This window comes from Streptomyces sp. NPDC047002, assembly GCF_040704505.1.
GTDB lineage: Bacteria > Actinomycetota > Actinomycetes > Streptomycetales > Streptomycetaceae > Streptomyces.
The window spans coordinates 1-230,686 of sequence record NZ_JBEYWC010000002.1; the positions used below are offsets into that span (position 1 = coordinate 1).

Here is a 230,686-nt window from a genome sequence, read left to right on the forward strand (position 1 = left end):
GGGTGCTCGTGCACTCGCCGCACGCCTTCGACGCCGCTACCTACGAGCTGTGGGTGCCCCTGCTGCGCGGCGCACGCGCGCCGGCCGGACCCTCCCGTATGTGCTCCCGCCGGTCAGCGGCACACCGTGCCCGCCTTCGGCACCGTACCGTCCAGCAGGTACGCGTTGACGGTGCGCTGCACGCAGGTGCTGCCGCTGTCGTAGGCGCCGTGGCCCTGCCCCTTGTACGTCAACTCGACGGCGACGCCCTTGCCGAGGGCCTTCTCCATCGCCTTGGCGCCCGCGTACGGGGTCGCAGGGTCGCCGGTGTTGCCGACGACGAGGATCGGGCCCGCGCCGGGCGCGCCGACGTCCGGGTGCGTCCAGCGTCCCGGCACCGGCCACTTGGCGCAGCTGAGCATGGACCAGCCGAGCAGGTCGCCGAAGGCGGGGGACGCCTTGCGGAACTCGGGCAGCCGCTCGCGGGTCTCGGCCACGCCGGGCCGCTCCTTGGAGTCAAGGCAGTTGACGGCCGCGTTGGCGGCCTGCGTATTGCTGTAGCGGCCGTGCTCGTCGCGGCCGTTGAGCGAGTCGGACAGGGCGAGGAGCAGGGCGCCGTTCCCGCCGTGCGCCTCGTCGAGGCCCTGTTCGAGCAGCGGCCAGAAGTCCTTGGAGTACAGCGCCTCCACCACGCCGTTGGTGCCCTCGGTCCGGGTGAGCCTGCGGCTGCCGATGCCCGCGATCGGGTGGGCGTCGAGGCCGCGCAGCAGCTTCACCACGAAGGACTCGACCTGTTGCGGGGTGGAGCCCGGCAGCCGGCAGGCGTCGCCGCGCGCCACGCAGTCCTTCGCGAAGTTGTCCAGCGCGAGCTGGAACCCCTTCGCCTGGCCGAGCGCGCCCTGCTCCGCGTTCTGCGTCGGGTCGACGACCCCGTCGAACACGGCGCGCCCGAGGCGGGTGGGGAAGAGGTGCGCGTAGACGCCGCCGAGCTCGGTGCCGTACGAGATGCCGAAGTAGTACAGCTTCTTGTCGCCGAGCACCTGGCGCATCAGGTCCATGTCGCGGGCGGTCTCCGTCGTGCCCACGTGCGGCAGTTGGCGCGGCGAGCGGCGTTCGCACGCGGCGGCGTACCGCGCGAGGCCCGCCGTGTACGCCTTCTGCTCGGCCGCCGTGTCGGGGGTGGCGTCCTGCGCGTAGAACGCGTCGAGCTGCCGGTCGTCCTCGCACTGCACCGGATCGCTGCCGCCGACGCCGCGCGGGTCGAAGCTGACCAGGTCGTAGCGCGCCCTGAGCTTCTCGTAGTCCTTCGCGAACGACGGCAGGCCCGTGACGCCCGAGCCGCCGGGGCCGCCGAAGTTGAAGACGAGGGAGCCGATGCGGTGCTTCTGGTCGGCGGCCTTCGCGCGGATGAGGGCGAGGCGCAGGGTGCCGGCCGAGGGGTGCGCGTAGTCGAGCGGCACGGCCATGGTGGCGCACTGCCAGCGGGTGCCGCCCGGCAGCGGCTTGGGGGCGGCGCCGCCGCCCTGCGCGACGCTCGGGGCGGTGCAGCCGCGCCAGTCGAGGTGCTGCGCGCCCAGGTCGCTCGGCGCGGGGGAGGCGCCCGCGTCGCGCGCCGAGGAGGCGACGGCGGGCGCCGCGGAGCGGCCTGCCGCTCCGCCTGAGCATCCGGCGAGGGCGGCGAGGGAGAGTACGGACACGGCGGCGACCAGGGATCTGCGCATGCTCCCATGCTCGGTCCGCGCCCCTGGCCCCGCCCGTGGCCGCGGTCCAAGCGGGTGGCGGGGCGGCCGGGCGAGCTAGAGCGAGCCTCTGCGCGTCAGCTGGTTGAAGCAGATCCAGCCGGGCAGCACCGGCAGCCACAGCGTCATCAGGCGGAACAGCAGGACCGCGGGCGCCGCGACCTCCTTCGGCAGGCCCACCGCGAGCAGGCCGAGCGTCAGGGCGCCGTCGATGGCGCCCACGCCGCCGGGCGTCGGGGCGGCCGAGCCGATCGCGTTGCCCGCGAGGAAGACCACCGCGATGCTCGCGTAGCTCAGCTGCTGGGCGCCGTCGTCGAACGCGCGGATCGACGCGTCGAGGCACATCACGAACATGCCCGTGAGCAGCAGCTGCCCGCCGATGCCCGTGGCCAGCTTCATCGGCTGCTGGAGCACGTCGAGCATGCGCGGCACGACCCCGGCGAACAGCGACCGCAGCCGCGTCACCACGAACTTCCGCAGGAACGGGATGGCCGTCACCACGAGCACCAGCACCGCGACCGTCAGCAGCCCGGCGATCACCGTCCTCGACGGCGTCAGCGACGTCGTCTTCTCCGTGCCCGTCAGATAGCCGAAGGCCGCGAGGAGCAGGATGTGCGCACCGAGCCCGAACAGCTGCGAAGCGCCGACGCTCGCCACCGCGAGCCCGGGGCGCACGCCGGAGCGCTGGAGGAAGCGCGTGTTCAGGGCCACCCCGCCGACCGCGGCGGGCGCGACGATCTTCACGAAGGACCCGGCGACCTGCGCCGACACCGTACGCAGGAACGCCACCCGCTCCGGTACGAAGCCGAGCAGGCTCATCGCGGCCGCCACGTACGACAGCGCGGAGAACGCCACCGCCGCCGCCACCCAGCCCCAGTGGGCCTGGCTGACGACCATGCCGAAGTCCAGCTGCGTGAGCTGCGACAGCAGGAAGTACGCGGCGATCGCGCCCGCGATGAAGCCGATCAGCGTGCGCGGCCTGATCCGCTCCAGGCGCACGGGCTCCACCGGCGCCTGCGGCCTGATCAGCAGGACCTGCTTGCGGATCTGCGAGAGCAGGTCCTCCTCGCGCGCCTCGTCGAGCGCGTCGTCTATGGCGCGCTTCTCCGCCTGCTTCTCCTGCCGCAGCGACTTGCGCACGGCCTTCCTGCCGCCGTCGGCGGCGGCTGCCGCCTCCGCGACGCGGGCCTTCTTGTTCGCGTCCGACGCCTCAAGCACCGCGTCGCGCTCCCGCTGCGCGCGCTCCCTGGCGAGCCTGCGCAGCGTCGCCCTGGTGGAGCGGCTCAGCGCGATCGGCTGGAGCAGCGGCAGGCAGTCGGCGACCGCGTCGGGCCCGAGCACCTCGACGGCGGCGGCCACGGAGCGCTCGGCGCCCACCCGCAGCCCGATCGTGGTGAGCAGCTGCGCGGTGTCCATGCGCAGCACCACGTCGCCCGCGGCGATCTCGCCGCCGCGCAGCTCGGTGAGGATGACCCCGCCCGCCCGGTCCACCAGCAGCGCGTCGCCGGTCAGGCCGCGGTGCGCGATGCGCCGCGACTGGAGGTGGCGCACCTGCTCCCAGGCGCCGCGCACCAGCTCGTCGGTGATCTCGGCGTCCGCCAGCGCGTCCAGGGTCCTGCCGCCGAGGTGCTCGTACACGAGCATGACGGCGTCGGGGCCCAGCTCGGAGGTGGCGATCAGCTTCGGGGCGCGGGCGCCCGCCGCGATCGCCGCGTACGCGAGCAGCGCCTCCTGCTCCAGGGCCTGGCGCAGCGAGGGGATGGAGCGGCGCGAGGTGATGGAGCGCAGCGTCAGCCTGCGCCACACGCGGTAGAAGAACCCCTGCGCCTGCTGTTCGCGGTCGACGACGGTGACGTCGAGCGGGGGGCCGTCCTCCAGGGAGACGAAGTACCGCCTGCCCCGGTCGCCCGCCTCGACCGGCTCGGTGCCGGGCTCCTCCGCGCGCATCGCGCTGACCGGCCGGAAGCCGACCCGGCGCAGGCCCGCCATCAGGGTCTGGCCCGTGGGCCGCACATTGGGCGAGCCGACCGCGTAGAGGGTGCCGTACGCGACGGTCCAGCCGATCATCACGGTCAGCACGATCGAGAACGGCGTGGTGTACCCGGCGACGAGCATGGCGAACGCGTCGAGCAGCAGCACCGCCCACAGCACCACGCGCCAGCGCGGTCTGCGGGCCATCCCGACCGCCGTCATGTACGCGATGACCGGCGCCAGGTAGCCGTGCACGGGGTCGGTGGCGCCGCTGCCCGCCTGCGGCAGCGTCAGCGCGTCCTGGAGGGCGTGCGGGGCGTCGCGCGCCACCCACAGGTCGGTGGCGAGGGTCACGCCGTGCGCGAGCACGGCGGCGAGCACCCCGTCCGCGATGCGCAGCCCGTCGCGTTTGATCAGCCGCTCGATCGCGAAGGCGACCGGCACGAGCAGCACCGCGATGCTGGAGAGCAGGCCCGCGAACTTCGCCAGCAGGTCGGGCGCCTGGCCCGTGCCCCTGCTGATGTCGTGTTCGAGGCCCGACGTGGTGCCGTGCGCGAAGGCGGCGAGCAGCAGGATCAGCGCGATCGCGAGCAGGCCGACGAGCAGCCGCAGCAGGTCGGAGGGGCGGTGCACGCGGGCGGCGAGCAGCGGCTCGTCGCCCGAGACGCGGTCGGTGTGCGGCACGCCGTCCTCGTCGCAGGCGGGCTCGGTCTCGGCGCGCACCACCTCGGGGTCGTCGGTGCCGGTGCCCGCGGTCGGCGTCCCGGCCGCGTCGCGCGAGGCGCCGCCGGTGCCGTCGCCCCGGTCGGCGCCGCCGTCCGTGCCGCCGGGCGTGCGGTCCGTCGCGCCGTCGGCGGCGGGCCTGGCCCGCTCCCCGGCCCCGCGGGTCGCCTCAGCGCCGGAGTGGCCCTCGGCCCCGGCAGACCTCCCGGCCTGCCCCTCCGTCGCTTCCGTCTCTTCTCGGTCTCGTATCACCAGTCACCGCCCGCACGATGGTGGCACGCGAGGCCCGCGTACGGGAGCAACACGGGGCGTTGCGCGGGCCCGGCCGCGCCCGGACGTTCCGGTTTGCACGGAAAGGAGGGGATTGGTCCGATGCGGGGCGGCTGTCGGTGGCGTGAGGCAGGATGGGACGGATGAGGCGCCAGGAGGAGCAGCGGGGCAGCGGGCCGGACGAGGGCGGGGCGGCGGGGCCGCAGGCCCCTGGCGAGCTGCCCCCGTACGCGGAGCGGGTGCTCGACGTGGCCGAGCTGGTGCCGCCTGGCCGCGTCATGACGTACGGCGACGTCGCCGAGTGGCTCGACGAGGGCGGCCCGCGGCAGGTCGGCCGGGTGATGGCGCTCTACGGGGCCGCCGTGCCCTGGTGGCGCGTGGTGCGCTCCGACGGCGTGCTGCTGCCGGGGCACGAGCTGCGCGCGCTTGACGCCTACCGCGCCGAGGGCACGCCCCTGCGTGAGGCCCCGCGCTCCGCCGAGGGCCACCTGCCGCGCCTCGACATGAGGCGCGCCCGGTGGGACGGCGGCGCGGGGGGCGGCGGCGGGCAGGCCGCGCGGGGCGCGGGCGATCGGTCTCACATATGACAGTTTCCGCCATCGTGGTGCGCGGTGGGGGCACCCGGGCCGCCTCGTCCGTTCCGTACGGCCGCCCGCGCCGCACCGGCCCGCGGGCGTAACGTCGCCCGCGGGCGTCCCGCGCCGCGGGGCGGCCGCCCGCCCGTGCGCCCCCGGTGGCCACCGCACCTGGCCGAGCACCTCCCGATGCACGCGCCTTCGCGCGTGCGTACCGTCGTCCCCTCCGCCCGCGGAGCGGGACCCTGCCCCTCGAACGTCGCAGCTTCCAGGACCGGCGAAATCCACGTGAGTCTCCCCACTGCCACCGGCCGTCCCCCGCACGCGGGGGCGCGGCAGCGCGGCACCGGCGCGTACCGGCTGGTGCGCGCGGCGCCCGCGGCGCCTGTCCCTCCCGTACTGGACGCGGACCAGCGCGCGGTGGTTGACCACGGCGCAGGACCGCTGCTGGTGCTCGCGGGCCCCGGCACGGGCAAGACCACGACGCTGGTCGAGTCGGTGGCCGAGCGGGTCGCCCGGGGCACGGACCCGGCGCGGATCCTGGTGCTCACCTTCAGCCGCAAGGCCGCCGTCCAGCTGCGCGACCGGATGGCGGGGCGGCTCGGCGGGGCGCGCGCGCCGCAGGCCACGACGTTCCACTCGTTCTGCTACGCGCTGGTCCGCGCCCACCAGGACGCCGACCTGTTCGCCGAGCCCCTGCGGCTGCTTACGGGGCCCGAGCAGGACGTCGCCGTGCGCGAGCTGCTCGCCGGCCAGATCGGCCTGGCGCGCGAGGGCCGCCCCCGCGCCGGCTGGCCCGGCGACCTGCGGGCCTGCCTGACCACCCGCGGCTTCGCCGACGAGGTGCGCGCCGTCCTCGCGCGCAGCAGGGAGCTGGGCCTCGGCCCCGACGAGCTCGCCGCGTTCGCCGCCCGCACCGGCCGCCCCGACTGGGGGGCCGCCGCCGCGTTCCTCGCCGAGTACCTGGACGTGCTCGACCTCCAGGGCGTCCTCGACTACGCGGAGCTCGTGCACCGCGCGGCGCTGCTCGCCCGGCGGCCGACCACCGGGGCCCGGCTCGCCGACGCGTACGACGCGGTCTTCGTTGACGAGTACCAGGACACCGACCCCGCCCAGGTCAGGCTGTTGCGGGCGCTCGCGGGCGGCGGCCGCACGCTGGTCGCGTTCGGCGACCCCGACCAGTCGATCTACGCGTTCCGCGGCGCCGACGTCAACGGCATCCTCGACTTCCCCGCCGCCTTCCCGCGCCGCGACGGCACCCCCGCGCCGGTCGCGGTGCTCACCCGCACGCGCCGCTCCGGCACCCGGCTGCTCGCGGCGACCCGCGAGATCGCCCGCAGGATGCCGCTGCCCCGCCTGCCCCAGCGCGCGGTGCGCGCCCACCGCGAGCCCGAGCCGGTGCGCGAGGGCGGCCGGGTCGAGGCGTACACCTTCCCCACGCCCTCCGCCGAGCTGGACACCGTCGCCGACATCCTGCGCAGGGCGCACCTGGAGGACGGGGTGCCCTGGGGCGAGATGGCGGTCCTGGTCCGCGCGGGCGGCCGCACGATCCCCTCGATGCGGCGTGCCCTGACCTCGGCGGGCGTCCCGCTCGACGTGGACGGCGCCGACGTGCCGCTGCGCCACGAGCCCGCGGTGGCGCCGCTGCTCGCCGCGCTGCGGGCCGCGGCGACGGGGGCGCTACGCACGGCGGAGGCGGCCTCCGCGGAGGAGGCCTCCATCGGGGAAGAGGCGGCCTCCGGGGAAGAGACCCCCTCCGCGGAAGGAGAGCCTCCCGCTGCGGCGGGAGCGGCGGAGACGGAGGGCGAGCCCGGCGCCCTCGCCACCGAGGCGGCGTGGGCTCTGCTCACCTCGCCGCTCGGCGGCATGGACGCCGCCGATCTGCGGCGCCTCGGCCGCGCCCTGCGCGACGACGAGCGCCTCGCGGGCGATCCGCTGCCCCCGCCCTCCGACACACTCGTCGCACGGGCCCTCGCCGAGCCAGAGCGGCTCGTCGTCCACGACACGTACGCGCGCGGCGCGCGGCGCCTCGGCCTGCTGCTCCGCAAGGCCCGCGAACTGCTCCAGGGCGGCGGCACGGCGGAGGAGGCCCTGTGGACCCTGTGGGACGGCACGCCCTGGCCGGCCAGGCTGGAGCGGACCGCGCTGCGCGGCGGTCCCGCGGGCCGAGGCGCGGACCGCGACCTGGACGCGGTGTGCGCGCTGTTCGAGGCGGCGGCGCGGGCCGAGGAGCGCACCGGCGGGCGCGGCGCCCTCAACTTCCTTGAGGAGCTCGACGCGCAGGACATCGCCGCCGACACCCTCGGCCGCAGGGCGGTGCGCCCCGACGCCGTACGCCTGATGACGGCACACCGCGCCAAGGGCCTGGAGTGGCGGCTCGTCGTCGTCGCCGGCGTCCAGGAGGGGCTCTGGCCCGACCTGCGGCGCCGCGGCTCGCTGCTCGAAGCCGACCGCATCGGCCGCGACGGCCTCGCCGAGCCGCTCACCCCGGGCGCGCTGCTCACCGAGGAGCGCAGGCTGTTCTACACCGCCGCCACGCGCGCCCGCGACCGGCTCGTCGTCACCGCGGTGAAGTCGGCGGCCGACGACGGCGACCAGCCGTCCAGGTTCCTCGCGGAGCTCGGCGTCGAGCCCCGCGACACGACCACGCGCCCGCGCCGCCCGCTCGCCGTCGCGCCGCTCGTCGCCGAGCTGCGGGCCACCACCGTCGACCCGGCGGCGAGCCCGGCGCTGCGGGACGCGGCGGCCCGCCGGCTCGCCCGCCTCGCCGCCCTCGCCGACGAGGAGGGCACCGCGCTGGTGCAGGCGGCGCACCCCGACAGCTGGTGGGGCCTCTACGAGCCGACGCACAGCGCCCTGCCGCTGCGCGACCGCGACCGGCCCGTCGCGCTCTCCGGGAGCGCGCTCGACCAGCTCGCCAACACCTGCGCGCTCCAGTGGTTCCTCGGCCGCGAGGTGAAGGCCGAGGCGCCGGCGACCGCGGCCCAGGGGTTCGGCAACGTGCTGCACGTACTCGCCGACGAGGTCGCCTCGGGCCGCACGCCCGCCGACCTCGCCGTCCTGATGGAGCGGCTCGACACCGTGTGGGACGGCCTCGCCTTCGACGCGCCGTGGAAGTCCCGGCAGGAGAAGGACCAGGCGCGCGCCGCCCTCGAACGCTTCCTGCGCTGGCACGCCACCGACCGCGGCGGGCGGCGCACCGTCGCCGCCGAGCACGCCTTCGACGTGAGCATCGCGGCGGGGGATTACGAGGTGCGGATCAGGGGCTCCATGGACCGCGTCGAGGCCGACGAAGGGGGCCGGGCGTACGTCGTCGACTTCAAGACGGGCAAGCAGGCCCCCACCAAGGACGAGGTCGCCCACCACGCGCAGCTCGCCGTCTACCAGCTCGCGGTCGGCGAGGGCGCGGTCGACGGCGCCTTCGACGGCCGCCGCCCCGAGCCGGGCGGCGCCGAGCTGGTGCAGCTGCGGCAGGGCGCCCCCGCGCGCGAGGGCGGCGGCGCCCTGCCGAAGGTCCAGGCGCAGGAGCCGCTGAGCGGCGACTGGGCGCCGCGGCTGCTCGCCGAGGCAGCGGGCCGCGTGCTCGACGAGCGCTTCACCCCCACCCCGGGCGGCCACTGCGCCCACTGCGCGTTCCGCGCCGCGTGCAGCGCCCAGCCGGAGGGGCGCCACGTGGTGGAGTGACACCGGGCGGTGCGACCGCGGGCGGTGGGGCGGTGCCGGCCGGGCCGCGGGCGGTGCGGCGGTGCCGGCCGGGCCGCGGGCGATGCGGCGGTGCCGGCCGGGCCCCGGGTCCTGGGGGCGGTGTCGGCGGCGCCGGTTAGCCTTCCCGGGTGGCCGAGCGCATCACGGAGCCCGCGCAGCTGAAGGAGCTGCTCGGCATCCCCTTCACCCCGGAGCAGCTGGCGTGCGCGACCGCGCCGCCCGCCCCGCAGGTGATCGTCGCGGGCGCGGGCTCGGGCAAGACGACCGTCATGGCCGCGCGGGTGGTGTGGCTCGTCGGCACCGGACAGGTCGCGCCCGAGCAGGTGCTCGGCCTCACCTTCACCAACAAGGCCGCGGGCGAGCTGGCCGAGCGGGTGCGGGCCGCGCTGGTGCGCGCGGGCGTGCTCGACCCCGACGTGATCGACCCGGAAGCGCCCGCGGGCGAGCCCCGCATCTCCACCTACCACGCCTTCGCGGGACAGCTCCTCGCCGACCACGGCCTGCGCATCGGGCTCGAACCCACCGCGCGGCTGCTCGCCGACGCCACCCGCTTCCAGCTCGCCGCGCGGGTCCTGCGCGAGGCGCCGGGCCCCTATCCGGCGCTCACCAAGACGCTGCCCGCCCTCGTCAGCGACCTGCTCGCGCTCGACGCCGAGCTGTCCGAGCACCTGGTGGCGCCCGCCGACCTCGCCGCGTACGACGCCCGGCTGCTCGCCCAGCTCGCCGGGGTCAGGCTCACCAACGCCGACCTGCGCAAGATCCCTGAGGCCGCCGCCGCGCGGCGCGAGCTGACCGACCTCGTCGGCCGCTACCGCGAGGCCAAGCGCGCCCGCGAACTCCTCGACTTCGGCGACCAGATCGCGCGCTCCGCCGAGCTCGCCCTCACCCGCCCCGAGGTCGGGCGGATGCTGCGCGAGGAGTTCAGGGTCATCCTGCTCGACGAGTACCAGGACACCTCGGTCGCCCAGCGCCGCCTGCTCGCGGGCCTCTTCGGCGGCGGCACCGGGCACGCGGTGACCGCGGTCGGCGACCCCTGCCAGGCCATCTACGGCTGGCGCGGCGCCTCCGTCGCCAACCTGGACGACTTCCCCGCGCACTTCCCGTACGCCGACGGGACGCCCGCAGCGCGCTTCTCCCTCAGCGAGAACCGCCGCAGCGGCGGCCGCCTCCTCGACCTCGCCAACCGGCTCGCCGCGCCGCTGCGCGCCCTGCACGAGGGCGTCGAGGCGCTGCGCCCCGCGCCGGGCGCCGAACGCGACGGCGGCGTGCGGTGCGCGCTGCTCGACACGCACGCCGACGAGCTGGCCTGGCTCGCCGACTCGGTCGCCCACCTGGTGCGCACCGGCAAGGCGCCCGGCGAGATCGCCGTGCTGTGCCGCACCGCGGGCGACTTCGCGGCGATCCAGGGCGCGCTGGTCGCGCGGGACGTGCCGGTCGAGGTCGTCGGCCTCTCCGGCCTCATCCACCTGCCGGAGATCGCCGACCTGATCGCCGTGTGCGAGGTGCTCCAGGACCCGGGCGCCAACGCCTCCCTCGTACGCCTCCTCACCGGCCCACGCTGGCGGATCGGGCCGCGGGACCTGGCGCTGCTCGGGCGGCGCGCGCGGCTCCTCGTCCGCACGGCGGGCCCCGGAGGCGCCGCGGGGGCGGACGCCGACACGCGGCTCGCCGCCGCCGTCGAGGGCACCGACCCCGCGGAGGTGATCTCGCTCGCCGACGCGCTCGACACCTTCGTCGACGGCGCGGGCGACGACGACGGCCTGCCGTTCTCGCCGGCCGCGCGGGTGCGCTTCGCGCGGCTCGCACGCGAGCTGCGCGACCTGCGCCGCTCGCTCACCGACCCGCTGATGGACGTCCTGCACCGGGTGCTCGCCGCCACGGGCCTCGAAGTCGAGCTCTCCGCCTCCCCGCAGGCCCTCGCGGCCCGCCGCCGCGAGACGCTCGGCAACTTCCTCGACCTCGCGGCGTCGTTCGCCGCGCTCGACGGCGAGGCCGGGCTGCTCGCCTTCCTCGGCTTCCTGCGCACGGCGGCGCAGTACGAGAAGGGCCTGGACAACGCGCTGCCCGGCGGCGAGAACACGGTCAAGGTGCTCACCGCGCACAAGGCGAAGGGCCTCGAATGGGACGTGGTCGCGGTCCCCGGCCTGGTGAAGGGCCAGTTCCCGAGCGCGAAGGCCCGCGAGGCGTGGACCTCCCAGGGCAAGGTCGTCCCCGGGCCCCTGCGCGGCGACGCGGCCACGCTCCCCGGCGTCGCCGAGTGGACGGCGCGCGGCATGAAGGCGTTCAAGGAGGAGCTGCGCGAGCACCAGGAGACGGAGGAGCTGCGCCTCGGCTATGTCACCTTCACCAGGCCACGCTCCCTCCTCCTCGGCTCGGGCCACTGGTGGGGCCCCGGCCAGAAGCGCCGCAGGGGCCCGTCCGCCTTCCTCACCGCGCTGTACGACCACTGCGCGGCCGGGCACGGCGAGATCGAGGCGTGGGCGGACGAGCCCCCTCAGGATGCGGAGAACCCGTCCCTCCGGGCGGACGCGGCGGCGCCCACCCCCTGGCCCCTCCCGCTCGACGAGGACTCCCTGCGCCGCCGCCGCGAGGCCGCGCACACGGTCCGCGCCCACCTCGACGCCCTGACCGCCGCACCCCCGCCCGCGCTGCCCGCCGCCGCTGACCCCGCCCCGCACGACCTCTGGCCGGCGGAACCACCGGACGACGAGGAGCCCCCCGACCCCGAGGAGCCCCCCGACCCGGTCGAGCCGCCCGGAGACCACCCGCCGGAGGCAGGACCCCCGCGCGACGCCGCCGACACGGCCTCCGGTACCGACGCGGACGCGCACCCGCCCGTGCCAGGCCCGCGCCACGCGGTCGGTCTCAGTCCTGAGGAGGTGCGGGTCCTCGCCTCGTGGGACCGGGACCTCGACGCGCTCGCCGGGGAGCTGACCCGGGCGCGCGCCGGGGTGCGCGAGGTGGCCGTGCCCGCCTCGCTCTCCGCGTCCGAGCTGCTGCGCCTCGCCGCAGACCCGGAGGCGTACGCGCGGGAGCTGGCGCGCCCGATGCCGCGCCCGCCGCGGCCCGCGGCCCGCAGGGGCACCCGCTTCCACGCCTGGGTCGAGTCGCGCTTCGGTGCGCTGCCGCTGCCCCTGCTCGGCCCCGACGAGCTGCCGGGCAGCGACGACGACGATCCCGGCATCGCCGACGAGCGCGACCTCGCCGACCTCAAGGAGGCGTTCGAGCGCTCCCCGTACGCCCGGCGCACGCCGTACCGCGTGGAGGCCCCCTTCCAGCTGACCCTCGCGGGCCGCCTGGTGCGCGGCCGGATCGACGCCGTGTACCGCGAGCCCGCGCCGGACGGCGCCCCCTTCCCCTACACGTACGAGATCGTCGACTGGAAGACCGGCAGGGACCGCGACGCCGCCGATCCGCTCCAGCTCGCCGTGTACCGGCTGGCCTGGGCCGAGGAGCACGGTCTTCCGCTCGACGCGGTCGGCGCCGCGTTCGTGCGGGTGCGCACGGGGGAGACCGTACGGCCGCGGGGGCTGCCGGACCGCGCCGCCATCGAACGCATCCTGACCGGCGAGGACGCCGGGCCGGGCGCCGATGGCGGCGGCCGGTACGTGCGGGGCGAACCGCCAGGGGGACACCGCGGCCGGGCCCGTTAGGCTCGACAGCATGAGCGAGAACCCGGACAGCGCCGTCCACCCCCGCCACGCGGCACCCCGCGCCGCGGCGCCGGGCCCGGAGCACGCCCGCTGACCTGGACCTCCGTATCCGCGCCGCCCGCCACGAACCAGAAGCCGCCCGCACCCCCAGGGGGAGTTGGAAGTACCCGTGCCCACCAGCAGCACCAGCGGTGACGACACCGCACACCGGCCCATCGGGCTCACCGCCGACAGCGGTATCGACCGCGCCGCGCACCACCGGCTCGACGAGGCGTGGCTCGCCGCCGCCTGGAGCCACCCCACCACCCGCGTCTTCGTCGTCTCCGGCGGGCAGGCGCTCGTCGACGACACCCCGGACGGCCGCACCGAGCTGGTGATGACCCCGACGTTCGAGGCGCCGCTCACCGAGACCCACCGCTACTTCCTCGGCACCGACCAGGACGGCGTGCGCTACTTCGCCCTCCAGAAGGACTCGCTGCCCGGCCGCCTCGACCAGCCCGCGCGCGCCGCCGGGCTGCGGGAGGCGGGCATGCTGCTCTCGCCGCGCGACGCGGGCCTGATGGTGCACGCCGTCGCCCTGGAGAACTGGCAGCGCCTGCACCGCTTCTGCTCGCGTTGCGGCGAGCGCACCATGATCGCGGCGGCCGGCCACATCCGCCGCTGCCCCGCCTGCGGCGCCGAGCACTACCCGCGCACCGACCCCGCCGTGATCATGCTGGTCACCGACGAGGAGGACCGTGCGCTGCTCGGCCGCCAGGTGCACTGGCCCAAGGGCCGCTTCTCCACCCTCGCGGGGTTCGTGGAGCCCGGTGAGTCCATCGAGAAGGCCGTGGCCCGGGAGGTGCGGGAGGAGGCGGGCATCACGGTCGGCGAGGTCGACTACGTGGCAAGCCAGCCGTGGCCCTTCCCCTCCAGCCTGATGCTCGGCTTCATGGCGCGCGCCACGGACTCCCGGATCACTGTGGACGGCGAGGAGATCGAGGAGGCCCGCTGGTTCTCCCGCGAGGACCTGCGCACGGCCATCGAGAGCGGGGAGATCCTGCCGCCCATGGGCATCTCCATCGCGGCCAGGCTGATCGAGCTCTGGTACGGCAAGCCGATGCCGAAGCCCCTCCCGCGCCCGGAGGGCTGAGCGCACGCCTGCACGGCGAGGCCCCCGGAACCCGCAAGGGGGTCCGGGGGGCCTTCGCGCGCGGGACGGACAGGTCAGGCGCCGAGCGCCTGCTTGACCTGGGCCAGGCTCGGGTTCGTCATGACGACCTCGGCTCCGCCGCCCGCGGGGACGATCTGCACGGTCGGCACCGTCTGGTTGCCCCCGTTGGCCTTCTCCACGAACGCGGCGGACGCCGGGTCCTGCTCGATGTTGATCTCGCTGTACGCGATGCCCTCGCGGTCCAGCTGGCTCTTGAGCCGACGGCAATAGCCGCACCACGTGGTGCTGTACATCGTCACACTGCCCGACATGTCCCTCGCGCTCCTTCGTGTCCTACCCGGCCGGCAGGGGCTCCGGCGCGGCGCATCGGGAGAACGTACGGCGGCCGTTCACCATTCCCGCACGCCTCCGCCGCCGCCCCGGCAGAACCGGCAGAACCGGTAGAACCGGTAGAACACGGCGGAACCCGGCGAACCCACAGGACCAGTAGGACCATCACACACCGCCTGTGGACAGCCGTGCGCTCACGCCCCGGGAGACCTGGCAGCATGGCGGGGTGACAGCAGCATCGCACTCCTCACCCCTCCCGCCGCCCGACGCGGACGCCGTGCTCGAAGGGCTCGACCCCGAGCAGCGCGCCGTCGCGACGGCGTTCCAGGGACCCGTGTGCGTGCTCGCCGGGGCCGGTACGGGCAAGACCCGCGCCCTCACCCACCGCATCGCCTACGGGGTGCGCGCCGGCATGCTCCAGCCCGCCGGCGTCCTCGCCGTCACGTTCACCAACCGCGCGGCGGGGGAGATGCGCGGCCGCCTGCGCCAGCTCGGCGCCGCGGGCGTGCAGGCGCGCACGTTCCACTCCGCGGCCCTGCGCCAGCTCCAGTTCTTCTGGCCCAAGGCGGTCGGCGGCGAGCTGCCCAGGCTCCTCGACCGCAAGGCGCAGCTGGTGGCCGAGGCCGCGGCGCGCTGCCGCGTCCGCCTCGACCGGGGCGAGCTGCGCGAGGTCACCGGCGAGATCGAGTGGGCCAAGGTCACCCAGACCGTGCCCGCCGACTACGCGGCCGTGATCGCCAAGTCCGCCCGCGAGACCGCACGCGACCCGGCGGAGACGGGCCAGGTCTACGCGATGTACGAGCAGCTCAAGCGCGACCGCTCGGTCATCGACTTCGAGGACGTGCTGCTGCTCACCGTCGCCATCCTCCAGGACCGGCACGACATCGCCGACCAGGTGCGCAGCCAGTACCAGCACTTCGTGGTCGACGAGTACCAGGACGTCAGCCCGCTCCAGCAGCGCCTGCTCGAACTGTGGGTTGGCGACCGCGACACACTCTGCGTGGTCGGCGACGCGAGCCAGACGATCTACTCCTTCACCGGCGCCACCCCCGACCACCTGATCAACTTCCGCGCCCGCCATCCGAACGCCACCGTCGTCAAGCTCGTCCGCGACTACCGTTCCACCCCCCAGGTCGTCCATCTCGCCAACGGCCTGCTCGCGCAGGCGCGCGGCCGGGCCGCCGAGCACCGGCTCGAACTGGTCTCGCAGCGGGAGAAGGGCCCCGAGCCCGCCTACGCCGAGTACGGGGACGAGCCGGCCGAGGCAGAGGGCACCGCCCGCCGCATCCGCGACCTGATCACCGCGGGCGTCCCCGCGGGCGAGATCGCCGTCCTCTTCCGCATCAACGCCCAGTCCGAGGTGTACGAGCAGGCGCTCGCCGACGCGGGCGTCCCCTATCAGCTGCGCGGCGCCGAGCGGTTCTTCGAGCGCCAGGAGGTGCGCGAGGCGGGCGCCGCGCTGCGCGGCGCGGCCCGCTTCGGGGGCAACGACGCGCTGCTCGACGGCATGGTCGACCTGCCCTCGCAGGTGCGGGCCGTGCTGTCCACGAAGGGCTGGACCGACCAGCCGCCGGCCGGCTCGGGGCCGGTGCGCGACCGCTGGGAGTCGCTGACCGCCCTGGTCAGGCTCGCCGAGGACTTCGCGGCCGCACGCGCGGACGCGACGCTCGCCGACCTCGTGGTCGAGCTTGACGAGCGGGCGGCGGCGCAGCACGCGCCGACCGTGCAGGGCGTCACCCTCGCGTCCCTGCACGCGGCCAAGGGCCTCGAATGGGACGCGGTCTTCCTCGTCGGCCTCGCCGAGGGCACCCTGCCCATCACCTACGCCAAGACGGAGGCGCAGATCGAGGAGGAGCGCCGCCTGCTGTACGTGGGGGTGACGCGCGCCCGGATCCACCTGTCGCTTTCCTGGGCGCTGTCCCGCGCGCCGGGCGGCCGCCCGTCCCGCAGGGCCACCCGCTTCCTGAGCGGCCTGCGCCCCGGCGGCGGCCGCGCCTCCTGGAGCGCGGGGGCAGGCGCGGGCTCCTCGGTCGAGTTCGGCGCCGCCACGGCCCGTCCCGCGGGCGAGGAGCGCGCGAGGCCCCGGCGCGACCGCAGGCCCGCGCGCTGCCGCGTCTGCGGCCGTACGCTCACCGAGGCGGGCGAGATGAAGCTGATGCGCTGCGAGGACTGCCCGTCCGACATGGACGAGGGCGTGTACGAGCGGCTCCACGCCTGGCGCGAGGCACAGGCGCGCGCGCTGGGCCAGCCCGCCTACTGCGTCTTCACCGACAAGACCCTCGTGGCCATCGCGGAGAACGTCCCGTCCGACGAGCGGGAGCTCGGGGCCATCGCCGGGGTCGTGCGCCGCAAGCTGACCCGCTTCGGCGCCGACGTCCTGGCCATCTGCGCAGGTGAGGACCGCTCCGGCGGGGAAGGAACCGGCTGAGTCAAACTCGTCGGGAAAATGGTTTGCGCCCGCCGGGCGAATCCCCATAGGTTCTTAACCACGGAAACGGCACTCTTCTCCGAGACCGTTTCCCGTGCTGTACTCGACATGCTCGGAACTGACCTTCCGGGCGCGTCCCAGCTCCACGACATTGTCCGCAGAGGTAGAGACCGGTTTCGCGGCCGGACTCCCCGAGACGCCGAGAGGAGGCGATTCCCGTGACCACAACGACCATCGGCTTCAGCATCACCGGCAAACTGGCCGGTCACGCCTTCGCCTGTGTTCCCTCGCTCGGCCTCTCGGCCTCGGTTCTCAACGGCTCCGGCACGCCCGGCGTCTTTGAGATGCGCCCTCTCTCCGGCCTGGACCTGTCCTCCCTGCCCGTCGTCGAGCGCGGCGGCAATGAGCGACCGACCAAGGCACCGGAAGCAGGAGTAGCGGCGCGGGCGACGGCCTACGCCGACGCGGCGGCCGGTGCCGGAGCCAAGAGTGAGCAGTACACGCACGACCACACGATGTGGGCCTTCCGTGGGCCACAACCCTGGAGTTATCCAGCCTGATCGGCAATCAGGCCGGCGCCTTCAGGGCCGCGGAACCCCACCCGGGATTCCGCGGCCCTTCTGTTTGTCCCGACCGGGACGGGCGGAGTGAAGGGGCCTCGGGCACGAAAACCCGGTACCAGACGCCGTCCGGCCCACCGGCCGGACCGAACAGACGAGGAAGACCGACCGTGCAACTCGAAGCGCACGCCCCGTCCGTACCGCCATCCGAAACGATCCCGCCGCCCGGTTCCACGGAGGACTCCGCCTTGACCCCGCCCACCCGGCTCACCGCACTCGACGAGGCGATCGAGAACCTCGCGTCGCCCGTCCCCTGCCGCGCCTACGACCCTGAGGTCTTCTTCGCCGAGTCCCCGGCCGACGTGGAGTACGCCAAGTCCCTCTGCCGGACCTGCCCGCTCGTCGAGGCCTGCCTCGCCGGTGCCAAGGAGCGCCGTGAGCCCTGGGGCGTCTGGGGCGGCGAGCTCTTCATCCAGGGGGTGGTCGTCCCCCGCAAGCGGCCGCGTGGCCGCCCGCGCAAGAACCCGGTCGCGGCATGAACATCCGCGGAACGATCGACCGTCCCCTCACGCACGATCCCAAGAAGCAGGCTCCGATGACCTCTTCCCCGAGCGAGCCCGAGGGCTCCGCCACCACTGTCTTCACCACGCAGGGCGCGCACGAGACGCGCCAGAACAGGACCCGCGAGATGCAACTCATCCCAGAAGCCCTGGCCCGCGCGCATATGGACGAACGCCTGCGCGAGGCCGCGATCAGCCGTCAGGCGGCGCACGTCCTGATGGCGCGGCGCATGCAGCGCCGCGCGGAGCGCGTGTCGCGCCGCGCCCGCCGCGCCCTCGCGATGGCGGTCATGCAGTGACCGCGCCCACCGCGCGCTAGCCCGGGCGGGCCGCCGTACACCGGCGGCCCCGCCCGTCCGCACCTCTGCCACCGACGGCGGGGGCGGGTCCCACCGACCCGCCCCCGCCGTCGCCGTCTCCGCGTATGTCCGTGCCCGGGCAGGGTCCGGCGTATCTCCGTGCCCGGGCAGGGCCCGACCAGGGGGGCGCCGTCAGGGGCTCGGCGTCGCCGTCTCCTCGGGCGCGGGGCCTGCGGCCCGGTCGGAGGCCGCGGGGCCCGGCACGGATGCCGCGGTCTCGGCGGCCGGGCCGGCCTCGGGGGCTTCCCCGGCCTCGGGGGCCTCGGCTTCGTCCTCGTACTCCCACTCGACGTAGAAGCCGGGCAGCCAGTCCTCCAGCTCCTCGCGCAGCCGCACCGTCGCGCCGAGCTGGCACAGCACACCGATCGTGGAGAGCGTGACGCGGTGGATGAGCAGATACGACGGCGGGAGGTTGAGCTGCCTGCCCAACTGGTGCGCGGGGGAGCGCGGATCGGCGATCCGGGCCGCCTGGTTGCGCATCCACGCCCGGGTGAAGGTGAACTCGTCCACCCCGGCCGGCTCGATGATCGGCAGCAGGTAGTCGAGCACCGCCTCGGGTTCGAGGTCGATGCTCTCCCGTACGAAGCCCTCGGCGCGGAGCATCTCGTACACGGCCTCGGACTCGCCGTCGATGGTCATCCGCAGGGCCTCGCCGATGATCTCGGGCAGCCCGCCGGGCAGCCGGTCGACCGTCCCGAAGTCCAGCACCCCGAGCCGCAGCTCGTCCCCGCCCTCGCGCGGCGGCAGCAGCCGGAAGTTGCCCGGGTGCGGGTCGGCGTGGAGCAGCCCCGTCCGCATCGGCCCGGAGAACAGGAAGCGCGCGAGGAGCTGCCCGGCGCGGTCCCGCTGCTCCTGGGTGCCCGACGCGATGACCTCGGCGAGCGGCGTCCCGTCGATCCACTCCGTCACCAGGACCCGGTCGGCCTGGTGCACCACGTCGGGCACGACGACGTCCGGGTCGTCGGAGAACTGGTGGGCGTGCTCGCGCTGCGCCTCCGCCTCCAGCGCGTAGTCCAGCTCCTCGGAGACCCGGTCCCGCATCTCCGCCACCAGCGGCTTCATGTCCATGCCCGGGATCAGCGGGCCGAGCAGCCGCACGAACCTGCTCAGCTGCGCCAGGTCGGACAGCAGCGCCTCGCCCGCCCCCGGGTACTGCACCTTGACCGCGACCTCGCGCCCGTCGCGCCAGACCGCCCGGTGCACCTGGCCGATCGAGGCGGCCGCCGCCGGCTTGTCCTCGAACTCGGCGAACAGGTCGCGCCAGTCCTCGCCCAACTGGTCCGCGAGGACCCCGTGCACCGTCTGCGTCGGCATCGGCGGCGCGGCGTCCTGGAGCTTCGTCAGCGCGGCCCGGTAGGGGCCTGCGACCTCCTCGGGCAGCGCGGACTCGAAGACGGACAGCAGCTGCCCGAACTTCATCGCACCGCCCTTGAGCTCACCGAGCACCTTGAACAGCTGGTCGGCCGTGCGCTGCTGGAGCTCCTTGGAGACGATGTCGGCGGACTTGCCGCCGATCCGCCTGCCCAGGCCCCAGGTCGCCCTGCCCGCGAACCCGATCGGCAGCGCGGCCAACTTGGCAGTGCGGGTGACCGCCTTCCGGGGAAGATCAGACATTACGCCCCTCCTGGTACCGGACAGCCGTGCCGTGGTGCGGCGGCTACCCCGCCATTGTGGCGCGCCCGGCCCCCGCTGTGGCCGCGCCCACCCCCTCTGTCCTTCCCGCGGCCCCGCAGCCGCAGCCCGGATGGGGCACGATCCGCTCAGCGCGCCAGTCGAGCAACGGCAGCGCCACCTCCCAGCGCGCGCCCGTACTCGTCGGCAGCTCCCCGTCGAGGAAGGACAGGGCGTGCGCCGCGGCCAGCCCCGCCACCACGGCGGCGAGCGGCCCGTCGCAGGCGGCCACCGGCCTGGCGCAGCGGCCCGAGCGCCACTGCGCGAGCATGGCGGGCGCGTCGGGATCGGCCTCCGCCTCGAAGCGCCGCGCGCAGCCCGCGCAGGCCGTGCCGCCGGGCAGCACCAGCGGCCCCACGAACCCGGTGGCCTCGATCACCCCGGCGAACAGGTGCGGAACGCCGGCCGCGAGCCACGGCCCGGTCTCGGCGGGCTCAGGGCGGTACGCGGCGAGGCCGTCCCGCGGCGCCACCACGGCCAGCGAGAGCGGCACGGCGTCCGCGCCCGGCGCTGCGCGCGGCGCCGGCAGCGGGGCCGCCTCCCTGACCAGCCGGGCCGCGGCGTCGGCCCTGCGCCGCGCGACCGCGGAGGCGGGCAGCCCGCCCGGCGCCACGTCCGTGCCCCGCACCGACCCGCCGTCGTGCACCTCGACCCGGCCGACGCCCGCCGCCGCGAGGGCCGCCGCCACCGCCGCGCCCACCCGGCCCGCGCCGAGCACCCGCACCCGCATGCCCCGGCGCGCGGCGAGCCTGGCGGCCCCGGCGCCCGGCGCAGCGTGCACCAGCGAGAGCGACGCCAGGTCGGGCCGCAGCCGCTCCAGCGCGCCCGGCGCCCCGCCGAGTCCGGCGAGCGCCGCGCCGTCCGCCGCGGGGTCGGCCACCACCCCCGCGGCCGCGAGCCGTCGCACCAGCTCGTCCGCCCGCTCCGCGGGCAGCCCCAGCGCGCGTGCCTCGGCCCGCAGCACCGGCAGGCTGCGCGAGCCGTCGAGCAGGTCGAGGAAGGCGGCCGCCACCCGGTCCACCGGGGCCAGCCGCAGGGCGTGCGTGCGCGCCACCCCGAACTGCACCGTCCGCCGCCCGCGCCAGGCCCGCCGCAGCGCGGGCTTCACCATCGGTCCCATCGTCTCGCCCCCGTGTCCCTGTAAGCCTGTGTCCCCGTGAGCCCGGCGTCCCGTAAGCCCGGCATCCAGGCATGCCGACGACACCCCGGCGCCCCGGTGCCCTGCCGGGCTCTCCGCCGGCCCGGGGACCAGAGTGCCCCGGGGCGGCGCAAGGGCGTCGGAAGTTATCCACAGGCGTGGGGAAAAGTCGTATCGATGACTCATCTCACCGGACGGTGTCCTGCCCTGCCGGAGACCCCAGCGGGTAACGTCGTGGCCGTGCCCGCCGCCCCACGCCCCGAACGAAGCCGCGCCCCGCGCCGCACCGCGGCGTCCGCGTCCGCCGCCCCCGCGCCCGCCCCGACCGACGCCGTCGAGGTGCGCAGGAGCACCCGGCGCAGGCGCACCGTGTCCGCGTACCGCGAGGGCGAGCGGACCGTCGTGCTCATCCCGGCCCGGATGACCAAGGCCGAGGAGCAGCGCTGGGTCACGGTGATGCTCGACAAGCTGGCCGCGCAGGAGAACAGGCGGCAGCTCGGCGACGAGGACCTGGCCACGCGCGCGGCGGAGCTGTCGGCGCGCTACTTCGGCGGCCGGGCCCGCCCCGCGTCCGTCCGCTGGGTCACCAACCAGAACACCCGCTGGGGCTCGTGCACCCCGGCCGACGGCAGCATCCGGCTCTCGCACCGGCTGCGCGGCATGCCCGAGTACGTCGTCGACTACGTGCTCCTGCACGAACTCGCGCACCTGCTGGTGCCCGGGCACGGGCCCCGGTTCTGGGAGCTGCTCGACGCCTACCCGCGCACCGAGCGGGCCCGCGGCTACCTCGAAGGCGTCGTGGCCGCGGGCAGGTTGCCCGGGCCGCCCGCCCACGACGCGGAGTGAGCGGGGAGTTCGCGCCGCCACGCCCGGTTTTGCCGATCCTGTACCGAACGCGTACCAGCCTGCCGCACCACGCGACCCAGCGGTTAGCCTGGCGCGACCACACATGCTGTCGGGATGGGGGACGGTCGTTACGCATGCCCAGGGAATTCCAGCGCGGCCACAAGGCCAAGGTCAGCGATCTCACGGCGGGCACGGACCTGTACGTCGGCGTGCAGATCGCGGGGCCCGGCCTCACCTTCGACATCAGCTGCTTCGGCCTCGACGCCGACGAGCGCCTCTCGGACGACCGCTACTTCGTCTTCTTCAACCAGCCCGCGTCGCCCGAGGAGTCGGTGCGGCTGCTCGGTGCCCAGGCGGGTGACACCGAGTCGTTCAGGGTGACGCTCGACCGGGTCCCCGAGGCCGTCCACCGGCTCTCCTTCACGGCGACCGTCGACGGCGCCGGCCAGATGTCGCAGATCGGACCCGGCTACATCCGGATCGTCGCGGGCGGCGACGAGGTCGTGCGGTACGCGTTCACCGGCGCCGAGTTCTCCACGGAACGCGCGGTCATGCTCGGCGACTTCTACCGCAAGGACGTCTGGCGCTTCGCGGCGGTCGGGCAGGGCTTCGACGGCGGCCTCGAAGCCCTGCTGAAGCACTTCGGCGGCGAGGTCGCCGAGGAGGCCCCCGAGGCGCCCGCGCCGGCCGCCGCGCCCGGCGCGGTCCCCGGCTTCGCGCCGCCGCCGGGCCCCGCCCCGTCGCAGAGCGCCCCGCAGGCGCCCGCGCCCGCACCGTCGTTCGGCGCGCCGCCCGGCGCACCCGCCCCGCAGGCACCGCCCGCGCCCGGCGCCCCGCAGGCCCCTGCGCCCTCGTTCGACGCGCCGCCGCCCGCCCCGCAGGCGCCCGCGCCGCCCGCCCCCGCGCCCTCGCTGCACGCCACCCCCACCGTCATCGCGCCCATGCCGGGCGCCACCCCGCCGCCGTACGGCCAGGTGCCGCCGCCCGCGCCGCCGCCCCCGGCGCCCGCGCCCGCCGGGTTCGGGCAGCCGCCCGCCCCCGGTCAGGCGCCGTTCGGCGCACCGCCGCAGCCGATGGGCAACCCGTTCGCCCAGCAGCCGCCCCAGGGCGGCGGGTTCGGCGGGCCGCCCGCCGGGATCCAGGGCTTCGTACCGCAGGGCGCGCCGCCCGGCGGTGCCGGGCTCGCCGCCGGGCTCAGCCTCTACAAGGAGACGCCGACCGGGCAGCGGTGGACCGCGCAGAACGGCCATCTGATGCGCGTCGACCTCACCCTCGGCGACGGCGCGCCCGTGCTCGCCCGGCAGGGCAGCATGGTCATGTACCAGGGCAAGGTCGACTTCGGCTACAAGGGCGCCGGCTTCGCAGGCCGCGTCATCGGCAACGCCACCGGCCAGGAGATGCAGCTGATGCGCTGCACCGGCCGCGGCCAGGTCTTCCTCGCAGAGGACAACGCGCACCTCCACCCGGTGGAGCTCCAGGGCGACGGCATCTGCGTCTCCGCCGAGAACGTCCTCGCCTTCGACGAGTCCCTCCAGTACGAGGTCCGCAGGATCGAGGGCCACGGCATCCCGGGCGGTGCGCTGTTCACCATGCTGTTCCAGGGCACGGGCACCGTCGTCGTCAAGACCCACGGCACCCCGGTGGTGCTGCCGGTCACGCCCACGACGTTCGCCGACTGCAACGCGGTCGTCGCCTGGTCGGCCGCCGCGCAGGTCATCCTCTCCAGCCAGGTCAGGCTGCGCCGCACCGCGTACCCCGGGCACAGCGGGGAGACCGTGAACCTCCAGTTCCGCGGCGCCCCGGGGAACTTCATCGTCGTCCAGCCGTACGAGGTCTGAGGGAGCCCGACATGACGGAACAGCAGCTCGCGGGCTTCGCGCCGGCTCCGATCGCGGCCCGCATGGAGAACCACGGCCACACCATGCTCAAGGTCGCCATGGCGAGCGGCCAGGACCTCTACGCGCGCACCGGCTCGATGGTCGCCTACGAGGGCTTCATCCAGTACGAGCCCAACCCGCCCTCCGTACGGCACATCGCCGAGCACTGGGTCACGGGCGAGGGCACCCCGATCATGAAGTGCAGCGGCGACGGCCTGCTCTACCTCGCCGACTACGGCGCCCATGTCGTCGTGATCAGCCTCAACGGCGACGCGATCTCGGTCAACGGCTCCAACGTCCTCGCCTTCGACGCCCACCTCCAGTGGGGCGTGGAGCGCGTCAAGGGCCTCGCGAAGTTCGCGGGACAGGGCCTGTGGAACGTGCAGATCTCCGGCACCGGCTGGGTCGCCCTGACCTCGCGCGGCACCCCGGTCGTCGTCGACTGCGGGCGCGGCGAGGACGAGACGTACGTCGATCCGGACGCGCTCGTCGCCTGGTCGCCGAATCTCAAGGTCAAGGGCAAGCGCAGCTTCAAGGCCGGTGCGCTGATCGGGCGCGGCAGCGGCGAGGCGTACCAGATGGCCTTCTCGGGCCAGGGGCTCGTCGTCGTACAGCCCAGCGAGGACAGCACCGACCGCCTGCGCATCCGCGGCTGAAGGGGGAGACACCATGCAGAGTCCGCTGTTCGCCTGTACGGAGGCGCAGACACAGGAGCGGTACGCGCTCCAGAACAGCCAGTTGCTGCGCGTCGCGCTCACCGGCCAGGACGACGTGCTCGCCCGCAAGGGCGCCATGGTCGCCTACCAGGGGCTGCTGGAGTTCGACGGCGAGTACCGGAGCACCGGCAGGCGCGTGGCGCGTGCGCGCACCGGCGAGGGCCTCGACCTGATGCGCGTCTCCGGGCAGGGCACGGTCTACCTGGCCAACCTCGCGCAGTACGTCCACGTCGTGGACGTCGACAGGGACGGCCTCACCGTCGACAGCGCCTATGTGCTGGCGCTCGACTCGACGCTGCACCACGAGGTGGTCGCGGTGGACAGCCAGTACGGCATCTCCGGCACCGGCAAGTACCAGCTGAACATCACCGGCACCGGCAAGGTCGCCCTCATGACCTCGGGGCAGCCGCTGATGCTCCAGGTCACACCGGAGAGATATGTCAGCGCCGACGCGGACGCGATCGTCGCGTGGTCGTCGTCGCTGCGGGTGCAGATGCAGGCCCAGACGTACGCGTCGCCGGTGCTGCGGCGGCGCGGCAGCACCGGCGAGGGCTGGGAGCTCAGCTTCCTCGGCCAGGGCTTCGCGCTGGTCCAGCCGAGCGAGCTGCTGCCGCCGCAGAACGCGGTGATCGGCTCCGGCATCGCCGCCCAGTTCGGCGCGGGCCGGCGCGGCGCGCACGGCCAGAACCCGGGCAGCGTCTGGAGCTGACCCCCGGCGTGCGCACGCGAGGCGGCGGGGGCGGACCGCAGGGCCCGCCCCCGCCGCGTGCGCTCAGCGGCTCCCCGCGTGCACGTTCCGCAGGCCGAGCGGCGCGGGCGGCGGCAGCGGAAGCGCCCCCTGCGCCCTGAAGGACTGGAGCAGGTATGCGGCGAGCCTGCGCGAAGCGGCCACCGCGACCTCCTGCGGCTCCGCCGCCACCCCCGCGTTGGCCAGCAGCACGAGGGTCAGGTCGGAGACCGCGAAGTCGGCCCGCAGCCGCCCATCGGCCTTCGCCCGCCGCACGAGCTCCACCAGGCCGTCCTCCGCACGCCCGCGCACCTGCTCGTACTCCGTGCCGCCGTCGGGGAACTGGGCGAGGAACGCGGCGGTGAACCCCCGGTCGACCGCCTGCATCACGCACACCTTCTCGACCACCGCGCAGAACCCCCGCCACGGATCGGGGTCCGCGAGCGCGTCGTCCAGCACGCCCGCGCAGACCGTGAGCTGCTCGGCGAACGCCTCGGCGACGAGGGCGGCGCGCGTCGGGAACCGGCGGTACAGGGTCGCGACCCCGACGCCCGCCCTGCGCGCGATCGCGGTGAGCGGCACGTCGATCCCCCGCGCCGCATACGCCTCGCGGGCGGCCGCGAGGATCCGCTCGCGGTTGTGCCGGGCGTCCGAGCGCAGCGCTCCCGCCCCCTTCTGATACGGCTGACCTGGCATGTCTCTCACTTCGGCGCGGACGGGCAAGGCGCGGCGCCGACGGCGTTAGCGTCGGCGGAAGGCAAGTGGAAGCCCCCCACCACTTATCCTGCCGCGCCGTTGCGCGGCGGGCGCGGCCGGGCGGGACGAGACGGTACGGAAACGGCAGGACCATGGACGACATGCGCGCGGCGCTCCACGACAGCTACGGCCCGCCCGAGGTGCTCTACGTGGGCGAGGTGCCCGTCCCCGAACCCGGCCCCGGCGAGGTGCTGGTACGGGTACGGGCAGCGGGCGTCAACGGCGGCGAGACCGCCGCGCGCGCCGGCCGGCTCAGGCTGCTGACCGGCCGCTCCTTCCCGCAGCGTGTGGGCATCGACTTCGTGGGAGAGGTCGCGGGGACCGGCCGCGAGGTGGCGGGGCTGCGGGAGGGCGACCCGGTGTGGGGGCTGCTGCCGCGCGGCCGGTTCGGCAGCGCGGCCGACTACGTCGTCGTACGCCCGCGGCGGCTGGCCCGCGCCCCCGAGGGCCTCACGGCCGTCGAGGCGGCGTCGCTGCTCGCGGGCGGCACCACAGGCCACACCGCCCTGGTCGCCAAGGCCGGGCTCAGGCCGGGGGAGCGGCTGCTCGTACGCGGCGGGGCCGGCGGTGTCGGCAGCGTCGCCGTACAGCTCGGGGCCGCGCTCGGCGCCCGGGTCACCGCACTCGCCGGCCCCGGGAACCTCGACTTCGTCCGGGGCCTCGGCGCCCACGAGGCGCTCGACTACACGACCACGGGGCCACGGTCGCTCGGCACGTTCGACGTCGTCCTCGACACCGTAGGGGCCGGCCAGGAGGCGTACCGGCGGCTGCTCGCGCCCGGCGGCCGGATGGTCGCCATCGCCTTCGACCTCGACCACATCGCGACCGGCCTCGCGCGGCTGGCGGGCTCCGCCGTGCACGGGCCGCGCAGGACGCGGTTCTTCAGCGGCAACCCGGACCACGACCTGCTGGCGCGGGTGGCGCGCTCCGCGCAGGACGGCACCCTGCGCCCCGTCGTCGACACCGCGCGCCCGCTCGCGGAGATCGCCGCCGCGCACCGGGCACTCGAAGCGGGCGGCGTGCGCGGCAAGCACGTCGTACGGATCGACTGAGCGGTCCAGGGACCCGTCAGCCGAGGCGCGCGCGGGCCGCGGCGAGCAGCCGTACGACCGAGGTGTCGGCGACGCCCGCCACCTCGTCGTAGCCGAACCACCGCAGATCGAGCGACTCCTCGCTGATCGCCGCGACGGATCCTGCGGGCGCGAGCGCGGCGTACTGCACGTCGAAGTGCCAGTGGCAGGGCGGCGGGATCGGGTGCCGGTCCAGGCGGACCGGGCCGCCGGGCAGCAGGGTCAGGCCGCCGATCCCCGACTCCTCGGTGGCCTCGCGCAGCGCGGCCGCCGCGAGCGAGCCGTCGCCCTGCTCGCAGTGGCCGCCCATCTGGAGCCACATCCCGAGCTTGCGGTGCAGGGTCAGCAGGACCCGCTCCCGCGCCGGGTCCACGACCAGCGCGCTCGCCGTCAGATGCCCGGCGCCGCACGCCTTCCACAGGCCGTCCGGGTGCGCGGCGAGGTGGTCGAGATACGCCTGCCGCAGCCCCTCCTGCTCGTCGGTGCCGGGGGAGTCCGGTGCGGGGGCCGGGAACTCCTTCAGCACCCGCACCGCGTCGTCGTAGAGGCTCACCGGCCGCGGTCGCCCTCGTCGCCCTTGCCCTCGCCGTCCGTGCCGTCGCCGCCCTCACGGCCCTCGTCCTCACCCTTGGCCTCGGGAGCCTCGGAGGAACCAGGAGCCTCGGAAGTCCCACGAGTCCCGGATGTCCCGGGGCCCGCCGCCTCGCCGAGCATCTTGTCCAGCTCGGAGAAGTCGATCTGCTCGCGGTGGACGAAACCGTCCGGGTCGTCCAGGTCGGACGCGGTCGGCAGCATGTCCGGGTGCTCCCAGAGCGCGTCGCGGCCGTCCACCCCGCGCGCGTCCGTCAGCGACGCCCACAGCCGGGACGCGTCCCGCAGCCTGCGCGGCCGCAGCTGGAGGCCGATCAGCGTGGCGAAGGTCTGCTCGGCGGGGCCGCCGGAGGCCCGCCGCCTGCGCAGGGTCTCGCGCAGCGCGTCCGCGCCGGTCAGCCTGGTCTTCGCGGCCTCGTGCACCACCGCGTCCACCCAGCCCTCGACCAGCGCGAGCGCCGTCTCCAGACGGGCCAGCGCGGCCTTCTGCTCCGGGGTGTCCTCCGGCTGGAACATGCCCTGCTGGAGCGCCTCCTGGATCTCCTCGGGGCGCGAAGGGTCGAACTGGCCGACCACGTCCTCCAGCTTCGACGTGTCGACCTTGATGCCCCGCGCGTAGCCCTCGACGGCACCGAAGATGTGCGACCGCAGCCACGGCACGTGCGTGAACAGCCGCTGGTGGGCGGCCTCGCGCAGCGCCAGATACAGCCGCACCTCGTCCTGCGGGACGCCCAGGTCCCTGCCGAACGCCTCCACGTTCAGCGGGAGCAGCGCCGCCTTGCCCGCGGGGCCGAGCGGCAGGCCGATGTCGGTGGAGCCGACGACCTCGCCGGCGAGCACGCCGACGGCCTGGCCCAGCTGCTGGCCGAACATGGCGCCGCCCATGGAGCGCATCACGCCGATGAGGGGGCCCGCCATGTCCTGCATCTCGGCGGGCAGCACGTCGCCCATCGCCGTGCCGACCCGCTCGGCCACCGGGTCGACCAGCTGCTGCCAGGCGGGGAGCGTCGCCTCGACCCACTCGGCGCGGCTCCACGCCACCGCCGTGTTCGCCCCCGAGGGCAGCGAGGTCGCGCCGTCGAGCCAGAGGTCGGCGAGGCGCACCGCCTCGCCGACGGCCGCCCGGTCGCCCGCGGTGACGCTGGCGTCCTTCGTGCCGTCCTGGGTGCCCTGCGCGACCGTCTGCCGGGCGATCTGCTTCGCCATGTCCCAGTTTACCGGGCCGCCCTCGAAGCTGAGCATCTGCCCGAGCTGCTGGAAGGCCTGCCCCAGGTCGCCCGGGTTCATGGAGCCGAACATCGCGGCGAACGGGTTGTCGCCCGCTCCGCCGCCACCGCCCGGCAGGCCGAAACCGAAGCCGAACGGGTTGCCGCCCGCACCGCCCTTGCCACCGGAACCCTGACCTCCGGCGGGATCGTTCTTCTTGCCGTCGCCGTCCTCCGGCTCCTCCGGCGGAAGGCCGAATCCGAATGGGCTGTCACTCACGGGTTTCCTCGGCTCGTTGGGCCGCCGGCTCCTGCCGGCGGCGGCTGCCCTGCACATCCAGCCTATGCTTCTCCGCGCTCCGGGGGCACGGCGTCGGCCGCGACCGCGGCCTGGCACGCGCGCCACGCCCCTGACGTCCGCAAACGACACACGGGCGGCTTCCGGGCCGAACGCACACCTCCTGGCGGTCTGCGGCAGGATGAACGCCACCTGGTACGTACGCGTCTTTCCCGTACGTACTGAAGACAACCGCTGGAGACGCCCGGTGAGTTCCCCAGAACCCCAGGTTCGCGCTACGCGAAACCCCGCATCCCCGAGCAGGTCCCGCGGCCCCGTCGTCGCCGTCACAGGCGCCGCGACCGGGGTCGGCGACCTGCTGACCCGCAGGCTCGCCGAGTCCGCCGAGATCCGCCGCGTCCTCGCGTTCGACGAGCGCAGGGGCGAGGTCGAGGACGCCGTCTGGCACGTGCTCGACATCCGCGACCCCGCCATCGCCGACCGGCTGCGCGGTGCCGACGTGGTGGTCCACCTCGCGCTCGACCTCGACCTCGGCAGCGACCCGGCCGCGCGGACCGCGTACAACGTGCGCGGCACGCAGACCGTGCTGACCGCGGCCGCGGCCGCCGGGGTGCACCGCGTCGTGCTGTGCACCTCGTCGATGGTCTACGGCGCGCTGCCGGACAACGACATCCCGCTCTCCGAGGACGCCGAGCTGCGCGCCACGGCAGAGGCCACCGGCGTGGGCGACCTGCTGGAGATCGAGCGGCTCGGCCGCCGCGCGCCGCGCGCGCACCCGGGCCTCAACGTCACCGTCGTGCGTCCCGCCCTGCTGGTCGGCGGCACCGACACCGCGCTGACCAGGTACTTCGAGTCGCCGCGCCTCCTCGTCGTCGCGGGGTCGCGGCCCACCTGGCAGTTCTGCCACGTCGAGGACCTGGTCAGCGCCCTGGAGTACGCGGCGCTCGGCAAGGTCGAGGGCGAGCTCGCGGTCGGCTGCGACGGGTGGCTCGAACAGGAGGAGGTGGAGCGGCTCAGCGGCATCCGCAGGATGGAGCTGCCGTCCGCCGTGGCCCTCGGCGCCGCGGCCAGGCTGCACCGCATCGGCCTCACGCCGTCCCCCGCGGGTGACCTCGCCTACACGATGTACCCGTGGGTGGTGAGCGTGACCGCGCTGCACGACGCGGGGTGGCGGCCGCACTGGACCAACGAGGAGGTGCTCGGCGCGCTCATCGAGGAGGTCGGCGGCCGGCACACCGTCGCGGGCCGCAGGCTCGGCCGCAAGGACGCCACGGCGGCGGGCGCGGCGGGCGCCACGGTCGCGCTGCTCGGCACGGCCGCGGTGGTCCGCAGGGTGCGCAAGGCACGCAGGAGGCTGTAGCGCGGCCGGTGACGCCGCTCAGCCCGGTGCGGCACGATGGAGACCATGGTGACCACACAGGACCGTATGGACCATCCGGGTGAGCGGCCGGGTGACGACCCGATACGGCTGCTCGCGATCCGCGAGACCCCGCTCAGCCTCGACGAGGTCTTCGCCGCGGTCGGCGACCGGTCGGCGGGCGGGACGGCCTTGTTCGTCGGCACGGTACGGGACCACGACGGCGGCGCGGGCGTCGAGGGCCTCGGCTACTCGTCCCACCCCACCGCCGAGGCGGAGCTGCGCCGCGTCGCGGAGAAGGTCGTCGCGGACTTCCCGGTGCGCGCGCTCGCCGCTGTCCACCGTGTGGGGGATCTGGCGGTCGGGGATCTCGCGGTCGTCGTCGCCGTGGCCTGCCCGCACCGCGCGGAGGCCTTCGCCGCCTGCCGCAGGCTCATCGACGACCTCAAGCACGACGTCCCCCTCTGGAAACACCAGACCTTCAGCGACGGCACAGAAGAGTGGGTTGGGGCGTAGCCCCTTCGTTGAGGGGTGGTGGTCGGGTGACGGGTGGGTGGGTTGGGGCGTAGCCCCTTCGTTGAGGGGTGGTGGTCGGGTGACGGGTGGGAGGGTTGGGGCGTAGCCCCCGTCGTCCGGAGCGGTCAGGGCCGGGGTCTAACCTCTCCCGGCCGGCCACCGCCCGATTTGCGTAACCCGCCCACCCCCAGCAGCGTTGGACGTACAGACGGTAAATCTGTAGATCCAATCTGCTGACTGGGACGGAGGATCGCGATGGGCGTGCTGACCTGGTTGCTGATTCCTGTCGTCGTCGCCCTCGGCGCGGCGATATGGGGGAGCTGGGTTTCCAAGAGCCGGATCGTGGGTGACATGGCCGAACTGCACGGCTACGCCCGCTTCCGCGACGCGATGGAGACGGAGCGCGACCGCGCCGAGTAGCCGCCGCCCGGAAGGCGTGCTCACAGGCGCCTCCCGTACTGTCGTTCCATGCCACGCCGTACGGTGACGATGCTCGCGTCCACTCTCGTCCTGATCGCACTCCTGTGCGTGGGCGTCCTCACGAAGGTTCCGTACGCGGAGATGAGCCCGGGGCCGACGACGAACACCCTGTCGAGCGTCGGCGGCAAGCCGGTGCTCCAGGTCTCGGGCCGCAAGACGTACCCGACCTCGGGCCACCTCAACATGGTCACCGTGCGCGTCACCAGCGCGGACACCCGTCTCAACATGGTGGAGGCGGTCTACGGCTGGCTCGCCCACGACCAGGTCGTCGTGCCGCACGACACGCTGTACCCGGACGGCCAGACCGAGCAGCAGTCGACGCAGGAGAACGCCGAGGAGTTCAGCGAGTCGCAGGAGAGCGCCAAGGTCTCCGCGCTCCGGCTGCTGCACATCCCCTTCGTCTCGCACGTCGACGTCGCGAGCGTGCTGAAGGGCAGCCCCGCGGAGGGCACGCTGCACGCGGGCGACCTGATCCTCGCCGTGGACGGCACGAAGGTCACCCGGCAGGAGCAGGTGGCGCAGCTGGTCACGAAGCACGAGCCGGGCCAGGACGTCACCTTCACCGTGGTCCCCGCCGAGCAGGCCGCCGAGGCGAAGAAGGCCGACAAGCAGCCCACGGGCGGCCGGGAGGTCGTCGTGAAGACCGCGACCTCGCACGACCAGGGCAAGAAGCGCGCCATCGTCGGCATCGCCGCGGGCACCGACCACACGTTCCCGTTCTCCATCGACATCAAGCTCGCGGACGTCGGCGGCCCGAGCGCGGGTCTGATGTTCTCCCTCGGCCTGGTCGACAAGCTCACGCCCGGCTCGCTGACGGGCGGCTCGTTCGTCGCCGGCACGGGCACGATCGACGACAGCGGGGCGGTCGGCCCGATCGGCGGCATCGCCATGAAGCTGGTCGGCGCGCGCGACGCGGGCGCGCGCTACTTCCTCACCCCGGCGGACAACTGCGCGGCCGCCGCCGCGGACACCCCGAGCGGCCTGACGCTCGTCAAGGTCAAGAACATCTCCGACGCGAAGGCCTCGCTCGACAAGATCCGCACCGGCGACACGGCCGGCCTGCCCCGCTGCTCGGCAGGCTGACCGCGCCCGGCGTCCTTGGCCCTACGCCTCGAAGGTGGCCGACAGCGCCTCGGCGAGGCCGGGCACGAGCCCGGACCCGGTCAGCACGTCCGACGCGCTGTCCTTCTCGCGCAGCCGCAGCGCCGACTCGCGGCTGCCGTCGCGCAGCACCGCCACCGTCATCCGCACCTCCTGCCGCTCCGGGTGGCGCGCCACCCAGTCGCCGAGCGCGGCCTCGTCGAGGCCCTCGGGCAACTGGGCCTCGGCGGACGGCGGGAGCATCAGACGCTCCACGGCGAGGGCGCAGCCCGCGACGGCGTCCGGCCAGGCGATGGTGGCGAGGAACTCGTCGAGCGCGGTGCCCACGGGGATCTCGTCCTGCTCGACGGGGGTGAGGGGGGCGACGTCGTCGCCGTGGTCAAGACCCAGCTGGGTCGCGAGTTCGGGTTCGTCCGCGCGCATGCGGTCGCTGTCCACGAGCGCGAACAGGCGGGCGGGCTGGTCCCAGCCGAGGCCCGCCGCGTACTCGTCGATTTCGAGCACGGCCCGCGTCAGCGGGTTCGCGGCCATCGGGGTCCCTGAAGGGGAAACGTTCGACATGGCCAATATCCTGCCTCCTTCACAGCCCCGGGCGGGAACTGAGTAAAGCCCCAGTAAGTTGCATGGTGGGGTCCTACGATCGCCTGGCCCGGCGGAGCGGGACCCGCCGGCCGCGTCCCCACCGGACCACCGGCAGCACGAACCTGACCCTTCCCCCGGTCCGACCGGGGGTTCCCGGATTTTTTCGAGGTGCGCACGTTGGCTTTCCAGATGCCGGACCGCGGCTCAGGCCCGAGGGGGCCACGGACGAGGGCGGGCCGCCCGTCGGGGCGCGTGCGCGTCCTGCTGCTGGTCCTGGGGGCGCTGGCCGTGCTCGCGATGGCGTTCGTGATGTTCGCGGGCTTCTGGACGGACTGGCTCTGGTACCGCTCGGTCGACTACGCGTCGGTGTTCACCACGACCCTGTGGACGAAGATCGGCCTGTTCGCCGTCTTCGGCGCGCTCATGGCACTCGCCGTGGGCTTCAACATCTGGCTCGCGCACCGGCTGCGGCCGCCGCTGAGCGCGATGTCGATGGAGCAGCAGAGCCTCGACCGGTACCGGATGAGCGTTGCGCCGTACAAGAAGTGGGTGCTCGCCGCGATCACCGCGCTGGTGGGCCTGATCGCGGGCGCCTCGGCGTCCGGCGAGTGGCGCACCTGGCTGATGTGGGTCAACGGGGTGCCGTTCGGCACCAAGGACCCGCAGTTCCACCTGGACGTGTCGTTCTACGCGTTCGACCTGCCCTGGTACCGCTTCCTGCTCGGCTTCGGCTTCGCGGCCGCCGTGCTCTCGGTGATCGCCGCCGCGCTCACGCACTACCTGTACGGCGGGCTCCGCGTGACGAGCCCCGGCGCGCGCGCCACCGCGGCGGCCACCGGACACCTCTCCGTGCTGATCGGCCTGTTCGTGTCGCTGAAGGCGGTGGCGTACTGGCTCGACCGGTACGGGCTCGCCGTCAAGTCCAGCGATCTGAGGGCGACCACGGGCAACTGGACGGGGCTGCGGTACGTCGACGCCGACGCGTACCTGCCGGCGAAGACGATCCTGTTCTGCATCGCGGTCATCTGCGCGGTGCTGTTCTTCGCCACGCTGTGGCGCCGTACCTGGCAGCTGCCGGTCATCGGGCTCGGCCTGATGGTGCTCTCCGCGATCCTGATCGGCGGCCTCTACCCGGCGATCGTGCAGAAGTTCACGGTCCAGCCGAACGAGCAGGCCAAGGAGGCGCCGTACATCAAGAAGAACATCGACGCCACGCGCGCCGCCTACGGCATCGACTCGGCGAAGGTGACGGACTACACGGGCACCGGCGGCGGCGCGGCCAAGGCCGACCAGCGCAAGGCCGCGGACGCGGCGGCGAGCTACCGGCTCATCGACCCGAACGTGGTCTCCCCGGCCTTCCAGCAGGTCCAGCAGCGCCGCAAGTACTACCAGTTCCCCGCGACGCTCAACGTCGACCGCTACAAGGACCCGTCGACGGGCAAGCTCCAGGACACCATCGTCGGCCTGCGCGAGCTGAACATCGCGGGCATCCCGCGGCACAACTGGATCAACGACCACTTCACGTACACCCACGGCTACGGGATGATCGCGGCCAAGGGCACGAGCCCGGTCACCGACCCCAAGCAGGGCACGCTCGGCTCGCCGGACTTCACCGAGTCGGGCCTGCCGACCACAGGGCAGCTCGGCGAGTACCAGCAGCAGATCTACTACGGCGAGAAGACCACGCAGTACTCGATCGTGGGCGGGCCGCAGAAGGAACTCGACTACGAGTCCAACGGCGAGAAGACCACGAGCTACCGGGGCAAGAGCGGGGTCTCGCTGTCCAACCCGCTCAACAGGGCCGCCTACGCGGTCTCGTTCAGCGAGCCGCAGATGCTCTACTCGGGCGCCATCGGCAAGGGCTCGCGGATCCTCTACAACCGGACCCCCAAGGACCGGGTCGAGGCGGTCGCGCCCTGGCTGACGCTCGACGGCGACGCCTACCCCGCGGTGGTCGACGGACGCATCCAGTGGATCGTGGACGCCTACACGACCACCGACAGCTATCCGTACTCCTCCCGCACCACGCTGGGGGACACCACGGCCGACTCGCTGACCAGCGACACCCGCGCGGTGGTCGCCCAGCAGAACCAGGTCAACTACATCCGCAACTCGGTGAAGGCCACGGTCGACGCGTACACCGGCAAGGTCACGCTCTACCAGTGGGACACCAAGGACCCCGTCCTGAAGACGTGGATGAAGGCGTTCCCCGGCACGGTCGAGCCGAAGAAGGACATCCCGGCCGACCTCGAGGCGCACATGCGCTACCCGCAGGACCTCTTCAAGGTGCAGCGCGAGCTGCTGACCCGCTACCACGTCACGGACGCCGCCCAGTTCTACAGCGGCAGCGACGCCTGGCAGGTCCCCGACGACCCGACGACCCGCGCGGGCAGCGCCGTCCCGCCGTACTACCTGAGCCTGACGATGCCGGGCCAGAAGCAGCAGACGTTCTCGCTGACGACGACGTTCACGCCCAGCGGCCGGCCCAACCTGGGCGCCTTCATGGCCGTCGACGCGGACGCGACGAGTCCGGACTACGGCACGATCAGAGTGCTCAGAGTCACCGGCAACAACGTGCAGGGCCCCCAGCAGGTGCAGAGCGAGCTCAACGGCGGCACCGACGTCGCCGCGTTCGTCCGCGACCTCAAGGGCACCGACTCCGACATCGAGTACGGCAACATGCTGACGGTGCCGCTCGACAACGGCTTCCTGTACGTGGAGCCCGTGTACACCCGCGGCGGCAGCCAGAACTACCCGCTGCTCAAGAAGGTCGCCGCGTCCTACGGCGGCGGCAAACCGGTCTTCGAGGACTCGCTGTCCGAGGCGCTCGACGCGGTGTTCGGCACCTCGGACACGGCGCGCCCGCCGACGTCGAGACCGCCGGGCGAGGACCAGACGAAGCCGCCGACGGGCGGCGACAAGGCGCTCCAACAGGCCGTCCAGGACGCCCAGAAGGCGTACGACGAGGGCCAGGCGGCGCTCAACAAGCCGAAGCCCGACTGGACCGCGTACGGCAAGGCGCAGCAGGAGCTCCAGGAGGCGCTCGCCCGGGTCGAGGAGGAGTCGCGCTCCAAGACCCCGGCGGGGGCCTCGGGGGGCGGCGGCTGACCTGCCCTCACCTCGCCGGACGGCGGGCACTCCGCGCCGTGGTACGGTTGATCACACAACGGCGCGGGGTGGAGCAGCTCGGTAGCTCGCTGGGCTCATAACCCAGAGGTCGCAGGTTCAAATCCTGTCCCCGCTACTGAAGTCCGAGGGCCCGGAAGATCCGAGAGGATCTTCCGGGCCCTCGGCACGTGTTTGTGCGAAGTGCGTAGCGGTCCGTGCGGAACGGCCTCCGCCGTGTTTGACTTATCTCTCTGTGGGCATGTCGACAAAACGCTGAAGTGACCTTGCCGGCCGCGATATACCGGGTGTTCGCGGGTAGCAGGTAATGCGACGATGAGTTTTATGGGGGATAGGACAACTCTGTTGGAGACAGGGCGGTTTGCGCAGAGGCGTACCGATGTCGGGTCAGGCGTCGGTACGCTCGGTCCGGCCGCCCCCGCAGAGTCGGCCGGATCCACCGAGTCCACGGAGATCATGGACCAGGCCGAGCAGTCCGAGGTTGAACGCGCCGAGGCGGAGGCCCGCCACCGCGCCGCGGCGGAAGCCGGCGACGCGGCGGCCGCCAGCGCCCTCGGCGCCGTGCTGCTGCGCCGCGGCGACCTCGACGGCGCGGAACCCCACCTGCGCTCGGCCACCGCGCAGGGCGACCGCGCGGCGGCCAACAACCTCGGTGTCCTGCTCCACCAGCGCGGCTACGGCGAGGAGGCGGCCGGCTGGTGGCGGGTGGCGGCCGTCGCGGGCTCCGCCGCCGCCGCGCACGCCCTCGGCAAGCACTTCCGCGAGCGCGGCGACGAGCCGGCGGCCGAGTACTGGCTGCGCCAGTCGGCGGAACAGGGCCACGCCTCGGGCGCTTACGCGCTCGCCGACCTGCTGGAGCACCGCAGCGACGTCGGCGCCGAGCGCTGGCTGCGCGCCGCGGCCGAACGTGGCCACCGCGAGGCCGCCTACCGCCTCGCGCTCGCGCTGGAGCGCCGCGCCCGCGAGCGCGCCCGCCCGGCGGGCGACACCGCGGGCCCCGCCCTGATCGAGGACGCCGTGCACTGGTGCCGCGAGGCCGCCGCCCGCGGCCACCGCCGCGCCGCGCTGCACCTCGGTGCGCTCCTTGAGCGCCGCGGCGAGCTCAAGGAGGCCGGGCGCTGGTACCTCAGCTCCGCCAAGGACGGCGAGCCGAAGGCCGCGAGCGCGCTCGGCTTCCTGCTGCGCGACGCGGGCGACGAGGAGTCGGCCGCCGTGTGGTGGCTGCGCGCTGCCCAGGACGGCGACGGCTCGGCGGCCAACGCGCTGGGCGCGCTGCACGCGGCGCGCGGCGAGCAGCAGACCGCGGAGCGCTGGTACCGCAGGGCGATGGACGCGGGCGACGTCAACGGCGCCTACAACCTCGCCCTGCTGTGCGCGGCGCAGGACCGGGACGCGCAGGCCGAGCAGTGGTACAGGCGCGCCGCCTACGCGGGCCACCGCGAGGCGGCCAACGCGCTCGCCGTGCTGCTCCTGCAGGCAGGCGACCCGATCGGCGCCGAGCCCTGGTTCTCCAAGGCGGCGGAGGCGGGCAGCGTCGACGCCGCGTTCAACCTCGGCATTCTCTACGCGAGCAGGGACGACGACGGCTCCGCCCTCAAGTGGTACGAGCGCGCGGCGGCCGCGGGCCACGCGGAGGCCGCGCTCCAGGTCGCCATCGCCTGCCTCAAGGACGGCGACGAGCGCACCGCCGAGCGGCACCTGCGGGTCTCGGCGGGCGGCGGCAGCGTCGAGGCGGCGTACCGCCTCGCCATGCTGCTCGACGCGCGCAGGCCGCCTGCCGCCCCGCCCGCGCTCGGCGAGGCGCAGCTGCGCACCGAGAAGACCGAGTGCGAGCTGTGGTACGAGCGCGCCGCGGAACAGGGTCACGTACGGGCGCAGGTGCGCGCGGGCATGCTGGCGGCGCGGCGCGGCGACACCGGGGCCGCGGCCCGCTGGTACCGCGAGGCCGCCCAGGCGGGCAGCCGCAGCGGCGCCTTCAACCTGGGGCTGCTGCTGGTGCGGGAGGGCAGCGAGACCGAGGCCGTGCAGTGGTGGACGCGGGCCGCCCAGGCCGGGCACGGCAGGGCGGCGCTGCGGCTCGGGCTGCTCGCGGCACGCGGCGGCGAGCTGTCCCAGGCGCAGCGGTGGTGCGCGAAGGCGGTCGAGCTCGGCCCTGCCGAGGTCGCGGAGCGCGCGGCGAAGCTGCTCGACGCCCTCCAGCAGGAGCTGACGGCCTGAACGGGGGCCGGGCGCGGGCCGCCCTGAAGGGATTTGCCCCCGCGGTGGCGGTGACGTAATGTTCAGTTCACCGTCGCGGGGTGGAGCAGCTCGGTAGCTCGCTGGGCTCATAACCCAGAGGTCGCAGGTTCAAATCCTGTCCCCGCTACTGACGTCAGAAGGCCCGGATCTCCTGGAGATCCGGGCCTTCTGCGGTGTCGCTGCGCCGGGTGGCTCAGGCGGCGGCCGCGCACCGTGGGCACAGGCCGCGGAAGGTGACCTCCACGTCCAGCACGGTGAAGCCGAAGCGCTCGCCCTCCGGCAGGGCGCCCAGCGGGTCGTGTCCCGTGTGCACGTCGCGGATGGTGCCGCAGCCCGCGCAGACCAGGTGGTGGTGGGGGTGGTGGGCGTTCGGGTCGTAGCGCTTGGCGCGGCGGTCGGTGCTCACTTCGAGCACCTCGCCGAGCTGCACCAGCTCGCCGAGCGTGTTGTAGACCGTCGCCCTGGAGATCTCCGGCAGCCGCTCGACGGCCCGCGCGTGCACCTCGTCGGCGGTGAGGTGGACATGCTCCCCGTCGAGGACCTCGGCGACCACCCGGCGCTGGGCCGTGATGCGCCACCCGCGGGTCCGGAGCCGTTCCAACAGGTCACTCATGGCATCAGGCTAACAGCGGAAGGCCACGGGGCCCAGGACGTGTACGGCTTTGGAAGACCCCTTGACTTGGACAAAGTCCATTGTAGGATCGGCCTCGGTGAGCGGCCGGAGGTCGCGGTCAAGGCCCTGCGCGGCCGGTTCCCCGCTCGCCGGACGCACAGGAGGCCGGGCCCCTCGGGGCCCGGCCTCCTTCCGTGTGCTGCGCGGCGCGGCTTCAGCCGCGGTCGCCGAGCCGGTCGAGCAGCGTGCCGTGCAGGATGCCGTTGGACGCGGCGGCGTTGCCGCTGTGCGGCCCGTCCTGGCCGTCGAGTCCGGTGAACCTGCCGCCCGCCTCCTGGACCACGATCGACGGCGCGGCCATGTCCCACAGCGAGAGCTCGGGCTCCGCGCACAGGTCGACCGAGCCCTCTGCGACCATCATGTACTGCCAGAAGTCGCCGTATCCGCGGGTGCGCCAGCACGACCGCGCCAGGCCGAGGAAGTCGTCGAGGCGACCGCGCTCCTCCCAGCCGCCCAGCGAGGAGTACGCGAACGACGCGTCGCCCAGGCTCGCCACGTCCGAGACGCGCAGCCGGGTCGCCGACGTCAGGCTGCGGCCCGTGTACGCGCCGCCGCCCTTCTCCGCCCACCAGCGGCGGCCGAGCGCGGGCGCGGAGACCACGCCGACGACCGGCTCGTAACCGCCCTCGCCCGCCGCCATCAGCGAGATCAGCGTGGCCCAGATCGGTACGCCCCGCACGTAGTTCTTCGTGCCGTCGATCGGGTCGACCACCCAGCGGCGCGGGCCCGTGCCCGCGACGCCGAACTCCTCGCCGAGGACCGCGTCGCGTGGGCGCGCCCGCTGGAGACTGCCCCTGATCAGCTCCTCTGCGGTCTTGTCCGCCTCGCTCACCGGCGTCATGTCCGGTTTCGTCTCGACCTTCAGGTCGAGGGCCTTGAACCGGTCCATCGTCGCGGCGTCGGCGGCGTCCGCGAGGACGTGGGCCAGCCGGAGGTCATCGTGGTAGTCGGACATGGCCGTCACAGTACCGGGGGTGTGGCGGCGTCCCGTGCCGCGCGGGAGCCGGGCGTGGTCAGTGCGCCGAGCCGGAGAGCTGGAGGCCGATGACGCCGAGGATCACCAGCGTGATCGAGACCAGTTTCAGCGTGGAGACCAGGTCGCCGAGGAAGACCATGCCGTAGATCGCGGTGCCTGCGGCGCCGATGCCCGTCCAGACCGCGTACGCGGGGCCCACGTCGAGCTTCTTGAGCGCCAGCGTCAGCAGGCCGAAGCTGCCCAGCGCGAAGCTGGCGAAGGCGATGGTCGGCCACAGCCGGGTGAACCCGTGCGAGAGCTTCAGGCAGACGGCGAAACCCGTCTCCAGCAGTCCGGCGACCACGACAAGCAGCCACGCCATCGTCGAGGGCCTCCCAGGTCAGTGACTGCTTCGTCGCGCTTGGTGCGATTATGCACTTACCAATGCGGGCGCGGGGCAAACTTTTCCGGCCCTGCCGCCTTCAGGCAGCCGCGGGAAGGCGGGGTGACGGCAGGTCAGTCGCCCTCGTGGCGCTCCCGCGCCGCCAGCAGCCTGCGCAGCGAGTACAGCCGCGCCGGGTCGGCGTGGCCCCCGGCCACCCAGTCGTCCAGCGCGCAGTCGGGCTCGTCGTGGCTGCACGCGCGCGGGCAGCCCTCCGTGCCCGGCACCAGGTCGGGGAAGGCGAGGATCACCCGCGACGGGTCGATGTGCGCGAGGCCGAACGACCGGATGCCGGGCGTGTCGATGACCCAGCCCTCCGCCTTCGCGAGCGGCAGCGCGAGCGCGGAGACCGTGGTGTGCCTGCCGCGGCCCGTGACGGCGTTGACCACGCCGGTCACCCGCTGCCTGTCGTCCGCCACCAGCGAGTTGACCAGCGTCGTCTTGCCCACACCCGAGTGGCCGACGAACGCCGTCGTACGGTCGCGCAGCAGCGCCCGCACCCGCTCGGCGCCGTCGCCCGCGGCGAGTTCGTCGTGGCGCGTCACCACGTACCGCACGCCCAGGGGCCGGTAGGTCTCCAGCAGCGGCTCGGCGGGCGCCAGGTCCGCCTTGGTCAGGACGAGGAGGGGTTCGAGCCCGCCGTCGTACGCGGCGACGAGCGCCCGGTCGATGAGCCGGGGGCGCGGCTCCGGGTCGGCGAGCGCGGTGACGATCGCCAGCTGGCCCGCGTTGGCGACGATCACCCGTTCGTAGGGGTCGTCGTCGTCCGCCGTGCGGCGCAGCACCGAGGTGCGCGGCTCGATCCGCACGATCCGCGCGAGGGTGTCCTTCGCGCCCGACAGGTCCCCGACGAGACCCACCCTGTCGCCCACGACCGCCGCCTTGCGGCCCAGCTCGCGCGCCTTCATCGCGACCACGATCCGCTCGTCGACCAGGCAGGTCAGGCGGCCCCTGTCCACGGTGAGGACCATGCCGGACGCGGCGTCCTCGTGCTTCGGCCTGATGTGGGTGCGCGGCCGGCTGCCCTTGCGGTTCGGGCGGGTGCGGATGTCGTCCTCGTCGGGGTTCTTGCCGTAGCGGCGCATCGCGTCAGACTCCCGCGCCCGCTCCGGCGCCCGCCAGCATGGCGGTCCACATCTGCGGGAAGTCGGGCAGCGTCTTGCCCGTCGTCTCCACGTTCTCGATCTCGACGCCGGGCACCGCGAGGCCGAGCACCGAGCCTGCCGTGGCCATCCGGTGGTCGTCGTACGTGTGGAAGACGCCGCCGTGCAGCGGGCGCGGCCGTACGACGAGGCCGTCCGCGGTCTCCGTGACGTCGCCGCCCAGCTCGTTGATCTCCTTGGTCAGCGCGGCGAGCCGGTCCGTCTCGTGCAGCCGCAGGTGGGCGACCCCGCGCAGCGTCGAGGGCGAGTCCGCGAGCGCGGCGACGGCGGCGATGCCGGGCGCCAGCTCGCCGACCTCGCCGAGGTCCGCGTCGATGCCGTGCACCCGGCCGGAGCCCGCGAAGGTCAGCGCCGTGCCCCCGGCCGTCGAGACGATGCCGCACGATCCGCCCATGCGGGTGAACAGCGAGCGCAGGGCGTCGCCGGGCTGCGTCGTGCGCGTCGGCCAGTCGGGGATGGTCACCCGGCCGCCCGTGACCAGCGCCGCCGCCAGGAACGGCTGCGCGTTCGACAGGTCGGGCTCGATCGTCAGGTCCCGGCCGAGCAGTGCGCCGGAGCGCACCCGCCACACGTCGGGCTCCCCGCCCGTCTCCGGCTCGTCGACCCGCGCGCCCACCGCACGCAGCATGTCCACCGTCATGCGGATGTGCGGCAGGGACGGCAGCGCGCCGCCGACGTGCCGCACTTCGACGCCCTGGTTGAAGCGGGGCGCGGAGAGCAGCAGCGCCGAGACGAACTGCGACGAGGCGGAGGCGTCGATCTCCACCCGGCCGCCTTCCAGCGCGCCGCAGCCGTGCACGGTCAGCGGCAGCGAGCCGCGGCCGTGGTCGTCGACGCGGGCACCGAGCGCGCGCAGCGCCTGGATGACGACGCCGAGCGGCCGCTCGTACGACCTCGGGTCGCCGTCGAAGGAGACCGGGCCGTCCGCGAGCGCGGCGACCGGCGGCAGGAACCGCATGACCGTGCCCGCGTTCCCGACCCGCACGTCGGCCGGGCCGTGCAGGCCCGCGGGGATGACCCGCCAGGCCTCGCCCGTGGCGGCGGCCTCGCCGGTGTCGCCCATGCCGCGCGAGGTCTGCGACGCCGACGAGACGGTCTCCTCGATGCCGACGCCCATGGCCCGCAGCGCGTCCGCCATCAGCAGCGTGTCCCGCGACCTGAGGGGGCGGCGCAGCCAGCCGGGCTCCGCGGCCAGCGCGGCGAGCACGAGCGCCCTGTTGGTGACCGACTTGGACCCTGGCACGGTGACCGTCGCTTCGACGGGCCCCGTGGCAAGGGGAGCGGGCCAGAGGGCGGGCTGCACGGAACTCTCGGTCATGGCCCTCACTTTAATGGCTGGACCCTTGGCGGGTTTCCTGTCAAAAACGACGAAACAGGGGCGTAATCCGGCCGTGGTAGCGCCGGGGCCCGCCACCCGCGCCGCACGCGCCCCGCGGGGCATGCGGCGTCACGCGCCTTCACGCGCCTTCACGCGCCTTCACAGCCCGAGCAGCCAGCGGCCGCCGCCGATCAGGCAGCACAGCGACACCACGTGGAAGAGGAAGAACCACAGGCCCGCGCCCACCCCGGTGAGCCGCGCCAGCTGGTCGGCGTCCGAGTCGCCCGCCCCGCCGCGCCGCCGCTTCGCCTGGAGTTCGAAGGCCGGGCGCACCCCGCCGAGCAGCAGGAACCACACCACCGTGTAGGTGAAGGCGGCCTGCACCTCGGGCCCGGTCAGCCACGACACCAGCACGAAGGCGGCACCCGCGACGAGTACGGTCAGCACGCCGTACGCGTTCCTGATCATCAGCAGCATCGCCACCAGCAGGACCGTCGCCGACCACAGCAGCAGCGTGGGGTGGTGCGCGGCGAGCAGCCAGGCGCCGCCGAGCCCGAGCAGCGGCGGCGCCGTGTACCCGGCGGCCGCCGTGAGGATCATGCCGAGGCCGGTCGGCCTGCCCCGGCTCACGGTCAGGCCCGAGGTGTCCGAGTGCAGCCTGATGCCGTCCAGCTTGCGGCCCATGACCAGCGCGACCAGGCCGTGGCCGCCCTCGTGCGCGATCGTCACCGCGTTGCGGGTGACCCGCCAGACCCGGTGCGGCAGCACGCACAGCAGCGCGAGCACCCCGGTCGCCGCCACCAGCCAGGCGTCGGGTCCCGGCTGGGTGCCGAATATCCGGTCCCACAGGTCCTGCATGGGTGCGCTCCTGTCCGGCGGGCGTGGGTGGGGCTGGCAGTGTCCCAGAGCCCGCTGAGAGCGCCCCCGCGGGGGTTTGGACCGGGACAGGCGCGATGACTAGGCTCGACGGTCCTGGCGGGGGCCGCGCGGCCCCGCGGGCCGGAGGGGTGGTGGAAGGGCATGTGCGGCAGGTACGCGGCGAGCAGGTCGCCCGAGGACCTGCGGAGCGCGTTCGGGATCGAGGCGTGGGAGCCGGCTGAGGAGCTCGCGGCCGACTGGAACGTCGCCCCGACCAAGGAGGTCCCCGCGGTGCTCGACCGGCCGCGCAAGGACGACCCGGACGCGGGCCCCGTGCGCCAGCTGCGCACCCTCACCTGGGGGCTCGTGCCCTCCTGGGCCAAGACGCCGGACGGCGGCGCCCGCATGATCAACGCGCGCGCCGAGACCGTCCACGAGAAGACCGCGTACCGCAGGCCCTTCAGCGCCCGCCGGTGCATCCTGCCGGCCGACGGCTACTACGAGTGGCTGACCGGCGCCGACGAGCGGCAGCTCGAAGAGAAGGGGAAGCGCAAGCGCCCGCGCAAGCAGCCCTACTTCGTCACCCCGGCCGACGGCTCCGTGATGGCGCTCGCCGGGCTCTACGAGTTCTGGCGCGACCCGTCCCTGCCGGGCGACCACCCCAGGGCCTGGCGGGTCACCTGCTCGGTGATCACCACCGAGGCCGAGACCGCCCCGCTCGCCTGCGCGCCCGCCGAGGGGCCGCGCTCGCTCGCCGACATCCACCCGCGGATGCCGCTCGTCCTCACCCCCGACCGCTGGGACGCCTGGCTCGACCCGGCGCGCACCGAGGTGGAGGCCGTGCGGCCGCTGCTCGCACCGCCACCGGCCGACCTGCTGCGCGCCTATCCGGTGGCCACCGCGGTCTCCGACGTCCGCAACAACGGCCCGCAGCTGGTGGCGGAGCTCGCGGCGCCCGAGGAAGGCACCCTCTTCTGATCCCTGATCCCTGATCCCTGATCCCTGATCCTGGCTCTGGCTCCGATCCGGTTCTGATTCCGATCCGGTTCTGATTCCGGCTTCCGGCGGGCGGGGCGCGCCCCGCGCCCCGCCGGGTGCACGGCCAGGGACGCGCCCCGAGGGACCATGGCCCGCATGAGCAGCCGTACCAGCCCCACGGAAACGCCCGACACCCCCGCGGGTCCCGCGAGGATCACCTGGCACCACGCGCCCGACGCCCGCCTCGTGCTGGCGCTCGGCCATGGCGCGGGCGGCGGGATCGAGGCGCGGGACCTGGCGGCGCTGGCCGCCGCGCTGCCGCAGCTCGGCGTCACCGTCGCCCGGGTGGAGCAGCCCTGGCGGGTGGCGGGCAAGAAGGTCGCGCCCGCGCCGAGGACGCTGGACACCGCGTGGCGCGCTCTGTGGCCCGCGCTCGCGCGCCCCGGGCTGCCGGTCGTCGCGGGCGGGCGCAGCGCGGGCGCCCGCGTCGCCTGCCGCACCGGCGCCGACCTGGGCGCGCACGCCGTGCTCGCGCTCAGCTTCCCGCTGCACCCGCCGGGCCGCCCGGAGAAGTCACGCGACGGCGAACTGCTCGCCACGGACCTGCCCACCCTGGTGGTCCAGGGCGGCGCCGACCCGTTCGGGAAGCCCGGCGAGTTCCCCGAGGGCGACTTCGAGCTCGTCGAGATCGCGTACGCGGACCACGGCTTCGCCGTGCCCAAGCGCGCGCCGCTCTCGCAGGAGGACGCGGTGGTGACCCTCACCGAGGGCGTCGCGACATGGCTCGGCCGCCTCGGGAATGCCCGCTGAGTGGCTGCTGTTGTGAGAGGCACCGGTGACGCCAGCCGGTGAACCGAGCAGGAAGAGGGAGTCCCGCCTCATGGGTTCCATCATGTGCCCGCGCCGCTCCGATGCCGTACACCCCGGTGGGCACGGCATGGACTGGGCGGTGATGTCCGCAGGCACCGGTGCCCCCGCGCTGGGGTCGGGCGCCGCGGAGCAGCAGACCTCGAAGCCCGATGGTCGACTATTCTCCGATGCGAGTGGGGTCGGGTTCGGCTCCGCGACCGCATTGGAGGAGGTGGGTCCGGTCACAGGGACTGAATCAGGGACGGCGGGGACGGGCGACGGACGCATCGAGGAGACCGCCGCCGAGCGCAACGCGCGCTTCGAGCGGGACGCCCTTGGCTACCTCGACCAGATGTACTCGGCGGCGCTGCGCATGACGCGCAACCCCGCGGACGCCGAGGACCTCGTGCAGGAGACCTACGCGAAGGCGTACGGGTCCTTCCACCAGTTCCGCGAGGGCACCAACCTCAAGGCGTGGATGTACCGCATCCTCACCAACACCTTCATCAACTCCTACCGCAAGAAGCAGCGCGAACCCCAGCGCAGCGCGGCCGAGGAGATCGAGGACTGGCAGCTGGCGCGCGCCGAGTCGCACTCCTCGACGGGGCTGCGCTCCGCGGAGGCCGAGGCGCTCGACCGCCTCCCCGACTCCGACGTGAAGACCGCCCTGCAGGCGATCCCCGAGGAGTTCCGCATCGCCGTGTATCTCGCCGATGTCGAGGGCTTTGCCTACAAGGAGATCGCCGACATCATGGGAACACCCATCGGCACGGTGATGTCCCGGCTCCACCGTGGCCGCCGCCAGCTGCGCGGCATGCTGGAGGACTACGCCCGTGACCGCGGGCTCGTCCCCGCGGGTGCTGCCGGTAAGTCGTCCGACAACGGGAAAGGCGCGGGCTCATGAGCTGCGGAGAGCCGCATGAGACGGATTGCGCCGAGGTACTCGACCACCTCTACGAGTTCCTCGACCACGAGATGCCCGACAGCCAGGGGCACAAGTTCGAGGAGCACTTCGAGGAGTGCTCGCCCTGCCTGGAGAAGTACGGGCTCGAACAGGCCGTCAAGAAGCTCGTGAAGCGCTGCTGCGGCCACGACGACGTGCCGTCGGACCTGCGGGACAAGGTCATGGGCCGGATCGACCTGATCCGGTCGGGCCAGACCCCGCCCGACACCGACCTGTCGACGGGCGAGCCGCGCCGCGCCACCGCCGAGTAGCACCCGCCGGCGGCCCCAGGGCCGCCGCCCGCCCGCCCCGGTCGAACGGCTGCTCGCACACGCGCGGGGCCCGCTTTCACCCGATGGTGCTAATCGGATGCATCGGCCCCTGGCGGTGCGCCCCCGCTCACTAGCCTGACCCGTTGTTCGGCCCCGGATGCCGGCACATCCGGTGGAGTCCGATCAGCGGGTGGGGACGACGAGGGGCGGGGACGTCGTGAAGGTCATTCCCGGCGCGGCACGCGCCGGCATCGCGGGTACGGCCCTGCTGGCCGCCGCCTGCCTGGCGCCCGCCCTGCGCGCGGCCGACACCTCGTGGCGCGTCCTCGCGCCGCTCGCCCTCCTGTACGCCCTGTGCGAGGCACCGCTGCCCGCGCGCTTCCGGCTGCGCGCCCGCGGGCCCGCGGGCGACGCCGAGGCCATCGCGCCGGTCGCCGCCGGATCGTTCTTCCCCGTGCTCCTCGCGGCCGCCTTCCTGCTGCCGCCCGCGGCAGCCGCGCTCGTAGCGGTCCCCGGATCGCTGCTCGGCCGGGTCGAGCGGCGTCCGTACGCGGCCCGCAGGATCTGGCGCGCCGCCCAGTCGGCCCTGGCGACCTGGGCCGCGGCGCGGGCGCAGGCGGCCTTCGGCGGGCCCGTCGCGCTCGGCGGCGGTGGCTACGGGCTCACCGCCCCCGACTTCCCGTACGTGCTGCTGCCCGCCGCCGCAGCGGCGCTCGCCTTCTGCCTGGTCCTCACCGCGCTGGACGGCGTCATCCTCGCCACGGCCGAGCGGGTGCCGGTGCGGGCGGCCTGGCGCGGCCTGCTGCCGCGCTCGCTCGCCGCCCACGGCGTGCACACGCTGGCAGGACTGATGATGGCCGTGCTCTGGCGCGGCCCCTTCGGACCGCTGTCGTCGCTCTTCGTGCTGCTGCCGATGGCCATCTCCTGCTGGGTCTTCGCCCAGTACCACCGCGAGCGCGCCGCACACCAGGCCACCATCAGGGCGCTCGTGCAGGCCGTCGACCTCAAGGACCGCTACACGCGCGGCCACAGCGAGCGGGTGGGGCGCGCCTCCGCGATGATCGCCGCAGAGCTCGGCATGGACCGCGACCGGCTGGAGGTCCTGCGCTTCGCCGGCATCCTGCACGACGTCGGCAAGCTCGGCGTGCCCACCCGCATCCTGCGCAAGGACGGACCGCTCACCCCCGAGGAGCGCCGCGTCATCGAGCTGCACCCCGAGTACGGGCACGAGATCGTGCGTGGCATCGGCTTCCTCGGCCAGGCGCGCGCCGCGATCCTCCACCACCACGAGCGGATGGACGGCAGCGGCTACCCGCACGGCCTCGCGGGCGGGCAGATCCCGGAGTTCGCCCGGGTGGTCGCGGTGGCCGACGCCTTCGACGCGATGACGTCGACCCGCTCGTACCGCAGGGCGCGGCCGGTGCCCGCGGCCGTCGCCGAGCTGCGGCGGTGCGCGGGCACCCAGTTCGACCCGGAGATGGTGGCGGCGCTGGTGCGGGCGCTGGCCCGGCACGGCTGGCAGACCGCGGTCACCGCGGACGAGCCGGGCGGCACCGCGCTCGGCCGCCCGGCGCGGGACCGCGCGGCCGCGGCCGCCGCAGCGGGCCCGCCGGGGGTTCCCGCTCCGGCCCCGCCGGCGGCTCCCCCCGCGCCACCCGGCGCTTCCGCCCCGCCCGGTACCCCCGTCCCGGGGGCCCCGGGGGCCGCACCGGGCGCCGCGGGCCCCGGCGGACACGGAGGCCGCGCGTGAGGCGCCCCGGCGCCCCCGCCGCGCGGCCACGCGCAGGCGCGGCACTCTGCCGCGCCCACGGCGGCGGCTCGACGCACGGCCGCCGGTGGGCGCCGCGGGCGGTCAGGGCCGCCGCTGTGCTGCTGGTGGCCGCCGCGCTCGCGCACACCCTCCTGCACGGCATGGCGGACCCGCGCAACGCGCTCGCCTTCGGCCTCTTCATCGCCGTGGGGGAGGCCGCCAGGTACGGCGCGCTGCCGGGGGAGCGCGAGCCGGCGCCGCTCGGGGCCGCAGGCGCCCTCGCCTACGCGCTGCTCGGGGAGAGCGGGGGGCAGGTCGCGGGGCACGGCGTGCTCCAGACCGTCGCCGTGGCCTTCGCCGCCACCCTGGCGGGCAGCGCCCCGCACGGCCCCTCCGCCGACCACCTGGCGCGCCGCGCGCTGACCACCGGCTTCGCCGCTGCCTGCTTCCAGCCGTGGTACGTGCTCGGCGGCTCGTACTATGCGGCCCTGCTCCTGCTGCTGCTCGTGCTGACCGGGCTGTGCGACGCCGTGCTCTCCGCCGTGCTGCGCGGCGGGGAGCATGCGGGGCCCTTCCGGCCGCGGCTGCGTGACGAGCTGCGCTCCCTCGTCGGCATCGCCTCCGCGGTCGGCGCGACGGGTGTCGTCATAGCGCTCGGCGCCGCCGTCGCCGGGCTGTGGGCGCTGCCGGTCTTCTGCGTGCCGCTGCTGCTCACCCAGCTGTCGTTCCGCCGCTACGCGGCCGTCCGCAGCACCTACCGGCAGACCATCGCCTCCCTGGCCCGCGCCACCGAGGTCGCCGGGTACACCCGCGAGGGCCACGCGGGCCGGGTCGCCCGGCTGTGCCGCGCGGTCGGGCGCGACCTCGGCCTTGGCGGGCGCGACCTGACCGTCCTCGAATACGCGGCGCTCATGCACGACATCGGGCAGCTGTCCCTCGTCGACCCGGTGCCCGAAGGGGCCACCGCATTCCTGCCGGAGGCCGAGCAGCGCCGGATCGCGCTGCTCGGCGGGGCCGTCGTCCGGCAGACCGGCGTGCCGTCCGCGGTGGCCGTGGTCGTCGAGCGGCAGGCCGACCCGTACCGTGAGCAGCCGCTGCCCGCGAGGATCGTCCGCGCCGTCAACGCGTACGACGACCTGGCAGGTGACAGCGGCGGCGGGGGCGGGCCGTCCGCCGCGCTCCACCGGCTGCGGCTCGGCACGGCGCGCGACTACCACCCCGACGTGGTGGAATCCCTCGCACGTGTCCTGGCGCGCGGCGGTCTGACCCCGGCCCCTGCTGGGTAGCCCGTGAGTAGAGAGCAACCACCCGGCATGGTTGGATGCGAACAAGACAGTGTCCTGGGGTATGGCCCGAGCGACCGGCAGGCGGGAATCGTGAGGATCTTCGGGAAGGTACGGCATCGGCCCTCCGCGTCGTGGCGGCAGGCCACCGACCGCGCGTTCACGCTGATCGGGGACGGGCGGTACGACGACGCCGGTGCGCTGCTGACGCGGGCGGCCGACATGGAGCCGTGGCTTTCCGAGTCCTGGTTCAACCTGGCGCTGCTGCACAAGTTCCGGCACGACTGGGAGCAGGCGCGCGCCGCGGGGCTGCGTGCCGTGGCGCTCCTCGACAAGGAGGCCGGCGCCCCCGACTGGTGGAACGTCGGGATCGCCGCCACCGCGCTCCAGGACTGGCCGCTCGCGCGCCGTGCCTGGCAGGCGTACGGCCTGAAGGTGCCGGGCAGCCCGCACAGCGCGGAGGCGGCGGAGGAGCCCGAGGGCATGGACCTCGGCAGCGCGGCCGTGCGGCTCTCCCCGGAGGGGGAGGCCGAGGTGGTGTGGGGCCGCAGGCTCGACCCGGCGCGCATCGAGGTGCTCTCGATCCCGCTGCCGTCGTCGGGCAGGCGCTGGGGCGAGGTCGTGCTGCACGACGGCGTGCCCAACGGCGAGCGCACCACGGCCGGTTCGACGGACGGCTCGCCGCACGTCTACCCGGTGTTCGACGAGATCGAGCTGTGGGCGCCCTCGCCGGTGCCGACCTGGGTGGTGCTGCTCGAAGCGGCAGCCGAGGAGGACAGGGACGCGCTCGAACAGCTCGCGGCCGACGCCGGGTTCGCGGCGGAGGACTGGTCGTCCTCGGTGCGGCTGCTGTGCCGTACGTGCTCCGAGAGCCGGATGCCGAGCGCCGAGGGCGAGGGCGAGTACCTCGACCCGCACGACCACAGCGAGCCGGGACACCCGGGGCCGCTCGGCCACCGCTCGCCCGGCGAGCTGTGGACGCCGGAGCGCGAGTGCGGCATCGCCGCCCCGCAGGGGCTGGTGCGCGGCCTGCTCGACGGCTGGGTGGCCGACAGCCCGGACACCCGCGAGTGGCGCGACCTCGAAGAGGTGTGCTGAGACCGGGCCCGGCTCCGCACGACGGGCTCCGCCGCGCCCGGCCTGGCCTCAGGGGCCCTGGCCATGTGCCCGTCCGGGTCGCGCGGCCTGGCACCGCACCTCGCGGCGTTGCCGAAAAGTCCTAGTAGCTCCGCTACGGGGACTCTCCGGCGCCTTGCGATTCACGGCACCAGACCACGTGACCTCATCGGACGCTCATATGGCAAGGACCCCTTAGGCTGTACGGGTCCCCCGCGCGGCCCAGGAACCGGCGCGCGGCGGGCGCAGCGGCACAACGGTACCCAGGAAGGGCAACTGCGGACATGGCGCAGCAGGAGACGGACGAGCGGATCGGCGAGGGTGTCCTCGCGACGGACGAGGACGGGTTCGTCGTGGACACGGTGGACGCCGAGGAGCGCGAGGCCGCGCACCGGGAGCGCGGCACGTCACGCCCGATCACCGTCGTGGGCCACCCGGCGCTCCACAAGGAGTGCCGCACGGTCACCGAGTTCGACGACGGCCTCGCGCAGCTGATCGACGACATGTTCGCGAGCCAGCGCACCGCCGAGGGCGTCGGGCTCGCCGCCAACCAGATCGGCGTGGACCTGAAGGTCTTCGTCTACGACTGCCAGGACGACGAGGGCGTGCGGCACGTCGGCGCCGTGTGCAACCCGGTCCTGGTGGAGCTCGACCCGGCGCGCCGCCGCCTCGACGACTCCAACGAGGGCTGCCTCTCGGTGCCGACCGCGTACGCGTCGCTCGCCCGCACCGACTACGCGGAGGTGCGCGGGCAGGACGCGCGCGGCAACGACATCAAGGTCCGCGGCACCGGCTACTTCGCGCGCTGCCTCCAGCACGAGACGGACCACCTGTACGGCTACCTGTACATCGACCGGCTCTCCAAGCGCGAGCGCAAGGACGCGCTGAAGCAGATGGCCGAGGGGACGCCCCGCTACCCGACCGTCCCGAACGACTGACCGCCCGCGCCTGCCGCGGCCGCCCGGCTCAGCCGGGCTCTGCGGCGCCCGCGGGCTCGGCGCCGCGGAACGTCCTGCGGTAGGCGTGCGGCGTGGTGCTCAGGGTGCGCAGGAAGTGGTGGCGCAGCGTGGCCGCGTTGCCGAAGCCGGCCCGGCCGGCGACCGAGTCCACCGTGTCGTCCGTGCCCTCCAGCAACTCCTGGGCCAGCAGCACCCGTTGCCGCAGCAGCCAGCGGTACGGCGTGGTGCCGGTCTCCTGCTGGAAGCGGCGCGCGAAGGTGCGCGGCGACATGTGCGCGCGCTCCGCGAGCTGCTCGACGGTGACCTCCCGGTCGAGGTGGCGCTCCAGCCACGCCAGCACCTCGCCGACCGTGTCGCAGCGGTCGCGCGGCACCGGCCGCTCGACGAACTGGGCCTGCCCGCCGTCCCGGTGGGGCGGCACCACCATGCGGCGCGCGATCGCGTTGGCCACCTCGGGGCCGTGTTCGAGGCGCACCAGGTGGAGGCAGGCGTCGATGCCGGCCGCGGTCCCCGCCGAGGTGATCACCTGGCCGTCCGCCACGTAGAGCACGTCGGGCTGGACGTCGGCGCGCGGGTGGGCCCTGCGCAGCTCGTCGGCGTGCCGCCAGTGCACCGAGCAGCGGCGCCCGTCGAGCAGGCCGGCGGCGCCGAGCGCGAAGACGCCCGAGCAGACGCTGAGCACCCGGGCGCCGCGCTCCACCGCGCGGCGCAGCGCGGCCAGCAGCTCCGGCGGGAACGGGCGGTGCGTGTAGTCGTCGCCCGCGGGCACGCAGACCAGGTCGGCCGTTTCGAGGCGGTCGAGTCCGTGCAGGCCGCCGAGGGTGAAGCCGCAGTGCGTGGAGAGCGTCGGGCCCTCGGCCGACGCCACCGCGAAGTCGTAGCGCGGCAGACCCTGGTCGCTGCGGTCGAGGCCGAAGACCTCGCAGACGACCCCGAGCTCGAACGGGTGCACGCCGTCCAGCAGGACGGCCGCCACATTGGTCAGCATGGCCCCAGTGTGGCACCTCGTTGGCAGTAATTCGACGGCCCATGACAGTCCTGCCACTGCCCGGCGGGCCGCCCGCGCCCGACAGTGGGGGCATGGACATCTTCGTGACCGTCATCGCACTCGTCGTACTCTTCGCCCTGGTCCTCGCCGCGCCCGTGACGTGGTGGCTCAAGGACCGCGCGGTCGACCGGCAGATCGCCAGGTCCGGCGCCGCACGCGCCAGGGGCGCCGTCTCCGCGGCGACCAGGGCCCGCTGGGCCGAGTTGCACCGCGCCACGTGGTCGCGGGACGCCTGGACCCTCACCCGGGGCGACGCCAGGGACTGAGGGCGCGCGCCGGACCCCGGGCGGGGGTCCGGCGCGCGGGCGGCTCAGAACTCGTCGTCGAAGCCGACCGTGCCCTCCACCGCGACCTGGTAGGCGGACGGGCGGCGCTCGAAGAAGTTCGTCAGCTCCTGCACGCCCTGGAGCTCCATGTACGAGAACGGGTTCTGCGACCCGTACACCGGGGCGAAGCCCAGCCGCTGGAGGCGCTGGTCGGCGACGCACTGGAGGTACTCGCGCATGGACGCGGTATTCATGCCGGGCAGCCCCTCGCCGCACAGGTCCTGCGCGAACTGGAGCTCGGCCTCCACCGCCTCCTCGATCATCTCCGTGACCTGGCCGCCGAGCGCCTCGTCGAACAGCTCGGGCTCCTCCCGCCTGACCGTGTCCACCACGTCGAAGGCGAAGCTCATGTGCATGGTCTCGTCGCGGAAGACCCAGTTGGTGCCGGTCGCGAGGCCGTGCAGCAGGCCGCGCGAGCGGAACCAGTAGACGTAGGCGAACGCCCCGTAGAAGAACAGGCCCTCGATGCAGGCGGCGAAGCAGATCAGGTTGAGCAGGAAGCGGCGCCGGTCGGCGGCGGTCTCCAGCCGGTCGACCTCCTCGACCTGGTCCATCCAGCGGAAGCAGAAGGCGGCCTTCTCGCGGATCGACGGGATGTTCTCGACGGCCGCGAACGCGGCGGCCCGGTCCTCGGGATCGGGCAGGTAGGTGTCGAGCAGCGTCAGGTAGAACTGGACGTGCACGGCCTCCTCGAACAGCTGCCGCGACAGGTAGAGCCGCGCCTCGGGCGAGTTGATGTGCTTGTACAGCGTGAGCACGAGGTTGTTCGCCACGATCGAGTCGCCCGTCGCGAAGAACGCCACGAGGCGGCCGATCATGTGCTGCTCGGCCGGCGAGAGCTTCGCCAGGTCGGAGACGTCGGAGTGCAGGTCCACCTCCTCCACGGTCCAGGTGTTGCGGATCGCGGCGCGGTAGCGCTCGTAGAAGTCCGGGTAGCGCATCGGCCGCAGGGTCAGCTCGAAACCGGGGTCGAGGAGGCGGCCCCTGCGGGCGGCCTCTTCGGTCGTCGCTGCCCCGGCCGGGGCGTCGGTCGCGGATGCGGTGGGCGGGTTCACTGGCAGGCCTCACAGGACTCGGGGTTTTCCAGGGAGCAGGCGACGGCTTCGCCGTCCGCGGGGGCGGCGGGCGGGGCCGCCTGCGGGGGCACGGCGGCCGCGCTGCGGCCGGCCGCGGCGCGCGCGATCCGGGTGGCGGGACGCGAGCGCAGGTAGTAGGTGGTCTTCAGGCCCTGCCGCCAGGCGTACGCGTACATCGAGCTGAGCTTCCCGATGGTCGGCGTCTCCAGGAACAGGTTGAGCGACTGGGCCTGGTCGAGGTAGGGCGTGCGGGCGGCGGCCAGGTCGATCAGCGCGCGCTGCGGCAGCTCCCACGCGGTGCGGTACAGATCGCGCAGCTCGGCGGGCGCCCGGTCGAGCCCCGCCACCGAGCCGTTCGCCTCGCGCAGCGCCTCCCTGGTCTGCTCGTCCCACAGCCCGAGCCGCTTGAGGTCCGCCACCAGGTACGGGTTGACCTGGAGGAACTCGCCCGACAGCGTCTCGCGCTTGAAGAGGTTGGAGACCTGCGGCTCGATGCACTCGTAGGCGCCCGCGATGGATGCGATGGTCGCGGTCGGCGCGATCGCGAGGAGCAGCGCGTTGCGCATGCCGGTCGTGGCGATCCTGGCGCGCAGCGCCTCCCACCGTTCGGGCCAGTGGTGCTCGGCCCCGTAGTGGTCGGGGTGGAGCACGCCGCGCGCGGCCCGCGTCTCGTGCCAGGCGGGCAGCGGCCCGTCCTCCACCGCGAGGTCGCAGGAGGTCTCGTACGCGGTGAGCATGATGCGCTCGGCGATCCGGGTCGACAGCTCGCGCGCCTGCGCGGAGTCGAACGGCAGCCGCAGCGCGAAGAACACGTCCTGGAGGCCCATCACGCCCAGCGCGACCGGCCGCCAGCGCGCGTTGGAGCGCCCGGCCTCCTCGGTCGGGTAGAAGTTGCGGTCCACGACCCGGTCGAGGAAGCGCACCGCCACGCGGACGGCGGCGTCGAGCCGTTCCCAGTCGAGCGCGGTGTCCGGCCCGCCGTAGGGGCCGGGGGTGGTGAACGCGCCCAGGTTGACCGAGCCGAGGTTGCACACGGCGGTCTCGGAGTCGTCGGTGACCTCAAGGATCTCGGTGCACAGATTCGACGAGTGGATGACCCGGCCGGGCTCGGCGGTCTGGTTGGCCGTGCGGTTCGCGGTGTCCTTGAAGGTCATCCAGCCGTTGCCGGTCTGCGCGAGGGTGCGCATCATCCGTCCGTACAGCTCGCGCGCGGGCAGCGTGGTGCGGGCGAGGCCGGCCGCCTCCGCGGCCCGGTACGCGGCGTCGAAGCGCTCGCCCCACAGGTCGGTGAGCTCCGGCACGTCGGACGGCGAGAAGAGCGACCAGTCCTCGTCGGCGGCGACCCGGCGCATGAACTCGTCGGGGATCCAGTGCGCGAGGTTCAGGTTGTGGGTGCGGCGCGCCTCCTCGCCGGTGTTGTCGCGCAGTTCGAGGAACTCCTCGATGTCGGCGTGCCAGGTCTCCAGGTAGACGGCGGCCGCGCCCTTGCGGCGGCCGCCCTGGTTCACGGCGGCGACGGAGGCGTCCAGGGTGCGCAGGAACGGCACGATCCCGTTGGACAGCCCGTTGGTGCCCCGGATCAGCGAGCCGCGCGCCCGCACCCGCGAGAACGGCAGGCCGATGCCGCCCGAGTGCTTCGAGAGCCGCGCGACCTGGTGGTAGCGGGCGTAGATCGAGTCCAGTTCGTCCAGCGGCGAGTCCAGCAGGTAGCAGGAGGACATCTGCGGGTGGCGGGTGCCCGAGTTGAACAGGGTGGGGGAGGAGGGCAGGTACGCGCGGCGCGACATCAGCCGGTACAGGTCGGCGACCTCGGCGAGCGAGGCGTCCGAGGTGTCCCTCGCGAGCCCGGCGGCGACCCGCAGCAGGAAGTACTGCGGCGTCTCGATGACCCGGCGGGTGGTCGGGTGGCGCAGCACGTAGCGCGTGTACACGGTCCGCAGGCCGAAGTACTCGAAGCCGTCGTCGGCCGCCGGGTCGACCAGCGCGTCGAGGGCGGCCCGGTGCGCGGCGGTGAACGCGGCGGTGCGGTCGGCGATCAGCCCCTCGCGGTGCCCGACGGCGATCGACGCGGAGAACGACACGGCGCCCTCGCCCGCCGCCTCCTCGGCCACGGCGCGGGCCAGCAGCCGGGCGGCGAGCCTGCTGTACGCGGGGTCCTCGGAGATCAGGCCTGCGGCGGCCTCGGTCGCGAGGTCGCGCAGCTCGGCCGCGTCCGCGTGGGCGCTGCGGCCGCGCAGCGCGGCGGCGGCCACCCTGCCGGGTTCGACGTCGGGCAGGTCGGCGGTGAGGTCCGTGAGAATCCGCAGCAGTTCGGCCGAAACGGGTTCCGGGGGTGCGATGGTCACGCTGGAGGCTCTCCCTCACTTGGCCGGTCCGCGCGGGGCGGGGAACGGCGGTGAGGGCACCGGCCCCTGGGCAGGGCGGGCAGCACCACCGCGTCCACCGGTCCACTCCACGAGACCCGGACGTCCTGGCAGCCCCGGCACCGCGCCGGGGCGGCTGCCGTCAGGTACTCGGACTCGCGCGGACGCACCGCGCACACCGTTGCGGGACAGTCCCGGAGTTTCACCGGGTTCCCCTGCGTCGGCAGCGCCACGAGCATACATCTGGGTGCCCCCGACGCAACGACCACTAGATGTTGTGGCGTGTGGCGTTCTGAGGGTCCGGTGTCGGCTGCTTGGGATATCGTTCGGGACTAGAAGGAGGTGAGCCCCATGACCGCTGTGAGCGACGGACGCGGGATTGTGCCGGAGGAGTTCGAGGAGGCCGCCGAGGTGTTGGTGGAGCACTTGACCGGCATCCGATTCGAACTCTTCGACGGGAAGATCAGGAGCAAGACAGTGCCGGACCCGGAGCACGGGCGGATCATCGAGTGGCTGACCCGTATCTGCATCCAGGCCAGGCCTGAGCTGTGGCTGTATCCGGAGCAGGGGCTCAAGGTGCAGCAGTACCGCAGGGGCCGGGCCAGGCCGGACGGTGTGCTCACGGAGAGCGGTGCGCTCCTCGGCCGTGGTGAGTGGGCGGAGCCGGAGGGCGCCGTTCTCATGACCCTTGAGGTCACGTCGTACGACGCCGATACCAACGCCCGCGACCGGGTCGAGAAGCCGGCGGCCTACGCCCAGGCGGGCATCCCGGTGTACCTGTTGGTCGATCGGGACAACGCGGAGGTCCGCGTGCACAGCGAGCCCGACGGCGTGCGGTACGAGAGCGTGCGTGTGGTGCCGTTCGGCAAGGAGATCACGCTGCCGGAGCCCGTGGGGATCACGCTCGACACCGAGCCGCTCAAGGACTGGGTGCACTGACCCGGGCCGCCTCCTGCCTCGGGGGCGGGAGGCGGCCCGTGGGGGACGCGTGGGAGCGGGTCAGTTGACGGGGGCCGGGGGGAGTTCCACCTCGACGTCCTTGTCGCCCGCGTCGGCGGTGTAGTCGCCCGGGCGCGTCTCGTCGGTGCCCTCGGGGGCCTTGAAGGCGCGGAAGACGAAGGTCAGGGCGACGGAGACCAGGACGTTCAGCACGAACGCCGTCATGCCGATGTAGCCGATCTGCCCGATGCCGGGGATCTCGGCCGACGAGCCGCCGAAGTGCTTCTGCGTCGGGCTGGCGACGCCGTACGCGGCGAGCGTGCCGTAGACCATGCCTGCGGCCCAGCCGACCAGCAGCGCCCAGCGGTGGAACCAGCGGGTGAACAGGCCGCTGACGATGGCCGGCATGGTCTGGAGGATCCAGATGCCGCCCAGCAGCTGGAAGTTGATCGCCACGGTCTGGTCCATGCCGAGCACGAAGACCAGCGCGCCGACCTTCACCAGCAGGGAGACGATCTTGGAGACGCGGGTCTCCTGCTCGGGCGTGGCGTCCGGCTTGATGAAGTCCCGGTAGATGTTGCGGGTGAAGAGGTTCGCAGCGGCGATCGACATGATCGCGGCGGGCACCAGCGCGCCGATGCCGATCGCCGCGAACGCCACCCCCGCGAACCAGCTCGGGAACATCTGCGCGAACAGCGTCGGGATCGCCAGCTGGCCGTTGGACACCTTGACCCCGGCCGCGATCGCCATGAAGCCGAGGATGGCGAGCAGCCCCAGCATCAGCGAGTACAGCGGCAGGATCGTGGTGTTGCGGCGGATCACCTCGCGGCTGCGGCTCGACAGGGTGGCCGTGATGGAGTGCGGGTACATGAACAGCGCGAGCGCGGAGCCGAGCGCGAGCGTGGCGTACCCCCACTGCCCGGTCGGCGGCGGGGCGAGCGAGCCCTTGGGCTTGCCGGTGGCCGGGGAGATCTGCGCGAAGGCGTGCGCCGCCTTCGCGAAGATGTCGTCGAAGCCGCCGAGCCTGATCGGGATGTAGATGATCGCCACGAGGATGACGATGTAGATCAGGCCGTCCTTGACGAACGCGATCAGCGCGGGCGCGCGCAGCCCTGAGACGTACGTGTAGGCGGCGAGCACCAGGAAGGCGATGAACAGCGGCAGGTCCTTGACGAACCAGTTGCTGTCCTGGCCGCCGATGCCCATCACGTCCAGCACGGCCTGGATGCCGACGAGTTGGAGCGCGATGTACGGCATCGTCGCGAGGATGCCGGTGACGGCGACCGCGAGCGAGAGGCCCTTCGAGCCGAAGCGGCCGCGGACGAAGTCGGAGGGCGTGACGTACCCGTGCCGGTGCGAGACCGACCACAGGCGCGGCAGGAACGTGAAGATCAGCGGGTAGACGAGGATCGTGTACGGCACCGCGAAGAAGCCGGACGCGCCCGCCGCGTAGATCGCCGCGGGCACCGCGACGAACGTGTACGCGGTGTACAGGTCGCCGCCGAGCAGGAACCATGTCACCCAGGTGCCGAACGACCGCCCGCCCAGGCCCCATTCGTCGAGGCTGTGCTCGTTGGCCGCCCGGCGCCAGCGGGCCGCGAGGAAGCCCATCACGGTCACGGCGAGGAAGAAGAAGATGAAGACGCCGAGCGCGACGCCGTTGACACCGCCGCCGTTCATCGCGCGGCACCTCCCTCACGTGCGGCGCGGGCCGCGGCCCGCGAGCGCTGGTCGTGCTGCCAGAGCTTGTAGGCGACCATCGTCAGCGCCGTGGTGATCAGCACCCACAGCAGCTGGTACCAGTAGAAGAACGGGATGCCGATGAAAGTCGGGTCCACCCTGGCGTACGAGCCGACCCAGAGCATCGCGACGAACGGGATGACCAGGCACACCCCGATGACCACGCGCAGCGGCGTGACGGTGGGCTCTCTCGTGCCGCCCCCCGCGGCTTCGTGCTCCTGAGGAACATCGGGCATGGGCTGCGTCCCCTCGCTTGATCACCTGGTAATGCGGGGGCAATCTAAGCGCGGTATAAGCGTTGCGTCACCCCCTGTCCGCGTATCGGAACGGCAACGGCGCCGCGGGACGGTCGCGCGAGTGGCCCGCGCCGGCCCGGTTCGGAACTCTTTTTCAGGCGCGGGCCCGCGCGGGCCCGCCGTCCCGATCGCAAACGGCCCGGCGCGGAGCCCGGGCCGCCCCCGGGACGCCTCCTCAGCCCACCGGCCGGTGCAGCCGCGCCACGAACTTGTAGCGGTCGCCCCGGTACACGGACCGCACCCACTCCACGGCCTCGCCCGCCTCGTCCACGGAGTGGCGCGAGAGCATCAGCATCGGCAGGCCCACGTCCGTGCCGAGCAGCCCGGCCTCGCGCGGGGTGGCGAGCGAGGTCTCGATGGTCTCCTCGGCCTGCGCCAGGTGGACCCCGTAGACCTCGGCGAGCGCGGTGTACAGCGAGGTGTACTTGACCAGGGAGCGGCGCAGCGCGGGGAAGCGCTTCGCGGACAGGTGGGTGGTCTCGATCGCCATCGGCTCGCCGCTCGCGAGGCGGAGCCGCTCGATGCGCAGCACCCGGCCGCCGGACGCGATCTCCAGCAGCCCGGCGAGCCGGTCGTCGGCCGTGACGTACCCGATGTCCAGCAGCTGCGAGGCGGGTTCGAGCCCCTGGGCCCGCATGTCCTCAGTGTACGAGGTGAGTTGGAGGGCCTGGGAGACCTTGGGCTTCGCGACGAACGTGCCCTTGCCCTGGATGCGCTCCAGCCTGCCCTCGACCACCAGCTCCTGAAGCGCCTGGCGCACCGTCGTGCGGGAGGTGTCGAACTCGGCGGCGAGCGTGCGCTCCGGCGGTACGGGCGTACCGGGCGGCATCGTCCGGGTCATGTCCAGCAGATGCCTCTTGAGGCGGTAATACTTTGGCACCCGGGCGGTGCGGGTGACCGCGGCGCCGCTACCCTCGGTCTCGGTGGTGCCGGCACCCCCGTCCGCCATGACCTGCCTTCCCGGCTCCTGTGCTCCTGCCGTCACCGGCTCCTCCGTCTGTCGCGGCTCACATGGTGGCACGGCGCGGTGCTGGGACACGGCTCCGTGGTCGGGACGTTGGCCCGCCCTGCCTCAGGTGTCGGTCCGATAACGGACACGACAGCCCTTCTTATACACCCTTGACACCCCTAAAGGTCTAGGCCAAGCTCCCCGTACTGGTCTAAACCATTAAAGACCACGTCCCGGCCCCGGCAGTGCGTGTCGTCAGTCTTCGCGGTGGGCGGGGGGTAGCGGGAATCCCTGAGGAGGGTGGCGTGAAGCGGAAGCTCATAGGGGCGATCGGTGTCGCGGGGATGCTGATCGGAGTCGCGGCGTGCGGCGGATCGGGCGGCAGCGGGGACAAGGCGAGCGGCGGGGACGCCGGAAATACCATCAACGTGTGGTTGATGAGCGGTTCCAACCCCCCGAACTGGACCAAGCAGATCACCGCGGCGTACGAGAAGAAGTACCCCGGCAAAAAGGTCAAGGTCACCATCCAGCAGTGGAACGGCATCCAGCAGAAGCTGACGACCGCCCTCTCCGAGTCCAACCCGCCGGACGTGCTGGAGGTCGGCAACACCCAGACCCCGTACTACGCCCAGACCGGCGGCCTGATGGACCTCGGCAAGGACAAGGCGGCGCTCGGCGCCTCCTCCTGGCTGCCCGCCATGGCCAAGTCCACGGTGTACGAGGGCAAGCAGATCGCGGTGCCGTGGTACGCGGCCAGCCGCGTCGTCATCTACAACAAGAAGATCTGGGCCGACGCGGGCATCACCGGCACGCCGAAGACCCAGGACGAGCTGTTCAAGGACCTCGGCAAGATCCAGGCCAAGGGCACCAAGAACGCGCTCTACCTGCCCGGCCAGGACTGGTACGCCTTCGACGGCATGCTCCTCGACGCCGGCGCCGACCTGGTCAAGAAGGACGGCGACGGCTACCAGGCCAACCTGGACACGCCCCAGGCCGCGCAGGCCATCCAGCTGTACAAGAAGCTCAACTCGTACGGCACCGCCGCGAAGGACAAGGACGAGGCGACGCCCCAGCAGATGGACGTCTTCGCCAAGGGTGACGTCGGCGCCTTCATCGGCCTCGGCTACGAGGGCGCGGGCGCCCTCGCCAAGAACCCGAAGCTGAAGGACCAGATCGGCTACTTCGCCCTCCCGGGCAAGACCGCGGGCAAGACCTCCGCCGTCTTCCTCGGCGGCTCCAACCTCGCCGTCTCGCAGGGTTCGAAGAACCCCAAGGGCGCGCTCAACTTCCTCAAGCTGGCCATGTCGGACCAGTTCGAGGGCGCGCTCGCCAAGGAGGGCGGCGTCGTCCCGAACAAGGCGTCCCTCAACGGCAACCTCGCGGGCAACGAGTTCGGCACCGTCTCGGCGGCCGCCGCGGCCAACGGCGGCACCACGCCGCTGATCCCGCAGTGGGGCAGCGTCGAGAACGCGCCCAACCCGATCACCACGCTCTTCATGACCGGTGTCCTCCAGGGCCAGTCCCCCTCCGCAGCGGCCGAGAAGGCCAACGCGGAGATGGACAAGCGGCTCAGCCAGAAGTAACCCGCCCGCCACAGCCCTCCGCCCGCCGCGCGCCCCGCCTCCCCGCGGACCGCGGCGGGCGGACGGCGGCGGGCCGAAGCGTTCGCAGCGCACGGCACGAGGAAGCGAGAAGCATGGCCGCGCAGTACAGAGGCACCAAGACCAGGGGGCCCGACCCGGCGGCGACCCCGCCCAAGGCCGCCACCGTACTCACCGCGGGGCCGACGCCCCCGAGCAGACCCGTGAGCCTCTCGGGCGCCCGGCGGCGCACGCGCTTCACGCCGTACCTGCTCCTGCTGCCGACGCTCGCCGCCACGGCGCTGCTGCTCGGCTACCCGCTCGTCCGCAATCTGCTGATCTCCTTCCAGACCCTCGAACCGTTCCAGCTGATCCAGCACACCACCGAGTGGAACGGCTTCGGCAACTACACCGACCAGCTGACCAGTTCGGAGTTCTGGCACACCGCGGGGCGCTCGGTCGCCTTCACCGCCGCGAACGTCGTCCTCATCATGGTCGCGGGCACGCTCATCGGGCTGCTGCTCAACCGGCTCGGCAAGCGGATGCGGCTGCTGCTCTCCCTCGGCCTCGTCTTCGCCTGGGCCATGCCGCAGGTCGCGGGCACCACCGTCTACCAGTGGCTGTTCGACACCCAGAACGGCGTCGTCAACTGGGGCCTGGACAGCCTCGGCTGGCACTCCATGCTCGGCTACAACTGGTTCGGCCACCAGCTGTCCACCTTCGCGGTGATCACGCTGATGGTGGTCTGGGGCTCCATCCCCTTCGTGGCGCTCAACCTCTTCGCCGGCCTCACCACCGTCTCGGTGGAGATCTTCGAGGCCGCCAGGATGGACGGCGCAGGCGCCTGGCGCACCTTCTGGCAGGTGCTGTTCCCGATCCTCAAGCCGTTCTTCCTGAGCACCACGTTCCTGGAGATCATCTGGGTCTTCAAGGCGTTCACCCAGATCTACGCGCTCAACGCGGGCGGCCCCGAGGGTCTCACGGAGACGCTGCCCGTCTACGCGTACGTCGAGGGCTTCGGCAACCAGCACTTCGGCACGGGCGCGGCCATCTCCATGCTCACCATCGTCATCCTGGCGGCCCTCATGTCCTATTACTTCCGCGTCATCCTGAAGGAGGAGGACGAGCTGTGAGGCGCACCCTGGCCGGCAGGCTCTGGCCCAACATCATCGCCGTCGTCCTCTTCGTCTTCTTCATCTTCCCCGTCTACTGGATGGTGACGACGGCCTTCAAGCCGGACCTGGACATCGTCTCGTCCACGCCGGTGCTCTTTCCCCTCCACGGGACGTTCGCCCACTTCGACCGGGCGGTGCACGCCGCGGGGTTCTGGACCTTCGTCCGCAACAGCTTCACCGTCACCATCGGCGCCGTGCTGCTCTCGCTGATCGTCGCGACGCTCTCGTCGTTCGCGGTCGCGCGCATGCGGTTCAAGGGCCGCAAGGCGTTCATCCTGATGATCATGATGGCGCAGATGGCGCCCTGGGAGGTCCTCACGATCTCCGTCTACCTGATCGTCCGGGACTCCGACGCCCTCAACAGCCTGATCCCGCTGACCCTCTTCTACATGATGATGGTCCTGCCCTTCACCGTCTGGACGCTGCGCGGGTTCATCGCCGCCGTGCCGAAGGAGCTGGAGGAGGCCGCACTCGTCGACGGCTGCACCCGCTTCCAGGCCGTCGTCAAAGTCGTGCTGCCGCTGCTCGCGCCCGGCCTGATGGCGACCTCGCTGTTCGGCTACATCACGGCCTGGAACGAGTACGCGCTCGTGCTCATCCTCAACAAGGAGGGCGGCGAGACGCTGACCCTCTGGCTGACCCAGTTCCAGACCAACTTCGGCGACGACTGGGGCGCCACCATGGCGGCCGCCACCCTCTTCACCCTGCCCGTGGTGGTCGTCTTCCTCTTCCTGCAGCGGCGCGCGGGCACCGGCATGACCGCGGGGGCGGTGAAGGGATGACCGCGGCGACCTCAGGGGCCGCACGCACCGGCACCCTGGAGCGCGACGCGCTCGCCGTGCTCCAGCCGGGGTTCGCCGGCACCGACGTGCCCGACTGGGTGCTGCGCAGGCTGGACGAGGGGCTCGCCTCCGTCGCCCTGTTCGGGCGCAACGTCGAGTCGGCGGGGCAGCTGACCCGGCTCACCGGCAGGCTGCGCGCCGACCACCCGGGACTGCTGGTCGCGGTCGACGAGGAGGGCGGCGACGTCACCCGCATCGAGGTCGGCAGCGGCTCCTCGGTGCCCGGCAACTACGCGCTGGGCACGGTGGACGACACGGACCTGACCCGCGAGGTCGCCGCGAGCCTCGGCCGCGCGCTCGTCGCGTGCGGCATCGACCTCGACTGGGCGCCCTCGGTCGACGTCAACGCCAACCCGGACAACCCGGTCATCGGCGTACGGTCGTTCGGCACGGAACCCGGGCTGGTCGCCCGGCACGCCGCCGCCTATGTCGAGGGGCTCCAGAGCGCCGGGGTCGCCGCCTCGGCCAAGCACTTCCCCGGACACGGCGACACCGCCGTCGACTCGCACCACTCGCTGCCCCGCATCGACGTGGGCCGCGACGTCCTCGACGCCCGCGACCTGGTGCCCTTCAGGGCCGCTGTCGCCGCGGGCGCCAAGGCCGTGATGAGCGCGCACATCATCAGCCCGGCGCTCGACCCCGACCGCCCCGCCACCCTCAGCGGCCGCGTCCTGACCGGACTGCTCCGTGACGAACTGGGCTTCGACGGCCTTGTCATCACGGACGGCATGGACATGCAGGCCATCGCCGCCACCTACGGCACCGAGCACGGCACGGCCCTCGCGATCGCGGCGGGCGCCGACGCCATCTGCGTCGGCGGCGGCCCCTTCGACGAGGGGACCGTACTGCGGCTGCGCGACGCGCTGGTCGCGGCGGTGCGGGGCGGCGAACTGCCCGAGGAACGGCTCGCGGACGCGGCCGCGCGCGTGCGCGCGCTCGGCGAGTGGACCCTGCGGGCGAGGGGGGCGGCGGGGCCGGGCGCGGCGGCACAGGAGGGGACCGTGCCCGGCGACCCGGTCGGGCTGGTGGCCGCGCGCCGCGCCGTGCGGGTGAGGGGCACCGCGAAGCCGCTGAGCACGCCCGCGTACGTCGCGGTGCTCACCGCGGCCCCGAACATCGCCGTCGGCAGCCAGACGCCCTGGGGCGTCGGGCCCGAGCTGGCGAAGCTGCTGCCGTCCACCGCGAGCGGCACGTACACCGAGGACACGTACGGCACGGCGGAGGTGCTGGCAGCCGCGGGGGAGCGGCCACTGGTCGTCGCCGTACGGGACGTGCACCGGCACCCCTGGACCGCCCGCGCGCTCGACGAGCTGGTCGCGGCGAGGCCCGGCACCTTCGTGGTCGAGATGGGCCTCGACGCGGCGCCGGCCAGGGGCGCCCTGCACATCGCCACCCACGGCGCCGCCCGCGTGTGCGCGCAGGCGGCGGCCGAGGTGATCGCGGGACGCGTGGCCTGAGCCGGGCCGGGACAGCGCGACGGTGCCGGGCCGCCCTTGTGGGGCGGCCCGGCACCGTCATGCCGCGGCCCGGGGCCGCGGCGGTTCTCCTCCTGTGGGGGAGGGGCCTCGGGGATCCGCCTACAGGCCCTGCCAGTCGGGCTTGGAGGCGTAGGTCGCGCGGAAGTAGTCGGCGAGCTTCAGCTTGGACGCGGCGGCCTCGTCGACCACGACCGTGGCGTGCGGGTGCAGTTGCAGCGCAGAGGCGGGCACCACCGAGGCGACAGGGCCCTCCACGGCGAGCGCGACCGCGTCGGCCTTGTTCTCGCCGGTGGCGAGCAGCACCAGGTGGCGCGCCTCCAGGATGGTGCCGATGCCCTGGGTGATCACATGGCGCGGGACCTGCGCGATGTCGCCGCCGAAGAAGCGGGCGTTGTCCACGCGGGTCTGCTCGGTGAGCGTCTTGATGCGGGTGCGGGAGGCGAGCGAGGAGCACGGCTCGTTGAAGCCGATGTGCCCGTCGGTGCCGATGCCGAGCAGCTGCAGGTCGACCCCGCCCGCCTCGGCGAGCGCCCGGTCGTAGGCGAGGCACGCTGCCCGCACGTCCTCGGCACTGCCGTCGGGGCCCATGAAGGCGCCCTCGGCGAGCCCGAGCGGCTCCACGACCTCGCGCAGCACCACGGAGCGGTACGACTCGGGGTGGCCCGCGGGCAGCCCCACGTACTCGTCGAGCTGGGCTATCCGCGCCGCCGACACGTCGACGTCGCCCGCCCGCATCTTCGCGGTCAGCGCCCGGTACACCGGCCCTGGGGTGGAGCCGGTGGCCACCCCGAGCAGGGCGTCCGGCTTGGCGCGCAGCAGCTGCGCGATGCTCTGTGCGACGGTCTCGCCGCCTGCGGCGGCGTCCTCGACGATGACGACTTCCACGCTTCTCCTGCCCATCCCCGCTGCGGTCGGCACCGCGTCCCGACATGTGGTATAGACCAATTTACCAGACGGGTGCGGGCCGCCGGATGGCGGGGCGGCCTGCGCCCGTGGTCGACTGGGTGAAGACCGCAAGAACCGCGAGAGGGCGCACCGGGCCCGCGCTGCCCGCCGGCGCCGTGGAGGCGGCAGATGTCCCAGAGTGAGCAGCCCGGCGTGATCATGGCGTGCGAGATGGCCGAGCAGCCCGCGATCCTGCGGCGCATCCTCACCGAGGGCGCGGACGCCGTCCGTGAGACGGCGGCGGCCGTCGCGGCGCGGCGCCCCCGCTTCGTCCTGCTGTCCGCCCGCGGCACCTCGGACAATGCCGCGCTGTACGCCAAGTACCTGCTGGAGATCAGGCGCGGCCTGCCCTGCGGCCTTGTCTCCATGTCCACCGTCACCGCCTACGGCGCCAGGCCCGACCTGAGCGACGTGCTGTTCGTCACGGTCAGCCAGTCGGGCGGCTCGCCCGACCTGGTCTCCTCGGCCCGCGCGGCGCGCGAGGCCGGCGCGGTCACGCTCGCCGTGACCAACAGCCCCGACTCGCCGCTCGCCGCCGTCAGCGAGTTCCACGTCGATGTCCTCGCGGGCCCCGAGCGCGCCCTGCCCGCCACCAAGACGTACACCGCGACCCTGCTCGCCCTCTACCTCTTCGTGGAGGGCCTCGCCGGAGGCGAAGGAGCGGCGGCCGGCGTCCTGCCCGACCGTGCGGCGGCCGTGCTCGCCAGGCAGGACGAGATACGGGACCTCGCGGCCCGCTACCGCTTCGCCGAGCGCATGGTCATCACCTCACGCGGCTACGGCTACCCCACGGCCAAGGAGGCGGCGCTCAAGCTCATGGAGACGAGCTACATCCCCGCCCTCGCCTACTCGGGCGCCGACCTCCTGCACGGCCCGCTCGCCATGGTCGACAACGTCTCGCCGGTGATCGCCGTCGTGCCCGACGGGCGGGGCGGCGAGGTGCTCAGGCCCGTCCTCGACCGGCTGCGCGGCCGGGGCGCCGACCTGTGCGTGCTGGGCCCCGCAGAGGCGGTCGCCGCCGCCTCCACGGGCTTCGTGCTGCCCACCGACGGCGTCGCCGAGGAGGTCCAGCCGGTCCTGGAGATCCTGCCGCTCCAGCTCCTCGCCCACGAGGTGACGATCGCGCGCGGCCAGGACCCCGACGCCCCCCGCGCCCTGGCGAAGGTCACCCAGACCCGCTGAATCCCCCCTGCGCGCACGGCGGGTGCGCGCGCCGCCGCGCCGCGGAACCGTGCGCAGGGCCCTGGACACCGAAGAATGGTCTAGTCCACAATGGAATCGCAAAAGCGTCCGCCCCTCACCGCACAGAAGGGCGGGACGCGGCACCGGCGCCCTCTGCCCTGACCGCGCCGGGGCCGGGAACGGCCGCGGGACCGCACACCTCCGGCCGTGGCAACTCCGGGCTGCGGTGCCAGGCGGGTTGAGGGTCCCGCTCGGCGCCGCGGCCCGCGGGTACCCTCGCCCCTGTGCCCTCCATGAACGATCTCGTACGGCAGCATGCGGCCCTCGACGAGTCCGACCTCGAATGGCTGCACCTCCTCGTCTCCGAGTGGCAGCTGCTGTCCGACCTCTCCTTCGCCGACCTCGTCCTGTGGGTCCCCACCCGCGACGGGGCCCACTACGTCTCCGTCGCACAGATGCGCCCCAACACCGGCCCCACCTCGTACCAGGACGACATGGTCGGCCACCTGGTGCCGCGCGGCCGCAGACCGCTGCTCGACGCCGCGCTCGACGAGGGCAGGATCGTGCGCGAGGGCGACCCCGAGTGGCGCGAGGAGGTGCCCGTGCGGGTCGAGTCGATCCCGGTGCGCCGCGAGGGCCGGGTGCTCGGGGTGATCGCCCGCAACACCAACCTGCTCACCGTCCGCACCCCGAGCCGGCTCGAACTCACCTACCTCCAGTCGGCCTCCGACCTGGCGCAGATGATCGCCGCCGGCTCCTTCCCCTTCCCCGGCGAGCAGACCGACATGGACGCCTCGCCCCGCGTCGGCGACGGCCTGATCAGGCTGGACGGGGACGGCGTCGTCCAGTACGCGAGCCCGAACGCGCTCTCCGCGTACCACCGGTTGGGACTCGCGTCCGACCTGGTGGGACAGCACCTCGGGCAGACCACGGGCGAACTCGCCCCGGAGCGCGGCCCCGTCGACGAGGCCCTGGTCAAGCTGGCGAGCGGCTACGCGCCCCGGCAGACCGAGGTGGAGAGCGGCGCGGGCGTGATCCAGCTGCGCGCCATCCCGCTGAAGCCGAAGGGCGACCGCATCGGCTCCCTGGTGCTGCTCAGGGACGTCACGGAACTGCGCCGCCGCGAGCGCGAGTTGATGACCAAGGACGCCACCATCCGGGAGATCCACCACCGGGTCAAGAACAACCTCCAGACGGTTGCGGCCCTGCTGCGGCTCCAGTCAAGGCGTATCGACTCCGCGCACGGCAGGGAGGCGCTCAACGAGGCCGTGCGGCGGGTCGGCTCGATCGCCATCGTGCATGAGACGCTGTCCCAGAACCTGGACGAGCGGGTGGAGTTCGACGAGATCGCCGACCGGGTCCTCGCGATGGTGGGGGAGCTGTCCCCCGCGGGCACCGTGACCTGCCGCAGGTCCGGCGGGTTCGGCATCCTCGACGCCGATGTCGCCACGCCGCTCGCCATGGTGCTCACCGAGGTGCTGCAGAACGCCCTTGAGCACGCGTTCGGGCCGGGGGAGCGCGGCCGGGTCGAGGTGAAGGCCGTGCGGGGCGACGCGCCCGCGGGGGCCGGGCGCGGCGCCCGCGAGGACGAGCGGGCAGAGGGCCGGCTGCTGATCACCGTTCAGGACGACGGGCGCGGGCTGCCCGAGGGCTTCGACCCGAAGCGGGCGGGCAACCTCGGGCTCCAGATCGTACGCACGCTGGTGGAGGGGGAGTTGGGCGGCGGCTTCGACATGCTGCCGGCGCCGGGCGGCGGCACCAGGGTGGTGCTCGACATACCGGTCGCCGCCCGCACCTAGCCCGCGGGCCGCGGGCACCCGCGGCCCGCCGGCGGCTCCTGACAGCAAAAGGCCCCGGACCGACGATGTGGTCCGGGGCTCTGCTCGAAGCTCACGATGAGATGCGCATCGGGGGTACTGCGCGCTGCTTTTCGGGGGCGGGGGGTGTGTGCGTACGCGGTGTACGCTCCGCCGGCCTCAGGCTCGTGGCAGGGGGCTTCAGGCGCTTGCGTTGCGTGCCCGGTTGCGAGCGGCGCGGCGCTTCATCGCGCGGCGCTCGTCCTCGCTGAGGCCACCCCAGACACCCGAGTCCTGACCGGACTCGAGCGCCCACTGCAGGCACTGCTCCATGACGGGGCAGCGACGGCAGACGGCCTTGGCTTCCTCGATCTGCAGCAGCGCGGGACCGGTGTTGCCGATGGGGAAGAACAGCTCGGGGTCTTCCTCGCGGCAAACGGCGTTGTGACGCCAGTCCATGGCTGCTACCTCTCTTGGTATGACGTGCGTATTGCTTGTGAATGTGAACGCTTTCACGAATCCCTCAACGACGGAAGGGCCGACAACGCCGGTGAACACCGGTGCGGTCCTGGTGTGAGGAGGGGTTCTGGTTCTCAGGGAGGCTGGTGTTACTGGAGCCGTCCCGATCGCCATGTAGAGATTCGCAAACCTCGGCTGCGGATACAACCCCTTCTGGAAACTTTTTTTGGATTCCTCGGTGTCGACTAGGTCACAGCCGTACATCGATGGGGTGGACTCTGGCCTAAACGTTCGAGTGAAAGGTATCTCGGGCGTTTGACTCACACAATCACACGCAGTGCACGGCGTACGCCTGTGAACGTCACGCTGGTGCGCAGTCCCAGATGGTCGCCGTCCATCTGAAGGGGCAGTGGCACCTTCGAATGCAAGGTGAAGTCGGTGAGGTCGTGGAGCGTGACCGCGTGCTTCCCGTGAAGGCCCTTGTCCGGGGTCGAGGAGAGCAGCTGGGTGGCGTAGCGGGTGGCCGTGGGGACCGAGAGCCTGGTGAGTCCGAGCACGTCGAGGGCGGTGTCGAAGGACGCGCCCGGCACCCCGTAGACCCCGCGGTTGCCCAGATATGTCCACGGCGCGGTGTTGCAGACCATCGAGAGCACCAGGCCGGTGACGGGGTCCTCGCCCGGCTGTTCGAGGGTGAGCGTGCCCTCGCCGCGGTGCGGGTCGCCGAGGAACTGCCGTACGACCTGGCGGAGATAGAGCGCGTGGGTGGAGCGCTTCCCACGCTCACGCGCCTGTTCGACCCGTCCCACCACCCCGCCCACGAAGCCGAAGCCGGCGCAGAAGGTGAACCACCGGTCGGGCACCGCCTCGTCGTCGGTGCCCGGCGTGCCGGACGCGAGTCCGAGGCCGACGGCGCGCTCGCTCCCGTCACGCAGCGCGTCCAGGATCGCGCCCGTCGCCTCGACCGCGTCGTTGGGCAGCCCGAGGGCGCGCGCGAAGACGTTGGTCGAGCCGCCAGGGACCACGGCGAGCCGGGGCAGCGACGGGTCGGGGCCCGCGTGCAGCAGCCCGTTGGCGACCTCGTTGACCGTCCCGTCGCCGCCGAGCGCGACCACCAGGTCGATGTCGTCGGACTCGGCCGCCCTGCGCCCGAGGTCGCGCGCGTGCCCGCGGTACTCCGTCGTCACGGCCTCCAGCTTCACCTCGCTGGCGAGCGCGTGGATCAGGACGTCGCGGACGCGGGCACTGGTAGTGGTGGCAGCCGGGTTGACCACGAGGAGCGCGCGCATGCTTCGCACATTACCGACCGCGCGCGGCCGGGGCGGAGTCCGGCCCCGGGGCGGCGGCTACCCTGCAGGGGTGAGCAGCAGTGAAGGCACCACCCCCGCACCCCCCGCGCCTGTCCAGGCCGCGGCCCGCCCGCCGCGGCTGACCGCGGCCGCGGCCCTGACCGCCCTGGAGGCGCTCGCCCTCTTCGCCGCGGGCGTCTATCTGCTGGTGGCCGGGGCGAGCGGCGCACCCGACGACCCGGGGCAGGCGGAGGCGCTCGGCGTGACCGTGCTCGTCATCGGCGTCCTCCCGCTGATCGCGGCGCGCGGCCTGCTCCGGCTGCGCGGCTGGAGCAGGGGCCCCGCCATGATCACGCACATCATCGCGCTGCCCGTCGCCTACACGCTGATGACCTCGGGCGGCGCGCTGGTGCCTGTGGGCATCGCCGTCGCCGCCGTGGCGATCGCCGGCCTCGTCCTGCTGGTCAACGCGGCCACCACCGAGGCGCTCGGCATCCGCCCGCCGGGCACGCGCGGCGAGGACTGACGCCGCCCGGCGCCCGTACGGCCCCGCGCGCCCGGTACACGGCGACGGCGCGACCCCCAGGGGCCGCGCCGTCGCCGTGTACCGGGCCGCCTACTCCTCGACCAGCAGGCGCTCCCGCAGCTGCGCCAGGGTCCTGGCCAGCAGCCGGGAGACGTGCATCTGCGAGATGCCGACCTCCTGCGCGATCTGCGACTGCGTCATGTTCCCGAAGAAGCGGAGCAGCAAGATCCGCTTCTCGCGCGGCGGCAGGTCCTCGAGCAGCGGCTTCAGCGACTCCCGGTACTCCACCCCTTCGAGCGCCTCGTCCTCGGCGCCGAGGGTGTCCGCGACGGCGGGCGACTCGTCGTCCGTGTCGGGCACGTCGAGCGACAGTGTCGAGTAGGCGTTCGCCGATTCGAGGCCTTCGAGCACCTCTTCCTCGGAGATCCCCAGCCGGTGCGCGAGCTCGTGCACCGTGGGGGAGCGGCCGTGCTGCTGCGACAGCTCGGCCGTCGCGGTCGTCAGCGAGAGCCGCAGCTCCTGGAGGCGCCGCGGCACCCGCACCGCCCAGCCCTTGTCCCTGAAGTGCCGCTTGATCTCCCCGACCACCGTCGGGGTCGCGTACGTGGAGAACTCGACGCCGCGGTCCGGGTCGAACCGGTCGACCGACTTGATCAGGCCGATCGTCGCGACCTGCGTCAGGTCGTCGAGCGGCTCGCCGCGGTTGCGGAACCGCCGCGCCAGGTGCTCCACCAGCGGCAGGTGCATCCGCACCAGCCGGTTGCGCAGATCCGCGCGCTCGGGGGAGCCGTCGGGCAGCCCCCGCAGCTCGATGAAGAGGGCACGCGCGCCCCCGCGGTCCTGCGGGTCGGCCTGTGCACGCTCGTCGGCGCGGCCCTCCCGGCCCGTCCCCTCCGCCTGCTGTTCGCCCTGCTTCTCGTTCATCCCGGTCGCCCGCTCCGCCTGCGCCTGCTCCCCCGTGGCCCCGTGCCCCTCGAATCCGCCCTCGGGATGGGGACGGGCCTGCTGCTCCGGTATGCCGGCGGGCGCCGACCGCCCGTGGCCCGGCCGCGCCGCGTGCCCACCGGCGCCGCCGCCGACGACGCGCCCCTCGTCACGCACCGGCCCCTCCCCTTCGCTCACGCCGGGCCCGGGCCCGCGCCGCGCTGTTTGTACAGGCTGATGGAGACCGTGCGGTCGTCGGCCACCGAGGAGTCGACCTTGCCGGCGAGCGCGGAGAGCACCGTCCAGGCGAAGGTGTCGCGCTCGGGCGCCCTGCCGTCGGTGGTGGGCGCGGCGACCGTCACTTCGAGGGAGTCGTCGATCAGCCGGAAGACGCAGCTGAGCACGGACCCCGGCACGGCCTGCTGGAGCAGGATCGCGCACGCCTCGTCCACCGCGATGCGCAGGTCCTCGATCTCGTCGAGGGTGAAGTCCAAGCGCGCCGCGAGGCCGGCCGTGGCCGTACGCAGCACGGACAGATAGGCACCCGCAGCGGGCAGCCGGACTTCCACGAAGTCCTGGGTCCCGGGTTCGCCTGCGATCTGGGACACCCTCACCTCCAAGGTGGCACAAGCTTTTCGGGGCTCCCCGGCGCCGGGGGCGCCAGGGGCCGCGCGGTACGCGGTTCGTACGCGCCGGTCTGGACTGGCGACGCTACCGCGCTCCATAGTGCCCTGTCGCAGGGCCCCTGTCCGACCGCCGTCACTCATGGTAGGTCCTTGAGCACGCAAAGTGCCCAGGGGTGTGCGGCACCCAAATCGGAACGTCCGGCGGACCGTTGACGTACCCACCCGGTGCCCCCGCGAACCCCGCGGCCCTCGCGAACCCCGCGGCCCCCGCGGACCGGCGGGAGCGGCCGCGGCGGTGCGCACGGCGGCCCTGGCGGTGCGCCGCGCGACGGCTCCGGCGGTGCGCACGGCGGCCGCGGGCGTCAGACGATCCTCCCGTCCGCGTAGCACCACCGCCAGCTCTCTCCCGGCTCGACCGACCGCATCACCGGATGCCCGGTGTCCTTGTAGTGCCGCGTCGCGTGCCGGTGCGGCGAGGAGTCGCAGCACGCCACGAGACCGCAGACCAGACACTTCCGCAGCTGCACCGGGTGGCTGCCCGCCGCCAGGCACTCTTGGCAGGTGTCGCTCAGCGGCGCGGGCTCGGGGCGCGGCAGTTCCGCGAGATGGGTGCACTCACTCATGATGGCCAGGTTACGACGGGTGTTGAGGAGCAGGGATGGACGTATTGCCGCTGGTCGCGCTGGTGGCGGGGAGCGCGGCGATCGCGGGCGCCGCGCGCAGGACTTCGGTCCCCGCGCCGCTGCTGCTGGTGGCCGCGGGACTGATCGCCGCCTACGTGCCGGGGATCCCCGACTACACGCTCGACCCGCACGTGGTGCTGCCGCTGATACTGCCCCCGCTGCTGTACACCTCCGCGGTCGACGCCTCCTATCTCGACCTGCGCGCCAACGCGCGGCCCGTCGCGCTGCTCTCCGTCGGATATGTGCTGTTCGCGACGCTCGCCGTCGGCTACCTGGCGTACCTGCTCGTCCCCGACCTCCCGCTGACCGCGGCGCTCGTGCTCGGCGCCGTGGTGGCGCCGCCCGACGCGGTCGCGGCCACCGCCATCGCCCGCAGGCTGGGCCTGCCGCACCGGATCACGACCATCCTCCAGGGGGAGTCGCTGGTCAACGACGCGACCGCGATCACCGCCTACAAGGTCGCCCTCGCCGCCGCGGTCGGGGAGGGCGCGAGCTGGGGCGCGGGCGTACGGGAGTTCCTGCTCGCCGCGGTGGGCGGGGTCGTCGTCGGGCTCGTGCTGATGGTGCCGCTGCACTGGCTGCGCACCCGGCTCGACAAGGCGCTGCTCCAGAACACGCTGTCGCTGCTCATCCCGTTCGTCGCGTACGCGCTGGCCGAGCAGTTCGGCGCGTCGGGTGTGCTCGCCGTGGTCGTCGTCGCGCTCTACCTCGGCCACCACAACACCCAGGTCGACTTCGCCACCCGGCTCCAGGAGCACGCGGTGTGGAAGATGGTCGCGTTCGTCCTGGAGTCGGCGGTCTTCGCCCTGATCGGGCTCCAGCTCCCGTTCGTCCTGCGCGGGCTCGGCGAGTACGGGGTCGGCGAGGCGCTGCTGTACGCGGTCGGGGTCTTCGTGGTGGTCGTGGTGGCCCGGTTCGTCTGGGTCTTCCCCTCGACGTTCGTGCCCCGGATGCTGTCGGAGCGCATCAGGAGCCGCGAACCCGACACCAACTGGAAGGCGCCGCTGATCGTCGGCTGGGCCGGCATGCGCGGCGTGGTGTCGCTTGCGATCGCCTTCTCCATCCCGCTGGCCACCCACGACGGCTCACCGTTCCCCGGCCGCAACCTGGTGCTGTTCCTGACCTTCACCACCGTGATCGGCACGCTGGTCGTGCAGGGCCTCACGCTGCCGCCGCTGATCCGGCTGCTGCGCCTGCCGCGGCGCGACCCGCGGACCGAGACGCTCGCCGAGGCGCAGGCCCAGAGCGAGGCGTCGCGCGCCGCGGAGCGCCGCCTCGACGAGCTGCTCGCCGACGAGCGCAACACCCTGCCCGGGCCGCTCGCCGACCGGCTGCGCTCCGTGCTCGAACGGCGCAGGAACTCCGTGTGGGAGCGGCTCGGCGGCGTCAACGAGACGACGGGCGAGTCGGCGGACGCCACCTACACCCGGCTCTCCCGCGAGGTCATCGAGACCGAGAGGTCCGTCTTCGTCGACCTCCGCGACCGGCGCCGCATCGACGACGAGATGATGCGGACCCTGCTGCGCAGACTCGACCTGGAGGAGGCGGCGGCCTACCGCGAGGACGGCGACGGCTGAGCGGCCGCGAGCGGGGACGGCGCGGGCGCGCGGTCCCTGTGCTGCGGGCGCGCGGTCCCCGTGGCGGGGGCCGGGCGGGCGGCACTTGCGGCGCGGCGGGTGTGGGGCTGTCCGGTGGGCTCAGGTCGGTTCCGGCGGGCCTGTGATCACCGCGGCGACCCGCGTGCCGGGCGGGAACTCGCCGCTCGCCGCCATCGCCGCGAGGCCGTGCAGCAGCTTGGCGACGTAGACGCGCTCCACCGGTACGCCGTGGTCACGCTCGAAGGCGTCGGCGAACCCCGCGAGCTCCCGGCTCGTACGGGCGAAGCCGCCGCCGTGGAAGCGGTCGTCCACCCGCCAGTCGCCCCGCTCGGCGCCGAACGCGGCGCGCTGGAGCGCGCGCACCTCGCCGGTGAGGAAGCCGCCGCGCAGCACCGCGACCCCGAGCGCCCGCTGCCCGGGGCCGAGGCCCGCGGCGAGCCCGGCCAGCGTGCCGCCCGTGCCGCAGGCGACCGCGACGACGTCGGCGGCGCCCCGCAGTTCGGCGCCGAGCGCCGCACACCCGCGCACCGCGGCCGCGTTGCTGCCGCCCTCGGGCACGATGTACGCCTCGCCGCCCGCGCTGCCTGTCTCCGCGAGCGCCCGCGCGACGAGCGCGGCGAGCACCCCCGGCCCGGCCTTGCGCCGATAGGTCGCACGGTCCGTGAACCACAGCCGCATGCCGTCGGCCGCGCACCGCGCGAGCGACGGGTTGAGCGGCCGCGCGGCCAGCTCGTCGCCGCGCACCACGCCCACTGTCGTGAGCCCGAGCAGCCGGCCGGCCGCAGCGGTGGCGCGCAGGTGGTTGGAGTGCGCGCCGCCGAACGTGACGAGGGTGTCGGCGCCGGCCTCCCGCGCCGCTGCGAGGTTCGGCGCCAGCTTGCGCCACTTGTTGCCGGGCATTTCGGGGTGGATCAGGTCGTCGCGCTTGAGCAGAAGACGTACGCCAGATGCGGCGAAGTGTCTGTCCTCCACCGGTTGGAGGGGGGAGGGCAGCCGCGGCCCGAGCGCGTCGGCGGGCGGGCCGGGGGCGGGCGGTCCTTTCGGTGTCACACTCCGCATTGTCCGCCGCGGCCCGCTGGATTCCCGTACGGCGTCCCCTTCATGCCCACTCGTTTGTGTAGTGGTGCAGCCACCGTGCGTGCTGGAACGCTTTGCCCTGCAGGTCAGTACATGATCGAAGGGGAGTCTTCATGTCGGTTGCTGATGAGGTCCGCTCGGAGCAGTCGGGGACCCAGCAGAGTCTCGGCACTGCCGCCGCGAGGAACCTGGCGACCACCACCAAGTCCGTTCCGCAGATGCAGGAGATCACCTCGCGGTGGCTGCTGCGGATGCTCCCGTGGGTGCAGGTGCAGGGCGGCACGTACCGGGTGAACCGCAGGCTGAGCTACTCGGTGGGGGACGGGCGGGTCACCTTCGTCCAGACCGGCGACCGGGTCGCGGTCATCCCCGCGGAGCTCGGCGAACTGCCGTCCCTGCGCGGCTACGAGGACGAGGAGGCCCTCAACGAGCTGGCCAACCGCTGCGAGCAGCACGAGTTCGAACCCGGGCAGACGCTGGTCACCAGGGGCGAGGCGGCCGACCGGGTCTTCCTGCTGGCGCACGGCCGCGTCGAGAAGACGGGCGAGGGACCCTACGGCGACGAGGCGGTACTCGAAGTCCTCGGCGACGGCGCGCACTTCGGGGACGCCGCGCTCACCGACGGCGAGGCGGTCTGGGACTTCACCGCGCGTGCGGCGACCGCTTGCACGGCCCTCGTGCTCAGCCGCCGCGACGTGCTCAACCTCGCGGAGCGCGCGGACTCCCTCGCCGCGCACCTGCGTGCGCGGGTCGCGCTGCCGCACCAGCGGACCAACAAGTACGGCGAGGCCGAGATCGACCTGTCGGCCGGCCATGTCGGCGAGGCTGTCGTGCCCCACACCTTCGTGGACTACGAGGCGGCGCCGCGCGAGTACGAGCTGAGCGTGGCGCAGACCGTGCTCAAGGTCCACAGCAGGGTCGCCGACCTGTACAACCAGCCGATGAACCAGACCGAGCAGCAGCTGCGGCTCACCGTCGAGGCGCTGCGCGAGCGGCAGGAGCACGAGCTGGTCAACAACCGGGAGTTCGGGCTGCTGCACAACTGCGACTACGCGCAGCGGCTCCAGCCGCACGACGGCGTGCCGAGCCCCGACGACATGGACGAGCTGCTGTCGCGGCGCCGCGGCTCGAAGATGTTCCTCGCCCACCCGAAGGCCATCGCGGCGTTCGGCCGCGAGTGCAACAGGCGCGGCCTGGTGCCCGAGAGCGTCGAGGTGGCGGGCCACCACGTGCCCGCGTGGCGCGGCGTGCCGATCTTCCCTTCCAACAAGATCCCCGTCTCGGACGCCAGGACGACGTCGATCATCTGCATGCGCACCGGCGAGCAGGACCAGGGCGTCATCGGCCTCCAGCAGGCCGGCATCCCCGACGAGATCGAGCCGAGTCTGTCGGTGCGGTTCATGGGCATCGACGAGCAGGCGATCATCTCCTACCTCGTCACGGCCTACTACTCGGCGGCCGTGCTCGTCCCCGACGCCCTCGGTGTGCTGGAGAACGTCGAGGTCGGCCGCTGGCGGTGAGGTGAGCCGCCCGGCCGGGGCGGGCCACGCCGCGGTCCCCGCCAGGGGCCGCGGGGCCCGCCCCGGTACGGCGGCGCCCCGCCTTCCTCCGCTCCCGCTTCCCCGCTCCCGCCCCGCAGCAGGCCGCAGGCCGCGCCGCACGCCGCACGCCCCACGCCGCACGCCGCACGCCGCACGCCGCACGTACAGGGAAACGCACATGACCATGACCAGCCAGGACGCCCCGGTCGAAGGATCAGGCGCCCCCGCACTCCTGGAGAGCGCCCGCGCCGCCGTGGAGCCCGAACTCCGCGCCGCCGTCGAGACGTTGCCCCGCCCGATACGCCACGTCGCCCGCTACCACCTCGGCTGGGCCGACGAGCACGGCGCGCCCGCGGCCACCGGGGGCGGCAAGGCCATCAGGCCCGCCCTCGTGCTCGCCGCCGCCCGCGCCCTCGGCGCCGACCCGCTCGGCGCGGTGTGCCCCGCCGTCGCCGTGGAACTCGTCCACAACTTCACGCTGCTGCACGACGACGTCATCGACGAGGACCCGACGCGACGTCACCGTCCCACGGCCTGGGCGGTGTTCGGCGTCCCCGACGCCATCGTCACCGGCGACGCGATGCTGTCGCTCGCCGTCCGGCTGCTCGCCGCCGACCCGCACCCCGCAGCGGGAGCCGCGGTGGCGCGCCTGACGGAGTGTGTGATCGAGCTGTGCGCGGGCCAGCAGGCCGACTGCGCCTTCGAGGACCGCAGGCCCGAGGCGGTCACCCTGGACGAGACACTCGCCATGGCGACCGCCAAGACCGGTGCGCTGCTGGGCACTTCGTGCGCGCTGGGCGCCCTGTACGCGGGTGCGGACGAGGAGTCGGTCGCCGCGCTCGACGCGTTCGGCCGGGAGGCGGGCCTCGCCTTCCAGCTGATCGACGACCTGATCGGGATCTGGGGCGACCCCGAACGCACCGGCAAGCCCGCCGGCGCCGACCTCGCCGCGCACAAGAAGTCCCTGCCGGTGGTGGCGGCCCTCGCCTCGGGTACCGCGGCGGCGGACGAGCTCGCCGAGCTGTACCGGCACCCGATGGACGAGCGCGCCGTGCGCCGGGCGGCCGCCGCCGTCGAACGGGCCGGTGGTCGCGACTGGGCGCAGGCGGCAGCGGCGGAGCGCATGGCCGGCGCCATGGACGGACTCGCCCGCGCAGTACCGGACTTGACCGCCGCCGGCGACCTGCTGGCACTCGCCGAGTTCGTCACGCGCCGCACCCGCTGAGCACCGGGCCCGCCGGGCACCTCCCCCGGCGCCCGGGCGGTGCACCGCACGGGGAGTGTGTCCGCTCCTGAGTGTGTTGTCCGGTGTGCGGTCCGCACCACGGGCACCTGCGCTGGGGCGATGGGCCGGACGGCGGCACCGCTACACCGCCGACAGGTGCCCCGACCGGCGGCGGAAGGCTCCGTGCCGCTACAGTCCGCGGCATGACACTGGAGTCGAGTGACACATGGGCGGGTTGGTTCAGAGACCGCGACGGCACGGTGCCGATCACGTTCCTCGTCGGCGGCGGCCGGGTACGCACCGAGGTGCGTGGAACCGTCTACGAGGGCGACGACTTCGCGGCGCTCGAAGCCGCGGACGGCGGGGCCCCACTGGCCTCGTGCGTCATGGAGTGGGACATGCCGATGTCCCTCACCGCCGAGGGCGCGTCCCAACAGGCCACCCTCAGCTGCCTCCTGACGCTCAGTGACAAGGGTCCCGAACTGTCGCTCACGCTGCACTGGGCGGGCGCGGCCTACGCCTCGGGCATCGCGGGCGGCGGTTTCGAGGAGGCGCTCGGCCGCATCCGGCGGCAACTGCCGGGTGGCACCGAGCTCGCGGCCAGGTCGCTGGTGGGCGCCTGACGGCGCGTCAGCGTGGAGTGGGGCCGCACCGCCGTCCCCCTCCCGCAGGGCGGCGGACCACGGCGGGCCCGGTCGGGCCGTGCGCCGCCCGCCCGGCTCAGGCGAGGCCCGCAGGACCGTCGTCGTAGACCACGTACGCCTCCTCGACGTCCACCGCCCGCAGTCCTGCGGCGAGCAGCCCGTCGAGCAGGGCGTCCAGCCGGGCCCGCGCGCCCGGACGGCCCACGCCGCGCGCGCCCTGCACGAGCACCCGCTCCTGCACCCCGCGCGTGGGCACCGACCGCACAAGCCGGGACAGCCGTGCCGTGTGCCGTCCCGCGACGGCCGAGAGCCGCCGTGTGTCATAGGGGATCGGGAGCCGTACGGTCACCCGGTGCGCGAACCAGCACTCGGGCGCCTGCGCCGCCTCGGAGTCCGTCTGCGGCACGCCATCGTCCCACGGGGCCGCCTCGATGCGGGTCCGCACCACCCGGAAACCGTCCGACGCCAGCCGCTCCGACCAGGCACGGGCGGCAGCACACTGCTCCGCGAGATCCCCCGTGCCCTCCAGGACCAGGGTGGGCCGCCCCGGCGTGCGCCCGCGGTCGAGCACCCCGCCCTCGACGCGGAACCCCTGCTGCCCGGCCCATCCGGCCACGTCCCGCGCCCGCCCCACTCCGATGGTGAGTCTCAGCCGGAACTCTCCGACGACCTGCCCGCCGACCGGGCGGGCTGAGAAGGAACCGATGTCCATGGGGCAACGTACCAAGGTTTCGTCACACCCAGATGAACGCACGAGGGCGGACCCGCCCGGGAGGCGCGATCGCGTCACGCCGAGGTGCTGCTCGTGTGGTCCAAGGCGGGAGCGACCGACGGCATGCAGATGGACAGGACCGTGGCGGTGAGCATCATGGCGACGATGTGGCCACAGATTTTGGGCATGCCGGGAACCTTTGCATCAGCAGCGGGAGAATACATGTGGACCGCGTTTAGCGATCTATCTACGGTCGGGACGTGTCTAGCGCATGATCCATCTCGGCCGCAACTCGCTTCTTCCGGTGCCCGGACAGGGGGAGTTCAGGTGTGGAGGCGGTGCGCGCAACCGAAGGGGCGCGCGCTCCCGTTACGCGCTCTCGCCGAGGGAATCCGCGTCGGCCTCGCGCGCCGCGCGGAGCTCCGCGCGGGACGCGCGTACGCGCGCGATGTCGTCCTCGGAACCGAGGGACTCCGCGATCGCCATGGCTTTGTCAAAGTCGCGCGACGCGGCCTCCGTGTGGCCGAGCCGGCTCTCCGCGACGCCGCAGCCCCAGAGCGCCCCGCACTCTTCGAGCCTCGCGCCGATGGCGACTGAAATCGCCAATGACCTGCGATGACTCTCCAGGGCCTCGGCATGGCGACCGGCCTGCTGGTGGACGAGTCCGATGTTGTGCAGCGTGATCGACGCGTTCCGCTTGTCGTCGAGCCTGAGGAAGGTCTTGAGGCCCTCGGCGTAGAGGGAAAGGCGCTCGCCGGCTTCCTCGCGACCGGTCATCGCATCGGCGAGATTGACCCGCGCTATGGCGCGCTCCATGTCATTTCCCCGCTTGCGCGCATAATCGAGCCGGCCTTCCAGAATGCGCCGCGCCGATGCATAGTCCCCGGTCTTCATATGGACATTGGCAAGATTGACGAGAGCGCGGTTCATCTCTTTCGCATCACCGGTTTCCCGGAAGCCTTCGAGGGCTTCTCCGAGTATCCGGTAAGAGGGCTCGTAATTGCCAAGGTAAAGATGGAAGATTCCGAGATTGTTCAGGGCCCTGGAGATCTGCCACAGGTCGCCGTCCTCGCGGCGCAGCGCGAGTGTCTCCTCCGCCCAGCGCTTCGCCTCCGCGTGCCTGCCGCGGTTCCAGGCGAGGATCGAGAGGGCGCGAAGACCCTCGGCGACCGTCTGGCGGGAGTGTGCGGCGCGTGCGGTCGCAAGGGCCCGCAGCCCCGAGGTGTGCGCCTCGTCGTAACGGCCCGCACCCGTCTGGGCGTTGGCCAGGTCCACCAGGGCCGCGCCCTCGGCGGCCCGGTCGCCGGTGCGGCGCCAGTGCTCGGCCGCCGCCTCGTGCAGGGTGCACGCCGTGGCGAAGAGGCTCTCCTCTTGGAAAAAGGGGGCGAGTGCGTGGCTGAGAAGCGCCGCAGTATGTCCGTCGCCCGTGGACCGTGCCACGTGCTCCGCCTCGATGAGCGCCTCGTACTCGTCGTGCAGCCACCGGCGCGCGTGATCCGCGTCGTTCCACGGCGGCGGCGAGGCGTCGAATTCCGGCCGCCGGTCGGACGGGAGGCGCCCCCGGTGCGGATAGACCATCGATGCCGCGAGTTCACAGCTGCGCACGTAAAATCCGATCAACCGGGCCCGAGCCGCGTCGCGTTCCTCGATTTGATCTTCGTCTGCGGCGAGATCCCTCGCGTACTCCCTCAGAAGATCATGAAAAGCATACCGGTCGGCCTCCGGTTCGCGAATGATATGCGCGTAGAGAAGCTCTTCGAGAACGCGTTCCGCGCTGTCGAACGCGCGCCCCGTGAGAGCGGCCGCCGCATGAGCTCCGAACGTGCCGCCCACATGGAGACTCAGCAAGCGGAATGCCCTCCGCTGGTCCCGGTCGAGCGCGTTGACCGACATCGCAAAGGTGGCGGTGATCTCCATCGGGCCGTTGCGGATCTCGCCGAGCCGGTGCTCGCGGTCGAGCCGGCCGATCAGATGGCCGGTGGTCCAGGAGGGGCGGGAGACGAAGCGGCCCGCGACGATCTCCACGGCGAGCGGCAGCCGCGTACAGATCTCGGTGATGCGGCGCACCTCCGCCAGGTTCCGGGTGCGGTCCTCGCCGGCGATCCTGCGGAACAGCGCGATCGCGCTGTCCATCGGCAGGTCGTCGAGGACGAGCGAGCGGGCGCCCGGCAGACCTGTCAGGCGGTGGCGGCTCGTGACGAGCACGGCGGACGGCGAGTCGCCGGGCAGCAACTGCCGTACCTGCTCCGCGTCCGCGGCGTCGTCGAGGACGATCACCGCGGCGCGGTCGGCGAGCAGGGTGCGCCAGGCGCCGAGGAGCCCCGGCAGGTCGGCGGGGAGATTCCCCGCGGGCACGCCGAAGTCGCGCAGGAGCGAGGTGAGCGCGGCCTCGGGCGTGAGCGGCGGCAACCCCGGGCTGTAGCCGCGCAGGTCCACATGGACCTGGCCCGCCGGGTAGTGCGGCGCGAGGCGGCGGGCCGCTGCGCCGACGAGCGCGCTCTTGCCGACGCCTGGGCCGCCGGTGATGACCTGGACCGTGCCGCCCGCCGCAGGGCCGTCCGAGTCCGCGGCAGCGAGCACGCGGGCCATCTCCTGCTCGCGCCCGACCAGCGGCGCCTGGGCGGGCAGGGTGCGCGGGGCCGTGCCGCGGGCGGCGGTGCCCGCGAGGAGGTCGCCCACCGGGACCTGTTCGAGGATCAGCCGGTGCAGACGGGCGAGCGACTCGCCAGGACCCGTGCCGAGTTCGTCGCTCAGCCGGTGCCGCACGGCGTCGTACGTGCGCAGGGCGTCCGCCTGCCGGTGGCAGCCGTACTGGGCCACCATCAGGTATCCGGCCAGCGTCTCATCGGTGGGGTGCTGGTCGGCGAGCGTCGTCAGGTCGGGCAGCAGCTGCGCGTAGCGGCCGAGGCGCAGTTCCGTGCCCAGCCGCGCCACGTCGGCGGCGAGACGTTTCGCCGCGAGGTTGCGCCGCACCACCGCGGCCCACAGACCCGGCAGCCCGGCCAGCGGCTCGCCGCGCCACAGCCCGGACGCCTGGTCCATCACGTCGAGCGCGCGCTCGGCCGCCCCCTCGTCCGCGAGCGCTCGCGCGTCCGCCGTGAGCCGCTGGAAGAGATGCAGGTCCACGGCGTCGGGGTCGACGTCGAGGGTGTAGCTGTGCGCCTGGTGGACGAGATGGGCCGTGTCCCCGCAGCGGGCCAGGCGCTTGCGCAGCCTCGCCACATACGCGTGGACACTGGTGCGCGGCCGGTGCGGCGGCTCGTCGCCCCACAGCCGGTGGACCAGCCCCTCCAGCGGTACGGGCCGGCCGGCGTCGACCGCGAGCGCGGCGAGCGTGAGGCTCTCCCTGCCCGTGCCGACCGGTTCGCGCCGCCCCTCGCAGCGCAGCTCGACAGGACCCAGTATGAATATGCCAGAGGCCATCGTTGCCCCCATCGGCCGGCGTTCCTCGTCGGCGCACACCAAAAGGATGGCAGTACGGGGGATGGTTCAAAAGACGGCAATATCGGTCGGTTGGAGATTCGCGGCCGATTGTTTGAAACGATCAATCGGTCAGGATGGCGAAAATATCAGTCTGTAGTTGTCATCCGGCGGGTAAGTCCGAGGTGACCGGCCCGGTCGGCGGTATCCGGGCCGTTCGGACGGGAGGCGGTGGCGCGTGAATCGGATCTCGGCCGACGAGCTGGAATTCGCCCTGAGCGCGGCGGCGGCCCTCCCGCCGGAGTTCCGGCGTGAACTCGTGGCGCTCGTCGGGGAATACGCGCCCGACGCCGACGCGGGGCTGCTTCCGCTGGTGGAGCGCGCCGCACACCCCGCCCATGTCACACCGGCGGGTACCGTACGCGCCCTCGCCGACCGCCTGGCCCAACTGGCCGAAAGGAAACCCGCGTTCGGCCGCGACATCGGCCGGTGGGCGCACATGGTCGCCACGCGCGCCCACCGGTGGACGGCCAACACGGTGGGCGGGGGCCCCGCGCCCACCACTGTGACGGGGCCCGTCGTGCAGGCCGGTGACATCGCGGGCGACCTGCACGTGCACACCGCTGCCGCCCCCGTGGGCGGCCCGTTCCCCCTCGTTCCGCGCCAACTCCTTCCCGTACCCCCGTCGTTCACCGGACGGTTACGGGAACTCGCCCTGCTCGACGGCTTCGCGGCGGCCGTCGGGGCGAACCCGCTCACGGACCCGGGGCCGGGCGCCCGGGCGACCCCCGGCAGCCTCGGGGGCCCCGGCGGGGCCCACGCCCCCGGTGGGCCCCACGCCCCCGTGCTCGTCGTGGTCAGCGGGCCGCCCGGCATCGGCAAGACCGCGCTCGCCTCCCGCTGGCTCGCGGGGCGCGCGCGGCACTTCCCCGACGGCCAGCTCTACGCCGACCTGCGCGGCCACGGCGACGAGGAGCGGCCGCCCGCCGCGCCCGGCGAGGTGCTCGGCCAGTTCCTGCGGGCGCTCGGCGCCGCGAAAGTACCGGCGGAACTCGCCGAACAGGCCGCCCTGTGGCGGACGTTCACCGCCGGGTCGCGCATCGCCCTCCTCCTGGACAACGCCCTCAGCGTCGCCCAGGTCCGGCCCCTGCTGCCCGGCGCGGCCGACAGCCTCGTCGTGGTCACCAGCAGGCGGCGCCTGACCGGCCTCGGTGTCGACGGCGCCGCCTTCCTGCCGCTCGGCGCCCTCGCCCTGCCGGACTCCGTCGACCTGCTGAGCCGCAGGATCGGCGCCGAGCGCGCACACCGCGAACCCGAGGCGACCAGGACCGTCGCCCTGGCCTGCGGCGGGCTCCCGCTCGCGATGTGCGTCGCCGCGGCCAGGCTCGCCGCACGCCCCCACCGCTCCCTCGCCACACTCGCCGCCGCGCTCACCGGCGCCGACGGGGTGCGCGCACTGCGCGTCGAGGGCACCCACACCGTCGAGACCGCGCTCGACCAGTCGTACCTGCGGCTGCCGCCCGCCCTCGCGCGCGGCTACCGCCTCCTCGGACTGCTGCCCCTGCCCGCGGTCGACCGTACGACAGCCGCCGCGGCCCTCGCCCTGCCGGACGCGGAAGTGGAGTACCTGCTTGACGAGTTGACCGAGGCCAGCCTCCTTGAGGCGCACACTGCCTGGGACGGGGACACCGCGCGCGAGCGCTACCGCTTCCACGACCTGACCCGCGCCCACGCCGCCCGCCGCGCCGCGGCACACGACTCCGCACAGGACCGGCACGACACGCTGCGCCGCCTGGTGGACCACTACCTGGGCACCGCGACCGAGGCGGAGGCCCTGATCACCCCGACCCACCGCACCCTGCGCAGGGACTACGCCTTCCCGCCGACGCGGCACGCGCCCTTCCGCGACGCGGCGGGCGCCCTGCGCTGGCTGGGGCAGGAGTCGGCCGACCTGATGACCGTGCTGCGCGCCGCGGCGGAACGCGGCTGGGACGACGCGGCCTGGCAACTCGCCGACGCTCTGTGGCCGTTGTTCAACCGCTTGCGCTCCTACGACCTGTGGATCGAGGCCCACCGCATCGGCCTCGCCGCGGCCCGCAGGCGCGGCGACCCCGAGGCGGAGAGCCGCATGCTCACCTCAGGCGGCGCCGGGCTGCGCAACGCCGGGCTGCACGACGAGTCGGTCGCCTGGGTCACCCGCGCCGCCGAACTCGCCGACCGCGCGGGCGATCCCGTCGCACGCGCCCAGGCCCTGCACGACCTCGGGCAGGCGCACCGCCTCGCCGGACGCCTGGCCGAGGCCCGTACCCACTTCGCGGTGGCGCTCGGGCTGCGCGAGGAGCACGGACTGCGCCGCGGAGGCGCCCTCACCCTGATCTGCCTCGCCGACATCGACCTGGAGACCGGCCGCGCCGAGGACGCCTTCCACCGGCTCACCCGCGCCCGCGCCGACCTGCTCGCGGAGGGCGACGGCTACGACGCGGCGCGCGCCCTCGCCCTCCTCGGCCGCGCCGTCGCGCTCTCCGGCCGCGGACACACCGAGGGGGACGCCCATCTCGCCCGCGCCCTCGACGAGTTCGCCGCCGCCGGGTCCGTGCACTGGCGGGCCCGCACCCTGGAACTGCTCGGCGAGAGCGCCGAGGAGCGCGGCGACACGGCACGGGCCAGGGACCACTACGCGCGGTCCCTGGCCCTGTACGAACCCGTCAGCGACACGGACACCCGTCGCGTCGCCCGGCGGCTCGAACGCCTGGGGGAGCGGGGCGTGCCCTGACCCCCCACACCACCCCGGCAGGCTCCGAGCAGGCGACCACCACGAGCGCACACCCCGGATAGCCGCGCAGGGTACGGCGTACGAGCAGTGCGGCGCACTCGGACGGGCGCGGCGCGCCCGCCCACAGCACGTCGGCGCACTGCCGCCACTCCTCGCCCGCAGGACCGTCCAGGTCGACGGCCACCGCCCCCTCGGGCAGCAGTACCACGCCCGGCGCGCTCACGCCGACAGCCCGAGGCCGCCGGAGCCGCGGCCCGGGTGCCCAGGGAGCCGCGCGGGCAGCGGCAGCGGCCCCGGCGACGGGTCGTACGCCGGCGCCCCGAGCCCCAGCACCCGGTACATCAACGCCCGCATCCGCAGGTCGAAGCTTCCGGGCTCCGAGGAGATCAGACCGGCGATCCGCGCGTACGCGTCCGCCGGATACGTACGCGCCGCGTACGCCAGCTGCTGCGGCAGCGGATGGCCGGGCGAAAGCGCGGGCGCGACCCGGCCCAACTCCGCGCCGGGCGAGGCCGGATTGACGTCGCCGGAAGGGAACCGCGCCAGCAGGATCGCCGCCCGCGTCAGCGTCCCGTACACGGTGGTCGACCCGTGGTCGCCCACGATGTAATCGGCGGCGACCAGATGCGTGCGCCAGTCGGCGCCCGCGCCGAGCACCGCCACCCCCCGCCTGCGGAAGCCGGCGAGCCACGAGCCCACCTGCCAGTCCCCGTGCCCCGCATGCACGTTGGGGTGGACGAGCACCGCGATCCGGTACTCCGGGGCCGGCAGCTCCGCCACCAGCCGTGGCAGCAGCGCGTCCAGCCTGCTGAAGGACGAACCGCGGCCCCAGGTCGTCGTCACCAGCACCAGCTTCTGGCCCGGGCGCAGCCCGAGCGCCGCCCGGTAGCGGTCGCGGTGCGGCAGGCTCGCCCGTATCCGGTCGAAGCTGCCGTCGCCCACCACCGTCGTGATCGGCACGGCCTCCGGGCAGTCGCGCGCCAGTACGTCGAGATCCGCGCGGTGCGCCAGCGCGAGCGCCGCCGGCACCACCCGGCCGTCCCACGTCAGGTACTCGCGGCCGAGGCCGCCCACGCTGCGCCGCTGGGGCGCGCCGCCCTCGGGCACCCGGGACAGCTTGATGTGGCCGGCGCCGTGCGGGAGCCGGACGACCGGCGCCCGCACCTGCTCCATGCCCTGCGACCCGGCGGCGAGCGCCAGGTCGAACTCGGTCTCCACCGCCTCGCGCCACGGCAGGACCGCCGTGCCCCCGACCTCGTCGAGCGAGCGCGCGGCCCCGCTGTTGAACGCGTGCGGTGCCACCGTGAACGCCACCTGCACCCGCAGGTCCGAGTCGAACAGCGGCAGCAGCTCGCGCAGCCGCTGGCCGTAGACCTCGGTGTGGACGACGAACAGAACCTTCTTGCAACCGGCCAGTGTCAGCCACTGCCCGGAGTCGCGCACGGGGCCCGAGGGCCCCTCCCACTGCTTCATACCTCTCCCCCGAGACGCGCCCCGGCGGCCCCGGGGCTTCTCGGTCGGCCTCATGCCCGACCCCGGCCCCGGCCGGCTTGCCAAGCCCTTGCAGAAGGCTTGCAGCCGAGGTGGGGCGGGGGCTCAGGCAGCGGCGGGGCCCCGCCGGGTCACGCCGCCCTGGCCCCGGCGGCTGCCGCCGCGGTGACGCGGGCCAGCGCCGCCGCGTCCGGGCCGCCCGGCTCCGCCGTGCCCACGAGCAGCTGCTGGCCGGGGGTGCCCTGCACGTCGAACGCCTGGTAGGTGAGGGTGAGGCGGCCGCCCACGGGATGCTCGAACATCTTGGGCCTGCTGCCCAGCCGGTCCACCGCGTGCTGCTCCCACAGCCGTGCGAACTCCTCGCTCACATCGAGGAGTTCCGCGACCAGCGCGGTCAGCTCCCGGTCCTCGGGCGCGGCGCCTGCGGCCTGCCGGAGCACCGCGACCGTGTCCCGCGCGACCACCGGCCACTCGGCGAACAGGGTGCGGGCCGCCGGGTCGGTGAAGACGGTGCGGACCATGTTGCGCCCGATCGTGAGCGGGGCGCAGAGCGCGGCCGCCGGCGCGTTCCAGGCCAGCAGGTCGAGCCGGCCGTTGACGATGTACGCGGCGGCCGCGGGGAAGCCGGCCATCAGCTGGAGCAGCGCGGGGTCGACCGGGTCGCCCGCCTCGGGCCGTACGCCGGGCCAGGACCCGGCCGCCGCGGAGACGGCGGCCCGGACGGCCCCGGGCGCCGGCGCGGTGGTGCCTGCCGTCGTCCTCGGCAGCAGCCCGGCCAGCCGGTACGCGTGCCAGCGTGCGTCCGTCCCCAGCCGCAGCGCGTTCGCGATGGCGTCGACGACCTGTCCCGACGGGCTGCGCTCGCGGCCCTGTTCGAGCCGGGTGTAGTAGTCGGCGCTGACCCCGGCGAGCACAGCGACCTCCTCGCGCCGCAGCCCCGCCACCCGGCGGGCGCCCGACGTGGGCAGGCCCACGTCGGCGGGGCCCACCCGGGCACGCCTGGCCCGGAGGAACTCACCCAGTGCGCTGCCGTCCATGGGCCACAGGGTACGGCGGCGCCGGTCCCAGGAGTGCCGCACCCAGGAAGACGCGCCCTGCCGCGGGGCGCCGGGCGGCGGCACGATCACAGCCGAGCGGCGCGCGGCAGGTCCACGTGCCGTACGCGACGCGCCTGCCCGGCCGCACGGGCGGGCGCGCGTGCCCCGACGGCGCGCCCGCCCGGCGCCCCAGTAGACCCACGAAGGCAGGACATGAACAGCGCAGCCCCCCGTCCCACCGCGGACACCGGCCCCGCCCCCGCGCGGGACGCCGCGTCCCTGGTCGTCCTCGTCACCGGAGCGAGCAGCGGCATCGGCGAGGCCACCGCACGCAGGCTCGCCGCCGCAGGCCACCGGGTCGTACTCGGCGCCCGCCGCGCCGGCCGGATCGCCGCGGTCGCCGCGGACATCGAGGCGGCCGGAGGCAGCGCGTACCACCAGGTGCTCGACGTCACGGACCCGGCGAGCGTCCGGGCGTTCGCCGCCGCGGCCCGCGCACGGCACGGCAGGATCGACGTCCTCGTCAACAACGCGGGCCTGATGGCACTCGCCCCGCTCGACGCGGTCCGCACCGACGAGTGGGACCGCATGATCGACGTCAACGTGCGGGGCGTACTGCACGGCATCGCCGCCGTGCTGCCGCAGATGCGGGCCCAGGGCTCGGGCCACGTCGTCAACGTCGCGTCCGTCGCCGGGCTGCGGGTCGACCCGACGGCCGCCGTCTACTGCGCGACCAAGTACGCCGTGCGGGCGGTCTCCGAGGGACTGCGCCAGGAGAGCCGCGACGTGCGGGTGACCGTCGTCAGCCCCGGCTTCACCCGCAGCGAGCTCGCGGAGGGCAGCGGCGACGAGGCGGCCCGCGACGCGGTGCGCGCCGGCATGGAGACCGCCATCCCGGCCGAGGCCGTCGCCGGGGCGATCGCGTACGCGGTGGGGCAGCCGCCCGAGGTGGACGTCAACGAGATCGTCGTACGGCCCACCGCGCAGGGCTGACCCGGGCGGTGCCCGGTGTCAGGGCACCCGCGCGACGCCCACGTAGAGGCCGGTCGGCGCCGGGTCGGGTACGGGGGCCCCGGGGAACCACTCGGTCGCGGTGACCAGGCCGGGCGCGACGGGTTCGAGGCCGTCGAAGAACCGGGCGCAGGCGGCGCGGTCGCGCGGCACCAGCTGCACCCCGCCGCTCGCGTACGCGTCGAGCACGCCGTCGAGCAGCTCGGGGTGCATGTCGGACCCGGCGTGCGAGAGCACCACATGGCTGCCGGACGGCAGCCCGGCCGCCAGCTCGGCGACGAGCCCGTGCGGATCCGCCGAGTCCGGCACGAAGTGCAGCAGCCCGGTGAGCGACAGGGCGACGGGCCTGGTCAGGTCGAGGGCCGTACGCGCGTGGTCGAGGATCGCCGCGGGGTCGCGCACGTCGGCCTGGAGGTAGTCCGTGCCGCCCGCCGGATGGCTCACGAGCAGCGCCTCCGCGTACCGCAGGATCAGCCGGTTGTTGTCCGTGTACACGACCCTGGCGGCCGGATTGACGCCCTGCGCCACCTGGTGGAGGTTGGGCTCGGCGGGGAAACCCGTGCCGATGTCGAGGAACTGGTCCACCCCGCGGCCCGCGAGCCACGCCACGGCCCGGCGCATGAACGCGCGGTTGTGCCGGGCGCTCTCCCGGATCAGCTCGGGCAGGCGGTCGCCGATCTCGCGGTCGGCCCGGTAGTACTCGTGGCCGCCGAGGAGGTAGTCGTACACGCCGGCGGTGCGCGGTCTGCTGCTGCTGTCGATCGCCGCGTAGGGCAAACCCGTCATGGAATGTGACCCTATGTCAGCCTCGAACGACTGCGCGAGACCTTGCGCCGTTCTTCCCGCCACTTTCGCCCGCCCCACACCCCCCACCCCGCACAGCCGCCGCCCGCCCGGCGCGGGCCCTCAGGGGGTGGGGCGGCGGGTGAGGACGAGAGGGGTGGCCTCGGTGACGGCGATCGTGTGCTCCGAGTGGGCGGTGCGGGAGCCGTCCGCCGAGCGGATCGTCCAGCCGTCGGGGTCGAAGACGATCCTGTTGGTGCCTGCGGCGAACCAGGGCTCGATGGCGATCGTCAGGCCGGGGCGCAGCTGCCAGCCGCGGCCGGGGCGGCCGTCGTTGGGGATGTGCGGGTCCTCGTGCATCGTGCGGCCGATGCCGTGGCCGCCGAACTCCAGGTTGACCGGGTAGCCGTACTCCGCGGCGACGGCGCCGATGGCCGCCGAGACGTCCCCGAGCCGGTTGCCCGGCAGGGCGACCTTGATCGCGGCCTCCAGGGCGACCTCGGTCGCCTCGATCAGCCGCAGGTCCTCGGGGGCCGCGGTGCCGACGACGACGGAGTGCGCCGAGTCCGCCGACCAGCCGTCGATGCTCACCGCCATGTCCATCGAGAGCAGATCGCCGTCGCGCAGCGCGTAGCTGTGCGGAAGGCCGTGCAGGACCGCGTCGTTGACCGAGAGGCACACCACGTTGCGGAACGGGCCCTTGCCGAACGAGGGCGCGTAGTCCCAGTAGCAGGACTCGGCGCCGCGCTCCTTGATCCGGCGCCGCGCATGGTGCTCCAGGTCCATCAGATCGACGCCCACCGCGGCGAGGTCGCCGAGTTCGGCGAGCACCTGGCCGACGAACTCTCCGGTGACGCGCATGCGCTCGATGTCCTTGGGCGATTTGTGCTCGATCACTGTGATCCTCGATCTCCGCGGGGTGCCGACAGGTATATTTATACCAGGCCGAGGGGTGGTTGCCGCGGGTCACCTGCGCCTTTAGCATGACCGCATGGTTCGCCACCCGCTCGCTCCCGAACAGATCGAGGCGGGCCGACGCCTCGGGGCCGCGCTGCGCGCCGCCCGGGCCGGGCGCAGCCCCGTCGAGGTGGCCGCGGCGGCGGAGATCTCGCCCGAGACCCTCCGCAAGATCGAGACCGGCCGGCTCCCGACGCCCGCCTTCGGCACCGTCGTCCGGCTCAGCGAGGTCCTTGACGTACCGCTCACCGAACTCGCCCTCGTCTGGCGCACCGACCCCGCCCTCAGCAAGGCGTCCTAGCGGCGCCCGCGTTCGCCTCGTACCGGGTCGGTGAAACGGCCGCACCCGCCCCCTCGCGTCCGCCGGGGGCGGCGGGGTGAGGGGGCGGGTGCGGCCGGAGACCTGGCGATCGCGGGGATCGCGGTCAGGGGGCGTGACGCGGGGTCACGCCTTCTTGGTCTCCAAGTAACGGGCCGGGTCGGCGACCTGCGGGGATCTTTCCTGTGGGGCGCTGACCTGGCTCTTTACTGTTGGCTGGCGATGAGATGAGACGGTTGCGATTGAGAGCCCTGTGGACTGAGCGCGGACTGGCCCGCAGTCGGTGGAGAGTAATGCTAAGGCCCAGCATGGTCTCCGTGCGATCGATAGGGTGCCTCACACTGCCAAGCGGGCTGGGTCGGGAGAAACAGTGCAACACGCTGGAGGAGCGATGGCCGAGGGGACAGGGGCGGAGACTCCCGCCGATGTGTTCCGCCGCATGGAGACTTCATACTCCCCCCTGTCGACGGGTCGCCCTCGCAGCATCCACGAGGGCTTCTCCGTGCTCGACTTCGAACTGCGTTTTCTGGCGCTTCTAGCAGCGTCGACCGTGAGGGCAGCGGGACGGGCACCCGCGCAGGTTGGGCGTTCTCCTGGTCTCGGTGAGTGGACCGCTTATCTGCGGCGTGCCAGTCAGCAGCTGAAAGAATGCCCGACGGTGCCGGCCGACCGAGTGGACCGGGCCGTCGCCAGGGTCCTGGATCTCTATGACCAGGGTTTTCCGGGAGCGCCCAGGGAGCTGCGCGATCTCAAGCGGCTGCGCGACCACATCAGCCATGGGGGACCGCTGCCTGCTGGAGAAAACGAGTTGGCCACGCTGGACGAACTGGTCCTGTCCATTGCCGACGCGGTCACGGAGTCCCTCGGCGAGGCTGAGCTATCGATGGAGGAGGGTGAGTCGGGGGAACGGCGGCCGTCGTTCGTCTGGGCTGGGGACATGGTGTCGCTGTGGCCGTTCCTTTACATGAAGCCGAACGGTGTCTGGCACCTTTTCTCCAAGTTCGCCCGCGCCCAGCCCAGCTTCCTCTGCTTCGGTGGTGGATCGGTAAATAGTTCTCCCTCCGACGAGGCGGTCCGTGCGGCACTTCACCCTCTCTTGAAGGCGCAGAAGGCGCAGAAGGCGGACAAGCGCACACTGTGGTACTTCATCAAGGACGTGGAGCAGGATCTTCGAGGCTTTGCCGATGACGACTCCGAGCCCGTCTACGCCGACCACGAGCAAGGCTTCGAGTACTACTGGGACAAGGCGACCGGTGAGGGCACGGGAACCCAGCCTCGGCGTGACTACTTCCGCTTGGGCCCCGACAACGCTCGGCAGTGGCGCGCGGAGTCTGGTTGGCTCCCCTACTCAGACTATCTGCGTTCGCTCGCCAACTGGCAGGTGGTCGCGACTCGTCTGCGGCAGAGGCTGGAGCAGCTGGAGAGCAAGCTGGCGGCCGAGGAACGTGACACCCTGGGCTGGGTATCCCGGGAGCGAGACACCACCCGGATGGGCATGGTCGTTGTCTCTGACATCGACGGCAGCCAGATGGAGCCCGCCCGCACCTTTGCCGAACTCATCGACGGCGTCGATCAGGATCTCCAGGCCAATAGGGGCCAGACACAAGTGGTCTTCATCAACGGTGAGGCGGGCATCGGCAAGACGCGGGCGATGCTCGACGCAGCGAAGACCCGTGCCCGGGAGGTCGAGCGAGCGCTCCTGGCGGGCGAACCGTCGAATCAAGCCTTGTTCCTTTACGTCCGTTCCACGGGCCAGGTACTCGACAGCCTCCGCACCGTGGTGGACAGTGCTGTCGCATCGACTCGGAATCTCACCGACAAAGGCGTGAAGGCGTTGTGTCGCAATGGGCTGATGACTCTGCTCATCGACGGGTTCGACGAGCTGCTCGGCGGGGTGGGATACAGCGACGCGATAGGGTCGCTACGTCCCTGGCTCGACGAACTCGGTGGTCGCGGCGTAGTCGTGGTGTCCGCGCGCTCTTCGTACTACATGGGGCAGTACCGCTCTAGTGTTGAGCGTGCTAACGATCAGGGGATGCCCTTCGTACGGCACCGCGTCGCAGCCGTGCAGCGGTGGTCCCCGGAGGATATCGAGGCGTTCCTTGACGATTACGGAGTGCCGCGCGCGAGCCTGAATCAATTGTCCGAGTACGACCGTCAGTTGCTGGGACTGCCGTTCTTTGCTCACGCGTTCGCGGAGATGACGCTCAACCCGGACGACAGCGAGATCAAGAGCAACACACTTGCGGAGCGACTGCTCGACAAGTACGTGGCGCGCGAGGAAGGCAAACTGACGGGACAGGGTGACACTGCGCTCATGAATCGTGCCGAATTGCGGCGGATGTTCGAGTACGTCGCAGAGTTCATGGCGAGCCACGAAGAGCGTGAGGCGGACATCAGTGAGCTTCAGGACGCCGCCGAGTACGCCATGGGCGAAGAGCTGTCCAGCCGGCGTCACCTGAGGCAACGGTTGCCCGTGCTTTGCGGACTTGCTGCAGCCTCGGATGATGCGTCCGTCTCACGGTTCCGTTTCCAGCACGAATTGTTCTTCGATCAGTTTCTGGCGGGCGCCGCGAGCCGCTACCTCCTGGACGGACAGCCTTCTCTGTTCCAAGCGATGCTTAAGCAGTCTCCCTGGCGGTCGGCTACCGTCACGGGAGTCGTCGCCGCGGTGGGAGAGGAATGTGTCGTCCAAGCCATCACCAACTTCGCGCCACGACTCAAGAACGCGGGAATACAGCAAATCGAGTCTACTGTCGCGGCTACCAACCTGGGTGCCCTGTGGGCGGCTGTCATCAAGGACACGGGTCGAATCCCGGGCACTGAGATACTCAACGCTGTGTTTGCGGACGGGCTGGACCTCTCACAGGTGCAGGGAGTGAATACTCGCATCGTCGGCTGCGAGCTCGACGGGCTTGTGTTGCCTGCGGCGGGGGGCTGGTCCATAGTGCTGAGGAATGTGACAGTTAAGAAGATTAAGGTAAGTGGGGTTCCCTCTGATCTCGCCGGACTGCGCGGCGTTCGCCACTCCGACCTCGTGGAGCTGCTGCTCCCCAATGAACTCCTTTACCGTACGGAACGCATTCTTGAAGCGCTGCAACGCAACGGAGCAGAGGTCGTCGACGCCGAGGACAGGCATGACGACCTTCCGCCTACCGAAGTGCTTGCCGGGCGCCACTATCTGACGACGATGGTACGGCGTGTGGAGAAGTCCGTCATTCTTCGCAGCGACCACCAGCCGGAGGAAAACCGGGTGAAGTGGGCTCAGGAATACGGCCCAGATGTCTGGAAAAGGTTTGTCAACGAGCTCGTGGCTTCGGGTCTCGCCGTGAACGAGACGTTCTCGGCGAGCGGGGAGCGTAAAGTCCGGCTTCGGCTCAAAACCAGCCCCGCCGCGATCCTCGCCAACGACGGGACGCGCGTCGGAACCGAGGAATTCTGGCGCCGACTAGAAGGGATTTCCAATTAGGCGAGGAAGTGCCGTGCCGTGTCGCTATCGGAGGGGTCGACGTCTTAGACGTCCATGTTTTTTCCCGGTCCTGGTGGAGTCCGAGCATAGTGGCACCCCCACTAAGGCCGTGTCCTATGTGGGCTCTAGCTCGTTGGTCTGAGCATGGGGAAAGGTAGGTGGAGTTGTATCGTTCCGGATGGTTTGTGGGAGATCGCGGAGCCGTTGATCCCGCCGTCGAAGGTGCGTCCGCAGGGTGGCGGGACGTAGGAAACGCCTGATGAGGCGCTGTTCGCAGCGATCGTCTACGTGCTGGTCAGTGGCTGTCCCTGGCGGGCCCTGCCGTTTTGTTTCGGCATATCGAAGTCCACCGCGCACCGCCGCTTCCTGATTTGGTCGCGGGCCGGCGTCTGGGGGCCGACTCCACGAAGCAGTGCTGGACCGGATCGAAATGAATGTGGACTGCTGGACCTCACGCGCACGGCCCTCGACTCGGCGCATGTGCGGGCTAAAAAAGGGGCGAACTCACAGGTCCGAGCCCCATGGACCGGGGTGGCCGGGCTCCAAAATGCAAGGACTTGGTGGAGCGGGTGATTCTTCACCTCGCCATCGCTCTGTACGGACTTTGTCTCTTCATCGTATGCGTGGCCGTGGCCTGATGTTCGGTATCATGCACTTCGTCGGCGGGGCTTCAGTGATCGTTTCGGCTCGTCAAGAGCAAGCTCCTATCCCCAGCCGTTGAGAGAGACTTCCGGACCACTCATGAGGTAGCGGTAGAGGGCGCTTGAGGTGGTGTCCACGAAATTCTCTGGGATTGCGTCGGCGTCGGCCCAGCGGACCTGGGCGTGCTTGCGCGGTTCGCGGTTCTCGGGTTCGCCGGTCCACTCGTGGGTGGCGAAGACGACGGTGAGGAAGCCGTTGGGGGCTTCGACGCCCCGGGCGCCGTGGATGATGTGGACGACCTTGAGGGACTCGGGCTTCACGGTGAGGCCGGTCTCCTCGTAGAGCTCGCGGACTGCGGTTTGCGTGATGGGCTCGCCCGGTTCGCTCTTGCCGACGGGGAGGTCCCACATGCCCTGGGCGAACTTGGCGTTGTCGCCGCGCTGGAGGAGGACGACGCGGTCGGTGGCCTTGTCGTGGACGATGACGGCCGCGACCAGCAGGGTCATCGAGTCGAGCGCCGGCTTGAGGGCCTTCGGCTGGTCGTTGGTCTGCTGGGCCACGGTGTTCCCTTCGTCGGTTGGGTTGTTGGGCATGTTAGGCGAGTGCCTCGCGGGCGCGGAGGGCAAGTTCGCCTGCGCCGGGGACTCTGCGGCGTTGGTAGACCGTGAGGGTGGAGCGGATCGAGGCGATGGCCTTGCGGGTGCGGTCGGAGGTCATGCCCTCCATGAGGATCAGGGACTGGGACCAGGCCGCTACGGCTTCGTCGGCGCGGGCCTGGGCGGCAAGGCTGTCACCGAGGTCGGCGTACGTCAGGGCGTGGACGCGCTTGTACTTCGCCGGGTCCCAGCGGGTGAGGGCGTCCCGGTGCTGCTGCTCGGTGCCGATGTGGTCGGCGAGGTCGGTCAGGGTGCGTGCGGTGTGGCTGGCCACGGTGCCGGCGGCGGGGCCGCTGACGCGGGAGTAGCTGGGTTGGGGGCCGTCTTCGCGGAGGAGGGCGTCCTCGGCGGCGAGCAGGGCGCGTGCGGCCGACGAGTTCTCGTCGGTGGCGGCGAAGGCGCGGGCTTGGGCGATGTGAAGGAGCGCCTCGGTCCGACCGTCGACGTGGCCGAGACCTGTGCGCAGGGCGCCTTCGACGAGGTCGACGCAGTGGTGGGGCTGCTTGAGGCTCAGGGCCTGGTGGGCGAGGGCGCGCATCATCCAGGCGGCGTGGCCGTGGGGGTCGGCTTCGCAGGCGAGCTGGTAGCCGACCTGGTAGTAGCGCTGGGCGGCGCCCTCGTGGCCGAGGTCGTGATGCTTCCAGCCCGCGAGGTACGCGAGTTCGGCGACGGCGCCGAAGGCGGCCCGGCGTGAGGCCTCGGTGGGGAAGCGTCCGTGCAGCATGGGGGCGGCCGTGTCGGCGAGGTACGCGGTGACGGTGGTCAGGCCGTGCCCGCCGCCGAGGCGCTCGTCGGCGGCGCTGAAGGCCGCGGTGATCTGGCGTACGACGTCCACGTCCTCCGCCCCGACCAGGGATGTGCCGGTGCGGGCGCGGAGCATGCGGGCGGTGGCTTCGTGGTCGTAGCCCAGCGGCATGGCGACGCCGGCAGTGGTGAAGGCCGCAATGGAGAGGAAGCGGCGACGCTCGACGTCGGCACGGCCCAGGTCAGTGACAGCGAGGACCGGGTCGGATTCCGCCGGTGCATCGTCATCACCGGCCCGGAAGCCGATCTCGGTCTGCGTGACCGTGCGGCCCGCTCGACGGGACAGCGCCTCGGCGAGGTACTGACCTACCCGGCCCGACGGCGCACGGGTGCCGTTCACCCAGTGTGAGACGGCCGACTTGTTGGTCTGGAGTATCTCGCCGTTCTCGGCGGCGATGCGCCGCACGTCTCGGGCGAGAGCCTCATAGGTGCAGCCGACCGCTGCGATGGCGTCGCGCAGACGTAAGCCGGGATCTCTCTGCGCCGTCACGATCGCCTCCGTCTCGGAGCTGTAAACCGCGTATACCGGTTCAACTGCCTCCCACCGTACCCACTGAGTGCAAGCGCCGGTTCACTTGTGAGCAGCCGCCCGGAAGCGCACGACTTCGGCCCGGGCAGCACCCCGAAGTTCCTTACACCCACAACGGGTTCGGGCATTCCTATGCCCGAACCCGGTCGAACAGAGACGGAGATTACGGTGACCACCATCGACACCACGGCCATCACGGTCGAGCTGCCGGAGGCGTTCGACCCGCGCTGGAGCCGCTTACCCGGCATCCAGGCAGACGGCCGGCGCATCACGATCGACTCGGCCGACTACTTCTTCCGCTTCGAGTCCAGCGCGTGGCTCGTCGCGGACTGGGAGCTGGTCAAGTCCCAGCTCCTGGAGGTGGACGAGACGACCGAGAGCGCGGTCGAGCAGCTCGCCCTCGACTTCGTCAAGCGGCACGGCGAGTCGACCTCTGACGCCGCCCGCGTCCTGGCCACCGCGTACGAGGTGTACGCGTACCTCTTCCGCGAGGAGCACCTGGCCGGCCTCGGCCTGCCGCAGATCACCGCCGAGCACCTGCGGATGCTGCGCGAGGCGGCCACGTTCATGGCGCTCAACAAGGTCGAGGTGGACGGGCACATCTCCAATGTCGGGCCGTGCTGGTTCTTCCCCGCCGCGACGTCCGTCGTCTTCGACCTGGACGACGACATGGGCGGGATGCTCGACGAGGTCTACCACGGCGGCTGGTTCAACGAGCACCGCCGGATCGAATCCATCAAGGCCCACGCCGCGCTCGGCGGCCGGCTCGTGCACGGCTGCCAGTCCGTGCCGGACCAGTCCGGCGGCGTGGTCGCGCCCTACGGTGCCTCGATGGCGAACTTCCGTGACGACCTCGCCGAGTTCAAGGCGGGCTGGATCGAGCAGGTCTACGCCCACCGCATGATCCCCGCCGCGTAACACGCCACCCGATCAGGCTCCGGGGCGGGCCGACCTCCCTCGCCCGCCCCGGACGCCGCCACCTCCCCGGAGCCTTCCCGTGACCACGAATCCCAGCGCCGAACTCCTCGACAACCTGCTCACCGCGACCGGCCAGACCACCGCCGTACGGGAGGAGGTGCGCGTGTGGTCCATGTCCGGCGTCGAGCGCGTGACCTTCCCCGACGGCTCCACAGCCATCTTCAAGTACGCGAAGAAACCCTTCGACAGCGAGGACCAGGCCCTCCGCCTGGCCCACACCCTCGGCGTTCCCGTCCCCCAGGTCCACGCCTCTGCCGTTCTGAACGGATGGCTCGGCATGCTCATGGAGGACCTGGGGTCGTCCGTACGCGAGGCCGACGATCTCGACGGCGTCACCGCGACCGTGATCCTGCACAGCACCCGTACGGCGTCGCGCTTGCCTGTGCTCGACCAGGAGCGGCTGCGCGTGCTGCCCGCCCGGGCGCTGGACCACCTCGACCGGCTGCGCAAGGCCGATCGGTGGCAGGACACCGACGATGTCGAGGACGCGCTCGACCGGATCGCCCGGGCTGCCGGGGCCCGTTCGGCCGGAGCACGGCTGGAACCATTCGGGTGGGTGCACTCCGAGTTCCACCCCACCAGTCTCCACATCGGCGAGCACGGTTGGCGGCTGCTCGACTTCGCCCGCGCCTTCACCGGCCCCGGCCTGCTCGACTTCGCCAGCTGGCACGGCACCATCGATGCCCCACACCCTGTCCGCCTGCGCGTCCTCCTGGAGCAGTACATCACCGCCGGCGGCACCGCCGATGCCCTCGCCCCGCGCGGCGGTCTCACCGCCGAGCACTGGGCCCTGGGCTGGCACCGCATGTGGGCCGTCGAGTGGTTCATGGAGCAGGCGATCCGCTGGATCAACGACCCGGCCACCGACCCCGCCTACATCAAGGCCGTCCGCCGCCACCTCACCGACGTCCTCCACCTCCTGGAGATCTGACGTGCTCGCCCAGGCATCCCCCTGGCACGCCCACGCCCTCCAGCGCACCGCTGCCGGACCTGCCCAACCCCTTGCCGTACCCGCCCGGATGGAATGGACCACGAGACCCGGCCAAGGGCCTGGAGCCGAGATCCTCGGCCCCGACCTTCGGGGCAAGCGGCTCCTGGAACTCGGCTGCGGCCCCGGCCACAACGCCGCGCACCTCGCTACCCGCCACGGCGCCCATGTCGACGGCGTCGACCTTGTCGGTCTCCAGGTCCGCCGCGCCCGCTCCCACTACGGACGGCTGGACAACCTCACCTTCGTCGCCGGGCACGCCCTGCACCACCTGCGCGCCTCCGACGAGCCGTTCGACGCGATCTGCTCCGTCTTCGGCGCCATCGGGCTTGTCGCCCCCGAGCTTCTACTCCCGGCCATCGCCCAGCGCCTCACGCCCGGGCGGGTGCTCGCCTTCTCGGTTCCGCACCCGCAGCGTGGCGGCCGAAGCCCCGCCGGAGACGACCGTCCTCGCCGCGACCACGTCACCCTCCCCGACCGCACCCGGCTCCCCATCGTCCGCTGGGAGTTCTCCGCGGACCGGTGGGAGAAGCACCTCCGCCGTGCGGGCTGCCTACTTACCTCGGCCCAGGAGTTCCACGACCCCCGGACGGGCCACTGGCCCGCCACCCTGCTGATCCGCGCCCGCAAGCTCTGACAGCCGCGCCCATCCAGTTTCTGGAGGACCGATGCGTACGCCCTACCTGCTTCTCGATGTCGACGGAGTGCTCATACCCTTTCCCGACGAGCACGGCTCGACCCCGGCCACCCACGCCCGCCATGACGTCGTCCCCCACGGCCGCGGCGCCGACAATCCGGTCACCATCTGGCTCGACCCCGACCACGGCCGCCTGCTCAGGGACGTCGTCCGCACCGGCCTGGTCGTCCCGGTCTGGTGCACCAGCTGGCGGCGGGACGCCACCACCCTGATCGGGCCACTACTCGGCCTCCCGCCCCTGCCGCATGTCGCTCTGCCCCGCGTTCGGATCACTACCAGCCACCCCGACGGCTACCTCTGGAAGCGCGACCACGTCGAGGCCTGGCTCGGCGATGCCCCCGCCGTCTGGATCGACGACGACTTCACCGGCCTCGACCGTGAATGGGCCGCCGAGCGCAGTGCCCTCGGCGTCGCGACCCGTCTCATCCAGCCCGATCCCCACGGGGGGCTTGGCGCCGGCCACCTCGCCGAGGCTCTCGCGTGGGCAGAGCGGCTGCTCACTGTGCAGAGCGGGCCTCCGCGGGCCCCTCGGGGCCAAGCCCGGAGGAATTGCCGCACCCGCCCCGAAACGGCCGCACCCGCCCCCTCGCGTCCGCCGGGGGCGGCGGGGTGAGGGGGCGGGGGCGGCCGGAGACCTGGCGATCGCGGGGATCGCGGTCAGGGGGTGTGACGCGGGGTCACGCCTTCTTGGTCTCCCAGAAGATCTTGTCGACCTGGGCGATGTAGTCCAGGGCCTTCTGGCCGGAGGCCGGGTCCGTGGAGCCCTTGGCGGCCGACAGGGCCTTCAGGGTGTCGTTGACCAGCTGGTGCAGCTCCGGGTACTTCTCGAAGTGCGGAGGCTTGAAGTAGTCGCTCCACAGCACCGAGACGTGGTGCTTGGCGAGCTCGGCGCGCTGCTCCTTGATGACGGTGGCGCGCGCCTGGAAGTGGGGGTCGTCGTTGCCGGCCATCTTCTCCTGGATGGCCTTGACGGACTCCGCCTCGATACGGGCCTGGGCGGGGTCGTAGACGCCGCAGGGGAGGTCGCAGTGGGCGCTGACCTTCACCTTCGGAGCAAACAGGCGGGAAAGCATGAGCTGTCCTTCCTCGTGATCGTCTTCTCGGGTGCGACATTACTCTGTAAGAAGCCCGATTTCGCGAGTGCCCCCTGGGGCTTAGGACAAAAGTCCGGCATCAGAATTGGACCGACGACGGAGTGCGGTGTGACCGGGAGGTGCCGGATGGCGGAGGTGGGGCGGGACCCGCGGGAGGCGCGGGTGCCCCTGGGCATCGCCGAGGTGACGGGTCCTTCCATGTACCCGACCCTCGTCCACGGCGATCAGCTGCTCGTGCAGTACAGGGCGCCCGTCAAGGCGGGTGATGTCGCCGTCCTGAAGCATCCGCTGCAGCAGGACCTGCTCATCGTCAAGCGGCTGGTCGAGCGGCGCGACGGCGGCTGGTGGGTGCTCGGCGACAACCCGGCGGCCGAGGGCGACAGCCGGCTGTTCGGCACGGTGCCCGACGAGTTGCTGCTGGCCCGGGTGCGCGGCCGCTACCGGCCGCGCGGCGAGGGTCAGCGCTCCGTCGGCGCGACGCTGGCCTGGCTGGCCTCCGCGGTGCGGCCGGTGCTCGCGGACCGCTCGGTCTCCAGGCGCTTGCGGGCCCGGTAGGCGGCCACGTTCGCCCGGGTCGCGCACCGGTCGGAGCAGTAGCGGCGCGAGCGGTTGGTCGAGGTGTCCAGGTAGGCGTTGCGGCAGGGCTGCGCCTGGCACAGCCCGAGGCGGTCGACCCCGTATCCGGTGAGGTGGAAGGCGAGGCCCATCGCGGCCGTCGCCGCGTAGGCGGCGGTGGCGTTGGAGGTGTGCTCCGCGAGGTGCATGTGCCAGTCGGGCCTGCCCTCCTCGTTGAGCAGGTCGTGGCCCGACACCTTGGGGCTGACGGGGAAGTCGAGCAGCAGGGCGTTGAGGAGGTCGACGGCGAGCCGCTCGTCGCCCTCGTCCGCCGCGGTGAAGACGGCCCGCAGCCGGGCCCTCACGGACCTCAGGCGGGTCACGTCCGCGTCCGTCGCCCGCCGCGCCACCTGGGAAGCGGCGCCGAACAGGGTCCGTACGGCCTCGACCGACGTGAGGGCGTCCGTGCCGCGCAGCGGCTCCTCGGTGTTGACGAGGCGCACCGCGTAATCCGAGTAAGAGGCCAGGTCCACTTGTAGTCCTTACGGCTGCGGTCTAGGGTTCTGGGCGGGGCGGCGTAATGGTCGTTCTCGGTTTCAGGGTATTACGGATGCGCTCCCGCGGAGAAACACCCGCGGGGAGCAGGGAACGGCACACAGGACTGAGCAGGGGCGGAGGGCTTCCCATGGCGGACGTGGTGCGGGCACGGGGCGGACCGGAGGCGGCGGAGGGTACCGACTGGCGGGCCTGGCAGGAGAGCTGGGATCGCCAGCAGGAGTGGTTCATGCCGGACCGCGAGGACCGCTTCCGGGTCATGCTCGACATGGTCGAGGCCCTCACGGGACCCGAGCCGCGCGTGCTGGACCTGGCGTGCGGTACGGGCAGTATCACGGACCGGCTGCTCAAGCGGCTCCCCGGGGCCACGAGCACCGGCGTCGACCTCGACCCGGCGCTGCTCGCCATCGCGCGCGGCACCTTCGCGGGCGACGACCGGGCGGCCTTCGTCACGGCCGACCTCACGGACCCCGGCTGGACCGCGGCCCTGCCGTACGGGACGTACGACGCGGTGCTCACCGCGACCGCGCTGCACTGGCTGCGCAGGGAGCCGCTGGCCGAGCTGTACGGGCGGATCGCCGGCCTCACCCGGGACGGCGGCGTCTTCCTCAACGCCGACCACATGCCGCACTCCGGCACCCCGCGCATCGACGCGGCAGAACGCGCCCACCGGCACGCCCGCATGGACCGGGAGCGTGCCGCCGGCGCCCTCGGCTGGGACGAGTGGTGGCAGACCGCGGCCGCCGACCCCGCGCTCGCCGAGCCGACCGCCGAGCGGTTCCGGATCTACGGCAGCCACGCCGAGGGCGAGACGCCCTCCCTCGACTGGCACGTCGCGGCGCTGCGCGCGGCCGGCTTCGACGAGGCGCGCGCCGTGTGGGCCTCGCCCACGGACTCGCTCGTCCTCGCGCTCAAGTAGCCGCGGCGACCGCCGTAACCGTATGAACCGCGGCAACCGCCCGCGCGCGGGAGAGCGGGCGGGGGAGGCGCGGACGGCGGGGGTACGGGCCGCCGGGGTACGGGGAGCGCGGCGCGCCGCCCCCGCACCCCGGCGCCGTGCGCCCCGGGGCGGGGAGCCGGCCGTCACAGCACCTTGGAGAGGAACGCCTTGGTGCGCTCGTGCCGCGGGGCGGTCAGGACGTCGCGCGGGTGGCCCGACTCCACGACGATCCCGTCGTCCATGAAGACCAGCGCGTCCCCGACCTCGCGGGCGAAGCCCATCTCGTGGGTCACCACGATCATGGTCATGCCGTCCGACGCCAGGTCGCGCATCACGTCGAGCACGTCGCCCACCAGCTCGGGGTCGAGCGCCGAGGTCGGCTCGTCGAACAGCATCAGCTTCGGCTCCATCGCCAGCGCGCGGGCGATCGCCACCCGCTGCTGCTGGCCGCCGGAGAGCTGCGAGGGGTAGTTGCCCGCCTTGTCCGAGAGCCCGACTCGGTCGAGCAGCCGCTCGGCACGGGCCCGCGCCGAGGCCCTGGACTCCCGCTTGACCTGCACGGGCGCCTCCATGACGTTCTCGAAGGCCGTCATGTGCGGGAACAGGTTGAAGCGCTGGAAGACCATGCCGATGTCGCGGCGCTTGAGGGCCACCTCGCTGTCGCGCAGCTCGTACAGCTTCTCGCCCTGCTGCCGGTAACCGACCAGCTCGCCGTCGACGTAGAGGCGCCCCGCGTTGATCTTCTCCAGGTGGTTGATGCACCGCAGGAACGTCGACTTGCCCGACCCGGAGGGGCCGACCAGGCAGAACACCTCACGGGGCGCGACTTCGATGTCGATGCCCTTGAGCACCTCCACCGCGCCGAAGGACTTGTGCACGCCCTCGGCCTTCACCATCGCGGTCACGCGGTGACACCTCCTCCGGAACGGTTGCTCAGCGAGAGCACGTTGGCCTTCACCCGCTGCCAGGGCGTCTGCGGCAGCGCGCGGCTCGAACCGCGCGCGTAGTACCGCTCCAGGTAGAACTGGCCGATGCTGAAGACCGTCGTCAGGATCAGGTACCAGGCGGCGGCGAGGAACAGCATCTCGGCCGCCGCGCCCGAGGTCTGCCCGATGTCCTGGGCCACGCGCAGCAGTTCGGAGTACTGCACGGCCGAGACGAGCGACGTCGTCTTCAGCATGTTGATGACCTCGTTGCCCGTCGGCGGCACGATCACCCGCATCGCCTGCGGGATGACGATGCGCCGGAGCGTCTTGCCGTGGCTCATCCCGAGCGCCTGCGACGCCTCGGTCTGCCCCTCGTCCACGGACAGCAGGCCCGCGCGGCAGATCTCCGCCATGTACGCGGCCTCGTTGAGTCCGAGTCCGAGCAGCGCCGTCAGGAACGGCGTCATGAACGACGACCAGTAGTCCTTGTAGATCGGCCCGAGGTTGATGTACTCGAAGACCAGGCCCAGGTTGAACCAGACCAGCAGCTGCACATAGACCGGCGTGCCCCGGAAGAACCAGATGTAGAACCACGAGATGGACGAGGTCACCGGGTTCTTCGACAGGCGCATCACGGACAGGATGACGCCGAGCACGACACCCATCAGCATCGCGAGCACCGTCAGGAGCAGGGTCTTGCCGACGCCCGCGAGCACGCGGCCGTCGAAGAAGAAGTCGGGGATGGCGCCCCAGTTCACCTTGCCCTGGGCGAAGGCGTAGATGATCAGGGCGAGCACGGCCACGGCGATCGCGCCGGAGACGTACCGCCCGTAGTGCTTCACCGGGATGGCGCGGATGGCCTCCGGCGGTGCGGGCACGGAGTCGGCGGGTTCCGCCTTGTTGTTGGTGTCGACACTCACAGGTCTTGTCTGCCTCTCGGTCCTCGCGGCCTCGGTCCGGTGCGCCCCGCCGCGCGGGCGTGCGCGGCGGGGCGCCGCGGGTCAGCTGCCGCCGTTGACCGTGGCCGAGGTCACGGCGCCGTCCTGGGCGCCCCACTTCTGCAGGATCTTCTGGTACTCGCCGTTCTTGATGATCGCGTCGAGCGCGGCCTTGACGGCCTGCGTCAGCTGGGTGTCGCCCTTCGTCACCGCGATGCCGTACGGGGCGGCCTGCACGGTCTTGCCGACCAGCTGGAAGTCCTTGCCCCCGCCGGACGTCTTGACCGCGTACGCGGCGATGGGGGAGTCGGAAGAACCGGCGTCGGCGCCGCCGCTCCTGAGGCGCACCTGCGCCTGCTGGTCGGTGTCGAACGACTCGATCTTGAGCGGCTTGCCCGCGGGGCACTTCTTCGCCTCGGACTTGGCGAGGTCCTCGGAGACCGTGCCGCGCTCCAGCACGATCGTCCTGCCGCAGAGGTCGCCCCAGCCGTCGATGCCCTGGGTCTTGCCCTTCTGCGTGTAGATCGAGACGCCGGCGCTGTAGTAGTCGACGAAGTCGACGCCGGCGCCGACCTTCTTGCCGTCCTCGACGCCGTTCTGCCGGTCCTTGGTGTCCGTCATCGCCGACATGATGACGTCGTAGCGCTTGGCCCGCAGGCCGGTCACCAACGAGTCGAAGGTGCCGTTCTCGAACTGGACCTTCACGCCGAGCTGCTTGCCGAGGGCCGCGCCGATGTCGGGGTCGATACCGGCGGTCCTGCCCGACTTGTCGGTGAATTCGACCGGCGCGTACGCGATGTCCGAGCCGACCTTGAGCACGCCCTTGTCCCTGACCTGCTGTGGCAGCTTGTCGTGCAGCGCCCCGCCGGCGGCCCCCGACGACGCGGCCGCGCCGCCCCCGCTGTCCTTCTTCGTCTGGTCGCCGCAGCCCGTCAGGACGAGCGCGCCCGCGACCGCGAGCGCGCCGACGGCGGCGATCCGCGACCTCGCGGCGGTGGTGCGAGGGATGGTGCTCATGTTCGAAGTCCTCCGAGGTGGGTCACCGTTTTGTGGCGGCAGCGGGTGTCTGCCAGGTGGACGTGCACACTTCTTCGGGTGTCGCGACCGTGTGTGATGAGTGGCATCCTGCCATTCGGACAGGCGGCTTCAGGACGCCGGGCATGTCAAAATCGGATAACGGGTCACCCCCGAACCTGCACCCCGGCCGCCGCCAGGCGGCGGGGCACTCCTCCGGGACGTCTCTTCCCGGCCGGAGAATCTCCGGCCGTCCACACCGTGGTCCGGCGCGCGTGGCGATGCCGCCCGTCGGGTATGAATGACTTTTCCCCACCGGGACTTGAGGACGCGCGTGCGGCGCGTCGGCCACCGCCCGACCACGGCGGCACCCCCGGCACCACCCTCGAACGAACGACTCAAAAGGGGACACAAGACATGGCAGCGGAGATCGTCAACCCGCGCAGCGGCGCGGAGCCGGACACCGAGTCCGACGAGCCCTTCGATCCGGCCTTCGCCCTGCACAGGGGCGGCAAGCTCGCCGTGCGGTCGACCGTGCCCGTGCGGGACAGGGACGAGCTCTCCCTCGCGTACACCCCCGGCGTCGCGCGCGTGTGCACCGCGATCGCGCAGAAGCCCGAGCTGGTCCACGACTACACATGGAAGTCGCAGGTCGTGGCCGTGGTCACGGACGGCACCGCGGTGCTCGGGCTCGGCGACATCGGCCCGGAGGCGTCCTTGCCCGTGATGGAGGGCAAGGCGATCCTCTTCAAGCAGTTCGGCGGGGTCGACGCGGTGCCGATCGCGCTCGGCACCACCGATGCGGACGAGATCGTGGAGACGGTCGTGCGGCTCGCGCCCTCGTTCGGCGGGGTCAACCTGGAGGACATCGCGGCACCCCGGTGCTTCGAGATCGAGCGCAAGCTCCAGGAGCGGCTCGACATTCCGGTCTTCCACGACGACCAGCACGGCACCGCGGTCGTCACGCTGGCCGCCCTGCGCAACGCGGCAAGGCTCACCGGCAGGCGCCTCGCCGACCTGCGCGCGGTGATCTCCGGCGCGGGCGCCGCGGGCGTCGCCATCGCCAGGTTCCTGCTGGAGGCGGGGATCGGCGACGTGGCCGTGACGGACCGCAAGGGCGTCGTCAGCGCCGACCGCACCGACCTCACGGACGTCAAGCGGGAGATCGCGGGGCTCACCAACAGGGCGGGGCTCAGCGGCTCGCTGGAGTCGGCGCTCAAGGGCGCGGACGTGTTCATCGGCGTCTCCGGCGGCACCGTGCCCGAGGCGGCCGTCGCTTCGATGGCCGAGGGCGCGTTCGTCTTCGCCATGGCCAACCCGGATCCCGAGGTCCACCCGGAGGTCGCGCACAAGTACGCGGCCGTCGTGGCGACCGGCCGCAGCGACTTCCCCAACCAGATCAACAACGTGCTCGCCTTCCCCGGCATCTTCGCCGGCGCGCTCCAGGTGCGGGCCTCCCGCATCACCGAAGGCATGAAGATCGCCGCGGCCGACGCGCTCGCGGACGTCGTGGGCGACGACCTGGCGGCCGACTTCGTCATCCCCTCACCCTTCGACGAGCGGGTGGCCCCCGCGGTCACGGCCGCGGTGGCGGCCGCCGCGCGGGTGGACGGCGTCGCACGCCGCTGACCGCCGCAGGGGCGCGCGGGCCGGATCCGCGCGCCCCGCGGGCGGTGGCGGCGGTGCCTGTGCGCCCGCAGGCGGTGGGCGCCGGCGGGGCGCGCGTCACACGGGCGGTGTGTTCCGCCGCGCGCGGGCGCCCCTATCGTCGTCGCATGTTCGCCGTCTACGCAGCACGCATCGACAAGGACCAGCCCCTCAACGGCCTTGAGCTGGGGGAGCGTCCGGAGCCCGCGGCCCGGCCCGGCTGGACCACCGTCACCGTCAGGGCCGCGTCCCTCAACCACCACGACCTCTGGTCGCTGCGCGGGGTGGGGCTGCCTGCCGACCGGCTGCCGATGATCCTCGGCTGCGACGCCGCGGGCGTCGACGAGGACGGCAACGAGGTCGTCGTCCACTCCGTCATCGGGGAGAGCGGCCACGGCGTGGGCCCGAGGGAGCGCAGGTCCATCCTCACCGAGACGTACGACGGCACGTTCGCCGAGCGCGTCACCGTGCCCGTGTGGAACGTGCTGCCGAAGCCCGCGGAGCTCAGCTTCGAGGAGGCCGCCTGCCTGCCGACCGCCTGGCTCACCGCGTACCGGATGCTGTTCACCAACGCGGGCGTGCGGCCCGGCGACTCGGTCCTCGTGCAGGGGGCGGGCGGCGGTGTCGCGACCGCGTGCGTGGTCCTCGGCAGCGCCGCGGGCCTGCGCGTGTACGCGACGAGCCGCGACGCCGCCAAGCGCGAGCGGGCCGTCGCGCTGGGCGCGGTCGCCGCCTTCGAGCCGGGCGAGCGGCTGCCGCACCGGGTCGACGCGGTGATCGAGACGGTCGGCGCGGCGACCTGGTCCCACTCGATCACGTCGCTGCGGCCCGGCGGCACGGTGGTGATCTCCGGCGCGACCAGCGGCGACCGCCCGTCGAACGCGGAGCTGACCCGGATCTTCTTCCTCGAACTGAAGGTCGTGGGCTCCACGATGGGCTCGCGCGACGAGCTGGAGGACCTGCTCTCCTTCTGCGCGGCCACGGGCGTCAGGCCCGTGATCGACGACGTGCTCCCGATGGACCGGGCGCGGGACGCGTTCGCCCGGATGGCGGAGGGGAACCTCTTCGGGAAGCTCGTCCTCACCCGCTGAGCGGTACGCGGCGGCCGGGCGCCCCGGCTCAGGGGGCGCCCTTCCGGCCGGGGTTGTCAGGATGCGGGTGCCCTGTCTGCAGGAGCGCCGTGATGCGGGCGGCCGCCGTCGACAGGTGGCGGTGCGCCTCGCCCAGCTGGGCGCACGTCACGCCGTGGTCGCGTGCCGCGTCGCGCACATCGTCCCTGAACCGGTCGAGCAGCCGCTCCAGATCACGCTCCGGCCTCCCCGACGAGACCGCGTCGGCCCCCCACGCGCCGCCGCCCCCGGGACCGTCCCAGGACCGGCGGCCCTCCGCCTCGGGGATGCCGTCGTCCGCGACGTCGCCGCCCTCTGGGGCGTGGCCGGTCCGGGTGTCTTCCGTACTGGTGGCGTGGCCGGTCCTGGCGTCAGCCGCCCCGGCGGCGCCCGCCGCTCGCCCGCCCGGCGCCCGCGGCGGTTCCTTACGGCCCGACGCCGGGCCGCCCGCAGATTCCGTGCGGCCGGGTGTCGCGTCCCGCGAGGGTCCCGTACGGCCCGACGCCCGGCCGCCCGGGGGTTCCTTACGGTCACGGGCCGGGCCCGCCGAGGGCTCCGTACGATCCGATGCAGCGTGTCCCGAGGTCTCCGCACGGTCCGTGCCCGCGTCCGCCGGGACTCCCGTGCCGTCAGGCCCCGGGCCCGCCGGGGCCTCCGTGCCGTCCTGGCAGGGGCCGTACGCCGGGCCGGGGCGGGTCTTCGCCCAGCCGCTCAGCTGGCCGGCGATCTCGGACAGGCCCTCCCGCACGCCGGTGGGCCAGTCGCCGCGCGCGAAGTGGACCTGCACCTGCTCCTGCACCTGGCGGGCCATCCGCAGCACCTCGTCACGGGCGAAGTCCTGCGCCTCCTTGGCCTGGCGGCGCGCCCGCTGCGCCTCCTCGCGGGCCCGGCGCGACTCGTCCTTCGCCCGCCGCGCCTGCTCCTTCCACTCCTGCTTGGCGCGGCGCATCTCCTCGCGCGTCGTCCACCACGCGTCCTGGTCCGCGCCCCCGCCGGCGCCCGCGTCCGCCCCGCCGCCGGGGCCCGAGGCCTGCGCCGCCGCGCGCATCTCGCTGCGCAGCCGCCCGGCCGCACCCCGTACGTCGTCGCGGATCTCCGCGGCGAGCTCCGAGACCGACTCGCGGATCTCCAGTTCGAGCTCGGCGAGCTCCCCGCCGCGCCCGGCCAGCTCGGCGCGGCCCGCTTCTGTGATCGAGTAGACCTTGCGGCCGCCCTCGGTGGCATGGGTGACGAGGCCCTCGGACTCCAGCTTCGCCAGCCGGGGGTAGACCGTGCCGGCCGAGGGCGCGTACAGGCCCTGGAAGCGCTCCTCCAGCAGCCTGATCACCTCGTACCCGTGGCGGGGTGCCTCGTCGAGCAGCTTCAGCAGATACAGGCGCAGGCGGCCGTGGGCGAAGACGGGCGGCATGTCACAGCTCCTTCGTGCGGGCGGGCGCGGCGTCCGCCAGATCCTCGGCAGGCGGCCTGCGCAGCAGGGCGATCGCGCCGGACACGGTGGACGCGCGCAGCGTCCCGCCACCGGAACCGAGCGTCCCGGTGAGTCTCTTCGCGCCCCAGCCCCCGGTCACCTTGAGGTCCTCGAACGCGCTGCTGACCCGCCCGCTCGCGGTGTTCGCCTCGACCTCGGTGTCCACCGGGTACGGCAGCCGGATCGCGACCTCGCCCGAGACCGTGCTCAGCCGGATGTCCGCGGGGCCGCCCGCCGGGTCGAGGTCGAGCACCATGGCGCCGCTGACGGAGTCCGCCCGTACGGACGAGCCCGCGCCCTCCACCACCGTCAGGTCGCCCGAGACCGAGTGGAAGCGCAGCGCGCCCGTGACGGCCTGGGCCTCCACCGCGCCTGACACCGTCTCGGCGAGCACCCCGCCGCTCAGGCGGACCAGCGTCGCGTCGCCCGAGACGCCCCGCACCTCGGTGCGGCCCCGCACCCCCGAGACCACGGCCGCCGCGCCGACGAAGCCGACCTCGGCCGAGGCGGACCAGGGGACGGTGAGGGAGACGACGGCGCTGCGGCCGCGCCACGGCCGGCCGCCGAGCCAGTCGAGCAGGCCCGGCCTCGTCAGGTCCCCGTAGCCGACGCCGAGCGTGCCGCCGTCCCTGGTCACCACGAGCGGCGGGCCCTCGATGCCGCTGATCTCCAGGCGCGCGCCGCCCTGCGCCGCGAGGGCCGCGGGGTCGGCGCCGACCACATTGACCGCGCCGCCCACGACGCGCACGCGCAGGGCGGTGAGCGACTGCTCGGCCAGGTCGAAGGTGAGGGTGCGCGGCTCGGCGACCCGCCAGGTCGACCGCGGCAGCTGTGACATCGAAGGCCCCCGATCCGTCCCGGGCGCGCGGGGCGCGCCGGGACCCGTCCACGGCATGACACGACACAATATATCGCGTCCTCCGGAGGAACGCGATATGTCGTGGTCGGGAGAGGCTGGGAGAGGCTGGGAGAGGTCGGGAGAAAGTCGGGAGCAGGGGTGGGGAAGACCGCTCCCGCTGCGCCGCTGCCCTGCTGCCCTCGCGGTCACCTCACGGCGCGGTCACCTCACCGCGCGGCCGGCCACTCGCCCTACGCGTCGTCCTCATCGTCATCGTCGTCGTCCAGCCGGGCCAGCCACGTCGCCAGCCGCTCGACCGGCACCTCGAAGTCCGGATGGAGGTCGACGAAGATCCGCAGTTGTTCGGCCAGCCATTCGAAGGTGACCTCTTCCTCGCCCCTGCGGGAGGCGAGCTCCTCGATGCCCCGATCGGTGAAGTACATGCTCGTCAGGGTAGAGGGCCCTCCTCGGGGCCAGAACCGGAGGACGCGGCGGGGCGTCTGTCCCGGTGGCGGCCCGTGTGACCTCGCGTCCCCGTGTCCACTGCCGCTACCCTGCGGGACTCGGGGCCGCACCGACGGGGCGTCAGGATCGGGGGATGTCGTGGTGGATTCCGGAAGTCGCGTCACGCTGGTGGAGATGCCCGACGGGACGCCCGTGTGGGCCAGGATCTCCGGGGCCGAGGCCCTTGAGGAGCCCTCGGGCGAGCTGCGGTTCTCCGACGTCGGCGCGGGGCAGCGCGTCGCCGCGCGGGTGGAGGACCTGGGGGACGTGGTGGCGAGCGTCGCCAGGTCGCTGGCCGCGCCGCTGCGCGCCGTACGGCCCGACGAGGTCAGCGTCGAGTTCTCCATCGAGCTGACCGCCAGGGCGGGCAGGGTCGTCGGGCTGATCGCGGACGGCGAGGCCAAGGGCGGCATCACCGTCACCCTCAACTGGCACGGCGGACCGCCGGATCTCACCGCCCCCGCCGCGCCTCCTGCCGCGCCCGCGAGCGCCCCCGTACCACCGCAGGCGCCCCCGTCCGCCGGAGCGGGGACCGGCGCAGCGGCGCACCCGGGAAGCGGCGCGCCCGGCGCGGGGAGCGGAGCGTGAGGTACGAGGAGGGGGACGGCGCGTACTACGCGCCCGACGAACCCCTCGCCGCCCTCGCGAGCCTCGTGACGGCCGCGACCGTGCGCATCCATCGGCCCGGCCCCGGGTATGACCACCACGGGCCGGGGTCCTTCCTTGGCAGCGGGTTCTTCGTCGCTCCCAACTGGGTGCTGACATGCGCCCACGTGGGCCTGATGGGCGAGCGGCAGGGGGAGGTGTGCCAGGTGACGGTGGTCTTCGCCGACCCGGACGGCGGGGCCGAGCGCGCGGTGGCCGGGACCCTCACCGCCGTGCTGCCCGAGGGCGGGACCGCGCCTCCCGAGCCGGGCCGCCGGGTGCCCTCGCCCGACCTCGCGCTGATCCGCCTCGACACCCCGACCGCGCACCCGTGCGTCTATCTCGCGGAGCGCGTCTCCAAGCGGTTCGACGGCGGCAAGGTGCTCTGGGCGGGCTGGGCCGAGGTCGACGGGGTGCTGGAGATCGTCGTCAGCGCGCGCGGCCGCGACCTCGGCACGGTCGGCTCGCAGATCCGCCTCGGCGACGACGTGCTCACGGAGGGCATGTCGGGCGGGCCCGTCGTCGACCCGCGGCGCGGCCAGGTGATCGGCGTGATCAAGTCCCGCAGCATCGGCTCGGACGGCGGCACGGCCGTCGGGGTCGAGCAGCTGCGCACCCTGCCGTCGCCCGCCGGCCTGCTGCGCGACGAGGCGCACGACACGTACCACGCGATGTGCCACGCGCACGACCGCTACCACCGCGACCGCCACCACCACCCGGGCCCGGAGGACAGCTGGACCGACGCGCAGGTGCGGCTCGAAAAGGGCGCGGGCCGCGTCCTCGGACCGGCGCAGCGCGTGGAGTTGCTCGGTCTGCTCGCCGAACTCCCGCCGCCCGTCAGCACGTCGAGCCTGCTCGACCTGATCGGCAGGGCCGAGGGGCGGCGCGGCGGGCGCGGCACGCAGCCGGTGCCCGCGCCGCGCAGCTGGCGCGACGGACTCGGCGAGCTGCGCGAGACCCACGGCGGCCCCGCCGACCTCGAACTGGTCCTGCGCTACAGCATGAGCGCCGTCGCCGCCGAGCGGCCGTACGTCACCGCGGCGACCGGTGAGGCGGAAGAGGCCCTGTACCAGTGGGTGCGCGAGCTCGCAAGGGACCGGCTGACCCGCTCGTTCCGCGGCGAGCTGCGGCAGCTGTGGGCCGAGAGCCGCGAGCGCACCGACCGCGCGCAGCGCCGCGCCCTGCCCGCGTACGGGGAGCGGCCGAGGCCCGGTGAGCGCGCGGGCGTCCTGCTCGAACTCGAACCCCGGGGCTGGGAGCGCGACAGCTACGACTGGCGGGTCGGCGTCGCCCATTTCAACGGCGAGGTCGACGCCATAGGGGACGGCACCGGCACGGTGCTCGGCGAGCTGCCGGGCGCGCTCGCGGGCCCGCTCGCCGAGGCGTTCCGCCAGTGCGACGAGCCCGACGAGCCGGCGGTCCTCCAAGTCGCCCTGAGCCAGGGGGAGCTGGGCCTGGACGTGGAGCGGTGGAGCGTGGTGCCCGGCGCGCCGCCGCTCGGCGTGCAGCGGCCCGTGGTGGTGCGCTGCCTCGATCCCGAGCCGTTCGACGGCGCCACCGGGGAGCAGACGCGCTGGGACCACCTGCACACGGTGGGCATGCGCACCGAGGACGTGGACTGCCAGGACGGCGACCCGGTCGCCGTCGAGGACGAGGAGCGGCTGGCCTCGCTCGCGCACGAGACCGTGCCCGTGCTCTGCCACTTCGGGCAGCGGCCGGGTCCTGAGGGGGCCGAGGGCTTCGCCCGGCTCGCCCGTACCGGCTACCGCGTCCTGCTGCTGCGCAGGGAGACGGAGACCGGCCCCGAGGCGCTCTGCGCCGATGTGCACCGCAAGGCGGCCCGGGTGGTCACCGAGATGCGGACGGCCGGCCATCTCCCCGGTAAAATCCATGAGTTGCGGCAGGGAGTCTGGCAGAAGAGGACCGAGACCTACTGGTCGGACCAGGTGGCGCTGTTCTACGACGACCCCCGCCACCCGCTGCCCGGCCCCGGCCTCCTGCTGAACGCGCCGTGACCCGCACGACCGGCGTCCTCCCGCCGCGCACGCCCCGGAGGCCCGCCGCGCACCACGCCACGCGTCACCGACACCGGACGGCCGAGCGACGACCATGAGGGACACGCTATGAGCGAAACCAGCGAGTGGCTCATCTACCGCGGCGCGGGCGAACCGCACGACGGCATCACCCGGCTGCCCCCGCCGCCGCCCTGGCGGGACTTCACGGGGCGGGACGCGGCGTCCCAGGACAGCGGCGAGGACGAGTCCGCCGACCGGCGCCTCGGCGTCCACCGGCACCGCGCCGAGCTGCACCGGCCGGGCGCCGAGGAGCTGGAGATGATCAACGCGGCGCTCTACCTGCGCCGTCCGCTGCTCGTCACCGGCAGCCCCGGCGCGGGCAAGAGCACCCTGGCCCACTCCGTCGCCGCGGAACTCGGCCTCGGCCGGGTGCTGCGCTGGCCCATCGTCAGCAGGACCCGGCTGGTCGACGGCCTCTACCACTACGACGCGATCGCCCGGCTCCAGGACGTCCAACTCGCCGCCCACCGCGGGGACTCGGGCGAGGACCCGACCGCAGGCATCGGCAGTTACATCCGTCTCGGGCCGCTTGGCACCGCGCTGCTGCCGTCGGAGAGGCCGCGCGTCCTGCTCATCGACGAGCTCGACAAGAGCGACATCGACCTCCCCAACGACCTGCTCAACGTGCTGGAGGAGGGCGAATTCGCCATCCCCGAGCTGGAGCGCATCGCCGACCGGCTGCCGGACGGCGAGGCCCAGGTCCTCACCCACGACGGCACGAAGGTCACCGTCAAGGGCGGCCGCGTGCAGTGCCGCGCCTTCCCGTTCACCGTCCTCACCAGCAACGGCGAGCGGGACTTCCCCGCGCCGCTGCTGCGCCGCTGCATCCACCTCGAACTGGGCCGCCCCGACCACCAGCGGCTCTCCACCTTCGTCACCGCGCACCTCGGGGAGGACGCGGCACGGGCGGGCAGCGACCTGATCTCGCAGTTCTTCGAGCGCTCCCAGCGCCAGCAGATCGCCACCGACCAGCTGCTCAACGCCGTGTACCTGACGGGGATCGCGGCCCCGCAGAGCCGTGAGCGCCTGGCCGACCTGCTCATCCAGCGGCTCGACCGGCCGAGGTGATGCGCTGATGTCCGGCGTACCGGCCAGGGACGGCGGCCCCGGCAGCCCGGCGGCGCCCGGCGGGGAGCGCGCCGCGCTCGCGGCCTTCGTCGGCCGGCTGCGCCAGGCCGGGCTCGACCCGGACGCGCGCCAGCTGTTGGACGTGCTGTGGCTCGCCGGACACCTCGCCCCCGCGCCGGGGCCCGGCGAAAGCCCGGCGCCCCCGGACGCGGGCGGTGCGCAACCGGGGGAAAACGGCGGGGACGGCGTGCGCGGCGGGCCGGACGGCGGGAACACCCCTCCCGTGGAGGGCACCGACGGCACCGCAGCCCCCCACGGCCCCGGGCGCCCGCCCGCCGACCCGCGGATCGCGCTCGGCGCGCCGCGCGTCGCAGACGGGAGCGACGGCCTGGGCGCAGGGACCCGGGGCGTGCCCTCGCGCGCGGGCCTCGCGCCCGGCGTCCCCGGCGGGGCCGTGCTGCCGCTCGGCGTGCCCACCGCCAACGCCCTGCCCGCCACCCTCGGCCTCCAGCGCGCGCTGCGCCCGCTCCAGCGCTACCGCCGCCCCGCCGCCCCCGTGGAGAGCGTGCTCGACGAGGCGGCCACGGCCGACCTGAGCGCACGCGCGGGCGGCCTCATCATGCCCGTGCACCGCGCAGAGCCGCGTCCCGACGTGGACCTCCAGTTGGTGATGGACGTGTCGTCCTCGATGCTCGTGTGGCAGCGGCTCATCGCCGAACTGGAAGAAATTTTCAGCCATTTGGGCGCCTTCCGCGATGTGCGCACCCGCTACCTCCACCAGGGCCCCGACGGGGAGCCCGCCGTCTCCGCCGGCCTGGACCCGCGCGCTGCCGCCCTCGGCCCCGCCGAACGCCTCTGCGACCCCACGGGCGGCCGCATCACGATCCTGGTCAGCGACTGCGCGGGCCCGCTCTGGTACAGCGGCCAGGCGCACCGCCTGCTGCACCGGCTCGCCGGGCTCGCGCCCGTCGCGGTGCTCCAGCCCCTGCCGCAGCGGCTGTGGAGCCGCACGGCCCTGCCCGTGACGTACGGGGTGCTCGCGCGGGGTGAGGGCGCCAACGCGGGCACGCTGCGGCTGGTCGGCCGCGGCGCCCCCGCGCGCGCCGCAGGCGCGGTGGCCGTGCCCGTGCTGCCGCCCGTCGCCGCCTCGCTCGGCGCCTGGGCCGCCCTGCTGTCCGGTACGGGCGCCGGCCACACGGACGGCGCGGTCGGCTGGGTGCGCCCCGACCAGCCGGCGACGGCCGCGCCGCGCCGTGGGCAGCCGCTGCACGCGGCGCAGGTGGTGCGCAGGTTCCGCTCGGCGTCGTCGCGGGACGCGGGCCGCCTCGCCGGATACCTGGCCGCCGCGCCCCTGTGGATGCCGGTGATGCAGCTCGTGCAGCGCACGATGCTGCCCGACTCCGGCCCGGCCGAGCTGGCGGAGGTGCTGCTCGGCGGGCTGATGCGGCTCGACAGGAACGCCCCGGCGAACGGCGGCCCCTGGTACGCCTTCGACCCCGGCGTGCAGGACGAACTCCTCGCGCCCCTCACCCGCGAGGAGGCCATGCTCGTCCTGAAGCACTGCTCCGACTACATCGAGCGGCACTTCGGCAAGGGCAGCTGGAACTTCCCCGCGGTCGCCGCCGCCCAGCTCGACAGCGGGCGCTCCGGCATCGACTGGCCGGTGCGGCGCCCCGCCGCCGGGTCCCCGTACTCCCCGGGCGGGGACGGCGATCCGGAGGAGGCGCGGCGCGCCAGATCCGCGGTACCGCACCCGTTCGCCGAGGTCGCGGCGCACGTGCTCGAACAGTTCATGCCCCTGCCTGGACGCTTCATCGCCGAGGGCGACGAGCCACGCCCCGCCCCCGACGCGGTACACACCGCATGGTCGCTGGTGCGGGAGTACGAGGCGGACGGCATGATGCAGCACCTCCTGGACGCGGTGCAGCTGTTGCGCGGCGCCGTCGCGGCCGACGCGCGCCCCGGCGGGCGGGCAGAGGCACACAGGGCGGACGCCGCGGACGCCACGGAGGAGGGGCGCACGGAGGTCCGCACCACGCTCGCGAGCTGCCTGCTGCGCCTGTGGGAGGTGCAGGGCGGCCCGGGGCTCCTCAAGGAGGCCGAGGACGCGGCCCGGTGGGCCGTCGACCACTCCGGGGGCGCACGCGGGCGCGCGGTGCTCGCCGCGATCCTGCACGCGGCCGCCGACGACCTCCAGCGGCGCGGTGACGAGCGCGGCGCGCTCGACCTGCTCCAGCGGGCCGACCGCGAGTACACCGCCGCCTGCGCGAGCCCCGGCATGGAGCCGGGCGACGCGCTGCGGCTGACGCTGGAGCGGGTGCGCGCGCTGGAGACCCAGTGGCGCCTCGGCCACGACACCGCGCTGCTCCAGAGCGCCGTCGGCATGCTGGAGGCGTTCTCCGACGCCTGGCCCGACCAGCGCAGCCGCCCCGCCGCGCTGCCGCTCGCCCTCGGCCGTACGCTGCTGCGGCTCTCCGGTGCGACGGAGGACACCGAACAGGCCCAGCTGTACGCGAAGCAGGCGGCCAGGTCGCTGCGGAGCGCGCTCGGCGAGCAGAGCGGCGCCCACCAGACCGGCGGCACGCAGGCGGGCACCGTGCTCGATCTGGCCGACGCGCTGCTCGCCTCGGGCGACGCCCTCGACGACGGGCTCACGCTGGTCGGCCGGGCTCTCGGCATCGTCCGCGACGACCGGCTCAGCGCCCAGCTCAGGCTGCGCGAGGCCCGCCTCAGGCTCGCCAGGTACCGGGCAGACGAGGACGGCGGTCCTGGTGAACTCCAGGAGGCCATAAGGGCGTTCGCGTTCGCCGCCCGCGGGGTGCCGCGCGACACGGCCGCCCACGCCGACGTGCTGGCCGAGTGGGGGAGCGCGCTGCTGCGGCGTGCCTCGCTGCCCGACGGCGCCGAGCACGTGCACGCGGCCGTGCAGGTGCTGCGCGACTGCCGGGCCGAGACCGCGCTCGGTGACCCGCACCAGGCGGACCGGCTGCTGATGCTGGGCCGTGCCCTGATGATCAGGCACCGCATCGCGGAGGACCGGGTCGACCTGCGGGAGGCCGAGTACCTCTTCGGGCTCGCGGCGCGCGAGGCGCGCGACCCGCTCACGGCGGCGCGCTGCTGGCTCGAACTGGGCGCCGCGCGCCTCGACGCGCACCGGGTGCTGCACCGCCCGACCCGCCTCGACGAGGCGGCGGAGGCGTTCCGGGAGGCCGCGCAGGCGGCGCGCCGCGCCGAGGAGGGCGCCAACGGCGCGACCCCCGCCCTGACCTGGCGCGCCGAGGAGGCGGTCGCGCTCCAGGCGCGCGCCCATGAAGGACGGGGGCGCACCTACGCCGAGGCGGCCCGCCCGCGCGCGGCCCGCGACGCCTACCGGGCGGCCCGCGAGCAGTGGCGCAAACTGCCCGGGGGCGGCGGCGAGGAGGGCCAGGAGACCCTGGACCGTCTGGCGGAGCTGGAGCCGTGAGCGTTCAATGGTGGCGGGTGACCGTTCATGCCACGATGCGACCGCGAGTGGTCGCCCGCCGATCGAAAGCGACCGATTCTGGGAGGCGTTGAGCGGGGGACCGTACGATCAGGACACCGCCGCACCCGAGGCCGTACGCGCCACCGCCGCGGACGGCGGCCCGGCCACCGCGGACGGGACTCGACGGCGAGTGGCGCACGGGCCGGAGCGCACACCGCGACCCGCGCACGGCGACCACGGGGAGAGACCATGAGTGAACCGCTGAGCCCTGACACCGGCATCGAGAACTCCGGCACCGGAGCGGACTGCCCCGGCGCCGAGGCCGGCGCCATCGAGGCAGGGGACGCCGCGCCGCGGGACGCCGCGCCGCCGCTGCCCGACCTCTGCGAGGTCGATCTGGAGACCCTGCGCACCCTCGACCACCCCGTGCTCGCCGCGATGGTCGCGGACCTGCGCGAGCGCGCCGAGCGCCCGCGCGAGATGCTCTGGGGCTTCACGAACGCGTTCTGACCGGGGGAGCCCCGCCGCCGACCCCGCCGACCGCCTGCCACCGACCGCCCGGCATCTGTCGATTGCATATGCCGCAACTCCGGACAGCCGTACGCTTTCGGACCGGCCTGCTCGGGAACCGGACAACATCGTCCGCCCGCGGTTCGCGTCCGCCCGCCCCAGACATATCCCGTCTCGGGGTGTTCCGCACCGCAGCGGCGGCTCCCCGCCGCTTGGCGAGCCGCACAGGATCGGGGGTTCTTCGTGCCGCGCAGGGGGACACCGGGGCACACCGGCACGCCCGTGCCCTTCGGCCAGTTCGTCGTCAAGGCGCACGGCAGGTGCAACCTCGCCTGCCGCTACTGCTACCTGTACGCGGGCCCCGACCGCACCTGGCGCGCCCGCCCTGCGCGCGCGGGCGACGACGTCCTGGCCCGCACCGCCGCCCGGATCGCCGAACACGCCCGCGCCCACGCCCTGCCCGCGCTCTCCCTCGTCCTGCACGGCGGCGAGCCCCTGCTCGCGGGCGCCGACCGGCTCGCCGCCTTCGCCGACCTGGTACGCGCCTCGGTGCCCGCCGACTGCGCCGTGCACGCGTCCGTGCAGACCAACGCCACCCTCCTCGATGCCGGGCGGATCGACACCCTCGCCCGCCACCGCGTCCGCGTCGGCATCAGCCTCGACGGCGGCCTGCCCGCCCACAACGCCGCCCGCGTCGACCACGCGGGCCGCCCCTCCTGGCCCGCGGCGGCCCGCGGCGCCCGGCTGCTCGCCGAGCGCGCGCCCGACGCCTACGCGGGCGTGCTCGCCGTCGTCGACCCGCGCACCGACCCCGTCGAGTTCTACGAGTCCCTGCTGCCGCTCGCCCCGCCCGCCCTCGACCTGCTCCTCCCGCACGGCAACTGGACGAAGCCGCCGCCCGGACTGCCCGGCGGCGACCCGGCCGCCGCGCCGGGCACCACACGCCCCACCCCGTACGGCGACTGGCTCTGCGCCGTCTTCGACCGCTGGTGGGACGCGGGCAGGAGGGAGACGCGGATCCGGCTGTTCGAGGAGTGCGCGGGCCTGCTGTTCGGCCTGCCGGGCGCCACCGAGTCGCTCGGCCTCGACCCGGTGGCCGCGGTCGTCGTGGAGACCGACGGCGCGATCGAACAGGTCGACTCCCTCAAGTCCGCCTACGACGGGGCCGCGGCCACCGGCCTCGACGTGTTCGAGAACAGCTTCGACGAGGCGCTCGGCCACCCCGCCGTCGCCGCGCGCCAGGCGGGCCCCGGCGCACTCGCCCGCGCCTGCCGCGCCTGCCCGCTGCTCGCCGTCTGCGGAGGCGGCCACTACGCCCACCGCTACCGCGCGGGCCGCGGCTTTCGCCACCCTTCCGTCTACTGCGCCGACCTCGACCGGCTGATCCGGCACGCCGCAGCGCGGCTCGCCGCCGCGGCCGTCGGGAGCGGCAAGTGAGGTCCCCGTGAACGCCACCCCCACCACCGCCCCCGCAGCCGCCCCGCCGGGCCCCGTGCCCGCGCCCCTGCTGCGCGAACTCGGCCGCACCGAGGGCGGGCCGCGCGCCCTCGCCCTGCTCGTGCGCGACCAGCACGCGCGGCGGCTCGTCCGCCTCAGAGCCGTACTCGACGCGGCCGCCGCCGCGCCCCCCGGCCTGTGCACGCCCGCGGCCCGCGACCGGCTGCTCGCCGACTGGGCCCTGCTCGAAGCGGCCGAGCGCGCCGACCGGGACGCCGTACGCGCCGTCCTGCTGCACCCGATGACCGGGCCGTGGGCCCAGCGCTGCCTGTACGGACTGACGGCGGACGGCCCGGGCGCCCGGGGCGAACTCACCGCCGACCTCGCCCACTTCGGGGCCGTCGCCGCCGCCGCCGCGGTACGCGCGGGGCTCCCGTTCACCGCCGGGCTCACCGCCCGCGGCGACCTGCTCGCCCTCCCCACCCTCGGCGCCCTGCGCACCTGCCAGGGCGCCCGGGTCGACCTCACCCTCGACCGCGACGGCGTCCTGACCCTGCGCCAGGGGCCCGCCACCCCGCCCGTGGTGGTCCCCACCGCGGCGGGACCCGCCGGGGTCGCGGCCGCCGACCGGCACGGCGACCCGCGCTGGCTGCCGCTCGGCGCGCTGCCCGCCCTGCTGCCCGGCGCGCCGCCCGTGCTCCTCGACGACCTCGACCCGTACCGCACCGCGGGCAGCGGGCTCGAACGGCACGGCCTCGGCGCCGTCACCCGCCTCGACCCCGCAAGCCGCGCGGCCTGGACCGCCTCCTGGGCCGGCACCGAGGCCGTCCTGCGGGCCGGCGGCACCCACCGGGTCCAGGAGGCCGCCCTCCTGCTGCGCTGCCTGGTGCCGCTCGCGCCGCCCCCGGGCCGGGGCCCGGCAGGCGAGAGCGCATCCCACTGCAGCGGCACCCGGCGCGAGGCGTTCGGCGCCGTCCTCAGCAGCCTGCCCTCCACCCCCGCCTACCTCGCCGCGACCCTCGTCCACGAGCTCCAGCACACCAAGCTCGCCGCGCTGAGCGCCCTCGTCAGGTTGCACGAAGCGGGCCCGGCGGAAGCGTATTTCGCGCCCTGGCGCACGGATCCGCGCCCCTTCGACGGACTGCTCCAGGGCGCCTACTCCCACCTCGCGCTCGCCGACTACTGGCAGCGCTACGCCCTCGCGGCCCCCGGCACCACCGCGCGCGACCTGGCCTGGGCCGAGCACGCGCGCTGCGCCGAACAGGTGGCCGCCGTGCTGCCCGTCCTCGCGGGGTCCGACGCCCTCACCCCCCAAGGCCGCCTGCTGGTAAGCGAGATGACGGCGGTCCACGAAAGGATCGCCGCCGACCCGCCACCCCCGGGACACGCCGCCAGGGCCCGCGCCTACGTCACCACCGCACGCACACTGTGGCGCCAGCGCCACCCCACCGCGCCCTCCCCGACACCGCGCGCGGGCGGCGGCCGCGCCTCCCTGCGCGGGAGCGGGGGACGACCGGACGCATGAATCTTCCCGCCCGCCCCCAGCGGTTCGCCCCCACGTCCCGCGGAACCCCGCCAGGATCACCCTCACAAGGCCTAAGCTCGACGTCATGTCAGGTGGGCACATCATGATGGGAGACGGTTGAATGCCCGGAGCACGCAAGAGGGTTGCCGAGTCCGGGCCGCTGACCGTGACGATCAGCTTCGCCGGGTACAACCGGGTGTGGGCCGCCTGGATAGGGGACCGCCTTGAGCGCCGCGGGCTCACGGTCTCCTACCAGCGGTGGGACCCCCAGGAAGGCACCCCGCTCGCGGACTCCCTGCGCGCCCTCGCGCTCGCCCCGGGGCCCGTCCTCGTCATCCTCAGCACCTGGTACTTCCAGCTGGGCCCGCGCACCCAGGCCGAGTGGAACAGCGCCCTGACCGAGGTCGTGGCCGCCGACCCCGGCAGATTCGCCGGGGTGTCCGTCACCAACGACGCGCTGCCGCCCGCCACCGCGGTGTTCGCCGCGGCCGACCTCACCACCGTCGGCGAACAGGAGGCCGAGCGGCGCGTCCTGGCCAGGCTCGGCCTGCCCGTGGACCCGCTCCCCGCCGACCAGGCGGCGCGCGGCGGCCCGCGCTTCCCCAACGACCCCTCCGACGTGTGGGGCGGTGTGCCGCGCCGCAACACCCGCTTCACCGGCCGCGAGCCGCTCCTCAACGACATCTACCACACCCTCAGGAACGCCGAGGACAGCGCACGCGTCGTCACACTGCACGGCATGTCGGGCGTCGGCAAGACCCAGCTCGCCGCCGAGTACGTCTACCGCTTCGGCGCCGAGTACGACGTGGTGTGGTGGGCCGCCGCGGACAAGCGCGCGGTGTGCCGCCAGCGCCTCGCCCAACTCGCCCCGGAGCTCGGCCTGTCCACCGGCGTCGACTACGGCGAGCGACTGCGCGCCACCCGGATCGCGCTGCGCCGCGGCGATCCGTACGCCCGCTGGCTGATCGTCTTCGACGGCGCCGACGACCCCGAGGCCATCTGGGACCTGGTGCCCGAGGGCCCGGGCGACGTGCTCATCACGGCCCGCAACCCCGAGTGGGCCCAGCACAACAGCCTCCTGATGGAGGTCCCCGCCTACGACCGCGACGAATCGGTGTCGTTCGTCCTGCGCCGCGCCCCGCGGCTGAGCGCGCGCGAGGCCGACCGGCTCGCCGAGGCACTCGAAGACCTGCCGCTGCTGCTCGACCAGACCGCCGGCTGGCTCAACGACTCGGACATGTCCGTGGACGAGTACATCGCCCTGCTGGAGCAGGAGGGGATCGACGAGGACGTCGTACGGGTCTCACGCGACTTCCCGACCTCCTTCCCCACCAGCTGGTCGATACTGCTCAACCGCCTCAGGGAGACCGTCCCCGAGGCCGTCACCCTGCTGCGCCTGTGCGCGTTCTTCGCGCCGGGCGCCATCCCCGTGCGCCTCGTGCGCGACCTGCCCGCGCAGGAGCTGCCGGAGAGCCTGCGCGGCCTCGTCACCAACTCCGTCAGCTGGGCAGCCGCCATCAACAAGCTCCGCCAGTACGCCGTGGTGCGCGCCGCGGGCGTCGGCGACCGGGAGATCCACGAGACCATGCCGGAGGCTGGCGGCGCCGTGCCGGGCGACACCCTCTACATGCACCGGCTCGTGCACCAGATCATCCGCCAGGACATGCCGGCCGACGACCACGACGAGCTGATCGAGGTCGTACGGCGCGCGCTGGCCGCCGCCGACCCGGGACAGCCGACCGACTCCCGGATGTGGCCCGAGTACGCGGAGATCGCGCCGCACCTGCGCTGGGCCGACGTGCTCCAGACCACCAGCCCCGCCATGCACGTCCTGGTGCTCAACTGCCTCCAGTACATGCTGCACTCGGGCGAGTACCAGGCGGGCCTCACCCTCGGCAGCCGCGCCATGAAGGCGTGGAAGGAGCAGCTCGGCGACACCCACCCGCGCATCTGGGACCTCACCCACCACTACGCCAACCTGCTGCGGGCGGTCGGCGACTACGCGCACACCGAGGCGCTGGAGCGCACCGCGGTGGACCACCTCAGGGAGGCCCACGGCGCCAAGGACCTCACCCACCTGCGGGCCGCCGGCGGCCTCGCCGCCGACCTGCGCGGCCTCGGCCGCTACGACGAGGCGTACACCATCTCGCGCTGGGTCCTCGACGCCTACCGGGAGCTCCTCGGCGACCAGGACGCCAGGACCCTGAACGCGCAGAACAACGTGGCCGTCTCCCTGCGCCTCCTCGGCCGCTACCCCGACGCCCTCGACCTCGACCTGCGGACCCTCGCCGAGCGGCGGCGCCTGCTGCGGCCACGCCACCGCTGGTCCCTCTTCTCCGAGATCCACGTCTCCACCGACCAGCGCCTCCTCGGCCGCTACAGCGAGGCCGAGTCGATCCAGGGGCAGAGCGTACGGGTCCACCGCAGCGTCCTCGGCGCCGACAACCCGCAGACCCTCAACGCGGAGCACAACCTCGCCCTCACCCTCTACCGCATCGGCCGCCGCAGGGAGGCCGCGGAACTCTTCACCGGCGTTCTCGAACGCAGCGAGCGCGTCCTCGGCGAGGGCGACCCCGACACCCTGCGCTTCGCCGCGGGGCAGAGCTGCTTCGCCCGCGAGCACGGCGACATCGACCAGGCCAGAGAGATAAGCGAGCGCGTGGTGGAGGGCTACACCCTGCTGCTCGGGCCCGACCACCCCTTCCCGACGGGCGCACGCTCCAACCAGGCCCTCATCATGCGGGCCGTCGGCGAGCGCGAGCAGGCGTACGAGCTGGCCGAGCAGGCGCTCGCCGGCATGCGCGCCGCGGTCGGCGACGACCACCCGTGGACCCTGGGGTGCGCCGTCAACGCCTCCGAGATGCGCTCGCTGCGCGGCGACACCGAGTCGGCTGCCGCCCTCAACGCGGACACCGCGGCGCGTGCGGCGCAGAGCCTGGGCCGCACCCACCCCCTGACGCTCTCCGCGCGCGTCGCCACGGCGGCGGACCTGCGCACGCTCGGCAAGCGCCTCGAAGCGGACAAGACGGAGGCCGAGGCGCTCGACGACCTCGCCGCCACGCTCGGCGCGCAGCACCCGCACACGCTGGCGGCCCGCTCGCGCACCCGGCCGTACTGGGACTTCGAACCCCAGATCGTCTGAGTCCGGATCGTCCGACTTCGGATCCTCCGACCCGGGATCGTCCGACGGCGGCGCACCGCACGGCGAAGGGCCCGGCCCCGCGAGAAACGCTCCTCGCGGGGCCGGGCCCTTGTGCCGCAGCCGTCGGGCCCCAAGGCCCGCAGGGGTGCCTCAGGCGTCGAAGACCTCGTTGACCAGCTGCTCCTGCTCCTGCTCGTGGCGCTTCTTGGAGCCCACGGCGGGGGACGAGGAGTGCGGGCGCGAGATGCGGCGCAGCCGCTCGCCGTGCGGCACGTCGGCGCCGACCGCGAGGTCCAGGTGGTCGATCAGGTTGAGCGCGACGAACGGCCAGGCACCCTGGTTCGCCGGCTCCTCCTGCGCCCACAGGTACTTCTCGGCGTTCGGGAACTTCGCGATCTCCGCCTGGAGTTCGGCGCCGGGCAGCGGGTACAGGCGCTCAAGCCTGACGATCGCGGTGTCCGTCGCGCCGCGCTTCTTCCGCTCGGCGTCGAGGTCGTAGTAGACCTTGCCCGCCGTGAAGACGACCTTGCGCACCTGCGCCGGGTCGACGCTGTCGTCGCCGATCACCGGGCGGAACCCGCCGGAGGTGAACTCCTCGGTCTTCGACTGCGCGGCCTTCAGCCGGAGCATCGACTTCGGGGTGAAGACGATCAGCGGCTTGTGGTGCGGGTTGTGGACCTGCCAGCGCAGCAGGTGGAAGTAGTTCGAGGGGAGCGTCGGCACGGCCACCGTCATGTTGCCCTGCGCGCACAGCGCCATGAAGCGCTCGATGCGGGCCGACGAGTGGTCGGGGCCCTGGCCCTCGTAGCCGTGCGGCAGCAGCAGGGTGACGCCGGAGGTCTGGCCCCACTTCTGCTCGGCCGCCGAGATGTACTCGTCCACGATCGACTGTGCGCCGTTGACGAAGTCGCCGAACTGCGCCTCCCACATGACCAGCGCGTTCGGGCGGGCCAGCGAGTAGCCGTACTCGAAGCCCATCGCCGCGTACTCGCTGAGCAGCGAGTCGTAGACGTTGTAGCGTGCCTGGTCCTCCGTCAGGTACTGCAGCGGCGTGTACTCCTCGCCGCTCTGCTGGTCCACCAGGACCGCGTGGCGCTGGCCGAACGTGCCGCGGCGGGTGTCCTGGCCGGCGAGGCGCACCGGGGTGCCCTCCATCAGCAGCGAGCCGATGGCCAGCGTCTCGCCCGTGCCCCAGTCGATCGTGCCGTCGTCCACGGAGGCCGCGCGGCGCTGGAGCTGCGGCATCAGCCGCGGGTGTACGTGGATCGACTCGGGGATGTTGACCTGGGACTCGGCGATCCGCTTGACGACCTCCTGCGAGACCCCGGTCTGCACGCTCACCGGGAACTCGGCCTGCGCGTCGGGCACGACCGCCTCGGACGGCTGCGAGGTGGCCTCGCGGACCTCGGCGAAGACCTTCTCCAGCTGCCCCTGGAAGTCCTGGAGCGCCTGCTCGGCCTCTTCGAGGGTGATGTCGCCCCTGCCGATCAGCGACTCGGTGTACAGCTTGCGCACCGAGCGCTTGTTGTCGATCAGGTTGTACATCTGCGGGTTGGTGAACTGCGGGTTGTCGCCCTCGTTGTGGCCGCGGCGGCGGTAGCAGATCATGTCGATGACGACGTCCTTGTTGAACGCCTGGCGGAACTCGAAGGCGAGCCGCGCGACGCGGACCACGGCCTCCGGGTCGTCGCCGTTGACATGGATGATCGGCGCCTCGATCATGCGGGCCACGTCCGTCGCGTACATCGACGAGCGGGACGCCTCGGGCGCCGCGGTGAAGCCGACCTGGTTGTTGATGACGATGTGCACGGTGCCGCCGGTGCGGTAGCCGCGCAGCTGCGACATGTTCAGCGTCTCGGCGACGACGCCCTGGCCCGCGAAGGCCGCGTCGCCGTGCAGGGCGACCGGCAGGACGGTGAAGTCCGTGCCCGCCTTGTTGATGATGTCCTGCTTGGCGCGCGCGATGCCCTCGATGACCGGGTCGACGGTCTCCAGGTGCGAGGGGTTCGCCGCGAGCGACACCTTGATCTGCTCGCCGTCGAGGCCGGTGAACGTGCCCTCGGCGCCGAGGTGGTACTTCACGTCGCCTGAGCCGTGCATCGACTTCGGGTCGAGGTTGCCCTCGAACTCGCGGAAGATCTGCGCGTACGACTTGCCGACGATGTTCGCCAGCACGTTGAGGCGGCCGCGGTGGGCCATCCCGACGACGACCTCGTCCAGGCGCGACTCGGCGGCCGCGTCGAGGACCGCGTCGAGCAGCGGGATGACGGACTCGCCGCCTTCGAGCGAGAACCGCTTCTGGCCCACGTACTTGGTCTGGAGGAACGTCTCGAACGCCTCGGCGGCGTTCAGGCGGCGCAGGATGCGCAGCTGCTCCTCGCGCTCCGGGTTGGCGTGCGGGCGCTCCACCCGGTCCTGGATCCACTTGCGCTGCTTCGGGTCCTGGATGTGCATGTACTCGATGCCGATGGTGCGGCAGTACGAGTCGCGCAGGACACCCAGGATGTCGCGCAGCGTCATGGTCGACTTGCCGGCGAAGCCGCCGACCGCGAAGTCACGCTCCAGGTCCCACAGGGTGAGGCCGTGCTCGGTGACGTCCAGGTCGGGGTGCTTGCGCTGGCGGTACTCCAGCGGGTCGGTGTCGGCCATGACGTGGCCGCGCACCCGGTAGGAGTGGATCAGCTCGAAGACGCGGGCGGCCTTGGTGACGTCGTCGTCGTGCGAGGCGTCGATGTCCTTCATCCACCGCACGGGCTCGTACGGGATGCGCAGGGACTCGAAGATCTCGTCGTAGAAGCCGTTCTCGCCCAGCAGCAGCTGGTTGACGATGCGCAGGAACTCGCCGGAGGCGGCGCCCTGGATGACCCGGTGGTCGTAGGTCGACGTCAGGGTCATGACCTTGGAGATGCCGAGCTTGTTCAGGGTGTCCTGGGACGTGCCCTGGAACTCCGCCGGGTACTCCATCGCGCCGACGCCGAGGATGACGCTCTGTCCCGGCATCAGGCGGGGCACCGAGTGGACCGTGCCGATACCGCCCGGGTTGGTCAGCGAGACCGTGACGCCGGAGAAGTCGTCCATCGTGAGCTTGCCGTTGCGGGCGCGCCTGACGATGTCCTCGTACGCCTGCCAGAACTCGAAGAAGCCGAGCGTCTCGGCCTTCTTGATGCCCGCGACCACCAGCTGGCGGTCGCCGTTCGGCTTGACCAGGTCGATCGCGAGGCCGAGGTTGACGTGCTCCGGCTTGACCAGGGTGGGCTTGCCGTCCTTCTCGGCGAACGAGTGGTTCATCGACGGCATGGCCTTGATGGCCTGCACCATCGCGTACCCGATCAGGTGCGTGAAGGAGATCTTCCCGCCGCGGGCGCGCTTGAGGTGGTTGTTGATGACGATGCGGTTGTCGAACAGCAGCTTCACCGGGACCGCGCGCACGGAGGTCGCCGTGGGCAGTTCGAGGGAGGCGGCCATGTTCTTGGCGACGGCGGCCGAGGGGCCGCGCAGCGTCACGTACTCGGGTCCCGCCTCCGGCTCGGCGGCCGGGGCCGCCTTGGGCGCCGCGGCGGGCTTCGCGGGCTGCGCGGGGGCGGCCGGGGCCTGCACGGGCGCCGCGGGCGCCGGGGTCTGGGCCTTCGGCTGGGCCTTGGGCGCGGCCTTGGCGGGCTGTGCAGGGGCGGCGGCCCGGGCCTTCGGGGCGGCGGCCGGCTGTGCCGCGGGGGCCTGTGCGGGCGCCGCCGCTACCGGCTGCGCCGGCTTGTCCGCCGTGCCGGCGGAAGCCGTGTTGTCGGACTTGTTGTCCGGACTCCCCGGCTTGTAGTCGGCGAAGAAGTCCCACCAGGCACGGTCGACGGAGTTCGGGTCCTGGAGGTACTGCTGGTAGATCTCGTCGACAAGCCACTCATTGGGGCCGAAGGCTGCGGCAGGGTTGGCGCCCTGCCCGTCTTGGCCATCGGTCGAGATGCTCGTGTTACTGGGGGACTGAGACGACACGGCGTGAACCGCCCTCTTCCGCTTCACAAGGTGATGGACAGCGGAAATCAAGGCTACGCCTACCGAGGTCCCAGGTGCAGGCCGGATGGGCCATCGTCGCGCACGTCACATCCACTGGAGTGTTTCAGCGCACGGTTTGGCGGGAAACTAACGCGTTTTGCCAGGCCACGCTCGTAGGGCCGTCCCGGTGTCCGGGAGCACCCGCGAGCCTGACCCAGCAGATCGCCGGTGGTGCAGTCGTAGCGGCTTCCTACCCAGGTGGGGGCGGGGAGGAACCGCGCGCGGCGGAATTTTCCGGTGATCAGGGGGCGCCGCCGGCGCGCCGCCGTGACAGCCGCGCCGCGGGCGCCACCGCCCCGGCTGTGCGGCCCACGGGGTGCTGCCACCGCCCGGTGGCAGCACCCCGTCACATCCGCTCCTCCGGTACGCCCGGAAGAGTGACCCTTATCCGGCAGCCGCTGGCCGATTCGGCCACTCCTATCCGGCCGCCGTGCAGATCGACCGCCCAGCGCGCGATCGCGAGGCCGAGGCCCGTACCGCCGTCGTTGCTGCCGCCGAGCTTGGTGATCCGGCCGCGGTTGAACCGCTCGAAGACCCGGCTGCGCTCCTCCTCGGGGATGCCGGGGCCCTCGTCGCGCACCTCCAGGTGGAGCGACTCGGGCTCGGGGCCGCGCCGCGCCCGCACCGTGACCCGGCCGTGCGGCGGGCTGTGCTTCACCGCGTTGTCGATCAGGTTCGCCACGACCTGGTGCAGCCGCTCCGCGTCCGCGTACGCCGTCAGCTCCGGCGGCGACACGTCCAGGTGCAGGTGCACGTCCGTCCTGGTGTGCAGCCCCGAGCTGCTGCTCAGGCCGCGGTGCGCCGCCGCGAGGTTCGCCTCCTTCAGCACGCCCGACAGGTAGGGCCACACCTCGAAGCGGCTCGCCTTGAGCGGAACGACGCCGTTGTCGATCCTCGACAGGTCGAGCAGCGTCTCCACCAGCCGGCCGAGCCGCTCCGTCTGTCTCAGCGCCGTGCGCATCGTCTCGGGATCGGCGGCCGAGACGCCGTCCACGACGTTCTCCAGCACGGCGCGCAGCGCGGCGATCGGTGTGCGCAGCTCGTGCGACACGTTCGCGACCAGCTCTTTCCTGTGCCGGTCCACGGCCTCCAGATCGTCCGCCATGCGGTTGATCGTCGACGCCAGGTCGCCCAGCTCGTCCCGCCGGTCGGCGCCGCTGACCCGGCGCGTGTACTCGCCGTGCGAGATGCCCTTCGCGACCGTGTTCATCTCGTCGAGCGGCGCGGTCAGGCCGTGCGCCACGAACTGCGTGATCAGCAGCGTCGCGATCACCGAGAACACCGTGATGAACCGCAGCTCCGTCTTGGTGCGCAGCGCCACCATCAGCAGCCCGGTCGTGATGAAGACGGAGACGACCACCAGCGTGCCGAGCTTGGCCTTGATCGAGAAGGGCCTGACCGCCCACCGGTCGTCCCGGCCCCTCTCGCCGCTGCCCCGCCCGTGGCTGCCTTCCGCTCTTTCCGCTCTTTCCGCGGCGTCCGCGCGCCCGGCCACGCGCCCGCCGCTTCCCGGCCGGCCCGCCAGGTTCATGGCGCCGGTGTCTCCAGGGCGTAGCCGACGCCGTGGACCGTGCGGATGCGCTCCGCGCCGATCTTCCTGCGCAGCGCCTTGATGTGGCTGTCGACGGTCCTGGTGCCCGACGCGTCGGCCCAGTCCCACACCTCGGCGAGCAGCTGCTCGCGCGAGAGGACGGCGCGCGGCGTGTTCGCCAGGCAGACCAGCAGGTCGAACTCGGTCGGCGTCAGGTGCACGTCGTCGCCGCGCACCCGCACCCGGCGCTGCGCGTGGTCGATCTCCAGTTCGCCCAGCCTGAGGATGCCGCTGCGCGGTGTCACGGCGGCCAGCGCCGCGCGCTCGACGCGCCGCAGCAGCACGTGCACGCGGGCCGCGAGCTCGCGCATGGAGAACGGCTTGGTCATGTAGTCGTCGGCGCCGACACCGAGGCCGACGAGCATGTCCGTCTCGTCGTCGCGCGCCGTCAGCATCAGGACCGGGACCGGGCGCTGCGCCTGTACGCGCCGGCACACCTCGAGTCCGTCGAATCCCGGCAGCATCACGTCGAGCACCATCAGGTCCGGCTGCCACGCCTCCGCCGCGTCGACCGCGGCGGGGCCGTCGACCGCGGTCTGCACGAGGAAGCCCTCGGCCCGCAGCCGGGCCGCGATGGCGTCGACGATGGTCGCGTCGTCCTCGACGACGAGGACCCGGCGCTGAGCGCCCGGCGTGGCCGCCACTCCGGTGTGGCTGGTGTGTGTCTGCTCCATCGCCCGCCCCTGGTACGCGTTTCAACGCGCTCCGTATGCCCTTGATCCGCCGGTCTACGTCGTGGAATGCCTGGGGGGTGTCGTAGATCGCCGGATCCTGTATTTCGTGGAGCAGCGTAGAGGTAGCGGCCGCCTTTCGGCTACGCAGTGCGAACAGCGAGATGGACGACGTCCGGCACGCCCCGGGCAACCCCCACCTCTTCGTCAGCAACCCAGGTGAAACCGGCATTCCGCAACGCATCGGCAAAGGTCGCGGAGGGTTGGGCGGACCAGACGGCGAGCACCCCGGAGGGGTTCAACAGCCGCCCGCAGGCCGCGAGTCCTTCCTCTGTGTACAGACTGTCGTTGCTCTCGGTGACGGTCCAGTCCGGTCCGTTGTCGATGTCGAGGCACAGCGCGTCATACCGGTCGGCGTGCGCGCCGAAGGCGCCGCGCACGTACGCGACGAGGTCGGTGTGCAGGATCACAGTGCGCGGGTCCGCGAGCGCGGCTGCCGAGATCCGGGCGAGCGGCCCTGCGCGGTGCCAGTCGATGATCGCCTGCTCCCGCTCCACGACGGCGATCCGGCCCCAGCGGGGGTCGGCCGCGGCGTGCGCGAGCGAGAAGCCCACGCCGAGCCCGCCGATCAGCACGGAGGGCCGGGCGCCCCGCCGCTCCTCGGGCAGCGTGCGCAGCGCCGCGTCGACGAGCAGCCGCTCGGAGCGGCCGTCCGAGGTGTCCATCAGGAACATGCCGTTGGCGATGATCTCCAGCACGTCGCCCGCGCCGTCCGCGCCGTCGCCGCCTCCCGCGGGGCGGCGGCGCAGTGCGACCTCCCCGTACGGACCCTCCCGCCGGTCCAGCGTGACGGGTGCGCCGGGCGCCCGGCCCCGGGTGGTCTTCGGCTCGGACACTCACGGCTCCTGTCTCTCGTCGCTCGCGTACCGCTGCCGCCTCGCACGCCGCCGCCGTACGGGCCGACTCTCGCAGGTCGGAGCGGTCGCGCGCACCGGCGTATTCCGGCGGCCCCGCGCGGAATGGCGGGTCGGCGCGCGGCGTTCCGCCCGTACCGGCCCCACGCCCCGCGCCCCGGGGGAGCGGGCCGCGCACGGTGCGGTGATCGCTGACGGCGAACGCGCGGCCGCCCCGGGAACATCCGGCCGCCCCCCAGCATTGAGTCTGCATAGCTCAACTTGATTGCCGAAGGGGAGATCATGGCTGCCATTTCCACACCGCTCACGCTTCCCGTGCTGCCGCTCGACGACGAGGTCGTGCTGCCCGGCATGGTGGTGCCCCTGGACCTGTCCGACACCGAAGTCCGCGCCGCCGTCGAGGCCGCACAGGCCGCAGCACGCACGGAGGGGGCCGGTGCGGGAAAGCCGCAGGTGCTGCTGGTGCCGCGCATCGACGGCTCGTACGCGTCGACCGGCGTGCTCGGCACCGTCGAACAGGTCGGACGGCTCTCGGACGGCGACCCCGGCGCCCTGATCCGCGGCCGCGGCCGCGTGCAGATCGGTGCCGGTACGAGCGGACCCGGTGCCGCCCTCTGGGTGGAGGGGATCGCCATCGAGGAGACCGTGCCGGAACCGCTGCCGGGCGCCGTGGCGGAACTCGTGAAGGAGTACAAGGCGCTCGCCACCGACTGGCTGAAGAAGCGCGGCGCCTGGCAGGTCGTGGACCGCGTCCAGCAGATCGACGGCGTGTCGGCGCTCGCCGACAACGCGGGCTACTCGCCGTTCCTTTCCACCGCCCAGAAGGTGGAGCTGCTGGAGACCACCGACCCGGTCGCCCGGCTCAGGCTCGCCACGAAGCAGCTGCGCGAGCACCTCGCCGAGCAGGACGTGGCCGAGTCCATCGCGAAGGACGTCCAGGAGGGCGTCGACAAGCAGCAGCGCGAGTTCCTGCTGCGCCGCCAGCTGGAGGCCGTGCGCAAGGAGCTGCGCGACCTCGACGGCGGCGGCGAGGACGACGAGTCCGACGACTACCGCGCCCGCGTTGAGGCGGCCGACCTGCCGGAGAAGGTCCGCGACGCGGCTCTCAAGGAGGTCGACAAGCTGGAGCGGGCGAGCGACCAGAGCCCGGAGGGCTCCTGGATCCGCACCTGGCTCGACACCGTGCTCGAACTCCCGTGGAACGAGCGCACCGAGGACGCGTACGACATCCGCGGCGCCAAGGAGATCCTGGACGCCGAGCACGCGGGCCTCGACGACGTGAAGGAGCGCATCACCGAGTACCTCGCGGTGCGCAAGCGCCGCGACGACCGCGGCCTCGGGGTCGTCGGCGGGCGCCGCGGCGGCGCCGTGCTCGCCCTGGTCGGGCCGCCGGGAGTCGGCAAGACCTCGCTCGGCGAGTCCGTGGCGCACGCGATGGGCCGCACGTTCGTCCGCGTCGCGCTCGGCGGCGTGCGGGACGAGGCGGAGATCCGCGGCCACCGGCGCACCTACGTCGGCGCGCTGCCCGGCCGCATCGTCCGCGCCATCAAGGAGGCCGGTTCGATGAACCCGGTGGTCCTGCTCGACGAGATCGACAAGGTCGGCTCCGACTTCAGGGGCGACCCGGCCGCCGCCCTCCTCGAAGTGCTCGACCCCGCGCAGAACCACACCTTCCGCGACCACTACCTGGAGGTCGAGCTCGACCTCTCCGACGTGGTCTTCCTGGCCACGGCCAACGTCCTCGAAGCCGTCCCCGAGGCCCTGCTCGACCGCATGGAGCTGGTCACCCTCGACGGCTACACCGAGGACGAGAAGGTCACGATCGCCCGCGACCACCTGCTGCCCAGGCAGCTGGAGCGCGCGGGCCTCGAACCCGGTGAGGTCGCCATCGGCGACGACGCGCTGCGCAGGCTGGCGGGCGAGTACACCCGCGAGGCGGGCGTGCGGAACCTGGAGCGCGCGATCGCCAGGCTGTTGCGCAAGGTCGCCGCGGAGCACGAGCTCGGGGACCGCGAGCTGCCCGCCGCGCTCGGCGCCGAGCACCTGCGCGCGCTGATCGGCCGGCCGCACCACGTGCCCGAGTCCGCCACCGACCCGGCGGAGCGCCGCACCGCGGTGCCGGGCGTGGCGACGGGCCTCGCGGTCACCGGCGCGGGCGGCGACGTCCTCTTCGTCGAGGCGTCGCTCGCCGACCCGGAGACCGGCGGCGCGGGGCTGACCCTGACCGGCCAGCTCGGTGACGTGATGAAGGAGTCCGCGCAGATCGCCCTCTCCTACCTGCGCTCGCACGGCGCGGAGTTCGGGCTGCCGGTCGGCGACCTCAAGGACAGGGGAGTGCACATCCACTTCCCGGCCGGCGCGGTCCCGAAGGACGGCCCGAGCGCGGGCATCACGATGACCACGGCCCTCGCGTCGCTGCTCGGCGGCCGTCAGGTGCGCGAGGACGTCGCGATGACCGGCGAGGTCTCCCTGACCGGCCGGGTCCTGCCCATCGGCGGCCTGAAGCAGAAGCTGCTGGCCGCGCACCGGGCGGGCATCACGACGGTCGTGATCCCCAAGCGCAACGAGCCCGACCTCGACGACGTGCCCGCCGAGGTCCTGGAGAAGCTGGACGTCCACCCCGTCACCGACGTCCGCCAGGTCCTCGACCTGGCCCTCACCCCGGCCGACGTCCAGGTCGCCGCGGCGGCCTGACGCCGGTACGGCGCCGAGGGGCATGACCGCCCGCCCCGGGGCCCCTCCGGGGCGGGCGCGCGTCCGCCCGCCGCCCCCGGAAGCAGCGCTTCCGGGGGCGGCGGGGCGGGACGGGTCAGCCGTTGGCCAGTGCGCGGAGGCGGTCCAGGGAGCCGTTGAACTTGTCGTGGTCGCCTACGACAGGGCCCGAGGACGTGTACTGCCAGATCGTCTGGAAGCCCCAGCCCTTGGGCAGCGTGCCGGGCGAGGTGTTGTAGCGGGCGACCCACAGGGGGTTCGTCTTCGCGAAGCCCGCGTAGTCGCCGGTGCACTGCTTCCACCAGGTGGTGGCCGTGTAGATCACCGCGTCGCGGCCCGTGCGGGCCTTGTAGGTCGTGGCGAAGTCCTTGATCCAGCTGACCATCTTCGCCTTCGAGAGGCCGTAGCAGGCCGCGCCGTACGGGTTCCACTCGATGTCCAGGACGCCGGGCATCGTCTTGCCGTCCTTCGACCAGTTGCCGCCGTGCTTGACGAAGTAGTCCGCCTGGTTGGCGCCGCTGGAGGTGTCGGGGGCCGCGAAGTGGTACGAGCCGCGGATCAGGCCGGCCTTGTACGAGCCGGTGTACTGCTGGTTGAACGTGGTGCTCTGGTAGTAGTTGCCCTCGGTCGCCTTGACGTAGGCCCACTTCACGCCCGACTTGGCGAGGGAGGACCAGTTCACGCTCCCCTGGTGGCTCGAGACGTCGACCCCCTCCGTCTGGGCGACCGCGAGGCCGCGGTCGGCGATGGGCGCCCGGCCCTCGCCGTCGTGGGCGACGACGCCCATGCCCATGTACGCGGTGCCGCGCGCCGGCGCCGCGTCGGCGAGCGGTGACGCCGCCCGTCCTGGCGCCGGTGGGAGGGGGGAGACCTCGGCGGTGGCGACGCCGGGGAGGGTGAGCGGGAGGGCGAAGGTGGCCAGGAGCGCCGCGGACGCCGCGTACAGGGTGCGGCGGCTGCTGCGCGTTCCGGGTCTGCGCACGGACATTGCGTGCCTCCGAAAACCTTGGTGGGGGGATCTCTTGACGGGTCGACAATCCGTCAAAGGGGGACATGTCACCCTGAAACGCTACGGACACCGCCGCGCGGCCGCAGCCCCACCACGCTGCTGCTGATGGACTAAACCTGCGAAAATACGGAGAGCCACGGCAAGGGCCGCGGCTTCGGACTCCTCGGGAGCGGGAAAGCGCGCGATGGCAGCTGACGTGCACGGCGGCGGTACGGAGAGGGGACTCGTGTCCGCGGACGGGAGCCAGGTGACCCCCGAGTTCCTCGACCTGGAACGCGAACTGGCGGTCTTCCTCCGCCGTGCCAGGGCCAATTCGGGCGAGATGGCCCGCGAGGTGCACCCCGATCTCGAACCCTCCGCCTACGGCCTGCTCGTCCGCCTCGAGGAGAGCGGGCAGCAGCGCGCGACCGAGCTCTCCGCGTACTTCGGGGTCGGCAAGGCGACCATGAGCAGGCAGCTGAGGGCGCTCCAGGAGCTGGGGCTGATCGCCCGGGAGCCCGACCCGGCGGACGGCCGCGCCTCGCTGGTGCGGATCACGGACGAGGGGCTCGACAGCTTCCGCCGGGTCAGGGACGCCCGCAGGGGCCGCTACGTGCAGAAACTCGCCGACTGGGACCGCGGCGAGATCGCCGAGCTCGCCCGTCTCCTGCACCAGCTGAACGCCCGTTTCGCGGCCTGAAGGACCCGGTCGGGACGGGCGTTCGCACCGGCCGGTTCCGTGCCCCGGCCGCCGTCCCTCGAACGAGTGAGAGGGTCGCTCGCGCGGGAGGGTGAGGAGCGCCCGGCAAACATCCCTTACGGGTGAAACCCGACGCTCGGGCGGCTCCCGTCCGGGGTCTCACCGGCGCTCCCGCGCCCGCCCTCGCCCGCCCTCCGGCCGCGGTCCGCTCACAGCTCGGCGAACGTCGCCGTCGCGTCGTCGTGCCGCTTTCCCCGTACGTGCTCCGCGGCGCCCTCCAGAGCCCGCACCCGGGCGATCAGCTCCCGCGCGCCGCGCTCGCGCACCAGCGCGAGGCACTCCGCCCAGCCGCCCTCGCCGAACATCTCCACCCAGCGGGCCGCGCCGTCGGTGAGCGCGAGCAGGGACCGCACCTCGGCGGCCGGTGCGCTCCCGGTCACCGCGCGCGCCGCGACCGAGGGGTCGGCGGCCGCGGTGAAGAAGCCGCCCTCCGCGTTGCGCAGCGCGTCCGTGGTGGCGACCGACCGCTTCACCTCGGCGGGGACGTGGTCGAGCCGGTCGTCGACGAGCGCGGTCACCCGCCCGTCCCTGTCCTCCCGCAGCAGGGTGGAGTCGGAGAGGACCAGGTGCTCGACCGTGCCTCCGGCGCCTCCCGGGCTCTCCGGGCCCCCGCTCCACCGCGCGAGCACCACCGTCGCCTGAGGGGTGCGTACGTGAGAAAGGTCACAAGTGTCCCGATGTTCCGCGGCCGTCGCCGCGATCGCCGAGGCGAGGATCTCGGTCAGGGACAGGTCCCGGCGGGAACCGCACAGTTCGGCCAGTGCGCCGCCGAGGCGTGCCGTGAACCACGGGACCCCGTGTACACAACCGTCGGGGCCTGCCGGTGGCGTGACCCCGTCAAGCAGCACCAGTGCGCCGCCCTCGCCCGCGGCGGGCGCGATCACGGAAGTCCAGTCCTCGTTGGGTCGTCCGGCCGTTCCCGGTGCGGTGGCGAGTTCGAAGCGCATGGCGACCAGTCTGCCGGAGCGGGGGAGAGCGGGAGGAGGTGTGAAGGGAACCCGGCCCACCTGCGCCGTTCACCCACAGGGCCCGCACGGATCGGCGTGCCGGGGGCCGCGGGGGGCCTCCGGCCGAAAAACGATCACCGGGACCGGGCGCCGCGAGGATGCGGGCGGGCATCCTTCCAAAGCCCGCGCCGCAGGTCCATTCGCCCCGCTGGGCAGGCTCGTGGCACATGCCAGGGAAAGTTGAAGGCCAACTCCTTCGTGATGTTCACTCGTTCAGGTGGCGGGTCGGCCGATGCGCGTCTTCCTCCGTGAAACCACTGGAATGGTCGGAAGCCGTGCCAGGGGCTGGGGGTGGCTCGTCGTGACCCGCCGTCACCTCTGCTTCATGGGCGGACGAGTCGAGAATGCGAGCACCGGTGCAGAAGAAGCGGCCTCGGGGGAACGGCGGTGTGCGGGGCGGCACTCCGATGGGGCGCCGTAAGCGGGTACGCACGCGGCTCGTCGCCGGCGTCGTGGTCACGGGCATCGTCGTGGCCGCGGCAGGCACCCCCGGCCTTCTGTACGCCTCGGCGCGGCTCGACGACGCGCAGCGGCTCGTCACCCTCGCCCGGCTCGACCGCCAGGCCGTCTCCCTCTCCGACGCCCTCGCGGACGAGCGCGACCAGGTCGTCGTCTTCGTCGCGGCCGGCCGCCCCGCAGAGGACGGCGACAGTGCGAAGGACGACGGCGAGGACGGCTTCCGGGCCGCGGGCGACCGCGTCGACCGGCAGATCACCGAACTCGACGCCCTCGTCGCGGACTCCTCGGTCCCGGCCGCCTTCGCCGGCCCCCTGAAGGACCTCGGCACCGTCACCGCCGTCCGCCGCGCCGCCGTAGCGGGCAAGGGCTCGGCCGTCGACGCGTACACCGCGTACTCCCGCGTCGTCGACTCGCTGCTGCGGCTCGACGCCCAGGTCGCCGACCTCGCGCCCGCGGGCGCCGCCCCCGGCGCGCGCGCGGACGCCGACCTCGACCGCGCGGCCGACGAGGCGTCGGCCACCCGCGGGCTGCTGCTCGCCGCCCTGGCCGTGCCGGTCGGCCAGTCGACCGTCAACCCCATGACCGGGCTGCCCATGGCGGACTCCGGCTCCGCCGAGGGCAAGGCGCGCGACGCGCTCAGCGCCGCCGCCCAGCTGGCGCGCGTGCGCGAGCGCGCAGCCCTCGACGCCTTCGACGCCACGGCGGGCGCGGCGGACCGCCGCGCCTGGGCCGACACGGTCACCGGCGCCGGTGTGAAGGCCGCAGAGGGCTACCTCGACCGGCTCACGGCCGCCCCCGAGCTCTCCGACACGGACCTCGACACCGACCGCGGCAAGCTCGACTCCGCGCTCACCGCCAGGATCGACCAGATGCGGGGCGCGCGCTCCGGGCTCGCCGCCGACCGGCTCAAGGGCTTCGAGAAGCTCCGCGACGACGCCGTGCGCGACCTGGAGCTGCGCGCCGCGCTCGCCGCCGGGTGCCTGGTGGTCGCCGTCGTGGTGTCGGCGGCCGTGGCCCGCACGCTCACCAGGCCGCTCGCGGCCGTACGGCGCGGCGCCGCGCGGCTCGCCGCCGCACCGGCGACCGAGGGCCCGGCGCGCCTCACCGGGCGCAACGACGAGTTCGCCGAGGTCGTACGAGCCCTCAACACACTGCACGCCAGGGTGCTCACGCTCACCGACCGCATCGGCGAGCGCGCGGCCGCGGACGCCGCCGGCCCCGTCGGCGGCCCGCAGGCGGCCGAGGCCGCGGAGGAACACGCCGCGCTCCAGGCCCGGATCGCCGAGCTGAGCGACCGGTTGAGGCAGCTGCGGCACACCGTGCGGCACACCTTCGTCAATCTGTCGCTGCGCAACCTCGGCCTGGTCGAGCGCCAGCTCGGCGTCATCGAGTCGCTTGAGGAGCGCGAGCAGGACCCCGAGCGCCTCGCCACGCTCTACAAGCTCGACCACATGGCCACGGTCATGCGCAGGCACAGCGAGAACCTGCTGGTACTGGCCGAGCACGAGCAGAGCCACGCGCACGCGGGCCCGGTCCCGCTGGTGGACGTCCTGCGCGCAGCGGTCAGCGAGATCGAGCCCTTCGAGCGCGTCACCATCCAGACGCTGCCGCCGCACGCCCAGGTCGCCGGGCACGCGGCGGACGACCTCAGCCACCTCGTCGCCGAACTCCTGGAGAACGCGGCCTCGTTCTCGTCGCCCGATGCGGCGGTCGAACTGTCCGGCTGGCTCCTGGAGTCGGGTGAGGTCATGCTCTCCGTCGTCGACCAGGGCATCGGGCTCACCGACGAGCGGCTCACCGAACTCAACACCAGGCTCGCCGTGCCCGCGGGCGCCCCGCCCGCCCCCTCGGGGCCCCACGCGCGCACCGAGGGCCTCGGCCTGCGCGTCACGGCCCTGCTCGCGGCGCGCCACGGCGTACGGGTCGAGCTGCGCAGGCAGCAGCAGGGCGGCGGCATCACGGCGGTCGTCAACCTGCCGCAGTCGCTGCTGCCTTCGGCGCCGCCCGCGGTCGGCGAGGACGCGCCGGTGCCCGACAGCGCGTCGGCGCTGAGCCTGCCGGGCTCGGTCGCCGAGGCCAACTCCCCTGTGCTGCCGGTGCGTCCGGGCTCGGGCCCGGCGGGCGACCCGGTGATCGCGGCGGCCGAGGCGTCCGTACGGGCGGCGGAGCGCGCGGGCACTCTCGGTGCTCCCGCGCACTCCGGGCCGAGGGCACGGGACCAGGCTCGGACAGCGCTGGAGCAGTCGGCCCCCCAGGGGCTGCCCGTGCGGCAGGATCCCGCTCTGCGGGCGGCTCCGGTGCCCCAGGCGGCGCCCGGCACGCCCGCGGCCCAGGGCGGCAGGGCCCGCGTCCCCGCCGCCAGGCAGCCCCGTGCCGCAGCGCCGGGACCCGACCCGTACGCCATCGGGCCTGACGCGCACGAGCGGCCGGCAGGAGGCCCCGACCAGGACACGTTCACCATGCGGCTGCCGGGCCCGCAGGGGGGCGCCCCCGGCGGGCAGCTGCCCAAGCGGGTGCCGCGCGCGGTGCGGACCGCGGGCGCGGCCCCGGTGCGCAAGCGCGGTGTGGACCCCGAGGAGCTGCGCCGTAGACTCGGCGGCTTCCACCAGGGCGCGAAGGCGGGCAGACACGACGCGGAAGCGGAGATCCGGCAGGCCGAGGAGCCGCAGCGCCCCGGGGCCGCCGCGGAACGGCACGGACAGCAGGGCCCCGCCTGGCAGTTCGAGGGGCAGCAGGCGGCCGCGGCGGGGCGTGCGGTACAACAGCTCCCCGGGCAGCAGCCGGTGCAGCGGCCCGCGGGGCAGCGGCTCCCGGGGCAGGTCCCGGAGCAGCAGGCCGGGCCGTACGGCGGGCCCGCGGGGCACCAGCAGCCCCCGGCCCACCGGAACGACCACCAGCAGGACCACACGGCACAGCGTCACACCGAAGCGGCGGGGGACACAGTCGAGGAGGCACACAGTTGACTGCGACCGGCACGTTCGGACTGAGTTCCGAAGCCCGGAACCTGCACTGGCTGTTGAACAACCTGGTCGAGGAGGTGCCTGGCGTACGCTCCGTCGCCGTCGTCTCGTCCGACGGCCTGATGCTGCTCTCCTCCGACCCCGGCCAGGCCGAGGCGGCGGCCGCGCCCGAGGACGCCGACCGCCCCCAGGGGCCGCGCGGTTCGAGCGCCGACCTCGCCACCGTGGTCTCCGGCATCGGCAGCCTCACCATCGGGGCCGCCAAGCTGATGGAGGGCGGCCCGGTGAAGAACACCATGGTCGCCATGGAGGACGGCAGCCTCTTCGTCATGGCCATCAGCGACGGTTCGCTGCTCGGTGTGCACGCCGCGCCCGACTGCGACATGAGTGTCGTCGCGTACCACATGGCCCTGTTCGTGGGCCGCGCGGGACACGTCCTCACGCCCGAGCTGCGCAGCGAACTGCGCAGGACCATGGAGGGCGGCGGCGGGAGCGGCGAGGACGCGGGCCACGGGAGCGGCCGGTGACCCGGTCGTCCACGCCCTGCGGGCAACTGCCGGACGAGCGGCGGCCCGGTGGCCCGTCCGCGTGCGAACAGGCGGGCGAGGGGCAGGCGTTCGACCCGGAGCGGGGCACCGCCGCGCCCCGGGACCCGGAGCGGGGCACCGCTCCCCGGGACCCGGGGCAGGGCACCGGCCGCCGCAGGCGCCTGCCGGCGCCGGGGCTGCCCGTGCGCGGCGGCGGCCACCGCGCGTCGCGCGTCCGCCCCTACTCGCTCACCGGCGGCAGGACGCGGGCCGAACACGTCCTCCAGGTCGAGACGTTCGTGGCGGCCATAGAGGCGCCCCAGGAGCGCAGGGAGCTGCCGCGCCGCGGCTCGTCCCGGGTGATGCCCGAGATGCGGGCGATCGTCGAACTGTGCCGCAGAATGCGGACGGTGGCGGAGGTCGCCGCGCTGCTGAAGATGCCGCTCGGTGTGGTGAGGGTGCTGCTGAGCGACCTCGCCGACCAGGGAAAGATCAGGGTGTACGGGACCGGGCACGGCACCGAACAGCCGGACCGTGCACTGCTGGAAAGGGTATTGAGTGGACTCCGCCGTCTCTGACGACACCGCAGTCACCGAGGACGAGGCAGCCGCAGGCGCCGCCGCTGCAGGGGCCGGTACCGTCGCCGAGGAGAGAGCCGCCACCGCCGAGGGCACCGAGTCCGATGCCCGGGCGGAGGTCGGGGTGATGGCCGTCTCCGAGCCGGAGGAGAGCCTGAAGCCGTGGCAGCTCGACCGCAGCAGGGCCCCCGCCGCCACGAAGATAGTGATCGCGGGAGGCTTCGGCGTCGGCAAGACGACGTTCGTCGGGTCGGTCTCCGAGATCCCGCCGCTGCGCACCGAGTCGCTGATGACGGCGGCGAGCGCCGCCACCGACGACCTGACGGCGGTGCCCAACAAGGTCACCACCACCGTCGCCATGGACTACGGGCGCATCACGCTCGACAACGACCTGGTGCTCTACCTGTTCGGCACGCCGGGGCAGCAGCGCTTCTGGTTCATGTGGGACGACATCGTGCGCGGCGCGATCGGCGCCGTCGTGCTGGTGGACACGCGGCGCATCGACGACTGCTTCCCCGCGCTCGACTACTTCGAGACGTGCGGGCTGCCGTACATCGTCGCCGTCAACCACTTCGAGGGCGCCCAGGCGTTCGACCCCACGGCCGTCAGGAACGCGCTGTCCGTCGCGGACGACGTGCCCCTGCTCATCATGGACGCGCGCCAGCGGGTCTCGGCCGTCGAGTCGCTGATGACGCTCGTGCGGCACGCGCTCGACTCCGGCACGGACTGACGGGACGCCGGGCCCGGCCCGCCCGCCGGTGCGCCGGGCGCACGCCATTCGCGGGCGTGCTCGTGCCGAGTCGGTGTCACGGCGCGGCCGCTTCGCCGTACGGTGGGCGGGTCGTCGGACCGTACGGCGAGGACGGGGCGGCGGTGTGCGGGGCAGCGCACAGGACGCCCGATGCCGTACGGGCCGCCGCCCTCGGACGGACGCACATGGGGGAGCAGCACATGCGGAAGATACTGATCGTCGGCGCCGGACAGTCGGGGCTGCACCTGGCGCTCGGCCTGCGGGCGCACGGCTACGCGGTCACCCTCATGTCCAACAGGACGCCCGACGAGATCAGGAACGGCCGGGTGATGTCCACCCAGGTCATGTTCCACACCGCGCTCCAGCACGAGCGGGACCTCGGCCTCGGGTTCTGGGAGTCCCAGACGCCCCGGCTCGAAGGCCTCGGCATCTCGGTCGGCGACCCCGGCGGCGGCCGTGCCGTCGACTGGCTCGGCCGCCTCGACCACTACGCCCAATCCGTGGACCAGCGCGTCAAGATGGCCGCCTGGATGGAGACGTTCGCCCAGCGCGGCGGCCAGTTGGTGATCCACGGCTGCGCCGTCTCCGACATCGACTACTTCGCCGACAGCTACGACCTCGTCCTCGTCGCCGCAGGCCGGGGCGAACTGGTGTCGATGTTCGGCCGTGACCCGGCGCGCTGTGCGTACGGGACGCCGCAGCGCGCCCTCGCCGTCGCCTACGTGCACGGTGTGGAGCCCCGCCCCGAGCACCCCGGTGTGGATGCCGTGCGCTGCAACCTCGTGCCCGGTGTGGGGGAGTTGTTCGTGATCCCGGCGCTGACCGTGGGCGGCAGGGCGGACATCCTCTTCTGGGAGGGCGTACCCGGCGGCCCGCTCGACGTGTTCCACGGCGTCACCGACCCCGACGACCACCTCGCGGTGGTGCTCCAGCTGATGGAGCAGTTCGCACCGTGGGAGTACGCGCGCGCCACCAACGTCGAACTCACCGACCCGGGCGGTGCGTTGGCGGGCCGGTTCGTCCCGACCGTGCGGCGGCCCGTGGCGTCGCTGCCCGGCGGCGGGCTCGCGCTCGGTGTCGCCGACGTCGTCGTCACCAACGACCCGGTGACCGGGCAGGGCGCCAACTCGGCGGCGAAGTGCGCCGCGGTCTATCTCGACGCGATACTGGCGCGCGGCGAGCGGCCCTTCGACGCGCAGTGGATGCGCGCCACCTTCGAGATGTACTGGGAGCAGGCGCGCCACGTCACGAAGTGGACGAACACACTGCTCGGCCCGGCGCCCGAGCACGTGGAGCGGCTGTTCGGCGCGGGCGAGCGCCTGCCCGCGGTGGCGGACCGCATCGCCAACGGCTTCGACGACCCTGCCGACTTCGAGGACTACTTCTACGACCCGGAGCGCGCCGACGCGTATCTCGCGCGGGCGGCGGCGGCGAGCGCGTGGCCCGGCGTGCGGGGTGCGCGTAGGATCCGGGGCGCCTGAGCCGGGCGCGGGGCGCGGGCGGGCCCTGCCGCCCCGGTGGGCGGGGCGGCAGGCCCCCGGCCGTCCGCGCCAGGACGGGAGGCGCGCCCTACAGCGCGTGCGCGGCCGCGTCGCTCCCCGTACCGCTTCCTGTGCCGCCTCCCGGGTCCCCAGGGAGGGCGGGCGGCCGGTACGCGGCCGGGCTGAGCGCCGCGCCCGCGGGGTCCGGGCGCACGGCGCCGAGCAGCGGGTTGGCGGCGAGCGGCGAGACCTTGACGCGGGCGCCCGGCCGCGGGGCCTGCACGACCCTGCCGTCGCCCAGGTAGATCGCGACGTGCGTGGCCTTGGGGAAGTACACCACCAGGTCGCCGGGGCGCAGCCGGCCGAGCGGCACGTGCGGCAGGGAGTGCCACTGCTCCTGGCTGGTTCGCGGCACCCGCACGCCCGCGTGCGCCCAGGCGCGCGAGGTCAGCCCCGAGCAGTCGAAGGAGTCGGGGCCCGTGGCGCCCCACGCGTAGGGCTTGCCGATCTGCCCCACGGCGTAGCGCAGCGCCGCCGCGCCCGCGGCGGTCGGCGTGGCGGGCGCCGCCGCGCGCCCCTGCGGGCCGAGCGCCCCCGAGGCCACGAGGTCCTGCTGCGCCTTGGCGGTGCCGCTGCGGTCGAGCGCGTCGAGCCGCGCGAGCTGCTCGGGGGTGAGCCGGGCGAGCACCCCCTCGACCTGCCGGAGCTTGGCCTCCGCGGTGTCGCGCTGCTTCTTCCTCAGCGCGCTGAGCCGCTGCTGCGCGGCGAGCGCGGCGCTCGCCGCCTGCGCCGCGGCGTCCGCCTGCTGCTTGCCGCGCGCCAGCTGGTCCTCGGTGGCGACGGTGGAGCGCGCGGACTGGGAGAGCATGTGCTGCTGCTCGGCCGCGCGCTCCGGGTCGTCGGCGAGCAGCAGCTGGAGGTAGCCGGACAGCTCGGGCGTGCCCCGGTACTGGGCACGGGCGATGGCGCCCGCCGCGCCCCTGCCCCGGTCGAGCGCGGCCCGCGCCGTGGCGAGGCCGCCGCCCGCCCGCGCCACCTCGGCGCGCTGCTTCGCCAGCGCCTGCGAGGTCGCGTTGTACGCGTCGCCCGCCGCCTCCGCCTGCTGGTACAGGCTCTTGAGCTGGGTCAGCAGCTCGGCCACCCCGCCCGGCTGGGGCGCGGCCGAGCCGGGGACCGCGGTCAGCACGGTGGCCGCGGCGGTCGCCATGGCCGTCGCACAGGCGGATCGCAGACGTGACATGCCCTTCACCTCCGAGGCGGTGCGCCGGGGGCGGGTGGGGTGCGATCGGGTCCGGCGCTCCGCGGAATGATGAACGCCACATCATGGGATGAGCTGACGAGTACGCCGAATGGCGGCGGAATTCCACCCAGGAGGGGGCGCGCGACGCCCTCAGGGGGCACGTGGACCGCCGCCGGGTCCACACTCCGCGGGTGCCGCCGTGCGGCGTCAGCGGGCGCTGGTGCCGGGGCCGCCGTCCTCGGATGCCGGGGGCCGCGGGGGCGCGGGGCGGCGGGTCCAGGGCCGGCGGGGGCCCTCGGAGGCATGGCCGGCGGGGGCGTACTCGTAGCGCCAGCCGCGCTGGATGCCGAGGCGCCGGGTGTAGCCCGCGGGCACCCTGCGGTACGCGTGCACGGTCGGCGGGCCGCCCGCCGCGTCGGGCACCGGGACGTCGTACCACTTCGGGGGCAGGCCGGTCAGGCCCGTCAGGACGGGCAGCACGCGCCCGTCGAGCGGGCCGCCGACGAACGGGGTGTCCTCGCTTCTCACCCGCCCAGTCTCACCCGGAGGCCGCGGACTCCACCAGCGGGGCCAGCCTGCGGGCGAGCGCCGCGAGCGGGCCGTCCTGCGTTTCCTGCGCGGCGAGCGCGGCGGCCGTCGCCGCGGTCTCCTCGTCCCGCGCCGCCGTCGTGACGAGCAGCACGACCAGGTGGTCGACGAGCCAGTCGCGCAACTCGCGGGCGTCCGGCAGTTTCTCCTCGTCGAGCCAGGTCAGCGACGCGGACTCGACCGCGGCTATCCAGGTGCGCACCAGCATCCGCAGGCGCGGCCCCGGGTGCTGTGCGCCCAGGTGCAGCAGGATCTGCTCGGCCGCGGCGCGCCGCACCTCGTCCACGATCGCCGTCGTGCGGGACGTCTCGCACACGCCACCGCCGCGCAGCAGCGCGCTGAACCCCGCCGCGTGCTCGTCCACGAAGGCGAGGTAGCGGTCGAGCACGCGCCGCAGCCGCTCGGTCGGCGGGCCCGCCTGCGGCTCGGTGAAGCAACGTTCCAGCTGGTCGGCGGAGGAGCGCACCGCCGCCTCGTACAACTGCTGCTTGCCGCCGGGGAAGTACCGGTACACCAGCGGCCGCGACACGCCCGCTGCCGCCGCCACGTCCTCGGGCGTGACCGCCTCGGGCGGTCGCTGCGCGAACAACGTCAGGGCCGCTTGGAGCAGTTGGGACCTGCGCTGTTCCACGCTGAGCCGGCGGTACGCGGGAGGCGGGGACGTGGCAGCGGTCATACGGGAAGCGTAACCACTCGCGCCGCGCGGCGCGTTCAGGCGAGGAGACCCGAGCTGCGCCACAGGGCGCGCCCCGGCCCGTTCAGGACGCCGATGTCGTCGAGGAAGTCCGTGAGCTTGCGCGCGCCCGACTGCATGACGTCGCGCCTGTGCCCGCTCGCCTTCACCTGCTCGACCGCCTCGCGCCGGTCGAGGCCGACGTTCTCGTACACCTGCGGGTTGACGAAGCACACCGAGAACACCCGGGCCGAGTGGCCGCTCGTCAGCCGGGTGAAGCCGCGCTCCCAGCGCGGGGCGGTCACCATCTGGCGGCGCAACTCCTCGCGCGCGTACCGGACATGGCGCGCCTCCTCGATCACGTGGATACGGGTGACGCCGCGCACCAGCGTCTGCACCCGCTCGTCGGGGAAGGTGAGGCGCTGCATCCAGTCGAGGATCTCCTCGCCGAGCAGCGTCGCGGCGAACGAACCGGGCGTCGTGGACGCCGTCTTCAGCACGCGCGCCATGTTGTGGTACACCCGCGGCACCGGGTAGGCGGGCGCGCCGCCCTTCTTGATCATGCGCGCGAACATCTTGGAGTGCCGGCACTCGTCGGCTATCTCCGTGAGCGCGTACCGCACATGGTCGCTGACGACGGACTTGTCGTAGATGTGCCGCACCAGCAGCTGCATCAGGATGATCTCGAACCAGATGCCGAGCGAGGCGAGCGAGGCGGCCTCGTGGCGCGCCAGGTCCATCCGCTGCTCCTCGGACATGCGCCGCCACAGGGGCGTGTCGTAGAGCGAGACCAGCTCGGGGGGCCAGAACCACTTGCCCTCCTCGGCCGGCGCCTCCCAGTCGAGCTCCTTGTCGGGGTCGAACGAGTGCCGTGCCGAGGACTCCAGCAGGCGTTTCGCCATCTGCTCGCGGTCCTTGAGGGGGCCGAGGGCGTCCCTGAGCACGGGGTCGTTCATCACCGTGTCGCGGCTGGCCCGGGCGGGCGCGGTGGTCATGGTGTGAGCCTCCTCGGTGGCTGGGAGGGCGGGTTACCGGCGGTCACCCCCTATGAGACTGCTTGTCAGCAAGGGGCGTCAATCCCCTGTGCGCCACTTGTTGACTCGTTGTCCAGCAAGCGGGGCGGCCGGATCGCGCCGCACGGGGCCGAAACCGCGCGGGTGTGTTCCCGGCCGCGCGCGTCACGATGGTGGTATGACCGCGACCACCCCCACAGGCGGCCCTGCGGCCGCGCGCCGCAGCCTCGAAGGACTCGCCACGGGCGACGCCTTCGGCGAGCGGTGGTCCCCCCGCTTCCGCGAACCCGAGGCGGCACGCGCCCACATCAGGGCCCGAAGAACGCCCGCGGAGCCCGCGTGGCCCTGGACGGACGACACCGCGCTCGCGCTCGCCCTGTACCGGGTGCTCGCCGAGCGCGGCACCGTCGACCAGGACCGCCTCGCCGCCTGCTTCGGCCTCGCCTACGACGCCCACCCCGGGCGCGGCTACGGCTACGGCATGCACGTGCTCCTGCCCGCCCTGCTCGCCGAGCCCGCGTCCTGGCGCAGGCTCGCCCCCGGCCTCTTCGACGGCGGCAGCCTCGGCAACGGCGCCGCGATGCGCGTCGCGCCGCTCGGCGCCTGGTTCGCCGACGACCTCGACCGCGCGGCGAAGGAGGCGGCGCTCTCCGCCGAGGTGACCCACGCCCACCCCGAGGGCGTCGCGGGCGCCGTGGCCGTCGCGGTCGCGGCCGCACTCTCCGCGCGCGGCGAACTCGCCCTGGACGCCGTGGCGGACGCCACCCCCGCGGGCGCCGTGCGCGACGGCCTCGTCCGCGCCGCCGCGCTGCCCCGCACCACCGCGCCGGACGACGCGGCCGCGCTGCTCGGCAACGGCACCGGCGCACGCGCCGACGACACCGTCCCCTTCGCCGTCTGGACCGCCGCACGCCACCCCGACGACCTCCCCTCCGCCCTCTGGGCCACCGCCGAGCCCCTCGGCGACGTCGACACCACGTGCGCCATCACCGCCGGCATCGTCGCCGCCCACCCCGCCGCCACCCTCGGGAACTGGCACCAGTACCGCGAACCCCTCCCACCCCACTGACCCGCCCGGTCCGCCGCGCGCGGGGCCCGCCCCGGGGCCGCCTCTCAGCCGCCGCCGGGAGTCCTTCGGCGGCGCGACCACCCCGCAGGGCCCCCGGGTGCGCGCTCGCCGTGCCAGCACCCCCGCCGCCGCGAGCCCCGTCCTGTCGGGGGACGGCAGCAGGCCGCTCGTCGTCTTCAGGCCGAACACCCCGCACCAGGCCGCGGGGATTTGCACCGACCCCGCGCCGTCGCTGCCCGTGGCGAGCGGCACCATGCCCGTCGCGACCGCCACTGCGGCCTCCGCGGACGAACCGCCGGGGGGGGCGGTCGTCGCGGTACGGGTTCACCGTGCGCCCGTACCGTCCGAGCCCCCACGTCTGCCAGGACGTGCCGCGCCCGCCGCGATCAACCGCCCGGCCGCGTACGACCGGTTCCCGGACGGCCCTTTGACCGCGAACGGCAGCCCCGCGAGCGGCAGCGCCGTGTCCACCGACCACGCGCGCGCCCTGGCCTCCTCCTCCCACACCTCCGCGAACGAGCGGAACGCCGGATCGAGCCGGGCGATCCGCGCCAACGACGCCTCCACCCGGCCGACGACCACACCACGCCGCACCGTCGCGGCCTTCACCGGGGTGCCCGGTCCACGCCGAGCTGCCGCGTCGCCCCGTCCACGGGCGACGGTCGGCGGAGCGCGGCCCTCGGCTCCCTGGTGCGCTGGATTTCGAGCGTCTGGTGCACGAGGTGGTCGTAGCCCATGCGGCTCAGGATGTTGCCGTCGCCCGGGGAGATCAATCCCGCCATCCTGCGGGTGTGGCGTCGCTTTCCGCCGCCCAGGTAGTCGAGGCTGGCGGAGCCGGTGAGCAGGTCTTGGACCACGCAGACGACCACCTGTAGGAAGTGGTCGTAGTTGGCAGCCGTTGCCTCCGTTCCGTGGCCCGTGCGCAACCAGGGGCCGAGCAGCTCATCGAGGTGGACCACGCTGTCGTCCGTGTCTCCCGGCATCGTCCAGGAAGCCGTGAACGTCAGGAAGTCCTCACAGGCGAGGGCGACTTCTTCGGTGCTGCGGTCGTGGAGGCGGGCAGGGCCACGGACCGGTTGTCCGCTGGGTCCGTACGCATGGTGACAAGGCTTTCCGCCGGTCACCGTGGCCCGACCATACTGAGGTGAGGGAGGCGGCGAAGCCCTTCGAGGACGCGTTGGGTGAACGCCAGGTCGGCGAGGAGCGGAGGGTCGACGGTCTGGGCGAGCGGTAGTCGCGCCCAGACGATCTTTCCGCCGGCGGTGGGGCGGTGGACGTCCCACCGTTCGCTCAGTGCGTCCACGAGGAAGAGGCCGCGCCCCCCTTCGGCGTCGGGCGTCTGCTCGGGTACGACGGGCGAGCCCTCTGCCCTGTCCCAGACCTCGACATACAGCCGCATGTCCACCACGCGTAGCTGTACGCCGATGATGTGGTGCGCCTCGACATCCTCCCACTGTGGTGCGGGATCGGTGAGGCCGGTCTCCTTGACCGCGTTGGCGGCCAGCTCGGAGACGATCAGCTCAGCGCTGTCGATGTGGTCGGCGAGCTGCCATGTCGTCAGCGTCTGCCGGACGAACTCGCGGGAGAGGCTGACGGCGGTGAGCACGGCTGCCAGGCAGATGCTGGACGTGGCGAACCGCCCCGGTGTCGGCGTCGCAGTTGATGTCATCGCGTGCTCACCTCGTACACCTCGGCGCGTGCGCGGTCCACGAGGTGCGCCCACAGGTGGTCCTGGAGTGGCCTGTTGCGGCCCAGGTGCCGGACGGACGGCACCACGACGGCCCGCGTTCCTGTGCGCCTGAGCTCTTCGATCAGCTCGACCAGAGCGCTGATGGCGCCGTCCTCCGCCTCCTGGTAGACGCGCATGAGGCAGTACCCCTCGCCCATGGCCCACCGCGCCAGTCGACGTTCTTCCTCCGCGATCTCACTGTCGGATTCCGCGGTGTGTAAGCGCATGTAGCCGTAGACGGGTGATTTCACGACGTGCCTCCCCGGACAGGGAGCCGTGCGGTTTCGTGCTGCCGCAACGGCTGATGGATCGACACGCCCTCGACAGCCTCTGTTGCTGAGAGTGTTCGCTACCGGACGTGCCGTGCTTGTGCTTGCTCAGCATGCCTCCGCCCGGCAGTACTATGCAAGTAGTCGAATGCATTGATTGCACTTACAACTCAAGTTGCTGGAACGAGCAAGGCTCGGCCAAACTCGCCCGTGACAGCCGTGCACATGAAGGGATGGGGCGAGTGGCGCCGAAACGGCATGCACCCCCGATTCGCCTGCGCCGACTGGCGGCAGAGTTGCGGCGGTTGCGCGGCGTGAGTGGGCTGACCAGAGAGGACATCGCCGAGCGGACAGGCATCAATGCGGCGACGCTGTACCGGATCGAGACGGCGAAGGTGCGTCCGCAGCGCAGGACGCTGGTCGGGCTGCTGGATCTCTACGCGGTCACCGATCCGCAGCGCTCGGAGATTCTGGAGCTTTCGCGCACCGCAGACGAGCAGGGCTGGTTGCGGCCCTATCACGCGGATCTGCCCAACGAATACACTGCTTACATCAGCTTCGAGGCCGAAGCGCGTGGCGTGCGGAACTACGAGTCGCTGTTCGTGCCTGGCCTGCTGCAGACCGAGGACTACTCCCGTGCGGTGATCAAGGGTGTGTGGCCCACGGCCACCACCAAGGAGGTCGACCAACGGGTACAGGCGCGCGTTGAACGGCAGGCTCTCTTCAAGAAGGAGAGTCCCCTTGAACTGTGGGCGATCGTGGACGAGGCGGCGCTGCAAAGGAAGGTGGGCGGCCTCAACGTCATGAGCGAACAGTTGAGCCGCTTGGTCGAGTCCGCTGCCGAGCCGTACATCACGCTCCAGGTTGTCCCCTTCGGTACGGGTGCGCACCCTGGGATGCCGGGCAGCTTCGTGCTGATGGACTTTCCGGAGGCCGTGGACCCGTCAGTCGTCTACATCGACAGCATGGCCGGTGACCTCTTCCTGGAAGCGGAGGAGGACATCCGGCGGTACAACCAGATCTTCGACTACCTGCGTGCTCAGGCGTTGAGTCCTGGTGACTCAATCGACCTCATCGACAAGGTGCTTCGAGAGACTTGCTGAGAGGAGGTTGTACGAGATGAAACAGACGGATCTTTCCAAGGTCGTGTGGCGTAAGAGCAGTTACAGCAGCGCCAACGGCCAGTGCGTCGAAGTCGCCCAGGCCGGCGAGGCGGTGGCCGTGCGCGACAGCAAGGACCCCGCTGGTTCGGCACTGGTCTTCGCCGCGGGTGAGTTCACCGCGTTCGTGCGTGGTGTCACGTGCGGCGGGTTCGACCAGTTGTAGGCGCCCGTGTCGAGAGCGCCCGGCCTGACTTCAGGCCGGGCGCTCTTGTGTCGCCGCTCTACCGCTGGTCGCTCACATCGCGTTCGTACCAGGTGCCGGGTCTGCCGCCGAGGTGGGCTGGGGCGGCGGGGGCTGTGGGGGCGAAGCCGGACTTGGCGAGGACTCGCTGTGAGGCGGCGTTGTCGCGGGCGACGGCCGCGCGCAGGGTGTGCAGGCCGTGGTGTGCGGGGGCGAGGCGGCACAACTCCCGTACGGCCGCGGTCGCGAGGCCGCGGCCCGTGGCGTGCTGGGCCATCCGGTAGCCGAGTTCGGCGGTGCCGTCCCGGATGTCGTAGAGGTTGAACCTGCCGAGGACCGAGCCGTCCTCGGCGACGAGCAGGTAGAAGGCGCAGACGCCGGCGTCCTGTTCGGACAGCAGGGCACGGTAGCGGTCCGCGAACCCCGCGAAGAACGCGTCACCGCGGTCGGAGACCGAGGCGGCGAAGTAGGCGCGGTTCGCCGACTCGAAGGCCAGGACCGCATCGGCGTCACCGGCGCGCAGCCGTCTCAACTCGGGCACCGGCCGACTCTACCGGGACGGCGCCGCCGCGGCGCGGGATCTCCTACCTGCCCGCCGCGCCGCCGCCCCCGTCCGCGAGCGCCGCCCGCATCACGGACCTGGCGATCGGCGCCGCGACACCGCCGCCCGTGATGTCGGTGCGGTCAGCCTCCGCGTCCTCCACGACGACGGCGACCGCCACCCCGGGCCACGCCGCGTGCTTGGCCTGCGCCCAGGCGATGAACCAGGCATACGGGAGACCCTTGTTGGCGACGCCGTGCTGCGCCGTGCCCGTCTTGCCGCCCACCGTCGCACCCGCGAGCGCCGCCCGGCCGCCCGTGCCCGAGCGCACCACGTCGACCATCATCCGGCGCAGCTCGGCCGCGGTCGCCGGGCTCATCACGCGCGCGTACGTCCGGTCGGGCTCGTGCGCGACGAGGCGCCCGTCGGCCGTCGTCGTACGGTCCACCAGGCGCGGATAGCGCAGCACCCCGCCGTCTGCCACCGCCGCCGACACCATCGCCATCTGGAGCGGCGTCGCCGTCGTGTCGAACTGCCCGATCGACGAGAGCGCCAGCTGGTCGTCGCCCATGTGCCGGTCGAACGTCGATCTGGCGACCGGTGAGGGCACGCGCAGCGACGCGTCGTTGAAGCCGAACCGCTCCACCGTGTCCAGCATCCCCGCGAGCCCCACCTTCACCCCGAGCCCCGCCATCACCGTGTTGCAGGACCAGGTGATCGCGTACTCCAGCGAGGCGTCGTCGCAGCCGTCCGCCTCGTTGGGCAGGCTCGTCCTGGTCCCCGGCAGCCGGTACGGGGAGGGGATGCCGGTCGGTGCGCCCGGATCCTCCACCACACCGGACTCAAGGGCCGCGGCAGCCGTCACGATCTTGAAAGTCGACCCCGGCGGATAGGTGCCCCGCAGCGCCCTGTCGAGCATGGGCTGCGTGTCGGCGCCGTTGAGCCGCGTCCACGCCTCCCGCACCCTCTCGCCCGTGCCCGACAGCTCACCCGGGTCGTACGAGGGGCTGCTGACCAGCGCGAGGATGCGCCCGCTCGTCGGCTCGACGGCCACCACGGCGCCCCGCCGCCCCGCGAGCCCCGCGTACGCGGCGCGCTGCGCCGACGCGTCGAGCGTGGTCACCACGCGGCCGCCCCGGCCGAGCCCGTGCGGGCCGCTGCCGCCGAGCAGCGTGCCGAGGCGCGGGTCGCTGCCGGAGAGCACGCCGTCCTCCGCGTCCTCAAGGCCCGTCGAACCGTACGTCTGCGATGCGAAGCCGGTGACCGGCGCGTACAACGGGCCCTGCGTGTACGTGCGTTCGTAGCGCAGCCGCTGCCGGGTGTCACGCGATCCCGTGACGGGGCCGCCCCCGACCAGGATGTCGCCGCGGGGCGCCCCGAACCGCTGCACGCTCGGCCGTACGTTGCCGGGGTGCCCGTCCAACCGGCCTGCCTGCACGCCCTGCACCCGTACCGCGTTCGCGAACAGGGCCACGAGGAGCAGCAGGCAGAAGACGGCGGTGTGCCGGATCTGGCGGCTCACCTGCCGCCCTCCGGCGCCGGATCGGCCTCGCCGCTGCGGCGGCCGCGCGCCCCCCGGCTCTCGTGCGGGCCGCGTCTGCCGCGTGCGCTGCGCCTGCCGCGTCCACCGCGTCCGTCGAGTCGGTCGCGTGCGTCGCGTGTGTCAGGCCCGCCGTGTGCGTCGTGCCGCACCTCGGCCTCGGCCTCCCGTGCGGTGCCCGCGGCCCGTACCGTCCCGGTCTCCCGTGCCGTCCCGGCCTTCCGCACGTCCGGCGCGTCCGCCGGCTCCGGTGTATCCGCCGTCTCCGTCGCGTGCGCCGCGTCCCGCGCGTGCGCCGCGTCCCGCGCCTGTGCCGCGTCCGGCCGTACGCCGTCAGCGTCCACGCGGGTCAGGCGCAGCAGCGGGGTCCGGGGCGGCGGATCGTCGTCGGCCGGTGCGGGCGCGCCCTCCGCCGCCGGATACGGGCGCCGCGCCGCGTCGCTGATCCGCAGCAGCAGCGCCACGATCACCCAGTTCGTGACGACCGACGAGCCGCCCTGCGCGAGGAACGGCATGGCCATGCCGGTCAGCGGGATCAGTCCCGTCACCCCACCGGCGATCACGAAGACCTGGAGCGCGAGCAGCGCCGCGAGCCCCATCGCGAGCAGCCGCCCGAACGGATCGCGCAGCACGAGCGCCGTGCCGATCCCGCGCGCCACGATCAGCCCGTACAGCAGGAAGATCGCGGTGAGCCCGAGCAGGCCGAGCTCCTCGCCCGCCGTGGCGAGGATGAAGTCGGACTTGGCCGCGAAGCCGATGAGCGTGGAGTGGCCGAGCCCGAGGCCCGTGCCGGTGATGCCGCCCGCGGCGAACGCGAACAGCGACTGGGCCAGTTGGCCGGGCCCGATCCCCGCGTCGATCGAGGCGAACGGGTGCAGCCAGTCCTCCACCCGGCTGTGGACGTGCGGTTCGAGCGAGCCCACGGCGTACGCGCCGAGCCCCGCGAGCCCCAGGCCGACCGCGATCCACCCCGTACGCCCGGTCGCCACGTACAGCAGGATCACGAAGACCCCGAAGAACAGCAGCGACGTACCGAGGTCCCGCTCCAGCACCAGCAGCACGACGCTCAGCAGCCACACCGTCACCAGGGGGCCGAGCATTCGGCCGCTCGGCAGCTGGACGCCGAGGAGCCTGCGGCCGGTTGAGGCGAGCGCGCGGTGGTTCGCGGCGAGGTACGCGGCGAAGAACAGCGCAAGCAGCACCTTCGCGAACTCGCCCGGCTGGATGGACAGGCCGCCGATCCTGATCCAGATCTTGGCGCCGTTGACGGCGGGGAAGAGGATCGGCACCGCCATCAGCGCAAGCGCCCCCACCACGGAGACATAGGCGTATCGCTGGAGCACGCGGTGGTCGCGCAGCGCGAGCACGACCACCACGAACAGCGCGATGCCGAGCGCCGACCAGACCAGCTGGGCGGGCGCCGCCTGCTCGTCAGGCGTCTCCAGGTCGAGGCGGTGGATCAGGACGAGCCCGAGGCCGTTGAGCAGCACGGCGATGGGCAGCAGCAGCGGGTCGCCGTGGCGGGCCCGCAGGCGCACCGCGAGATGCGCGGCCAGCGAGAGCACGCCCAGCCCGAGGGCGTAGCCGGAGACGTCGGGCGGTACGGCCCCGTCCCTGCCGAGGCCGACCGCCGCGTACCCGAACACCGAGATGAGGACTGCGCAGACGAGGAGCAGCAGCTCGACGCCCCGGCCGGTGGGGGCGCGGGGCGTGGAGGGAGCGGGCTGCGTCGGTGCGGACATGGCACGCAACGTAGCAAGCAGACATACTTTATGTCTGTTTATGTAACGACGTGAGGCATGTCGGTGCCGGTCGCGTACCGCCGCCCGCGCCGGCACCGCAGCCGAGGGGTCAGCACCAGCGCGGCACGGCCCCGATGTTGTCGATGTAGCGTGCGGAGCCCCAGGCCCAGGTGCCGTCCGTCAGGAGGTACCAGCGGTTGTTGCCGTCGACGCTGTCGCCGCGGGTCTTGCAGAAGATGTGCACGACGGTGCCGTACTTGGCGAGGCCGACGACGCGGCTGCCGCGGGTGGGCTTGTCGCGGAGGTAGAGCCCGCCCCTGGCGACGACGCGGCCCTTGTACCGGCCCTGCTGGGCGGTCTGGTTCTGCGTGGCCTGCTGGTCCTCGGGGGGCTGCTGGGCCTGCTGGTTCTGGGTGGCCTGCTGGGCCTGCTGGTCCTGGGGGGTCTGCGGGGCCCGGTCGGCCTGCTGGCTCTGGGCCGCGGGGTCGGCGGGCGGCTGGTCGGCGACCGCGGGGACGGCGGCGAGTGCCGCTGCGGCGAGCGTGGCGGCGGCGAGGGTGGTGGCGCGGAGGCCGAGGGAACGCAGGGGCATCGTTACTCCTGGTGACCTGAGGGGTGGGGAGCCGGGGAATCCGCATCCGGCTCGCCCGATTCACCCTAGTTTCACCACGGAGAGTCCGCAAAACATCACGCAGCGCATGCGGCGGGCGCCGAGCGGGCCACAGGGGGGGGCAGTCGGGGCGGGCGGGCAGGCGTGCGGGGCGCCGAGGGCCCGGGAGGCGGTGGCCGATCGAGACCCCGGCCGCCCGGAGGCTTCACCCTTCTGGTTGCACGGGCGCCCCGGCTGCTGGTCCCATGGTCGGGGGGTGATGTGCGATGCCACGTCTCCGTGTCACGCCGGCGCGGCACCACGGCCGCGAGCGGCTCTACGTCACGCTTCCCGACGGCACCGGCGTCGCCTGGTTCGACCGGGAGTCCGGCCGGATCAGCCTCGTCAGGGCCGACCGCGAGGAGGACGTGCTGGCGGCGCTCGCGCCCTACGTCGCGGGCGAGGTGACCGTGGGGCCGCCGCCCGTGCCGACCCCCGCCGAGCTCGACCGGCTCTCCCTCCACCCCGACGACGACCTCGCACCGAACCGCCCCGGCGAGGCGCTGTACGCGGCGCTCGACGCCGACCCCGCGTCCGCGCCCGTACGCCTGCTGCACCGCGACGCACGGCGGGACGCCCTGGCGGCGCAGCGCCTGGTCGGCGAGGCGCTGGACGCGCTGGAGGGCGCGGGCTGGCGGGTGCTGCACGCCGTGCCGCTGCCGGGCGCCGCCACCATCGACCACCTGGCGATCGGCCCTGCGGGCGTGCTGGCCGTACGGACGCTGCCGGGCCGCAGGCGGCGCGTGCGGATCGCCGACCCGATGGTCCGCGTCGGCCGCGACCGGCCCGCGCCCCACCTGCGCTGGGCTCGGCGGGCCGCCGAGCGCGCCTCGCTCGCCCTCGCCACGGCGGTCGCGCCCGCGCTCGCCGTGCCCGGCGCGTCCGGCGTCGAGGCGCTGCCGTCCGCCGCCGGCGCCCTCGACGTACGGGTCCTCACGGACGGTGCCCTGGGCGCGCTCGCCCGGCTCGGAGGCGTACTGAAACCGGCCGACGTGGAGGCGGTCTACGCGACGGCGCGCAACCGGGGGACCTGGGCGCGGGCGTGAGGGGCGCTCGCGCCGCGTGGCTGCCCGAGGGACCCATGGGGCGGGGGCGCGCCCCGGCCGCGCGGCGACGGGGATTGTCGGACAGGCCCTAACCCGGCGGTGTGCCCTGGCCGGGCGGCACCCGGCCGCCGCCCTCGAACAGCGGCGCCATCAGGTCCCCGTACGCATCGAGCCGCCCCGGCATGTCCGAGGCCAGGAACCGCAGCGGATCGCGGCCCGCAGCGCACGCGGCGACCTCGTCCCAGGTGACCGGCGCGGACACCGTCGGCTCCGGCCGCGCGCGCACCGTGTACGGCGTAGCCGTGGTCTTCGCCGCGCTGTTCTGGCTGTGGTCCACGAACACCTTCCCCGGCCGCAGGTCGCGCCGCATCCGGTGGACGACCAGCTCGGGCAGCGCCGCCTCCGCCTCCCGCGCGAGCCGCTTCGCGTACGCGGAGACCTCGGCGGACGGCGTCGGCGCGACCGCGACCAGCAGGTGCAGCCCCTTCGCGCCCGAGGTCTTGGCGTACCCGTCGAGCCCGTCCGCCGCGAGGCGCTCCCGCAGCCAGAGCGCGACCCCGGCGCAGTCCACGACCGTGGCGGGCTCGCCCGGATCGAGGTCGAAGACCAGCCGGTCGGCCACCGCAGGAGACCCCGCGGGCCACTGCGGCGTATGGAACTCCACCACCAGGTTCGCCGCCCACATCAGCGCCGCAAGACCGTCCACGACGACCTGCCGCCCCCGGTCCCCGCCCCGCCGCGCCGACCTGGGCACGTCGACCACGCTCACCCAGTCCGGCGTACCCGGCGGGGGGTTCTTCGTGAAGAACGCCTCGCCCTCCGCGCCGTCCGGATAGCGCAGGAAGGACACCGGGCGCCCCGCCAGATGGGCGAGCAGGGGCGCCGCGGTACGGGCGTAGTGGTGCAGCAGCTCGCCCTTGGTGGTGCCGGTGGCGGGGTACAGCACCTTGTCCAGGTTGCTGAGCGTGAGCCGTTGCCCCTCCACCTCGGTGATAGGCGTCATAAAATGATGTTCCCACGCGAAAGCCGTGTGAAGGTCATCGCAGATCGAAAGGGATGAACTGTGCGCTCGATATGGAACGGCACCATCTCCTTCGGACTGGTCGGCATCCCGATCAAGCTGATGAACGCGACCGAGAACCACGCGGTCTCCTTCCGCCAGATCCACCGCGAGGACGGCGGCCGCATCCGCTACCGCAAGGTGTGCGAGGTGGACGACGAGGAGGTCACCACCGCGGAGATCGGCAGGGCGTACGAGGACGCCGACGGCAACCTCGTACCGATCACCGACGAGGACCTCGCCGCACTGCCGCTGCCGACGACGAAGACGATCGAGATCGTCGCGTTCGTCGCGGCCGACGCGATCGACCCGCTCCAGATGGAGACGGCGTACTACCTCCAGGCGAACGGCGCCCCCGCCGCCAAGCCGTACACCCTGCTGCGCGAGGCCCTGAAGCGGAGCGAGAAGGCCGCCGTCGCCAAGTTCGCGCTCCGCGGCCGTGAGCGGCTCGGCATGCTGCGCGTCGTCGACGACGTGATCGCCATGCACGGCCTCCTGTGGCCCGAGGACATCCGCGCGGCCGACACCGTCGCCCCCGAGAAGGGCGTGACGGTGCGCGACGCCGAACTCGACCTGGCCGACGCCCTGATGAACACCCTCGGCCCCATCGACCTCGACTCCCTCCACGACGACTACCGGGAGGCCGTCGAGGAACTCGTCACCGCGAAGGCGGAGGGCGCGGCCCCGCCGGCCCCGGCGCGCTCGGGCGACGACGGCGGCAAGGTCATCGACCTCATGGCCGCGCTGGAGAACAGCGTCCGCGCCGCCCAGGAGGCCTCGGGCGACCAGGACGCCGACGTCACCCACCTCAAGGACCGCCCGCCGGCCCGCAAGCGCCCCCCGAAGAAGCGCCCGGGCCGCACCTCCGCCTGACCTCGAAATCCCTGTTCACGACGACCCCCCGGAAGCTGGTAAGGTTCCTGTCGTCGCCCCGAGGGGCGGCAGCGCCCCCGTAGCTCAGGGGATAGAGCAACGGCCTCCGGAGCCGTGTGCGCAGGTTCGAATCCTGCCGGGGGCACTTCACATGAAGTGCCCAAAGACCCCGTCACCAGCGGAGACGCTGAGGCCGGGGTCTTCTTGTGTGCGCAGCCGTATGCCACCGTGAGCGGGCCTGTGCCCGCCCCTGCGGCCTGTTCGCGGCCACGTCCGATCGGCGGTCCGCAGGTGGGGCCGGGAAACGCGAAGGCCCTCGGACAGCGCCGAGGGCTTCGTGCGGCCGGACATCCAGCCCCCTCCCGGGCCGGGGCAGCTCGTCACCGCACTGCGCTGAGCCCGGGAGCCCGCGGTGCGGCGGGGCGGCTTGGGGGCGCGGGGTCAGGGGCACGGGGCGGGTGGGGTGTGGGGGAGGAGGTCGGCGAAGGGCCATTCGGGGCGGCGGTAGACGTATTCGCCGCGTTCCTCGATCTCCCGGGACGCGCGGGTGATCGCCCGGTGGGTCTGGTCGGGGTCGCCTGCGTGGCGTGCGGCGTCCGCGAGCAGTCCCAGGTGCAGGGTGCGGCGCAGGAGCGCGCGGTGCTGGGACGCCTCGCGCAGCGCGGTGCGTATGCGGGCGAGCCCGGCCTGGTGCATGCCCTGGCGGACCTCGGCCCAGCCGAGCGGGACGGCCAGCATGCGGTGCCAGTAGGTGAGTTGGCACCGCTCGGCCAGGTCGACGCCCGCCCTGCCGGCCTTCCAGGCGCCCTCGGCGTCCCCTTGCAGGGTGGCGAGCAAAGCGTCCACGTAGCGGGCGAAGGCGCGGTCCCAAGGGCGGTCGTAGCGGTGGGACTTGGTCAGCCGCAGGAGGTCCGCGCGGTGGTGCAGGGCCTGTTCCCGGTGGCCGCTGAGCCAGTGGGTGAGCGCCAGGTAGGCGCGGAAGTCGATCCGCTGGTCGTGCAGGAGCGAGCCGGGCCGTGACTCTCCGTCGGGCGCGTCCATGAGCCGGTCGATGATCTTGACTCCGCCGGTGAGCGCCGCGAGGGACTCCTCCAGGCGGCCCGCCACGTGGAGCGTGACGCCCTCCGCGTAGCACGCCGCCGACCTGGCGCGCCGGCCGCCGCCGTGCTCGGCGAGCTCGTGCAGGAGCCCCGCGGTCTCCGCCGCGGTGGCGTACCGGCCCTCCGCGAGGGTGACGATCGCCTGGGTGTGGAGCAGCTCCGTGGGCTGTGTGTTGTCGAGTACGTGCTCCAGGTGCCTGGCCCGCCCGAAGGCGCCCGCCACCCGCCGCGACCCGTAACCCTCCAGCACGCCGCCGAGCCACATCATCCGTTTTCGCAGGCGCAGTTCGACCAGGAGCGCCCCGTCGTCCGCCGGCAGTGCGGTCAGGACGGACGCGATGTCTTCGAGGAGGCGCATGGCGTCGCCGTGGAAGAAGCGCTCCTGGGCCTGGTCGGCCAGGTCGAGCAGCGGGCCCGTGCCCTCGGCCGCGCCGAGGGTCTGGGCCGCCTCGCGGCAGTGGCGGCGGAGCTCCGCGGTGTCGTCCCCCGTCTGGTACTGCCCGGCCAGGGCCCGCGAGACGTCCTGGTGCCAGCGCGCGCGGGCGGTGGGCGTGGTCCTTTCGAGCAGGAAGTCCCGTACCAGCCCGTGGGGGAAGTGGAGCAGGTCCTCGTCGGCCGCCTCGTGGCGAAGGAGCCCGGTGGCCAGGACGTCGTCGACGAGGCTCGTCGGCAGCCCGCGCGCGGCGAGCACCTCGCCCAGCAGGTGGCGTCCGACGCGCGGGCCGATCACCGCGCAGAGGGTGAGTGCGTCGTACGCCTCGCGGGTGCAGCCGCTCAGCCGCTCGTGCAGCACCTCGCGCACCTCGAAGGGCAGGGGGCGCCGCCGCGCCGGATCGGCGAGCGTCCCCGCCGTGATCAGGCTGCGCAGCAGGAACGGGTTCCCGCCGGTGGCCAGGTGCAGGCGCCGCACCTCGTCCTGCGCGGGCGCGGTCCCGCCGACCGCGGCGATCAGCCGGCCGCTCTGCGCCTCGGTCAGCCCCTGGAGCTGGAGCGTGTCGACGTTGCTCTCCTGGAGGATGCGTCCGACCGCGCGGCGCAACTCCCGGTCCCTGAGCAGTTCGTGGTCCCGCAGGGACGCGACGATCAGCACCCGCGTCCTGGCGATCTGCCGGGTCAGCAGGTGCAGCAGGTCCAGCGCGCGCGGGTCGGCGAAGTGCAGGTCTTCGAGCAGGCACACCAGGGGGCCGCGCCGCGCGGCGGAGAGGATCGCCCGGCACACCCGCATCTGGCGGTCGAAGTGCTCGGCGGGCGTCCAGCCGTCCTCCGCCGCGAGGTCGACGGGTGCGGCCGACTCCTCCTCCACCGGCAGCTGTTGGACGGTCTGCTCCCAGACCCAGTAGGCGGGCGACGAGGGGACGGCGCTGCACGAGGCGGAGACGACATGCACCTCGGGGCCCGCGGTGCGGGCCACCTCCCGCAGCAGCCGCGTCTTGCCGATGCCCTGCTCGCCGAGGACGAACAGCAGGTGACCGCCCTCGCGGCTGGTCTCGCCCAGCAGGTCGCGCAGGCGCGCGAGCGCCTCGGGGCGGTCGACGCGCGAGCGGTCGGGCGCGGGCGCGGGTACGTCGGGTGCGGGCGCGGGCGCGGGTACGTCGGGTGCGGGCGCGGGCGCGGGTACGTCGGGTGCGGGCGCGGGCGCGGGCGTGGGTACGTCGGGTGTGGGCGCGGGCGCCGGGGCGGCCCTCGGCGGCACGGCGGCCAACGGCACCTGCGGGTACACCTCGTCGGCGCCGGGCCCGCGGCGCTCGGCCTCGGACGGCGGGCCGCTGTCCGGGGACACCTGGAGCTCCTGGCGGAGTATCTCCCCGTGCAGGACCTTCAGTTCACGGCTCAGGTCGACCCCGAGCTCCTCGGCGACCGCGCTGCGCATCCGCTCGTACGTCAGGAGGGCCTCGGCCGGCTGGCCGGAGTGGTACTGGGCCCTCATCAGCTGGCCGCCGAGTCTTTCGAGCCCGGGATTCCTGCGGAGTTCCTCGGAGAGCTGGACGGTGACTTCCTCGTACGCGCCGAGGCGCAGCGACGCCTGGGCCCACAGATCCAGCGCGCGCAGCCTGATCTGTTCGAGGCGGTCCGCCTCCGTCACCGCGAATTCGTAGTCGCAGAGTTCACCGAGCGGCTGCCCCTTCCACAGGTCGAGGGCCGACCACGCGACGGTGCGCGCGCCTTCCGTGTCGCCGGATTTGAGCAGTATCCGGCTGTCCTTGACCTTCGCCTCGAATATCACGGCGTCGACGAGTCGCGCGTCGGCGTCCAGCTGGTACCCGTGGGGGTGGTGCGCGAGCCGCACGCAGCGGTCGTGGCGCCCGAGCACCTTCCTGAGGCGGGACACGTACGCCTGGAGCGTGCCCGTGACCTGGCGCGGGGGGTTCTGGCCCCAGATCGCCCGGATGATGGAGGACAGGGGGACCACGCGTCCGACGTGTGTCAGCAGGACGGCGAGCAGGGCCCGTTGCCTGGGCGGGCCGAGCTCGATGTACTTCCCGTCCGCGCTGAGGCTCAGGGGTCCGAGAATCTCGAATCGGAGGTGAGAAGCGGTCATGTCGTCTTCCGCTGCGCAGCTACGGCTCTGATGCATCTGTTCCTCGGTTCAAGTGTGTCCGACGACCTGCGACGCCTGTCTTCAGCCACCTCTCTGCGTAGAGCCGACGAGGGGGATCGCCCCGCGTCCTCTGCGGTGAATATGCGGCAGTGGAGTTCCGTCGCCGTCCCCGTCCACTACCTCTCCTGAATCCGGCCGCGGCCGGTCGGGTATCGTCCTGCTTTTTCGTCAGCTTCCGTGTCGATGTGGAGGTCGATGTCGCATTCCTCGTCTGTCGGCACGGGCTGATGCTTTGGCCGTGAAAGGCCGACCGAGTCGCGAAAGGCCGATGGCGCCGGTAAAAGACAGGAAAAGACAAGGCAAACTGCAAAAACCTGAGGAAAGCTCAGAAAAGTCGAGAAAAAGCGGGTTACCTGCCGTGTCGCGGGGCCGCTCCCGCGAGGGGCGCGGGCCCGGCGCGGTGGTGCGGTCCTGTCCTGTCGGCCGCCGATGCGCGCCGCGGCGGCCTCAGCGCCCGGCCGGTCTCGCGCCTCCCGGGAGGGCGCGGACACGCCGGGGCCCGGCGGGGCGGGACGGCCGGGGGACGCGGGCCGCGGACGCCGGCGCGGGTGCTCCCCGCCCGCTCACAGCGCCGCCGTGTCGGTGCCCTCGGGCGCGGGCACGGCGGCGGGCGCAGGCCGGCGCAGCCGTACGAGCAGCAGGTGCGCGCAGGCCGCGGCCAGTGCGAGCACCAGGCACATCGCCCACACGACCGCCGTGTCGAACGCCTCGATCAACTGCCCGCTGAGCAGCGGCGCGAGGGCCACGGCCGCGCTCCACACGGACAGGAACCAGCCCTGGTAGGTGCCGTGGGCGTGGGGCGGCGACAGGGCGGCGACGAGCGCCATGCACGTCGGCCACACCACGATCTCGCCCAGGCTCCAGATCACCACCGTCGTCGCGTACCCGGGCAGGGAGTGGACGAGAGCGGTCAGACCGAGCCCGAGCCCGGTCACCGCGGTGGCGGCGGCGAGGGCCGCCTCGGGCCGCAGGCGCCCGGCCAGGCGGGTGAGCGGCAGTTGGAGTACGGCGATGACCAGGCCGTTCATCATCATGGCCAGGCCGTAGTCGGCCGGCGAGAGATGGTCGGACGTCATGGTCAGGGGCAGCGCGACCAGCGGCTGCTGGAACAGCACGCCGAGCAGCAGCACCGAGCCGAGCAGGACGAGGAACGGCCGGTCCCGGTGGACGGCCACGGCGGGCCGCACCGCCTTCCCGCCGTCCGGGGCCGCGCCCCGGGCCGCTGGGGCCGGCCTGGTCTCCGGCACCCACCGGTAGACCACGGCCCCCGCCGCCAGGTTGGCCAGCGCGTTGACGACGAAGAGGATGACGAAGCCGTGCTCGGCCGCGGAGCCCGCCGTCACGGCGGCCACGGAGAACCCCAGGTTCGTGGCCCAGTACAGCAGCGAGTACGCGCGCGGCCTGTCCGCCTCGTCCACCAGGTCGGCGACGGCGGCGGCGCGGGCCGGGCGCGTGGCGTTCAGCCCCACCCCCACCACCAGCGTGCCCACAAGCACCAGGGCCTCGGAGCGCGCGGTGCCGAGCACCACCATGCCGGTGACGGCCAGGGCCTCACTGGCCAGCAGGACCGTGCGGCGGCCGAGGCGGTCGGCGAGCACCCCGCCGAGCAGCGAGGCGATGCCGCTGCCGACGCCGAACACGGCGAGCGTCAGGCCGGTGAAGGACGCCGAGTAGCCCCGCTGCCCGGTCAGGTAGATCGCCAGGAACGGCAGGACGAACCCGCCGGCCGAGGTGATCAGCATCCCCGTCCACAGCCACCAGAACGGGCGGGGGAGGCCGCTCACGGTGGTCCGCAGGGGATCCGCGAGGCGTCGTGCGCCACGGTGCGCCGCGCCGTGGCGCGTGCTCAACTCCTCTCCTCCTCGTACACGACGTGCAGCGTGCTCGCGAGGTGGTCGCGGAAGGCGGCGGCCTCCGCGTCGGACGTGTGCCGGGACAGCACGATCGCCGGGTAGCCCGACCAGTCCGGGTAGGGGCGCAGCACCGCACCCGGGCCCACGGTCTGCACGACGAGGTCCACCCGCGGGTCCTCGCGCACCGCGTCGAGGCCGCGTACGGCGCTGATCCGGCCGCCGGTGCCGACCGGTACGAGATAGGCGGCCGCGTGCCCGGCGGGCACCGGTTCCTCGCTCCAGCACAGCGGTTCGAGGCCGAGGTGGACGCGGAGCGCCTCGGCGGCCAGGTCGATGCCGCCGCCGACGTCGACGAGGTGGTGCATGAAGCCGCCGCCCCCGATGCGCGCGCCCATCTCGAGGAGCACCGGCCGCACCCCGCCGACCAGCCGCAGCTCGGTGTGGGTGGTGCCCTCGGTGAGCCCGAAGGCATGGTGCGCCGCGACGACTTCGGCCTCGACCGCGGCGAGCACCTCGGCCGGCAGCTGGGCCGGGGCCCGCAGGGTGGTCTCCTCGAAGTAGGGGCCCGTGAGCTCGCCCTTCCAACTGACGGCGCAGACACGGACCGTGCCGTGGTGGACCAGGGACTCGGCGGAGATCTCGGGGCCGTCGAGGTACTCCTCGACCAGTACGCCGCCCTCCCCTGCGGCCGGCCCCGCACCCCGCAGATGGGTCTCGACCAGCTCCCAGGTGCGGGCGACGGCCTCCTGGAGGCCGTCCTTGTCGTCGACGCGGATCACTCCGAGGCTGGAGAAGCCGCTCGCCGGTTTCACGACGACGGGGAAGCGCAGGGTCAGCGCCTCCGTCCAGTCGTCGGGCCCTTCGAGCACCGTGAAGCCGGGCGCGCCGAGCCCCGCCTCCCGCAGGAGGCGGCGCATGCTGCGCTTGTCGCGCACCACGGCCGCCGCCTGCTCGGAGATCCCCGTGAGGCCCAGCTCACGCGCCGCCCTGGCCACGAAGGGCACGACCTTCTCGTTGCCCGCCATGATCCCGCCGAACGGCTCGCGCCGGTAGCGCTCGGCGACCGCGGCCAGGGCGGCCTCCTGGTCGCCGTCCACGTCCAGCGGGAGCACCTCGACCACCGCGGCGGCCCGCGCTGCCGCCTCGGGGGTGTCGTCGCCCCTGGGGGCGAGGATCAGGTCGATGCCCGCGCGCTCGGCCGCTTCGAAGACCCACGGCAGGGTCGACAACTGACCGACGAGCAGGAGTTTCGGACGCTGGGGCATGGCGCTCTCCGATGGTCGATGCAGAACGGGGGGTTCGGCCGGCCTGGCCGGTACTGCCTCGTCCGGAAGTCTGCTCCGGCGGCTTGAACAAGGCTTGCAAACCGTTGGACGGGGCGCTGGGCGCGCGGCCCTCAGCGCAGGTGGACCGGGGTCCGCGCGGCTGTACGGGCCGTCAGCGCACGTGGCCCTGGGGGTCCGTGCGGCTGAGCACCGACCTTAGCCCCTCGACGAGTTCGTCCGCCTCCTCCCGGGTGAAGATCAGCGGCGGATTGATCACCAGGGCGTACGGATTGGTGCGCAGGATGATGCCGGCCTGCTCCCGCAGGGCGTCCGACACCTCCCCGGTGCCGCCGGGCAGGGCCGTGCGCGCCTCCTTGTCCGAGGTGAGCTCGACGGCCATCTGCAGGCCGAGGCCGCGTACCTCGCCCACGACCGGCAGGTCCGTCAACTCGGCCATCCTGCGACCGAGATGGTCCGCGATCAGCGCGGCGTTCGCCAGCAGCCCCTCGCGTTCGAGGATGTCGAGGTTGGCCAGGGCCACCGCGCACGCCGTGGGGTGCCCCGTGTACGTGTAGCCCATGGGGAAGCCGGACTCGCCGGTCACCCGGGAGGCGATCTCCTCGGTCGTCAGCACGGCGCCGTGCGGCAGGTACCCGGAGGTGAGGCCCTTGGCAGTGACCATGATGTCGGGCGTCACCCCGTAGTGGTCGGCTGCGAACCAGTGTCCGGTGCGCCCGTAGGCCGAGACCACCTCGTCCGAGATCAGCAGGATGCCGTAGGAGCGCAGGAGTTCGGCCGTGCGCGGCCAGTAGTCGGCCGGCGGGACGACCGCGCCGCCGCCGCCCATGACCGGCTCGCCGATCATCGCCGCGATCCGCTCGGGTCCGATCCGCTCGATGGTCTCGCGCAGCTCCGCGAGGCAGAAGTCGGTGACGTCCGCGCCGTCGAACAGGTCCCTGCGGTACGGGTGCGGCGGGGTCAGGAAGTGCACGTCGGGCAGCGAGGGCCCGAACCCCTCGTGGTAGACCGGGGATCCGGAGACGCCGCCGCTGCCGTAGCCGATGCCGTGGTAGGCCATACGGCGCGACAGCACCCAGGTGCGCCCCGTGTCGCCGCGGCGGTGGTGGTAGAGGCGCGCCATGCGCAGGGCTATCTCGTTGCCCTCGGCGCCGCCGCTGGTGAAGTAGACCTGGCTCAGCCCCTCGGGGCTCAACTTCGTGAGCCGCGAGGCCAGTTCGATTGCACGGTCGTTGGTGATCGTCCCCCAGGTGTGGAAGTACTCGAGGCGGGTCATCTGGTCGGCGGCGGCCCGTGCGAGCTCGGTGCGCCCGTGGCCCACCTGGCACACGCCGAGCACGGCGGAGGCGTCCAGATAGCTGCGGCCCGCCGCGTCGACGACACGGCTGCCGGAGCCGGAGACGAGCACCGTGCGGTCGGTCCTGTGGGCCGGTAGCGTGGGGTGGATGAGCGCGGCACGGTCCGCTGCGACGAGCCCTGAGGCGAGCTCGGCGGGGGCTTGAGAGGTCACGGTGTGCTCCTTCGGGAGGCGGGGGCTGCGCCCACACTGCCTCCGCCCGCTTGGCGAACACTGGACGTCCCGCTGTGTCCCGGCCGCGCCTGTGCCCCGCCCGGCGGCGGCTTCCGGCCTGGTGGCAGACGCCGCGTCAAGCGGACGCCAAGGGGGCGCTGCGACGATCGGGCCTTCCCCCACCGCATCCCCTTTCCCGGTTCTCCCGGTGCTGCGACCCGAAAGGATTCCCGTGAAGTCGATCCTCTTCTACCTGCCGACCGTCGGCAGCCACGCGCAGGTCCTGCGAGGCATGTCGGGCGTCAACCCGCGCAACTACCAGAACATGCTCAGGCAGCTCACCAAGCAGGCCCAGGCCGCCGACGAACTCGGCTACTGGGGACTCTCGTTCACCGAGCACCACTTCCACGTGGAGGGCTTCGAGGTCTCCAACAACCCGATCATGCTGGGCCTGTACCTGGCCATGCAGACCAAGCACATCAGGGTCGGCCAGATGGCCAACATCCTGCCCTTCCACAACCCGGTGCGGCTCGCGGAGGACCTCGCGATGCTCGACCACATGGCGCACGGCCGCACCTTCGTCGGCATCGCGCGCGGCTTCCAGAAGCGCTGGGCCGAGATCATGGGCCAGGTGTACAACGTGGGCGGCACGCTCTCCGACGCAGGCGAGAACGACCGGCGCAACCGGGCGCTGTTCGAGGAGCACTGGGAGATCCTCAAGAAGGCGTGGACCAGGGAGACCTTCACGCACTCCGGCGACCAGTGGACCATCCCCGTCAAGGACCTGGAGTTCGACTACGACGCCGTGCGCCGCTACGGCAGGGGCGTCGACGAGAGCGGGATCGTCCACGAGGTGGGCATCGCGCCCAAGCCGTACCAGCGGCCCCACCCGCCGGTGTTCCAGCCCTTCAGCTTCAGTGAGGACACCTTCCGCTTCTGTGCCAGGGAGGGCGTGGTGCCCATCCTGATGAACACCGACGACCGGATCGTCCGGCGCCTGATGGACCTCTACCGGGAGGAGGCGGAGGCGGCGGGACACGGCGCACTGGGCAGGGGTGAGCGCATCGGTGTGATGAAGGACGTCCTGGTGTCGCGGGACGCCGACGAGGCGCACCACTGGGCGGCCCGCGGCGGCGGCTTCATCTTCGAGAACTGGTTCGGCCCCATGGGCTTCACCGAGGCGCTGCGCAACGTCGGCGAGAAGGGGCCCATCGGCTCCGACTACGCCACGCTCGTCGAGCGTGGCCTCGAATGGGTCGGCACGCCCGACGACATCAACCGCAAGATCGAGAAGCTGGTGGAGCACCACGACCCCGAGTACCTGCTCCAGTGCCAGTACTCCGGGCTCATCCCCAACGACGTGCAGCTGCGCAGCCTGGAGCTGTGGGCCACCGAGATCGCGCCGAACTGGCTGTGAGCGGAGGCCGCGCGGTGGACCACGACGTCTTCACACTCGACACACTGCCGCTGCTCGGCGGCGGCACCCTGGACGGTGCGCGCATCGGCTACGCGGTGCACGGCACACTCGACGCGGACGGCTCCAACGCCGTCCTGTGCCCGTCCTTCTTCGGCGGCGACCACACCGGCTACGACTGGCTGATCGGGGAGGGCAGGCCGCTCGACACCCGCCGCTACTGCGTCGTCACGGCGGGCCTGTTCGGCAACGGCGTCTCCAGCTCGCCGAGCAACCACCCGGCGGGGGCGGACTTCCCGCTGATCACCCCGCAGGACAACGTGGCGGCCCAGCACCGGCTGCTCACCGAGCACCTGGGCGTGCGCGAACTGGCCCTGGTCACCGGGTGGTCGATGGGTGCCGCACACACCTACCAGTGGGCGGTCTCGCACCCGGAGATGGTGCGCAGGATCGCGCCGGTCTGCGGCTCCGCCGTGACCAGCGAGCACAACAAGGTCTTCCTGTCGGGCCTGGCGGCCGCGCTGAGCGCCGACGGCGGCGGTGAGCGGGGGCGGCGCGCCGCAGGCCGGGTCTTCGCCGGCTGGGCGGCCTCGCACCCCTTCTGGGCCGAAGAGGGCTACCGGGAGCTCGGGTTCACCAGCAGGGAGGAGTACCTCACGGGCTTCTGGGAGCCGTTCTTCACGGCAGGACCCGCCGCAGCCGACCTGCTCGCCATGGTCCGCACCTGGGAGCACGCGGACGTGGGCGCGAGCCCCGGCTTCGGCGGCGACGCCGCGGCGGCCCTGGCCTCCGTCACCGCCGATGCGGTGCTCCTGCCCGGCGCCCTCGACCAGTGCTTCGCCGTGGCGGACGAGGAGCGCGCCGCCGGGCTGTTGCCGCACGCGACGCTCGAAGTGGTCCCCGGTTCCTGGGGCCACCTGGCGGGCGCGGGGGCCGGCGCCGCCGACCGCGACTTCGTGGGCGGCGCCCTGGCCAGGCTGCTCGGGCGCCGTACGGCGGAGCCTGCGGCGGGCTGACGGCCCGCGGCGCGCGGGCCGCGGGCCGAAGGATGGAGCGGCGGACGGTGCACGTGCACCGTCCGCCGCTCCGTGCCGCTCTGAGCCGCCCGGGCACGGGACGCACCGGCCGTGTGCGCAGGGCGCGCACGGCCCACAGCGCACAGCGCGCGGCGGCCGCGCACGGGGCCCTCTCGTACGGACGAGGCCCGGTGCGCGGCCGCCGCGCAGGGCTGAGGGAGCCGGGGGAGGGGGCGTCGTCGGCCCCTCCGCCCGGCTCCCGATGCGGTGCCGCGGGTCAGCCGCGGGGCGTGAAGCTCACCACGTCGCCCGCGCGCTCGCCGCCGGACAGCTGGCCGTTGCGCTCGGTGCGGATGTAGACCCGGTGCAGCCAGCGGTCCTTGCCGTCCCAGCGGGGCGTGAAGGGGGTGCGGGCGTGCGTGGTGCGGAAGTTGTCGACGATGAGCAGGTCACCCGGGGTCAGGTAGACCGCCTCCGTGACCTCGTCGAGCGCCTTCGACAGCGCGTCGACCGCCTTCGCGTCCGCGGGGTCCTCCGGGGCGAGCAGCTCGCGGTCGTAGCCGAGGAAGGGGTCGTCCTTCTCGCCGTAGAGCGGCTTGACCTGCGCGATCGCACCGGGGTCCGGTACACCGCCGCGGAAGGCGACGTCGACGCAGCACGGCATCCTGCGGTCGTGGAGCCGTGCGCGCGTCTCGGGGGTGAGCAGCGGCAGCGCCTTGCGTACGGACGCGACGAGCGTGGCCGCCGTGCGCTCGTGGTCGGCCCGCGAGCAGGCCAGCATCACGTAGTTCGGCTGGAGGTGGTGGTAGGCCATCTCCGTGTGGAACTCCAGCAGCGTCTCCGAGGTCTCGGAGGACAGGTAGTGGGCGTTCGGCGAGGGGTACACGTCGTGGTAGACGGTGCCCGACCGCAGCTCCTGGTAGCCGGTGTGCAGGCCGAGGCGCCGCCCGACGAGCGCGAGCATCGCCTCCATGGTGAGCAGCGGGCGGTCCTCGGGGGCCGGCGTGGTGGTCGGGGTGGGCGGCAGGGCCTCGGTCGCCTCCACGGGCAGGCCCCGCAGCAGCAGGTAACCGTCCTGGTTCCCCGAGGAGTTGAAGGAGTCCAGCTCGCGCGCCAGGGCGTCGGGCAGGTCGAGGGTCGCCGCACCTGCGCCCTCCAGGAAGGCGTACAGGTCGGCGCGGGGGACACGGGGCAGCCGCGCGGCGAGCGCGAGCAGGTCGTCGGCGTACGGGGTGCAGTCCACGACTGTCACTGGGAGTTCCTTTCATGGGTGTGGGCGCGTGCGTACTGGTAGAGCAGCTCAGCGCCGATCTCGGTGGCGAGGATCGAGGTGATGCCGCCGTGGTCGTACAGGGGCGAGACCTCCATGACGTCGAAGCCGACCGGCCGCAGGTCGCCCACGCACCGCAGCAGGGCGAGCACCTCGCGCGAGGTGAGGCCGCCGGGCGCGGGGGTCCCCGTCCCCGGCGCGAACGCCGGGTCCATGACGTCGACGTCGACCGAGACGTACAGCGGCGCGTCGCCCGCGGTCTCCCGGACCAGGCGCGCCGCCGCCTCGGTGCCGAGCGCGGTGAACTCGTCCGTGGTGACGATGCGTACGCCGTGGCCGCGTGCGTAGTCCAGCGAGTCGGGCTTCGGGTTGTGCCCGCGTATCCCGATCTGCACCATGCGCCGCGGGTCCACGAGCTTCTCGTCGATGGCGTGGCGGAACGGCGTGCCGTGGTGGTACTCGCCGCCGTAGAAGGCGGGGTTGGTGTCGCTGTGGGCGTCGAGGTGGAGCACGGCCAGCGGGCCGTGCTTGTCCGAGGTCGCGCGCAGCGCGGCGAGCGTCAGCGAGTGGTCGCCGCCCAGCATGAGGAACGCCCCGTTGTCGGCGAGGAGTTCGGTCAGCCGCCGCTGGGCGTGGTCCATCGCGATGTGCATGTTGAACGGGGTCAGGTCGATGTCGCCCGCGTCCGCGCACCGGATCAGGTCGAACGTGCCGGGCCCCCGGTCGATGCCCACCCCGTGGATGAGCCCCGACTCGCCGCGGATGGACCGCGGGCCGAACCTGGCCCCGGGACGGTAGCTGGTGCCGCCGTCGTACGGGGCCCCGACGACGACCACGTCGAGGCCGCCCGGCTCCGGGTCGTGCGGCAGGCGCATGAAGGTGGGGATCTGCGCGTAGCGGGGTGAGACGTTGGTGTCGATGCGTTCCACGCCGTCATGACTCCTTCGGGTCTGCGGTACGGGGTTCCGTCACGAGCCGGTCCCCACGCGGTGCCCGAGCCGGTCGGCGACCGACTGGACCGCCTGCGCCGTCTCCACCTCGTCCGGGTGCCGCCCCGCCACCACCACGGCGTCGAACAGCTCCTGCACCACCAGGCGTTTGGCCTGGTGCACGCGGGACGGCTCGATCCCCGCGCCGGTGAGCAGCCGGCTGAACGAGGAGGTGGCGCCTGAGCCCTCGTGCACGCCGAGCTTGGGGCGCAGGACGGTCTGGGACGGCAGCAGGTCGCCCATGGCGGCGCGCAGCACCCACTTGTCCTGCCCGTAGCGGCGCTTGAGCCCGGACTCCAGGGTGACCAGGAGGTCGAGGACCTCCCGGTCCCAGTACGGGTGGGTGGACCAGTGGCCGCTGATGCCGGAGAGCACGGGCGTCATCTCGTTGAGGCCGTCGTACGTCGCCATGTCGTGCGCGAGCGCGCTGTCCAGGGCGGGCAGCCGGTCCTCGCGGTGCATGCCGCCGAGCGGGATGTCCGCGCCGTACCCGGTCAGGATGCGGCGGCCCGGTCCTTCGAGCCGCAGGTACAGCGCGGTGAGCGGCAGCAGGTACTCGATGATGTCGGGATCGAGCGACTCCGCGGCCCACACGGCGTGCGGCAGGCGCCGCAGCAGGTCGGCCGTGGTGACGGTGATCTCGCGGTGCGCCGTGCCGAGGTGCTCGGCGACGAGCCGCGACTGCGGGAACTCGTCGGCCACGTCGGTGCCCATCGACACGGTGTCGATCGGCCCGTCGGTGCCGAGGGCCGCGAGCGCGGCCACACTGGAGGAGTCGATGCCGCCCGACAGGACCACGAGCGGCGCCGCCTGGCCCGAGCGTGCGCGCACCGCGCGCCGCAGGCTTTCCCGGACGGCGTCCACCGCGTCCGCCTCGGGGAGGATCCGGCGCTGCAGCGGCGGCGCCCAGGTGCGGTGCGCCGTGCACGTGCCGCTGCCCAGGGACGTTTCGAGCACCGTGCCCGCGGGGACCTGGTGCACCCCGGGGAGCCGGCGCACGGCGCGCCCCGCGCGCAGGGCGCGCCCCGCGGCCACGCCCCGCAGCGCCTTCGCCTCGGTGGCGGCCGTCACCCGGCCCGGCAGCACGCTCACGTAGAGCGGGACCGAGCCCGCGTGGTCCGTGGCGAGCAGGACCCGGGGCCCGGCGTGCAGGAGGATCGCGAAGCGCCCGTTGAGCAGGCGGAACGCGTGCAGGTCGTAGCGCTCGAAGAGGGCGAGGACGAGCTCGGCGTCGCCCACCGGGTCGCCGGAAGGCAGCAGCGAGCGCAGTTCTTCACGGTTGTAGAGCTCACCGGCCAGCACGAGCGACGTGCCGCGGCCGCGTGCCCTGGCGCCGTCCGGCGCGCCGCTGTGCACCAGCCCGCTGAACACGGTGCGCCCTTCGAACTCCTCGCGGGTGTCGTCGCGCAGGCCGGCGGTCGCCAGGGCGGCGAGGGGGAGCGATTCGTCCCCCTCCCGCACGGCGGCGAGGAAGCCGGTGGCGGCAGGCAGCGACATCTCAGATGTCCAGGGCGCCGAAGCCGCCGGCCGTGAAGTCGTAGTTCACGGGCACCTCGATGAGGAAGGGGCGCCCGAGCGCCGCTCCCTTGCGCAGCGCGGCGAGCAGGTCCTCCCTGCTGGCGGCGCGCACCGCCTCCACGCCGTTGGCCTGGGCCAGCTTCGTGAAGTCCACACCGGTGAACTTGACGACCGGGTCGAAGGAGCGGCGGTGACCGAGGTTCTGGTACAGCTCGATCAGCCCGTTGGTGTCGTTGTTGACGACCACCGTCACGATCGGCAGGTTGAGCCGCGCGATCGTCTCCAGGTCGGCGCTGTTGGAGTGGAAGCCGCCGTCGCCGGCGATGAGGAACGTCGGCTGCCCTGGCCTGGCCATCTGGGCGCCCATCGCCGCGGGTATGCCGTAGCCGAAGCTGGAGCAGCCCGCCGACGTCAGGAACCCGAAGGGCTGGTCGGCGCGGGCGAAGAGGACCCCGTAGTGCCGGAAGAAGCCGATGTCGGAGACGATCGTGCCCTCGCCCGTCTCCGCGGTCTCGGCCATCACGGTGTTCATGCAGTCGATCACCTGGTGCACGCGCATGCCGTCCGCGTACGCCGTGGGGTCGGCGAGGAACTCCGCGATCCGCTCCCGCAGCGGCGCGATGTCGTGCGCGGTCTTCGGCGCGAGCCTCGCGGTGCGCTCGTCCACGTGCTCCACGAAGGCGAGCACGTCGGTGACGACGTCCACGTCCGGCTGGAACACCCGCGGCACGGGGTTGACCGTGGGGGAGACCCGCACGGTCTTCTTCTCGCCGCCCCGCTGCCACATCGAGGGCCGCAGGTCCTCCGCGTAGTCGTAGCCGAGGGTGACGATCACGTCGACCGGGCCGAACAGCGTGTCCAGCGCGGGGAAGGAGAGGATGCCGTCCATGTACCCGGTCACCGCACCGTAGTTGAGCGGGTGGCCCTGCGGCATCACGCCCTTGGCGATGTACGTCGTGATGACCGGGATGTTGAGCCGCTCGGCCAGCGCCCGCACGGCCGGCGCCGCACCCGAGCGGATCGCCGCCGCGCCCACCACGAGGACCGGGTGCTGCGCCTCGGCGAGCAGCTCGGCCGCCTCGTCGGCCGCCGCCTGCCAGCCGTCCTGGACCACGCCGAGGGGCTTGTCAGGTGTGCGGGCCGGCGGCCGGGACTCCGCGGCGTCGGTCTCGGCGCCGAGCAGGTCGACGGGGAGGGAGAGGAAGCTCGGCCCGACGGGCTCCGTCATGGCCGCGGAGACCGCCGAGTCCACCAGGTCGGTGATGTCGTCGGGGCGCTGAAGCTCCACCGCGTACTTCGTCAGCGGGCGCATCACACCGACCGCGTCGACACACTGGTGGGTGTCGTTGTGGAAGACGTCGTACGACTCGGACTGGGCGGCCAGCGCGATGACCGGCGAGCGGTCGAGCACCGACGTGGCGACCCCCGTCGACAGGTTCGTCATGCCGGGCCCCAGCGTGGCCCAGCACGCCTGCGGCCGGCCGCTGATCCGGGCGAGCACGTCCGCGGCGACGCCCGCGGTGAACTCGTGGCGGGTCAGGACGAAGTCGATCCCCTCCACCTCGTCGAAGAGAATGGACGCGGCCTCCCGGCCGACCACGCCGAAGACCGTTTCGACTCCGTGGTCCCGCAGCCGCCGCAGCAGGGCGTATGCGGTCGTGGGGTTGTTGCTCGGAGTGGTGGACACGCGCGACATGGAAACTCCTCATGCATACGGAAGTGGCTGCGCTCGTGCGGGCCACGGACCGCGCCGCGGAATCGGCGCCGTCTTCGGTGACAGGTCTCGCCCGGCACGCTCCGCCCACTGTGGCGACCCCGCCTTGCACGAAGACGGATGGCGCACTTGCAGAAAACGCACCGCAGGTGACGTGCGGCGTCACCGCGCCGTGACAGACAACTCCCTTGCTCGGAAGCGGCGTTGTGGATACCAGGGGCGGCCGTTACCGTGCTGGACCAGGAGTGCGCACCGCCGGCCGCACGGTCCGGCCGCCCGCGCTCCCGTCCCCTCGCTGCCGCGCCTTCCGGTGGGACACCCCGGACCCGGCCGCGTCCCCCCGTACCGGAGGTTCCTGCCATGCCCACGCCCCGCGCCGCCCTGCCCCGGCGTACCCTGCGCACGCTCGAAGTGAGCGCCCAGGGCCTCGGCTGCCTGCCCACCACGGACTTCTACGGCCGCCCCGACCCCGAAAGGGCGCTCGCCGCGATCCGCGCCGCCCTGGACGCCGGGGTGACCCTGCTCGACACCGCCGACGTGCAGGGCCTGGGCGCGGGGGAGGAACTCCTCGCCCGCGCCGTCGCCGGGCGCAGGGACGGCGTGGTGATCGCCAGCAAGTTCGGCATGGTGCGCTCGGCCGAGGGCTTCCAGGGCCTGTGCGGCGAGCCGTCCTACGTGCGGGCCGCCTGCGAGCGCTCGCTCAGGCGCCTGCGCACCGACCGCATCGACCTCTACTACCAGCACTGGATCGACCCCGCGGTCCCCGTCGAGGAGACCGCGGGCGCGGTGGCCGAGCTGATCGCGGAGGGCAAGGTGCGCCACTTCGGGCTCAGCGAGCCCGCCGCCGCCACCCTGCGCAGGGCCGACGCCCAGTGCCCCGTCACCGCCGTGCAGAGCGAGTGGAGCCTGTGGACGCGCGGCATCGAGGACGAGGTCGTGCCCGTCTGCCGCGAGTTGGGCATCGGCATCGTCGCGTACGCGCCGCTCGGCCGCGGGTTCCTCACCGGCCGCATCACCACCCAGGACGACCTGGCGGACGAGGACTTCCGGCGCGGCCAGCCGCGCTTCGCCCCCGCTGCCCTCGCCCGCAACCAGGAACTGCTGCGCCGCCTGCGCCCGCACGCCGGCCGGCTCGGCCTGACCCTGGCGCAGCTCGGCCTCGCCTGGCTCCACCACCAGGGCGCCGACGTCGTGCCCATCCCCGGCACCGGCGACCCGTACCACCTGGCGGAGAACCTGTCCGCCGCCGCCGTACGCCTGAGCGAGGACGACCTCGCCGCGGTGACGGCGGCCGCCGCCTCGCTGCCCGTGCACGGTGAGCGCTATACGCCGGCCATGCTCGCCATGACCGGCAACTGAGCGCCCCTGCAAGCGCGTCGGCACCACACCGTCAAGCCCGCGGCAAGCCGCCCCTGCCATCGTTGCCGCGGGCCGCAGGCCGCCGGGAAGACGACACCGTCCACGCCGGGGCGCCGTGCCCTCTGGGAAATCCCCTCTGTTTGGGAGGTCGTTCATGCCCGCGGCAGCAAGCCCGATGACGGACGAACAGCGAAAGGCCGTCATCACCGCCTATCTCAAAGCCTTCGACAACGGCGGGACGAGCCACGACGGAATACCCCTCATCGAGTTCTTCGCCCCCGACGCGCTGTTCTTCTTCCCCAAGTGGGGGCTCGCGCACGGAAAGAGCGAGATAAACGAGATGTTCGGGGACCTCGGCAAGACCGTCGTCTCGGTCGAGCACCACTTCTCGTCCTTCAACTGGATCACCACGGGAACCGACGTGCTCGCCGTCGAGGGAACCACCCACGGAGAACACCGCGACGGCCCCTGGCGCGTGGGCGTACCCGAGTGGGGCGCCGGCCGCTGGTGCGGTGTGTTCGAGGTGCGCGACGTCCTCATCCAGCGCGCCTTCATCTACATGGACCCCGACTACGCGGGCAAGGACGTGGCCCGCTACCCGTGGCTGTGACCCCGCGCCCCGCCCACACCCCCCAGCACAGGAGCTACTGATGGACGTCCTCGCCGCCCTCCAGCGCAGGCCCAGCCTCAACCTCTTCCCCATCGAGAACCGCCTCTCGCCGCGGGCAGCGGCCGCACTCGCCACCGACGCGGTCAACCGCTACCCCTACTCCGAGACGCCCGTCGCGGTGTACGGCGACGTCAGCGGCCTCAACGACGTCTACACGTACTGCGTCGACCTCACCAAGGAGTTCTACGGGGCCCGCCACGCCTTCGTGCAGTTCCTCTCGGGCCTGCACACCATGCACACCGTGCTGACCGCGGTGACCCCGCGCGCCGGCCGCGTCATGGTCCTCGCCCCCGAGGACGGCGGCCACTACGCCACGGTGACCATCTGCGAGAGCTTCGGCTACGAGGTCGACTTCCTGCCCTTCGACCGCGCACGCCTCCAGATCGACCACGCCGCGCTCGCCGCCCGGGTCGCCGAGCACCCGGTCGACGTCATCTATCTCGACGCCTCCACCACCCTGCGCTTCCCCGACGCCGAGGCGCTGCGTTCCGCGGCCCCCGCCGCGACCATCTGCCTCGACGCCTCGCACCTGCTCGGCCTGCTGCCCGCCGCGCCGGGCACCCTCCTCCTCGACGGCGGCTTCGACAGCATCTCCGGCAGCACGCACAAGACGCTGCCGGGCCCGCAGAAGGGCCTCCTCGTCACCAACAGCGACGACCTCGCGGAGAAGGTGGCGGGGCGGATCCCGTTCACCGCGTCGAGTTCCCACTCCGCCACGGTCGCCAGCCTGGCGATCACCCTGGAGGAGCTGCTGCCGAACCGCACCGCCTACGCGACCCAGGTCATCGCCAACGCCCGGCGGCTGGCCGACGAGCTGGCCCGCCGCGGCTTCGAACTGCCCGGCGCCGACTTCGGCTTCACCGACACGCACCAGGTGTGGCTGCACATGCCGGAGAGCAGCGGCACACACGCCTGGGGGCGGCTGCTCACCGGCGCCGACATCCGCACCACCACGGTCGTCCTGCCGAGCAACGCCCGGCCGGGGCTGCGCCTTGGGACCCAGGAGCTGACGCGCTGGGGCATGAAGGAGGACGACATGGCCGCGGTCGCCGAACTCCTCGCCCGCCTCCTGCTGCGCTCCGAGGACCCCCGCAAGGTCGCCGCCGACGTCGCCGACCTGGCCCGGGAGTTCCCCGGGGTGGCCTATGTCGGGCAGCCCGTCCCGGCTGCCGCCTGAACCCCCCGGCGGGACGTGCGGCGGGCACACCGCGGGCACGCCCCGCCGGCCGGCAGGACCGGAGGTACGACGACGATGAGGGAACCCTCCACACAGGAAGCCGACGTGGTCCCGGCGCGCGCAGGGCGCCCCCGGGTGGCCGGGGCGCTGCTGCGCCGGGTGGCGGGCCACCACCCGACCGGGGTGGTCCTGGTCACCGGGCCGCCGCCCGCCCCCGACCAGCCGCCGCCCGCCATGGTGATGGGGACCTTCACCTCGGTGTCGCTCGACCCGGCGCTCGTCGGGCTCCTCCCGGCCAGGACCTCCACCACCTGGCCCCGCATCCGCGCGGCGGGGTGCTTCTGCGTCAACGTGCTGGCGGCGGACCAGGAGGAGCTGTGCCGCAACTTCGCCGCCGCCGACCCGGGACGCTGGCGGGTCCCGCACCGGCCCGGCGCCTGCGGCGCCCCCGTCCTGCTCGGCGCCCTGGCCTGGTTCGAGTGCGACGTGGCCGGCGAAGTGGACGCGGGCGACCACTGGTTCGTCACCGGCGCCGTCCGCGACCTGGCGATCCAGCGCGGCGGCCCGCCCCTGGTCTTCTTCCGGGGGCGCTACGCCCACTGCGGCTAGGGCGAGTCCGGGGGCGCCGGCAGGGTGCGGGCGAAGGCGCGGACGAGGGGGTGGAAGGAGTAGCGGCCGAAGGCGTGCTGCTGGAGCAGGTTCATGTCGAGCAGCAGCTCCAGGGACGCCTCGGCCAGCTCCTTGCCGGTGTTCAGGAGCGCCGCGGCCGCCGCGATGCCCAGGTCGGGCCCCGCATGGTGGCCGAGCGTTCTGAAGTCGGCCCGGTGCTGCGGCGGTATCGCCTCGTACGAGACGCGCAGCGTGCTCTCCACGCTGATGTCGCCGCACCGGAGCTCCGCGAGGACGCGGCCGCCGTCGCGTAACCGGTCGGCCAGGTGGCCGAGCGGCCAGTGGGGCCGCTTGCGCAGCCTGGCCCCCGCCGCGCGCACGGCCAGCGGCAGGTTGCCGCAGAGCCGGACGAGTTCGGAAGCGGCCGGGCGCTCCGCGGCGACCCGGTCGGCGCCGAGGATGCGCCCGAGGAGCTCGACGGCCTCCGCCTCGTCGAACGGATCGAGGGTGAGCCAGGCCGTCGAGTCGAGTTCGGCAAGACGGATCCTGCTCGTCACGAGCACCAGACTGCCCGTGCAACTGGGCAGCAGGGGCCGCACCTGGGCAGCGTCGGCAACGTTGTCGAGGATCAGGACGAAGGGCTGGTCGGCCGTCGCGCTGCGCCACCGCGGCACCCGGGCGAGCGGCTCGGGCGCCGCGGGCTCCTCGCCCGGCACCTCGCCCAGCGTCGCCAGCAGCGCGCCAAGGGCCTCCCCGGTGGACAGGGGCTCGGCGCCCGCGGTGGAGCCCCGCAGGTCGAGGTAGAGCTGCCCGCCCGGGTACGCGGGGGCGAGGAGGTGCGCCACCCGCACCGCGAGCGCCGTCTTGCCGCTGCCTCCCATGCCGTCGATCACCAGGACCCGCGGGCCGGGGCGCCCCGAGTCCTTCGACACGGCGGAGACGAGCTGCTCGGTCTCCCTGTCGCGCCCCGTGAAGTCCCCCAGCCCGTGCGGCAGTACCCGCGGCACGGGCGGCCTGGGCGGCGCCGGGCGTACCACGGCGGACGGCACGGCGCGGTGGCGGGCGCCGTCCAGCTCGGGGGACCCGCGCAGGATCGCCGTGTGCAGCGTCGACAGGCGGGGGCTCGGCTCTATCCCGAGGTCCTCGGCGAGCAGGGAGCGCAGCCTCGCGTACTCCTCCACCGCCTCGCCGCGCCGCCCCGAGCGGTGCAGGGCGAGCATGAGCTGGCCGCGCACGTTCTCCCTGAGCGGGCTCGCGGCGACCGCCGCGCGCAACTCCCCGATCAGCTCGCCGGCTTCGCCCCTGCCGAGGCGCAGGTCGAAGACGAGCTCGGTCGCGGCGATGCGGCGCTCCTCCCAACTCGCGGCAGCGGCCTCGATGACGGGCCCGCCCGTACCGGCGAGGACGGGCCCGCGCCACAGGTCGAGGCCCGCCTGGAGGTCGGCCACGGCCGCGTCGATACGGCCCTCCTCGTGCGCCTTCCGCGCGGTGCGCATCCGCGCGGCGAAGACCCCCAGGTCCACCTGGCACTCCGGCACGGCCGCGCGGTAGCCGGGCGGCTCGGTGACGATGAGCGTGCGGCCGCCCGAGATGCGCCTGCGCAGGTCGGCGACGGCCTTGCGGATCTGCTGGAGCGCCGTCGCCGGCGGTTGGTGGCCCCACACCGCCTGGATCAGCCGGGAGGCCGGGACCATGTGCCCGGCCTCGAACAGCAGCATCACCAAGACGCGTTCGTTGACGCTCCCGCCGAGCTGGAGACGGCGGTCGCCCTGCCAGCCTTCGAGCGGGCCGAGGACCCCGAAGCGGACGTCCTCGTACGGAGGTTCAGCCTGCAATGCCGATGCTCCAACCTCGTCGGTCCCCGTGGTCGTCAACATGCCCCGGGGCACCCGCGTCATGCCGGGGACACGCCGGCAGTTGAGTGTTTCCGAAATGCCTGGACGGGCCCGTTCCTCCCGGTCGCAGCCCTGCGCGGACCGGCCGGGCCGCCCGCTCGGCGCCGCGCCCGCGGCCCCCGGTGCAAGCCCGCCGTCCGGCGCGCTGCAAGGGCGCCTCAGCACAATCGTCACCCAGTGTTCGCCGAACGTTCCGTCTGCGAGCCGGTCGGCCCACGGTCGTGCCTGTGGCGGGCTCACCCCGAGGAGGACCTGTGCGACCCCAGTCGACGAGCGAGGCAGCCGTGCCCGCAGAGCTCGCGGATCCATTGGAGCCAGGAGGCCCACCCGACCCCCGCGACGTGGTCTTCATCGTCGGTGACAATTTGGCGAGCCGCTCGCCGGCCGCCGGCCTGATGTCCCTGACCGCGCTCCTCACAGGACTGGACAACGGCTCGGTGCGCGCACCGTGGCCGGTCCTGGTGCCGGGGCAGGGGATCGAGCGCTACGAGCGCGAGATCGTGCGCGGCCGCTTACGCCGGCTCGGCATACCGGAGTCGATCCTGCGGGACCCGCCCATGCCCCCGATGCTGGGCTGCGCCGAGGTGCACAAGCACAACCCGGACAACGTCCTCCTTGCCGGGCTCGACCGGGTCGCCGACGACCGGTTCTCCGCGGCCCTGCGCATCAGCGACCGGCAGGAGATGGTCCTCGACCACGCCGCGAGCGCCCATGTCACCGCGGCGGTGATCACCGAGGTGGTGCGGCAGATGTCGCTCGCCGTGGCCGAGCGCTACCTGCTGGCGAGGACCGGGACGCCCCGCCGCTTCATCCTCAACTCCCTGGAGAGTTCCTTCAGCAGGTTCCTCCTGCCGCTGCCCACCCGGATCGACTACCGGCTGGAGGAGCACGTTTGGAAGGGGCAGGACCGGCTGCGCTTCCGCGGCCGGTGCGACCTGGTGCAGGCGGGAGCCTCGGCGGCCACCGGGTCCATGGACATGGTGGTGATGGCGGAGAGCAGGGCGGCCCTGATCGAGGAGCGGCAGTTCCTTGAGGCGATGCCCCGGCTCGCGTACCTCGGGGACGCCGCGGGCGCGCCGCTCGGCGACGGCGCCTTCGTGCACCACTGACCCGCCGCCGCGCCACCCCCGTGGCCGCCGGCCCGGCGCGGCGGCCGGCGGCCGCCCGCGCCACCCGCCATGTGAACGGTCCACCCCCGACCCCCGGAAGGCGTCATGCGCTGGATTCTGCGCAAGTACCCGCTCTTCGTCCTCGCGGTCTGCCTCGCGGCGACCGGGACCGCCGTGGTGCGAGGCGCGCTCGGCTGGTCCGACGCCTGGCAGCGGGTGGCCGTCGTGCTCGCCGGGCTGCACCTGCTGTGGCTCGTCCTCGAAACCTGGACGACCGTGCGCAGTTCGACGTCCACGGAGACGGCCACCGACCGCGGCACGATCTACGTCTACGCCACCGCGCGCGCCGCCACCGTCGCCACCGCCTGCCTGGTGCCGGCCGACCAGCGCACGTACCACCCGTGGATGCTCGCGGTGCCCGTGGTCTTCGCGGCGGCCGTGGCCCTGCGGCTGGTCGCGATCCGCACCCTCGGGCGCTTCTACTCGCACCGGGTGCGCGCCCTCGACGACCACGAGATCGTGCGGACGGGGCCCTACCGGTGGGTGCGGCACCCCGCCTACCTCGGCATGGCGCTCGCCCATGTCGCGTTCGTGGTCTTCTTCCTCAACACCGCGAGCGCCGCGGCGCTGATGGTGCTGCTTCCCACGCTCGTCGTGCGCATCCTCGTGGAGGAGCGGATGCTCCTCCGGCTTCCCGGCTATTCCGCGTACGCGGCGTCACACCGCCGCGTCATCCCCTGGGTGTGGTGAATGCACCGTGAACCGTAGCCGTACGCCCGCTCTCCTGACCCGCCTCACGCGCCCCGGCGGGCGGCCCGGGCCCGTCGTGCGCGGCCGCGCGCTGCTCGACGAGGCAGCCGTGGGGCCCAAGTTCGCGCGGCAGGCGCGCATGGCGCTGGCCGGCCTGCCCGTGCCCCGCTTCTTCTGCCTCTCCGCCGACGTGTTCGCCCGCGTCCTCGCGCCGGTGCGCCCCGAGATCGACGCCCTGCTCGCGCGACTCGACCCGGCGGACCTCCCGTCCGTCGAGGAGACGGCGGCCCGCATCGGCCGACTGGTCCTCGGGGCCCGGGTGCCAGGGCACCTCCGGCGCCTCCTCCTCGACGCCTTCGACCGGGAGTTCGGGGCCGACGCCGTGGTCTCGGTGCGCTCGTCCGTGGTCGGCACCGCGGGCCACGCGGGCGAGGACTCGGCACACGACGCGTTCGCCGGGATCAGCGACAGCTTCCTCTACGTGACAAGGGACCTGCTCCTCGACAAGGTGCGGCTGTGCTGGGCCTCGGGGTTCGGGCCGCAGTCGCTGCTCTACCGGGCCGCCCGCGGCGGCAGCCAGCGCGGGTTCGCCGTCGCGGTCGGTGTGCAGCGGATGGAGTTCGGCGAGCGGTCGTTCGTCCTGTTCACCTGCGACCCGCTGACGGGGGCCCGCGACCGGGTGCTCGCGGCGGGCCTCGGCATCGGCGAGGGCGTCGTCCAGGAGAAGGTCCCCGTCGACCACTACTTCGTCTCGCGCCGCGACGGCGCGGTGCGCTCCGTACTCGCCCACAAGACCCACCGCATGGCCCGGGACCCCGACCGGCCCGCCGACGGGCCGCAGCTCTCCGAGGTGTCCGAACGGCTGCGCGACACGGCCGCGTTGACGGACGAGCAGATCCGGCGGGCGGTGGCGGCCGGCGACCGGATCGAGCGGCTGTTCGGCCGCCCGCAGGACATCGAGGGCACCTTCACCGACGACGGCGCGCTGCACATCCTCCAGGCGAGGCCGGTCGTGCTGGAACTCGACCGGCAGCGCCTGTGGAGCAACGCCAACATCACCGAGAGCTATCCCGGTGTCACCACCGCACTGACCTACTCCTTCGCCCAGCACTTCTACCGCGAGGACTTCCACGACTTCTACCGCAAGCTCGGCGTCCCCCGCGACCTGCTCGACCGGCACGAGAACGAGCTGAGGGGGATGATCGGGCTGCTGCGCGGCCGGGTCTACTACTCCCTCAGCGCCTGGTACGTCCTGCACGGGCTCAGCAGGACCTTTCCGCTCTGGCGTAACAGCTTCGAGCGCATGATGGGCATGTCGCCCTCGGTCACCCACGTACGGCCCACGCCGCTGCTGGAACCCGTCTCCCAACTCCCCGCCACAGCCGCCGCCGTGGCCCGTCTGACCGTCCGCTGGGCCCTGCACGTCCCGGCGGCCCGGCGGTTCGAGGAGTGGTGGCAGCGCACCCTCGCCGAGCACCGGGCCGCAGCCGAGACCGCCGACCCGCTCCAACTCGTCCAGCTGATGCGGTCGCTGTGGCGCGAGGCGGGCAGCCACTGGGGCCTCACCCTGGTCAACGACATCCTGCTGCAGATCCACGAGACGCTCGCCCTGCGCCTGTTCGCGCGCTGGCTGCCGGAGGCCGACGACGGCCTCCACACCGACCTGCTGTGCGGCGGCAGGCCCAACCGCAGCGTGGTCATCCTGATGTCGGTCATCGGCATCGCCGAGCACATCCGCGCCACACCGGAACTGCTCGACGCCCTCGCGGCGAAACCCGTCGAGGGCGTCTGGGCGGAGATCGCCGCGGGGGCGTACGGCGACGACCTCGCCGACCGGCTCCGCACGCACGCGAGGCTCCACGGCGACCGCGGCCTCCAGGAGCTGAAGCTCGAAGTCCGGCTGCCGCGCGACGAGCCCTGGCAACTGCTGCGCATGGCGGGGGAGTACGCGCGCGGCGAGGTGACCGGAGACATGCTGCGGGCCCGCGAGCGCGCCACCCGCGACGCCGCGGAGCAGCGGCTGCGCGCCCTGCTGCGGGGCCGCCCGCTGCGGCGCGGCACCCTGCGGGCCCTGGTCGCCGGGCAGCGCCGGTACGTCAACATCCGGGAGAACACCCGCTACAACCGCAGCGAGCTGTTCGGCTTCGCACGCTCCGTCTACCGCACGCTCGGCGCCGACCTCGCGGCCCGCGGGCTCCTCGACACCGCCGACGACGTCGTCCACCTCACCGAGGAGGAGATCCTCGGCACCTACGACGGCACCGCGGTCACCGACGACCTGCGCGGCCTCGCGGCCGTGCGCGGCGCCGAGCACCGGGCCAGGGAGGCGGAGCTGCCGATGGACTTCGTCACCATGGGCCCGGTGCGCGACGCGCTGCCCGACCCCGTCTCAGGCACCGCCGACGAGAGCACCCTGTACGGGCTGGGTTCGAGCAGCGGGGTCGTCCAGGGCACGGCCCGCGTCGTGGTCGACCCGCACGACCTCGAAGAGACCACCGACGACATGATCCTGATCGCCCGCGAGACCGACCCCGGCTGGCTTTTCCTGATGCTCTCGGCCCGCGGCATCGTCGTGGAGCGCGGCACCCTGCTGTCCCACACCGCCATCACAGGGCGCAAGTTCGGCATCCCGACCATCGTCGCGCTCCAGCACGCGACGACCCGTATCCCGGACGGCGCGCGCATCGAGATCGACGGCGCGACCGGCTCCGTGAAGATCCTGGAAGAGGGCACCGCATGACCACGCCCACCACCGGACCGGTACGCGACCTGTCCGACGGCACGTCCCGCTCCGTCCCGCGCTCCGCCGCGCGGCTGCGCGCCTTCCTCTCCGAGCGGGCACCGGCCCGCGTGTACGTCACCTACGCGGTGCTGTGGGTCCTCGCGCTCCAGGGCACGCTCGCCCTGCTCGACCCCGGATCCGGCTGGCGGCTCGGGCCCGCCCTGCTCGCGGAGATCGTCTCCGTCTACCTGGCCCTGCTGTTCATCCGGATCGTCGACGAGCAGAAGGACCTGGAGTACGACCGCAGGTACAACCCGGACCGCCCGCTTCCCAGGGGCTCGGTCAAGGTCGCGGACCTGCGCGCCGCCATGGCGCTGATCGTCCTGGCCCAACTGGCGCTCAACGGCTGGCGGTCCTGGCCCCTGGTCGCCGTGATGCTCCTGGACCTCGCCTACATCTGCTTCCTCGTCCTCCTGGAGCGCAGGTCGGCGGCGGTGCGCGACCGCATCTTCGTCAACCTGCTGGTCAGCTACCCCGTGCAGATCCTCCTCAGCGCCCACATCTGGCTCTCCTTCCGGCAGGCCACCGGCGGCGGGCCCGTGGCGGCCGCGCTGACGGGCGCGGCGCTGTGCGCCTGCACGTTCCTGCACTACGAGTTCGCCCGCAAGACGAGCGCGGACCGGACGCCGGGCGCCACGCTCTACTCCAACACCGTCGGCCTGCGCGGCTCCGTGCTGCTGACCGTCCTGTGTGCGGCGGGCGCCGTCGGTCTCGCCCTCACCGTGGTACGCCCCTGGGAGCTGCACGGGGCGACCGCGCTGGCCGGCTGGCTCCCGCTGTCCGCGTGCGGCTTCGTCTGGGGCGGCGGCGAGCGGTTCGCCTCCCTGCGCACCCCGACCTGGCCGCCGGGACCCGCCATGGGGTTTCTCGCCTGGTGCTACCTGGGGCTGTTCGTCGCGGCGCTCGCGATCGTCCGCCCCGCACTCGGCGGATGACGCCGATGGCGCCGGAACCGCGGGCGGCGTCCGGCACCTGCCCTGCCGCGCGGGCGCTGCCGCCCGACTACCGCGAGGTCAGGCTCGCCGCCCGCCCGGGCGCCGCGCTGCGCCCCGAGCACTTCACGATCACGACGGCGCCCCTGCGGCCCCCTGAACAGGGCGAGGTGCTGGTGCGCAACCTCGCCCTGCGCGTCGGAGCGGCCACCCGCACTCTCATGGCGGGCGGGCAGGCGCTGCCGATGGAGCCCTACCGGCCGGGCGCCGTCCTGCGCGGCAGCGCGCTCGGCGAGGTCGTCGCGGCCACCGGTACGCCCCTGCGCCCCGGCGACCTGGTCCGGCACGACCACGGCTGGCAGCAGTACGCGCTCCTGGAAGCGGGCCGCGTGCGGCCCGTCGACCCGGGGGCCTGGCCGGATCCCGCTGCCTGCCTCTCCCAGGGGTTCGCGGGCTGGCTCGCGGTGGAGCGGGTGGGCAGGGCGCGGCCGGGCGAGACCGTGCTGGTGACGGGCGCGGCCGGCGGAGTCGGCTGTGTCGCGGGGCAGTTCGCCCGGCTGTGCGGTGCCGGCCGGCTCATCGGCACGACGGGCGCACACTGGAAGGCGGACGTCCTGCGGCGCCAACTCGGCTTCGACGCCGTGCTGGTGCGCGGCGACGGCCCGATCGGGGACCAGCTGCGCGCGGCGGCCCCCGACGGTGTGGACCTGGTCGTGGACACCGTGGGCGGCGACCAGTTCGAGGCCGCGGCGGCCCAGGCCCGCAGGCACGCGAGGATCGTCGTGGTGGGCGCGCTCAGCGGGCAGGCGGGCGGCGGCACCGGCGCCACCGCCCGCGTCGACACCCTGAGCCTGTGCTCCCGTGCGGTCACGGTCACCGGGCTCACGGCCACCGACCACCAGGCGTCGGCGGCGCAGTGGGAGGCGGAGTTCAGCGCCGGCCTGCGCGCCGGGACGCTGGCCTTCCCGCACGTGCGCCTGAAAGGCATCGACCGGGCCCCCGGCGCGCTGATGGACCTGCTGGCGGGCCGCCACCTCGGTACCGTACTCGTCGAGCCGACCTGACGCCCCGGCGCGCACCCGCCGCCCCCACCGCGAGGAGCAGACATGCAGTCCGCCGCAGAGGAGACCGTCGCCCTCTACGCCCAGGACGAGGTCCCGGGGCGGGTGACGGGCACCGCGCCGAGAAGCCGGGTGCGCGCACGCAACCTGCCCCACGCGGCGGTGAAGATCCTGCTGCGGGACGCCGCGGGCCGGGTGTACGTGCACCGCCGCACCACGGGCAAGGACCTCTACCCCGGGCTCCTCGACGCCTGGGTGGGCGGGGTGATCACCGCGGGCGAGGAGCCGCTCGCCGCGGCCGAGCGCGAACTGGGCGAGGAGATGGGCCTGCGCGGCTGCGCCCTGCGGCCCGTGACGCGCCGCTGGTACACCGACGCGGACACCAACTACCTGGCCTGCGTGTACGAGACGCGCCACGACCCCGGGGCCCACGGGCCGATCGTCCACCAGGTGAGCGAGGTGGCCGACGGCTGGTGGCTCGGCTGGGACGAGCTCACGGCCGGGCTCGCCGACTCCGGCTGGCCGCTCGCCCCCGACGCCAGGTCGCACCTCGTCCACCTCGCCGCCCGTCTGCGGCCCGCGGAAGCGTAGGGGACGCCGCGGGGCGGACGGAGGCGTTCTTGACGGGTGGGGCGGGTGGGCCAAAGATTGGCGCGGTCACGTCACCGGGAGTGAGGCGGTACGTCGCGTGTTCCCATTCAAGGCCAAGGCGGCCGCGGCCCTGCTCGCCGCGGTGTCGGCGCTGACCCCGCTGTGGGCGGCGGGACCCGCCGCCGCCCAGGGGCCGGGCCCGGCGTGCGCCGCGTCCCTGGCACCGCTGTCCGTGGAGGAGAGCAGGCTCGGCGCGGTGCTGCCCGAGGACGGCGACCCGGCGAAGGCCGCGGCTGAGCCGTTCTCCCAGCAGATGATCGAGGGCGGCGGGTTCCAGGCGTACGGGCCCGCGTTGACCCGCGCCCTGTGCCGCACGCGGACCCTGGCCGGCGCGCGGGCACTGGTGGAGCGCGAGGGGCGTGACCTCTGGCGGGCGGCGGTCGACCGGGCCCAGCGGCACGTCAAGACCCGGGGCAGCCTCCCCTACAGCGACGACCGCCCGCTCTACTGGACGCGGCTCCAGGCCACGGCGACGCTGCGCCGCTGGACGCCCGGCTTCGCCCTGTCCGACGCGCGGCGCTCCGCGCTCATCACGGCCTTCGACCGGGCGTCGCGCGGGATGACCGACATCCGCTTCCCCGCGGGCAAGGGCGTCAAGCGCGTCGTCATGAGCGGCTTCGACCCGTACACCCTGGACGGCGGTACGACGGGCAGCGCGGCCGGGACCGTCGGCGACAACATCCGGCACGGCAACCCGTCGGGGGCCACGGCGCTCGCGCTCGACGGGACCGTGTACCGGACGGCCGACGGCGAAACGGCGCACATCGAGGCGTACACACTGCCCGTCAACTACACCGAGTTCGAGGCGGGTTACCTGGAGGACACGGTCGGGCCGCTGATGCGCCCCGGCCCCCGGCAGGTCGACGCCTCCGTCACGGTGAGCCAGGCGAGCGGCTCGGTGTTCGACCTGGAGCAGTGGAACGGCCGCTACCACGGGGTCTCGCCGGGCAACGACGACAGCCGGCCCTGCCCGACGCTGAACGGCGCGCCGCAGCTCGCGGCCGACAACCACGGCTGCGACACCGCGGTCGTGCGACGCTGGGGCGGGCCCGAGCAGTTCGGCCTCACGAACCCGCCGCAGTGGACCACCACGACCCTGCCGGTCGGACAGATGATCAAGGCGGACACCGGTGCCTCGGTCCCGCGCCCGCCGGGTGACGAGTGGCCCGATCCGTCCGTGGCGTTCGGTGTGGTGTGGCACACCAACTACACCGAGTTCCCCGACTGCTCGTCGACCGCGCTGGTGACGCGCAACAGCCCGCCGCCGACCCAGTACCCGCCGTCGACCGCCCCGGTGCCGCCGGACGCCGGCTCGTGCTCGTACAGCGGAGGCGGCGGCAACTACCTCTCCAACGAGAGCGGTTACCGCAACACACTGCTCAGGGACCGCATGGCCCTGAAGATCCCCGCAGGACACATCCACACACCGGACATGCAGCGCTTCGAGCGGCCGTTCGACGTGAGCGACGCGACCTTCGACGCCTGGCGCCTCGCCATCGTCGCGCAGGCGGGGAACCTCGTCCACGTGGTCGCCGACCACTCCTGAGCGCCGCCGCCCGGCCGGGGCCGGTCCGCGCCGGTGGCCGGCCTGGCCAGGTGCGCGGCCGGTCAGGCGTTGGCGTAGCCGGGGATCATCGCCTTGATGCGGTCCATCTCCCGGTCGTCGGAGATGCCCTGGAAGTCGTAACGGGGGGTGTAGGGGGCCTCGACGCGGCGGGCCTCCTCGTCGGTGAGGTCGAGGCCGAGGGAGGCGACCGCCTCGTCGATCTGCCGGACCGTGCGGGCGCCGACGAGGGGCGCGGCGACCACGGGGTTGCGGCGCAGCCAGGCGAGGGCGACCTGCGCGCGGGTGGCGCCGCGCGCCTCGGCGACGGCGCCGACCTCGTCGATGATCCGCCGGTCGCTCTCCGCGTCGGCGCGGTAGAGCAGATCGGCGTAGCCGCCGTCGGTGGCCGCGCGCTCCCCGGCGTTCGCCTGCTCGAAGGGGCGGGCGAGGCGGCCGCGGGCCAGCGGGCTCCACACCACGGTGGCGACGCCCTCGTCCGCGCAGAGCGGTAGCATCTCGCGCTCCTCCTCGCGGGCGAGGAGGTTGTAGTGGTCCTCCATCACGGCGAAGCGGGCCCAGCCGTTGCGCTCCTGGAGGTGGAGCGCCTTGGCGAACTGCCAGGCGTGCATGGAGGACGCCCCGAGGTAGCGGGCCTTGCCCGACTTCACCACGTCGTGCAGTGCCTCCAGGGTCTCTTCGAGCGGGGTGCCGTTGTCGAGCCGGTGGATCATGTAGACGTCGACGTGGTCGGTGCCGAGGCGGCGCAGGCTCGCGTCGATCTCGGTCATGATCGCCTTGCGGGACAGGCCGCCGCTGTTGGGCCTGCCGGGGCGCATGGGGTGGCGGACCTTGGTGGTGACGACCACCTCGTCGCGGCGGGCGAAGTCCTTCAGCGCGCGGCCGAGGATCTCCTCGCTCGACCCGTACGAGTAGAGGTTGGCGGTGTCGAAGAAGTTGATGCCCGCCTCCAGGGCGTGCCTGATCAGGGGGCGGCCGGCCTCCTCGTCGAGCGACCAGACGGGGTGGCCGCGGTCGGGCTCGCCGTAGGTCATGGCGCCGATGGCGACGGGGGAGACGTCGAGGCCGGTGCGGCCGAGCTTGAGATAGCGCACGGGAGGACTCCTACAATGGGGGAGGAAGCCAAACGGAGAGATCTCCGCCCGACCTCTGCGACGTTAGTGGAGAACTCTCCGTATCGCAAACGGGTCACCGCCCGCAGCTCAGGAGGGTCCATGTCCGACGCAGCGCCGCAGCGCTCCGACGCGCTGAAGAACCGGCAGGTGATCCTCGAAGTCGCCCATGACGCGCTCGCCGAGTCCCCCGATGCCTCGCTCAACTCGATCGCGAAGCGTGCGGGTGTCGGCCCCGGCACGCTGTACCGGCACTTCCCGACGCGGGAGGCGCTGATGCTGGAGGTCTACCGGCACGATGTGGAGCGGCTTGTCGCCTCGGTGCCCGGGGTCCTTGCCGCGCATGCGCCGTTGGATGCGCTGCGGCGGTGGTTCACCACGCTCGCGGACTATGTGCGCATCAAGCACGGCCTGGGCGAGGCGCTGCACTCGGCGGCCGCGCAGGAGGTGGTCAGTGCCTCCTGGCCGCCTGTGGCCGCGGCGGTCGGTGAGCTCCTCGACGCCTGTGTGCGGTCGGGCGAGGTGCGCGCGGGGATCGACCCGGTCGACGTGGTCATGCTGCTGAGCTGCCTGTGGCGCACGCCGGGCACCCCGGAGGGCGCGGCTCAGGCGGAGCGCCTGCTGGAACTGGCGATCCGGGGCTTCCGGCCGTAGGGCCGCGCCGGAGACCCGCGCGGGGTCTGCCCGGAGACCTGCCCGGGGCCCGCCCGGGGCCCGCCCGGAGGACGGCGCCCGACGTGGCGGCGCCCCGCCGCGCGGCGTCCTCGCGGCGCGCCCCGCCGGGCGCGCCGCGCCGCCGCCTCAGCGCCGCGCCGCGTGGGCGGACAGCAGTTCCGTGACGGTCCGCTCGATCGCGTCGAACGGGTCGTGGGCCGCGTACTCGGCGGCCAGCGCACCGGCCGAGCCGCGGTAGGACGGGTCGGCGAGCACCGTGTCGACGGCCTTCCTGACCTCGGCGGGCTCCGGGCGCTGGGTGGCGAGGTTCACCGCGGCGCCGGTCCACGCGATCCGCGCGGTGACCTCCGTCTTGTCCTCGGTGAGCCCCGCGAGCACCATCGGGACCCCGTGGCCCAGCGCCTGCTGGACGCCGCCGTAGCCGCCGTTGCTGACCAGCACGTCGGTGTGCGGCAACAGCAGGTCGTACGGGATGAACTCGGCCACCCGCGCGTTGGCGGGCACCCGGTCAAGCTCCGCCGCGCGGCCGAGGGTCGCGACCACCAGCGCGTCGAGGTCGGCGAGCGCGTCGAGGGACGGCTGCACCAGCTCGGTGAAATCGGTGTTGGCCGCCGTGCCCTGGGACACCACGACCACCCTCTTCGCCCGCTTCACCTCGTCCCACCAGGCCGGCAGCGGGCCCTGCTCGCGCGCGCCGCTCGGCAGCGCGCCGATGTACCGCACCGAGTCGGGCAGGTCGCCGCGCGGGTAGTCGATGGACGCGACGGACAGCTGGAGGAACCGGTCGGGCACCCGGGCCATGCCGTCGAGCAGGAACGGCGGCGTGCCGGTGGCGCCCGTCGAGCGCAGCACCTCGACGGTGTGCGCCTGGGTGGAGCCGAACACCTGCTCCTGCACAGCCTTGTTGGCGGCGCGGTTGCGCTGCCTGCCCTCGGGCGAGGAGTCCGGCGGCAGCCCGAGGCCGAACGGCGCCGTGTCCTCGCTGCTGATCGTCAGCGGCACCACGCCGACGCCTGTGACGGCCGCGGGACGCACGCCCGGCGCGCCGTGCAGCACCGGCCACGCGCCGGTGAACCCGGTCTCGTGGACCACGGCGACCGGCTCGTCCCCTGCCTCGGCGATCAGCGCCTGCAGCGTGGCGTGCTGGTCCGGCATCGGGTCGACGAACAGGTGGCGCAGGCCGAAGCCGAGCGCCTCGGGGCCCGGCGGGATGTCGGCCATCTCGGGGAACAGCTCGGGCAGCGCGCCCCCGTCGAAGTCGGCGCGCCCCCGCAGCGGGACGAACCGGGCGCCTGTCGCCTCGGCCGCCTCCCGGAACACGGACCCGGTGGTCACGGTCACCCGGTGGCCGCGCCGTACGAGGTCGGCCGCGACGGCCCGCATTGGGGTGAAATGTCCGTAGATGGGCGAAGCGGCGACGATGATGTGTGCCATGGGGCGGTGCCACCTTCCATGAGGCGCCCGGGGGCGCGGTCGGATTCTTCACCGGCTACACGGACGGGCACGGCCCGGTGTTCAGGGGGGACGGGCCGCCCGGCGGCCGGTCCCCGCGAAGGCCCGGGCGGCGGCGGGGGAGCGGGTGAGTGGCTCCGCCAGGGGGCGGGGAAGTGGCCCTGTGGCGGCGGTGGCTGCCGGAGCGAGGGTGGCGGGGGAGAGGGGCGCCCCGGACGCCCTCCCGTACCCGCACGGCGCGGCCCCGCACCCGGCACGACCCCCGCCGCCCGCGCGGCGCACCGCGCGGGCGGAGAATACGGACAGGCCGTGAAGTGCCGTGAAGTGGAGGAACGAGAATGAGCGTGCTGGACGGCATCCTCGCGGGAGTGCGCGAGGACCTCGATGAGCGCAGGCGGCAGACCCCCCTGGCGGAGCTGCGGGCCCGTGCGGCGGACGTCCCGCCTGCGCTCGACCCGCTGCCCGGGTTCCGTGCGCCTGGCGTGTCGGTCATCGCCGAGGTCAAGCGCAGGAGCCCGAGCAAGGGCGACCTCGCCGACATCCCCGACCCGGCCGCGCTCGCCGAGCAGTACGCGACGGGCGGGGCCGCCGCGATCAGCGTGCTGACCGAGCGGCGCAGGTTCGGCGGGTCGCTCGCCGACCTGGACGCGGTGCGCGAGCGGGTCGGTGTGCCGGTGCTGCGCAAGGACTTCGTCGTCGACCCCTACCAGGTGTGGGAGGCCCGCGCCCACGGCGCCGACCTGGTGCTGCTGATGGTGGTGTCGCTCGATGACGTACAGCTCAAGGAACTCGTCGCGCTGTGCGGCGAGTTGGGCATGACACCGCTGGTCGAGTCGCACACGGCGCAGGAGGTGGAGCGGGCCGTCGCCACCGGCGCCCAGGTGCTCGGCGTCAACGCGCGCGACCTCACGACCCTCACCGTCGACCGTACCGTCTTCCGCGAGCTCGCCCCGCTGGTTCCCGCCGACCGGGTGCGGGTGGCGGAGTCCGGGGTCGCGGGCCCCGACGACGTGGCGGAGTACCGGAGTTGGGGCGCCGACGTGGTGCTCGTCGGCGAGGCGCTGGTGCGCTCGGGGGACCCGAGGACGTCGGTGCGCACCTTCGTCGAAACCGCGGACAACGCGAACCACGCAGACACGGCGGACGCGCGGGCCGCGGACGGGGCCTGAGCCGCGCCCCGGCTGCCGCCCCGCGTGTCACGCGCGGGCCGGCAGCCGGTTCAACACCTCCGCCACGCGGGCCAGTTCGGCGGGGGAGACGCCCGCGTGGTCGAGGAGCAGGCCGTGCGCGGCCGGCCGCCCGTGCCAGTACGCGCCGAGCCGGTCGGCGATCAGCCCCTGGCCGCGCAGGGCGTCCGCGTGCGCGGCCTCCGTCGCTGCGTCGGGCGCGGGGAGCAGCACGTGCAGGCCGCTGTCGAGGCCCCGCAGCAGCCCGGGCCGTGCCCGCTCGCGCAGCGCCGCGCGCTGCGCGGTCACGGCCCTGCGCGCCCTGCGCAGCTGCCGGGTGGCCTCGCCCGTCGCGAACAGCTCGGCGACGGCCTGCTGCACCGGCAGGTTGAGGTACGCGTCGGTGGCGCCGCGCAGCCCCGCCACCGCGGCGGCCAGCGGCCGGGGCGCCACCAGGCAGCCGACGCGCAGGGACGGCGCGAGCAGCCGGGAGAGGGTGCCGACGTACGCGACGCAGCCGTGGCGGTCCAGGGCCGCGAGCGGCGGCAGCCCGGTCGCGTCGAACTCGCCCCCGTAGTCGTCCTCGATGAGCAGGACGCCCTTCTGCCGCGCCCACGCGAGGAGTTCGCGGCGGCGCGCCGCAGAGAGCGGCACGGCCGTGGGGAACTGGTGGGCGGGCGTGAGCAGCAGGACGCTCGGCGCCGGGCTCAGCCGCCGTACGAGGTCGACGCGCAGCCCCTCGCCGTCCACCGGCACCGGCACGACCGCGGCGCCGCGGTCGCGCGCCATGCGCAGGAACGGCGGATAGCCGGGCTCCTCCACCGCGACCCGGTCGCCCGCGCGCACCACCGCGCCGAGCAGCAGGCCGAGCGCCTCGGCCGCCCCGCCCGTCACGACGGTGTCGGCGGGGGACGCGGCCACACCGCGGCTGGACAGCAGATGGTCGGTGAGCGCGGCGCGCAGCCTGCGCTCGCCCGCCGGGTCCCCGTACCCGGCAGCGAGCCGCCGGTGGGCCGCGGCCCGCCAGGCGCGGCGCCACGAGGCGGCGGGCAGGACGGCCGCGGGCCGGGTGCGCAGCCGCAGGTCGAGGGCGGGCTTGCCGCCGCCGGTGCTCTGCGGCACGGGCGTGAGCCGCCCGAGCCAGGGCGCGCCGTCGGGCACCGGGCGCGCGTGCGGCCGCCGTTCCCCGGCGCGTACGTAACTCCCGCTGCCGTGGCGGCCGTCGACGAGGCCGCGCTCGGCGAGCACGGCGTAGGCGGCGAGGACGGCGTTGCGGGAGACGCCGGCGGACGCGGCCAGCGCCCTGGTGGACGGCAGGCGGGTGCCGGGCGCGAGCCTGCCGTTGCCGATCGCCGCGGCCAGCAGGCCGACGAGGGTGTCCGACAGGGTCTCGCCCGGCCGCGCCACGACGGGGAGCGGGACGCCGGCGGCCGCGAGCGGTTCGAGGCCCTGCTCGACGCGGGCGCGGCCCCGGCGCGCCTGGCCGCTGGGGCGGGGCGCCTGGCGGTCCGGGTGGTGCGCCCGCCGTGGTCCTGCTGCCTCGGGTCCCACGGGTCCTCCGGGTGAGTGGTGTGCCGCATGCCGCGGCGAGTGGCCCTGCCGCAGGCTACCCCCGCCCAACCAGGCTGGAGCGGGCCCGCGCGCACGCGCCACCGGGCGTGCGCGGCGGGCGGCAGGGCCTGCGCACGGCACGCACGGGCCCCGCGTACGGTGCGGACCGTGCGGCCTTCGCCCGCGCGGACGCGTCCGGCGCCTGGCCGGCGGGAGGGGAGTGTCATGACGGATCGGCGGGACACGGCGTCGCACGCGCCGGGCGCCGTGCCGTTCGCGGTGCTTGCGGACGACCTCACCAGCGCAGCGGAGGCGGCGGGCCGGCTCGCGGACAGCGGCCGCGCCGCGTCGGTGGTGCTGGACGCGGACGCCCCGCCGCCCCGGGGCGGCGGCGCGTGGCCGTGCCTCGACCTCGACACCCGGGCTCTCGCGCCCGGCGCGGCCGCGGCCCTGCACGCGCGGGCCGCCCGGCGCCTCGCAGCCGCGGCGGGCGGCGGGCGGCTCGGCGTCTACAAGACGATGGACAGCTCCCTGCGGGGCAACTGGCCCGCGGAGCTGGCGGCGGTGCTGCGGGCCTGCGACCGCCGGGTCGCCGTGGTCGCGCCCGCCTACCCTGCGTACGGCAGGCACACCGTGGGCGGCCGCCAGTACGCGGAAGGACTCCCCGTGCACGAGGGGCCCGCGGGGCGCGACCCCGTGCGCCCGGTACGCGATCCGTCCGTGGTGGCGCTGCTCGCCGGGGCCGGCCTCGCCGCGTCCGGCGTCGCCCCCGGCGCGCTGCCGGACGCGCTCGCCGCCGCCCTCGGCCCCCGCGCCGCTGCCGGCCCGCCGCGCGCCCTCGTGGTGGACGCGGCGTCGGACGGGGACCTGGCCGAGGCGGCCCGGGCGGTACGCGGCGTGCTCGACCGCATTGTGGTGTGCGGGAGCCCGGGCCTGTGGGAGGCGCTCGTACCGGCGCCGCCCGGGGCGTACGCCGCCCTCGAACCGGGCCGCGCGCTCGTCCTCGTCGGCAGCCTCCACCCCGCCACCCGCCGCCAGGTCGACCGGCTGCGCGCGCACGGCGTGCCGGTCGTGGTGACCGAGGCGGCCGACGCCGCAGGGGAGCGCGGCGGTACGGCGCAGGCCGTACGGCGGCTGCTCAGCGCGCACGACACGGTCGCCCTCGTCACCCCCGAGCGCACCGCGCCCGCGCCCGGGGAGCCGGACGGTGAGCGGCACCTGCGCGCCCTCGCCGAAGCGGGCGCCGCCTGCGCACGCGCCCTGCCCGACCTCGGGCTCGTGCTGTGCGGCGGGGACACGGCGCGCGCGGTCGCGCTCGCCCTCGGCGCTCCCGCCCTGCGCGTCGCCGGCAGCATCGCGCCCGGCATTGCGCTCGGCACCCTTGAGGGCCCCTGCGCCCGCCGCGTCATCAGCAAGGCAGGCGGCTTCGGCGACCCGTCGAGCCTGGTCGCCGCGGCCGCCGCGCTCACCGGAAGGACCCCGTGACCCCCCTGTCCCCCATCGCCCCCGGGACTTCTGCGGCACCGGCCCCGCAGGCCGGCGCGAGCACCCGCCGGGCTGCCCGGCGGGCGGCTCAGTCGCCCGGGGAACCGTCCGCCGCAGGGCCTGGCGCCTCCTCGAAGGAGAGCGCGTCGCCCGCGACCGCGGCGAAGACCCGGCTGCCGCGCGGGACGGTGCCGTCGAGCAGCAGCCGCGACAGCGGGGTCTCCACCTCGCGCTGGATGGTGCGGCGCAGCGGCCGCGCGCCGTACTCCGGCTGGTGGCCGCGCCTGGCCAGCCAGTCGACGGCCTCGGGCGTGAACGCGATCGTGATGTCCTGCGCGTGCAGCCGCCTGCGGGTCTCTTCGAGCAGCAGGTCCGTGATGCGCCGCAGCTGCTCGTCGGAGAGCGGCCTGAAGACGACGATCTCGTCGATGCGGTTGAGGAACTCCGGCCTGAAGTGCTCGCGCAGCGGTCGCAGCATCCGCTCGCGCCGCGCCTGCTCCTCCGCCTCACCGTCGCCCGCGCCGAAGCCGAGCGGGGTGCTGCGCCCCGAGATCCGCTCCGAGCCCAGGTTGCTCGTCATCACCACGACGGTGTTGGAGAAGTCGACCGTGCGCCCCTGCGCGTCGGTGAGCCGGCCGTCGTCGAGCACCTGGAGCAGGGTGTTGAACACGTCGGGGTGCGCCTTCTCCACCTCGTCGAACAGCAGCAGCGAATACGGGTGGCGGCGCACCGCCTCGGTCAGCTGGCCCGCCTCGTCGTGGCCGACGTACCCGGGCGGGGAGCCCACGAGGCGGCTCACGGTGTGCTGCTCCTGGTACTCGCTCATGTCGAGCCGCACCATCCGCTCGTCGCTGCCGAACAGCGCCTCGGCGAGCGCGCGCGCCAGCTCCGTCTTGCCGACGCCGGTCGGGCCGAGGAAGAGGAAGCTGCCGGTCGGGCGGCCGGGGCCGGCCAGGCCCGCGCGGGAGCGCAGCACCGCGTCGGCGACGACCCGTACCGCCTCGTCCTGACCGATCACCCGCTCGTGCAGATGGGCTTCGAGACCCAGCAGGCGGTCCTTCTCCTCCTCGGTGAGGGTGCTCACCGGGATGCCGGTCTGCCGGGAGACGATGTCGGCGATGTCCTCGGCGGTGACCTCGACGACATGGGTCTCACCGCCCGCCGGGTCCGCCTCACCCGACCTGGCGGCGATCCGCCCGCCCAGCTCGCCGATGCGGTCCCGCAGCTCCATCGCGCGCTCGTACTGCTCGGCGGCGACGGCCTGGTCCTTGTCCCGGGTCAGCTGCTCCATCTCGCGCTCCATGGCGCGCACGTCGGTGCCCTTCGTGCGGCTGCGCAGCCTGACCCTGGCCCCCGCCTGGTCCATCAGGTCGATGGCCTTGTCCGGCAGGTAGCGGTCGGTGAGGTAGCGGTCGGACAGCTCGACGGCCGCGAGCAGCGCCTCGTCGGTGTACCTGACCTGGTGGTGCGCCTCGTACGGGTCGCGCAGCCCGCGCAGGATCTGCACGGCGTCGGCCGCCGTCGGCTCCGGGACAAGCACCGGCTGGAAGCGGCGGGCGAGCGCGGCGTCCTTCTCGATGGAGCGCCGGTACTCGTCCAGCGTGGTCGCGCCGATGACGTGCAGCTCGCCGCGGGCCAGCGCGGGCTTGAGGATGTTGCCCGCGTCCATGGAGCCGCCCTCCCCGCCGCCGCCCGCGCCGCCCGCCCCGACGACCGTGTGCAGCTCGTCGATGAAGACGACCAGTTCGTCGGAGTGGTCGCGGATCTCAGAGACGATGGCGTTGAGGCGCTCCTCGAAGTCGCCGCGGTAGCGGGTGCCCGCGACGACGCCGCTGAGGTCGAGGGCGACCACGCGGCGGCCCGCGAGGATGTCCGGCACGTCGTCGTCGGCGATCCGCTGGGCCAGGCCCTCCACGATCGCGGTCTTGCCGACGCCCGCCTCGCCGATGAGGACCGGGTTGTTCTTGCCGCGGCGGGAGAGGATCTCGACGGTCTGCTCGATCTCCTGGTCCCGCCCGATCACGGGGTCGACGCGGCCCTGCGCGGCGAGCGCGGTCAGGTCGCGTCCGTACCGGTCGAGCGTGGGCGTGCTGCCCTCGCCCGCGGGCCCTGCCCGGCGCGGCTCGGGCCCGCCGGCCGGGCCGCCGGGCGCGCCGGCGCCGGGCGGCGGCACCTGGCCCGGCGCGAAGCGCGACGAGTGCAGGATGTGGCCGGCCGCGGAGTCCGGGTTGCCCGCGAGGGCGGCCAGGACGTGCTCGGGCCCGATGTACCCGGCGCCGCGGGTCCGCGCCAGCTCCTTGGCGTCCAGCAGGGCCCGCTTGACGGCCGGTGTCACCGCGAGCGTCTCCGGCAGGTCGTCCTCGCCGGTCTCCGACGGCCCCACCCGCCGGTCGATCTCGTCGGCGATCCGGTCGGGGTCCACCCCTGAGCGCTCCAGCAGGCCCCGGGTGGGCTGGGTGCCGAGGGCCGCCCGCAGCAGGTGCTCGGTGTCGAGGTCGCTGCTGCCGTGCTCGGCCGCGTAGGTCGCGGCCTCCGCCACCAGCCGGCGCGCCGGCTCGCTCATCAGCCTGCTGATGTCGACGGGCTGCGGCCCCCGCGGGGCGCCGCCCCCGAGGAAGCGTGAGAGGAAATCTCCGAACGGGTCAGGACCGTACGCCCCCGGACCCGAGAAACCGTTGCTCATGGCCGTCCCATCCGTCGTGCGTGCAGTACGCGCGCCGACCGCCCCACGGGCGGCGGGCACGCCTACGCGTTCCCGAAAACCGCCCGGACATACCCCCGCAGTCTGGTGCCCATGTGCCCCATTCCGACCTCGTCGTTCGAACTGTCACCGCACGCCGGACCTCGGAGTCGGGCCCAAGGCCAAGTCCGTGCGCCGCCAGGTCGGGGGTGGGCCGCATGCCCGGGCCGCCGCGCGCCGGGGCCTACCAGCTCTGGTCCGCCGCGCGGACGAAGACCTCGTTCACGGCGACGCGCCGCGCGCTCGTCACGACGTACGCGACGGCGTCGGCGATGTCCTCGGGCCGCAGGCGCTCGATCGCGCCGGTCTGCGCCTCGACGCCCGCGCGCAGCTCCTCGCGGATGTGCGAGACGAGCTCGGTGTCGACATTGCCGGGTTCGACCACGCTGACGCGTACGCGCAGCGGCTGGAGCTCCTGGCGGAGCGCCTCGGTGAAGCCGTTCACGCCGAACTTCGTGAGGTTGTAGACCGCCGTGCCGGGACGGGCCACCCGCCCGGCGGACGAGCTGATGTTCACCACGTCTGCGGTGCGCCGCGGCTCCTGCCCTGCCGCCTCGACCAGGTGCGGCAGCGCCGCCTTCGTCACGTAGAGCAGGCCGAGGACATTGATGTCGACCATCCGCTCCCACTCGCCGTCCGGCGCGTCCGCGAACGGCCCGACCAGCATGGCCCCGGCATTGTTGACGACCGTGTCGAGGCGGCCGAACGCGGCGACCGCTCGCTCGACCGCGTCGGTGGCCCCGGCCCTGCCGGTGATGTCGGCGACGACGGCGCTCGCCGTGCCGCCCTCCGCCTCGATGGCGCGTGCCACTTCGGCGAGGCGGTCGCCCCTGCGGGCGACGAGGGCCACCGCGGCCCCCTCGCGGGCCAGCCGCCGCGCGGTGGCGGCGCCGATGCCGCTGCTCGCGCCGGTGACCAGCGCGACGGTTCCGTCCAGTGCCTTGCCCATGGCTGCGCCCTTCTCCTGGATCGAGGTCGCCCCGAGCATTTATCGGAGCCGACTCCGCTTACTCTACCATCAATCGGAGTCGGCTCCGCTTTCCTTCGTCCGGCTGGTCCGGCTGGTCCGGCTGGTCCGGCTGGTCCCGGCGGACTCGGCGGCCGCGGAGGGTTCGTCGGGCCCGGCGGAGGACTCCGCGGCCGCCGGGGTCAGGCCGTCGAGCAGCAGGGAGATCAGCCGGGACGCGAGGTCGCGCCGGTCCTCGTGGCCGCTGATGAGGGTGATGCCGCCGAGCGCCATCAGGACGTCGTGGGGGACGGCGTCCCCGCGCAGCCGCCCGGCCGCCACCCCGGCCTCGATGAGCGCCGTGGCCGCCTCGCCCAGGGCCGCGCGGCTCTGCAGGCGCAGCCCCTCGCGGGCCGCGAGGATCCCCGGCAGGGCGTTCGCCATGCCCCGCTTGGTGAGCATGTAGTCCACGAACGCCTCCATCCACCGGCGCAGCGCCGTCCTCGGCTCGTGCTCGGCGAGCAGCCGCGGCGCCGAGGCGCAGAGCCTTGCGGTCTCGCTGCGGTACGTGGCCTCGATGAGGTCGTCCCGCGTGGGGAACCTGCGGTACAGGGTGCCGATGCCCACCCCCGCCTCCGCGGCGATCGCCTTCAGCGACGTGTCGGCGCCGTCCTGGGCGAAGGCGCGCGCGGCCACGTCGAGCAGCCGCTCGTGGTTCGCCTGTGCGTCGGCGCGGAGTGGGCGGGGCATGCGGTTCCTCCTGGTGTACGGGGGCGTCGGGGCGTCGGGCGCGGAGCCGCCGCAGGGTCAACCGGACGCTGCTCCGCTTGTCCCAGTCTAGGGAGCGGACCGCCCGCCCGCCCTCGCGGCTGCGCGCCGGGCCCGGGGTTTGCGGCATGCGCCCCGGTGGCAGCCGGTCCTGGTGGCAGGAGCGGCGCGGCCGACGGGCGCGCCGCCCGACCCGTAGCGAAGAGGGGACCCGAGCGTGCTGAAGGACACCACAGCCGTCGTCACCGGCGCGTCGAGCGGCATCGGCGCCGCCGTCGCGGAGGCGCTCGCCGCCGAGGGCGCGTCGGTCGCCCTGCTGGCCAGGCGCCGCGACCGGCTCACCGGCCTGGCCGAGGCGATCAACGCGCGCGGCGCCGGGCGCGCCGAGGTGTACGAGGCCGACGTCACCGACGCGGACGCGGTGCGCGCCGCGGTCGAGGCGGCGGCCGAACGCGGCGGCAACGGCATTGACATTCTCGTCAACAACGCGGGCAGCGGCACCTGGGGGCCCGCGCTCGGCGCCGACCTGGCCGACTGGCACAGCACGGTCGACGTCAACGTCGGCGGCGTACTGAACGCCACCCACGCGGCCCTGCCCCACCTGGCGCGCGCCGCGGACACCGCGCCGCGCGGCGTCGCCGACCTGGTGACCGTCAGCTCCATCGCGGGCCGCCGGGTGCCGGGGCCCGACAGCAATGTGTACGCGGCCACCAAGCACGCGGTCGGCGCCTTCTCCGAGGCGCTGCGGCAGGAACTCGCCGGGCGGCACGTCCGGGTGGGCGTGGTAGAGCCCGGCATCGTCGTCACGGAGCTGACCACGAGCGGCCGCCCCCACGCCCCGGACGCGACCAGCCCCACCGGCTACGGCCTGCTGCAGCCCGGGGACATCGCGGCCGCGGTCGTCTTCATGGTGACGAGGCCGCGCCACGTCGCCCTCAACGAGATGCTCGTACGCCCCACGGAGCAGACGCGCTGACCGGCGCGGCGGGGCGGACGGGCACCCCGGCGCCCACGCCGGCCGGCAGCGGTCACACGCCTCAGGGGCCGTTGCGTCCGGAGCCCCGACGCCTCCGTGCGCGGGAAGACCGCGGGGTCCGGCGCAGGAGGGTCAAGCGGGTTGCTGGGACGGTGCGGCGGCCCGTCCTGCGGCTGCCAGGTCGAGCAGAAGATCACGGGTCGTCGACACGGCGGCGCAATTGTCGGCCGCGTACGACAGGGCGGCGCGGTGGTTGGCGAGGGAGAAGTCGGCGATCGCGTCGGCCACCAGGAAGGTCTGGATGTCGTGCGAGAACGCGTCGACCGCGGTCATCAGACAGCCTACGTGCGCGTACACACCGCAGATGATGAGCTGGTCCCTGCCGGTCCTGCGCAGTGTCCCCAAGAGATCATTGCGATGAAACGCGCTGTAACGCCACTTGGTGAAGACCGTGTCGCGGGTGCGAGGCCGCAGGGAGTCGACGATACGTCGATCTTCCTCGTCGGCATGCATTCCTGGGCCCCAGATGTCCTTGAGCAATCCGCGTTCCTGCTCGGTCATGTCGCCAGGCTGCGCGGTGTATGCGATGGGCACGCCGAGCTGTGCGCAGCGTGTTCGCAGCAGACCGCAGTTGTGCAGGAGGTCCTGCGCGGGAGACGCGTCGGCGGTGTAGGGGCGCAGGAAGTACCGCTGCATGTCGTGAATGAGCAGGACGGCCCGCGCCGGGTCGGGAACCCAGGGCACGCGTGTCTCGGGCAGATCACGTTCGGTGGGCATGGGGTACGGGTCGATGGGGCCGATGTTCACGTGAAGTCCTCACAGAGGTGTCGTTTCCGGGGCGTGGGGACAGCTGCCGTACAGCCGTGGTGGTTGTGCCGCTCGGTGGGAACGGCGGCTCACGGTCGCCAGTGCGAGACGACGTGGAGAGCCTGATGGAGGTTGAGCCTGGGGTCGCACAGCGTGGTGTACGCGCCGTCGCGCCCGGCCTGCGCGACAGCGCTCGGGTCCGGCACGCATTCCGTCACGTCGTCCGGCGTCGTCTCCAGGTGGACGCCCCCCGCCACACCGTCGGCCCGGCGGACCTCGGCGAGGAATTCACCGAGGTCCTGTGCGATTGCCGATACCGGCCGTGTCTTCACGCCGCTCGGCGAGGTGACGGTGTTTCCGTGCATGGGGTCGCACAGCCAGATGACCGGGTGCCCCGCTGCTCGCACCGTGGAAACCAGTTCCGAAAGCCGCCCCGGGGCGTTGCCCGCCCCGAACCTGGCGATGAGCGTGAGCCTGCCCGGCTCGCGCTGGGGGTCGAGCCGTTCGCATATTCGCAGCAGGGCGTCCGGCTCGCATCCGGGCCCGATTTTGCAGGCGACAGGGTTGACCACGTCGGCCAGCAGCCGCACATGCGCGCCTTCGGGATCGCGGGTGCGCTCACCGACCCACGGCCAGTGAGTCGACGTCAGAAGAGTGCGGCCATCCTCCGACCGCTGCAACTGAGGAAGCTCGTAGTCGAGCAGCAGCGCCTCATGGCTGGTCCACACCGGGGGTTCGGGCAGCGGGGTCCAACTGTCCACCCGGTGGCGCAGGGCGAGCATCGTCTCCCGGGCCGCCCGGTGGCCGGCGAGCAGCCGCAGCGGGTCGGGGCGGCGTGCGACGGATTCGGGCTCCGGCGCGTTGACGACCAGACCGCGGAAGACCGGCAACTCGACGCCATCGACCCGTTCGGTCGGACGGGACCGGGGCTTGGCGAACTGCCCGGCGATACGGCCGACTCGGACGACCGGAAAGCCGGTGTTCAGCTGCAGGACCCCCGCGAGTGCGTGCAGCAGGCCGACCTTGCGGGAAACCCTCTCCGGCGTGCCCGACTCGAAGTCCTCGGCGCAGTCTCCGGCCTGCACGACCAGCAGACGCCCGTGGGCGACCTCGGCCAGGAGGGCACGGAGCTGGCGCACCTCCTTCCAGGGAACGAGGCCCGGCATGGCGGCGATGTCGGTCCTGACCTTGTCGACGAGCCAGCGGTCTCCCCAGTCGGGCTGCTGCTCGGCGGGCAGCCTTGAGTACCTGGACAACTCATCGGTCGGCACACGGCTGTTGAACGAGCCGGCGGTGGCTCGCATGGCGGTGGGTATGTGCACTTCCAGTCCTCGGAGGTTGGTGGGGCGGGGGCGTGGCGGACTGTGCTTGGCGTCCTGCCGGGGAGTCTGGCTCGCCCTTGTGGGCCTGGGCTGCCGCCAATCGATCACGGAAGTCTCGGTCCCTGCCCGGTCAGTCGCCGGCCCGGGGCCCCCGCAGCGGTCCCGGCTCGGCGGCGGCGATGACGGCGGCGGCCACCTCGGGTGCCACCCGGGGATCCAGGACACTCGGCACAACGCGGTCGGCGGCGAGGTCCTCCATGGCGACCGCGGCTATGGCATCGGCGGCGGCGAGCATCATCGGCTCGGTGATCTTGCGTGCCCCGGCGTCCAGCGCGCCGCGGAAGAGCCCCGGGCATGCCAGCAGGTTGCTGATCTGGTTGGGCACGTCGCTGCGTCCTGTGGCCACGACGGCTGCGTGCCGCGCGGCTCGCTCGGGGGCGATCTCGGGCACGGGGTTGGACAGGGCGAACACCACCGACCGCGGGGCCATGCTCGCGATCAGTTCCTCGGGTACGGCCGACGATGAGACCCCCACGAACACATCGGCTCCCGGGAGGACGTCCGACAGCCCGTCGCGGGCTCCCGGGCGGTCGGTCAGCCGGGCCAGCTCTGCCTTGGCGGGTGTGAGGTCCGGGCGTCCCGGATGGATCACACCGCGCGAGTCCAGGACAGTCACCTCTCCAGCTCCCGCGGCCACCAGCATCCGAGCGCAGGCGGTACCCGCCGCACCCGCGCCGTGGACCACGACGCGCAGGGTGTTCAGCGGCTTGTCCAGCAAGGCGGCCGCACCGCGCAGCCCGGCCAGCACCACGATGGCCGTGCCGTGCTGGTCGTTGTGCATGACCGGGCAGTCCAACGCCTCGATGAGCGCGGCCTCAAGCTCGAAGCAGCGGGGTGAGGCGACGTCCTCCAGATTGACCGCGCCGAAGGAGGGGCGCAGCAGTGACAGCGTGCGCACGATCTCGTCCACGTCCCGGGTCTTCAGCACGAGCGGGATCGAGTCGAGCCCGCCGAGCGCCTTGAACAGGGCCGCCTTGGCCTCCATGACAGGCAGCGCCGCCATGGGGCCGACATCGCCCAGGCCGAGGACGGCGGTACCGTCGCTGACCACGGCGACCAGCCGGTGGGCCCAGGTGTACTCAGCGGCGAGTTCGACGTTCTCCGCGATGGCCCGGCTGACCGTCGCGACACCGGGAGTGGAGATCGCCGACAGGTTCCGGGCGTCGAGCGGGGAGGCCGGTACGAGGGTCCGGAGTTTGCCGCCCCGGTGCGCCCGGAAGATCTCGGCCTCGGTGAGTTGTTCGGCGCGGCCCTGATGAACGACCGACATTGGACTGCCTCCCAGACGGGTTCGGTGAGCTGGTGATCGACTGGTGTCGCGCGCGCTTCGGCGGGGACGGTGACGCCCGGCCGAGAGAGGTGCGGGGACCACAGTGGCTCGCGGCGCCCGGAGCCGTGCCGGCCTCGGGGCCGCCGGCGCGGCAGTCCCTTCGACCCTAAGGACAGGCGCCGATGCCCGGTACTACTCGTGTGGGTGGGCCCCGTGGGGCCGATGACCCACTCACCACTCTGTGTCGTCGCGCCCCGCGCGGACGAGTAGTTGTGGCTCCCGCCCTGGTCAGAGAACGTGGTCGTCAACCCGCCGACTCCATTCGTCTCACCGGCCCCGCAGTGCGGGAAGCAAGCCGGGGAGCACGTGTGCACACGGACGTCGGCACACTGAGGAACCCTTGGCAGGAGGAGCCATGATCGCGAGCGTCAAGCCGCCGGGCGGCGACGCGTCGAGCGCACTGCTCGACGAGCTGCTCGCACCAGAAGGGGTCCCGGGCGGTTACGCGCTGCTGCACCGCCCGGACAGCGGACCCGTAGGCCGGATCGAGGTTCTGGCGGGAGAGGTCGGCGAAGCGCCGTCCCTGGCGGATCTGCCGTCCGGCGGAGCGCCGTTCTCCGCGGAGGACGGCGCCGCGCACGAGATACTGGCTGTCGTGCCGTTCCGCCAGATCGCCGAGAGAGGTCTGGCTTGCGTGGACGACGGCGCGCCTCTGCTGGTCATGCGTATCTTGCGCCAGGAGACCGTGGACGTGGCCGTCGCGCTTGACCGCCTGCCTGACGATGCCCTCACGCTTCGGGACGCGCGGTTCACCGTGGACGACGCGGCGTACGCCGACTTGGTGCGCACCGTCCTGGCCGAGGACATCGGTGATGGCCGGGGTGCCAACTTCGTCATCGAGCGGCCCTTCGTGGCGGAGGTGGCGGACTACGGGCCGCGCGCAGCGCTCTCGGTATTCCGGCGGCTGCTGGCCCGGGAGCGCGGCGCGTACTGGACCTTTCTCGTCCATACCGGCGAACACACCTTCGTCGGCGCCTCCCCAGAGCGTCACATCAGCGCGGTGGGCGGTCAGGTGGTGATGAACCCCATCAGCGGTACGTACCGCTACCCCCACAGCGGACCGACCGCGACCGGGATCCTCGACTTTCTCCAGGACCGCAAGGAGACCGACGAGCTCTTCATGGTGGTGGACGAGGAACTCAAGATGATGGGCGGCATCTGTGAGGGAGGAGGGCGCGTCGTCGGACCTTTCCTCAAGGAAATGGCCCGGCTCGCGCACACCGAGTACCTCATCGAGGGGCGGAGCGACTGGCCGGTTCAAGAGATCCTGCGGGAGACACTGCTCGCGCCGACCGTCACCGGCAGCCCGCTGGAGAGCGCCTGCCGGGTCATCAAGGATCGTGAGCCGGGGGGCCGTGGCTACTACAGCGGCGTGCTCGCGGTCGTGGGAAGCGACGGCGAGGGCAATCGCCTGCTGGACTCGACGATCCTCATCCGGACCGCGGACATCGACACGTCGGGTCGCCTGCGCATGGGAGTTGGAGCCACTCTCGTCAGACACTCCGATCCGGAGGCCGAGGTCGCCGAGACACACGCGAAGGCGGCCGGGCTACTGGCAGCCGTACGCGGCGACCCCGGTCCCGCCGCCGCCCGTGACGCCGGCACCGTCCGCATGACGCCGCCGCGCAGTCTGGCGGGCGATCCCCGCGTCCAGGCCGCCCTCCTGCGCCGCAACATGTCGCTGGCGCCCTTCTGGACCAGCACGGCCCCCGACGGGGCGGTTCTGGCTCACCGGCCGCGCCCGGGTGCGCTGTCCGGCGACGTGTTGCTCATCGACGGCGAGGACAGCTTCACCACGATGCTCACACATCAGCTGACCGAGCTCGGGCTGACACCGGTCATCCAACGGTGGACCGGCTTCACGTCCCCCCGGCCCCTGGCGCCGCTGGACCGATACGACCTGGTGATCGTCGGCCCAGGCCCGGGCGACCCACGCGCGGTGGATGAGCCGAAGATCGCCTCCCTGCGCGCCGTGACGAGCCATCTGCTGGGGGCACGTCGGCCTATGCTGTCCGTCTGCCTCGGCCATCAGGTGCTCGCCGGGGTACTGGGCCTCGCCCTTGTCCGCAAGGCCCGTCCCCACCAGGGCAGGCAACGACAGATCGACCTGTTCGGGCAAGCACGCCGGGTGGGCTTCTACAACAGCTTCGCCGCCCAGGCCGGACCAGGCCCGCTCAGCCCACCACGTGCGGGCGGACCGGTGGAGGTCAGCCGCGACCCCGTCACGGACGAGGTACACGCCCTTCGCGGGCCGACCTTCAGCTCGGTCCAGTTCCACCCCGAATCGGTGCTGAGCGTAGACGGCTTCGCGATCCTGCACGATCTGGTGAACGGCCTGCTCGTCCCTCCGGTCACCGCGGACATCGCCTGACCCCCGTACGCGTCCAGAAGAGGAGGACCTGAGATGCCGAAGTTGATAGTCAGCAATCAGCGCACTGACGAGCTGATCGGTGACCTGGCCAGCCTGACGCCCGATTACCGTCGATACGTGGCTGGTCAAGCACAGCGGATGATCTGGCTCGCGGAGCCGGGCGATGTCCTGGTGCTGCCGGTGGAGCCGGATCCCGAGTTCCTCGCCTACATAGCCGGACTGAAGGGTCTTGACCCTTCCGGGTGGACTGTCGTCGTCCCGCCGGTGGGTCGGCTGGGGACGGATGTGCTCTCCCGCGACCGGCTGCTGGGGGCGGAGTTCGTCTCCCGGCTGCGCAAGGCCGTCGAGGAGCGAGGGGTCCGTACCATCCTCCCCTTCCACTTCGACAGGATCAGTGTCACGTTGGGCCAGGCCCTCGGACTCGACCAGCACACACCGGGGTTCGCGTTCGCCGCGCAGGGCGGCACCACGCTCCTCAACAGCAAGGCGACCTTCCGGGCGCTGGCCGTCGGCCATGGCATCGCGATCCCTTACGGTACCGTCACGGACAGCCGGGACGACGCCGAGGACTTTCTCCGGGAAGCGCTGGGCGCCGGACAACCGTGCATCGTCAAGCAGGATTTCCATGTAGGCGGGATCGGCAACGAAATCCTCAGCCCGGTTCCGGGAGTCCGCCCGATCGGCGCGAACGGCACCGAGTTGATCGCCGACCATGCCGCGCTCGCCACGCACCTGGCGGACCGCTGGCCGCGATACAGCGGCGACGGCCGAAGCCGGGTCGTCATCGAGCACTACACTCCGGAGGCACCGGCGATCTACGCTGAGCTGCTCATCGCCGACGAGGGAGTTCACCTCGTCGGCCACGGGGAGATGCGGATGAAGCCCGTGATCAACGGGCTCATCGTCCCCGCGCCCTCCCAGCGGCTACCGCGCTTCGAGTCCTTCCTGAACGACTCCCGCCGATTGTGCGAGACCCTCCGCGTGATGGGCTACCGCGGGGGAATCAGTGTGGACGCCATCATCACGCCGGAGGAAAGGATCCTGGTCAACGAGGTCAACGGCCGGGTTGTCGGGTCAGCCCACATCCACCGGATCGGTGAGGACCTGCTGGGGGACGGCTGCCCCAAAGACCGGATTGTCATCGAAAGGCGCCGGGCCGTGTTTCCGGACTTCCGCACCACGCTGGAGAAGCTCAATGCCGCCTCCCTCGCCTACGATCGCGAGGCCCGCACCGGTGTGGTGATCACTGTTCACGACAATGGCCGCTCCGGGGGCCACGGTGGTTACTGCCTGATCGCGCCGGACCTCGCGGCGGCGCGAGCGGTGGAGAACGAAATGGACTCCCTTTTCGAGGGTACGGATGCCTGACAGCACCGCCCCGACGGACGCACAGGACACGGCCGCGGAGCCAAGCGGGTACCGCGCGCTGCTGTCGACGCCCGCGGTCCGTCGGTGGCTCTTGGTGTCACTGCTGGCGAAGCTGCCGGTGGCCATGGCTCCGCTGGCCTTGGTGTTCCTGGTCCGCGAGTCCCCCGGGGGCTACACCCTGGGCGCGTTCCTCGGCGGGGCCTACGTGGTCGGGGAGGTTGTCGGCGCGCCCGTGCTCGGCGCCCGTTTGCGAGGCGGTCGTCAGCGGGTGCAGCTCGCCATCGGGCTGGCGGTCGGCGCTGCCGCCTTCGCCGGCCTCGCCTTCTGCGCCTCGGCACCCGCGGCGCTGCCCACCGTGCTGGCGTTCGTCGCCGGTGCGGCGCCGGCGGCCAACTCTGGCAGTTTGCGGGCGGCGTTGGTGGAGATCGTGCCGAAGGAGGACGTCACACGGGCTCTGAGCGTGGAGACCACCCTCACCCAGGGCATCTGGGCGGTGGCGCCGGCCTTGGTGGCTTTCCTGGCGCTCGGTGGTGCCGCCGGCGCTCCACTGGGCCTGGCCGCAGCCTGCGCCGTCCTCGCGGCCGTCGGGGTGCGTCTCCTGCCCATCGGCCGAGTACCGCGGGACGAGGCACAGGTGTCCGAGGGCCCAAAGCCGTCGCTGGTGAGGGCCCTCGCCGTCGGATGGCCGATCTATCTGACCAGCGCCGCCGCTATGGCCCTGTTGGCCACGGCCGAGCTCGTGCTGCCCGCGCTGCTTCAGTACCGGGGCCTGCCCGTCGGCTGGTCGGGACCGCTGCTGACGGTGTTCTCCGCCTCAAGCGTGGCGGGCGGGCTCCTCTACGGAGCGCGGGCCTGGCCGGGTGACTCCCGCCGCCAGAGTCTCGTACTCCTTGTGGTCATGGCCGTCTTCGTGGGGATGATCGTCGTGCTGCCGGGACTCGGCGGCATCGCGGTCGGCCTGGTACTGGCCGGCGCCTTCAAATCCGGGGTCATGGTCACCCGCAACCTCTCCCTGCGCTCGTGGGTGCCCCCGGACATGCTCGCGACGGGGTATTCGGTCATGTACGCGGTACAGGGAGTTGGTTACAGCATGACCGCCTCGATCGCCGCACTCGTGCTGGCCAACACGTCTCCACCCGCGGCCATCGTGAGTGGCACGGTTCTGACGTTGCTCCTCACCTTCGTCAGCGCCCTCGTCGAAAGAAGGAAAAAAGAAGGGAAAAAGAAGGAAAAAAGGACGACTTTGTGAGCTGACCGCAAAAAGGGGAGTCCGCCAAGCCGGACCGGTGGATCCGTGGAGTTCACCGCTACGCCAGGCTCCGGATGCGCCTTATTCTTCAACGTCCTTGTTGAATCATCGGTATGGGAAGGTCCGGTTCCGTAGACCGTCCTCGATCGCCGGGAAAGCGGTGGCCGGCGCCCGACATTCACGTCGCGCGGATGCGCCACCGCGACAAGGTGCCGGTGTAAACCTGTGGACCGCATGTTTGACATAGGTCACAATCGCAAGGCGTATGAGCCCCCATATGCGTATTTCATGCGCCCTTCATAATTCCCGGACGGTACAGTGACTGACCCCCGGAATTCCCGACCTGTCGGGGGAGATCGGGCCGTGTGAAGCATTCCGCGGCACCTCCCCCGCGGCCGCGGCCACATGAAGGCGGTGCTCCTTGTCCTCGCCCAGTCTCGTTCCACCTCTGCCGGACAGAAGACGGGATCGGCAGCCCGAGCATGTCCTGCAGCGCTCCATCCGCGACTTCGCGACCGGGAACCACATCGACGAGATAGCCGCGCTGCTGCGGGGCATGATGGCCGATCCGGTACAGCTGGTGCGGGCCATGGGAGTGTCCGGCTCGGTTGAGCGGGCCTCGGAGATCGCCGATGTCGCGCTGCAGCTCGGATTGCCGGGCGAGCTCACGGCCAGGCTTCGGTGCCTGGCGGTGGAGTCCCGCATCGTCGGGGGCTCGGCACCCGAGGCGCTGAGAGTCGCCGAGGACGTTGTCGCCGCCTCGGGTGCAGTTCCCGACTCCGTCTCCGCCGCCACGGCCGCCAGCCGGACGTTCGGCCGGTACTTCATCGATACCGCTGAAGGCCGACGCTATGCCGAGACACTGCTCCTCGCGGGCGGCGGACGGATCGACGCCGAGTTGTTAGCAGCCGCAGCCGTGCTGTCCGAGGCCGTGCTGTCCGAGGGGCGGTTGTCCGACGGTCTCACGCTGGCCCGGGACGCCGCAAAAGGGGCACACGCCCTTCCCTCGCCTCTGTGGCGTCCCTACCTTCATCTGGTACTCGCCGACCGCCTCACCGACTGCGGAGCGTACGAGGAGACGGAGGATGCCCTGCGCATGGCGCGGAGGGCGATGGCGGGGAAGGACGGTACGCGTACCGAGGGCGCGGGCGTGGCCATCGCTATGAAGTACCAGAACGCCCGCCTGCTGAGTCATCGCGGTCGCCTGACGGAGGCCCGCGACGAGGCGCAACAGGCGCTGCTTGCCGCCGTGGGCGTGGGCGCTCGGCTGTTCGTGCCGCTGCTGCTTGCCCTCCTCGGACAGCTCGCCCTATGGTCGGGCGACGCTGAGGAAGCGGCTTCTCTGGTGGCCCGTTGCCGCGATGTCCTCGCGCAGGCCCACGTGTACCTGCCGTCCATCGGCTATGCCTGGACCGAGATCCAGGTGTCCGCGGCCTGGCAGGGGCCGGCGGCGGCGTTGAGGCGCATGGTCACCGACTACGGCTCCAACACCGGTCGTTCGGCATTGTTCGTCCGACAGCCGGAAGCCGCCGCCTGGTTCGTCAGAATCGCTCTGCGCGCGGGGGACCGCGCCTGGGCGGTCACAGCCGTCGAGACCGCCCAGCGACTGGCGGACGACAACCCCGGCATGCCTACGCTGGCGGTCGCCGCACTGCACGCGAACAGCCTGTTGCACCGGGACGCCGACGGACTCGTGAGGGCGGCCTCCGGGCACCGGCATCACCAGGCCCGGCTCACCGCTGCCGAGGATCTGGCCTCCGTCCTCAATGATTCCGCCGTCCCTGCATCCGGCCACGGCCCGGGGGACGGCTTGTCGGGCTCCGGTCCTCAAGCTGATGACGCGGTAGCGCTCAGCGATGCCGAACGTGAGGTCGCCCACCTCGTCGGCAAGGGACTCACCAATCGGCAAGTCGCCCTGAGGACCGGCCGGTCCCAGCACACCGTGAACTTTCATCTGCGTAACATCTTCCGCAAACTGGGACTGAGTTCTCGGGTTGAACTCGCGGGCCGCGTGCACACCTGGGCGGCGCACCCCCCTGAACGGCACTTGACCCGCGGTGCTTCAGCGCGTGGCGTCACGGATCGGTCTGGCGACGGCAGCGGCGAAGGCCGTGAGGCCACGGCCTGTTCCCTGGGCTTGTGCTCGACGGCGGCTGGATGAGGGATATGGGATGTGTCGGACTCGACGCGCTGGATACGTCAGGGGAACACCTGGCGGCTCCGCGCCGCCCGGGCTCGTGACATGTCGTTCCGGGCCGACGGCAGAGTGCCGCGGGATGCCGGTCCTGCCTCACTCCGCCTCGGCGGCCGTGCCGCGGGCACCCGCGGGGGGAGCCGCGGGCGCGGGGCCCTTCGGAGGGGCGGCGCGAGTCTCCGGCACGTAGCGGATCAGCAGGAACGCCACCACCGCGGCCGACACGGCGGTGAAGAGGAACGACGAGGTGTAGCCGACCTGGGCGGCCAGCAGGGCGAAGAGGACCGGGCTCAGCGTCTGGCCGCCCTGCCCGGTGAAGCGCCACAGGCCGAGGAACATCCCGCGGCCCTCCGCGGGCGCCACGTCGGCGCCGACCGTCTGGATGGACCCGCCGGTCAGCGCCTGCGCCGCCACGCCGACCAGGAAGAGGACCACGTACCAGAGCAGCGACAGGTGGAAGAAGGCGGAAGCGGCGAGCGCGCACATGGCGAGCGCCACCCCGGTGAAGCCGGGCACCATGGTGCGCTTGCGGCCGTAGCGGTCCATCAGCCAGCCGCTCACGAAGCCGATGGGCAGGGTGATCGCGGCGGCCGCCGTCGACAGGTAGCCGATCTGGGCGGGGCCGAGGCGGTAGGCGAACGCCGCGTACAGGTGGAGGAGGTCGGCCTGCACGGGACCGCGGGTGAGCCCCGCGAACAGGGCGACGCCGAAGTACACGAGCCGGGGCAGCACGATCCGGCGCAGCGCCGCGAGCCGCCCGCCCGTGCGCTGCCCGCCGGAGCGCCGTGCGGCGGCGGCCTGTTCGCGGCGCGGAGTGTCCTCCGCGAAGAGGTAGGCGGGGACGAGGGCGGCGAGCGCCAGCACGCCGTAGACGACGAACGGGGCCCGCGGGCCGCCGCCGCTCGCGAGGAAGCCGCCGACCAGGGGGCCCGCCAGCTTGCCCGAGTTGTTCATCCCGAACAGCCAACTGACCTCGCGGCCGCGGCGGTTGGCCGCGGCGCCGTGCGAGATGGCGGCGAGCCGTGCCATCAGCCACATCTGCGCGGCCACGCCGTCGAAGAACCGCAGGGCGAGCAGGATCGGGAACGAGTGGGTGAACACCACGGCGAACGCCATCAGCGCGGTGAGCACGGGGCCGCCGAGCAGCACGGCGCGCCGCCCGAAGCGGTCGATGAGCCAGCCGGAGGGGACGGTGCCCGCGAGGTTGCCGAGGACGAACGCGGTGACCACGCCGCTCGCGGAACCGAAGCCGACATGGAAGGACTTGGCGAGCGTCGGCACCGCGGGCACCGCGATGCCCGTGCCGAGCGAGAGCACGAACGCGGGCAGATAGGTGGAGAAGACCGCCTCGCGGGAGAGGGGGCCGCCGCCCCGGGCCTGAGCCGCCTCGGACCGTGGCATGCCATCCCCTCTCCGGCGCCGGTGCCTTCGGGGCCTCTCTTGCGAGACTTCCGCAAGAGCGACCGCCTCGCGGACAATAGTCATACCATTGCGCCGCTCGCAAGGGTGCGTCGGGGCCGCGTTCCCCGAGGTCGGCGCGGGGCTGACGCGCCGGACGCTCCGCCGCGCCGGCCGGGTGCCGCGCCGCGTCAACACGCCGCAGTGACGCCCGGCCCTGCCCGTACGCCGTGCTGACGCGCCGGTGACGTACCGGCCCCGCCTTCGTTGGGCGTTCCGCGGTCCGCTCCCGCCACGGGGGCGGGCGCACGGAGCGGAGGAGAGCGGCGTGTTCGACCGGCTTGGACGTTTCGACGCGGCGCGCAGGGGCTGGGTGCTCGCCGGCGCGCTCGCCGTCCTCCTCGTCTCCTGCTGGGCCTGCGCGGGCCTGCCCGCGCGGCTCAGCTACGGCGGCTTCATGGCACCGGCGGCCGAGGCGAGCCGCGCGGCCGACGCGATCAGGACCGAGGTGGGTGAGGGCGGCGCCGACGTCCTCGCCACCTTCCGCAGCACCCGGCTGACCGCGGCCGACCCGCGCTTCCGCGCCGCGGTCGACGACGCCCTGCGCCACGCGCCCCCCGGCACCGTCGACCGCGCCACCACCGCCTGGGCCACCTCGGACCCGCTGCTCGTCTCCCTCGACCAGCACGCCACCGTCGTGCCGGTCCTGCTGCGCGGCGACGGCGAGACCGGCCGCACCCGCAGCTATCTCGCCCTGCGCGACGCGCTGCACCCGCGGGGCCTCACGGTCTCCTGGACCGGGCCGAGCGCCGTCATCTCGGAGATCGTCCAACGCTCCCAGCACGACCTGGTGCGCACCGAGGTGCTCGCCCTGCCGCTGATGATCCTGCTGATGGTCTTCGTCTTCCGCGGGGTCGTCGCCGCGCTGCTGCCCGTGGTGACCGGCGTGCTGGCGACCGGCGCGGCCCTCGCCGCGCTGCGCGCGGTCGCCGGCTTCGTCGAAGTGCCCTACGTGACGGTGAATCTGGTCGTCGCCATCGGGCTCGCCGCCGGCGTCGACGCGGGGCTGCTCATCGTCAGCAGGTTCCGCGAGGAGCTGCGCGCCGGGCGCACCCCGGCAAAGGCGGTCGCCGTCACCGTCGACACGGCCGGGCGCACGGTCGCGCTCTCCGGCGTCGTCATGACCTTCATCGCCGTGGGCCTCGCCTTCTTCCCGCTCGGCTTCGTGCGCGCCCTCGGCATCGGCGCCGCCGTCGGGCTGCTGGTGGGCGCGCTGGTCACGGTGACCGTGCTGCCCGCCCTGCTCTCCCTGCTCGGCACCCGGGTCGACGCGCTCTCCCCTGCGTGGCTGCGGCGCAGGAACACCGGCGGCGACGGCGTGCTGTGGGGGCGGGTGGCGCGCACCGTCATGGAGCGGCCCGTCGCCTATGTCCTCGCCGTCTCCGCGCTGCTGCTCGCGCTCGCCGTGCCGTTCCTGCACACCGTCATCGGCTTCCCCGACCAGCGGATGCTGCCCCCTGGCGCGCCCGCGCGGGTCGCCGCCGACGACATGCGGCGCGACTTCGCCGTCTCCGGCCTCGGCACCCTCCAGGCCATCGCCACCTTCGACCGCCCCGTCGACACGGGAGCAGGCCGCGCCGACCTGCTGGCGTGGACCCGCGGACTGTCAGAACTGCCCGGCGCGCGCGGCGTGCTGGTCGCCGGCACCGAGGACACCAGGGCCGTCGTCTACGTCGGGCAGAGCGAGGGCGTGGAGAGCGACTCGGCCAAGCGCCTCGTACGGTCCGTGCGCGCGCTGCCCGTGCCCGGCGGGCGCGGCGTCCTCGTCGGCGGCGCATCGGCCCTCGCCGTCGACACCATGGACACGTTCTTCCGGCTGCTGCCCGGGGTGCTCGCCTTCATGGCGGCCACCACCCTGCTGCTGCTGACGGCCGCGCTGCGCTCGCTGGTGCTGCCGCTCAAGGCGCTCGCCATGAACGCGCTCTCCATCTGCGCCTCCTTCGGCGCCCTGACCTGGATCTTCCAGGACGGCCACGCGAGCCGCCTGCTGGGCGCCGAGCCCACCGGCTACGTGGACGCCCTGGCGCCCGTCGTGATGCTGTTCCTGCTCATCGCCGTGTCCATGGACTACGAGCTGTTCCTGCTGCTGCGCATCCGCGAGCAGTACCGGCTGCTCGGGGACGACCGGGAGTCGGTGGCCGTGGGCCTGGAGCGCTCGGGCCGGGTCGTCACCGCCGCGGCGGCCGCCGTGCTGCTCGTCACCGCCTGCTTCGCCACCAGCGGCGTCGTGATGGTGAAGGAGATCTGCGTCGGCGTGTTCCTCGCCGTGCTGATCGACGCGGTCCTCGTACGGGCCGTGCTCCTGCCCGCCGTGATGCGGCTGCTCGGCGCGGCCAACTGGTGGTGGCCGGGGTCGGGGCGCGGCGCGCAGGGGAAGCCGGGAGCGGCGCCCGCGGTGCGGCTCCCGGCCCCCGCCGAGGGCGCGTCAGCCGAACGTCAGCCGCGCTGAGCCGTTGCCCGTGCCGCCCGCGAGCCGGCCCGCCGTCCAGCAGTCCTTGCCGATGCCCGGGTCGTCCACGGTGATCTGCACGCCCACAGAGCCCGCGAACAGGCCCTTGGTGATCTGCACGTCCTCCGCGGCGAACGCCACGTTGCCTTCGGCGTCGTTGGTGAAGCGGAGCCTGCCCGTCGCCGAGCTGGTGCCGACCTGCTCGCCGGTGGGGCCGATCCACTGCGCGGTGCCCGTGCCCGTGCCGAGGGCGCCGGCGCAGGTGCCGTCCGCGGTCCCCTGGAGGGTGACGTCGACGCGGGAGACCACGGCCGAGCCCGTGCAGTCGCCGGTGACGGTGGCCCGGTAGTCCGCCGTGCCGCTCTGGTCGCGTTCGAGGACGCGCGCGGCGTCGGCGGGCTCCACGGTCGCCTTGCCCTTGCAGGTGAGCGGCACCGGCACGACGGGCGCCTCGGCGGCGGCCCGCGCGGGCGGCTGCTGGCCGAGCAGGGCCACCGCTGCGGCCGAGGCCGCGAGCAGCCCCAGGGCCGTGGTGTGGACGAGGGCGCGGGTGCGCCCGTTCGCTGGCATCACGTTCTTCTCCCAGTTCAGGCCGCGCGGCGCGCGGGCCGGGTCCGACGATGCCCTCCGATGATGGGGGCCCGGCCGCCCTGGGCAGGCCGCCCGAACGGCAGGTTCACCCGCTCGGTCACGCAGGTGCACCCGTTGTCGTGAAGCCCCGTCAGAACCGCTGACCGGCAGACCTGTCGGCAGTTCTGAAGGCGGGGGCCCGGCCTGCCGGTGGCGCCCGCCCGTACGGGGCGGCCCGTCGCCGGTCCCGCTGCCGCGGGCCGCCACGCCGCTCCCGTAACCCGGCCCGCGCGGCGCGCGTTGACCCGGCGGCCGGCCCGGCGCACGGCGCGCCCCGCGCGGCGTCCGAACGCGGGACGCGGGACGCAGGACGCAGGGTGCGGGACGCAGGGTCGCAGGGTGCGGGACGAAGGACGCGGGACGCGGGACGAAGAGACGGGGAGGCACGACATGGCAGGCACGCCGGGGTTTCCCGACGCCGCGCTCGACGCGTACGGGGCCGCACACCCGGGCACCGGCCTCGGTATCGGCGCGGTGCTCGAACTCGCGGGGCCCCCGCCGTCCCGCGCCGATGTGGCCGCCTCGCTCCTGCCCGTGGCCGCGCTGCTCGGCACCGGCGACCCCCTCGGATGCGTCGAGGAGCCCGCCGACGCGGCAGGGCGCGGCCTGCCGGATGTCGCAGCCGACCTGGTGGGGCGGGCGCTCGGGCCGCGCCGCTGGACCTGCGCCCAGGTCACCGGGCTGCCGGGCGGCACCTTCGCGCTGGCGTGGCGCGCCGACCACCGGCTGCTCGACGGCGCGGGCGTCGCCGGCGCGCTCGCCGCCTGGGCCGGCGTCCCGGCCCGCGCCACCGCCGCCGCGCCCCGCGCCGCGCAACGCGGCGCCGCGCTCGCCGATCCGCTGCGGGCCGCCTGGCTGTGCGCGCGGCCGCTGCTCGGCCGCGGCCTGCCGGGGGCGCCGCCCGCCCCCACCGCCCTCTCGTACGCCTGCGCCGCCGTGCCGCTCGACGCGCTGCGGGACGCGGGACGCGCGCACGGCGCGAGCGTCAACGACGTGTACCTCGCCGCCCTCGCGGGGGCGCTGCGCGCCCGCCCCCTGCCGGGCGCCGCGGGCCGCGCGGTGCGTGCCCTCGTCCCGGTGAACCTGCGGGGCGCCGCCGACGCCGCCGTGCTGCACAACCGGCACATCCCGCTCAGGCTCGACCTGCCCGTCACCGAGCCCGACCCGGCGCGCCGACTCGCCCTGGTCGCCGCGCGGACCCGCCGCGGCGTGCGCGCGCTCGGCCACCCCCTCGTGGGTGCCGTCTACCGCGCGCTGCCCGCCGCGGCCGGCGGCCTCTTCGTCGAGCGGTACTTCGGCGCGGGCCGCGCCGACCTGCTCGCGAGCAACGTGCGCGGCCCCGCGGACGCGCTGAGCGTGGCGGGCCGCCGCGTCCTGCGGGTGCTGCCGCTCAACTTCCTGCCCGCGGCCCACCGGTTCTCCGCCGTCCTCGCCACCGCGCAGGGCACGGCAGGCGTCGGATTCACCGTCGCGGGGCCGCGCGCCGAGGCCGAGGCGCTCGCCGCCGCCTGGACGGCCGAGGCGCGGCTGCTCACCGCCGCGGCGGCTCAGGCCGCGACGGGCGGTTCGAGTGCACCGCCCATGGCCCCCGCCAGATAGGCCGCGTCGACGGGCGCGGGCTCCGGCAGGCCGGGCGCGTCGTGCAGCAGGTGCGTCCTGTCGTACGTCCTGCGCTGCGCGGTGAACACCAGCAGCGACGCCAAGTGGTGCGCGAACAGCGCCTCGTAAGGATCCGGGTCGCGCACCTCGTCCACCAGCTCGACGGTGAGCCCCGGGTACAGCAGCCCCAGCACCTCGGCCGCCGCCGCCAGCGGCGTGTTGCGCGGATGCGTCAGGTGGACCGTGCGCACCCCGGGCCCCCGGCCGGGCCAGGCCGCCGCCGCGAGGACCGCGGCCCGCGCCGCGTAGTCGACCGGCACCAGGTTGAGCGCGCCCCCGCCCGCCGCGCGCACCCGCACCCGCAGCCCGCTGCCGTCGGCGCTGCCGCCGTCGAGCAGCGCCGCGAGCGCCGGATCCTCCGCGGCCCTGCGCCGCAGCGCCTCGTGGATCAGCAGCGCGAGCACGGCCAGGGGCTGGCGCTGCCGCCCGGCCCCGCGCACCTGCCGGTCCGACACCAGCAGCGAGGGCCGCAGGATCACGGCGCGCCCGCCGGTGCGGGCGCTCCACGCGTGCACCGCGCGCTCCGCCGTGTACTTGCTCTCCTCGTACGGCGTCAGGAACCCGTGCCGGTCGGTGAGGTCGTTCTCGCGCACATGGCCCTCGGCGCGGCCGCCCGCCACATAGGCGGTGCTCAGGTGCACGAACCGGGCGCCGGGAGCCAGGGCCGCCAGGTCGAGCACGCGCCGCGTGCCGAGGACGTTCGCCCGGAACAGCGGCACCGGGTCGTCGTGCAGCGCGAGGTGCGCGGCGCAGTGCCACACGGCGGTGCACCCCTCGGCGAGCGCGGCGCGCCGCGCCCCGTCGAGGCCGAGGCCCGGGGCGGTCAGGTCCGCCGACGCGTACCGCAGCCGCTCCCGCGGCGTCGCGGCCCCCGCCTCCTCGTCGAGCCCGTCGAGCAGCGCCTCCACGCGGGCCCGCAGCGCGGGCTCGGCGCCCCGGCCCAGCACGGTCACGGGACTGTCGTCCTCCGGCGCGGGCCCGGTGGTCCGCGATTCTGCGGGTCGGGGCCCGGCGAGCAGCTCGCGCAGGACGCGGCTGCCGAGGAAGCCGGTCGCGCCGGTGAACAGTACGGCCATGGCGGACTCCTGGGATCGGAGGGCGGGGGAGCGCCCCGGCAAAGGGGGCCGCGTGCCGGGGCGCGAGCCGAGGACACCACACCGCGGCCGCGCGCCGCGGCGACCGCGCGGCCCGCGCGCGCCCCGGCCGCTGGCCGCCGCACGGGCCAGGCCCGCCGGATCGACCCGTACGGGTGAAGGCGGACGCCGGGCGCCCGGTCACCGCGAAGGGTGCACTTCGCCGCCGTACCGCCAACCGGGTGTACGGCGACGGGGACCCGCGGGCCTCCGCGTGGCAGTGTGCGTCGCTGCCGAGGCACGGGGCGGCTCGGGCCGGTCCCGGCGGGCGACACGAGAGGGGTCCCGGTATGCGTCAGGACGAGGCCGAGCCGGTCGCGGTGGTGGGGGCCGCCTGCCGGCTCCCCGGCGGCATCCGGACCCTCGACGGGCTCTGGGACGCCCTGCTGCGCGGCGCCGACCTGGTCGGCGAGGTGCCGGAAGACCGCTACGACCCGCGGCTCTTCACCGACCAGGCCATGCCGCGCCGCGGCAAGTCGTACACCGCGGCCGGCGGCTTCCTCGACGACGTGGCGGGCTTCGACGCCGCCTACTTCGGCATCTCGCCGAAGGAGGCCGCCCACATGGACCCGCAGCACCGGCTGCTGCTGGAGATGACCGCCGAGGCACTGGACGACGCGGCCGTAGACCCCGCGGACCTCGCCGGGTCCGACACCGCCGTCTTCGTCGGCATCTCCGACGCCTCCTACGGCGCGCTCCAGATGTCCTCGCTGCGCACCGTCGGCCCGTACACGATGTCGGGCGCCGCCTCGTCGATCGCCGCGAACCGGCTCTCCCACGCCTTCGACCTGCGCGGCCCCAGCATGGCCGTCGACACGGCCTGCTCGTCGTCGCTCGTCGCCCTCGACCGGGCCTGCCGTACCCTCGCGGACGGCACCGCGCGCACCGCCGTGTGCGGCGGCGTCAACGTGCTGCTGAGCCCGTTCCACTACGTGGGCTTCTCGCAGGCCTCGATGCTGTCGCGGCGCGGCAGGTGCGCGTCGTTCTCCGCGCACGCCGACGGCTTCGTACGGGCCGAGGGCGGCGGCGTGGTGCTGCTGAAGCGGCTGAGCGACGCCCTCGCCGACGGCGACCGGGTGCACGGCCTGATCGCCGCGACCGGCGCCAACAGCGACGGCAGGACCATGGGCCTCGCCCTGCCGAACCCCGAGGCGCAGGAGCGGCTGCTGCGCGAGGTCTACCAGCGCGCAGGGATCGGCCCCGACGAGCTGGTCTACTTCGAGGCGCACGGCACCGGCACCCCCGTCGGCGACCCGGTCGAGGCGCTCGCCATCGGCCGCGCCCTCGGCGTGCGCCGCATCGGCGACCCCCTGCCCCTCGGCTCCGTCAAGACCAACCTGGGCCATCTGGAGCCCGCTTCCGGCATGGCGGGACTCTTCAAGGCGCTGCTGGTGCTCAGGCACCGGATGGTGCCGCCCGCCCCGCACGACGACCCGCCGCACCCCGACATCGACTTCGAGGGGCTCGGCCTGAGGCTCGCGGGGCGCGCCGCGCCCGTGGAGCCCGCCGAGCCGGGCGCGCGCGCCGTCGTCGGCGTCAACTCCTTCGGCTTCGGCGGCGCCAACGCCCACGCCGTCGTCGCCGACGCGCCGCCCGCGCCCGCCAGGACCGCGCCGCCGCGCGGCCCGGTGCCGCTGCTCGTGTCGGCGCGCACCGCGACGGCGCTGTCCGCTGCGGCCCGCGCGACCGCTTCCCGGCTCGAGAGCGCGGAACCCGGCGAGCTCTACGACCTCGCGCACACCTCCTTCCTGCGCCGCGGCCGCCACGAGCACCGCGCCGTCGTCTGGGCCACGACGCCCGCCGCCACGGCACGGGGGCTGCGGGAGCTCGCGGGGGAGCCGGGTGCGGCAGACGCGGCCGCCGGCGGGGCGACCGGCCCCGCGGCCGAGGCGGCCCCCGGCGCCGTCGCGCCCGCGGCGCACAGCGGCAGGACCGCGTTCGTGTTCGCGGGCAACGGCTCCCAGTGGGCCGGCATGGGCGCCGGACTCCTCGCCACCGACCGGGAGTTCGGGCGTGCGATCGAGGAGGTGGACGGCGCCCTCGCGCCCGCGCTCGGCTGGTCGGTCGCCGAGGTCCTCGCCTCGCCGCCCGGCGACTGGCGGCTCGACGCGACCGAGGTCGCCCAGCCGCTGCTGTTCGCCGTGCAGACGGGCATCGCCGCCTCGCTGCGCGCCCGGGGCATCGCGCCCGCCATGGTCGTCGGGCACAGCGTCGGCGAGGCGGCCGCCGCCCACGTGTGCGGCGCGCTCACCCTCGCGGACGCCGCCCGCGTCGTCGCCGCGCGCAGCCTCGCCCAGGCGGCCACCGCGGGCACCGGCAGGATGGCCGCCGCGGCCCTGAGCCCCGAGCGCGCCGCCGACGAACTCGCGCCGTACGGCGGCCTGCTGGAGGTCGCGGGCGTCAACAGCGCACAGGACGTGACGCTCGCGGGCGACGCGGACGCCCTCGCGGAACTCGGCGAACGGCTCACCGCGCAGGGCGTGTTCTTCCGCGACCTGGGCCTCGACCACGCCTTCCACAGCAGCCGCATGGACCCCGTCGAGGAGCCGCTGCGCGCCGCGCTCGCCGGGCTCGCGCCCGGCCCCGTCCAGGTGCCGTTCTACTCCACCGTCACCGGCGCCCGCGCCCGCGGCACCGACCTGGACGCCGCGTACTGGTGGCACAACGTGCGCCGCCCCGTCCTCTTCGCCGACGCGGTGCGCCGCGCCCTGCACGACGGCGCGGGCGTACTGCTGGAGATCGGCCCGCACCCGGTGCTGCGCGGCTACCTCAGGCGCGCCACCGCGGGCCGCGCCGCCCGCACCGCCGTCCTGTCCACCCTCAGGCGCGGCGCGCACGGCCCCGGCGTGCTCGCCGCCGCCGCTGCCGGGGCGCTCGCCGCCGGGGCCGCGGCGGACCCCGCCGCCCTCTTCCCGGCCCCCGGCCGCGTCGCCGACCTGCCCGCCTACCCGTGGCAGCGCGAGCGGCACTGGTGCGGCACCCCCGCCTCGTGGGCCAACTCCAGCGGCGACGGCGTCCCCGCGCACCCGCTGCTCGGCGAGCGGATGCCCACCACCGTGCCGAGCTGGGAGGGCGCCGTCGAGCCCGTCCTCGTCCCGTGGCTCGCCGACCACCGGCTCGGCGGCTCCGTCGTGATGCCCGCGACCGGCTACGCGGAGGCGCTGCTCGCCGCGGGCCGCGCCGTCCACGGCTGCCCCGTCGAGCTGGCGCACCTCGACGTGAGCGCCGGCCTCGTCGTGCCCTGGGCCGACGCCACCGCCGTGCGGCTGCGCACCGGCCTCGACCCCGACACCACCCTCGCCACCCTCGCAAGCACCGACGAGCACGGCCCCGAGCCCCGCATCCACGCCAGGGCGCGGGTCCGCCCGCTGCTGCACCCGCGGCCCGCCCCGCTCGACCCCGGCGCGCTGCGCGCCCGCTGCACCACCCGGGTCGGCGGCGACGAGCACTACGCCACCTGCGCGGGCGTCGGCCTCGTCTACGGCCCCGCCTTCCGCCTCCTCGACGAGATCCGCATCGGCGAGGGCACCGCGGTCGCCGCGTACCGCCACGGCGCACCCGGCGCCCCGTACACCGTCCACCCCGCGCTGCTCGACGGCGCCCTCCAGGCGGGCGTCGCCCTCCTGTACGACCGGCTGCGGGAGCGCGGCGCGTACCTGCCCGCCTCGATCGGCTCCGTACGGGTGTGGTCCACGCCCTCGCCCACCGGCGTCGTGTGGGTGGAGGAGCGCGGCTCGACGGAGAGCGAGGTCTGCTGGGACATCACCCTCGCCGACGACGACGGCACCGTCACCGCGCGCCTCACCGAGTGCAGGCTGCGGCTGTTCCCCATGGCCCGCGCCACGCCCGTCACCCGCCACCACACCGTGGTGCGCGCCGCGCCCCACGCCGGCCTGCCCTGCGCGCCCTCCCCGCTGCCCGCTCCCGCAGCCGCGGTCCGCGCCGCCGCGCCCCGGCTCGACGCCGTACGCGCCGACTGGCGCCTCGCCCGCTACCCGGACGCCGCGCCCGCCTACGCGAGGCTCACGGCCCGCGCCACCGCCGCCGCGCTCGCCCGGCTGCTGCCCGACCCCGCCGCCGCCTTCACCGCCGACGACCTCGTCGCCCACGGCGTGCGCGAGCGGCACCGGCCGCTGCTCGCGCTCCTCGTACCGCTGCTGCTGCGCGCCGGCGCGGCGGAGGAGGTGCCGGGCGGGCGGCTGCGCCTGACGGAACAGGGGCCCGACGACGGCGCCACGGTGCGCGACGCGCTCGCCAAGGCCCCGGGCGACATCGGCAGGATCGCGCTGACGGCCCATCTCACCCGCCACCTGGGGGCCGTGCTGACGGGCCGCGAGGAGGCGCTCGACCTGCTCACCGCAGAGCCCGCAGCCCACCTCCTGGAGCAGTACTACGACACCGCGCCGCTCTCCCGCTTCCACAACCGCGTCGCCCAGGCCCTGCTGCGCGAACTCCTCGCGCACTGGCCGGCCGACCGGGCGCTGCGCGTCCTGGAGGTCGGCGCGGGCACCGGCGGCACCGCCGCCGCCCTGCTGCCGCTGCTGCCCGCCGACCGCACCCGCTACCACTACACGGACGTCTCCCCGGCGTTCCTCACCCGGGCGCGCGGCAGGTTCGGCGCGTACGACTTCGTCGACTACGGCACCTTCGACCTCGACCGCGACCCGGGCGAACAGGGCCTGACCGCCCAGGGCTACGACCTCGTCGTCGCGGCCAACGCGCTGCACACCGCGCGCGACCTGGAAGCGGCGCTGCGCCGCGTCGCCTCGCTGCTCGCGCCCGGCGGCCACCTCCTCGGCTTCGAGTGCCACGACGCGGAGGTACTGCTGCCCGTCTTCGGCGCCCTCGCCAGCTTCCACCGCAGGACCGACACCGCCCTGCGCCCCGACTCACCCCTCCTGCCGCGCGCGCAGTGGCCCGCCCTGCTGAAGCGGTGCGGCTTCCCCACCTGCGCACAGACGGGCGACACCGCACCCCCCGCCCACCACCAGGCCTCCGTCTTCCTCGCAGCCACCCCCACCGCCCCGACGCCCGCGCCCGCGCTGCGGGCGCCTGTCCCCGTGGCCGCCGCGCCCACGCCGGTGCCCGCCTCCGAGGCCACGGCGCCCGCGCCGTCCGCGCCGTCCGCGCCCGCGCTGATGGCGCCCGCGTCCCAACCGCCCACCCCGGCGGTCGCGTTCCTCGTCCACGGCGACGCGGCGGACGACCCGCTGCCGGCGGCGCTCGCCGCGGCGCTGGTACGGCACGGTGCCGTGCACGCCGCGTGCGCGGACGCGGGGGACGACCCCGCTGCGTGGCGGCGTGTGCTGGACGCCGCGGGGCCGGGGGAGCGGGACGTCGTGCTCGTGCTCGGCGGGCCCCCGCCCGCCGACGGCGCCGAGGCCGTCGACCTGGCCACCCGCGCCGCCCAGGTGCTGCGGGCCGCTGCCGCGGCCCACCGGGACCTCGGCGCGCCGAAGGACGTCACGCTGTGGCTCGTCACCAGGCCGCACGGTGCCGAGGCCACCCCGGGCCCGGTCACCCACCCCGCCGACGCCGCCGCGTGGGGCGTGGCGCGCTGCCTCGCCAACGAGCAGCCCGACCTGCGCTGCCGCCGCGTCAGCCTGCACCGTGGCGCAGACCCGGCCGCCGACGCCGACCGCCTCGTGCGCGAACTCCTCGACCGCGAGGCCGTATGCGACCAGGGCGGCGAGGACGAGATCGTGCTCACCGCGCACGACCGCTTCGTCCCCAGGGAGCGCGCGCTCCCGGCCGCCGTGCCGGTGCCGGGCGCCGCGCCGCCGCGGGCGCTGCGGGTGCACAACCCCGGCCTCTCGTACACCCTCGCCTGGCGTGAGATCCCCGAACCCGCCCCGGGGCCCGGGCAGATCGCGGTCGACGTGCGGGCCGCCGCGCTCAACTACCGCGACATCATGCAGACCGTGGGCCTGCTGCCCACCGAGGCCCTGGCCGGCAGCCCGCGCGAGGAGAACCTCGGGCTGGAATGCGCGGGCGTCGTCACCGCCTGCGGCCCCGGCGTGGCGGGCTACGCGCCCGGCGACCGGGTCGTCGGGCTGCTCACCGGCGCCCTCGCCTCCCGCGTCGTCACGCCCGCCGACACCATGTGGCCCATCCCCGAAGGCGTCACTTTCGCCGAGGCGACCAGCGTGCCCGTGGCGTTCTGCACCGTCCACCACAGCCTGCTCCACACCGCGCGGATGCGGGCGGGCGAGACCATCCTCGTGCACGGCGCCGCCGGCGGGGTCGGGCTCGCCGCCCTCCAGTACGCGCGGGCCCACGGAGTCACCGTCATCGCCACGGCGGGCAGCGAGCCCAAGCGCGACCTGCTGCGGGCGCTCGGCGTCGAGCACGTGCTCGACTCGCGCTCCCTCGACTTCACCGTGCGGGTCATGGAGCTCACCGAGGGCCGGGGCGTCGACATCGTGCTCAACTCGCTGTCCGGCCAGGCCCTCGCCCGCGGCCTCGAAGTCCTGCGGTCCGGCGGCCGGTTCATCGAACTCGGCAAGCGGGACTTCTACGAGGACCGGACGCTGCCGCTGCGCCCCTTCGGCTCGCACCTCTCCTTCCACGGCGTCGACCTGACGACCGTGCTGCGCGACCCCCGCCTGCTCGGCGAACTCCTCACGGACGTCGGCGCCACCCTCGGCGCGGGCGGCGCATACCACCCGCTGCCGCACACCGTCTTCCCCGCGGCCCGGGTCGCCGACGCGTTCCTGCTGATGCGGCACTCCCGCCACCTCGGCAAGGTCGTCATCGCCTTCGACCCGCTGGACGAGCCCGGCGTGTACGAGCCGCTGCCGCGCGCCCCGCGCCTCGACCCCGCGGCGACCTACCTGGTCACGGGCGGCACCAGCGGCTTCGGCGCCGCCACCGCGCGCGCCCTCGCCGCCCGCGGCGCCCGCCGCCTCGCGCTCGTCGCGCGCAGCGGCGACCGGGGCCCCGAGGCGGCCGCCGTACGGGACGCGCTCGCCGCCGAGGGCGTACGGGCCACGGTGTACGCGGCCGACGCCGCCGACGCGGACCGGATGCGCGAGGTGCTCGCCGACATCGAGGCGAGCGGGCACCCGCTGCGGGGCGTGGTGCACGCGGCGATGGTCCTCGACGACGCCCCGCTCGCCGACCTCACGGCCGAGCGGCTCGCCGCGGTCCTGCGGCCCAAGATCGCCGGGGCCCAGGTGCTCGACACGCTCACCCGGGGCGGCGCGCTCGACTTCTTCGTCTGCTACTCGTCCACGACCG

General features: G+C 73.7%; 175 protein-coding genes, 3 tRNA genes, 6 pseudogenes and 1 riboswitch (1 of these 185 cut by a window edge). Of the genes and pseudogenes, 100 read left to right on the forward strand and 84 right to left on the reverse strand.

The window, feature by feature from the left end:
* Positions 1–113: 113 nt before the first annotated feature.
* Both AB0910_RS03040 and AB0910_RS03045 read right to left on the reverse strand, forming a co-directional pair.
* Positions 114–1,700, reverse strand: coding sequence for an alpha/beta hydrolase (locus tag AB0910_RS03040; protein WP_366742751.1), 1,587 nt, complete (start codon positions 1,698–1,700; stop codon positions 114–116).
* A gap of 75 nt (positions 1,701–1,775) precedes the next feature.
* Positions 1,776–4,664, reverse strand: coding sequence for a lysylphosphatidylglycerol synthase domain-containing protein (locus AB0910_RS03045; protein ID WP_366742752.1), 2,889 nt, complete (start codon positions 4,662–4,664; stop codon positions 1,776–1,778).
* A gap of 161 nt (positions 4,665–4,825) precedes the next feature.
* Here AB0910_RS03045 and AB0910_RS03050 point away from each other — a divergent pair, with 161 nt between their 5' ends.
* The 4 genes from AB0910_RS03050 (at position 4,826) to nudC (ending at position 13,747) form a co-directional block, all read left to right on the forward strand.
* The gene (locus AB0910_RS03050) at positions 4,826–5,269 is read left to right on the forward strand and encodes an MGMT family protein (protein ID WP_366742753.1); all 444 of its coding nucleotides are present in this window, start codon (positions 4,826–4,828) and stop codon (positions 5,267–5,269) included.
* A 276-nt stretch (positions 5,270–5,545) separates the two neighbouring features.
* Positions 5,546–8,941, forward strand: a complete 3,396-nt coding sequence (locus AB0910_RS03055) for an ATP-dependent DNA helicase (RefSeq protein ID WP_366742754.1) — start codon at positions 5,546–5,548, stop codon at positions 8,939–8,941.
* A gap of 149 nt (positions 8,942–9,090) precedes the next feature.
* Positions 9,091–12,615, forward strand: coding sequence for an ATP-dependent DNA helicase (locus AB0910_RS03060; RefSeq protein WP_366742755.1), 3,525 nt, complete (start codon positions 9,091–9,093; stop codon positions 12,613–12,615).
* Between the two features lie 169 nt (positions 12,616–12,784).
* Positions 12,785–13,747 (forward strand): NAD(+) diphosphatase, encoded by a 963-nt coding sequence (nudC, locus tag AB0910_RS03065; RefSeq protein ID WP_366742756.1) that lies wholly within the window; start codon positions 12,785–12,787, stop codon positions 13,745–13,747.
* Positions 13,748–13,821: 74 nt separating this feature from the next.
* On the opposite strand, the gene AB0910_RS03070 is transcribed toward nudC, so the two are convergent.
* Positions 13,822–14,079 carry a mycoredoxin gene (locus AB0910_RS03070; protein WP_345649878.1) on the reverse strand — a complete coding sequence of 86 codons (258 nt, stop codon included), beginning with the start codon at positions 14,077–14,079 and terminating at the stop codon, positions 13,822–13,824.
* 245 nt (positions 14,080–14,324) lie between these two features.
* On the opposite strand from AB0910_RS03070, the gene AB0910_RS03075 reads away from it, so the two are divergent.
* From AB0910_RS03075 to AB0910_RS03090, 4 genes are all read left to right on the forward strand, one after another.
* A complete protein-coding gene (locus AB0910_RS03075; RefSeq protein WP_366742757.1) occupies positions 14,325–16,526 on the forward strand; it encodes an ATP-dependent DNA helicase UvrD2 in 2,202 nt (733 codons plus the stop codon).
* A 257-nt stretch (positions 16,527–16,783) separates the two neighbouring features.
* Positions 16,784–17,086, forward strand: a complete 303-nt coding sequence (locus AB0910_RS03080; protein ID WP_366743012.1) for a hypothetical protein — start codon at positions 16,784–16,786, stop codon at positions 17,084–17,086.
* 170 nt (positions 17,087–17,256) lie between these two features.
* Complete coding sequence (locus AB0910_RS03085; protein WP_366742758.1) at positions 17,257–17,625, forward strand: WhiB family transcriptional regulator; 369 nt, start codon at positions 17,257–17,259, stop codon at positions 17,623–17,625.
* Entirely contained in the window at positions 17,622–17,945 is a 324-nt protein-coding gene (locus AB0910_RS03090) for a hypothetical protein (RefSeq protein WP_366742759.1), read from the forward strand. The genes AB0910_RS03085 and AB0910_RS03090 overlap by 4 nt, the downstream gene beginning before the upstream one ends.
* 192 nt (positions 17,946–18,137) lie before the next feature.
* On the opposite strand, the gene AB0910_RS03095 is transcribed toward AB0910_RS03090, so the two are convergent.
* Positions 18,138–19,619 (reverse strand): AarF/ABC1/UbiB kinase family protein, encoded by a 1,482-nt coding sequence (locus AB0910_RS03095; RefSeq protein WP_366742760.1) that lies wholly within the window; start codon positions 19,617–19,619, stop codon positions 18,138–18,140.
* Positions 19,620–19,662: 43 nt separating this feature from the next.
* Positions 19,663–20,796, reverse strand: coding sequence for a ThiF family adenylyltransferase (locus AB0910_RS03100; RefSeq protein ID WP_366742761.1), 1,134 nt, complete (start codon positions 20,794–20,796; stop codon positions 19,663–19,665).
* Between the two features lie 258 nt (positions 20,797–21,054).
* On the opposite strand from AB0910_RS03100, the gene AB0910_RS03105 reads away from it, so the two are divergent.
* The 4 genes from AB0910_RS03105 to AB0910_RS03120 all read left to right on the forward strand — a co-directional run bounded on the left by AB0910_RS03105 (position 21,055) and on the right by AB0910_RS03120 (position 24,962).
* A complete protein-coding gene (locus AB0910_RS03105; protein WP_366742762.1) occupies positions 21,055–21,660 on the forward strand; it encodes a M48 family metallopeptidase in 606 nt (201 codons plus the stop codon).
* A gap of 134 nt (positions 21,661–21,794) precedes the next feature.
* On the forward strand, positions 21,795–23,498 hold the full coding sequence (locus tag AB0910_RS03110; protein ID WP_366742763.1) for a TerD family protein: 1,704 nt from the start codon (positions 21,795–21,797) through the stop codon (positions 23,496–23,498).
* 11 nt (positions 23,499–23,509) lie between these two features.
* Positions 23,510–24,193 (forward strand): AIM24 family protein, encoded by a 684-nt coding sequence (locus tag AB0910_RS03115; protein ID WP_366742764.1) that lies wholly within the window; start codon positions 23,510–23,512, stop codon positions 24,191–24,193.
* 13 nt (positions 24,194–24,206) lie between these two features.
* Positions 24,207–24,962 carry an AIM24 family protein gene (locus tag AB0910_RS03120; RefSeq protein WP_366742765.1) on the forward strand — a complete coding sequence of 252 codons (756 nt, stop codon included), beginning with the start codon at positions 24,207–24,209 and terminating at the stop codon, positions 24,960–24,962.
* Positions 24,963–25,025: 63 nt separating this feature from the next.
* Here the strand turns inward: AB0910_RS03120 and AB0910_RS03125 are convergent, their stop codons facing one another.
* Positions 25,026–25,676, reverse strand: coding sequence for a TetR/AcrR family transcriptional regulator (locus AB0910_RS03125; protein WP_366742766.1), 651 nt, complete (start codon positions 25,674–25,676; stop codon positions 25,026–25,028).
* A gap of 152 nt (positions 25,677–25,828) precedes the next feature.
* Between AB0910_RS03125 and AB0910_RS03130 the strand changes: the two genes are divergently transcribed.
* Positions 25,829–26,788, forward strand: a complete 960-nt coding sequence (locus AB0910_RS03130; RefSeq protein ID WP_366742767.1) for an NAD(P)-dependent alcohol dehydrogenase — start codon at positions 25,829–25,831, stop codon at positions 26,786–26,788.
* Between the two features lie 16 nt (positions 26,789–26,804).
* Here the strand turns inward: AB0910_RS03130 and AB0910_RS03135 are convergent, their stop codons facing one another.
* Together AB0910_RS03135 and AB0910_RS03140 are read right to left on the reverse strand one after the other, a co-directional pair.
* Positions 26,805–27,359, reverse strand: coding sequence for an NUDIX hydrolase (locus AB0910_RS03135; protein WP_366742768.1), 555 nt, complete (start codon positions 27,357–27,359; stop codon positions 26,805–26,807).
* Positions 27,356–28,882 carry a zinc-dependent metalloprotease gene (locus AB0910_RS03140; protein WP_366742769.1) on the reverse strand — a complete coding sequence of 509 codons (1,527 nt, stop codon included), beginning with the start codon at positions 28,880–28,882 and terminating at the stop codon, positions 27,356–27,358. Before AB0910_RS03140 ends, AB0910_RS03135 begins: the two co-directional genes overlap by 4 nt.
* A gap of 265 nt (positions 28,883–29,147) precedes the next feature.
* Here AB0910_RS03140 and AB0910_RS03145 point away from each other — a divergent pair, with 265 nt between their 5' ends.
* From AB0910_RS03145 to AB0910_RS03160, 4 genes are all read left to right on the forward strand, one after another.
* A complete protein-coding gene (locus AB0910_RS03145; RefSeq protein WP_366742770.1) occupies positions 29,148–30,260 on the forward strand; it encodes an SDR family oxidoreductase in 1,113 nt (370 codons plus the stop codon).
* 45 nt (positions 30,261–30,305) lie between these two features.
* Complete coding sequence (locus tag AB0910_RS03150; protein ID WP_366742771.1) at positions 30,306–30,773, forward strand: molybdenum cofactor biosynthesis protein MoaE; 468 nt, start codon at positions 30,306–30,308, stop codon at positions 30,771–30,773.
* Between the two features lie 261 nt (positions 30,774–31,034).
* A complete protein-coding gene (locus AB0910_RS03155) occupies positions 31,035–31,193 on the forward strand; it encodes a hypothetical protein (protein ID WP_366743026.1) in 159 nt (52 codons plus the stop codon).
* A 48-nt stretch (positions 31,194–31,241) separates the two neighbouring features.
* A complete protein-coding gene (locus AB0910_RS03160; protein WP_366742772.1) occupies positions 31,242–32,336 on the forward strand; it encodes a PDZ domain-containing protein in 1,095 nt (364 codons plus the stop codon).
* A 21-nt stretch (positions 32,337–32,357) separates the two neighbouring features.
* Here the strand turns inward: AB0910_RS03160 and AB0910_RS03165 are convergent, their stop codons facing one another.
* Positions 32,358–32,915: a PPA1309 family protein gene (locus tag AB0910_RS03165; protein ID WP_366742773.1), complete on the reverse strand. Its 558-nt coding sequence runs from the start codon at positions 32,913–32,915 to the stop codon at positions 32,358–32,360.
* A 210-nt stretch (positions 32,916–33,125) separates the two neighbouring features.
* Between AB0910_RS03165 and AB0910_RS03170 the strand changes: the two genes are divergently transcribed.
* The 4 genes from AB0910_RS03170 to AB0910_RS03185 all read left to right on the forward strand — a co-directional run bounded on the left by AB0910_RS03170 (position 33,126) and on the right by AB0910_RS03185 (position 38,427).
* The gene (locus tag AB0910_RS03170) at positions 33,126–36,044 is read left to right on the forward strand and encodes a UPF0182 family protein (RefSeq protein WP_366743013.1); all 2,919 of its coding nucleotides are present in this window, start codon (positions 33,126–33,128) and stop codon (positions 36,042–36,044) included.
* A 62-nt stretch (positions 36,045–36,106) separates the two neighbouring features.
* A tRNA-Met gene (locus tag AB0910_RS03175) sits at positions 36,107–36,180 on the forward strand.
* Positions 36,181–36,377: 197 nt separating this feature from the next.
* Positions 36,378–38,279 (forward strand): tetratricopeptide repeat protein, encoded by a 1,902-nt coding sequence (locus AB0910_RS03180; RefSeq protein ID WP_366742774.1) that lies wholly within the window; start codon positions 36,378–36,380, stop codon positions 38,277–38,279.
* A 74-nt stretch (positions 38,280–38,353) separates the two neighbouring features.
* Positions 38,354–38,427, forward strand: a tRNA-Met gene (locus tag AB0910_RS03185).
* A gap of 66 nt (positions 38,428–38,493) precedes the next feature.
* Here AB0910_RS03185 and AB0910_RS03190 read toward each other — a convergent pair.
* The 6 genes from AB0910_RS03190 to AB0910_RS03215 form a co-directional block, all read right to left on the reverse strand.
* Positions 38,494–38,913: a transcriptional repressor gene (locus tag AB0910_RS03190; protein WP_366742775.1), complete on the reverse strand. Its 420-nt coding sequence runs from the start codon at positions 38,911–38,913 to the stop codon at positions 38,494–38,496.
* A 214-nt stretch (positions 38,914–39,127) separates the two neighbouring features.
* On the reverse strand, positions 39,128–39,928 hold the full coding sequence (gene hisN, locus AB0910_RS03195) for a histidinol-phosphatase (RefSeq protein ID WP_366742776.1): 801 nt from the start codon (positions 39,926–39,928) through the stop codon (positions 39,128–39,130).
* Between the two features lie 58 nt (positions 39,929–39,986).
* Positions 39,987–40,310, reverse strand: a complete 324-nt coding sequence (locus AB0910_RS03200; protein ID WP_345649935.1) for a multidrug efflux SMR transporter — start codon at positions 40,308–40,310, stop codon at positions 39,987–39,989.
* A 134-nt stretch (positions 40,311–40,444) separates the two neighbouring features.
* Positions 40,445–41,455 carry a ribosome small subunit-dependent GTPase A gene (gene rsgA, locus AB0910_RS03205; RefSeq protein ID WP_366742777.1) on the reverse strand — a complete coding sequence of 337 codons (1,011 nt, stop codon included), beginning with the start codon at positions 41,453–41,455 and terminating at the stop codon, positions 40,445–40,447.
* A gap of 4 nt (positions 41,456–41,459) precedes the next feature.
* Positions 41,460–42,851 carry a 3-phosphoshikimate 1-carboxyvinyltransferase gene (gene aroA / locus AB0910_RS03210; protein ID WP_366742778.1) on the reverse strand — a complete coding sequence of 464 codons (1,392 nt, stop codon included), beginning with the start codon at positions 42,849–42,851 and terminating at the stop codon, positions 41,460–41,462.
* A 159-nt stretch (positions 42,852–43,010) separates the two neighbouring features.
* Positions 43,011–43,709 (reverse strand): M50 family metallopeptidase, encoded by a 699-nt coding sequence (locus tag AB0910_RS03215; RefSeq protein ID WP_366742779.1) that lies wholly within the window; start codon positions 43,707–43,709, stop codon positions 43,011–43,013.
* A gap of 162 nt (positions 43,710–43,871) precedes the next feature.
* Between AB0910_RS03215 and AB0910_RS03220 the strand changes: the two genes are divergently transcribed.
* The 8 genes from AB0910_RS03220 to def all read left to right on the forward strand — a co-directional run bounded on the left by AB0910_RS03220 (position 43,872) and on the right by def (position 51,838).
* Positions 43,872–44,687: an SOS response-associated peptidase gene (locus tag AB0910_RS03220; RefSeq protein WP_366742780.1), complete on the forward strand. Its 816-nt coding sequence runs from the start codon at positions 43,872–43,874 to the stop codon at positions 44,685–44,687.
* A 156-nt stretch (positions 44,688–44,843) separates the two neighbouring features.
* Complete coding sequence (locus AB0910_RS03225; RefSeq protein ID WP_366742781.1) at positions 44,844–45,497, forward strand: alpha/beta family hydrolase; 654 nt, start codon at positions 44,844–44,846, stop codon at positions 45,495–45,497.
* 271 nt (positions 45,498–45,768) lie between these two features.
* Entirely contained in the window at positions 45,769–46,440 is a 672-nt protein-coding gene (locus tag AB0910_RS03230) for a sigma-70 family RNA polymerase sigma factor (protein ID WP_366743014.1), read from the forward strand.
* On the forward strand, positions 46,437–46,751 hold the full coding sequence (gene rsrA, locus AB0910_RS03235) for a mycothiol system anti-sigma-R factor (protein WP_366742782.1): 315 nt from the start codon (positions 46,437–46,439) through the stop codon (positions 46,749–46,751). The genes AB0910_RS03230 and rsrA overlap by 4 nt, the downstream gene beginning before the upstream one ends.
* A 217-nt stretch (positions 46,752–46,968) precedes the next feature.
* Positions 46,969–48,501, forward strand: coding sequence for an HD-GYP domain-containing protein (locus tag AB0910_RS03240; RefSeq protein WP_366742783.1), 1,533 nt, complete (start codon positions 46,969–46,971; stop codon positions 48,499–48,501).
* Between the two features lie 161 nt (positions 48,502–48,662).
* Positions 48,663–49,787, forward strand: a complete 1,125-nt coding sequence (locus AB0910_RS03245) for an HD domain-containing protein (RefSeq protein ID WP_366743015.1) — start codon at positions 48,663–48,665, stop codon at positions 49,785–49,787.
* 90 nt (positions 49,788–49,877) lie between these two features.
* Entirely contained in the window at positions 49,878–50,882 is a 1,005-nt protein-coding gene (locus AB0910_RS03250) for a hypothetical protein (protein ID WP_366742784.1), read from the forward strand.
* A 302-nt stretch (positions 50,883–51,184) separates the two neighbouring features.
* A complete protein-coding gene (gene def / locus AB0910_RS03255; protein ID WP_366742785.1) occupies positions 51,185–51,838 on the forward strand; it encodes a peptide deformylase in 654 nt (217 codons plus the stop codon).
* 28 nt (positions 51,839–51,866) lie between these two features.
* On the opposite strand, the gene AB0910_RS03260 is transcribed toward def, so the two are convergent.
* Positions 51,867–52,847: a helix-turn-helix domain-containing protein gene (locus AB0910_RS03260; RefSeq protein WP_366742786.1), complete on the reverse strand. Its 981-nt coding sequence runs from the start codon at positions 52,845–52,847 to the stop codon at positions 51,867–51,869.
* A 92-nt stretch (positions 52,848–52,939) separates the two neighbouring features.
* On the opposite strand from AB0910_RS03260, the gene AB0910_RS03265 reads away from it, so the two are divergent.
* On the forward strand, positions 52,940–53,173 hold the full coding sequence (locus AB0910_RS03265) for a hypothetical protein (RefSeq protein ID WP_366742787.1): 234 nt from the start codon (positions 52,940–52,942) through the stop codon (positions 53,171–53,173).
* 44 nt (positions 53,174–53,217) lie between these two features.
* Here the strand turns inward: AB0910_RS03265 and AB0910_RS03270 are convergent, their stop codons facing one another.
* Together AB0910_RS03270 and AB0910_RS03275 are read right to left on the reverse strand one after the other, a co-directional pair.
* Positions 53,218–54,174 (reverse strand): ribonucleotide-diphosphate reductase subunit beta, encoded by a 957-nt coding sequence (locus AB0910_RS03270; RefSeq protein ID WP_366743016.1) that lies wholly within the window; start codon positions 54,172–54,174, stop codon positions 53,218–53,220.
* Positions 54,175–54,284: 110 nt separating this feature from the next.
* Positions 54,285–56,654, reverse strand: coding sequence for a ribonucleoside-diphosphate reductase subunit alpha (locus tag AB0910_RS03275; RefSeq protein ID WP_366742788.1), 2,370 nt, complete (start codon positions 56,652–56,654; stop codon positions 54,285–54,287).
* Between the two features lie 163 nt (positions 56,655–56,817).
* A riboswitch (cobalamin riboswitch) is annotated at positions 56,818–56,887 on the reverse strand.
* 136 nt (positions 56,888–57,023) lie between these two features.
* Here AB0910_RS03275 and AB0910_RS03280 point away from each other — a divergent pair.
* Entirely contained in the window at positions 57,024–57,611 is a 588-nt protein-coding gene (locus AB0910_RS03280) for a Uma2 family endonuclease (protein ID WP_366742789.1), read from the forward strand.
* Between the two features lie 60 nt (positions 57,612–57,671).
* Here AB0910_RS03280 and mctP read toward each other — a convergent pair whose 3' ends face one another.
* The 3 genes from mctP to AB0910_RS03295 all read right to left on the reverse strand — a co-directional run bounded on the left by mctP (position 57,672) and on the right by AB0910_RS03295 (position 60,596).
* Positions 57,672–59,291 carry a monocarboxylate uptake permease MctP gene (gene mctP / locus AB0910_RS03285; RefSeq protein ID WP_366742790.1) on the reverse strand — a complete coding sequence of 540 codons (1,620 nt, stop codon included), beginning with the start codon at positions 59,289–59,291 and terminating at the stop codon, positions 57,672–57,674.
* Positions 59,288–59,587 carry a DUF3311 domain-containing protein gene (locus AB0910_RS03290; protein WP_366742791.1) on the reverse strand — a complete coding sequence of 100 codons (300 nt, stop codon included), beginning with the start codon at positions 59,585–59,587 and terminating at the stop codon, positions 59,288–59,290. The genes mctP and AB0910_RS03290 overlap by 4 nt, the downstream gene beginning before the upstream one ends.
* 235 nt (positions 59,588–59,822) lie before the next feature.
* Positions 59,823–60,596 (reverse strand): GntR family transcriptional regulator, encoded by a 774-nt coding sequence (locus AB0910_RS03295; RefSeq protein ID WP_366743017.1) that lies wholly within the window; start codon positions 60,594–60,596, stop codon positions 59,823–59,825.
* A 305-nt stretch (positions 60,597–60,901) separates the two neighbouring features.
* Between AB0910_RS03295 and AB0910_RS03300 the strand changes: the two genes are divergently transcribed.
* From AB0910_RS03300 to AB0910_RS03315, 4 genes are all read left to right on the forward strand, one after another.
* Entirely contained in the window at positions 60,902–62,179 is a 1,278-nt protein-coding gene (locus AB0910_RS03300; protein ID WP_366742792.1) for an extracellular solute-binding protein, read from the forward strand.
* 113 nt (positions 62,180–62,292) lie between these two features.
* Complete coding sequence (locus AB0910_RS03305) at positions 62,293–63,309, forward strand: sugar ABC transporter permease (RefSeq protein ID WP_366742793.1); 1,017 nt, start codon at positions 62,293–62,295, stop codon at positions 63,307–63,309.
* Complete coding sequence (locus tag AB0910_RS03310) at positions 63,306–64,133, forward strand: carbohydrate ABC transporter permease (RefSeq protein WP_366742794.1); 828 nt, start codon at positions 63,306–63,308, stop codon at positions 64,131–64,133. The genes AB0910_RS03305 and AB0910_RS03310 overlap by 4 nt, the downstream gene beginning before the upstream one ends.
* Positions 64,130–65,650, forward strand: coding sequence for a glycoside hydrolase family 3 N-terminal domain-containing protein (locus tag AB0910_RS03315; RefSeq protein WP_366742795.1), 1,521 nt, complete (start codon positions 64,130–64,132; stop codon positions 65,648–65,650). Before AB0910_RS03310 ends, AB0910_RS03315 begins: the two co-directional genes overlap by 4 nt.
* Before the next feature lie 120 nt (positions 65,651–65,770).
* Here the strand turns inward: AB0910_RS03315 and nagB are convergent, their stop codons facing one another.
* Complete coding sequence (gene nagB, locus AB0910_RS03320; RefSeq protein ID WP_366742796.1) at positions 65,771–66,556, reverse strand: glucosamine-6-phosphate deaminase; 786 nt, start codon at positions 66,554–66,556, stop codon at positions 65,771–65,773.
* A gap of 189 nt (positions 66,557–66,745) precedes the next feature.
* Between nagB and AB0910_RS03325 the strand changes: the two genes are divergently transcribed.
* Positions 66,746–67,798, forward strand: coding sequence for an SIS domain-containing protein (locus AB0910_RS03325; protein ID WP_366742797.1), 1,053 nt, complete (start codon positions 66,746–66,748; stop codon positions 67,796–67,798).
* A 293-nt stretch (positions 67,799–68,091) separates the two neighbouring features.
* Entirely contained in the window at positions 68,092–69,597 is a 1,506-nt protein-coding gene (locus AB0910_RS03330; protein ID WP_366743018.1) for a PAS domain-containing sensor histidine kinase, read from the forward strand.
* 198 nt (positions 69,598–69,795) lie between these two features.
* On the opposite strand, the gene AB0910_RS03335 is transcribed toward AB0910_RS03330, so the two are convergent.
* Together AB0910_RS03335 and AB0910_RS03340 are read right to left on the reverse strand one after the other, a co-directional pair.
* A complete protein-coding gene (locus tag AB0910_RS03335; RefSeq protein WP_003953983.1) occupies positions 69,796–70,053 on the reverse strand; it encodes a WhiB family transcriptional regulator in 258 nt (85 codons plus the stop codon).
* Positions 70,054–70,373: 320 nt separating this feature from the next.
* Positions 70,374–71,339: a diacylglycerol kinase family protein gene (locus AB0910_RS03340; RefSeq protein WP_366742798.1), complete on the reverse strand. Its 966-nt coding sequence runs from the start codon at positions 71,337–71,339 to the stop codon at positions 70,374–70,376.
* Between the two features lie 70 nt (positions 71,340–71,409).
* Between AB0910_RS03340 and AB0910_RS03345 the strand changes: the two genes are divergently transcribed.
* The gene (locus AB0910_RS03345; RefSeq protein WP_366742799.1) at positions 71,410–71,865 is read left to right on the forward strand and encodes a hypothetical protein; all 456 of its coding nucleotides are present in this window, start codon (positions 71,410–71,412) and stop codon (positions 71,863–71,865) included.
* A gap of 90 nt (positions 71,866–71,955) precedes the next feature.
* On the opposite strand, the gene AB0910_RS03350 is transcribed toward AB0910_RS03345, so the two are convergent.
* The 3 genes from AB0910_RS03350 to AB0910_RS03360 form a co-directional block, all read right to left on the reverse strand.
* Positions 71,956–72,882: an RNA polymerase sigma factor SigF gene (locus AB0910_RS03350; RefSeq protein WP_366743019.1), complete on the reverse strand. Its 927-nt coding sequence runs from the start codon at positions 72,880–72,882 to the stop codon at positions 71,956–71,958.
* A 101-nt stretch (positions 72,883–72,983) separates the two neighbouring features.
* Positions 72,984–73,397 carry an anti-sigma regulatory factor gene (locus tag AB0910_RS03355; RefSeq protein WP_225019954.1) on the reverse strand — a complete coding sequence of 138 codons (414 nt, stop codon included), beginning with the start codon at positions 73,395–73,397 and terminating at the stop codon, positions 72,984–72,986.
* A gap of 380 nt (positions 73,398–73,777) precedes the next feature.
* Positions 73,778–74,038 carry a UBP-type zinc finger domain-containing protein gene (locus AB0910_RS03360; protein WP_366742800.1) on the reverse strand — a complete coding sequence of 87 codons (261 nt, stop codon included), beginning with the start codon at positions 74,036–74,038 and terminating at the stop codon, positions 73,778–73,780.
* Between the two features lie 35 nt (positions 74,039–74,073).
* Between AB0910_RS03360 and AB0910_RS03365 the strand changes: the two genes are divergently transcribed.
* Positions 74,074–75,675 carry a Na+/H+ antiporter gene (locus AB0910_RS03365; RefSeq protein WP_366742801.1) on the forward strand — a complete coding sequence of 534 codons (1,602 nt, stop codon included), beginning with the start codon at positions 74,074–74,076 and terminating at the stop codon, positions 75,673–75,675.
* Between the two features lie 120 nt (positions 75,676–75,795).
* Here AB0910_RS03365 and AB0910_RS03370 read toward each other — a convergent pair whose 3' ends face one another.
* Entirely contained in the window at positions 75,796–76,746 is a 951-nt protein-coding gene (locus tag AB0910_RS03370) for a pyridoxal-phosphate dependent enzyme (RefSeq protein ID WP_366742802.1), read from the reverse strand.
* A 140-nt stretch (positions 76,747–76,886) separates the two neighbouring features.
* Here AB0910_RS03370 and AB0910_RS03375 point away from each other — a divergent pair, with 140 nt between their 5' ends.
* The 3 genes from AB0910_RS03375 (at position 76,887) to AB0910_RS03385 (ending at position 80,162) form a co-directional block, all read left to right on the forward strand.
* Positions 76,887–78,293, forward strand: a complete 1,407-nt coding sequence (locus tag AB0910_RS03375; RefSeq protein WP_366742803.1) for a family 2B encapsulin nanocompartment shell protein — start codon at positions 76,887–76,889, stop codon at positions 78,291–78,293.
* A 199-nt stretch (positions 78,294–78,492) separates the two neighbouring features.
* A complete protein-coding gene (locus AB0910_RS03380) occupies positions 78,493–79,539 on the forward strand; it encodes a family 2 encapsulin nanocompartment cargo protein polyprenyl transferase (RefSeq protein ID WP_366742804.1) in 1,047 nt (348 codons plus the stop codon).
* 203 nt (positions 79,540–79,742) lie between these two features.
* Positions 79,743–80,162: a DUF6304 family protein gene (locus AB0910_RS03385; RefSeq protein WP_366742805.1), complete on the forward strand. Its 420-nt coding sequence runs from the start codon at positions 79,743–79,745 to the stop codon at positions 80,160–80,162.
* Positions 80,163–80,259: 97 nt separating this feature from the next.
* Here the strand turns inward: AB0910_RS03385 and AB0910_RS03390 are convergent, their stop codons facing one another.
* Positions 80,260–80,895 (reverse strand): hypothetical protein, encoded by a 636-nt coding sequence (locus tag AB0910_RS03390; protein ID WP_366742806.1) that lies wholly within the window; start codon positions 80,893–80,895, stop codon positions 80,260–80,262.
* 369 nt (positions 80,896–81,264) lie between these two features.
* The gene (locus tag AB0910_RS03395) at positions 81,265–84,318 is read right to left on the reverse strand and encodes a BTAD domain-containing putative transcriptional regulator (RefSeq protein ID WP_366742807.1); all 3,054 of its coding nucleotides are present in this window, start codon (positions 84,316–84,318) and stop codon (positions 81,265–81,267) included.
* 235 nt (positions 84,319–84,553) lie between these two features.
* On the opposite strand from AB0910_RS03395, the gene AB0910_RS03400 reads away from it, so the two are divergent.
* Positions 84,554–87,088, forward strand: coding sequence for a tetratricopeptide repeat protein (locus tag AB0910_RS03400; protein WP_366742808.1), 2,535 nt, complete (start codon positions 84,554–84,556; stop codon positions 87,086–87,088).
* A 219-nt stretch (positions 87,089–87,307) separates the two neighbouring features.
* On the opposite strand, the gene AB0910_RS03405 is transcribed toward AB0910_RS03400, so the two are convergent.
* The gene (locus AB0910_RS03405) at positions 87,308–88,561 is read right to left on the reverse strand and encodes a hypothetical protein (RefSeq protein WP_366742809.1); all 1,254 of its coding nucleotides are present in this window, start codon (positions 88,559–88,561) and stop codon (positions 87,308–87,310) included.
* Between the two features lie 149 nt (positions 88,562–88,710).
* Positions 88,711–89,616, reverse strand: a complete 906-nt coding sequence (locus AB0910_RS03410) for a helix-turn-helix transcriptional regulator (protein ID WP_366742810.1) — start codon at positions 89,614–89,616, stop codon at positions 88,711–88,713.
* A gap of 213 nt (positions 89,617–89,829) precedes the next feature.
* Here AB0910_RS03410 and AB0910_RS03415 point away from each other — a divergent pair, with 213 nt between their 5' ends.
* Entirely contained in the window at positions 89,830–90,609 is a 780-nt protein-coding gene (locus AB0910_RS03415; RefSeq protein WP_366742811.1) for an SDR family oxidoreductase, read from the forward strand.
* A gap of 18 nt (positions 90,610–90,627) precedes the next feature.
* Here AB0910_RS03415 and AB0910_RS03420 read toward each other — a convergent pair whose 3' ends face one another.
* Both AB0910_RS03420 and map read right to left on the reverse strand, forming a co-directional pair.
* Positions 90,628–91,413, reverse strand: a complete 786-nt coding sequence (locus tag AB0910_RS03420; RefSeq protein WP_366742812.1) for an SAM-dependent methyltransferase — start codon at positions 91,411–91,413, stop codon at positions 90,628–90,630.
* Between the two features lie 120 nt (positions 91,414–91,533).
* Complete coding sequence (map, locus tag AB0910_RS03425) at positions 91,534–92,307, reverse strand: type I methionyl aminopeptidase (protein WP_366742813.1); 774 nt, start codon at positions 92,305–92,307, stop codon at positions 91,534–91,536.
* 94 nt (positions 92,308–92,401) lie between these two features.
* Between map and AB0910_RS03430 the strand changes: the two genes are divergently transcribed.
* The 3 genes and pseudogenes from AB0910_RS03430 to AB0910_RS03440 all read left to right on the forward strand — a co-directional run.
* Positions 92,402–92,668: a helix-turn-helix transcriptional regulator gene (locus tag AB0910_RS03430; RefSeq protein WP_345650066.1), complete on the forward strand. Its 267-nt coding sequence runs from the start codon at positions 92,402–92,404 to the stop codon at positions 92,666–92,668.
* 520 nt (positions 92,669–93,188) lie between these two features.
* Entirely contained in the window at positions 93,189–96,155 is a 2,967-nt protein-coding gene (locus tag AB0910_RS03435) for a hypothetical protein (protein ID WP_366742814.1), read from the forward strand.
* Between the two features lie 144 nt (positions 96,156–96,299).
* Positions 96,300–96,688: pseudogene (locus AB0910_RS03440) on the forward strand (transposase); the annotation flags it as partial.
* Positions 96,689–96,859: 171 nt separating this feature from the next.
* Here AB0910_RS03440 and AB0910_RS03445 read toward each other — a convergent pair.
* Positions 96,860–97,390, reverse strand: a complete 531-nt coding sequence (locus AB0910_RS03445) for an NUDIX domain-containing protein (protein ID WP_366742815.1) — start codon at positions 97,388–97,390, stop codon at positions 96,860–96,862.
* A gap of 1 nt (position 97,391) precedes the next feature.
* The gene (locus AB0910_RS03450; RefSeq protein WP_366742816.1) at positions 97,392–98,747 is read right to left on the reverse strand and encodes a tetratricopeptide repeat protein; all 1,356 of its coding nucleotides are present in this window, start codon (positions 98,745–98,747) and stop codon (positions 97,392–97,394) included.
* Positions 98,748–98,954: 207 nt separating this feature from the next.
* On the opposite strand from AB0910_RS03450, the gene AB0910_RS03455 reads away from it, so the two are divergent.
* The 4 genes and pseudogenes from AB0910_RS03455 to AB0910_RS03470 form a co-directional block, all read left to right on the forward strand.
* Positions 98,955–99,704, forward strand: a complete 750-nt coding sequence (locus AB0910_RS03455) for a hypothetical protein (protein ID WP_366742817.1) — start codon at positions 98,955–98,957, stop codon at positions 99,702–99,704.
* 79 nt (positions 99,705–99,783) lie between these two features.
* Positions 99,784–100,695: an aminoglycoside phosphotransferase family protein gene (locus AB0910_RS03460; protein ID WP_366742818.1), complete on the forward strand. Its 912-nt coding sequence runs from the start codon at positions 99,784–99,786 to the stop codon at positions 100,693–100,695.
* A 1-nt stretch (position 100,696) separates the two neighbouring features.
* The gene (locus AB0910_RS03465; RefSeq protein WP_366742819.1) at positions 100,697–101,389 is read left to right on the forward strand and encodes a class I SAM-dependent methyltransferase; all 693 of its coding nucleotides are present in this window, start codon (positions 100,697–100,699) and stop codon (positions 101,387–101,389) included.
* A 31-nt stretch (positions 101,390–101,420) separates the two neighbouring features.
* Positions 101,421–101,900: pseudogene (locus tag AB0910_RS03470) on the forward strand (HAD domain-containing protein); the annotation flags it as partial.
* Positions 101,901–102,126: 226 nt separating this feature from the next.
* Here AB0910_RS03470 and sodN read toward each other — a convergent pair.
* The gene (sodN, locus tag AB0910_RS03475) at positions 102,127–102,522 is read right to left on the reverse strand and encodes a superoxide dismutase, Ni (protein WP_345650068.1); all 396 of its coding nucleotides are present in this window, start codon (positions 102,520–102,522) and stop codon (positions 102,127–102,129) included.
* A 147-nt stretch (positions 102,523–102,669) separates the two neighbouring features.
* Between sodN and sodX the strand changes: the two genes are divergently transcribed.
* Positions 102,670–103,098, forward strand: coding sequence for a nickel-type superoxide dismutase maturation protease (gene sodX, locus AB0910_RS03480; RefSeq protein WP_366742820.1), 429 nt, complete (start codon positions 102,670–102,672; stop codon positions 103,096–103,098).
* Here the strand turns inward: sodX and AB0910_RS03485 are convergent.
* On the reverse strand, positions 103,002–103,631 hold the full coding sequence (locus AB0910_RS03485) for a CGNR zinc finger domain-containing protein (RefSeq protein ID WP_366742821.1): 630 nt from the start codon (positions 103,629–103,631) through the stop codon (positions 103,002–103,004). The two genes, sodX and AB0910_RS03485, sit on opposite strands and share 97 nt — an antisense overlap.
* Before the next feature lie 152 nt (positions 103,632–103,783).
* On the opposite strand from AB0910_RS03485, the gene AB0910_RS03490 reads away from it, so the two are divergent.
* Complete coding sequence (locus AB0910_RS03490; protein ID WP_366742822.1) at positions 103,784–104,572, forward strand: class I SAM-dependent methyltransferase; 789 nt, start codon at positions 103,784–103,786, stop codon at positions 104,570–104,572.
* Positions 104,573–104,736: 164 nt separating this feature from the next.
* Here the strand turns inward: AB0910_RS03490 and AB0910_RS03495 are convergent, their stop codons facing one another.
* The 3 genes from AB0910_RS03495 to AB0910_RS03505 all read right to left on the reverse strand — a co-directional run bounded on the left by AB0910_RS03495 (position 104,737) and on the right by AB0910_RS03505 (position 107,474).
* Positions 104,737–105,498, reverse strand: coding sequence for an amino acid ABC transporter ATP-binding protein (locus AB0910_RS03495; protein ID WP_366742823.1), 762 nt, complete (start codon positions 105,496–105,498; stop codon positions 104,737–104,739).
* The gene (locus AB0910_RS03500) at positions 105,495–106,439 is read right to left on the reverse strand and encodes an amino acid ABC transporter permease (RefSeq protein WP_366742824.1); all 945 of its coding nucleotides are present in this window, start codon (positions 106,437–106,439) and stop codon (positions 105,495–105,497) included. The genes AB0910_RS03495 and AB0910_RS03500 overlap by 4 nt, the downstream gene beginning before the upstream one ends.
* A gap of 81 nt (positions 106,440–106,520) precedes the next feature.
* On the reverse strand, positions 106,521–107,474 hold the full coding sequence (locus AB0910_RS03505) for an ABC transporter substrate-binding protein (protein ID WP_366742825.1): 954 nt from the start codon (positions 107,472–107,474) through the stop codon (positions 106,521–106,523).
* A gap of 414 nt (positions 107,475–107,888) precedes the next feature.
* On the opposite strand from AB0910_RS03505, the gene AB0910_RS03510 reads away from it, so the two are divergent.
* Together AB0910_RS03510 and AB0910_RS03515 are read left to right on the forward strand one after the other, a co-directional pair.
* Positions 107,889–109,100: an NADP-dependent malic enzyme gene (locus tag AB0910_RS03510; RefSeq protein WP_366742826.1), complete on the forward strand. Its 1,212-nt coding sequence runs from the start codon at positions 107,889–107,891 to the stop codon at positions 109,098–109,100.
* 146 nt (positions 109,101–109,246) lie between these two features.
* Positions 109,247–110,209 (forward strand): zinc-binding dehydrogenase, encoded by a 963-nt coding sequence (locus AB0910_RS03515; protein WP_366742827.1) that lies wholly within the window; start codon positions 109,247–109,249, stop codon positions 110,207–110,209.
* 730 nt (positions 110,210–110,939) lie between these two features.
* Here the strand turns inward: AB0910_RS03515 and AB0910_RS03520 are convergent.
* The 3 genes and pseudogenes from AB0910_RS03520 to AB0910_RS03530 all read right to left on the reverse strand — a co-directional run.
* A pseudogene (locus AB0910_RS03520) lies at positions 110,940–111,635 on the reverse strand (helix-turn-helix transcriptional regulator); the annotation flags it as partial.
* A 1-nt stretch (position 111,636) separates the two neighbouring features.
* Positions 111,637–112,524, reverse strand: a complete 888-nt coding sequence (locus tag AB0910_RS03525) for a hypothetical protein (protein WP_366743020.1) — start codon at positions 112,522–112,524, stop codon at positions 111,637–111,639.
* Between the two features lie 260 nt (positions 112,525–112,784).
* On the reverse strand, positions 112,785–112,976 hold the full coding sequence (locus AB0910_RS03530; RefSeq protein WP_366742828.1) for a DUF6104 family protein: 192 nt from the start codon (positions 112,974–112,976) through the stop codon (positions 112,785–112,787).
* A gap of 160 nt (positions 112,977–113,136) precedes the next feature.
* Here AB0910_RS03530 and AB0910_RS03535 point away from each other — a divergent pair, with 160 nt between their 5' ends.
* The 8 genes from AB0910_RS03535 (at position 113,137) to fxsT (ending at position 126,902) form a co-directional block, all read left to right on the forward strand.
* Entirely contained in the window at positions 113,137–113,625 is a 489-nt protein-coding gene (locus tag AB0910_RS03535) for a CU044_2847 family protein (protein WP_366742829.1), read from the forward strand.
* Positions 113,622–115,697 carry a trypsin-like peptidase domain-containing protein gene (locus AB0910_RS03540; protein ID WP_366742830.1) on the forward strand — a complete coding sequence of 692 codons (2,076 nt, stop codon included), beginning with the start codon at positions 113,622–113,624 and terminating at the stop codon, positions 115,695–115,697. The genes AB0910_RS03535 and AB0910_RS03540 overlap by 4 nt, the downstream gene beginning before the upstream one ends.
* A 108-nt stretch (positions 115,698–115,805) precedes the next feature.
* A complete protein-coding gene (locus tag AB0910_RS03545) occupies positions 115,806–116,825 on the forward strand; it encodes a MoxR family ATPase (protein WP_366742831.1) in 1,020 nt (339 codons plus the stop codon).
* A gap of 7 nt (positions 116,826–116,832) precedes the next feature.
* Positions 116,833–120,288: an SAV_2336 N-terminal domain-related protein gene (locus AB0910_RS03550; RefSeq protein ID WP_366742832.1), complete on the forward strand. Its 3,456-nt coding sequence runs from the start codon at positions 116,833–116,835 to the stop codon at positions 120,286–120,288.
* Between the two features lie 249 nt (positions 120,289–120,537).
* The gene (gene fxsA, locus AB0910_RS03555) at positions 120,538–120,798 is read left to right on the forward strand and encodes an FxSxx-COOH cyclophane-containing RiPP peptide (protein ID WP_366742833.1); all 261 of its coding nucleotides are present in this window, start codon (positions 120,538–120,540) and stop codon (positions 120,796–120,798) included.
* A 243-nt stretch (positions 120,799–121,041) separates the two neighbouring features.
* Positions 121,042–122,235 (forward strand): FxsB family cyclophane-forming radical SAM/SPASM peptide maturase, encoded by a 1,194-nt coding sequence (locus tag AB0910_RS03560; protein WP_366742834.1) that lies wholly within the window; start codon positions 121,042–121,044, stop codon positions 122,233–122,235.
* 7 nt (positions 122,236–122,242) lie between these two features.
* Entirely contained in the window at positions 122,243–123,760 is a 1,518-nt protein-coding gene (locus tag AB0910_RS03565; RefSeq protein ID WP_366742835.1) for an HEXXH motif-containing putative peptide modification protein, read from the forward strand.
* A gap of 121 nt (positions 123,761–123,881) precedes the next feature.
* Positions 123,882–126,902: an FxSxx-COOH system tetratricopeptide repeat protein gene (gene fxsT / locus AB0910_RS03570; RefSeq protein WP_366742836.1), complete on the forward strand. Its 3,021-nt coding sequence runs from the start codon at positions 123,882–123,884 to the stop codon at positions 126,900–126,902.
* Between the two features lie 150 nt (positions 126,903–127,052).
* Here fxsT and AB0910_RS03575 read toward each other — a convergent pair whose 3' ends face one another.
* From AB0910_RS03575 to AB0910_RS03590, 4 genes are all read right to left on the reverse strand, one after another.
* Positions 127,053–130,886 (reverse strand): multifunctional oxoglutarate decarboxylase/oxoglutarate dehydrogenase thiamine pyrophosphate-binding subunit/dihydrolipoyllysine-residue succinyltransferase subunit, encoded by a 3,834-nt coding sequence (locus AB0910_RS03575; protein ID WP_366742837.1) that lies wholly within the window; start codon positions 130,884–130,886, stop codon positions 127,053–127,055.
* A 406-nt stretch (positions 130,887–131,292) separates the two neighbouring features.
* On the reverse strand, positions 131,293–132,477 hold the full coding sequence (locus tag AB0910_RS03580) for a HAMP domain-containing sensor histidine kinase (protein WP_366742838.1): 1,185 nt from the start codon (positions 132,475–132,477) through the stop codon (positions 131,293–131,295).
* Positions 132,474–133,211 (reverse strand): response regulator transcription factor, encoded by a 738-nt coding sequence (locus AB0910_RS03585; RefSeq protein WP_366742839.1) that lies wholly within the window; start codon positions 133,209–133,211, stop codon positions 132,474–132,476. Before AB0910_RS03585 ends, AB0910_RS03580 begins: the two co-directional genes overlap by 4 nt.
* 140 nt (positions 133,212–133,351) lie before the next feature.
* A complete protein-coding gene (locus tag AB0910_RS03590) occupies positions 133,352–134,104 on the reverse strand; it encodes a spermidine synthase (protein ID WP_366742840.1) in 753 nt (250 codons plus the stop codon).
* 300 nt (positions 134,105–134,404) lie between these two features.
* On the opposite strand from AB0910_RS03590, the gene lon reads away from it, so the two are divergent.
* Positions 134,405–136,816: an endopeptidase La gene (gene lon, locus AB0910_RS03595; protein WP_366742841.1), complete on the forward strand. Its 2,412-nt coding sequence runs from the start codon at positions 134,405–134,407 to the stop codon at positions 136,814–136,816.
* A 115-nt stretch (positions 136,817–136,931) separates the two neighbouring features.
* On the opposite strand, the gene AB0910_RS03600 is transcribed toward lon, so the two are convergent.
* Positions 136,932–137,822 carry a lysozyme gene (locus AB0910_RS03600; RefSeq protein ID WP_366742842.1) on the reverse strand — a complete coding sequence of 297 codons (891 nt, stop codon included), beginning with the start codon at positions 137,820–137,822 and terminating at the stop codon, positions 136,932–136,934.
* A gap of 205 nt (positions 137,823–138,027) precedes the next feature.
* Between AB0910_RS03600 and AB0910_RS03605 the strand changes: the two genes are divergently transcribed.
* Positions 138,028–138,522 carry a MarR family transcriptional regulator gene (locus AB0910_RS03605; RefSeq protein ID WP_366742843.1) on the forward strand — a complete coding sequence of 165 codons (495 nt, stop codon included), beginning with the start codon at positions 138,028–138,030 and terminating at the stop codon, positions 138,520–138,522.
* Between the two features lie 209 nt (positions 138,523–138,731).
* Here the strand turns inward: AB0910_RS03605 and AB0910_RS03610 are convergent, their stop codons facing one another.
* The gene (locus tag AB0910_RS03610) at positions 138,732–139,529 is read right to left on the reverse strand and encodes a hypothetical protein (protein WP_366742844.1); all 798 of its coding nucleotides are present in this window, start codon (positions 139,527–139,529) and stop codon (positions 138,732–138,734) included.
* 467 nt (positions 139,530–139,996) lie between these two features.
* On the opposite strand from AB0910_RS03610, the gene AB0910_RS03615 reads away from it, so the two are divergent.
* From AB0910_RS03615 to AB0910_RS03635, 5 genes are all read left to right on the forward strand, one after another.
* On the forward strand, positions 139,997–143,011 hold the full coding sequence (locus AB0910_RS03615; RefSeq protein WP_366742845.1) for a nitrate- and nitrite sensing domain-containing protein: 3,015 nt from the start codon (positions 139,997–139,999) through the stop codon (positions 143,009–143,011).
* Complete coding sequence (locus AB0910_RS03620; RefSeq protein ID WP_366742846.1) at positions 143,008–143,535, forward strand: roadblock/LC7 domain-containing protein; 528 nt, start codon at positions 143,008–143,010, stop codon at positions 143,533–143,535. Before AB0910_RS03615 ends, AB0910_RS03620 begins: the two co-directional genes overlap by 4 nt.
* A gap of 182 nt (positions 143,536–143,717) precedes the next feature.
* Positions 143,718–144,113 carry a DUF742 domain-containing protein gene (locus AB0910_RS03625; RefSeq protein WP_345647463.1) on the forward strand — a complete coding sequence of 132 codons (396 nt, stop codon included), beginning with the start codon at positions 143,718–143,720 and terminating at the stop codon, positions 144,111–144,113.
* Positions 144,114–144,240: 127 nt separating this feature from the next.
* Positions 144,241–144,843 carry an ATP/GTP-binding protein gene (locus tag AB0910_RS03630; RefSeq protein ID WP_366743021.1) on the forward strand — a complete coding sequence of 201 codons (603 nt, stop codon included), beginning with the start codon at positions 144,241–144,243 and terminating at the stop codon, positions 144,841–144,843.
* Positions 144,844–145,064: 221 nt separating this feature from the next.
* The gene (locus AB0910_RS03635; protein ID WP_366742847.1) at positions 145,065–146,345 is read left to right on the forward strand and encodes a styrene monooxygenase/indole monooxygenase family protein; all 1,281 of its coding nucleotides are present in this window, start codon (positions 145,065–145,067) and stop codon (positions 146,343–146,345) included.
* A gap of 88 nt (positions 146,346–146,433) precedes the next feature.
* Here the strand turns inward: AB0910_RS03635 and AB0910_RS03640 are convergent, their stop codons facing one another.
* The 4 genes from AB0910_RS03640 to AB0910_RS03655 form a co-directional block, all read right to left on the reverse strand.
* The gene (locus tag AB0910_RS03640; RefSeq protein WP_366742848.1) at positions 146,434–147,585 is read right to left on the reverse strand and encodes a C40 family peptidase; all 1,152 of its coding nucleotides are present in this window, start codon (positions 147,583–147,585) and stop codon (positions 146,434–146,436) included.
* Positions 147,586–147,792: 207 nt separating this feature from the next.
* Positions 147,793–148,113 carry a hypothetical protein gene (locus AB0910_RS03645; protein WP_366742849.1) on the reverse strand — a complete coding sequence of 107 codons (321 nt, stop codon included), beginning with the start codon at positions 148,111–148,113 and terminating at the stop codon, positions 147,793–147,795.
* Between the two features lie 10 nt (positions 148,114–148,123).
* Positions 148,124–148,849: a TetR/AcrR family transcriptional regulator gene (locus tag AB0910_RS03650; protein WP_366742850.1), complete on the reverse strand. Its 726-nt coding sequence runs from the start codon at positions 148,847–148,849 to the stop codon at positions 148,124–148,126.
* A 35-nt stretch (positions 148,850–148,884) separates the two neighbouring features.
* Positions 148,885–149,841, reverse strand: coding sequence for a diiron oxygenase (locus AB0910_RS03655; RefSeq protein WP_366742851.1), 957 nt, complete (start codon positions 149,839–149,841; stop codon positions 148,885–148,887).
* A gap of 196 nt (positions 149,842–150,037) precedes the next feature.
* On the opposite strand from AB0910_RS03655, the gene AB0910_RS03660 reads away from it, so the two are divergent.
* Positions 150,038–150,928: an ADP-ribosylglycohydrolase family protein gene (locus AB0910_RS03660; protein ID WP_366742852.1), complete on the forward strand. Its 891-nt coding sequence runs from the start codon at positions 150,038–150,040 to the stop codon at positions 150,926–150,928.
* A gap of 108 nt (positions 150,929–151,036) precedes the next feature.
* On the opposite strand, the pseudogene AB0910_RS03665 reads toward AB0910_RS03660, so the two are convergent.
* The 4 genes and pseudogenes from AB0910_RS03665 to AB0910_RS03680 form a co-directional block, all read right to left on the reverse strand.
* Positions 151,037–151,495: pseudogene (locus tag AB0910_RS03665) on the reverse strand (amidase family protein); the annotation flags it as partial.
* Positions 151,496–151,533: 38 nt separating this feature from the next.
* Positions 151,534–151,911, reverse strand: a complete 378-nt coding sequence (locus AB0910_RS03670; RefSeq protein WP_366742853.1) for a hypothetical protein — start codon at positions 151,909–151,911, stop codon at positions 151,534–151,536.
* A 137-nt stretch (positions 151,912–152,048) separates the two neighbouring features.
* Positions 152,049–152,597, reverse strand: coding sequence for an ATP-binding protein (locus AB0910_RS03675; RefSeq protein ID WP_366742854.1), 549 nt, complete (start codon positions 152,595–152,597; stop codon positions 152,049–152,051).
* A complete protein-coding gene (locus AB0910_RS03680) occupies positions 152,594–152,908 on the reverse strand; it encodes a recombinase family protein (RefSeq protein ID WP_366742855.1) in 315 nt (104 codons plus the stop codon). The genes AB0910_RS03675 and AB0910_RS03680 overlap by 4 nt, the downstream gene beginning before the upstream one ends.
* A gap of 260 nt (positions 152,909–153,168) precedes the next feature.
* On the opposite strand from AB0910_RS03680, the gene AB0910_RS03685 reads away from it, so the two are divergent.
* Together AB0910_RS03685 and AB0910_RS03690 are read left to right on the forward strand one after the other, a co-directional pair.
* A complete protein-coding gene (locus AB0910_RS03685; protein ID WP_366742856.1) occupies positions 153,169–154,029 on the forward strand; it encodes a helix-turn-helix transcriptional regulator in 861 nt (286 codons plus the stop codon).
* A gap of 16 nt (positions 154,030–154,045) precedes the next feature.
* Positions 154,046–154,252: a DUF397 domain-containing protein gene (locus tag AB0910_RS03690; RefSeq protein WP_366742857.1), complete on the forward strand. Its 207-nt coding sequence runs from the start codon at positions 154,046–154,048 to the stop codon at positions 154,250–154,252.
* A 58-nt stretch (positions 154,253–154,310) separates the two neighbouring features.
* On the opposite strand, the gene AB0910_RS03695 is transcribed toward AB0910_RS03690, so the two are convergent.
* From AB0910_RS03695 to AB0910_RS03710, 4 genes and pseudogenes are all read right to left on the reverse strand, one after another.
* Positions 154,311–154,811, reverse strand: coding sequence for a GNAT family N-acetyltransferase (locus tag AB0910_RS03695; RefSeq protein WP_366742858.1), 501 nt, complete (start codon positions 154,809–154,811; stop codon positions 154,311–154,313).
* Between the two features lie 43 nt (positions 154,812–154,854).
* Entirely contained in the window at positions 154,855–156,333 is a 1,479-nt protein-coding gene (locus AB0910_RS03700; protein WP_366742859.1) for a penicillin-binding transpeptidase domain-containing protein, read from the reverse strand.
* Between the two features lie 434 nt (positions 156,334–156,767).
* Positions 156,768–158,093: pseudogene (locus AB0910_RS03705) on the reverse strand (FtsW/RodA/SpoVE family cell cycle protein); the annotation flags it as partial.
* A gap of 109 nt (positions 158,094–158,202) precedes the next feature.
* Complete coding sequence (locus tag AB0910_RS03710; RefSeq protein WP_366742860.1) at positions 158,203–158,685, reverse strand: SH3 domain-containing protein; 483 nt, start codon at positions 158,683–158,685, stop codon at positions 158,203–158,205.
* 284 nt (positions 158,686–158,969) lie between these two features.
* Between AB0910_RS03710 and AB0910_RS03715 the strand changes: the two genes are divergently transcribed.
* Complete coding sequence (locus AB0910_RS03715; RefSeq protein WP_366742861.1) at positions 158,970–159,788, forward strand: nuclease-related domain-containing protein; 819 nt, start codon at positions 158,970–158,972, stop codon at positions 159,786–159,788.
* A gap of 88 nt (positions 159,789–159,876) precedes the next feature.
* Here AB0910_RS03715 and ligD read toward each other — a convergent pair whose 3' ends face one another.
* Positions 159,877–160,791 (reverse strand): non-homologous end-joining DNA ligase, encoded by a 915-nt coding sequence (gene ligD, locus AB0910_RS03720; RefSeq protein ID WP_366742862.1) that lies wholly within the window; start codon positions 160,789–160,791, stop codon positions 159,877–159,879.
* Between the two features lie 60 nt (positions 160,792–160,851).
* On the opposite strand from ligD, the pseudogene AB0910_RS03725 reads away from it, so the two are divergent.
* Both AB0910_RS03725 and AB0910_RS03730 read left to right on the forward strand, forming a co-directional pair.
* Positions 160,852–161,658, forward strand: a pseudogene (locus tag AB0910_RS03725) (Ku protein); the annotation flags it as partial.
* A 136-nt stretch (positions 161,659–161,794) separates the two neighbouring features.
* Positions 161,795–161,866: transfer RNA gene (locus AB0910_RS03730), tRNA-Arg, on the forward strand.
* 296 nt (positions 161,867–162,162) lie between these two features.
* Here AB0910_RS03730 and AB0910_RS03735 read toward each other — a convergent pair.
* The 4 genes from AB0910_RS03735 to AB0910_RS03750 form a co-directional block, all read right to left on the reverse strand.
* The gene (locus tag AB0910_RS03735) at positions 162,163–165,360 is read right to left on the reverse strand and encodes a BTAD domain-containing putative transcriptional regulator (protein WP_366742863.1); all 3,198 of its coding nucleotides are present in this window, start codon (positions 165,358–165,360) and stop codon (positions 162,163–162,165) included.
* A 623-nt stretch (positions 165,361–165,983) separates the two neighbouring features.
* On the reverse strand, positions 165,984–167,204 hold the full coding sequence (locus AB0910_RS03740; protein ID WP_366742864.1) for an MFS transporter: 1,221 nt from the start codon (positions 167,202–167,204) through the stop codon (positions 165,984–165,986).
* 62 nt (positions 167,205–167,266) lie between these two features.
* The gene (locus AB0910_RS03745) at positions 167,267–168,538 is read right to left on the reverse strand and encodes an ATP-grasp domain-containing protein (protein WP_366742865.1); all 1,272 of its coding nucleotides are present in this window, start codon (positions 168,536–168,538) and stop codon (positions 167,267–167,269) included.
* 172 nt (positions 168,539–168,710) lie between these two features.
* Positions 168,711–170,066 carry an aspartate aminotransferase family protein gene (locus AB0910_RS03750; protein ID WP_366742866.1) on the reverse strand — a complete coding sequence of 452 codons (1,356 nt, stop codon included), beginning with the start codon at positions 170,064–170,066 and terminating at the stop codon, positions 168,711–168,713.
* Positions 170,067–170,298: 232 nt separating this feature from the next.
* Here AB0910_RS03750 and AB0910_RS03755 point away from each other — a divergent pair, with 232 nt between their 5' ends.
* Both AB0910_RS03755 and AB0910_RS03760 read left to right on the forward strand, forming a co-directional pair.
* A complete protein-coding gene (locus AB0910_RS03755) occupies positions 170,299–171,483 on the forward strand; it encodes an LLM class flavin-dependent oxidoreductase (protein ID WP_366742867.1) in 1,185 nt (394 codons plus the stop codon).
* Positions 171,484–171,497: 14 nt separating this feature from the next.
* On the forward strand, positions 171,498–172,496 hold the full coding sequence (locus AB0910_RS03760; RefSeq protein ID WP_366742868.1) for an alpha/beta fold hydrolase: 999 nt from the start codon (positions 171,498–171,500) through the stop codon (positions 172,494–172,496).
* Positions 172,497–172,773: 277 nt separating this feature from the next.
* Here the strand turns inward: AB0910_RS03760 and cs1 are convergent, their stop codons facing one another.
* Genes cs1 through AB0910_RS03780 form a run of 4 tightly spaced genes read right to left on the reverse strand, consistent with a single transcriptional unit; the run spans position 172,774 to position 177,969 of the window.
* A complete protein-coding gene (gene cs1, locus AB0910_RS03765) occupies positions 172,774–173,748 on the reverse strand; it encodes a clavaminate synthase Cs1 (RefSeq protein WP_366742869.1) in 975 nt (324 codons plus the stop codon).
* The gene (gene speB / locus AB0910_RS03770; protein WP_366742870.1) at positions 173,745–174,695 is read right to left on the reverse strand and encodes an agmatinase; all 951 of its coding nucleotides are present in this window, start codon (positions 174,693–174,695) and stop codon (positions 173,745–173,747) included. The genes cs1 and speB overlap by 4 nt, the downstream gene beginning before the upstream one ends.
* 39 nt (positions 174,696–174,734) lie before the next feature.
* Complete coding sequence (locus AB0910_RS03775; RefSeq protein WP_366742871.1) at positions 174,735–176,252, reverse strand: asparagine synthase-related protein; 1,518 nt, start codon at positions 176,250–176,252, stop codon at positions 174,735–174,737.
* Between the two features lies 1 nt (position 176,253).
* Positions 176,254–177,969 carry a thiamine pyrophosphate-binding protein gene (locus AB0910_RS03780; protein ID WP_366742872.1) on the reverse strand — a complete coding sequence of 572 codons (1,716 nt, stop codon included), beginning with the start codon at positions 177,967–177,969 and terminating at the stop codon, positions 176,254–176,256.
* A 378-nt stretch (positions 177,970–178,347) separates the two neighbouring features.
* Between AB0910_RS03780 and AB0910_RS03785 the strand changes: the two genes are divergently transcribed.
* From AB0910_RS03785 to AB0910_RS03800, 4 genes are all read left to right on the forward strand, one after another.
* Positions 178,348–179,346, forward strand: coding sequence for an aldo/keto reductase (locus AB0910_RS03785; protein ID WP_366742873.1), 999 nt, complete (start codon positions 178,348–178,350; stop codon positions 179,344–179,346).
* Positions 179,347–179,500: 154 nt separating this feature from the next.
* Entirely contained in the window at positions 179,501–179,956 is a 456-nt protein-coding gene (locus AB0910_RS03790; protein ID WP_366742874.1) for a nuclear transport factor 2 family protein, read from the forward strand.
* A gap of 40 nt (positions 179,957–179,996) precedes the next feature.
* Positions 179,997–181,193: a serine hydroxymethyltransferase gene (locus AB0910_RS03795; RefSeq protein WP_366742875.1), complete on the forward strand. Its 1,197-nt coding sequence runs from the start codon at positions 179,997–179,999 to the stop codon at positions 181,191–181,193.
* A 75-nt stretch (positions 181,194–181,268) separates the two neighbouring features.
* Entirely contained in the window at positions 181,269–181,802 is a 534-nt protein-coding gene (locus AB0910_RS03800; RefSeq protein WP_366742876.1) for a flavin reductase family protein, read from the forward strand.
* Here AB0910_RS03800 and AB0910_RS03805 read toward each other — a convergent pair.
* Complete coding sequence (locus AB0910_RS03805) at positions 181,799–183,637, reverse strand: BTAD domain-containing putative transcriptional regulator (protein WP_366742877.1); 1,839 nt, start codon at positions 183,635–183,637, stop codon at positions 181,799–181,801. The genes AB0910_RS03800 and AB0910_RS03805 overlap by 4 nt on opposite strands.
* Positions 183,638–183,951: 314 nt before the next feature.
* Here AB0910_RS03805 and AB0910_RS03810 point away from each other — a divergent pair, with 314 nt between their 5' ends.
* The 7 genes from AB0910_RS03810 to AB0910_RS03840 all read left to right on the forward strand — a co-directional run bounded on the left by AB0910_RS03810 (position 183,952) and on the right by AB0910_RS03840 (position 192,528).
* Entirely contained in the window at positions 183,952–184,806 is an 855-nt protein-coding gene (locus tag AB0910_RS03810) for an AfsA-related hotdog domain-containing protein (protein WP_366742878.1), read from the forward strand.
* A 105-nt stretch (positions 184,807–184,911) separates the two neighbouring features.
* Positions 184,912–185,556: an isoprenylcysteine carboxylmethyltransferase family protein gene (locus AB0910_RS03815; RefSeq protein WP_366742879.1), complete on the forward strand. Its 645-nt coding sequence runs from the start codon at positions 184,912–184,914 to the stop codon at positions 185,554–185,556.
* 7 nt (positions 185,557–185,563) lie between these two features.
* On the forward strand, positions 185,564–188,296 hold the full coding sequence (locus AB0910_RS03820; RefSeq protein WP_366742880.1) for a PEP/pyruvate-binding domain-containing protein: 2,733 nt from the start codon (positions 185,564–185,566) through the stop codon (positions 188,294–188,296).
* Positions 188,293–189,273 carry a hypothetical protein gene (locus AB0910_RS03825; RefSeq protein WP_366742881.1) on the forward strand — a complete coding sequence of 327 codons (981 nt, stop codon included), beginning with the start codon at positions 188,293–188,295 and terminating at the stop codon, positions 189,271–189,273. The genes AB0910_RS03820 and AB0910_RS03825 overlap by 4 nt, the downstream gene beginning before the upstream one ends.
* 5 nt (positions 189,274–189,278) lie before the next feature.
* On the forward strand, positions 189,279–190,334 hold the full coding sequence (locus tag AB0910_RS03830) for an NADP-dependent oxidoreductase (protein WP_366742882.1): 1,056 nt from the start codon (positions 189,279–189,281) through the stop codon (positions 190,332–190,334).
* 42 nt (positions 190,335–190,376) lie between these two features.
* On the forward strand, positions 190,377–190,922 hold the full coding sequence (locus AB0910_RS03835) for an NUDIX domain-containing protein (RefSeq protein ID WP_366742883.1): 546 nt from the start codon (positions 190,377–190,379) through the stop codon (positions 190,920–190,922).
* A 97-nt stretch (positions 190,923–191,019) separates the two neighbouring features.
* Positions 191,020–192,528 carry a hypothetical protein gene (locus AB0910_RS03840; protein ID WP_366742884.1) on the forward strand — a complete coding sequence of 503 codons (1,509 nt, stop codon included), beginning with the start codon at positions 191,020–191,022 and terminating at the stop codon, positions 192,526–192,528.
* Positions 192,529–192,590: 62 nt separating this feature from the next.
* On the opposite strand, the gene AB0910_RS03845 is transcribed toward AB0910_RS03840, so the two are convergent.
* On the reverse strand, positions 192,591–193,640 hold the full coding sequence (locus AB0910_RS03845; RefSeq protein ID WP_366742885.1) for an aldo/keto reductase: 1,050 nt from the start codon (positions 193,638–193,640) through the stop codon (positions 192,591–192,593).
* Between the two features lie 120 nt (positions 193,641–193,760).
* Between AB0910_RS03845 and AB0910_RS03850 the strand changes: the two genes are divergently transcribed.
* Positions 193,761–194,312, forward strand: coding sequence for a TetR/AcrR family transcriptional regulator (locus AB0910_RS03850; RefSeq protein WP_366742886.1), 552 nt, complete (start codon positions 193,761–193,763; stop codon positions 194,310–194,312).
* 147 nt (positions 194,313–194,459) lie between these two features.
* Here the strand turns inward: AB0910_RS03850 and AB0910_RS03855 are convergent, their stop codons facing one another.
* The gene (locus tag AB0910_RS03855) at positions 194,460–195,767 is read right to left on the reverse strand and encodes a glycosyltransferase (protein WP_366742887.1); all 1,308 of its coding nucleotides are present in this window, start codon (positions 195,765–195,767) and stop codon (positions 194,460–194,462) included.
* Positions 195,768–196,123: 356 nt separating this feature from the next.
* Here AB0910_RS03855 and trpC point away from each other — a divergent pair, with 356 nt between their 5' ends.
* Positions 196,124–196,954 (forward strand): indole-3-glycerol phosphate synthase TrpC, encoded by an 831-nt coding sequence (gene trpC, locus AB0910_RS03860; protein WP_366742888.1) that lies wholly within the window; start codon positions 196,124–196,126, stop codon positions 196,952–196,954.
* A 27-nt stretch (positions 196,955–196,981) separates the two neighbouring features.
* Here the strand turns inward: trpC and AB0910_RS03865 are convergent, their stop codons facing one another.
* Positions 196,982–198,502 (reverse strand): PLP-dependent aminotransferase family protein, encoded by a 1,521-nt coding sequence (locus AB0910_RS03865; protein WP_366742889.1) that lies wholly within the window; start codon positions 198,500–198,502, stop codon positions 196,982–196,984.
* 225 nt (positions 198,503–198,727) lie between these two features.
* Between AB0910_RS03865 and AB0910_RS03870 the strand changes: the two genes are divergently transcribed.
* Positions 198,728–199,987, forward strand: a complete 1,260-nt coding sequence (locus tag AB0910_RS03870; protein WP_366742890.1) for a four-carbon acid sugar kinase family protein — start codon at positions 198,728–198,730, stop codon at positions 199,985–199,987.
* Between the two features lie 88 nt (positions 199,988–200,075).
* On the opposite strand, the gene AB0910_RS03875 is transcribed toward AB0910_RS03870, so the two are convergent.
* From AB0910_RS03875 to AB0910_RS03885, 3 genes are all read right to left on the reverse strand, one after another.
* Positions 200,076–202,670: an ATP-dependent Clp protease ATP-binding subunit gene (locus AB0910_RS03875; RefSeq protein WP_366742891.1), complete on the reverse strand. Its 2,595-nt coding sequence runs from the start codon at positions 202,668–202,670 to the stop codon at positions 200,076–200,078.
* A gap of 241 nt (positions 202,671–202,911) precedes the next feature.
* Entirely contained in the window at positions 202,912–203,715 is an 804-nt protein-coding gene (locus AB0910_RS03880) for an SDR family NAD(P)-dependent oxidoreductase (protein ID WP_366742892.1), read from the reverse strand.
* A gap of 30 nt (positions 203,716–203,745) precedes the next feature.
* Positions 203,746–204,423 (reverse strand): helix-turn-helix domain-containing protein, encoded by a 678-nt coding sequence (locus AB0910_RS03885; RefSeq protein WP_366742893.1) that lies wholly within the window; start codon positions 204,421–204,423, stop codon positions 203,746–203,748.
* Positions 204,424–204,658: 235 nt separating this feature from the next.
* Here AB0910_RS03885 and AB0910_RS03890 point away from each other — a divergent pair, with 235 nt between their 5' ends.
* The gene (locus AB0910_RS03890) at positions 204,659–205,417 is read left to right on the forward strand and encodes an SDR family oxidoreductase (protein WP_366742894.1); all 759 of its coding nucleotides are present in this window, start codon (positions 204,659–204,661) and stop codon (positions 205,415–205,417) included.
* Positions 205,418–205,549: 132 nt separating this feature from the next.
* Here the strand turns inward: AB0910_RS03890 and AB0910_RS03895 are convergent, their stop codons facing one another.
* From AB0910_RS03895 to AB0910_RS03905, 3 genes are all read right to left on the reverse strand, one after another.
* A complete protein-coding gene (locus AB0910_RS03895; protein WP_366742895.1) occupies positions 205,550–206,224 on the reverse strand; it encodes an isochorismatase family protein in 675 nt (224 codons plus the stop codon).
* A gap of 89 nt (positions 206,225–206,313) precedes the next feature.
* Positions 206,314–207,528, reverse strand: a complete 1,215-nt coding sequence (locus AB0910_RS03900; protein ID WP_366742896.1) for a 3-deoxy-7-phosphoheptulonate synthase — start codon at positions 207,526–207,528, stop codon at positions 206,314–206,316.
* Between the two features lie 148 nt (positions 207,529–207,676).
* A complete protein-coding gene (locus AB0910_RS03905; protein ID WP_366742897.1) occupies positions 207,677–208,876 on the reverse strand; it encodes a malic enzyme-like NAD(P)-binding protein in 1,200 nt (399 codons plus the stop codon).
* 415 nt (positions 208,877–209,291) lie between these two features.
* Between AB0910_RS03905 and AB0910_RS03910 the strand changes: the two genes are divergently transcribed.
* The 4 genes from AB0910_RS03910 to AB0910_RS03925 all read left to right on the forward strand — a co-directional run bounded on the left by AB0910_RS03910 (position 209,292) and on the right by AB0910_RS03925 (position 216,085).
* A complete protein-coding gene (locus tag AB0910_RS03910) occupies positions 209,292–211,307 on the forward strand; it encodes an anthranilate synthase family protein (protein ID WP_366742898.1) in 2,016 nt (671 codons plus the stop codon).
* Between the two features lie 33 nt (positions 211,308–211,340).
* Positions 211,341–212,675 (forward strand): peptide ligase PGM1-related protein, encoded by a 1,335-nt coding sequence (locus AB0910_RS03915; protein ID WP_366742899.1) that lies wholly within the window; start codon positions 211,341–211,343, stop codon positions 212,673–212,675.
* Entirely contained in the window at positions 212,668–213,924 is a 1,257-nt protein-coding gene (locus tag AB0910_RS03920; RefSeq protein WP_366742900.1) for an MFS transporter, read from the forward strand. Before AB0910_RS03915 ends, AB0910_RS03920 begins: the two co-directional genes overlap by 8 nt.
* A 421-nt stretch (positions 213,925–214,345) precedes the next feature.
* Positions 214,346–216,085 (forward strand): helix-turn-helix transcriptional regulator, encoded by a 1,740-nt coding sequence (locus tag AB0910_RS03925; RefSeq protein ID WP_366742901.1) that lies wholly within the window; start codon positions 214,346–214,348, stop codon positions 216,083–216,085.
* A gap of 129 nt (positions 216,086–216,214) precedes the next feature.
* Here AB0910_RS03925 and AB0910_RS03930 read toward each other — a convergent pair whose 3' ends face one another.
* Entirely contained in the window at positions 216,215–217,519 is a 1,305-nt protein-coding gene (locus AB0910_RS03930) for an MFS transporter (RefSeq protein WP_366742902.1), read from the reverse strand.
* A 325-nt stretch (positions 217,520–217,844) separates the two neighbouring features.
* On the opposite strand from AB0910_RS03930, the gene AB0910_RS03935 reads away from it, so the two are divergent.
* Positions 217,845–220,025, forward strand: coding sequence for an MMPL family transporter (locus tag AB0910_RS03935; RefSeq protein WP_366742903.1), 2,181 nt, complete (start codon positions 217,845–217,847; stop codon positions 220,023–220,025).
* Here AB0910_RS03935 and AB0910_RS03940 read toward each other — a convergent pair.
* Positions 220,002–220,595, reverse strand: coding sequence for a hypothetical protein (locus tag AB0910_RS03940; RefSeq protein WP_366742904.1), 594 nt, complete (start codon positions 220,593–220,595; stop codon positions 220,002–220,004). The genes AB0910_RS03935 and AB0910_RS03940 overlap by 24 nt on opposite strands.
* 450 nt (positions 220,596–221,045) lie before the next feature.
* Between AB0910_RS03940 and AB0910_RS03945 the strand changes: the two genes are divergently transcribed.
* Positions 221,046–222,254: a WS/DGAT domain-containing protein gene (locus AB0910_RS03945; RefSeq protein WP_366742905.1), complete on the forward strand. Its 1,209-nt coding sequence runs from the start codon at positions 221,046–221,048 to the stop codon at positions 222,252–222,254.
* Here the strand turns inward: AB0910_RS03945 and AB0910_RS03950 are convergent.
* On the reverse strand, positions 222,203–223,390 hold the full coding sequence (locus AB0910_RS03950) for an SDR family oxidoreductase (RefSeq protein ID WP_366742906.1): 1,188 nt from the start codon (positions 223,388–223,390) through the stop codon (positions 222,203–222,205). The two genes, AB0910_RS03945 and AB0910_RS03950, sit on opposite strands and share 52 nt — an antisense overlap.
* A 347-nt stretch (positions 223,391–223,737) precedes the next feature.
* Here AB0910_RS03950 and AB0910_RS03955 point away from each other — a divergent pair, with 347 nt between their 5' ends.
* Positions 223,738–230,686, forward strand: partial view of an SDR family NAD(P)-dependent oxidoreductase gene (locus tag AB0910_RS03955; RefSeq protein WP_366742907.1) — the 5' portion only. The gene runs 797 nt beyond the window's last position; 6,949 of the gene's 7,746 nt are visible here — the first part of the coding sequence; it begins with the start codon at positions 223,738–223,740; its stop codon lies off the right edge, out of view.

Bases quoted from the DNA above. Each gene is read 5' to 3' on its own strand.
- AB0910_RS03040 (WP_366742751.1), bottom strand. From the start codon at position 1,700: ATGCGCAGATCCCTGGTCGCCGCCGTGTCCGTACTCTCCCTCGCCGCC.
- AB0910_RS03050 (WP_366742753.1), top strand. From the start codon at position 4,826: ATGAGGCGCCAGGAGGAGCAGCGGGGCAGCGGGCCGGACGAGGGCGGG.
- AB0910_RS03070 (WP_345649878.1), bottom strand. From the start codon at position 14,079: ATGTCGGGCAGTGTGACGATGTACAGCACCACGTGGTGCGGCTATTGC.
- AB0910_RS03090 (WP_366742759.1), top strand. From the start codon at position 17,622: ATGAACATCCGCGGAACGATCGACCGTCCCCTCACGCACGATCCCAAG.
- AB0910_RS03095 (WP_366742760.1), bottom strand. From the start codon at position 19,619: ATGTCTGATCTTCCCCGGAAGGCGGTCACCCGCACTGCCAAGTTGGCC.
- AB0910_RS03100 (WP_366742761.1), bottom strand. From the start codon at position 20,796: ATGGGACCGATGGTGAAGCCCGCGCTGCGGCGGGCCTGGCGCGGGCGG.
- AB0910_RS03110 (WP_366742763.1), top strand. From the start codon at position 21,795: ATGCCCAGGGAATTCCAGCGCGGCCACAAGGCCAAGGTCAGCGATCTC.
- AB0910_RS03115 (WP_366742764.1), top strand. From the start codon at position 23,510: ATGACGGAACAGCAGCTCGCGGGCTTCGCGCCGGCTCCGATCGCGGCC.
- AB0910_RS03120 (WP_366742765.1), top strand. From the start codon at position 24,207: ATGCAGAGTCCGCTGTTCGCCTGTACGGAGGCGCAGACACAGGAGCGG.
- AB0910_RS03125 (WP_366742766.1), bottom strand. From the start codon at position 25,676: ATGCCAGGTCAGCCGTATCAGAAGGGGGCGGGAGCGCTGCGCTCGGAC.
- AB0910_RS03130 (WP_366742767.1), top strand. From the start codon at position 25,829: ATGGACGACATGCGCGCGGCGCTCCACGACAGCTACGGCCCGCCCGAG.
- AB0910_RS03150 (WP_366742771.1), top strand. From the start codon at position 30,306: ATGGTGACCACACAGGACCGTATGGACCATCCGGGTGAGCGGCCGGGT.
- AB0910_RS03160 (WP_366742772.1), top strand. From the start codon at position 31,242: ATGCCACGCCGTACGGTGACGATGCTCGCGTCCACTCTCGTCCTGATC.
- AB0910_RS03165 (WP_366742773.1), bottom strand. From the start codon at position 32,915: ATGTCGAACGTTTCCCCTTCAGGGACCCCGATGGCCGCGAACCCGCTG.
- AB0910_RS03170 (WP_366743013.1), top strand. From the start codon at position 33,126: ATGCCGGACCGCGGCTCAGGCCCGAGGGGGCCACGGACGAGGGCGGGC.
- AB0910_RS03180 (WP_366742774.1), top strand. From the start codon at position 36,378: ATGAGTTTTATGGGGGATAGGACAACTCTGTTGGAGACAGGGCGGTTT.
- AB0910_RS03190 (WP_366742775.1), bottom strand. From the start codon at position 38,913: ATGAGTGACCTGTTGGAACGGCTCCGGACCCGCGGGTGGCGCATCACG.
- hisN (WP_366742776.1), bottom strand. From the start codon at position 39,928: ATGTCCGACTACCACGATGACCTCCGGCTGGCCCACGTCCTCGCGGAC.
- AB0910_RS03200 (WP_345649935.1), bottom strand. From the start codon at position 40,310: ATGGCGTGGCTGCTTGTCGTGGTCGCCGGACTGCTGGAGACGGGTTTC.
- rsgA (WP_366742777.1), bottom strand. From the start codon at position 41,455: ATGCGCCGCTACGGCAAGAACCCCGACGAGGACGACATCCGCACCCGC.
- aroA (WP_366742778.1), bottom strand. From the start codon at position 42,851: ATGACCGAGAGTTCCGTGCAGCCCGCCCTCTGGCCCGCTCCCCTTGCC.
- AB0910_RS03215 (WP_366742779.1), bottom strand. From the start codon at position 43,709: ATGCAGGACCTGTGGGACCGGATATTCGGCACCCAGCCGGGACCCGAC.
- AB0910_RS03220 (WP_366742780.1), top strand. From the start codon at position 43,872: ATGTGCGGCAGGTACGCGGCGAGCAGGTCGCCCGAGGACCTGCGGAGC.
- AB0910_RS03225 (WP_366742781.1), top strand. From the start codon at position 44,844: ATGAGCAGCCGTACCAGCCCCACGGAAACGCCCGACACCCCCGCGGGT.
- rsrA (WP_366742782.1), top strand. From the start codon at position 46,437: ATGAGCTGCGGAGAGCCGCATGAGACGGATTGCGCCGAGGTACTCGAC.
- AB0910_RS03245 (WP_366743015.1), top strand. From the start codon at position 48,663: ATGGCGGACCCGCGCAACGCGCTCGCCTTCGGCCTCTTCATCGCCGTG.
- def (WP_366742785.1), top strand. From the start codon at position 51,185: ATGGCGCAGCAGGAGACGGACGAGCGGATCGGCGAGGGTGTCCTCGCG.
- AB0910_RS03260 (WP_366742786.1), bottom strand. From the start codon at position 52,847: ATGCTGACCAATGTGGCGGCCGTCCTGCTGGACGGCGTGCACCCGTTC.
- AB0910_RS03265 (WP_366742787.1), top strand. From the start codon at position 52,940: ATGGACATCTTCGTGACCGTCATCGCACTCGTCGTACTCTTCGCCCTG.
- AB0910_RS03270 (WP_366743016.1), bottom strand. From the start codon at position 54,174: ATGCGCTACCCGGACTTCTACGAGCGCTACCGCGCCGCGATCCGCAAC.
- AB0910_RS03280 (WP_366742789.1), top strand. From the start codon at position 57,024: ATGACCGCTGTGAGCGACGGACGCGGGATTGTGCCGGAGGAGTTCGAG.
- mctP (WP_366742790.1), bottom strand. From the start codon at position 59,291: ATGAACGGCGGCGGTGTCAACGGCGTCGCGCTCGGCGTCTTCATCTTC.
- AB0910_RS03290 (WP_366742791.1), bottom strand. From the start codon at position 59,587: ATGCCCGATGTTCCTCAGGAGCACGAAGCCGCGGGGGGCGGCACGAGA.
- AB0910_RS03295 (WP_366743017.1), bottom strand. From the start codon at position 60,596: ATGGCGGACGGGGGTGCCGGCACCACCGAGACCGAGGGTAGCGGCGCC.
- AB0910_RS03305 (WP_366742793.1), top strand. From the start codon at position 62,293: ATGGCCGCGCAGTACAGAGGCACCAAGACCAGGGGGCCCGACCCGGCG.
- AB0910_RS03315 (WP_366742795.1), top strand. From the start codon at position 64,130: ATGACCGCGGCGACCTCAGGGGCCGCACGCACCGGCACCCTGGAGCGC.
- AB0910_RS03325 (WP_366742797.1), top strand. From the start codon at position 66,746: ATGTCCCAGAGTGAGCAGCCCGGCGTGATCATGGCGTGCGAGATGGCC.
- AB0910_RS03330 (WP_366743018.1), top strand. From the start codon at position 68,092: ATGAACGATCTCGTACGGCAGCATGCGGCCCTCGACGAGTCCGACCTC.
- AB0910_RS03335 (WP_003953983.1), bottom strand. From the start codon at position 70,053: ATGGACTGGCGTCACAACGCCGTTTGCCGCGAGGAAGACCCCGAGCTG.
- AB0910_RS03340 (WP_366742798.1), bottom strand. From the start codon at position 71,339: ATGCGCGCGCTCCTCGTGGTCAACCCGGCTGCCACCACTACCAGTGCC.
- AB0910_RS03360 (WP_366742800.1), bottom strand. From the start codon at position 74,038: ATGAGTGAGTGCACCCATCTCGCGGAACTGCCGCGCCCCGAGCCCGCG.
- AB0910_RS03365 (WP_366742801.1), top strand. From the start codon at position 74,074: ATGGACGTATTGCCGCTGGTCGCGCTGGTGGCGGGGAGCGCGGCGATC.
- AB0910_RS03375 (WP_366742803.1), top strand. From the start codon at position 76,887: ATGTCGGTTGCTGATGAGGTCCGCTCGGAGCAGTCGGGGACCCAGCAG.
- AB0910_RS03380 (WP_366742804.1), top strand. From the start codon at position 78,493: ATGACCATGACCAGCCAGGACGCCCCGGTCGAAGGATCAGGCGCCCCC.
- AB0910_RS03385 (WP_366742805.1), top strand. From the start codon at position 79,743: ATGACACTGGAGTCGAGTGACACATGGGCGGGTTGGTTCAGAGACCGC.
- AB0910_RS03390 (WP_366742806.1), bottom strand. From the start codon at position 80,895: ATGGACATCGGTTCCTTCTCAGCCCGCCCGGTCGGCGGGCAGGTCGTC.
- AB0910_RS03395 (WP_366742807.1), bottom strand. From the start codon at position 84,318: ATGGCCTCTGGCATATTCATACTGGGTCCTGTCGAGCTGCGCTGCGAG.
- AB0910_RS03405 (WP_366742809.1), bottom strand. From the start codon at position 88,561: ATGAAGCAGTGGGAGGGGCCCTCGGGCCCCGTGCGCGACTCCGGGCAG.
- AB0910_RS03410 (WP_366742810.1), bottom strand. From the start codon at position 89,616: ATGGACGGCAGCGCACTGGGTGAGTTCCTCCGGGCCAGGCGTGCCCGG.
- AB0910_RS03415 (WP_366742811.1), top strand. From the start codon at position 89,830: ATGAACAGCGCAGCCCCCCGTCCCACCGCGGACACCGGCCCCGCCCCC.
- AB0910_RS03420 (WP_366742812.1), bottom strand. From the start codon at position 91,413: ATGACGGGTTTGCCCTACGCGGCGATCGACAGCAGCAGCAGACCGCGC.
- AB0910_RS03430 (WP_345650066.1), top strand. From the start codon at position 92,402: ATGGTTCGCCACCCGCTCGCTCCCGAACAGATCGAGGCGGGCCGACGC.
- AB0910_RS03445 (WP_366742815.1), bottom strand. From the start codon at position 97,390: ATGCCCAACAACCCAACCGACGAAGGGAACACCGTGGCCCAGCAGACC.
- sodN (WP_345650068.1), bottom strand. From the start codon at position 102,522: ATGCTTTCCCGCCTGTTTGCTCCGAAGGTGAAGGTCAGCGCCCACTGC.
- sodX (WP_366742820.1), top strand. From the start codon at position 102,670: ATGGCGGAGGTGGGGCGGGACCCGCGGGAGGCGCGGGTGCCCCTGGGC.
- AB0910_RS03490 (WP_366742822.1), top strand. From the start codon at position 103,784: ATGGCGGACGTGGTGCGGGCACGGGGCGGACCGGAGGCGGCGGAGGGT.
- AB0910_RS03505 (WP_366742825.1), bottom strand. From the start codon at position 107,474: ATGAGCACCATCCCTCGCACCACCGCCGCGAGGTCGCGGATCGCCGCC.
- AB0910_RS03510 (WP_366742826.1), top strand. From the start codon at position 107,889: ATGGCAGCGGAGATCGTCAACCCGCGCAGCGGCGCGGAGCCGGACACC.
- AB0910_RS03515 (WP_366742827.1), top strand. From the start codon at position 109,247: ATGTTCGCCGTCTACGCAGCACGCATCGACAAGGACCAGCCCCTCAAC.
- AB0910_RS03530 (WP_366742828.1), bottom strand. From the start codon at position 112,976: ATGTACTTCACCGATCGGGGCATCGAGGAGCTCGCCTCCCGCAGGGGC.
- AB0910_RS03545 (WP_366742831.1), top strand. From the start codon at position 115,806: ATGAGCGAAACCAGCGAGTGGCTCATCTACCGCGGCGCGGGCGAACCG.
- AB0910_RS03550 (WP_366742832.1), top strand. From the start codon at position 116,833: ATGTCCGGCGTACCGGCCAGGGACGGCGGCCCCGGCAGCCCGGCGGCG.
- fxsA (WP_366742833.1), top strand. From the start codon at position 120,538: ATGAGTGAACCGCTGAGCCCTGACACCGGCATCGAGAACTCCGGCACC.
- fxsT (WP_366742836.1), top strand. From the start codon at position 123,882: ATGCCCGGAGCACGCAAGAGGGTTGCCGAGTCCGGGCCGCTGACCGTG.
- AB0910_RS03580 (WP_366742838.1), bottom strand. From the start codon at position 132,477: ATGAACCTGGCGGGCCGGCCGGGAAGCGGCGGGCGCGTGGCCGGGCGC.
- AB0910_RS03585 (WP_366742839.1), bottom strand. From the start codon at position 133,211: ATGGAGCAGACACACACCAGCCACACCGGAGTGGCGGCCACGCCGGGC.
- lon (WP_366742841.1), top strand. From the start codon at position 134,405: ATGGCTGCCATTTCCACACCGCTCACGCTTCCCGTGCTGCCGCTCGAC.
- AB0910_RS03600 (WP_366742842.1), bottom strand. From the start codon at position 137,822: ATGTCCGTGCGCAGACCCGGAACGCGCAGCAGCCGCCGCACCCTGTAC.
- AB0910_RS03605 (WP_366742843.1), top strand. From the start codon at position 138,028: ATGGCAGCTGACGTGCACGGCGGCGGTACGGAGAGGGGACTCGTGTCC.
- AB0910_RS03610 (WP_366742844.1), bottom strand. From the start codon at position 139,529: ATGCGCTTCGAACTCGCCACCGCACCGGGAACGGCCGGACGACCCAAC.
- AB0910_RS03615 (WP_366742845.1), top strand. From the start codon at position 139,997: ATGGGGCGCCGTAAGCGGGTACGCACGCGGCTCGTCGCCGGCGTCGTG.
- AB0910_RS03630 (WP_366743021.1), top strand. From the start codon at position 144,241: ATGGCCGTCTCCGAGCCGGAGGAGAGCCTGAAGCCGTGGCAGCTCGAC.
- AB0910_RS03635 (WP_366742847.1), top strand. From the start codon at position 145,065: ATGCGGAAGATACTGATCGTCGGCGCCGGACAGTCGGGGCTGCACCTG.
- AB0910_RS03640 (WP_366742848.1), bottom strand. From the start codon at position 147,585: ATGTCACGTCTGCGATCCGCCTGTGCGACGGCCATGGCGACCGCCGCG.
- AB0910_RS03650 (WP_366742850.1), bottom strand. From the start codon at position 148,849: ATGACCGCTGCCACGTCCCCGCCTCCCGCGTACCGCCGGCTCAGCGTG.
- AB0910_RS03655 (WP_366742851.1), bottom strand. From the start codon at position 149,841: ATGACCACCGCGCCCGCCCGGGCCAGCCGCGACACGGTGATGAACGAC.
- AB0910_RS03660 (WP_366742852.1), top strand. From the start codon at position 150,038: ATGACCGCGACCACCCCCACAGGCGGCCCTGCGGCCGCGCGCCGCAGC.
- AB0910_RS03670 (WP_366742853.1), bottom strand. From the start codon at position 151,911: ATGCCGGGAGACACGGACGACAGCGTGGTCCACCTCGATGAGCTGCTC.
- AB0910_RS03675 (WP_366742854.1), bottom strand. From the start codon at position 152,597: ATGACATCAACTGCGACGCCGACACCGGGGCGGTTCGCCACGTCCAGC.
- AB0910_RS03690 (WP_366742857.1), top strand. From the start codon at position 154,046: ATGAAACAGACGGATCTTTCCAAGGTCGTGTGGCGTAAGAGCAGTTAC.
- AB0910_RS03710 (WP_366742860.1), bottom strand. From the start codon at position 158,685: ATGCCCCTGCGTTCCCTCGGCCTCCGCGCCACCACCCTCGCCGCCGCC.
- AB0910_RS03715 (WP_366742861.1), top strand. From the start codon at position 158,970: ATGCCACGTCTCCGTGTCACGCCGGCGCGGCACCACGGCCGCGAGCGG.
- ligD (WP_366742862.1), bottom strand. From the start codon at position 160,791: ATGACGCCTATCACCGAGGTGGAGGGGCAACGGCTCACGCTCAGCAAC.
- AB0910_RS03735 (WP_366742863.1), bottom strand. From the start codon at position 165,360: ATGACCGCTTCTCACCTCCGATTCGAGATTCTCGGACCCCTGAGCCTC.
- AB0910_RS03745 (WP_366742865.1), bottom strand. From the start codon at position 168,538: ATGCCCCAGCGTCCGAAACTCCTGCTCGTCGGTCAGTTGTCGACCCTG.
- AB0910_RS03775 (WP_366742871.1), bottom strand. From the start codon at position 176,252: ATGTCGCTGCCTGCCGCCACCGGCTTCCTCGCCGCCGTGCGGGAGGGG.
- AB0910_RS03780 (WP_366742872.1), bottom strand. From the start codon at position 177,969: ATGTCGCGCGTGTCCACCACTCCGAGCAACAACCCCACGACCGCATAC.
- AB0910_RS03785 (WP_366742873.1), top strand. From the start codon at position 178,348: ATGCCCACGCCCCGCGCCGCCCTGCCCCGGCGTACCCTGCGCACGCTC.
- AB0910_RS03790 (WP_366742874.1), top strand. From the start codon at position 179,501: ATGCCCGCGGCAGCAAGCCCGATGACGGACGAACAGCGAAAGGCCGTC.
- AB0910_RS03795 (WP_366742875.1), top strand. From the start codon at position 179,997: ATGGACGTCCTCGCCGCCCTCCAGCGCAGGCCCAGCCTCAACCTCTTC.
- AB0910_RS03800 (WP_366742876.1), top strand. From the start codon at position 181,269: ATGAGGGAACCCTCCACACAGGAAGCCGACGTGGTCCCGGCGCGCGCA.
- AB0910_RS03815 (WP_366742879.1), top strand. From the start codon at position 184,912: ATGCGCTGGATTCTGCGCAAGTACCCGCTCTTCGTCCTCGCGGTCTGC.
- AB0910_RS03825 (WP_366742881.1), top strand. From the start codon at position 188,293: ATGACCACGCCCACCACCGGACCGGTACGCGACCTGTCCGACGGCACG.
- AB0910_RS03830 (WP_366742882.1), top strand. From the start codon at position 189,279: ATGGCGCCGGAACCGCGGGCGGCGTCCGGCACCTGCCCTGCCGCGCGG.
- AB0910_RS03835 (WP_366742883.1), top strand. From the start codon at position 190,377: ATGCAGTCCGCCGCAGAGGAGACCGTCGCCCTCTACGCCCAGGACGAG.
- AB0910_RS03850 (WP_366742886.1), top strand. From the start codon at position 193,761: ATGTCCGACGCAGCGCCGCAGCGCTCCGACGCGCTGAAGAACCGGCAG.
- AB0910_RS03855 (WP_366742887.1), bottom strand. From the start codon at position 195,767: ATGGCACACATCATCGTCGCCGCTTCGCCCATCTACGGACATTTCACC.
- trpC (WP_366742888.1), top strand. From the start codon at position 196,124: ATGAGCGTGCTGGACGGCATCCTCGCGGGAGTGCGCGAGGACCTCGAT.
- AB0910_RS03870 (WP_366742890.1), top strand. From the start codon at position 198,728: ATGACGGATCGGCGGGACACGGCGTCGCACGCGCCGGGCGCCGTGCCG.
- AB0910_RS03875 (WP_366742891.1), bottom strand. From the start codon at position 202,670: ATGAGCAACGGTTTCTCGGGTCCGGGGGCGTACGGTCCTGACCCGTTC.
- AB0910_RS03880 (WP_366742892.1), bottom strand. From the start codon at position 203,715: ATGCTCGGGGCGACCTCGATCCAGGAGAAGGGCGCAGCCATGGGCAAG.
- AB0910_RS03885 (WP_366742893.1), bottom strand. From the start codon at position 204,423: ATGCCCCGCCCACTCCGCGCCGACGCACAGGCGAACCACGAGCGGCTG.
- AB0910_RS03900 (WP_366742896.1), bottom strand. From the start codon at position 207,528: ATGCGAGCCACCGCCGGCTCGTTCAACAGCCGTGTGCCGACCGATGAG.
- AB0910_RS03905 (WP_366742897.1), bottom strand. From the start codon at position 208,876: ATGTCGGTCGTTCATCAGGGCCGCGCCGAACAACTCACCGAGGCCGAG.
- AB0910_RS03910 (WP_366742898.1), top strand. From the start codon at position 209,292: ATGATCGCGAGCGTCAAGCCGCCGGGCGGCGACGCGTCGAGCGCACTG.
- AB0910_RS03915 (WP_366742899.1), top strand. From the start codon at position 211,341: ATGCCGAAGTTGATAGTCAGCAATCAGCGCACTGACGAGCTGATCGGT.
- AB0910_RS03920 (WP_366742900.1), top strand. From the start codon at position 212,668: ATGCCTGACAGCACCGCCCCGACGGACGCACAGGACACGGCCGCGGAG.
- AB0910_RS03930 (WP_366742902.1), bottom strand. From the start codon at position 217,519: ATGCCACGGTCCGAGGCGGCTCAGGCCCGGGGCGGCGGCCCCCTCTCC.
- AB0910_RS03940 (WP_366742904.1), bottom strand. From the start codon at position 220,595: ATGCCAGCGAACGGGCGCACCCGCGCCCTCGTCCACACCACGGCCCTG.
- AB0910_RS03945 (WP_366742905.1), top strand. From the start codon at position 221,046: ATGGCAGGCACGCCGGGGTTTCCCGACGCCGCGCTCGACGCGTACGGG.
- AB0910_RS03950 (WP_366742906.1), bottom strand. From the start codon at position 223,390: ATGGCCGTACTGTTCACCGGCGCGACCGGCTTCCTCGGCAGCCGCGTC.